This window comes from Enterobacter sp. 5-4 (assembly GCF_000612205.1).
Taxonomy (GTDB): domain Bacteria; phylum Pseudomonadota; class Gammaproteobacteria; order Enterobacterales; family Enterobacteriaceae; genus Enterobacter; species Enterobacter roggenkampii.
Window position 1 is genome coordinate 1 of sequence record NZ_JFHW01000019.1, and the last position, 230686, is coordinate 230686.

The following is a 230686-nucleotide window of genomic DNA, read 5'->3' on the forward strand; positions in this document are numbered from 1 at the left end:
ACCGTTTCCAGTAGTTATCCCCCTCCATCAGGCAGTTTCCCAGACATTACTCACCCGTCCGCCGCTCGTCACCCAGGAGCAAGCCCCCTGTGTTACCGCTCGACTTGCATGTGTTAGGCCTGCCGCCAGCGTTCAATCTGAGCCATGATCAAACTCTTCAATTTAAGTTTGATGCTCGTGAATTAAACTTCGTAATGAATTACGTATGTTCACTCAGAGACTTGGTATTCATTTTTCGTCCGAGGACGTTAAGAATCCATGTCACTTTGAGTGCCCACACAGATTGTCTGATAAATTGTTAAAGAGCAGTGCCGCTTCGTTTTCGCTGCGGCGCGGGGTGTGCATATTACGCTTTCCCGCTTCAGAGTCAAGCGTTTATTTTCGCTATTCTCTGCTGACCCGGCGGCGTGTGTGCCGTTATTCCGTGTCAGTGGAGGCGCATTATAGGGAGTAATTCCGAACCTGCAAGGATAAAGTGAAAATTATTTACTGACTGCTCACTTTCCAGGCAAACCTCACTCCAGACCTCAATTTTCGCCTGGTTTTTAAACAAAAACGAGCCGCAAGCGGCTCGTTTTTGCGTTTTGTGACTTACTGCACTGCCACAATACGATCGTCGTTGGCTTCCAGACGGATAATTTTACCAGGAACCAGTTCCCCGGAGAGGATCTGCTGCGCCAGCGGGTTTTCGATCTGCTGCTGGATAGCACGTTTCAATGGACGCGCACCGTACACCGGATCGTAACCATTCTTACTCAGCAGTTTCAGCGCATCGTCGGAGATGTGAATTTCATATCCACGCTCTTCCAGACGTTTGTACAGACGCTGCAGCTGGATCTGCGCAATCGACGCAATGTGTTTCTCACCCAGAGGATGGAATACCACCACTTCATCAATACGGTTGATGAACTCCGGACGGAAGTTATGGCTTACCACACCCAGCACCAGATCCTTAATGTGGCTGTAGTCCAGTTCACCGAAACGTTCCTGAATCAAATCGGAACCCAGGTTCGACGTCATAATGACAACCGTATTACGGAAGTCGACCGTTCTCCCCTGCCCGTCGGTCAGACGACCATCGTCCAGCACCTGAAGCAGGATGTTGAACACATCCGGATGCGCTTTTTCCACCTCATCCAGCAGGATGACGGAATAAGGACGACGACGCACCGCTTCTGTCAGGTACCCACCTTCTTCATAACCCACATATCCTGGAGGCGCCCCGACCAGACGCGAGACGGAGTGTTTCTCCATAAACTCTGACATGTCGATACGCACCATCGCATCGTCGCTGTCGAACATAAAGTTAGCCAGCGCTTTGCACAGCTCGGTTTTACCGACACCCGTCGGCCCCAGGAACAGGAATGAACCAATCGGACGGTTCGGATCGGACAGCCCTGCACGACTACGACGAATAGCATTCGAAACCGCTTCAACCGCTTCGTTCTGGCCAATCACACGATTGTGGAGATCGTTCTCCATGCGCAGCAGTTTTTCACGCTCGCCTTCCAGCATGCGCGCCACCGGAATACCGGTCCAGCGGGCAAGCACTTCCGCAATCTCGGCATCCGTCACTTTATTACGTAACAGACGCATCGTTTTTCCTTCTGACTGCGTCGCAATCTCAAGCTGTTTTTCCAGCTCAGGAATTTTGCCGTACTGCAGCTCTGACATTCGCGCCAGGTCGCCCACGCGTCGCGCCTGCTCAATGGCAATTTTTGCCTGTTCGAGTTCAGCTTTGATGGTCTGCGTACCAGAAAGGGAGGCTTTCTCGGCTTTCCACTCTTCTTCCAGCTCAGAATACTGGCGCTCTTTATCGTCCAGTTCTTCATTGAGCATATCGAGACGTTTCTTACTGGCTTCATCAGACTCTTTCTTCAGCGCCTGCTGTTCCAGCTTGAGCTGAATGATGCGTCGGTCGAGTCGGTCCAGCTCTTCCGGCTTCGAGTCAATCTGCATACGAATGCTCGACGCCGCTTCATCAATCAGGTCGATGGCTTTATCCGGCAGCTGACGGTCAGCAATATAACGATGCGAAAGCGTCGCCGCCGCAACGATGGCCGGGTCAGTGATCTGCACATGGTGGTGCAGTTCATAACGCTCTTTCAGACCACGCAGGATCGCGATGGTATCTTCAACGCTTGGCTCGGCAACAAATACTTTTTGGAAACGACGTTCCAGCGCAGCATCTTTCTCAATGTACTGACGGTACTCATCCAGCGTGGTGGCACCGACGCAGTGAAGTTCACCGCGCGCCAGTGCAGGTTTCAGCATGTTCCCGGCATCCATTGCGCCGTCTGCCTTACCGGCACCGACCATGGTGTGCAGCTCGTCGATAAACAGGATGACGTTACCTTCCTGTTTCGCCAGATCGTTCAGCACGCCTTTCAGACGCTCTTCAAACTCACCGCGGTATTTCGCACCGGCCACCAGCGCGCCCATGTCCAGCGCCAGTACGCGGCGGCCTTTCAGGCCTTCCGGCACTTCACCGTTCACAATACGCTGCGCCAGCCCTTCAACAATCGCGGTTTTACCGACACCCGGTTCACCTATCAGTACCGGGTTGTTCTTGGTACGACGTTGCAGTACCTGAATGGTACGGCGGATTTCTTCATCACGGCCGATCACCGGGTCAAGTTTGCCCTGTTCAGCACGCTCGGTCAGATCGACCGTAAATTTCTTCAAAGCCTGACGTTGGTCTTCGGCTCCCTGATCGTTCACGCTTTCACCTCCGCGCATGTTCTCAATCGCCTGAGTCACATTGGCGGTGGTCGCACCGGCGGATTTCAGCAGGTCGGTCAAGGTACCGCGTGATTCAAGCGCCGCCAGAACAAACAGCTCTGACGAAATAAAATTGTCCCCACGTTTTTGCGCCAGCTTGTCGCAAAGGTTCAGGACACGCACCAGATCCTGCGACGGCTGAACGTCGCCGCCGGTCCCTTCGACCTGCGGTAAACGGCTCAGCGCCTGATCGATAGCGGTGCGTAACTGGCCAGCATTAATGCCAGCGGACGTTAATAAAGGACGTACCGATCCCCCTTCCTGATTCAGCAAGGCGCTCATTAGATGAAGAGGTTCGATAAATTGGTTGTCGTGCCCCAGTGCGAGGGACTGGGCATCGGCGAGAGCAAGCTGGAATTTATTAGTAAGACGATCCAGACGCATAACTCCTCCCATAACAGGTCAAATTTGCTACTGGAGATTAAATGAGGTCATCCCTCAATTATTCAAGGTTAATGACCTGAATTATGTGAAAAGAAAACGGCACGTGCCGGATCGTCTTGATTCTTTAGGTTATATCAGCCAAATGAAACTTGCCATACGGCCCGTCGTCTTGTCGCGGCGATAAGAGAAAAAATCACCCTTTTCGGTGAAGGTGCAGCGATCGCCGCCGAAGATCTGCGTCACGCCGACGCGGTTCAGGCGCTGGCGGGCGAGCTGGTAAATATCGGCCAGATATTTATCCCCCGAAGGCAGGAAGGCGTCCACCGCTTGCGGATCTTTTTCCATAAAGGCTTCGCGAACTTCCGGCCCCACTTCAAAAGCGCGAGGGCCAATGGCCGGGCCAAGCCAGGCCATAATATTGGCGGGCTCATCCTTAAAGCAGGCGACGGTTTCTTCCAGCACGCCTTCACACAGTCCACGCCAGCCCGCGTGCGCTGCAGCCACCTCGGTGCCTGCACGGTTGCAGAACAGCACTGGCAGACAATCGGCGGTCATTACGGCACAAACGGTTCCCGGCGTATTGCTGTAAGAGGCATCAGCGCGTTTGGAAGCATAGGGCTCTCCCGTCAACTTCAGCACCGCCTTGCCATGAACCTGTTCCAGCCAGACCGGTTTCGACGGCAGGTTCCCCGCTGCAAACAGACGCCTGCGGTTCTCTTCCACGTGTTCCAGGTTATCGCCACAGTGTGCGCCGAGGTTCAACGACGCCCACGCGCCCTGACTCACACCGCCAGTGCGGGTTGAACTGCAGGCAGCCACGCCGGCAGGCAATGGCCACTCCGGGACAATCAGTTTGGTCATAACCAGTCCACTTGATCCTTATGTTCTTCGAAATCAGCACGCATGGCGTCAATAAGGTCCACCATATCCTGCGGGATAGGCGCATGCCACTCCATCTGAATACCGGTGATAGGGTGATAAAGACGCAGCATGGTCGCGTGCAGCGCCTGACGATCGAATTTACGCAATACGCTGATGAACTCATCCGATGCGCCTTTAGGCGGACGCGGACGACCACCGTAGACCTGATCCCCCACCAGCGGATGGGTAATGTGGGCCATATGCACGCGGATCTGGTGAGTACGTCCGGTCTCCAGACGCAGACGCAGGCGCGTATGAATACGGAAGTGCTCCATAATGCGGTAATGCGTCACCGCCGGTTTACCCATCGGATGCACCGACATATGGGTACGCTTGGTCGGGTGACGGCTAATGGGCTCTTCCACCGTCCCGCCAGAAGTCATATGTCCAATGGCTACCGCTTCATATTCACGGGTGATTTCGCGCAGCTGCAGCGACTCCACCAGACGGGTCTGAGCAGGAACGGTCTTCGCCACCACCATCAGACCGGTAGTGTCTTTATCCAGACGGTGCACGATGCCCGCGCGCGGAACATCCGCGATCGGCGGATAGTAATGGAGAAGTGCGTTAAGTACCGTACCGTCAGGGTTTCCCGCGCCCGGATGAACAACCAGGTCGCGCGGCTTGTTGATCACCAGAATGTCATCATCTTCATAGACGATGTCCAGTGGGATATCCTGCGGCTCGAAGCGGATTTCCTCTTCGATTTCAGCATTGATGGCGACAGCTTCCCCACCTAACACTTTCTCTTTTGGTTTGTCCCAGATCTTGCCGTTTACCATCACGCGCTGGTCAAGGATCCATTCTTTTATGCGTGAACGCGAATAATCAGGGAACAATTCGGCCAAAGCCTGATCTAAGCGTTGACCGAGCTGATTTTCGGAGACTGTTGCGGTGAGTTCTACTCGTTGTGCCATAAACTGCTTCTTCGTTTAACGTTGGGTTTTACGGCTTTGCCGTTTAATATAGTGTGCTATTGTAGCTGGTCTTAATCGGGAGCAGGAACAGAGTTTCTCCCGGACAAACATTTGAGGAAAGTCAAAACGTCATGACGCGCATGAAATATCTGGTGGCAGCGGCCACGTTGAGCCTGGCTTTGGTGGGCTGCTCCGGTTCAAATGAACAGGTCCCTGACAATCCGCCGAATGAAATCTATGCGACTGCACAACAAAAGTTGCAGGACGGTAACTGGAAACAGGCGATAACGCAACTGGAAGCGTTGGATAATCGCTATCCATTTGGTCCGTATTCGCAGCAGGTACAGTTAGATCTCATCTACGCATACTATAAAAATGCCGATCTACCGCTGGCTCAGGCAACCATCGATCGTTTCATGCGTCTGAACCCGACTCATCCTAACATCGACTATGTGATGTACATGCGCGGGCTCACCAACATGGCGCTGGATGACAGTGCGCTGCAGGGCTTCTTCGGCGTGGATCGTTCCGACCGTGACCCGCAGCATGCGCGTGACGCCTTCAATGACTTCTCTAAACTGGTGCGCGGCTATCCAAACAGCCAGTACGTGACCGACGCCACCAAGCGTCTGGTGTTCCTGAAAGATCGTCTGGCGAAATATGAATACTCCGTGGCGGACTACTATACCCGCCGTGGCGCATGGGTTGCCGTGGTTAACCGCGTAGAAGGTATGCTGCGTGATTACCCGGATACTCAGGCAACGCGCGACGGCCTGAAGCTGATGGAAAATGCTTACCGTCAGATGCAGATGACCGCTCAGGCTGAAAAAGTGGCGAAAATCATCGCCGCGAACAGCAGCAACACCTGATTTTGCCTCAATGCAAAACGGCAGCCCGAAGGCTGCCGTTTTTTTATTCGTTTCTGAGCGTCGCTGAAGCGCGTTAGCCTCAACACATCCAGTCAACTATGTCCTCAATTTTTGCCTTCTACAAGGTAAATCTCACCTCTTCCTGCCCTGCCTCACAAAAAAGATTCCCTGACAAAAACCGACAAAATAACGTGATCTAAATCACACATTTTGACATTAGGTCGGGTATGCTGGAATCACCAAGACGGAAAGACAAGAGGTAAAATTTATGACAATGAACATTACCAGTAAACAAATGGAAATTACTCCGGCAATTCGCCAGCACGTCGCAGACCGTCTCGCCAAACTGGATAAATGGCAAACACATTTGATTAATCCACATATCATCCTGTCCAAGGAGCCGCAGGGTTTCATCGCTGACGCAACTATCAATACTCCAAACGGCCATCTGGTCGCCAGCGCAAAACATGAGGATATGTACACCGCTATAAACGATTTGATCAACAAGCTGGAACGGCAGCTCAATAAAGTGCAACACAAAGGTGAAGCCCGTCGCGCCACAACGTCGGTGAAAGACGCCAGCTTCGCGGAAGAAGTTGAAGAAGAGTAATCCTTTAAATTGAGTGTACCGCCAACGCGCCTTCGGGCGCGTTTTTTGTTTTTTATTGACAGGGTGAAAACAGTACGGGTACTTTAACGATATCACTCACAGGATGACTTTATGAAACTTACGCCGTTCTTCTTCGCATTCTTTTTTACCTTCCCCTGAACGGGAGGCGTTTCGTCGTGTGATAAAGAATGCGAAGACGAACAACAAGGCCTCCCACACCGGGGGGCCTTTTTTATTGATAACGATAAGATGAGACAGGCAACACTATGACACCGGAAAACCCGTTACTGGATCTGCGCGTAAAAATCAGCGCGCTGGATGAGAAACTGCTGGCGCTGCTGGCCGAACGCCGCTCCCTCGCCGTTGAAGTGGGCAAAGCCAAGCTGGACTCCCATCGTCCGGTCCGTGATATCGACCGCGAGCGGGATCTGCTGGAACGTCTCATTCAGCTCGGCAAAGCGCATCATCTCGATGCCCACTACATTACCCGGCTGTTCCAGCTCATCATCGAAGACTCCGTTCTGACCCAGCAAGCGCTACTCCAGCAGCACCTCAATAAAACCAATCCGCACTCTGCGCGTATCGCTTTCCTCGGGCCAAAGGGCTCTTATTCTCACCTGGCCGCACGTCAGTATGCCGCTCGCCATTTCGAAGAATTTATTGAAAGCGGCTGCGCGAAGTTTGCCGACATTTTTAACCAGGTCGAGACCGGCCAGGCGGATTACGCCGTGGTGCCGATTGAAAACACCAGCTCCGGCGCCATCAACGACGTCTACGATTTGCTGCAGCACACCAGCCTGTCGCTGGTCGGCGAGCTGACGATCCCTATCGATCACTGCGTGCTGGTCTCCGGCTCAACGGACCTGAACACGATCGAAACGGTCTACAGCCACCCGCAGCCGTTCCAGCAGTGCAGCCAGTTCCTGAACCGCTATCCGAACTGGAAAATTGAGTACACCGAAAGCACCTCGGCGGCGATGGAAAAAGTCGCCCAGGCGAACTCCCCCAACGTTGCGGCGCTGGGCAGCGAAGCGGGCGGCGCGCTGTATGGTTTACAGGTGCTGGAACGCAACCTGGCGAACCAGACGCAAAATATTACCCGCTTCGTGGTGCTGGCCCGCAAGGCAATCAATGTGTCTGACCAGGTACCGGCCAAGACTACGCTGCTGATGGCCACCGGCCAACAGGCCGGTGCACTGGTTGAAGCCCTTCTGGTGCTGCGTAATCACAATCTGATCATGACCCGGCTGGAATCGCGCCCAATCCACGGTAACCCGTGGGAAGAGATGTTCTACCTTGATATCCAGGCCAACCTGGAGTCTGCTTCCATGCAGAAAGCCCTGCGCGAGCTGGGCGAAATCACCCGCTCTATGAAAGTGCTGGGCTGCTATCCGAGCGAAAACGTCGTCCCGGTCGATCCAATCTAACGTTCGATAAAACGGCTTTTCTTCATCCCTGCCACGCTCATCGGCAGGGTGAAGATGGCGCCGGAGAGCGGATATTTCGCCACCTCCTCCGCATCCATATTTTCCCGCGTGGTGGTAATAAAAAGCGTTTTCATATCATCGCCGCCAAAGCAGACCATCGTCGGGCAACGCACCGGCATGCGATACTCTTCCAGCTGCTCCCCTTGCGGTGAAAAACGCGCGATGCGCCAGCCGTCAAACATCGCGCTCCAGTAACAGCCTTCCACATCCATCGCCGCGCCGTCCGGTATCCCCTCGCCCTCTTTAAACTGACGAAACACCTCTCGCTTACCCGGTTCGCCCTGCTCATCAAGCGGGGTACGGTAGATCACACCGTTTGGCGTATCTGAGGTAAACATCCACTGCTTATCCGGGCTAAACGCCAGGCCGTTATGCCCGTGGATATCGCACTGGATCACCTTCGGCGTCAGGTCGTTGTCGATGCGCATCAGCAGGGCGCCGTTGTAATCTCCCGGCCCCCAGAACGTGCCCGCATAGAACCGGCCCAGATGGTCGGTGCCTCCATCGTTAAAACGCGCCAGCTGCGGGTTAGAGGGGTTATCACACACCTTGCGGCGCAGCAGGCCGTGTTTATCGGTCAGCCAGATACCCGTTCGCATCGCAACGATAAAACCACCCTGCTCACGCAGCGCGAAACACCCCACCTCCTCGTGGAAAGAGAGTACGGTGTGTTCCGCCGTCGGCAGATGGTAGCGGTGGATCTCGCCTTCCAGAATATCGGCCCAGTAGAGCGCCTGCTCTTCGGCGCTCCATGTCGGGCATTCAGGCAAATGCCCGGTGTAATTCAACAGCAGCTGCGGTTCAGCCATGACAGTTCCCCAAAATGAAAAAAGCCAGCATTGCTGGCTTTCAGTATATACATCATCGCATTACTGGCGACTGTCATTTGCCTGGCGCAACAACGTCCGGCTCTCATTCTGGAAACGCTGCGCATAATCGCCAAACCAGTGCTCGACCTTGCGGAAGCTATCGATAAACGCCTGCTTGTCTCCGTGCTCAAGCAGCGTAATGGCTTCTCCAAAGCGCTGATAGTAGCGCTTGATCAGAGCCAGGTTGTTTTCGGAAGACATAATGATGTCCGCGTACAGCTGCGGATCCTGCGCGAACAGACGTCCAACCATCGCCAGCTCCAGACGATAGATAGGTGAAGAGAGCGCCAGCAGCTGTTCAAGCTGCACGTTCTCTTCCGCCAGATGCAGGCCGTAGGCAAACGTCGCAAAGTGGCGCAGCGCCTGAATGAACGCCATGTTCTGGTCGTGCTCAACCGCGCTGATGCGGTGCAGTCGCGCGCCCCATACCTGAATTTGTTCCAGGAACCACTGATAGGCTTCCGGCTGACGACCGTCGCAGTAAACCACCACCTGCTTAGCCAGGCTGCCGCTGTCCGGACCAAACATCGGGTGCAGACCCAGCACCGGCCCGGTATGCGCAGCCAGCATTGCCTGCAGCGGACCATTTTTGACGGAGGCCAGATCCACCAGGATACAGTCTTTCGGTAAAGGAGGAAGCTTCCCGACGATCTGCTCCGTCACGTGGATCGGCACGCTGACGATAACCATCCCGGCATCTTTCATGAGCTCCGGCGCCTGCGCCCAGTCCTCTTTTTCCAGAATGCGCACCTGATAGCCAGAAAGCGTCAGCATTTTTTCAAACAGACGCCCCATCTGTCCTGCCCCGCCGACAATCACCACCGGCCGCAGGGTCGGGCAAAGGGTTTTGAACCCCTTGTCGTTTTCGCTGGAATAGGATTCCCGCATCACGCGACGCAGGACGTCTTCAATCAAGTCCGGCGAAACGCCCAGCGCCTGCGCCTCTTTGCGACGGGAGGCCAGCATTGAGGCTTCGCGCTCCGGGACGTAAATCGGCAGGCCGTATTTGCTTTTCACCTCACCGACTTCGGCAACCAGCGCCATGCGGCGCGCCAGCAGATCCAGCAGCGCCTTATCCACTTCATCAATTTGATCGCGCAGTGCGGTCAATTCAGCAACCATAACTACCCTCTTAAGCCAGACGCGTCGCCAGCTGGCCGCTTAAATCTTTATGGATCTCACGCAGCAGTGCATCGGTGGTTTCCCAGCTGATGCAGGCATCCGTCACGGAGACGCCGTGCTTCATGGCGCTGCGCGGTTGTTCAGATGATTGATTGCCTTCATGAATATTGCTCTCAATCATCAGACCGATAATCGAACGGTTGCCATCTTTGATCTGGGCGACCACGGATTCCGCAACCGCAGGCTGACGACGGTAATCTTTATTCGAATTACCATGACTGCAATCTACCATCAGTGCCGGGCGCAGTCCCGCCTGCTCCATCTCTTTTTCACACTGCGCCACGTCCGCCGGACTGTAGTTCGGGGCTTTCCCGCCGCGCAGGATCACGTGCCCGTCCGGGTTACCCTGCGTTTGCAGGAGGCAGACCTGGCCCGCCTGGTTGATACCGACGAAACGGTGCGGCATGGCGGCCGCGCGCATGGCGTTGATCGCCGTCGCCAGGCTGCCATCGGTACCGTTTTTAAAACCAACCGGCATCGACAGGCCAGACGCCATCTCGCGGTGGGTTTGCGATTCCGTGGTACGCGCGCCAATCGCGGACCAGCTGAACAGATCGCCAAGGTATTGCGGGCTGTTCGGATCCAGCGCTTCGGTTGCCAGCGGCAGCCCCATGCTGACCAGCTCCACCAGCAGGCGACGCGCAATCTTCAGGCCTGCTTCCACATCAAACGAGCCATCCATGTGCGGATCGTTAATCAACCCTTTCCAGCCAACGGTAGTACGTGGCTTCTCAAAATAGACGCGCATCACCAGGTAGAGGCTATCGCTGACCTCCTCCGCTAATGCTTTAAATCGACGAGCGTACTCAATGGCGGCTTCAGGATCGTGAATAGAGCAAGGACCACACACCACCAGCAGGCGCGGATCGCGGCCGGCGATGATGTCAGAAATGGTCTGGCGCGAGTGCTCAATCTGAGCCTCCTGCGCGACGCTCAGCGGAAATTCTGCTTTCAGCTGATCCGGAGTAATTAAAACCTGTTCGTCAGTGATATGTACGTTGTTCAGCGCGTCTTTTTGCATGATGGCGATCCTGTAAAGCTCGTTTGCGATAGTTGTTTTCCTCAATGAGGTGAAACCACGATACCATAAAAAGTAAACATTTCAATCCAAAATACGTACACATTACTTTACAGTAGCCAATTTATTGCAAAAATCAGCCGTCAAAAACGTAAAGTTTAAATTACAGGTATACTTTCTTAAGCCAGGCTATGCTGAAGTAAAAAGGAGAATGGCTATGCGTTCAATTGCTCTCACGCTGTTGTCGCTGTTTTTAACGGGCTGCCAGATCAATCCTTATACCTTCCAGCCCGACTGGACCAGTCCATCCTGGTTTGATGCCGGTAAAGAAGACGCCATGAATGGCCTGCCGGTTAAAGATAACCAGACCCTGGCCGATAGTTTTAACGACACCCACGTGGATCGTAGTGAATATCTTCGCGGCTATGCCGATGGTCAGAAGAGAGTCTGCGAAGAAGGGTTTATTCACGACTGGGGATTAGCGGGCAAATCTTTCCCTGCCAGTTGCGATACTGCTGAAAACGCGGCAAAACTGCGTGCGTCATGGCAAAAAGGGATGGATGAAAGTATGCGCTCCAGCAGACTCAATTAAGTCTGTTTTTAATCACCGGAAAATAAACAACAGTAGGATTTAGCTTAGGTTGACCTGAGGCTATTTCTGACATAATGACGGCTCTGATAAACAATGGTATTCTGCCCGCAACTCTTAAGGACATCTATTTCCAGAGCGATGTGGCGGATTCTGGTGAGAAATTTATTCTTGATCTCTTTTTTCCGACTCACTCTGGTGTTAATGCTGTTCATTATGGTGGGCCCAGCGACGGCAGGCACGCTCACGGAAACGGATAAATCGGTACGCTCGATAGTCTCAGGCATTGTGAGCTATACGCGATGGCCGTCACTATCCGGGCAGCCTAAACTCTGCATCTATGCCACTTCTCACTATACGCACGCGCTTAGCGGCGACGAAGGGCACAACGAGTTACCCTATACTCCCGCTATTGTACATAACGATCGGGAAGCCCTGGCCGCGACGTGCGATGCGATTTATTTCGGGTCTGAATCACCGGCAAAACAACTTGAATTAATAAGCCAATATCAGGGCAGAGCATTGCTATTAATCTCAGAGCAAAATCCGGAATGTGTAATTGGCAGTGCCTTTTGCCTGATGATCGATCGCGGCCAGGTCCGGTTCTCCGTCAACCTGGATGCATTGACGCGCAGTGGCGTAAGAGTCAATCCGGATGTATTAATGCTGGCACGGAATAAGCAGCATGGATAAAGATTTCACATCAACGCCACGTCCGACGTTTAAAAGAACGTTGAGGCGAAACAGCATGATAAGCGTCATTATCACGATGACGTTAATATGGCTGTTGCTCTGTTTTGCTTCCGTTGTGACGTTAAAACAATACGCGCAAAAGAACCTTGAATTAACCGGGGCCACGATGAGCCACAGCCTGGAAGCCTCGCTGGTTTTCAACGACTCGCTGGCGGCCAACGAAACGCTTGCCGCCCTGGGCAAACAGGGGCAGTTTGCCGCGGCGGAGGTGATTAATGCGCATAAAAAGCGGTTCGCCTACTGGTCCTGGAACCCGGAAGATAACAACGACACGCTGGGCGCGCTGGTCAGCCGCTGGCTTTTCCCCGTACCGGTTGCGCAGCCCATCATGCATAACGGCTTAACGATCGGCGAAATCCGCCTTACCGCGCGTGACAGTCTGATCAGCCATTTCATCTGGACGTCGTTTGCCGTACTGACCGGCTGCATTCTCTTTGCCGCCGTGGTCGCGCTCGTCATTACCCAGTCTTTGCATCGTGGAATGGTCACGGCCCTGCAGAACATTACCGACGTCGTTCATGACGTGCGCACGAACCGAAATTTCTCCCGCCGGGTGAAAGACGGCCGTATCGAAGAATTTCACCAATTTGGCGAAGACTTCAATAGTCTTCTGGATGAAATGGAAGAGTGGCAGCTGAAGCTTCAGGCGAAAAATGCCCAGCTGTTGCGGACCGCCATGCACGACCCGCTTACCGGTCTTGCCAACCGCGCGGCGTTTCGTAACAGCATTGCGGCATTAATGAATGACCCTTCAGCCAGAACAAACTCGGCCCTGCTCTTCCTCGACGGTGATAATTTTAAGTTTATTAACGACACCTGGGGACACGCGGCAGGAGACTGCGTGCTGATCGAAGTCGCCAGCAGGATGATGGAGTTTGGCGACAAACGTCATCAGTCCTACCGTCTTGGCGGTGACGAATTTGCCATGGTGCTGTACGGCGTGCACTCTGAGCTTGAGGTTCAACATATTTGTGCTGCGCTTTCGCAGCAGTTTATCCGTCCGTTTGATCTTCATAACGGACAAAAAGCATCGATGTCACTCAGCATTGGCTTTGCTCTGGCGTGGGAAAATACTTCCGTGGAAGCATTACTGGAGAGGGCTGACCGCAACATGTACCAGGTTAAAAACCAGCGTACGAAAACAATAAGTTAGAAAGGATACACTATGTTAAAACGTTACTTCGCGCCCTTAGTCCTGGCCTCACTGGTTCTGGCAGGCTGCCAGTCGCCGCCGGAAGGCAAATTCACTCCTGAGCAAATTGCGGCGATGAAGTCTTACGGTTTTAACGAACTGAACGGTGACTGGTCGCTTGGGATGTCGGACACCATCCTGTTTGATAAAAATGACGCCAGGCTGCGATCGGAGAGTGAAACGCAGATCCAGTCCATGGCCTCTCGCCTGGCGGAAACCGGCCTGACCCACGCGCGAATGGACGGTCACACGGATAACTACGGGGAAGAGAGCTACAACGAAGCGCTCTCGTTAAAACGCGCCAACGCCGTGGCCGATGCCTGGGCGAAGGGGGCAAATATCCCGCGCAGCAATCTCACCACGCGGGGATTAGGTCAAAAATATCCGGTTGCGAGCAACAGTACCTCACAAGGGCGCGCTGAAAACCGCCGCGTCGCAGTGGTAATCAGCACGCCATAAGGCTATTTAGCGGAGGATTCGGCGAGCGTCACCCTGGTTGCCGCTCGCCAGCGCAGCCAGTCCACCAGAACAAACAGCGCCAGACTCACGCCCATGACCGGCAATGCCAGTCCCAACAGTACGCTGATTAACACCGTAACGCCTCTTCCCCACACTGACAAGGCAAGCCAGCTCTGGCAAAGCGTCTGTACCGGACTCACTGCCGATTGCGCCGGACGACGCATCCACCACATTCGGTATCCCCAGATAATGAGCACGCACAGGGCAAGGCCGAACGCAACCAGCAGCAGCTGGTTCGCCAGGCCGAATAAGATCCCCATATGGAAATCCACGCCCCAGCGGGTCAGTTTTGCCATTAGCGGAAAATCCTCGAATCGGGTCCTGTCCAGTACCTGCATCGTATGAGGATCAACCGCCACGGCGTCCACCTGAGTTGGCCAGCTGCGATCGATTTCCGTCACGGTCCAGGCGCGATCCCTCGTTTTCGCCGGGCGGATCTCCAGCTTGCTGGCATCAATACCCGCGTTACGCGCCGCGCTTAACACGCCGTCAAACTGCGTCAAATTCATCGCCATTTCCGGCATCACCATTCCACCGTGATGACCGCGGTGTTCGGCATGTTCATCCATGACCTCATGTTGGCCGGATAGCGTCGTGTTCACCTGCGGGGTGAGCCAGTTCATCTCTGCACGCAGCTTATCCACGTTTCCGCCAGCCCACTGGGACCAGGTCAGGCCGGTTGCGGAGAACAGCAGCATTCCACCCAGCAGGCTCCAGCCCAGCGTCACGTGTACCCGACGCCGGTTCTGGAAGCGATTGTTGATCCGCCGTTTGGGCCGGGTATAACACCACAGGGCAATACCGCCCAGCGCGGCGACCCACATCCACGAGGCCGCAAGCTCGCTGTAAAGGCGCCCAATGTCGCCCAGCATCAGGGACGTATGCAGGTAATCAATGGTCTGACGCAGGGGTAAAATCCCGCTGGTGCCGTATACCGTCAGATCTCCCAGCACCGTCAGGCTTACCGGATCGATAAAGATAGCCCGGTTCTCCGATGGCCCAAGTTTCGGGTCAGCGAACATCACGCGGGTGGTTTCGCCCTCAACCAGCCCCGGACGAACGGCGTGCAAACGTAAATCTGATCCAACGGTTTTTTCCGCCACGGCGATTTGTTCCGCCAGAGGATGTGGCTCGCCCATAGAATCCGCGTGGAGCGCGTGCCGGTAGAGCGCGTTTTCCAGCTGTGGGGTCGCCACATACAACGTCCCGGTCAGCGCGGCGAAGAAGATAAACGGGCCGACAAACAGCCCAACGTAGAAATGAAGGCGACGCAGCAGGTTTCCCCATGCCGCGCGCGAGGTGCAGGTAGTCATACTTTTCCTTTTTAAGGCAAAAAGTTATCGATATTTTTTTATTGGGAAAAAGCAGACTGCCGCGGCGGCGCGCGGGTATCAGGGTAAAGCCAGGGGAAGAAGTGCCAGTGCTTGACCGCCTGACGCGGCGGCTTAACGCGAAGCCTCTGTAGCACCACGCTGAGCAGGACGATGAGCGCCAGCATCACGCCAGGGACATGCGCTAACAGCACGCAGTAGCCGCACGCTTCCGCATGGTCGACGGGCATCGTGTGCGGCATATCGCCGTGATGCTCGTCCATCAACATCATGCTCATGTCATGATGCATGCCCGGCATGGCGCTCATGGGATCTTTCTGCAATGAGACGGAGATAAGGGGTGCTACCACGATCAGCAGGATCGCGAACAGCGCGGTCAATGCCGCTGCGCGTTTCCGGTCAGGCTGATGCAGTACGTTATCCACTTCCCCTCCATACAAGAGGCAAGCATTGTAAATGATTTATGACAAAAGGGTTAACGCGAGAGGTGCGATGGGATAAAAAAAGGGCCAGCCTTTCGGCCAGCCCTTTCTAACAGGATGTCGCTTAAGCGAATCTTAGTTCAGACGCTCTTTAATACGAGCAGACTTACCAGTACGCTCACGCAGGTAGTACAGTTTAGCTTTACGTACAGCACCACGACGTTTAACAGCAATGCTGTCAACTACCGGAGAGTGAGTCTGGAAGACACGCTCAACGCCTTCGCCGTTGGAAATTTTACGAACAGTGAATGCAGAGTGCAGACCGCGGTTACGAATAGCGATAACCACGCCCTCGAATGCCTGCAGACGTTTTTTGGAACCTTCAACAACCCATACTTTCACTTCCACGGTGTCACCTGGACGGAAGGAAGGTACGTCCTGCTTCATCTGCTCTTGTTCAAGTTGCTTAATAATGTTGCTCATAATTTAATCTCTTATCCTGGGTAAACTGATATTCGGGAGCGTATTACGCATTCCCATCATGTTCATGCTGCTGTTGCGCGTGTTCAGTTTTGAACTCGGCCAGCAACTTTGCTTGCTCTTCAGTCAGAGCCAGGTTTTCCAGAAGTTCAGGTCTTCTAAGCCAGGTTCGGCCCAGCGACTGCTTCAAACGCCAGCGACGTATCTCGGCATGGTTTCCTGACAGTAACACTGCCGGGACTTCCATCCCTTCTAACACTTCAGGACGGGTATAGTGTGGACAGTCCAGCAACCCATCGGCAAAGGAATCTTCCGTTGCCGAAGCTTCATGGCCCAGTACTCCCGGAATGAACCGGGCGACAGAGTCAATCAGCGTCATTGCGGGTAACTCACCACCGCTGAGAACGTAATCGCCGATAGACCATTCTTCGTCAATCTCGGTTTGAATTACGCGCTCATCTATCCCTTCGTAGCGACCACAGACCAGAATCAGCTTTTGATTCGTCGCCAGTTCGCTCACGCCCGCTTGATCAAGCTTGCGTCCCTGAGGTGACAGATAAATCACCTTTGCGCCTTCACCTGCCGCGGCTTTTGCTGTGTGAATGGCGTCCCGTAAGGGTTGCACCATCATTAGCATCCCCGGTCCGCCGCCGTAAGGACGATCGTCCACGGTACGGTGCCGGTCATGAGTAAAGTCACGAGGACTCCAGCTCTGGATGCTCAGCAGGCCATTCTTTACTGCCCGGCCAGTTACCCCGTAATCGGTAATCGCGCGGAACATTTCAGGAAACAGGCTAATTATGCCAATCCACATAGCGCCGTCTTTTACCGTTTATCCGGAGAATTTAAAAACCAGGATCCCAATCTACTTCAATGGTTTGAGTAGTGAGATCGACTTTCTTGATAACCTGTCCATCGAGGAACGGGACCAACCGCTCCTTGATGCCAAATGCATCTTTCAGGTTTGCCTTAATGACGAGAACGTCATTTGACCCGGTTTCCATCATATCGATGACTTTCCCCAGGCTGTAGCCTTCAGTCGTGACTACCTGGCAACCCATAAGGTCTTTCCAGTAGTAGTCGCCCTCTTCCAGCTGTGGCAACTGCGACGAATCCACGACAATTTCACAATTAGTCAGCGCATTCGCGGCATCACGATCGTCAACGCCTTTCAGCTTGATGATGATGTCCTGATTGTGGTGACGCCAGCTTTCCAGCTCGACCTCTTCCCACTTACCGCCTTTCTGGATAAACCAGGGCTGGTAATTAAAAATGCTATCAGCGTCTTCAGTGGAGGAAAACACTCTGAGCCAACCACGGATACCGTAGCAAGAACCCATTTTTCCCAATACGATCGGTTCAACAGGTGCTTTATTGCTCATCATGACCACCGTGACAGATTAAGCTGCTTTGTTTGCTGCTTTGATCAGCGTAGCAACGCGATCGGAAACAGTAGCGCCCTGGCCAACCCAGTGAGCGATACGATCCAGATCCAGACGAGTTTCTTCTTCTGCGCCAGCGGCCAGTGGGTTGAAGAAACCAACGCGCTCGATGAAGCGACCGTTGCGTGCATTACGGCTGTCAGTCACAACAACCTGGTAGAACGGACGCTTTTTAGCGCCGTGACGTGCTAAACGAATAGTTACCATAACATCCTCTTGTGTGAATAAAACAACCGGGCCCCATCGAGGAACGGAGCCCGGGTGTCATATTAAAAGCCCGAAAATTTTACTCATTTTCGGGCAAAAAGCAATCTCAAAAGCGATTAACGCCCAGGAAAACCGGGAGGCATCATCCCTTTCATGCCGCGCATCATCTTCGCCATGCCGCCTTTCTTCATTTTCTTCATCATGCGCTGCATGTCGTCGAACTGTTTCAGAAGGCGGTTAACGTCCTGCACCTGCATGCCGCAACCGGCTGCGATACGGCGTTTACGGGAACCTTTGATGATGTCGGGGTTAGCGCGCTCTTTCAGCGTCATCGAGTTGATGATCGCCTCCATACGCACCAGCACCTTGTCATCCATCTGCGCTTTCACGTTGTCAGGGATCTGGCCCATGCCCGGCAGTTTGCCCATCAGGCTGGCCATGCCGCCCATGTTTTTCATCTGACGCAGCTGCTCAAGGAAGTCGGTGAGATCGAAACCGTCGCCTTTTTTCAGCTTGCTGGCCAGCTTCTCGGCCTGCGCGCGGTCAACCTTGCTCTCGATATCTTCGATCAGCGACAGCACGTCGCCCATGCCGAGAATACGAGAGGCAATACGATCCGGGTGGAACGGCTCCAGCGCTTCGGTTTTTTCGCCCACGCCGAGGAATTTGATCGGCTTACCGGTGATGTGACGAATCGAGAGGGCCGCACCGCCGCGGGCGTCACCGTCCACTTTAGTCAGCACCACGCCGGTTAACGGCAGCGCTTCGTTAAACGCTTTCGCGGTATTCGCCGCATCCTGACCGGTCATGGCGTCGACGACAAACAGGGTCTCTACCGGGTTGATAGAGGCATGCACCTGCTTGATCTCGTCCATCATCGCTTCGTCAACGTGCAGACGACCGGCGGTATCCACCAGCAGCACGTCGTAGAATTTCAGCTTCGCCTCTTTCAGCGCGGCGTTAACGATGTCGACAGGCTTCTGCGCCACGTCGGACGGGAAGAAATCCACGCCGACCTGCTCTGCCAGGGTCTCCAGCTGCTTGATCGCCGCCGGGCGATAGACGTCCGCAGAGACCACCAGCACTTTCTTCTTGTGCTTTTCGCGCAGGAACTTACCCAGCTTACCGACGCTGGTGGTTTTACCCGCACCCTGCAGGCCCGCCATCAGCACCACGGCCGGTGGCTGAGCGGCCAGGTTAAGCACCTGGTTCTCTTCGCCCATCGCCGAAACCAGTTCATTACGAACGATTTTGACGAACTCCTGACCCGGGGTCAGGCTCTTGTTAACTTCATGACCAACCGCCTTCTCTTTCACGCGGTTGATAAAATCACGAACAACCGGCAACGCGACGTCTGCTTCCAGCAGCGCCATGCGCACTTCGCGCAGCGTTTCCTTGATGTTGTCTTCAGTAAGGCGTCCGCGGCCGCTGATGTTGCGCAGCGTGCGCGACAAACGATCGGTTAAATTATCAAACATTGTCTCTCGCCTGAGTAGAAACGTTGGGCCGCCATGAGCGACACATACACAGAATTTTGCCGGAGTATAACATGAAGGCGCCTTTGTTGTTATGCAACGGTTGGAGCAGGCGTCACGTAACGTTATACTGCTTCTCTTTCTTATTAAGACAACTGTCGATGCCTATATGCCTGTTTTCGCACTGATCGCCCTTGTTGCCTACTCTGTCAGCCTCGCGCTGATTATTCCCGGACTGCTGCAAAAAAACAGCGGCTGGCGGCGCATGGCTATTCTTTCGGCGGTGATCGCACTGATTAGCCACGCCTTTGCGCTGGAATCACGCATTATCCCCGGCGACGGCAGCGTGCAAAACCTGAGCGTGCTGAACGTCGGCTCGCTGGTCAGCCTGATGATCTGTACGGTAATGACCATCGTCGCGTCTAAAAATCGCGGCTGGCTGCTGCTGCCGATTGTCTACACCTTCGCGCTGATCAATCTGGCCCTCGCCACCTTTATGCCTAATGAGTTCATTACGCATCTGGAGGCGACACCGGGGATGCTGGTGCATATCGGCCTGTCGCTCTTTGCCTACGCGACGCTGATCATCGCCGCGCTTTATGCCATGCAGCTCGCCTGGATTGACTACCAGCTGAAAAACAAAAAACTGGCGTTTAACCATGAAATGCCGCCGCTGATGGTGATTGAGCGTAAGATGTTCCACATCACCCAGGTGGGCGTGGTGCTGCTGACGCTCACGCTCTGCACCGGGCTGTTTTACATGAAGAACCTGTTCAGCGTGGAGAATATCGATAAAGCGGTGCTCTCCATCATCGCGTGGTTTGTCTATATTGTCCTGTTATGGGGCCATTATCATGAAGGCTGGCGCGGTCGTCGCGTGGTCTGGTTCAACGTCGCGGGTGCGGGCATTCTCACCCTTGCCTATTTTGGCAGCCGCTTCATACAGCAATTTGCTGGCTAAGAAACAAAGGAGTTCCCCCTGGAACACATCTCAACCACCACGCTGATCGTTATCCTGATCGTCATGGTGGTCATCTCCGCCTATTTCTCCGGCTCGGAAACCGGCATGATGACCCTGAACCGCTACCGGTTACGTCATCGTGCTAAACAGGGTAACCGCGCCGCCCGTCGCGTTGAAAAACTGCTCCGCAAGCCGGATCGCCTGATTAGCCTGGTGCTCATCGGCAACAACCTCGTCAACATTCTGGCCTCTGCCCTCGGCACCATCGTCGGGATGCGCCTGTACGGCAACGCCGGGGTGGCGATTGCCACCGGCGTGCTGACGTTCGTGGTGCTGGTGTTTGCCGAAGTGCTGCCGAAAACCATCGCCGCGCTTTACCCGGAGAAGGTCGCCTACCCGAGCAGCTTCCTGCTGGCACCGCTGCAGATCCTGATGATGCCGCTGGTCTGGCTGCTGAACATGGTGACGCGCGTTCTGATGCGGATGGTGGGAATCAAAGCCGACGTCACCATCAGCAGCGCGCTCAGCAAAGAGGAGCTTCGCACCATCGTGAACGAATCCCGCTCGCAGATCTCCCGACGTAATCAGGACATGCTCCTGTCGGTGCTCGATCTGGAAAAGGTGAGCGTGAACGACATCATGGTGCCGCGTAACGAAATCGTCGGTATCGACATCAATGACGACTGGAAAGCCATCGTTCGCCAGCTGACGCACTCCCCGCACGGGCGCATTGTGCTGTACCGCGACTCGCTGGATGACGCCATCAGCATGCTGCGCGTGCGCGAAGCCTACCGTCTGATGACCGAGAAAAAAGAGTTCACCAAAGAGGTGATGCTGCGCGCCGCCGACGAGATTTACTACGTGCCGGAAGGAACGCCGCTCAGCACGCAGCTGGTGAAATTCCAGCGCAACAAGAAGAAAGTCGGCCTGGTGGTCAATGAGTACGGCGATATCCAGGGGCTGGTGACGGTCGAAGATATTCTGGAAGAGATTGTCGGGGACTTTACCACCTCAATGTCGCCTTCCCTCGCGGAAGAGGTCACCCCGCAAAACGACGGCTCGGTGCTGATTGACGGTAGCGCAAACATTCGTGAACTCAACAAAGCCTTTAACTGGCATTTGCCGGAGGATGAGGCTCGCACCATTAACGGAATGATTCTGGAAGCGCTGGAAGAGATCCCGGCCGCGGGCACGCGGGTGCGCATTGAGCAGTACGATATTGATATCCTGGACGTGCAGGACAATATGATCAAGCAGGTGAAAGTCCTGCCCGTTAAACCCCTGCGCGAAAGTATCGCGGAGTAAGGTTGTAGGCCGGGTAAGGCGAACGTCGCTACCCGGCACTACGGATAGCGAATTACGCTTTCGCTTTCGCCACGGTCACCATCGCAGCGCGGATGGTACGGCCGTTCAGGGTGTAACCTTTCTGCATCACGCCCAGCACTTTACCGGCTTCAATCTCTTCAGATTCAACCATCGCAATCGCCTGATGAACGTTTGGATCCAGCGGAACGTCGGTATCGGCAATCACTTCCACGCCAAACTTACGCACCACGTCGAGCATGGATTTCAGCGTCAGTTCGATACCTTCGATCATCGCCGCGTTGTCCGGATTCGCTTTGTCAGCCACTTCCAGCGCACGATCGAGGCTATCGATCACCGGCAGCAGTTCGTTGACGAATTTCTCCAGCGCGAACTTGTGCGCCTTCTCAACGTCCTGCTCGGTACGACGACGCAGGTTTTCCATTTCCGCCTTGATGCGCAGAACACTGTCGCGTTCGCGATTCTGTGCTTCTACCAGCTGGGCTTCCAGATTCGCAATTTTTTCATCGCGCGGGTCCACCTGCTCAGCAGATGCGTCTGGCTCTACAGCCTCAACTTCATCGTGCTGTTCCGTGATAATTTCTTCAGGGGCTTGCCCCTCAGGCGTTTTCTGTTCTTTACTACTCATGAATTTCTCCGCGTTTTTCTGCATTCATCTCGCTAACTTCGCTTATTATGGGGATCAGTTTCCGGGATTCAAGGGAACAAGACAGATTGTCATCATTCATCAGGCACAAGGACCTCCAGAAAATGAATAATCATTTCAGGTGTATTGGGATCGTCGGGCATCCGCGTCACCCTACCGCACTAACGACACATGAAATGTTGTATCGCTGGTTGTGTAGCAAAGGCTATGAAGTGATGGTCGAGCAGCAGATTGCCCAGGAACTGCAGCTGAAGAGCGTCAAAACCGGCACGCTGGCAGAGATTGGCCAGCAGGCCGATCTCGCCGTGGTGGTGGGCGGCGACGGCAACATGCTCGGCGCAGCCCGCACGCTGGCGCGTTATGACATTAAGGTCATCGGTATCAACCGTGGCAATCTCGGTTTTTTAACAGACCTCGACCCGGACAATGCGCAGCAGCAGCTGGCCGACGTGCTGGAAGGCCACTATATCAGTGAAAAACGCTTTTTACTGGAAGCGCAGGTGTGCCAGCAGGACTGCCAGAAACGCATCAGCACCGCCATTAACGAGGTTGTCCTTCACCCTGGCAAAGTGGCGCACATGATCGAGTTCGAAGTCTATATCGACGAGATCTTTGCCTTCTCCCAGCGTTCTGACGGGCTGATTATCTCCACCCCGACCGGCTCAACCGCCTACTCGCTTTCTGCCGGCGGCCCGATCCTGACGCCCTCATTGGATGCCATTACCCTGGTACCGATGTTCCCGCACACGCTCTCCGCCCGCCCGCTGGTGATCAACGGCGACAGCACGATCCGTCTGCGCTTCTCGCACCGCCGTAACGACCTGGAGATCAGCTGCGACAGCCAGATAGCGCTGCCTATCCAGGAAGGTGAAGATGTGCTTATTCGCCGGTGTGATTACCACCTGAATTTAATACATCCAAAAGATTACAGCTATTTCAACACATTAAGCTCGAAGCTTGGCTGGTCAAAAAAATTGTTCTGATTTTGCATCCAGTACTTTACTGTATAAAAAACCAGTTTATACTGTATGAAAACACAGTTATGGTTTTTCATACAGGAAAACAATTATGCTGGCACAACTGACCATCAGCAACTTTGCCATTGTTCGTGAGCTTGAGATCGATTTCCACAGCGGCATGACGGCGATCACCGGGGAAACCGGTGCGGGTAAATCCATTGCCATTGATGCCCTCGGCTTGTGCCTTGGCGGCCGCGCTGAGGGCGACATGGTGCGCATGGGCGCAAACCGTGCCGACCTGTGCGCCCGTTTCTCCCTGAAAGACACCCCTGCCGCCCAGCGCTGGCTGGAACAGAACCAGCTTGAAGATGGACGTGAGTGTTTACTTCGCCGCGTTATTAGCAGCGACGGTCGCTCACGCGGCTTTATCAACGGCACGGCGGTCCCGCTCTCCCAGCTCCGTGAACTCGGCCAGTTGCTTATCCAGATCCACGGTCAGCACGCGCATCAGCAACTCGTTAAACCCGAACAGCAGAAAGCGCTGCTGGATGGTTATGCGGGTGAGTACGCGCTTACTCAGCTTATGGCAGAGCACTATCGCCAGTGGCATCAGAGCTGCCGCGAGCTCGCTCAACACCAGCAGCAAAGCCAGGAGCGCGCCGCCCGTGCGGAGCTGCTGGAATACCAGCTCAAAGAGCTGAACGAATTCAACCCGCAGCCGGGTGAGTTTGAGCAAATCGACGAAGAGTACAAGCGCCTGGCGAACAGCGGTCACTTGCTCTCAACCAGCCAGAATGCGCTCAACCTGCTGGCGGATGGCGAAGACGTTAACCTTCAGAGCCAGCTGTATAACGTCCGTCAGCTGCTTACCGAACTGGTCGGCATGGACAGCAAACTGTCTGGCGTCCTGGATATGCTGGAAGAGGCGGCCATTCAGATCTCTGAAGCCGGTGACGAACTTCGCCACTACTGTGAGCGTCTGGATCTCGACCCGAACCGTCTTTTTGAGCTGGAGCAGCGTATCTCCCGTCAGATCTCGCTGGCACGCAAGCACCACGTTACGCCGGAAGAGCTGCCGGGCTACTATCAGTCTCTGCTGGACGAGCAACAGCAGCTTGACGATCAGGCTGACTCGCAGGAGACCCTCTCTCTGGCGGTGAGCCTGCACCATGAACAGGCGCTGGCGACAGCGCAAAAGCTGCATGAAATTCGTCAGCACTATGCTCAGGAGTTAAGCCAGCACATTACCGACAGCATGCACACGCTGGCGATGCCGCACGGCGTCTTCACCATTGACGTTCGCTTTGAAGAGAACCACCTGACGGCGGAAGGTGCGGATCGCATCGAATTCCGCGTCACCACCAACCCGGGGCAGCCGCTGCAGGCGATCTCCAAAGTGGCCTCAGGCGGTGAACTGTCGCGTATTGCGCTGGCGATTCAGGTGATCACCGCGCGTAAAATGGACACCCCGGCGCTGATTTTCGATGAAGTGGATGTCGGCATCAGCGGCCCGACGGCGGCGGTGGTGGGTAAACTGCTGCGCCAGCTCGGCGAATCCACGCAGGTGATGTGTGTCACCCACCTGCCACAGGTCGCGGGCTGCGGTCATCATCACTTTATTGTCAGCAAAGAAACCGACGGCGAAATGACCGAAACGCACATGAAGCCGCTGGATAAACGTGCGCGTCTGCAGGAGCTGGCACGCCTGCTCGGCGGCAGCGAAGTCACGCGTAACACGCTCGCGAACGCGAAAGAACTGCTGGCGGCATAAACTTTTTCGGGATCTCAGGGTCATACAGAACAACAAAAACGCCGCCAGACCGGTTTCAAAGTGGGGCAAGGTCTATTATCATCGGCATATTACATATGAGCCGCGTTCTGCTCGGGCCCGAAAAGGAATCAAATCACTATGCGTTGTAAAATGCTGACCGCTGCCGCAGCGGTTCTTCTGATGTTGACCGCAGGCTGTTCCACTCTGGAGAAAGTGGTTTACCGTCCTGACATCAACCAGGGGAACTACCTTACCCCTAACGATGTGTCCAAAATCCGCGTGGGGATGACACAACAGCAGGTCGCTTATGCACTGGGAACCCCGATGATGTCCGATCCGTTCGGCACTAACACCTGGTTCTATGTATTCCGTCAGAAGCCGGGCCATGAAGATGCGACCCAGCAGACCCTGACGCTGACCTTCAGCAGCGCCGGTGTGTTGACCAACATCGACAACAAGCCTGCCCTGACTAAATAATCCGGTGTCAGAAATGCAAAAAGGTGCTCATTGAGCACCTTTTTTGTATCTGAGTTCTTACGAAGAATCGTAGCCCCGGTAAGCGCAGCGCCACCGGGGAAGAAAGCGCTACTTACTGGCCTTCTCCGCGCGTTGGCGACGCAGCTCTTTCGGGTCGGCAATCAGCGGACGATAAATCTCCACCCGGTCGCCCTCTTTCAGCACATCGCCCAGCTTCACCGGACGGCTAAAAATCCCGACCTTGTTCTTCGCCAGGTCGATATCGCTGCGAAGCTCGAGGATGCCGGAAGCACGGATGGCCTCCTCAACGGTCGCCCCCTCTTCCAGCGTCACGCGCTGCAGATACTGCTTCTCCGGCAACGCATAAACCACTTCTACAGCAATCTTATGCGACACTGTAAACCTCTTTGGCGCGGGTGGTGAACGCCTGAACCATATTCGATGCCAGCTCTTTAAAGATGCGGCCAAACGCCAGCTCAATCAGCTTATTGGTAAACTCGAAATCCAGATGGAACTCAATGCGGCAGGCGTCAGCGCTCAGCGGCGTAAACTTCCAGCCTCCCATCAGGGTCTTGAACGGACCATCCACCAGATGCATCAAAATGCTCTGATTGCTCGTCAGCGTATTGCGGGTGGTGAACGTCTTGCTGATCCCCGCTTTGGAGACATCCACCGCCGCGGTCATCTGCGTCGGGCCGGATTCCAGAACGCGGCTCCCGGTGCATCCCGGAATAAATTCTGGATAAGACTGAACATCGTTCACTAACTGATACATTTGTTCCGCGCTGTAAGGCACAAGCGCAGTACGGCTAATCTGAGGCATAGCATTTCCCATGGTCACACAACGGACAAATAATAACATTTATCACCTGTTAAAAAAACGCTAAGCCTCATCTCGTGCTAAGATAGCGCGTTAGACCTCACAGGACGCAATGAGGTGACTTTTTGAAATCAGATTACCGACGGCTTTACGACACTTATGACGAAGAAAAAAGCACATAAACCAGGCTCGGCGACCATTGCGCTCAACAAGCGTGCTCGCCACGAGTATTTCATTGAAGAAGAATTCGAAGCTGGCCTTGCGTTGCAGGGCTGGGAAGTAAAATCGCTGCGCGCCGGGAAAGCCAACATCGGCGATAGCTACGTGATCCTGAAAGATGGCGAAGCCTTCCTGTTCGGCGCAAACTTTACGCCGCTGACCGTCGCCTCTTCACACTACGTGTGTGACCCAACGCGCACGCGTAAACTGCTGCTAAACAAGCGTGAACTGGAATCCCTCTACGGACGCATCAACCGTGAAGGTTTCACCGTGGTCGCCCTGTCGCTGTACTGGAAAAACGCCTGGTGCAAAGTGAAAGTTGGCGTCGCGAAGGGTAAAAAACAGCACGACAAACGTACTGACCTGAAAGAGCGCGAGTGGCAGTTGGACAAAGCGCGCATTATGAAAAACGCAGGACGTTGATTCTGCACACTTATTGTACTATTCAATAAGTTAGCGTTCCGGGCTGGTATCCAGGAAGTGAAATCTGGTATACTCAGTTCAACACTATTGGGGCTGATTCTGGATTCGACGGGATTTGCGAAACCCAAGGTGCATGCCGAGGGGCGGTTTGCCTCGTTAAAAGCCGCAAAAAAATAGTCGCAAACGACGAAAACTACGCTTTAGCAGCTTAATAACCTGCTCTGAGCCCTCTCTCCCTAGCTTCCGCTCTTAAGACGGGGATCAAAGAGAGGTCAAACCCAAAAGAGATCGCGTGGAAGCCCTGCCTGGGGTTGAAGCGTTAAAACTAATCAGGCTAGTTCGTTAGTGGCGTGTCTGTCCGCAGCTGGCGTGCGAATGTAAAGACAAACTAAGCATGTAGTACCGAGGATGTAGAAATTTCGGACGCGGGTTCAACTCCCGCCAGCTCCACCAAAATTCTCCATCGGCGATCACCAGAGTCGACTGATGAAGTCCTGAAAGCCCGCACGGCGCAAGCACTGCGGGCTTTTTTGTACCCTCAACATGTCCCGCGAAGTCCGTAAATTTTCCCGGCGACACAGAAACATCACGCCATTAAACATTATTTCTCTCATGCTCAATGAGCCATTCTTTGCGTGAAATCCCCCCTCCGTAACCTGTCATCGCCCCATCTTTTCCAATTATCCTGTGACAGGGGATGACAATCGCAATCCGGTTGGCACCGTTAGCGGCAGCGACGGCGCGCACAGCATTTGGCTTATTAAGCCGTAGTGCAATGGCCTGATAGTGTGAGGTCTGTCCATAGGGAACAGCACGCAACGCATGCCAGACGGATTGTTGAAAATCACTGCCCGGAGCATCTAAAGCCAGATCAAACTGTCGGCGCGTTCCGGCAAAATACTCGCCGATCTCTTTTACTGTCTGCCGGGTATGGCTGTTTTCGCCGGTGACGATTCTGGCGTTAAATAAACGCTGGATATCGCGAAATTCTGTTTCTAACATCCGGCGATCGGTAAACTCCAGCAGACAGACTCCCCGGTCTGTCGCGCAGACAAACATCGGTCCAAGCGTCGTGGTAAACCGGTGAATGACAATAACCTGGGTTGCCTGAGTCGGCGCTGCGCCAGTAAGCCGCTTGTAGGTGTAACCAAAGCCGCTCAGGGATTCATAGCCATTGTCCAGCGCAACGTCAGTCGCCGCTCGTCCACTTTTCAGCTCCTGCAGGGCAACGTTCACCCGCTGCATTCGCTGGAAAGCCTGAAAAGTGATGCCGTGATGTTGCAGGAACCAGCGCCTTACCCGCTCCGGGCTGATGCCATGCTGACGAAGCTCCGCGTCTGCTACACGGGATTTGATATCGCGCCTGACAAGCGCAAGCGCCTGCTCAACGAATAATGGCGCGCTGTGCGCATTTTCCGCAGGTCTGCAGACCTTACAGGGGCGAAAGCCGTCCGCCAGGGCAGATTTGGCATCTTTATAAAATTCGACATTTTCGCGCTTGGGCTTTCGCGCCCGGCATACCGAAATGCAGAATACGCCCGTGGTTTTGACGCCAACAAAAAACACGCCAGTGTAGTCTGAAGCACGTTCAAGTAATGCCTGATACCAGATATCGCATAAATTCTTATCGGTTATTTTCATCACCAAAAAGCCCTTCAAACGTCTGACGAGATCGGATCGCATGCATGACATCAGTCAGCGTTGACTGCATCGCTGAATGAACAAAATTGCCCATTGAAATGCGGCTTACCCCTGCCCGTTTCAGCCTGTCGAATGGCGGAAGATCGGGCATACACATGACATTCAAAGGCAATCCCGTTGCCTCTGCAATGAGGCTGATGTCTTTCTCTGACGTCAGGCAGGGAACAAAAAGGCCGTCAGCACCTGCAGCTTTGTAGCGTTGACCCCGTAATATCGTCCCCTGCAACGCGTCTTCATGCCCGAGCAGGTACGTGTCAGTCCGGATGTTCAGAAACAGGCTGTAATTTTCGCTTCTCAGCGTATCGCATACTGTTCTCAGGTTACGGGAAAAATCAGAGGCATCGTCAAGCTGACGAACCCCGTTTATGACTCGGCTGTCTTCGAGGTTAACGCCTGCGACGCCTGTCTGAGCAAGGCGCCGCAGATTGTCTGCTATCTCTTCGGCTGAATCACCATACCCTGCTTCCATGTCAACGCTCAATGGCAGGCTGCTGGCAGCCTGGATACGGGTGACCATATAAAATAGCTCATCAAATGGCATTCCCTGCCCGTCTTCATATCCCAGTGTGGACGCGATTGCCGCGCTGGACGTTCCCAGTACCTGATAGCCTGCTTTTTGCGCTGCGACAGCACTGGCGGCATCCCAGACGTTGGCGATAAGAAGAGGTTCGTGCTGGTAGTGGCGTTCTGCAAAGTTCATATTCATATCCTCTCGATAGATTGAAAATGAATCTAAGCACTCAGGAAGAACCTCACAACCGAAATTCAGACGACCATTTTTTAGCAAACGTCGTCTGAACATGGGGGGCGGAACAGACCAAAACCTTTCAGGCCCGGGCTCCGGCTTTCAGCATGGCTAAGCAGACGAGGCTCTCCCACATGTTCCCCGGTGAAAGCATGGAGCAGGTGACCCAGTGTTCCGGCGAACACAATACGCTGAGCCATGATCTCGTCATAGTAGAGAGGGTCTACCACAACGACAAAATCAAGATCGGAGTATTGATCGAACCCGCCATGAACAAGCGAGCCGCCAGGGAGAAGGGAGTGAATCTGCGATCATTCCACCACAATCACTACGTCCAGCCCTGACAGAGCTCATTCATCTTCTCGTTTGAGAAGCTACCCTCTCCCTTTGACCAACATCAACGACACCGCCCCTCCCCCTATGGAGAATAAAAAAACACCCCTACCCAGCGCTACGGAATAGCCGCTCAACCCGGAAGGAACCCCATCATGTACAGACCCATAACCGTCATAATATTCATTCTCCTGACGCTCGCCGCCCTCGCGGAAATAGGAGTTTTATCCTTTGGATAATCCTCAGGCTAAATACCTCTCATCAGGGCATGTTGATCTCATTACAGTTTTTTCCTAAAGCCATCCCGTTTCGCCTGTGCCATGCTGAATCACGCTCATAACCGATAACGTTAAATGAGGATATTATGAAAAAAACAATTATCGCATTATCTGCCGTTCTGCTGGCTTCCCCAGTATTTGCTGCGACCACACATGCAACTGACGATACCGTCGCGGCGGCGAACGCAAACGCCAACGAGGCGAAGCAAAAACTGCACGAAGAGCAGAACAAAGGTGAAGAGCTGAAGCTGAAACAGAAGCATGCTGCGGAAGGTAAAAGCGAAAGCTTTGGCAGCAAGGTCAGCGAAGATTCCCAGAAAGTCTGGCATAAAACCAAAGAAGGCACCGAGAAAGGGTGGGATGCCACCAAAGAAGGCGCGGAGAATGGCTGGAACAAAACCAAAGAAGGTGCCAGCGAGCTGGAAAAGAAAGTCACTGAGTAAGTCGTTATACTCACGAAAAGGTCGCGCTTGCGGCCTTTTTTATTTCTTCGAATATAATTAGCACCTCAGGCGTTTACGCAGTGCGCACTTATCGGAGAAACCACTATGTATCGCCTTTTGGCCTTTCTGACCGTTCTGCTGTTATGCCCTTCCCTGCATGCTGCCCCAAAAAGCTACCTTATCGACACCGAAAACACCGCCATTCGGCTCTCGTGGCATGCCTTCGGCGGCATCCTCTCCTGGGCGACGTTCAGCGGCGTGACGGGTGCCGTAACGCTCAATCCGGATAACGACGTTGACGACCACATCCACGTCACCATTCCCGTAGCAACCCTGGTGGCCTCAAACACGCTGCTCACCTGGCAATTAAAAAGCGACATGTTTTTTGATGCGGAGCACTACCCGACCATCGAGTTCATCAGCTCTCGCGTGGTCGACCAGGGCGCCGGACGATTCAGGGTGTTCGGCACGTTGACCGTTCGAAACATTGCCCGGCCGGTGATCCTGGAGGCCGGGGTGAAAGACCCGCATGCGCAGGCCCTCACCCTGGATGCCACTACCGCGATATCACGCGCGTCCTACGGGATGGATAAGTTTGCCCTGGTCGTGGACGATCGTATTGCCATCGCCATTGCGATACAGACTAACAAGGTGCCGTCATCCTGAGATCACGCGCTGCAGCCGCTCAGCGTTTCCCCGCAGGTGAGACGGCGGGTTGCGGCCAATCAGGACAAACTGATAGCCCGCCTCCTGCCACCACGCCAGGTTCATGCTGTGCCGCTTCTCCTGGCGGAGAGAGGCCGTCGCCTTTTCATCAACAGGAGAGATACAAAGCGCCATCGGGCCGTAGTCGGCGTTGATCCAGGCTATCTGCGCGATAGACGTCGTTTCATAGCGCAGCATGCGCACCATTTTAAGCTCTGCCCCCTGCAGGGTAAGCTGCGACAGGTTCAGCCTCATGCCGATGTCCTGCGCGGCCCGTTCCAGCCCGCGCTGAAGAACCGGCGTTGCGCTGTCCATATCCAGCAGCGTCTCGACGCTGTACAGGGACATATATTGCGCTTCGAGGTCGCGGATATGGGCGTTCTCATCCGCAGGCGCAGCTGAGGGACGCAGCAGATACCCCAGCCCGGAACCCACCAGCAAAAAGGTGGCCGAGGCGGCGATCAGCGCCCGTCGGCTGACGCCAGCCGCCGTCGAGACCTGCGGGTCGGGAAGTGCCGCAAGACGCGCCTGCATCGTCTCAAGAGGCGCATCATCCAGCAGGGAGGCAAACGCCCCGGCGTAATCCTGACTGCTTTTCATCAGTTCGTCGGTTCGCCCGGCGAGGCGCTCGTCACATTTTAACTGTTCTTCAAATAACTGCGCGTCGGCGCGGCACATCTCGCCATCTATCCAGGCCACAATGGCGTCGTCGTTATAGGGCGGTGCAAAACGGTGCGCGTTCAAGAGCGTTTCTCCTTTACCGGAGGCAGTGCGTCAGCGGATTTGGCAAGCCGAGCCCGCGCCGTCGCCAGTCGGCTCATCACGGTACCGATCGGCACCGCCAGAGTCTCCGCCGCCTCCTGGTAGGTAAAGCCTTCGACATAAACCAAAAATACCGCGTTGCGCTGGGCTTCGGGCAGCGCATTAACGCGCTGCATCACCTTCAGGTAATGCAGGCGCGTCTCATCCTGTTCGCGGGTGTCGGGCGCCAGCAGCTCGTCGCTGGGGACAAATCCCTGCCCCTGGCGAACGTGTCGTGCCCGAAGTTCAGAGATCCAGATGGAGTGCAGGATCGCGAACAGCCACCTGTCGATGCGCGTGCCCGGCGTATACTGGCTGCTTCTTTCAAGCGCACGCACGCAGGTGGACTGAACCAGCTCTTCGGCGATATCCCTGTTTCGCGACAGCACCAGCCCATAGCGCCAGAGGCGCGGCAGGTGTGCGGCAAGCTGTTGACGAACCTCACGGGTTGCGATGGGTTTTCCCTCCACGAGAAGATCAGGATTCCGGGTGTCCATTGATGGCGGCCTGCAGGTCACGGTACTCCTCGCAGGACTGGCCACAGATACCGGCAATGACCTTCAGCTGTTCTTTCGCGAGGTCGGGACGTCCTTTCACCATCCACGCTTCACCGAGATACTCCCGGGCTTTGGCGTAATCCGGGGCGATAGCCAGCGCACGCTGGTAATAACCAATCCCTTCGTCCGTTCGGCCCAGTTTGCGCGTGGCGAACCCGCGATAGTTCCACGCTTCAGCCGTGTTGCCATTTTTCAGCGAATCCAGCAGGTTCAGCGCCGCCTGGTACTCGCCTTTCTTCGCGAGATGGTACGCATAGTTGGTTTTGTCCTGGTCGCTGAGGCTGCTGCTCTTGTCCGGCACGCATTTCTGCGTGGCGCTGTCATACACCTGTCCGGAAGGGCAATCAGGCGTTTTGCTCTCGGTACTATTATTGCCCATGGCCAGCGCCAGCGGGGACAGCAAAGAAAAAATCAGCACCGGGATCAAACGAAACGAGGTTGTGCGCATATAAAACTCCAGGGTGAGTGGGGAGTGACGTCAGTAAACGTCCGGGTGAGGATTTTTATTCATTCTTCGGTGAATTTTTTTCTGTCCTAAAACCCTGCCTGCACTTCAGTTGTAAAGGTAATAAACCAGGTTATTTTTTGTTTTCTCGTTATTATTCCTTGCGCCCATTAGCAGAGTTTTAACCCTGTACAAGAATATATTTCATTACCTAAGTGACATAATATATCTTACATCAAAAACGTTACCCTAACTTAAACACACATTAAGCGCGCTTAAATAATAACGTTTGACATGATATTTAAAATGCTCCCTACCAATTATCATACCGGGACGTAAACGTTAAATAACAGCACCACACAAGAAAACAAAAAGACAGTAAAAACAACCACATAAAAAACAACAATTATATAAAAGAGCAATCCATTAATACCCCACTCATTGTTTTCATCTTTATTTACCAAAGCTTAATTTGCACATCCTGCATTTTCTGTCTATATCATTTTTATATTCCAGAAACCAATTCCTCTATTAATTACAGGGTTTTATAAAATACAAAACACCCATTAAACGGTTTTTTCATAAGTCATTAGATTCGCTCTGATGTTGCCACTCTGACGCATGGCGGGCATCGTGCGCGCTGAAATCTACGGTGAGCGCTGTTTTATAACAGCAACTGCGCCGGGGGCGCCCTTTACCTTCAGCAGAGATGGCTCGTCTTGCTCGCCGTTCATGACACTTCTGCTGGAGTAATAACAAAATGAGCCAAATCTCTGTTATTTCAAAACTTACTGGCGTAGAAACGACCCTGGAAGGTACACAGGTTACGCTGAACCATTCCTCTGTCGTTGAGCTTCACGTCGAGCGAGCGAGCGTCTCACACTTCGCGCGAAGCGGTAACGACCTGCTGGTGACATTGCACTCCGGCGAGGTGATCACCCTTAAAAACTTCTATGTGACGGACGCGCAGGGCGTGAGCCAGCTGGTTCTGCAGGACAGCAACGGCGCATTATGGTGGATTGAAGATCCGACCGGGGCCGCCACGTACGAATCTATCGCGTCCACGGACGTGCTGCTTGCGGCGTCAGGAAGTGACGCCGGTGGCGCCGCCATCTGGCCATGGGCCCTGGGTGGTATTGCCGCTGCAGGGGGCATCGCGGCCGCGGCAAGTAGCGGCGGCGGTGGCGGCGGTGGTGGCAGCAGTAACAATTCGGCCGATCCGGATACGACTGCACCAAATGCACCTTCCGGCCTTAAGTTCTCCTCAGACGGTAAAACCGTCACCGGTTCCGCCGAACCCGGCAGTACCATCACGCTGAAAGACGCGAACGGCAACGTCATTGGCACAGGAAAAACGGGCAGCGACGGCAACTTTAGCGTCTCCCTCGGAACACCGTTGACCAACGGCGAGCAGGTAACCGCCACCGCAACGGATAGCGCCGGGAATACCAGCCAGGGTTCAAGCATCACCGCACCGGATCTCACCGCACCCGATGCACCCACGATTGGCAGCGTAATCGACGATATCGCCCCTCAGACGGGGACGGTGACCAACGGCGGCAGCACCAACGATCGGCGGCCGCAGCTCTCCGGCACCGCCGAAGCGGGCTCCACCGTGACGATTTATGACGGCGGAATAGCCATTGGCACCGCGGTCGTCGCCAGCAATGGCACATGGACATTCACCCCGTCCATCGACCTGAATGAAAGCACCCACCAGATTACCGTACGGGCAACCGACGCCGCCGGCAACACCGGGCCAGCCTCACCGGTATTCATCCTCACCGTCGATCTCACCCCTCCGACAGCGCCCACCGCGATTGTGCTGCTCGACGATACGGGCCTTATTCGAGGAACAATCACGTCGGGCGTGCCTACCGATGCCTCGCAGCCGATCCTGGCGGGAACGGGCGAACCCGGTGGAACCATCACCATTTACGATAACGGCGTGGCGATTGGCACAACGACGGTGCTGCCTAACGGTACATGGAGCGTTACCCCAGGGGGCCCGCTCCCGGACGGAACGCACTCGATCACCGTCACTGAAACCGATGCCGCCGGAAACCAGAGTACGGCCTCTGAGCCTATCATCTTTACCGTGGACACCACGCCGCCGTCAGCCCCAGGAAACCTCGTGGTGTCGAATGATGGCGGTACCATCAGCGGCATCGGAGAAGCAGGCAGCACGGTGACCATCCGTGAAGGCGATTTCACCCTTGGCACAGTGGTTGTTGATAGCCAGGGGAACTTCAGCCTGACGCTGAGCCCGCCGAGGATCAACGGCGAAATCCTGACCGCTGACGCCACCGACACGGCGGGCAACACCAGTCCGACCACCTCCGCGGCGGCACCGGACATTACCCCGCCGCAGACCCCGGTCATCCTGTCGGTGATTGATGACGTGCAGGCCACCACCGGCCCCGTGGCCCAGAATGGGCTGACCAACGACCGGGCACCGACCGTGAACGGCACGGGCGAGGCAGGTTCGACCATCACGATTTATAACGGCAGCGATGCCCTCGGTACGGTGGTTGTTCCCTCCTCCGGCCAGTGGAGCTTTACGCCGCCCACACCGCTGACCGACGGCACCTGGGTGCTGACCGCGAAGGCGACGGATCCCGCCGGTAACCCGAGCGGGATATCAAACACGTGGACAATTAACGTTGACGGGACGGCACCTGGCGCCCCGGTGATTTTACAGGTTGCAAACGATATCCCTGGGCAGACCGGCGCGATCGACGTGAACGGGACCACCAACGACGCCACCCCGACGCTCAGCGGTACCGCTGAAGCAAACGCGACGATCAGCCTGCGCGTGGACGGTGTTGAAATTGGTACAACCGTTGCCAATGGCCTCGGCGTATGGAGCTTTACCCCTTCCTCCTCAATCGGTGAAGGCCCCCACACCCTGACCGCCGTCGCGACCGATGCGGCAGGCAACCCCGGCCCCGTCTCCAACACCTGGACTCTGACGGTTGACAGCGTCGCGCCTGCGGCGCCGGTCATTACCCAGGTGCTGGATGATGTGCCGGAGCGCCTCGGCGCGCTCAATTCTGGCGACAGCACCAACGACACCACGCCAACGCTCAGCGGCACGGCTGAACCGGGCTCAACCGTTACCATTCGCCTGGATGGTGGCGATCTCACTACGATTCGGATCGACGGCAGCGGCACCTGGACCTATACCCTTCCCACGCCGCTTGACGAAGGTCCTCATACCTTTAGCGTCGTCGCCACCGACGCGGCGGGTAACACCAGCCAGCCGTCAGACGACTTCACCCTGAACGTCGATATCACTGCGCCAGCGGCGGCCACCATCGCCACCGTGATCGACGATGTCGGCGGCGTACTGGGTTCGCTCAACAGCGGCGATACCACGGATGACACTCGCCCCCTGCTGCAGGGCACTGCCCCTGCAGACACGGTGATCACCGTCTATGACGGCACGACTCTGCTTGGCACCGCCATCCTCAACGGCAGCGGCGGCTGGAGCTTCACGCCCGTGACCCCGCTCACCGACGGTCCGCATTCCCTGACGGTGCACGCCACGGATGCCGCGGGCAATACCACCCTCTCAACGCCATTTGAACTGACGGTGGATACCGTTGCGCCTGCCACGCCGGATATCCCGGCCATTACCGTCAATCCTGACGGCACAGCAACGCCGCTGAACCCGGGCGAAATCACCCGCGACACCACGCCGACCCTGAGCGGTACCGGCAATCCGGGTGATACCGTGACGATCTACGACAGCGGCGTCAAAATCGGCGACGCTGTCGTGGACAATACCGGCAACTGGACCTGGACGCCGCCATCCCCCCTGGCTGGCGGCACCTATGACATCACCCTGACCGTCACTAACGTCGACGGCACGGGCAACGAAAGCGCCCCGTCGCAGCCGGTCACCATCACCATTGATACCGAGGCGCCGGCTACGCCTACAGCACCGGTCATTACTGACAGCGTCACCCAGATCACCGGTCCCGTCCCCAATGGCGGCACCACCAACGATCCGCGCCCGGTGCTGAGCGGCACCGGTACGCCAAACGACGTAATCAACATCACTGACACCGTTAACGGTACATCGACCGTTGTGGGCACCGTCACGGTAGACAGCAACGGCAACTGGAGCTGGCGTCCCGGCAGCGACATTGCCGAGGGCAGCCACGCCTATACCGCCACCGCCACGGATGAAGCGGGCAACGTCTCTGACCCGTCGTCAGCGATTACGATCATCGTGGATACCCAGGCGCCGGATACACCGGTGATTAGTGCAGTGGACGGTGCGCCTGATGGTGGCTTTATCACAGATACCACGCCGACAGTGGGCGGAACCGGGGTTAACGGTGAGACGGTGATCGTCTACAACAACGGCGTCGAATTGGGCCGTGTCGTGGTGGTGAACGGAGAATGGAGCCTGACGCTTCCAGCACAAACGGACGGCCCGCTGAACATTACCGTAGCGGGCGTGGACGCAGCGGGCAACGTCAGCGCGCCGAGTTCGGTCTTTACCGTCACGCTCGATACCGTTGCGCCCGGGATACCGCAAATTAATGCCGTCTCAGACAGCCAGCTCACCAACAACGTGCTCTACACCCGCGACGGCACGCCGACCCTAACCGGGACCGGCGAGCCCGGCACCACCGTTATCGTCTCCGTCGACGGTACCGCGTCAGGTGTGCCGATCACGATCCAGCCGGACGGCAGCTGGAGCTGGACCGCAGGCACAACGCTCCTGGATGGTTCGCATACCTTTACTGTCTCGTCAGTCGATCAGGCAGGCAATCCGTCAAACGGTTCAGCGTCACTGAGCGTGACGGTGGATACCCAGGACCCAACAGCCCCGGGCAATCTTAGCCTTGCTCCAGAAGGTACACCGCTGACCGGTACCGCCGAAGCAGGCGCACTCATCACCGTTAAGGATAGTGGCGGTAACGTCATTGGTACCGGGGTGGCGACCGGCGGCAGTTTCTCCATTGCGGTCAGCCCGGCCCCGCAGGATGGCGCGACCCTGACCGTGACCGCGACCGATGCTTCCGGACGTACCAGCGTTGATGCAACTTATAACGTCACCGGTACGCTTCCGAATCTTCCTGACGTGCCCGTGATCGTGGCCATCAACGATGACGTCGACCCAATCATTGGCGACGTGAAAGGCAAAACGACCAACGACACCACCCCAACCCTCACCGGTACGGCTCAGGCGGGAAGCCAGATCGCTATCTACCTGGACGGTGGCGTGACGCCCGTCTCGACGGTCACTGCCGACGGCAGCGGCAACTGGAGCTATACCCCAGCCGCGCTTGGCGAGGGGCTGCACACCTTTGAGGTGACTGCGACCCTTAACGGCCAGACCAGCAGCCGCTCTCCGGCGGCCAGCGTCACCGTTGACCTTACCGCGCCGGGCACGCCGACCATCGGCGCCGTGATTGACGACGTCGGCCCGGGCACCGGCCCGCTGACCAGCGGCCAGACCACCAATGACAACCAGCCGACCCTCACCGGCACCGGCGCGGTGGGCGATACCATCTCGATCTACAACAACGGCGTGCTGCTGGACAGTGTGGTAATCGGCAATACCGGCACCTGGAGCTACACCACGCCTGTCCTGGCAGAGGGCAATCACGTCCTGACCATCCGCGAGACCGATCCGGCGGGGAACCAGAGCGGTCCTTCGGCGGGCTTCACCGTCGTGGTGGATTCCGTTTCCGCCACGCCGGTCATCACCAACGTCACGGATAATGTGGGCAATGCCGCCACCACGGTGGTCAGCGGCGAGCTCACCAACGACGCCACGCCAACCCTTACAGGGACAGCGGACGCAAACAGCGTGGTGACCATTTTCGACGGCGGCACCCAGATTGCCGTGGTCACGGCTGACAACACGGGTACCTGGACGTTTACTCCTGATACCGCCCTCGGCGAAGGCTCGCACAGCTTCACCGTCCGGGCGACCGACCCGCAGGGCAACCTCAGCGCGGTCTCCACCCCCTGGAGCGTGGTGGTTGACCTGACTGCTCCGACGGTTCCGACGCTGGATAATGTGAACGACGACGTCTCTGGCGGCGTCCAGGGTAACCTCACCAGCGGCCAGGTAACCAACGACAGCACCCCAACCATCAGCGGCACCGGTCTGGCGGGCAGCACTATCCACATCATGAATAACGGCACGCAGATTGGTACAACGACCGTTGACGGAAGCGGGAACTGGTCCTTTACGCCGACCGCGCCGCTGGGCGACGGCAGCTACGCCCTGCGCGCGTATGCAACGGATACTGCAGGCAACGCCTCGGCGAACTCATCGGTCTTCGCCTTTACCGTGGATACCGCAGCCCCTGGTGTACCGGTAGTCACCAGCGTGGTTGACGATGTCGGTCCGGTCACCGGGACGCTCACGTCGGGTAACAGCACCAACGACGCGCGTCCGACCTTCAGCGGCACGGGCGAAGTGGGTTCTACCGTGCACGTGCTCGTTGATGGCAACGAAATTGGCACGGCGGTGGTCAATGCCCAGGGCAACTGGAGCTTCACCCCGGGCAGCGATCTGGCCGAAGGTCCACACGCCATCACCTTTAACGCGACCGATGCGGCAGGCAACACCGGCGCCACAACGGCACCGTTTAACCTGACGGTCGATACGGGCGTGCCGTTAGCGCCGGTCATCTCGACCGCGGGTGACAACGTGGGCAGTATTCAAACCCCGCTCTCTTCCGGGCAGAGCACCGACGACACCACGCCGACGCTGAACGGCACCGCGACCGCCAACGCCACGGTCACCGTGTATGAAAACGGACAGCCGGTCGGCACCGTGCAGGCGGACGGCGCCGGCGCATGGAGCTTTACGCCATCAGCGCCGCTGGGCAACGGCAGCCATACCTGGACCGCCACGGTCACCGATGCAGCGGGCAACGTCAGCCCGACCTCGCCGGGCTTTACCCTGATTGTTGATACCGCGGCACCGAACGCGCCGGTTATCAGCCAGGCGATAGACGACGTGGGCAGCATCACCGGCCCACTCACGTCCGGGCAGACAACCGACGACACCGTACCTCGGCTTGTTGGAACCAGCGAACCGTTTGCCACCGTGAAGATCTATGAGGGCACCACCCTGGTCGGCACGGGCACCGCGGACGGCAGCGGCAGCTGGAGTATCTTGCTCACCACCACGCTGGCGAGTGGCCCGCACAGCTTTACCGCGCAGGCCACGGATGCGGCAGGCAATACCAGCGTGTCGTCCACCAGCTTCAGCCTCACCGTCGACACCACGCCGCCTGCGCTGCCGGTGCTGACCAGCATTCTGGATGACGTGGGCAATGCGGCGACGCCGGTTGCCAACGGCGGGGTCACCAACGACGCGCAGCCGACGCTCAGCGGCACGGCAGAAGCGGGGTCCACGGTGAAAATCTTTGATAACGGCGTACAGATCGGCAGCGTGACGGCGACCGGCGGCGCGTGGAGCTTTACGCCATCTCCGGCGCTGAGCAACGGCGCGCACACGTTGACCTTTACCGCCACCGATGCGGTGGGCAACGCCAGCGCCCCCACCGCCGGATATGTCATTAACGTCGATACCCTCCCGCCAGCCGCGCCGGTCATCAGTTCGGTCATTGATGATGTCGGCAGCGTCACCGGCCCCGTGACCGGTACGAACCCGACTAACGACACCCGTCCAACGCTGAGCGGAACCGCCGAAGCGAATGCCACGGTTCGGATCTACGACGGCATCACGCTGGTGGGCACGGTCACCGCCGATGGCAGCGGCAACTGGACCCTGCCACAAACCACCACCACGTTGACGCAGGGCACGCATAACTTTACCGCTACGGCCACCGATGCGGCGGGCAACACCAGCGTGGCGTCAGCCGTGACGACGATTATCGTCGATACGACCGCGCCAACGGCGCCGACCGGCAACTTCAACGCCGACGGTAGCATCCTGACCGGGAGCGCAGAGGCGGGCAGCACCGTCACTATCCGCCTTTCGGACGGTTCAACGGTGACCGCCATTGCGGGCAGCAACGGCACCTACAGCTACACCTTCATTAACAAACAGATCGAAGGTCAGACGCTGCAGATCACCGCGACCGACGTCGCAGGCAACACCTCCCTGCCGGGCTCTGCCCTTGCGCCGGTGGTGCCGCTCTCCGCCAGCAATAACGTTGAGGAGCTGAACCTCAGCACCACGGCGACCGTCACCAACAGCCAGTACAGCGACTACGGCTTCCTGCTGGTCGGCGCCGTGGGCAACGTCCTGACGCTGATCGGTAATGACACCGCGCAGGTGAACTTCACGGTGGGCAACGGCGGCAGCGCGGACATCGTGGTAAGCGCCAATGCCACGGGGGCGGTGCTCTCTCTGCTCAATACCCTTGAGCTGGTGGTGCAGCACTACGTCAACGGTGTCTGGACAACCGTGGTGGATACCGGCCAGCCGCAGTTTGCCGATCTCCTGACCCTCGGCGCCACCGGCGTCTCGCTGAACCTGACCGGGCTGGCCGACGGCAACTACCGCGTGCTGAGCTACAACACCAACCTGCTGGCGACAGGTTCCTACACCAGCCTCGACGTGGCGGTGAAAGAGACCGGTCCGGGTACGGTCACGGGCGATACCAGCCTCAACGGCAACGTGATCCTCGATACGGACCCGACCGCCGGCAGCGACAACGCGCCGGCCGGCACCACTATCTCCACGGTCACTAACGCGCAGGGCGTGACCACCAGCGTGAACGCCGACGGCACGGTGATCCAGGGCAAATACGGTACGCTGACCATCAACCGCGACGGCAGCTATACCTACAACCTGACCGACACCAGCGCCGCGGTCGTTGGCCGGACGGAGAGCTTCACCTACACCATCACCCATAACGGCGTCAGCGCGTCGGCAAACCTGGTGCTGTCTCTGGGTGCCGGTACGGTCATCAACGGCATTGTGGCAGTGGACGACACGGCCTCGCTGACCTTTGACACCACCGTGAGTGAGGTGAATAACGGCGCCTCGTCTCAGAACGGTTTTACCCTGGTGGGCATTAATCTCGGCAGCACGCTGGGGCTTAACCTGCTGGACGACCTGACCAACCCGATTATTTACAACGTGGAGGAAGGGACGACCCGCACCATGACCATCCAGGCCTCCGTGGGCGGCGTGGCGCTGGCATCGGTGTTCGATCTGTACGTCTATAAGTTCAACAATGCGACCCAGACCTTCGAGCAGGTTCGCGTCGAGTCGGGCTGGCTGCGCGCGCCGCTGCTGGGGGGCACGTCACCGCAGCTTACGCTGAACCTGCCTGCCGGGGAGTACCTGTTCCTGCTGAATACCGCGTCCGGGATCACCGCCCTGACGACCTACACGCTGAGCGTCCTGCAGGACCATGTCTACAGCGTGGCGAGTATCAGCGAAACGACCACCGGCGACGTGCTGGCGAATGACCCGGTTCCAGCGGGCACGCTGGTTACCGAAGTGAACGGCGTGACGGTCAACAGCAGCGGCACCACCATCATTCAGGGGGAATACGGCACGCTGACCATCAATGCGTCCGGTCAGTACACCTACACCCTGAGGAGCGGCGTGGGCGCGGACCATATCAGCACGCCGGATACGTTCGTCTACACCGTTACCGCGCCTGACGGCTCGAAGGATACGGCATCGCTCAACATCACCCCAACCGCGCAGGCAATGAATGCGGTCAACGATGTCAGCGCCACGATGGACCTTACCTCGGTGCACCACACGTCGGTCTACTCGGATACGACCGTGGGCGTCGCCAGCTGGACGACGGCCCTGTTCTCATCAACCCAGGGCAGCGGCAGCGGAACCTTCGTGGTCGACCCGAACACCGCGCTGCACAACGCGTCGCTGCACTTTAGCGTGGCCTCGCTGCTGGCGCTGGGCGGGCTGACGGTGAACTGGACGATTAGCGATGCCAACGGCGCGATCCGCAGCGGCTCCTTCAGCGGCGCCTCGCTGCTGGGCGGCAGTATCGACGTCCCGCTGACCGGGCTGGATCTCAACGCCGGGACCTATACGCTGAGCTTTACCGGTAGCGTACCGGGGCTCAGCGTCGGGACCATCACCATCACGCCAAGCGTAAACGGCACCACCTACTCGCTGAGTAATTTCGACGTCACCGGCAGCCACACCGTCAACGGCAATATCTTTGACGGCACCGACTCTGGCGGCGTGCTGGATCAGCTCCACTCGGTGGATACCCGTCTGAGCGTGACCGGCTACAACGGCGTAACCACCACGCTGGATCCGTATACCGGCAGCGCAACGGTGAACATTGTCGGCCACTACGGCACGCTAGCGATCGGCGCTGACGGCCATTACACCTACACCCTGAACAGCGGGGTATCGCTCTCAACCATGACGTCGAAGGAGACCTTCAACTACACCCTGACCGACTCTGCCGGAAGAACGGATACCGCCACGCTGACCATCAATATGGCGCCGCAGTTCATCAGCTCTGAGCATAACGACGCCATCACCGGTACGGCCTACGGCGATACGCTGATTTACCAGGTGCTGAACAGTACGGTGGGGAATGCCACGGCGGGTAACGTCAGCAGCGCCGGAGGCGATCACTGGACCGGGTTCTCGCTGGCGCAGGGAGACAAGATCGACATTGGCGATCTGCTGGTGGGCTGGGACGGTAATACCGCCTCGTTGGGGAATTATATCCATGTCACACAAAGCGGTAGCAACACTGTGATCTCCATCGACCGTGATGGTGCAGGGTCCACCTACACTAATACTGCACTCGTTACGCTTGATAACGTTCAGACCACGTACGACGAGCTTGTTAACCAGCAACACATCATTACCTGATAGCACCTGCAACAGATGACCCGGGCGCACAGCGCCCGGGCATTAATAATAAAGCTGTACTTTTTTATTAGGGACATGACATGGGAATGAAGATGCCTTACTGGTGGCTCTCGTGCTGCCTGATATCTGTGCCCGCTTTCTGCGCAAATCCGGCGGCAACCATCAATACCGGACAGCTTCGCGAAACGCAGGAACTCCCCTCGCTCAACGGTCGCGTGGCCCCGGTGGCTGGCAACGCCGCGCCCGGCTCATTACAGCTTGGCGAGGCCGTCAACCGTGCCGTCACCTGGCATCCGGCCATCAGCGAAGCCGTGGGCAAACTTTACCAGCAGAGCGAAGAGGTGGACGTCGCGAAGTCAAAATACTATCCGCAGATTAATGCCGGCGTGGACAACGGGTATTCCCACGACGGCGACCAGAACGGCTTTACGCCGTCGCTGGTGCTTTCCCTCTCGCAAATGCTCTACGACTTCGGCAAGGTGGCCAGCCAGGTACGCGCCGAAAGCGCCGGCGTGGCCCAGCAGCAGGCTAACGTGCTGGTGAGTATCGACACCATCGCCCACGATACCGCCATCGCCGTGGTACAGGTGCAAACCTGGCAGCAGATGGTCGACACCGCCAAAGAGCAGCTTGAGGCCCTCTCCTCCATTGGCACGCTGACCCGCCAGCGTAACGACGAGGGGGCTACGTCGCTCTCTGACGTGGTACAGACCGATGCCCGTATCGAAGGCGCGCGCGCGCAGCTGATGCAGTACCAGGCCAGCCTGGACAGCGCCCGCGCGACGCTGATGAGCTTTCTCGGCTGGAACAGCCTGAACGCGATCAGCAATGATTTTCCGCAAAAGCTGGCCCGCAGCTGCGATGTCGCCGAGCCGGACGACCGCCTGGTCCCTGCGGTGCTCGCCGCCTGGGCGCAGGCTAACGTCGCCCAGGCTAACCTCGACTACGCCGACGCGCAGATGACGCCCACCGTCTCGCTGGAGCCGGAGGTCCGCCACTACATGAACGATCGCTACGCGGGCAGCGACACGCGGGATCGCACCCAGTATTCCGCCTGGGTGAAAGTGCAGATGCCGCTCTACCAGGGCGGCGGCCTCACCGCCCGGCGTAACGCCGCCGGACACGCGGTGGAGGCGGCACAGTCCACCATTCAGCGCACGCGCCTTGACGTTCGCCAGAAACTGCTGGAAGCCCGCAGCCAGGTGATGAGCCTGCAAAGCACGCTGCAAATTCAGGGTCGCCAGGAGGCGCTCAGCGCACGCACCCGCGAACTGTACCAGCAGCAGTATCTTGACCTCGGCTCGCGCCCGCTGCTCGACGTGCTCAACGCCGAACAGGAGGTTTATCAGGCGCGCTTCACCCAGCAGCAGACCCTCGGTCAGCTGCACCAGCTGCAGCTCAACTGCCTGTATAACACCGGGCAATTGCGTCATGCGTTCGACCTTGATAACCGCACCATCCAGACCGTGGAGATCCAGCCATGAAGCAGCGTGATATCCCGCAAGGTGAAAACATGACGGATGCGGCCCTGGCCCAGTGGGCGCAGGCCTTTGGCTTTATCGCCACCCGCTACCGCGTCGCCTGCTCGCCCGGCGCGCTGATCGCAGGCGCACCGTGGCTGAAAGGCAAACCGATGGTGCCCGCCCTCACCCAGCTGGCGCGTGAGGCGGGGCTGTCGTTTCAGCTGCTCACCGCTGACCAGCAGTCAATCAACAGCTGGCGTCTGCCGGTGGTGGTGGCGCTGAATGACGGCCGGGTCGGGGCGATCGAGCACTTCGACGGCGACGATACGCTGGAAGTCAGCTTCTTCGGCGATGAGACCTACACCAACCGGCTGTCGATGACGGCCATGCTGCCCGCCATCCGCCACGTCATTGCCCTGCGTCCCCTTGCCGCGCTGAAGGACAGCCGCGTGGATGCCTATATTTCAAAGTACCGCCCGGACTGGCTCTACCGGCTGGTGATGCGCGATCTCCGCCCCTACAGCTGGGTGATGCTCGCCGCGCTGTTTATCAACGTGCTGTCGCTTTCCGGGATCGTCTTTTCCATGCAGGTCTATGACCGGGTGATCCCCGCCCAGTCCTACCCGACGCTGTACGTCCTGACCATCGGGGTGCTGATCGCCACCCTGTTTGGCTTCGTGCTGCGCGTGGCGCGCGGCCACATTATGGATCTGCTGGGCAAGCGCTCGGATATGCGCGTCTCGGATCGCGTCTTCGGCCACGCGCTGCGGCTGCGCAACAGCGCGATTCCCCGCTCAACCGGGAGCTTTATCTCACAGCTGCGCGAGCTGGAGCAGATCCGCGAGATGGTCACCTCGTCCACCATCTCGACGATTGTCGACCTGCCCTTCTTTTTACTGTTCGTGGTGGTGCTGGCGATCATCGCCCCACAGCTGGCGTGGATCGCCCCGGTCGCGGCGGTGATCATGGTCCTGCCCGGCCTGCTGCTGCAGAAAAAGCTGGCGGAGCTGGCAAAGCAGTCGGCCCATGAATCAACCCTGCGCAATGCGGTGCTGGTGGAGAGCGTGCAGGGGCTGGAGGACATCAAGCTGATGCAGGCGGAAAACCGCTTTTTGCAACAGTGGAACAGCTATATCCAGATCACCGCGGAATCCGGCCTGCGCACCCGCGAGCTGACGCAGAACCTGATCAGCTGGGGGATGACCATTCAGAGCCTGGTTTACGCCGCCGTGATTGTGGTCGGCGCGCCGATGGTGATCGACGGTACCCTGACCACCGGCTCGGTGGTCGCCGCGTCGATGCTGGCCTCCCGCATGATCGCCCCGATGGCGACGCTGTGCGGCGTGCTGGCCCGCTGGCAGCAGGTCAAAGCGGCAAAAGAGGGGCTGGACAGCATCATGCAGCTTCCCACCGAAAACCAGCGCGAGGAGACGCCGATCCGCCAGGACGTGCTGCGCGGCCACTACCTCTTCGAGCAGGCGCAGTTCCGCTATCAGCCGGACGATCCGCGCATGGCGCTGCGCATTAACCGCCTTGAGATCGGGCCGGGTGAGAAAGTGGCGATCCTCGGGCGCAACGGCGCGGGCAAATCGACCCTGCTGCAGGCGATGGCGGGCGGGATGGACCTGGCGGCGGGCGAGCTGCGGCTCGACGGCTTCAGCCTGCCGCATCTCGACGTGGCGGACGTGCGGCGCAACGTCGGCTTTATGACCCAGAACGCGCGGCTGTTTTACGGCACCCTGCGCGAGAACATCACCCTCGGCATGCCGCGCGCCACCGACGAAGAGATCTTCGAGGCGCTGGAACTGACCGGCGCGGCGGGCTTCGTGCAGAAGCTGCCCAAGGGGCTGGACTACCCGATCATGGAAAACGGCGTGGGGCTCTCCGGCGGGCAGCGCCAGTCGATTCTGCTGGCGCGAATGCTGCTGCGCGATCCGAATATCGTGCTGATGGATGAACCCACCGCGTCGCTCGACGAGCACACCGAGCGGGAATTCATCCAGCGTCTGGGCGACTGGCTCGGGCACCGCACCCTGATCGTCGCCACCCATCGCGTACCGGTGCTGGAGCTGGTGGAGCGCGTCGTGGTGTTGAAAGAGGGCATGCTGGTGATGGACGCGCCAAAAGCCCAGGCGCTGAGCAACAGCCGCATGCAGCAGCAACAGCAGCAACAGGCAGCAACCGGACGGGAGTGGAAAAATGAAAATCAGTCAGCGTGACGTGGCGGCAATGGACGATCTGGATAACGCCCTCGACTCCGAAAGCGGCTACACCGGCGCGCGTCGGATCGTGATCTTCTCGCTGCTGATGTTTGTGGTGCTGGGCGTCTGGGCGTGGTTTGGCGTGCTGGATGAGGTGTCAACCGGATCGGGGAAAGTGATCCCCAGCTCGCGCGAGCAGGTTTTACAGTCGCTGGACGGGGGGATCCTCACCGAGCTGAACGTCCACGAGGGCGATCAGGTGCAGGCCGGGCAGGTGCTGGCGCGGCTTGATCCGACCCGTTCCGAGTCAAACGTCGGCGAAAGCGCGGCGCGCTACCGCGCCTCGCTGGCCTCCAGTGCCCGCCTGTACGCCGAGGTAAACGATCTGCCGCTGAAATTCCCGCCGTCGCTGGCGAAATGGCCGGATCTGATTGCCGACGAAACCCGGCTGTACAACTCGCGCCGCGCGCAGCTGGAGGATACCCAGCGGGAGCTTCGCGCCGCGTTAGATCTGGCGAATAAAGAGCTGGCCATTACCCAGCGGCTGGTAAAGACCGGGGCCGCCAGCCACGTGGAGGTGCTGCGCCTGCAGCGGCAGAAAAGCGATCTGGAGCTGAAGCTCACCGACGTGCGTTCGCAGTATTACGTCCAGGCGCGCGAGGCGCTCTCCAAGGCCAACGCGGAGGTGGATATGGTGTCGGCGATCCTCAAGGGCCGCCAGGATTCCGTCACCCGCCTGACGGTGAAATCGCCGGTGCGCGGGATCGTGAAAAACATCAAGGTCACCACCATCGGCGGGGTAATCCCGCCCAACGGCGAGCTGATGGAGATCGTGCCGGTGGACGATCACCTGCTGATTGAAACCCGCCTCTCGCCGCGTGATATCGCTTTTATTCATCCGAACCAGGAGGCGCTGGTCAAAATCACCGCCTACGACTACGCCATTTACGGCGGGCTGCACGGCGTGGTCGAGACCATTTCCCCGGACACCATTCAGGACGAGGCCAAGCCGGAGGTGTTTTACTACCGGGTGTTTATCCGCACCAGCCAGGATTACCTGGTCAATAAGGCGGGCAGGCATTTCTCGATTGTGCCGGGGATGATTGCCACGGTAGACATTAAGACCGGCGAGAAAACGGTGCTGGATTATCTGATTAAGCCGTTTAACCGGGCGAAAGAGGCGCTGAGGGAGCGGTAGTCAATCGCCGGGTGGCGGCTGCGCCTTACCCGGCCTACATGGTTTTCTCCCTCTCCCTGCGGGAGAGGGTTGGGGTGAGGGCATCAGACCGGAACCCTGGCGACATACACTCCAACATAGCGCGCAAATTTCCCGATAAAGACGCCGGCAAACATGCCGCCGGAGACGATCGCCAGCGCGCTCATGGCGGGCTGCTGCATCGTCTGGGGAGAGACCGCGCTCATCACGCCCAGCACATACTTCACCCCGAACGCCAGCATCATAAACGGCAGCGCGGTGTAGTCGGCCTGGCGGTAAAGGCTGCGCGGCGCCTCTGCGCGGGTAATCACAGCCTGCTTAATCAGGACATACCCCAGCGCGGCACCGGCAAGGATCCCCGCCGTCCACAATGCAACAGTCCCGGGAGTCAGCGTGCGATAGACTATCAGATCGTAAATATCCCAGATAAGAAAGATGCCCGGAATAATGGCAAGCCGCTCCAGCGTCACGGTGGCGGGCCGTCGGGCTTTAAGGCCGCGGGAGATAAGGAAGATAAACAGCACCCACACCCAGACGGGCGTGTGCTTCACAACACCGATCAGAAATTCAAACATGGAGTTCTCCATGGACGATTGCGGCCCGTGCCGCCCTGAACGCGTATTGCGCATAACGGCAAAACCACCGTTATGCGCAGGTCTTTTACAGCGATTTTTTCAGGCGTCGAACCGCTTCTATCAGCTGCTCATCCGTTGGGGTGACGAATGACATGCGCAGCGTTGTCTGGTCCGGCTCGTTGCAGTAGAAAAATTCGCCCGGCACAAAGACCACGCCGTTGCTTAAGGTTTTTTCCAGCCAGCGGGTAGTGTTCATGCCGTTGTTCATTTTCGCCCACAGGAACATGCCGCCCTTCGGCTTGTGGAACGACATCACGTCGCCCAGCTCGGCTTCCAGCTCCGTGGCGAACGTCCGGTATTTCTGGCGATAGGCCTCGCGGATCGTTTTAATCTGATCGGCCAGACGGCCGGTCTTCAGGTACTCGTATGTCATCAGCTGCGACAGCGTGCTGGTGTGCAGATCGGTGGTTTGCTTAAGGTTCACCACCGCGCGCTTCAGCCACTCCGGTACCACCACCCAGCCCACGCGGGTACCCGGCGCGAGGATTTTAGAGAAGGTGGAGGTATACACCACATTCTCTTCGTTGCCGATATCTTTGGCATGGGCAATTAACGGGCGGAAGACGTCATCGGTATAGTTAATTTCGCTGTACGGATCGTCTTCGATAATCACGAAGTCATAGCGCTTCGAGAGTGCCACCAGCTGTTTACGGCGCGCCTCAGACAGCGTAACGCCACCTGGGTTACCAAAGGTTGGAACGATATAGACCGCTTTGATGGTTTTCTTTGCCACCAACGCCTCAAGTTCATCGACCTTCATACCGTCACCGTCGGTGCCGACGGATTCAAAGTTGGCCTGCGCCAGGCCAAAGACCTGCAGCGCAGCAAGATAGGTTGGACGCTCAACGACAACCGTATCGCCCGGATTCATTAACGCGCGCGCCAGCACGTCCAGAGATTGTTGAGAGCCGGAGGTAATGACGACATCATCGGCCTTACAGGTGATGCCGCGCCCCTCGCAGATGCGTTTAATTTCCTCGCGCAGCCCCGGCACGCCTTCCGTCAGGCCATACTGGAATGCTTCCCCAAAATGCTGCGATAAGACGGCATCAGAGGCAATTTTCAGCCCTTCGCGATCGAACAGGTCCGGGTTTGGGATACCCCCACCCAGCGAAATCACGCCCGCCATTTTGCTATGTTTTAATAATTCACGGATGGCAGAGGATTGCAGGCCCTGCGCGCTGCGGGCGAGTTTGTTTGCAGACATTCTTTGATTACCTTCTTTTTTATATTGTGCCCAATCTTAGCAGAATATGGGCAATAAATTCCGTCAGCTTAGGCAGCGGCCGCAAATCCTGACGCCACAATAAATGCACCGGCCTCGGCGCGGGCGTGAACGGTTCCATTACCCGAACCAGCCTGCCGGTTGCCAGCTCTTCCGCCACCAGCACCTCCGGCTGCAGCAACAGCCCCGCCCCCGCGCGCGCCGCCATGCGTAAGCCATAGCCGTCATTGCATCGTAAAACGGCATCGCGCTTCCAGCGCACCTCCCCTTCCACGCCCGGCAGCCGCCACTCGTTGCGCGCGGTCCACACCGTGTGCGAAAGACAGAGGTGATCCACCAGATCGTCTGGCGTTTGCGGCGTGCCGTGTTGCGCTAAATAGTCCGGCGCGGCACAGATCACCATGTTGTAGGGGCACAGGTATTTCGCCACCAGATCGTCGTTGTGAATGTCGCCAATGCGAATGGCCAGATCGACGCCCTCTTCCACCAGATCGACCATCCGGTTAGTCAGATCCAGCTCGATGCGTACCTCCGGGTAGCGCTGCAAAAAGGTTGCCGTCAGCGGGGCGATCGCGCAGCCGCCAAACGACGTAGGCGCCGTGACGCGCAGGGTGCCTGACGGCGTGGCACGCAGCCGTTCAACCGCGCTTTCGGCAATCGACACCTGCTCCAGAACCCGTCGGGCTTCTTCAAAATAGACGCGTCCGGCATCCGTCAGGCTCTGGCGGCGCGTGTTACGCTCCAGCAGTCGGGTGCCCAACTGTGCTTCCAGCAGCGCAACGTATTTGCCCACCATCACCGCCGACATCTCCAGCCGCGCCGCCGCGCCGGTGAAGCTGCCGCTTTCCACCACGGCAATAAACGTCTCCATGCTGCGAAGCTTATCCATATTCCAAACCTCTGGTTAGCAATCTTCTAACTTTAGCCCAGTTTATCCGACTTTTAATTTATTAAAGAATGAAGGCTCACAACATAAGGAGTCGGCTATGAAAATCGTCATTATTGGTGCCAGCGGTACGGTCGGTCGTGCGGTAACGGATGAGCTGAGTCGTCGCCACGAGGTCATCCGCGTGGGCCGCACGCAGGGCGACGAGCAGGTAGATATCACCTCGCAGGCGAGCGTTCAGGCGCTGTTTGAGAAAATCGGCCAGGTGGATGCCATTGTGTCCGCCAGCGGCGGCCTCTACTTCGGCCCGCTCGCGACCATGAAGGACAGTGACTTCAACCAGGGCCTGCAGGATAAGCTGCTCGGGCAGGTGCGTCTGGCGCTGACCGGCCAGCACTACCTGAACGAAGGCGGCTCGATTACGCTGATAAGCGGGATCGTGGCGCACGAGCCGATTGCGCAGGGGGTAAATGCCACCACGGTGAACGCGGCGCTGGAAGGGTTTGTTCGCGCCGCAGCCTGCGAACTGCCGCGCGGGATCCGCATCAACCTGATTAGCCCAACGGTGCTCACCGAATCGGTCGACACGTACGATGGCTTCTTCCCGGGCTTCGAAAGCGTGCCTGCCGCCACGGTGGCGCAAGCCTATCGTCGCAGCGTGGAAGGCGTGCAGACCGGGCGGGTGTACAAGGTCGGCTACTGAGCCTTGCGGGCGGCGATCAGCACCAGCATCGGGCGCTCCGCCTCTTCGGCCAGCGCGGGCCAGGCGTCAATCTGCGCCTGCGTTGGCCCCCATTCGTTGACGTTGCTTATCGTTAATCCGGCCTTAATCAGCGCGTTAAGCGTGGTGCCGAGCGTGCGGTGGTATTTGATCACCCCGTCCGCCAGCCAGTTGCTGACGCGCTGGCCTTCGTCCTGATAATGATTCACGCCCCAGAACCGCTCGCCGTTATCATCGGTCAGCCAGCCCTGACGCGAGGCGCAGGTGTAAATCGGGTGCTCCATGGAAAAGACCAGCCTCCCGCCGGGCTTGAGCGCGCGCTGAACCCTGGCAAATAACGTGTCCAGTTCCGGAAGGTAATGCAGCGCCAGCGAGCTGTAGACGAGGTCGAGGCTGCTTTCGTCGAGCTTGAGAGCGTCCAGATCGCTGCGCTGATAGTGAATCTGTGGGTCCACCGTAAGCTCCGCTGCGCGGGCGAGCATCTTTTCGGAGATATCAACGCCCGTGACCTCAGAGGCGCCCAGTTCGCGCGCGGCGCGGCAGAACCAGCCGTAGCCGCAGCCGAGATCGACAACCGATTTACCGGTTAAATCCGGCAGCATGGCCTTAAGCGCGGGCCACTCCGGCGCACCGTCCAGCCCCTGCACCGAGCGCGGAAGCTGAGCGTAGCCTTCAAAAAACGCCGGGTTGTCGTAGATGTTTTGTGCCATGGCAGATCCCTCTTTAATAATGTGACGCCCAGTATAAAACATTGCCGGGTGGCGCTGCGCTTACCCGGCCTACGATTTGAGGGGTTCAGTAGGCCGGGTAAGGCGAAGCCGCCACCCGGCTCGCTTTTAGCCCACCGTACCCCAGACCAGATTGCCCTTATGGAACGTCGCGGTGCGCGGGGAGATGCGCGCCACCGCCTCGGCGGAACAGGAGGCGTCCACCAGCACAAAGCTGGCGTCGTCCTGCGCTTTCGGCCACACGCGTTCACCTTTGTCGTTCAGCGGCAGCACGTCGCCGGTCGCAATTCCCAGCGCGCGGGAGAGCGTCTGCTCGTTCGGGCGGATGTAGAGCTGGGCGTAGAGATTCGCTTTTTCCAGCATGTCCCCCAGACCGTACGGCGACCAGTGGTCGATTACGCTGTCGGTGCCGGTCATCACAAACACGCCCTTGTCCCGCAGCTGCTTCAGCGGCATATGCAGGGTGCCAATCGGCACGGTGGAGGCGATAGTCACCTGCTGCGCCGCCATGCGGGTAGCAATCTCATCCACCTGCTGCTCGTCGAGCGTGGCCAGCGCGAAGGCGTGGCTGATGGTCAGCTTGCCCTTCAGTTGCGGGGTTTTCTCCACCGTTTCGACCATGTAATTCACCGCCGCCACGCCCGCCGGGCTGGTTTCGTGCAGGTGAATGTCCACCCCTTTGTCGTAGTCCAGCGCAATCTGGAACATCAGATCGAGAGATTTCTCCATCGCGCCGTCGACGTTGGTCGGGTCCAGCCCGCCCACGTAGTGCGCCCCGGCCTGCATCGCCTCGCGCATCAGCTTTTCGGAATTCGACAGCAGCAGGCCGTGCTGCGGAAAGGCAACGATCTCGCAGTCAAATCCGGGCTTGCGGCGCGCCAGCACCGCCTGCAGGTTTTCGAGATTCTTCAGGCCGGAAACCGGCTCTATATTGCAGTGGCTGCGGGCGAGGGTGGAGCCTTTCGACTGGATCAGGTCGATCAGCTTTTCGGCACGTTCTTGCGTGTAGGGCTGTAACTCCGGTAACAGCTTCTGTTCCAGGCGGATCATATCCTGAATGGTGGTGCCCGCCGGGCGGTTGAGCGATCGCCACGGACCGCCGTAGAAGGTTTTATCCAGGTGGATGTGCATGTCGCGCATTGCCGGGAGCATCAGCGTGTTGCCCGCGTCGTAGTGCGGCAGCGTGGCGTCGTCGTGGCGCTTGTTGTCGCGCAGGGCGACGATCTTCCCGTCCTTGATCTCCAGCGTTTTCAGCTCGGTGCGGGTGCTCGTCGCCACGCTGCCGTCAAAATTAAACCCGGCTTCGAGCAGCACGTTGTCCAGATAGTAATGTTTCGCGGTGATGGTCATCGGTTTACCCGTCTCGCAGGTTGGTTTTGCGGAGTCGGCAGCATACGCGACGGAACCGGTCGCGCCAAACAGCGCGCAGGCGGTCACCATTTTGCCGCTCTGGCTGATGAATTCACGGCGGCTTTTATTTTCACTCATCTTATCTTCCTTCATTCACAATATGGGTACCGGTTTCCCCGCGCAGCGCGGCGGGCAGGCAGTCCGGCGAGGTGATGATCACGCGCTTGCCGCCGTGGTGTAAAAACGCCAGCGAGGCGACGATTTTGGGCAGCATGCTGCCCGCCGGGAAATGGCCCTCGTCTTTGTAACGCGTCATCTGCGCCACGCTCACCGCGTCCAGCGCCTGCTGGTTTGGCTTGCCGAAGTTGATGCACACCTTCTCCACGCCGGTGGTGATCACCAGCACGTCGGCGCGGATCTCGCGCGCCAGCAGCGCGGTGGAGAGATCTTTATCGATCACCGCGTCGACGCTCTGGTAATCGCCCTGCTCAGTGCGCACCACCGGAATCCCGCCGCCGCCCGCGCCAATCACCACAAAGCCTTTTTGCGTCAGGGTCTTGATCGCATCGGCCTCGACAATGCGCAGCGGCTGCGGGGAGGCCACCACGCGACGATATCCCCGGCCCGAATCCTCAACAAAGTGCCAGTCCGGGTGCGCGCGCTGCAGCTCGTCGCGCTGCGCCTCGCTGAAGAACGCGCCGATCGGCTTCGTGGGGTGCGTGAAACCCGGATCGTTTTTATCCACCTCCACCTGCGTGACGACCGTGACCGCTTTTTGCTCCCCGCGTGCGGCCAGACGGTTGTTCAGCGCCTGCTGAATGAGGTAGCCGATGCCGCCCTGGGTGTCCGCCACGCAGTTTGCCAGCGGGGTCAGCGGGAGCCCTTCCCGCTCGTGGGCGATTTCGGCGCGGCGCAGATCCAGCCCCACCTGCGGACCGTTGCCGTGGGTGAGCACGATGTCATAGTCGGAGGCCAGCATTTCGAGCACCGACTCTGCCACCGCTTTAACCGCCTGCGCCTGATGTTCAATCGACTGGCTGGCGTTGTCTTTGATAATGCTGTTGCCGCCGATGGCAACGACCATAAGCTCTTTCATACGTGTTCCTTCTCAACAGTACCCGACGCAGCGCTCGTCACTTCCCGGCTGTCGAGAAAATGCTTCACCACAAACATGCCGCCCATCATCAGATACGCGGTGACGAACATCAGCGAACTGCCTTCGGCAAAGCCCACCACCGGCGCGTGGATCACCCCGAACAGCGCCAGCAGTGCCCCGCCCGCGGCAGCCACGGCGCCGCGCAGCGGTTTATTGATGATGGCGAAAATGGCGATACAGCCCCAGAGCATACTGGCGAGCGGTGCCCCGTTCCCCAGATGGACGAGTCCTTCGTAGTAGATCCCTTTGCTGTGCAGCACGTCGGTACCGATTTTGGCGGCATTCGTGCCCGCCGCCCCCATCACGCTGTTCATCATGGTCAGCGCCCAGTTGGCGATCCACAGGAACAGGCAGATGAAGATCACGGGCACTTCCACCTTCGGCGTCTCCCTCACCACCTGGTTGGCGGTGACCACGCCGATAAACACCAGAATCGGTACGATGGCGGTCATCGGGATGATGGCGAGCATAAAGGCTCCCAGCCCGAACAGCGGCACGATGAACATGGTCACGCCAGAGGCCAGCGTGTAGCCAATGCTGGCCCCCATCGCTTTCCAGCCCGGGTGGCCGACGTAAACCGTCACCGGGAACGGGTTGCCCATCAGGCAGCCGAGCATCGACGCCAGACCGTTCGCCAGCATCACCTTGCGCGTCGGGTATTCATCCCCCGCCGCGTGGGCGCTTTCGATGTTCTCCAGGTCAAAGATGTAGTTCGCCAGCCCCAGCGGCACGGCAGAGGCCAGATACGGCAGCGCGTGCGGCAAGCCCTGCAGGAAGCCCTCCACATGCACCTGCGGCGGGTTAAAGCCGAACGATGACATGGACGCTTTGATCGCTTCCGGGCTCTGCAGGCCGGAGAGCCATGCCAGGGCCGTACCGGCAATCAGCAACAGCAGACCGGTCGGGATTTTGGCGAAAATCGGCTTTTTACCGAACCAGTTGATGAAGATCAGCAGCAGGACGATGAACGACACGGTGGGCGCTTCGAACGCCTGCAGCATCGGGTTCATCGCCAGCAGCAGCAGGCCCAGGCCGGAGAGGCACGACAGCAGCACGGTGCGCGGGATCATCTTGCGGATGGTTTCCCCGAGGAACGAACCGCCCGCCAGGATCATCGCCTCCACGAAGCACCACACCAGGCCAATCTGAATCGCGAACTCCGCATCGCCCGTTTGCTGATAGACCGGCATCAGCACCAGGAAGGTCACGGTAAAAATGGACGGCGCGCTGGGGCCGGACGGCAGCGCGGTGACGTCCGTGCGCCCGGTCTGGCGCGCCATCTGCATGCCGAACCACGCATAGCAAATACTCGCGGCCAATACCGCCAGCCCGAACGCTGGCGCAATGCGTCCATAAACAATCTCCTTCGGGATGCCGACGACAAAAATGAGCAACCCCATCATGGTCAGCAGATTGGTCAGGTTGTTGGTCATCAACCCGAAATACGCCGCCCAGTCACCTCTTTTCCACTCCAGTTTCATGTTTTTCATGGATGCATGCCTTATAAAAAGTAGCGATCGCGGAAGGTCAACAGCGCCTTTTCAAAACAGCTAAACGGCGGGTGAACGATGCCCGCCCCTATCATGCCGATGCCCGCGTCTTTGTGGGCAATGGCGGTGTTAATCACCGGCAGAATGCCGCTGCCCGCGACTCTGGTGATGTCGATGGCGGTCGGAATGCCCATAAACGAGAGCAGCGGAATGGTGACGTTCGGGTTTTCGCCGAGGGTGATTTCGCGCATCTGACGGGAGAAGTCGATGGCTTCCTCCACCGTCCCGCCCACCAGGGCGACAATCGCCGGGGCCGTCGCCATCGCAAAGCCGCCGATGCCGTAGGTTTCGGTGATCGCGCTGTCGCCGATGTCCAGCCCGGAGTCTTCCGGCTTATAGCCCGCGAACATCGGGCCAATCACCTGCTGCGCCGGGCCGGTGAACCACTGCCCCGGCAGGCCGGAGACGCGCAGGCCGAACTCGTAGCCGTTGCGCGCCATGGTGGTAACGACGGTGCTGTATTCAATGCCGTGGGCAGCGTCCAGCGCGGCTTTACACATCGCCATCCACGTCGGGCCGGAGAAGTAGTCGCTGCTGGCGACAAACTCGAACACCTCGCGCTGCTGCGCTACCGGATAGCCCGCCTGGATCAGCCCCGGGGTCAGCGCCTGGATCAGCAGCGTGGTGCCCGCATTGTTGCGGTTGTGGCACTCGTCGCCCATGTGCAGCGCCTGGGCCAGCATCAGGCGCAGGTCGATTTCGCCGATAATCTTCATCGCGTCGCGCAGCATCGGGCCAAGCACGTCGCGCATCCAGTTCAGGCGATCGATGACGCTCTGGTCGTTGGCGCCCATGCGCAGGATCTTCGCCATCTGCTCGCTGAGGTTGGTGAACGCGCGGTTGCCGTAGGTTTTGTTCTCCACGATGTGCATAAACATCGACGCGGAGGTGACGCCCGCCATGGAGCCCACGCAGTCATGCTCGTGGCACGGCGAGAAGGCGATCTCCCCGGAGGCGGCAAGCCGTGCCGCGTCGTCCAGATCTTTCGCCAGACCTTCAAACACCAGCGCACCGGTGACCGCGCCTTTCATCGCGCCGCACATGTTTTCCCAGGAGACTGGCGGACCAGCGTGCAGAATGGTGGTGCGGGTCATCCCCGGCACAACGTTAATCGCCTGGTCATAGCCCACCAGCACCGGATGGGACTGAATAATGCGCTCCAGGGCGATTTGGTTAGCGGCGGCAATCTTCTCCGCCAGCGGTTTTTTCGCCAGCTGGTCGAGCGCTTCCACCACCTGCATATTGCCCTGCCCCGGCGGCGTCCAGTCGAGCGGGGTCACGGGTACGTGCTGCTTTTTAAGATCGTCGCTGAACATCGCAATGCCGACGTTAATGACGTTCAGCGGCTGGTTAAATAAGGTGGTCATTATGCGTTCTCCCCTTTGCAGACAAATTCGCGTGCCAGTAATCCGGTATTGGTGCTGCTGCTGGCCCAGATGACGCCTGCGTCGGTCAGCCGCTGGCACTGCTGCGCCAGCGACTGCGGATCCTGGTCGGTGCCGAGCACGTAGCCGAGGATCTCAAGCGGACGGTTATCGGCCTTCGCGATGGCCTGCGCCTCTTTGATCGCCTCGATCATCACCCCTACAGGATCCTCATGCGCGCCGAAGCCCAGCACGAAGTCCATCACGATGACGCCCACTTCCGGATCGCGCGCCTCCTGCAGCAGGCGGCTGATGCGGTTGGTCGGGTCGATCATCGGGTGCGGCTTGCCGTTGGTGAACTCATCGTCGCCAAAGTCGAGGAAGGTATGGGCTTTACTGACGCTTATGTCGCTCAGGCGCTTAGCCGGATCCGGCTGGATGTTGCTGTAGACGTCGTCGAATTTCGCAAGCGCCGCAAACATCGCCTCGTCGCACAGGGTGCCGCCGCAGAACAGGCCGCGAATGTACTTCTGCTGTGGGGTCAGGCGGGCGCGCACTTCTTCAATCAATGGCCAGTTGAGCGGGTGCAGATCGAGGGACTCTTTTTTGATGCCGGTAAGCAGAACGGCCTTGAGCGCCGCCTCTTTGGTGCCGCGCGCAAACTGCAGTCCGTCCTCATCGGCGGGCGGTTCATTGCGCCCGAGGAAGCAAACAACCACCGGCTTGCGGCAGGCTTTGGCGCGGGCCAGCACCTTCTCTGCCACGGCTGGCGCCGGCGGCTTGGAGATCAGCGCAATCACCTCTGTGCCCTCGTCGGCTTCCAGCATGTCGATGGCGTCGAGCATCATCAGGCCGCCGATCTTCTCGCTAAGATCGCGCCCGCCGGTGCCAATCAGCTGCGACACGCCACCGCCGAATTCATGGATGCGCACGCTTAGCTCCTGGCTGCCGGTGCCGGACGCGCCGACGATGCCAATCGGCCCGCGACGCACCGCGTTGGCGAAGCACAATCCCGCGCCGTTGATGATGGCGGTGCCGCAGTCCGGCCCCATCATCAGCAGCCCTTTCTGGTGCGCCAGCTGCTTCAGCGCCAGCTCGTCGTCGAGCGACACGTTATCGGAGAAGAGCATCACGTTGAGATCGTGTTCCAGCGCCTGGCGCGCTTCGCGGGCAGCGAAGGTGCCGTTGACGGAAATCACCGCGAGGTTGCTCTCCGGGCGATGTTTTTTGGCGCTGGCAATCGTCGCGTAGCGCGCTTCATGGGAGCCCGCGCTCTCTTTACGCGTGAACAGCACTTCGATGGCCGCCAGGGTTTCATCATTCGCCGCGTCGCCTTTAATGACGATCATCAGGTCGCCGTTTTTCGCCTCATTTAATTCCGGCGTTAACAGCCCGAGGTTTTTTAATACGCCCTTATTCATTTCCGTCGCCATGGCGACAAAGGCCTGCTCGACGCCCGGCAATTTATTGGCTTTGGTGGAAACGGACATTAATGACACGGAGTCAAAATACGTATTCTTTTTAATCACGATTTTCGTTGGCATTATTTGCACCTGTTTACGGATAAAAGGGGGCCGCCGTCGCGCAAAATGCACGTCGGTAAAAATGCTTTTTTAAATTAGCGGCCAGCCGGAACGGGCTGACCGGTCGTCTTACGCGCCCGCCGCCAGCAGCAGGTCGGCAATCTCAGAGAAGCCTTTCTCCCGCGCCAGTTCGAGCGGGGTTTTGCCGTATTTGTCGGTCATGTGCGGGTTCGCGCCGTGATCCAGCAGCAGCTTCACAATCTCTTGCTGTTTCGCACCGCCGTCGTTTAAAACAATGGCTTCCAGCAGCGGCGTCCAGCCGACAAAGTTGGTGTGGTTAACGTTAATGTCGGTTTTTTCCAGCAGCTCGCGCACGATCTCCACGTGCCCTTTTTCACTGGCAGGGGTAATGCCCACGCCGCCGAAGCGGGTAAGGCGGTCGAGATCCGGATTCGCGGGTAATACCAGCCGCAGGAGGGTTAAATCGTTCGTCAGGCAGCTGATCAGGAAGGGGTTAAAACAGGTCTGGTCCTGTTTATCAATATCTGCCCCGGCGGCAATTAATAACGCCACGCAGGAATAGTGTTTTTTCAGGCTGGCAATCGTAACGGCGGTTCTTTTCTGGCGGTTAGTGGCGTTAATATCCACGCCTTTTTCCAGACAGGCTTTTAGCGCATCGCTATTTCCCTCTTCTGCCGCCAGCAGAAATTCCGTAACCAGTTCAGTTGCAGACATATTCAGACTCCCGATGTTTTATTGCTCTTGACCCGAGAATAGCAACAGCCTGGTCATAAAAGAATCCGCTTAAAAATGATTCATCGACAGTGAATTCATTGTTGAGATAAATTCAACAGTCGGGATAAAACGTGCGTCCGTGCAACCTTTTTCTTATGTTTAACCGCTTTTTAGCGCCTCAGGCTGCATTATCCTTATGGTTGAAAAAGCCTTGCATGACGCGGCTCTGCGTAAAAAGTCAGAACTGTGATCGGCTTCAAATGTGTTGTAAAGGCGTTGTTAAAATATGTTCAAAACTGATGACTGAGGAAGCTGTGATATGAATTCCATCTTTACCGAAGAGAACCTGCTGGCCTTCACCACCGCCGCACGCTTCGGCAGCTTCAGCAAGGCGGCTGCCGAGCTGGGCGTCACCACCTCCGCCATCAGTTACACCATCAAGCGCATGGAAACCGGGCTGGACGTGGTGCTGTTTGTGCGTAACACGCGCAGCATTGAGCTGACCGAGTCCGGATTCTACTTTTACCGCAAAGCCACCGACCTGCTTAACGACTTCCACGCCATCAAGCGCGGGATTGATACCATTTCACAGGGCATCGAGGCGCGGGTGCGCATCTGTATCAACCAGCTGTTATATACGCCGCGCCATACCGCGCGGCTGCTCCAGGTGCTGAAAAAGCAGTTTCCTACCTGCCAGATCACCGTCACCACGGAGGTCTATAACGGCGTGTGGGATTCGATCATCAATAACCAGGCCAATATCGCCATTGGCGCACCGGACACGCTGCTCGACGGCGGCGGAATTGACTACACCGAGATCGGCGCCATCCGCTGGGTGTTTGCCATTGCGCCGGCGCATCCGCTGGCGTTCGTTCCGGAACCGATAGCGGAGAGCCAGCTGCGCCTGTATCCCAACATCATGGTGGAAGATACCGCACACACCATTAACAAGAAGGTGGGCTGGCTGCTGCACGGTCAGGAGGCGATTCTGGTGCCGGACTTTAATACCAAATGCCAGTGTCAGATCCTGGGAGAGGGGATAGGTTTTTTACCGGAGTATATGGCGCGGGACGCGGTGGAAGACGGGCTGCTGGTGACGCGGCGTATCAATAACCCGCGTCAGGACTCGCGCATGCTGCTCGCCACGCAGCATGCCGCGACAGGCCAGGTCACGCGCTGGATCAAACAGCAGTTTGGTCCAGCGGGGGTGCTGACCGATATCTATAGCGATTTACTGTGGCGCGCTTAGCTTTTGCTCTGTACCCAAAACGCGTGAATGAGGCCGGGGAAGTAGCCCAGCAGCGTCAGAAGAATGTTGATGATAAACGCCCAGCCAAGCCCTTTGCCCAACAGCACGCCCAGCGGCGGCAGCAGGATGGTAAAAACAATACGCCAAAAACCCATATTAACACTCCGTGCAAGCTAATCCATTGAAAATAATAGAGAGAACCCTTTCTAAGCATAGCCAGTTTACCTGTCTGCGCCAGATCCCTGCTCCGCGTTTACCCTCTTTTACGCTTTTTACGCTTTTTACGCTGGCGGAATGCGCGCAAGTACTTTAGCATTACCTTAATTAAGCAAACTCTAAAGTACTATGACTGAACTCGAACAGCTTCAGGCCAGCGCAGAGCAGGCCGCAACGCTTTTAAAAGCGATGAGCAACCCGCGTCGGCTGCTGATCCTCTGCACGCTGTGCGGCGCCCCCGGCACCAGCGCGGGGGAGCTGGCCCGCGCGACGGGTCTTAGCCCTTCCGCCACGTCGCAGCATCTGGCGCGCATGCGTGAGGAAGGCCTGATCGCCAGCACCCGCGAGGCGCAGCGCATTCTCTATTTCATTAAAAACGACGCGGTGCATCAGCTTATCAGCACCCTGAAAACCCTTTATTGCCCGTAAGGAGCCGCCATGTCACTTCCCCTTCTTTCGCCGCGCGAGGCCAATGCCCGCATCGCCGATGGCGCAAAACTGATTGATATTCGTGATGCCGACGAGTACGCCCGCGAGCATATTCCCGCCGCGCAGTCCGTGCCGCTGGATACCTTACCCGGCGGACTTAAAACGCAGGCGGGTGAAACGGTGATTTTTCACTGCCAGTCTGGCGCCCGCACCTCAGGCAATGCCGATCGCCTTGCGCAGGCTGCCGCCCCCGCTCAGGCATTTGTGGTCGAAGGAGGCATTCAGGGCTGGAAGCAGGCGGGTCTGCAGACAGTCGAAGACAAAACCCAGCCGCTGCCGCTGATGCGTCAGGTGCAAATCGCTGCCGGGCTGCTCATTCTCTGCGGCGTAGTGCTGGGCTATAGCGTCTCAGATGGCTTTTTCCTGCTCAGCGGCTTCGTGGGGGCCGGGCTGCTGTTCGCCGGTGTGACCGGTTTTTGCGGCATGGCGCGGCTGCTGAAGGTGATGCCCTGGAACCGGCGTACCTCATAAGCAGTAATCGGTGAAATACGCTGTACCCGGTGTCATACGTGGGCTAAGGTGAAGATCGCTAAAACGATGAGGAGGTAATATGTTTTCTGTCGGTGATTATGTACAACCGCGTAAAGGCGGCCCGAAGCTGAAAGTGCTCGAAGTGAACGGTGAAAGCGTGGTGGCGGTACAGGCCAGCAATGAACAAGGCGAGAAATATACCCTGAAAGCCGCCGAGCTGGCGCCGTATACCGAAGACGGTGATTTCGGCGTCTGCTGAAAAGAGTGCCGGGCGGTATGTTCCGCCCGGTTTACGCATTAGATCAGAAAATCATCCAGTGATTTCCCCTCTGCCAGCGCGCTGGCAATAGGCTTCGGCGTACGGCCCTGGCCGGTCCATGTTTTCTCTTCACCGTTCTGGTCAATAAAGCGGTATTTCGCTTCACGCGGCTTACGCTTTTTCGTGGATTTACCCGTCTGCGCCAGTTCAGAGCCCAGCAGATCGGTCGGTGAAATACCATCGGCTTTCATCCGCTCCAGCAGAGCATTAATTTTCTCCTGCTGCTCGGCTCTCTGCTGCTCTAATTCCGCCAGCTCACTACGTTTCTCTTCAGCAACGACCCTGACTTTTTCCAGCATTTCCTCAAGAACGTCCAGGGATAATTCGCGTGCCATGGCGCGCAGAGTTCGGATATTATTAAGATTCTGTAACGTCAAAGACATATTATTTGAAAACCTTTTGTTTAGGGTAAATAGATAAATCACCGACAGAATAATTCATTTGCGCTGAAATATCTACCCGCAGGCTGGCCAGTCAATAGCGTAAATATGTTTAACTGTCGCCGTTAATATTATCTTATAACGTCTGAGCGATACGCAGGGATTCAATCATCACTGCAATATAAAGGGTCAACCTTAATCCAAATTTCAGCATTCTGCGCTACCCACAAAAGCACTGACTCACCTTTCAACATCAAGATAGTTAAGCTCATGATTTAAAACCAAAAACCATCGCACGAGACAGATTATAACGAAGCGAACAAAAAACCATCAATTTTAGAGAATTTTGTGGACAAAACGCGATTAAATAAAAATTAATCACTAGTTGTTAGTTCAAACGCAGAGATATACGCTATACACGTCAAACAAACCAACCTAAAGCACTAACCGCTTCGGGAAAATCGTTTCTTTTGTGTTCTTCTCAAGGAGTTCAGACATGTTCTCACCGCAATCACGCCTTCGCCATGCTGTGGCGGATACTTTCGCGATGGTTGTCTACTGTTCCGTTGTGAACATGTTGATCGAAATATTCCTCTCCGGAATGTCCTTCGAGCAGTCACTTTCTTCTCGTCTGGTGGCGATTCCGGTCAATATTATTATTGCCTGGCCTTACGGTTTATACCGCGATGCCGTCATGCGCTTCGCGCGGCGTATCAGCCCCGCAGGCTGGGTGAAAAACCTGGCAGACGTTCTGGCCTATGTGACGTTCCAGTCGCCGGTTTACGTGGCCATTCTGCTGACGGTGGGCGCGGACTGGCACCAGATCGCGGCGGCGGTCAGTTCGAATATTGTGATTTCAATGCTGATGGGGGCGGTGTATGGCTATTTCCTCGACTACTGTCGCCGCCTGTTTAAGGTCAGCCAGTACAGCCAGGCTAAAGCGTGATGTGAAGCGACTGGCGCAGGCCAGTCGCAAATTTACTGTACGTCGCCAAACAGTCCCTTCAAAAACCGTTCCAGCGCCATACGCGAGCTGAAACCATGCGGAATACCATAATGCTCATGCGTCTCTCCGCCTAAATAGAGCGGAAATTGCTGATAATGATCGCAGGTTTTAATATCCGAGGCAGGCTCAGCAAATGACAGACTTCTGTCTTTCAGCGTCGGGTGAATAATGAGAGCGGTACGTCCCATTCTTGCTTCACGATTAACGTAAACATAATTCTCGCCACGGCGATATCCATACGCTTTTGGCGTCACCTCATCCATGGTGAATCCCTCTTTTTCAAGAACGCGTGCCACCTCGTCAGGTCGTAAATACATATCTTTTCCTCGTTATCTTTTCCTGCCCGGCAACCTTACAGTATTCAGCATTAGCAGGGCTTTCAGAATAGTCCATAAACTGGCGGATATCGCGTGATGCGCTTCAGATATTAAATTTCTGAACTAAACTGAACGGGAACACAAAATTACGGAGGATCGTATGTTTAACAGACCGAACCGAAACGATATTAACGACGACGCTCAGGATATTCGTAATGATGTCAGCCAATTAGCAGACACGCTGGAAGAGGTGCTGAAATCCTGGGGAAGTGACGCGAAGGACGAAGCGGATGCCGCAAAACGTAAGGCTCAGTCTCTGCTCCGTGAAACCCGCGCACGCCTAAATGGCCGCACGCGTACCACACAGGCTGCCTGCGATGCCGTCAGCTGCGCAACGACCTTCGTGCGCGAAAAACCGCTCTGCACGCTCGGCACGGTAGCGGCAGTCGGGATCTTCGTCGGCGCTCTGCTTAGCCTGCGTAAGTAAGCGCGAGCCATTAGCCCCGGTCGCCGCTGGCGCCGGGGCTTTTTAATGCCCGCAAGCCTGAAAAACCCGTACAACACCCCCTGCCCCGCTGTGCTCATCATCAGGGCATCATCAATCTAAATTTCCCATATCTTGTATGGTTGAAACTTAAGACAACTACATCTAGTATTCCTTTTAGCAAGATACACACAACCTGACGCGATGATTCGCGCCGCTCTCTCATTTTAAATGGAAATACGAATCATGAGCATTATTATTTACACTCGTAACGATTGTGTTCAGTGCCACGCGACCAAACGGGCGATGGAAAGCCGCGGCGTGGCGTTTGAGATGGTGAATATTGACCAGCAGCCCGAGGCCGCCGATACCCTTCGCGCGCAGGGTTTCCGTCAGCTTCCGGTGGTGGTGGCCGGGGAGACCAGCTGGTCTGGCTTCCGTCCGGACATGATCAACCGCATCGCCGCGCAGGCGGCACGGGCATGATTCGGCTGGTCTTCTTCTCCAGCAGCTCGGAAAACACGCTCCGTTTTATTGAGCGCGTCGGGCTGCCTGCGGTGCGCATTCCCCTTAACGAGCGGGAGCGCATCCGGGTAGAAGAACCGTACATTCTGGTGGTGCCCAGCTACGGCGGCGGCGGTACGGCGGGCGCTGTGCCTCGCCAGGTGATCCGCTTTCTGAACGATCCCCATAACCGGGAGCTGATCCGCGGCGTCATTGCGGCGGGGAATCGCAATTTCGGCGATGCCTTTGGCCGCGCCGGAGATGTCATCTCTCAAAAATGCGGCGTGCCGTATCTCTATCGCTTTGAGCTGATGGGGACGCAGCAGGACGTCGAAAACGTGCGTAAAGGAGTGAACGAATTTTGGCAACGACAACCGCAGAACGGGTAATACAGGCGACGCCGGATTACCACGCATTAAACGCGATGCTTAACCTCTATGACCGGGAGGGACGCATTCAGTTTGATAAAGACCGTGAGGCGGTGGACGCCTTTTTTGCCGCCCACGTGCGGCCCAACAGCGTGACCTTCGCGAGCCAGGATGAACGTCTCGACCACCTGGTTAACGAAGGTTACTACGACGCCCGCGTCCTCACCCGCTACGCACGCGCCTTCGTCGTGAAGCTGTTTGAACGCGCCCACGCCAGCGGCTTTCGTTTCCAGACGTTCCTTGGCGCGTGGAAGTTCTACACCAGCTACACCCTGAAGACCTTCGACGGGAAGCGCTACTTAGAAAGCTTTGAAGATCGCGTGGTGATGGTCGCGCTGACTCTGGCGCAGGGCGATGAAGCGCTGGCGCAACAGCTCACCGACGAGATCCTCTCCGGCCGCTTCCAGCCTGCCACGCCGACCTTTCTCAACTGCGGCAAAGCCCAGCGCGGCGAGCTGGTCTCCTGCTTCCTGCTGCGCATTGAAGATAATATGGAGTCTATAGGCCGCGCGGTGAACTCGGCGCTGCAGCTCTCCAAACGCGGCGGCGGCGTGGCGTTTCTGCTCTCGAACCTGCGTGAAGCGGGCGCGCCGATTAAGCGTATCGAAAACCAGTCCTCCGGCGTGATCCCGGTAATGAAGATGCTGGAAGATGCCTTCTCCTACGCCAACCAGCTTGGCGCGCGTCAGGGCGCGGGCGCGGTTTATCTGCACGCGCACCACCCCGACATTCTGCGTTTCCTCGATACCAAGCGCGAAAACGCCGACGAAAAAATCCGCATCAAAACCCTGTCGCTGGGCGTGGTGATCCCGGATATCACCTTTAAGCTCGCCAAAGAGAATGCCGAGATGGCGCTTTTCTCGCCGTATGACGTTGAGCGAATTTACGGCAAAGCCTTTGGCGACGTGGCGATAAGCGAGCTGTACGACGAGCTGCTGGCCGACGATCGCATCCGCAAAAAAACCATCAACGCCCGCGATTTCTTCCAGACGCTTGCCGAAATTCAGTTTGAGTCCGGCTATCCGTACATCATGTACGAGGACACGGTGAACCGCGCAAACCCGATTGCCGGACGCATCAACATGAGCAACCTGTGCTCGGAGATTTTGCAGGTCAACAGCGCCTCCCGCTATGACGAGAATCTGGACTACGCGGAGATCGGCAAAGACATCTCCTGCAACCTCGGGTCGCTGAATATCGCCCACACCATGGATTCCCCCGACTTTGGCCGCACGATAGAAACCGCCATTCGCGGGCTGACGGCGGTGTCGGACATGAGCCACATCCGCAGCGTGCCGTCCATCGAGGCGGGCAACGCCGCGTCGCACGCCATTGGCCTCGGGCAGATGAACCTGCACGGCTACCTGGCGCGGGAAGGCATCGCCTACGGCAGCCCGGAAGGACTGGACTTCACCAACCTCTATTTTTACACCGTCACCTGGCACGCGCTGCATACCTCAATGATGCTGGCGCGTGAGCGCAACCAGCGTTTCGCGGGCTTTGAGCAGTCGCGCTACGCCAGCGGAGAGTATTTCAACCAATACCTTGAAGGCGACTGGCAGCCGAAAACGGCGCGAGTAAGGGAGCTGTTTGCCCGCGCCGGGATCGTCCTGCCGACGCGCGAGATGTGGCAGCGGCTGCGTGATGACGTGATGCGCTACGGCATTTACAACCAGAACCTGCAGGCGGTGCCGCCAACCGGCTCTATCTCCTACATCAACCACGCCACGTCGAGCATTCACCCGATCGTGTCGAAGATTGAAATTCGCAAAGAAGGCAAAACCGGACGCGTTTACTACCCTGCCCCGTTTATGACCAATGAGAACCTGGCTTTGTACCAGGACGCATACGAGATTGGCCCGGAAAAAATCATCGATACCTACGCCGAGGCGACGAAACACGTGGATCAGGGACTGTCGCTGACGCTGTTCTTCCCGGATACCGCCACCACGCGAGACATCAACAAAGCGCAAATCTACGCCTGGAAGAAAGGTATCAAGACGCTCTACTACATTCGCCTGCGCCAGCTTGCGCTGGAAGGCACCGAAATCGAAGGCTGCGTGTCCTGCGCGCTGTAAGGAGAAAGGATGAAACTGTCACGCGTGAGCGCCGTTAACTGGAACAAGATCCAGGACGAGAAAGATCTGGAAGTGTGGAACCGCCTGACCAGCAACTTCTGGCTGCCGGAAAAGGTCCCGCTCTCCAACGATATTCCGGCCTGGCAAACCCTGAGCCACACCGAGCAGCAGCTAACGATCCGCGTCTTTACCGGCCTGACGCTGCTGGACACCATTCAGAATACCGTTGGCGCACCGGCTCTGATGGGTGACGCGCTGACGCCGCACGAAGAGGCGGTGATGTCGAACATCAGCTTTATGGAGGCGGTGCACGCCCGCTCCTACAGCTCGATTTTCTCCACGCTGTGCCAGACCAAAGACGTGGACGCGGCCTACGCCTGGAGCGAAGCGAGCGAGTCGTTACAAAGAAAGGCGGAGCTGGTACTGGCGTATTATCGGGCCGACGAGCCGCTGAAGAAGAAGATCGCCAGCGTGTTTCTGGAATCATTCCTCTTCTATTCTGGCTTCTGGCTGCCCATGTACTGGTCGAGCCGCGGCAAGCTCACCAACACCGCCGATTTGATCCGGCTTATCATTCGGGATGAAGCGGTACACGGGTATTACATTGGCTATAAATATCAGAAAGGGCTCGAGAAAATCAGCGAGGCGAAGCGTGAAGAGCTCAAAGGGTTTGCGCTCGATTTGCTGATGGATCTGTACGACAACGAGCTGAGCTATACCGAGGAACTGTACGCCGGCACCGGCTGGGAGGAGGACGTGAAAGCCTTCCTCTGCTACAACGCCAACAAGGCGCTGATGAATCTCGGCTACGACGCGCTGTTCCCGCCAGAGATGGCGGAGGTTAACCCGGCGATTCTCTCCGCGCTGTCGCCCAACGCCGACGAAAACCACGATTTCTTCTCCGGATCGGGTTCGTCGTACGTGATGGGCAAAGCGGTGGAAACCGAGGATGATGACTGGGATTTTTAATGAACGTTAACGTTCGTTAATTTAATATAAACCCAACAATTTCCTCTCCAATATTTACAAAACAACTACACTGTCATTTCCGTGCCCTATTCGCCTGAATCACCCGATTCAGGTGAAATTCCCCGATGCCGCAGCAAAAAATTGAGAAAAATTCAAATCCCGCTCAGCCCTTTACTCATGGGAAATTCAGCCGTTTCGCCTCCCTGAAAATTTACGTCATAAGCAAACCCAGGGTTGTCTCAGATTCTCAGTATGTTAGGGTTATGCCCGTTAACAATTTACCATGGTAATCATATCGACATAAACAAATAACAGGACACTCTCTATTGCATGGCAATTAAATTAGAAGTGAAAAATCTTTATAAAGTATTTGGCGAGCATCCTCAGCGCGCATTCAAATATATTGAGAAAGGCCTTTCGAAAGAGCAAATTCTGGAAAAAACCGGGCTATCGCTTGGCGTTAAAGACGCCAGTCTGGCCATTGAAGAAGGCGAGATTTTTGTCATCATGGGATTATCCGGTTCGGGTAAATCCACTATGGTTCGCCTTCTCAATCGCCTGATTGAACCCACCCGCGGACAGGTGCTGATTGACGGCGTGGATATCGCCAGAATATCAGACGCCGAGCTTCGCGAGGTGCGCAGAAAGAAGATTGCGATGGTATTCCAGTCATTCGCACTGATGCCGCACATGACGGTGCTGGATAATACCGCTTTCGGCATGGAATTAGCCGGCACACCCGCGCAGGAACGTCAGGAAAAAGCCCTTGACGCCCTGCGTCAGGTTGGGCTGGAAAATTATGCGCATGCGTACCCGGATGAACTTTCCGGCGGCATGCGTCAGCGCGTGGGATTAGCCCGCGCATTAGCCATTAATCCAGACATTTTATTAATGGACGAAGCCTTCTCTGCCCTCGATCCGTTAATTCGCACCGAGATGCAGGATGAGCTGGTAAAATTACAGGCGAAACATCAGCGGACCATTGTCTTTATTTCCCACGATTTGGATGAAGCCATGCGTATTGGCGACCGTATTGCCATTATGCAAAATGGTGAAGTGGTGCAGGTCGGCACGCCGGATGAAATTCTCAATAATCCGGCAAATGATTACGTGCGCACCTTCTTCCGCGGCGTGGATATTAGCCAGGTCTTTAGCGCCAAAGATATTGCCCGTCGAACGCCAAACGGCATTATCCGTAAAACGCCTGGCTTCGGCCCGCGCTCCGCGCTGAAGCTGCTGCAGGACGAAGACCGTGAATACGGTTATCTGGTTGAACGCGGCAATAAATTTGTCGGCGTTGTCTCCATCGATTCTCTGAAAACCGCGCTCAGCGAAAACCAGGGCATCGATGCGGCGTTAATTGACGCTCCGCTTGCCGTGGACGCCGAAACGCCGCTCAGCGAGTTGCTCTCTCACGTGGGGCAGGCGCCTTGCGCCGTACCGGTCGTGGGTGAGGAACAACAGTACGTCGGCATCATCTCCAAACGGATGCTGCTGCAGGCTTTAGATCGCGAGGGGGCAAACAATGGCTGATCAAACTAACCCGTGGGGCACCACTGAAGCGGCGGACAACGCTGCGCAATCCGCCGACGCGTGGGGTTCCACGCCAGCACCCGCCGACGGTGGCGGTGCGGCGGACTGGCTGAACAGCGCACCCGCGCCTGCGCCAGAGCACTTCAATATTATGGATCCGTTCCACAAGACGCTGATCCCGCTGGACAGCTGGGTCACGGAGGGGATCGACTGGGTGGTGACGCACTTCCGCCCGGTTTTCCAGGGGATCCGCATCCCGGTGGATTACATCCTGAACGGCTTCCAGCAGCTGATGCTGGGCATGCCGGCCCCGGTGGCGATTATCCTGTTCTCCCTGATCGCCTGGCAGTTTGGCAGCGCCGGGATGGGTGTCGCCACGCTGATTTCGCTGATTGCCATCGGCGCGATTGGAGCCTGGTCGCAGGCGATGATCACCCTGGCGCTGGTGCTGACCGCCCTGCTCTTCTGCATCGTCATCGGCCTGCCGATGGGGATCTGGCTGGCGCGCAGCCCGCGGGCCGCGAAGATTATTCGCCCGCTGCTGGATGCAATGCAGACCACCCCGGCGTTCGTCTATCTGGTGCCGATTGTCATGCTGTTCGGCATCGGCAACGTGCCGGGCGTGGTGGTCACCATTATCTTTGCCCTGCCGCCGATTATTCGTCTGACCATTCTCGGGATCAATCAGGTGCCTGCGGACCTGATCGAAGCGTCACGCTCGTTCGGCGCCAGCCCGCGCCAGATGCTGTTTAAGGTTCAGCTCCCGCTGGCGATGCCGACCATCATGGCGGGCGTGAACCAGACGCTGATGCTGGCCCTGTCGATGGTGGTGATTGCCTCGATGATCGCCGTTGGCGGTCTCGGTCAGATGGTGCTGCGCGGCATTGGCCGTCTCGACATGGGGCTGGCTACCGTCGGCGGCGTCGGGATTGTGATCCTCGCCATTATTCTTGACCGCCTGACCCAGGCCGTCGGTCGCGATTCACGCAGTCGCGGCAACCGTCGCTGGTATTCCACCGGCCCTGTTGGGTTACTCACCCGCCCCTTTAGAAAATAAGGAACAACGATGCGACATAACGTACTTTTTGCCACAGCGTTTGCCACCCTTGTCTCCACCAGCACGTTCGCAGCTGACCTGCCGGGCAAAGGCATTACCGTGCAGCCGGTGCAGAGCACTATTTCGGAAGAGAGCTTCCAGACCCTGCTGGTCAGCCGCGCGCTGGAAAAACTGGGCTATACGGTTAACACGCCGAGCGAAGTGGATTACAACGTGGGCTACACCTCGATTGCCTCCGGTGACGCCACCTTTACCGCCGTAAACTGGCAGCCGCTGCATGACGATATGTATGCCGCCGCCGGTGGCGATAAGAAATTCTACCGTGAAGGCACCTTTGTCACCGGCGCGGCGCAGGGGTACCTGATCGACAAGAAAACCGCCGACCAGTACCACATCACCAACATCGAACAGCTGAAGGATCCGAAGATCGCCAGACTGTTTGACACCAACGGTGACGGCAAGGCCGACATGATGGGCTGCTCGCCGGGCTGGGGCTGCGAAGCGGTGATTAACCACCAGAACAAGGCGTTCGATCTGGCGAAAACGGTCGACGTGAGCCACGGCAACTATTCAGCGATGATGGCCGACACCATTGCCCGCTTCAAAGAGGGTAAACCGGTGATCTACTACACCTGGACGCCGTACTGGGTGAGCGACGTGCTGAAGCCGGGTAAAGACGTGGTGTGGCTGCAGGTGCCGTTCTCCTCCCTGCCGGGCGAGCAGAAAGATATCGACACCAAACTGCCGAACGGCATGAACTACGGCTTCCCGGTGAACACCATGCATATCGTGGCGAACAAAGCCTGGGCGGAGAAAAACCCGGCCGCGGCGAAGCTGTTCTCGGTGATGAAGCTGCCGCTGGCGGACATCAACGCCCAGAACGCGATGATGCACGCGGGCAAATCGTCTGAGGCGGATGTTAAAGGCCACGTCGACGGCTGGATCAAGGCCCACCAGCAGCAGTTTGACGGCTGGGTGAAAGCGGCGCTGGCGGCGCAGAAGTAAAACCTTTTCCCTCACCCTAACCCTCTCCCCGGACCGTACACTGGGAGAGGACCGGGGTGAGGGGATCAGACCGCACCCAACCTAAACCGCACAATCCAGCACGTAACAATCCCCCCACATTCACAATCATTGGCTATTATGGTTTCCGGAAAAATAATCACTTCACTAACGATTCCTGAAACTAATGACAAAAACCACTCAAGGGCTTAGCCCCGCACTCATCCTTTTAATGTCCGTGGCAACGGGTCTGGCCGTCGCCAGCAACTATTACGCGCAGCCTCTTCTCGACACCATCGCCCGCGCGTTCAATCTCTCCGCCAGTTCCGCAGGCTTTATCGTCACCGCCGCCCAGCTCGGCTATGCCGCCGGGCTGCTGTTCCTGGTGCCGCTCGGCGATATGTTTGAACGCCGGATGCTGATCGTCTCCATGACGCTTCTGGCCGCCGGCGGGATGCTGATCACCGCCAGCAGCCAGTCGCTGACGATGATGATTATCGGTACCGCGCTGACGGGGCTGTTCTCCGTGGTGGCGCAAATCCTGGTGCCGCTCGCCGCGACCCTCGCCTCACCGGAAAAACGTGGCAAGGTGGTGGGCACCATCATGAGCGGCCTGCTGCTGGGGATTTTGCTGGCGCGTACCGTCGCCGGGCTGCTGGCAAGCCTCGGCGGCTGGCGCACCGTATACTGGGTGGCGAGCGTATTGATGGTCGTCATGGCGCTGGCGCTGTGGCGCGGGCTGCCAAAAGTAAAGCAGGAAAATCACCTGAATTACCCGCAGCTGCTGGCCTCCGTTTTCAGCCTGTTCACCCAGGATAAACTTCTGCGCACCCGCGCCCTGCTGGGCTGCTTCACCTTCGCCAACTTCAGCATTCTCTGGACGTCGATGGCGTTTCTGCTGGCCGCGCCGCCGTTTAATTATTCCGAAGGGGTGATTGGCCTGTTCGGCCTGGCCGGTGCCGCAGGCGCACTGGGCGCGCGCCCCGCAGGCGGGCTGGCCGACAAGGGCAAATCCCATCTGACCACCTCCGCGGGGCTGGTGTTACTTCTGCTCTCCTGGGCGGCAATCTGGTATGGGCACGTCTCGGTGCTGGCGCTGATCGTCGGTATCCTGGTACTCGATCTCACCGTGCAGGGCGTTCACATTACCAATCAGACCGTCATCTATCGCGTGAAGCCAGAGGCGCGTAACCGCCTGACGGCCGGGTACATGACCAGCTACTTTATTGGCGGCGCGGCGGGCTCGCTCATTTCCGCCTCGGCGTGGCAGCATGCTGGCTGGTCAGGGGTATGTGCAATTGGTGCCATCGTCGCCACGATTAACCTGCTTGTATGGTGGCGCGGCTACCATCGCCAGGAGGCAATTCACTAAGTTTTACATTGCTTTGGGCCTCTTAGGGTGTAAAGGGGCCCCTCACTCTGTTAATGTAAACGTAATCATTTATCCCAGAAATTTTAATGTGGGTGACATATTTACAATCGGCATGAATAGTTCAGACCCCCGTCCTCACATCCTCTCTTCAGCGGGTTCATCCCCTACGCTTTCTGTGCTCACCGGGTCACGGACTTACCCGGCGCTTTCTGATGGTGACATTAATTTGGCGGATATAACCGCACAAATAATTCATTTACATTATTTGTCACTATCGTTACTATATCGGCTGTAATTAATGAGGTTATGCCCAAATGGATAGTTCGTTTACGCCCATTGAACAAATGCTTAAATTCCGCGCCAGTCGCCATGAGGACTTCCCGTATCAGGAAATCCTGCTGACTCGCCTGTGCATGCACATGCAGGGTAAGCTACTGGAAAACCGCAATAAAATGCTGAAAGCTCAAGGGATTAACGAGACATTGTTTATGGCGTTGATCACGCTGGAGTCTCAGGAAAACCACAGCATTCAGCCTTCTGAGCTGAGCTGCGCGCTGGGCTCCTCCCGCACCAACGCCACCCGAATTGCCGATGAGCTGGAAAAGCGCGGCTGGATTGAGCGCCGTGAAAGCGATAACGATCGCCGCTGCCTGCATCTGCAACTGACCGATAAAGGTCACGAATTCCTGCGCGAGGTGCTGCCACCTCAGCACAATTGCCTGCACAAACTCTGGTCCGCTCTCAGCACCGCCGAGCGCGACCAGCTTGAGCACATCACTCGCAAGCTGCTCACCCGTCTTGACCAGATGGATGAAGAAGGCGCCGTTCTTGAGGCGCTGCGCTAACGCGACGACACGCTCAACAATCCAGATTTATAAGAAAACCGACAGGCCAGCACGTCACACTGCTGGCCTTTCTGACAACAGGTCGGCTCAGCCGATGTGAAAATAAGAAGATCGTGGAGAACAACAATGAGCGCAAATGCGGAGAGCACTACCCCGCAGCAACCGGCCAACAAGAAAGGCAAACGTAAGAGCGCCCTTCTTCTGTTGACCTTGCTCTTTATCATTATTGCCGTGGCATATGGGATCTATTGGTTTTTAGTACTGCGTCATGCTGAAGAGACTGACGACGCGTACGTGGCAGGGAACCAGGTACAAATTATGGCGCAGGTGTCGGGCAGCGTGACGAAAGTCTGGGCTGACAATACCGACTTTGTGCAAAAAGGCGATGTGCTGGTGACGCTCGATCCAACCGACGCCCAGCAGGCGTTTGAAAAAGCACAGACCGCGCTGGCCTCCAGCGTCCGTCAGACCCGCCAGCTGATGATCAACAGCAAACAGCTGCAGGCCAACATCGACGTGCAGAAGACCGCACTCGCGCAGGCGCAGAGCGATCTGAACCGTCGCGTGCCGCTCGGCACCGCCAATCTGATTGGCCGTGAAGAGCTGCAGCACGCCCGCGACGCCGTCGCCAGCGCTCAGGCACAGCTGGACGTGGCCATTCAGCAGTACAACGCCAACCAGGCGATGGTGCTGGGCACCAGCCTGGAAAACCAGCCTGCCGTTCAGCAGGCGGCGACCGAAGTCCGCAACGCGTGGCTTGCCCTGCAGCGTACTAAAATCGTCAGCCCAATGACCGGCTATGTCTCCCGTCGTTCCGTCCAGCCAGGGGCGCAGATCAGCCCAACCACGCCGCTGATGGCGGTTGTGCCGGCGGACAACCTGTGGGTCGATGCCAACTTTAAAGAGACGCAGCTTGCGCATATGCGTATCGGCCAGACCGCAACGGTTGTCAGCGACATCTATGGCGATGACGTGAAGTACACCGGCAAAGTGGTGGGTCTGGATATGGGGACCGGCAGCGCCTTCTCCCTGCTGCCTGCGCAGAACGCCACCGGTAACTGGATCAAAGTCGTACAGCGTCTGCCCGTGCGTATCGAACTGGATGCCAAACAGCTGGCGGATCACCCGCTGCGTATCGGCCTCTCCACGCTGGTGACGGTTGACACCGCCAACCGCGACGGTCAGATCCTGGCAAGCCAGGTGCGTAGCAGCCCGGTTTATGAAAGTAACGCCCGTGAAATTAGCCTCGATCCGGTCAACAAGCTGATCGATGACATCGTGAAGGCAAACGCCGGTTAATCCGAAGGTGAGCGTTATGCAACAGCAAAAGCCGCAAAAACCGCTGGAAGGCGCGCAGCTGGTCATTATGACCATCGCGCTGTCGCTGGCGACATTCATGCAGGTGCTGGACTCCACCATCGCAAACGTGGCGATCCCGACCATCGCCGGTAACCTTGGCTCGTCGCTGAGCCAGGGGACCTGGGTCATTACCTCGTTTGGGGTGGCAAACGCCATCTCCATTCCGATCACCGGCTGGCTGGCAAAGCGCGTCGGTGAGGTGAAGCTGTTCCTCTGGTCCACAGTGGCGTTTGTTCTGGCCTCGTGGGCGTGCGGCATGTCCAGCAGCCTGACGATGCTGATTTTCTTCCGCGTCATTCAGGGGATTGTCGCGGGGCCGCTGATCCCGCTCTCCCAGAGTTTGCTGCTGAGTAACTACCCTCCCGCAAAACGTTCCGTCGCGCTGGCACTCTGGTCGATGACCGTTATCGTCGCGCCTATCTGCGGACCGATTCTGGGCGGGTATATCAGCGATAACTACCACTGGGGCTGGATCTTCTTCATCAACGTACCGATTGGCGCCGTCGTGGTATTGATGACGCTGCAGTCGCTGCGGGGACGAGAGACGCGCACCGAACAGCGCCGTATCGACAGCATCGGGCTAGCGCTGCTGATCCTGGGTATCGGCAGTCTGCAGATCATGCTCGACCGCGGTAAAGAGCTCGACTGGTTCAACTCGCAGGAGATCATCATCCTGACCATTGTCGCGGTGGTGTCGATCAGCTTCCTGATCGTCTGGGAGCTGACGGACGACAACCCGATCGTCGATCTCTCGCTCTTTAAGTCGCGAAACTTCACCATCGGCTGCCTGTGTATCAGCCTCGCCTATATGCTCTACTTCGGCGCGATTGTTCTGCTGCCGCAGCTGTTGCAGGAGGTGTATGGCTATACCGCCACCTGGGCGGGTCTGGCGTCGGCACCTGTCGGGGTGATCCCGGTCCTGCTGTCGCCGATTATTGGCCGCTTCGCCCATAAGCTCGACATGCGTCGGCTGGTGACGTTCAGCTTCATCATGTACGCGGTGTGCTTCTACTGGCGTGCGTATACCTTTGAGCCGGGAATGGACTTTGGCGCCTCGGCGTGGCCGCAGTTCATTCAGGGCTTTGCGGTGGCGTGCTTCTTTATGCCGCTGACCACCATCACGCTCTCTGGCCTGCCGCCCGAGCGTCTGGCGGCCGCGTCGAGCCTGTCGAACTTCACCCGTACGCTGGCGGGCTCTATCGGGACGTCGATCACCACCACCCTGTGGACGAACCGCGAATCAATGCACCACGCGCAGCTGACCGAAGCGGTGAACCCGTTCAACCCTAACGCACAGCAGATGTACAGCCAGCTGCAGGGAATGGGGATGACGGAGCAGCAGGCGTCCGGCTGGATTGCCCAGCAGATCACCAACCAGGGGCTGATTATCTCGGCCAACGAGATTTTCTGGATATCGGCAGGGATCTTTATCGTCCTGCTGGGGCTGGTGTGGTTTGCCAGACCGCCGTTTGGTGCCGGTGGCGGCGGTGGCGGCGCGCACTAGTCTTGTGCGCGGGTTGCTCGTTCTGTGCGACGGTTGCCCGGTGGCGCTACGCTTACCGGGCCTACGAACGTAGGCCGGATAAGGCGTAGCCGCCATCCGGCAAAAAACCGCACTGTGTCCAGAACGCGACAGCCATTGTCAGTGCCGATAAAGCAGCGCGCCTGAAATCGATTCACGATAGTGAAAAGACAACAGGAGCGCATCATGCTGAACACACCCGCCGACAAGTACCAACCCTTTCCCACCCTTTCCCTGCCCGACCGTCGCTGGCCGGAACAACGCATCACCCGCGCGCCGCGCTGGCTCTCGACCGACCTGCGCGACGGAAACCAGGCTCTGGCCGAACCGATGGACAGCACGCGCAAGCTGCAGTTCTGGGACCTGCTGTTAAGCTGCGGGTTTAAAGAGATTGAAGTTGCCTTTCCTTCCGCCTCGCAGACGGATTTCAATTTCGTTCGCCAGCTGATTGAAGAGAACCGCATCCCGGATGACGTGACGATTCAGGTGCTCACTCAGGCACGGGAAGATCTCATCCATCGCACTTTTGAATCCCTGCGCGGCGCGAAGCAGGCTACCGTGCATCTGTATAACGCCACCGCTCCGCTGTTCCGCCGCCTGGTATTCGGCATGGAGAAAGCGCAGATCGTTGAGCTGGCCACCCGCGCCACGCGGCTTATCCGCCAGCTTTGTGAAGAGAACCCTGAAACGCGCTGGCAGTACGAATACTCTCCGGAAACCTTCTGCTTTACCGAGCCGGAATTTGCGCTGGAGATTTGTGAAGCCGTGGCGGAGATCTGGCAGCCTTGCGACGAACGCCCGATGGTGATCAACTTACCCGCCACCGTCGAAGTGAGCACGCCGAACGTCTATGCCGACCAGATCGAGTACTTCTGTCGCCACTTCAGCCGCCGCCGCGATGTCTGCATCAGCGTGCATCCGCATAACGACCGCGGTACCGGCGTCGCCTGCGCGGAGCTGGCCGTAATGGCGGGGGCTGACCGCGTGGAGGGCTGTCTGTTCGGTAACGGCGAGCGCACGGGCAACGTCTGCCTGGTGACGCTGGCGATGAACCTCTACAGCCAGGGTATCAGCCCGACTCTGGACTTTAGCGATATGAACCGGGTGGTGGAAGTGGTGGAAACCTGCAATCAGCTGCCGGTGCACCCGCGCCATCCGTGGGCAGGACGGCTGGCCTATACCGCCTTCTCCGGCTCGCACCAGGACGCAATCAAAAAAGGCTTTGATGCCCGCAGGCCTGGCGATCGCTGGGAGATGCCTTACCTGCCCGTCGATCCGCAGGACATCGGCTGCACCTACGAAGCGGTGATCCGCGTGAACAGCCAGTCAGGGAAAAGCGGCAGCGCGTGGCTGATCGAACAGAATCATGGTCTGAAACTGCCCCGCGCCCTGCAGCAGGATTTCAGCCAGCACGTGCAGCAGGAAACCGACCGTCACGGAAAAGAGATGACGCAGAACGCGCTGTGGCAGCTGTTTCGCACCCGCTACGGCCTGGTGGCCACGCCGCAGTATGCGCTGCAATCCTACCGCAGCGACAGCCAGCAGGACGGCCAGCTGCGTTTGACGGCCAGCGTCGCCACACAGGGGGGTACGCGCCAGCTGGAAGGTCACGGCAACGGTCTGCTCTCCGCCGCCGCTCACGGCCTGAGCCGCTGGGTCAACGCCCCGTTCGTGATTAAGGATTATCACGAGCATACGTTAGGCGAACGCAGCGACAGCCGCTCGGTGGCCTACATCCGCTGCCTGTTCCAGGACGGCAGCAGCCGCTGGGGCGTGGGCATTGATAGCGACGTGGCGCGCGCGTCGCTTCAGGCGCTCTTTAACGCCGTCAGTCGTTCTTAAAGTAATCGCTGGGGGAGACGCCCATCACCCGACGGAACATTGCCGTAAAGGCGCTGTGGCTGCCGTACCCCAGATCCAGCGCCACGCGTAATACCGGCTGGCCCTGCGCCAGCCGCACTAAGGCTTCCAGCAGACGCGCCCTTCTCAACCACTCGCCGTAGCTTAAACCCGTCTGCTGATGAAAATGGCGGTTCAGGGTGCGCTCGCTCATGTTCATCAGGCTCGCAGCCTGCGCGCTGCTCCAGCTTTCCCCCGTGTTTTGCCGGATTTGCAGACACAGGCGACGTAGCGCCTCACTTTCCGGCTCCGGCAGGTGAAACGGCAGCACCGGCATAGTGCGGATTTCATCGAGAATGAGCTCATAGACGCGCTCATCCCGGCTTCCGGGTGAGTACGATTCAGGTAAAGCAAGGCAGACGAGGATCAGCTCGCGCAGCAGCGGCGCGATCTGGACGATCTGGCAGGTGGCGGGAAGATCGGCCCGCGCCAGCGGATCGATAAACAGCGTTCGCGCCGCCACGTTGCCGGTAATGCGAAGGGAATGCCGCGTGCCCGCAGGCAGCCAGACGCCGCGACCGGGAGGCACAACCCAACAGCCTGATGCGGTATCCACCCGTACCACGCCGCTCAGGGTGTGCAGCAGCTGCGCGCAGTCGTGCTTGTGCCAGGGTTCGCTGTCACCATGAACGTAATCATGGGCAAACGGAACGAGAGGACGGTGGATAAAGGAGAAGGTTAAGGTTGTGGTCAAAGGAGGCACCAACACAATGTAGGCCCGGTAAGCGAAGCGCCACCGGGCATCCACAGGCACAATACTAGATGTGCAGTTCCTGCAGTTTTTCTTTCGGCAGGGCCAGCTCTTCGTTGCTGTTCACGCGAACGTCGCGTTCGATGATGTGGCGCGCGATCTCCTGCGCTTCTTCCAGAGAGTGCATCTGGTAGGTGCCGCACTGGTAAACGTTCAGCTCAGGGATCTGGTTCTGCTCTTTCACCTTCAGCACGTCTTCCATGGCCGCTTTCCAGGCATCTGCAACACGTTTCTCTTCAGGCTGACCAATCAGGCTCATGTAGAAACCGGTACGGCAGCCCATCGGAGAGATATCGATGATCTCAACGCCGTTGCCGTTCAGGTGGTCACGCATGAAGCCAGCGAACAGGTGTTCCAGCGTATGAATGCCTTTCTCCGGCATCACTTCTTTGTTTGGCACGCAGAAACGCAGATCGAAGACGGTGATCGTGTCGCCGTGCGGGGTGTGCATGGTCTTCGCCACGCGGACTGCAGGTGCTTCCATACGGGTATGGTCGACAGTAAAGCTATCTAATAACGGCATACGTCACCTCCGATAGTGATTTTTTTTAAAATAAACTGAACTCTTCTACAGAATGCGCGTCTGAGTATATGAAAGACGCGCATTTGTTATCATCATCCCTGAATTCAGAGATGTATATTTTGGCCACAGCGATGTGGCCTTTTTCTTTTCTGCTTAAGCCTGCTTCGCCAGAAACGCCTCAAACGACTCGGTATCCGCCGCTTCAACCTCTTTCTGACGCACAACGGACGCTTCGCGTTCCGCGACAAAATCTGATTCGCTCAGGATTTCTAACGGCTCCTGGATCAGCATTTCACGGTACTCCGCCGAGAGTGAGCGCCCCGTACCACCAATGCCCTGATCAATCATAGAACGCAGAATGCGCGCTGAGAACGTCAGTTCCGGGTTATCAAAGCACGCCACCAGCTGGTCGCAAATCTGTTGATACGCGTCGCCGCCGTCGATGCTGTCCATCGTCCGGGCAACACGCTTCAGGTCACGGAACAGATCTTTGCCGACTTTCGTCAGCGGGAACTGTGCCGTTTCGCAGCCGATACCCAGCGTCAGGCCCGGTTTACGCCCTTCCAGAATCACGCGGTTCCAGTTTGTACGGGTGCAGAGCAATTCGTCTGAACTCATTTCCGGCGCATCCGCCAGCACGCACCAGACCATAAACAGATCCAGGAAGCGAATCTGCTGCTCGTCAACGCCAATCGGTGAGAACGGGTTGATATCCAGCGAGCGCACTTCAATGTATTCGATCCCGCCGCGCTGCAGCGCATCCGACGGGGTTTCGCCGCTGCGGGTTACGCGCTTAGGACGAATTGGCGCATACAGCTCGTTTTCAATCTGCAGGACATTGCTGTTGATCTGCAGACGCTTACCGTCTTTTTCGAGGCCGATTTTTTCGTACTCTTCCGACGGGGTTTTGATCGCCCGCTTCAATCCTGCCACATATTCGTGCAATTCGTTAAACGTAATACCGAGATTGCTTTGCGATTTATTGGTATAGCCGAGATCGCTCAGACGCAGAGAGGTGGCGTACGGGAGATAGTACATTCCGCAGTCGGTCTTCTCGAACGGCAGCGTGGTCGGTTTCCCCTGCAGGAACGAAGAACAGATCGCCGGGGAGGCACCAAACAGATACGGGATCACCCAGCCGAAACGGTAATAGTTGCGGATCAGGCGGAAGTAGCCTGCTGAGATGGCGTCTTTATCCGTTTCACCGCATTTCGCCTGCCAGAACGCCATTGGCAGCGAGAAGTTGTAGTGCACGCCAGAGATGGTCTGCATCAACGCGCCGTAGCGGTTCTTCAGCCCCTCACGGTAGAGCGTTTTCAGCCTGCCGATATTTGACGTGCCGTACTGTGCCAGCTCAATCTCCTGGCCCTGCTCGATATAGCACGGCATGCTGAGCGGCCACATACGCTCATCGCCGAGATTGCGAGCGGTATAGCGATGGATATCGCGCATAATCGTCAGCATATGATCAATATCACCCTCTACTGGGGTGATGAACTCCAGCAGCGCTTCAGCGAAATCGGTTGTGATCCATTTATGTGTCAGCGCCGAGCCTAACGCCTTCGGGTGACCCGTTGTCGCTAAACTGCCGTCCGCGTTAACGCGCAGCGTTTCACGCTCGAGACCACGCTGAATACCCTTCAATGCCTGAGGGTGGTTTTCCAGCCAGGCCAGCGCCTGAGATACGTCCGGGATCAAATTGACCTCCCGCCTGTCAAAGTAATGTTACTCAGCATAATTGTAATGGTTGACGATTGAAGGTCGCGTATTCATTCCACCAATTAGTGCCACCACGTCATACCCTGTAGTGTTGCCCACGCCACGAGAACATAGCGCAACGCCTTGCCAAGGCACAAAAAAAAGAGCACCGGTCCCCAGGAGATGCGCATCCATCCCGCCAGCAGACACAGTAAATCGCCTATTACAGGCATCCAGCTTAATAACAGCGTGGCAGCGCCATAGCGTTTTAGCCAGCCGACTGCCTTTTCCTGCCAGCGCGATTTTTCGCGCAGCGGAAAGAAACGCCCAAGAATAACGTTAGTCAGCCCTCCAAGGCTATTACCCATTGTTGCTATTACTACAAGCAGCCAGGGCTGACTCACGCCGGACAACAGCATCGCCACCAGCACCACTTCCGAATTGCCCGGTAACAGCGTGGCGCTGAGAAAACTGCTGGCGAATAATGAGGCAAGTGACAGCGCGTCACTCACAGTAAGCGTACATCCACCGCATCCATTCCGGCATCACGCGCGGCCTGGATCCCGAAATCGGCATCTTCAAACACGACGCACTTTGCCGCCGGGACGCCCATTAATTCTGCGCAAAGCAGGAAGGTGTCCGGTGCGGGCTTGTGACGTTTAACATGATCGGCGGCGACCACGGCAGAAAAATAGTGGCGCAGGCCAAGATGATTGAGCAAGGCTTCTGCAATCGCGCTTTCGCTGCCCGTCCCCACCGACATCGGGCGACGCCCGTGCCACTCTTTTACCACATCAATCAGTGGTAACGGACGTACCGTATCTAAAAGCATGGCTTTTACCGCATCGGTTTTTTCGCGCGCGAGCAGGTGCGGGTCGAGATCGGCCTGATTCAGTTCAATCACGGCCTGTGCAATACGCCAGGTGGGGGAGCCGTTGAGGGCGATCATCGCCTGAAGGTCGAAACGCATACCGTAGCGGCCCAGGACGTCGGTCCAGGCTTGACGATGCGTGGGTTCGGTATCCAGAAGGGTACCATCCATATCGAAGATCAAACCGTCATACTGTGCGTACATCGTGCTCTCGCTAACCGATTAACAAAGCATTACTTTATCGTAAATGGTGGTTTTTGTCGCTGACAGAGAGAGTGATTGCTGACGGAACGTCGAAGGAATAAACAAAGAAGAAGAAGATGGTGCATCCGGGAGGATTCGAACCTCCGACCGCTCGGTTCGTAGCCGAGTACTCTATCCAGCTGAGCTACGGATGCATCAGGGTACTGCTTTCAGAAATAGTAAATGGTGCATCCGGGAGGATTCGAACCTCCGACCGCTCGGTTCGTAGCCGAGTACTCTATCCAGCTGAGCTACGGATGCATCGGGAAATGCTTTTAGAAACAGTAATGGTGCATCCGGGAGGATTCGAACCTCCGACCGCTCGGTTCGTAGCCGAGTACTCTATCCAGCTGAGCTACGGATGCATCGGGATTTACTACTGTACTGCTCGATATTCATATCACTTCTAAAGCAATATGAAGTAATAGATGGTGCATCCGGGAGGATTCGAACCTCCGACCGCTCGGTTCGTAGCCGAGTACTCTATCCAGCTGAGCTACGGATGCAAAATGGCGGTGAGGCGGGGATTCGAACCCCGGATGCAGCTTTTGACCGCATACTCCCTTAGCAGGGGAGCGCCTTCAGCCTCTCGGCCACCTCACCACACAACGCCTCTTTCGAGTGCTTCGAGTAACTCGTTAAGAGCTTCTCGTCGCTGCGTGGCGCATATATTACTTTCTGGGACTTATAAGTCAAACAATTTTCCAAAAGCTTTTATCGTTTGCACAAATCACACGCAATTCGCATGTAAAAGCCGCAAAGAGGGTGTTTTATAAGCGGATTTTGCAGGCATCTTCACAGAAAACTGATGCGGAAAGAACAGTGTTGGGACGAGATAAGGGTAGCGGAGTGGTCAAAAAGAGAGCGATTGAAATTAAACGGTAACTTTGAGCAGGAAAAATAGCGGGAGGGTTGCGTCTCGCCCGACAGCGAGACGCGACAATATCAGTAACTGGACTGCTGGGATTTTTCAGCCTGGATACGCTGGTAGATCTCTTCACGGTGGACAGATACTTCTTTAGGAGCGTTAACACCAATACGTACCTGGTTACCCTTTACCCCTAAAACTGTCACGGTGACCTCATCCCCAATCATGAGGGTCTCACCAACTCGACGAGTCAGAATCAGCATTCTTTGCTCCTTGAAAGATTAAAAGAGTCGGGTCTCTTGTATCCCGGCATTATCCATCATATAACGCCAAAAAGTAAGCGATGACAAACACGTAAAGTGTAAGCAGTCACGGCATCACATTCTGTTAAACGTAAGTTTAGCCGATATACACAAACTCAACCTGACTTTATCGTTATCGATAGCACAGTGAACAAGACGCCATAACGTTACCGCTATGGCGTCTGCTTGTGCTTTGTAGTTATTACAGTTTCGCGCTTACCCAGCTTTCAACGCTGGCTAATGCCGCAGGAAGTGCCGCCGCATCCGTACCACCGGCTTGCGCCATGTCCGGACGACCGCCACCCTTGCCGCCCACCTGCTGAGCGACCATACCAATCAGTTCCCCTGCTTTTACGCGGTCAGTCACATCCTTAGAGACGCCCGCAATCAGAGAAACCTTACCTTCTGCCACTGTCGCCAGCACGATAACGGTAGAACCAAGCTGGTTCTTGAGATCGTCGACCATAGTACGCAGCATCTTAGGCTCAACGCCCGCCAGATCGCTGACCAGCAGTTTGACGCCCTTAATGTCTACAGCCTTGCTGGAGAGGTTTGCACTCTCCTGCGCCGCAGCCTGCTCTTTCAACTGCTGCAGCTCTTTTTCCAGCTGACGCGTGCGTTCCAGCGCAACGCGCACTTTCTCGCCCAGGTTCTGGCTATCGCCTTTCAGCAGCTGCGCGATGTCGTGCAGCTGATCGCTCTGCGCATGCAGGCTGGCAATCGCGCCTTCACCGGTCACCGCTTCAATACGACGCACGCCCGCCGCCGTTCCCGACTCGGAAACGATGCGGAACAGGCCGATGTCACCGGTGCGCGAGGCGTGTGTACCGCCGCACAGTTCGGTAGAGAAGTCGCCCATGCTCAGCACGCGAACACGTTCGTCGTATTTCTCGCCAAACAGCGCCATCGCACCTTTTTTCTTCGCGTCCTCGAGATCCATGATGTGGGTCTCGATTGGCAGGTTACGACGGATCTGCGCGTTCACCAGATCTTCCACCGCGCGGATTTCAGACGGCTTCATCGCTTCAAAATGCGAGAAGTCGAAGCGCAGCACTTTGTCGTTAACCAGAGAACCTTTCTGTGCAACGTGGGTACCGAGCACGTCGCGCAGGGCAGCGTGCATCAGGTGGGTTGCCGAGTGGTTCAGACGAATGCGCGCGCGGCGAGCTTCATCAACGTTAGCCTGGACGCCCTCGCCCACTTTCAGAGAACCGGAAACCAGTTTGCCCTGGTGGCCAATTGCCTGACCGTATTTCTGGGTATCGGTCACGCTGAAGCTGAAACCATTGCCCTTCAGTTCGCCTTTATCGCCAACCTGGCCGCCGGATTCGGCGTAGAACGGCGTTTTGTCCAGAATGACTACGGCTTCCTGACCTGCGCTGATGCTGTCCACGGCTTTGCCGTCAACAAACAGGGCGGTCACTTTGCCGGTCAGTTCCAGCGCCTCATAGCCTTTGAATTCAGACGCGCTATCAACGCGAATCATCGCGTTGTAGTCTGCACCGAAGCCGCTGGACTCGCGCGCACGACGGCGCTGCTCTTCCATCGCGGCTTCGAAGCCCGCTTCGTCAACTTTGATGTTACGCTCGCGGCAAACGTCCGCCGTCAGGTCAACCGGGAAGCCGTAGGTGTCGTACAGGCGGAAAGCGGTTTCGCCGTCCAGGGTGTCGCCCTTGAGTTTCGCCAGCTCTTCGTCCAGCAGCGCCAGACCGCGCTCCAGCGTACGGGCAAACTGCTCTTCTTCGGTTTTCAGAACCTGCTCAACCTGCGCCTGCTGGCGTTTCAGCTCGTCACCCGCTGACCCCATCACGCCAATCAGTGGCCCAACGAGTTTATAGAAGAAGGTGTCCTTCGCGCCCAGCATGTTGCCGTGACGGATAGCACGACGAATGATACGACGCAGCACGTAGCCACGGTTTTCATTCGATGGGATAACGCCGTCGGCAATCAGGAACGCGCAGGAACGAATGTGGTCTGCGATAACGCGCAGCGATTTGTTGTTCAGGTCGGTCGCGCCGGTGACTTCCGCAACGGCTTTGATCAGAGTGCTGAACAGGTCAATCTCATAGTTGGAGTTAACGTGCTGCAATACCGCGGCAATACGCTCCAGACCCATACCGGTATCAACGGACGGCTTCGGCAGCGGCTCCATGGTACCGTCGGCCTGACGGTTGAACTGCATGAAGACGATGTTCCAGATCTCAATGTAGCGATCGCCGTCTTCTTCCGGGCTGCCTGGAGGGCCACCCCAGATGTGGTCGCCGTGATCGTAGAAGATCTCGGTGCACGGACCGCAAGGACCGGTATCACCCATCTGCCAGAAGTTGTCAGACGCGTATGGCGCGCCTTTGTTATCACCGATGCGAATAATACGCTCGCGCGGGATACCGACCTCTTTTTCCCAGATTTCGTAGGCTTCGTCATCGGTTTCATAGACGGTAACCCACAGACGCTCTTTCGGCAGGTTGAACCAGTTTTCACCGGTCAGCAGTTCCCACGCATACTGGATGGCATCGTGTTTGAAGTAGTCGCCGAAGCTGAAGTTACCCAGCATTTCGAAGAAGGTGTGGTGACGCGCGGTGTAACCGACGTTTTCCAGGTCGTTGTGTTTACCGCCCGCACGCACGCAACGCTGTGAGGTTGTGGCGCGGGAATAATTACGCTTGTCGAGACCAAGGAACACATCCTTGAACTGGTTCATCCCGGCGTTGGTAAACAGCAGAGTCGGATCGTTGTTCGGTACCAGGGAGCTGCTGGCAACAACCTGGTGTCCCTTACTATGGAAAAAATCGAGAAACGCCTGACGGATCTCAGCGGTGCTCTTGCTCATAATTATCCTGAAATCAAGCTAACGAAATGTCGTAGCCAGCCTGTTTCGATAAACCGTTGGACAGACCAGCTACTGGAAAAAGTGGGAATAAGATAAGTTTTCTTTAGTGGGAAGTAAAATCCCGCATGCGTTCAATCGGCAAAATTACGCCAGATATCCTGAATATCTTCCATCAGGAAGCCGCGGTAGAGCAAAAAGCGCTGGATTTTGACTTTTTCTGAAAATTCACGCGGCAGCGGTTCGCCGTACTTACGAATGGCCTGCTCTTTTGCCAGCTCGCACCAGGCAATGTCGCACTCGCGCATCGCTTTTTCGATGGACTCCCGGGCCACCCCTTTCTGGTTCAGCTCCTGCCGGATGCGCGCAGGGCCGTACCCCTTGCGGCCGCGGCTGGCGAGAAAGCGGGAAGCAAAGCGGTCATCGTCCAGGTAATGATGCTCATAACACCAGGCCACCACGCGGTCGTAGTCTTCCGCCGTGGCATCAATCTCTTCCGGCCCGTTTTTACTCATCACCGGAGCCGACAGCTTCCGCCGCAGCTCCTGCTCACTGTGGTCACGCACGGCCAGAATGCGCACCGCACGATCCAGCAAGCGCGCGTAGGCGGGTCGGCGTGATGTCGGTTCACTCATAAAAAACCTGTAGAATCAGAAATGCAAAAAGGGCCGCATCAGCAGCCCTTCATCTTTACACGAGAGACTTAAAAGTCTTCGTTGGTTTCTTCAGCATCCGCAGCATCGACTACGAAATCAGGTTTGGAGTCCTGGTTGTTCAGCAGAAGCTCGCGCACCTTCTTCTCAATCTCTTTCGCCGCAGCCGGGTTCTCTTTCAGCCAGGAGATAGCATTCGCTTTACCCTGACCAATCTTGTCACCGTTGTAGCTGTACCAGGCGCCCGCTTTTTCAATCAGCTTCTCTTTCACGCCCAGGTCAACCAGTTCACCGTAGAAGTTGATCCCTTCACCGTAGAGGATCTGGAACTCAGCCTGTTTGAACGGTGCAGCGATTTTGTTCTTCACAACCTTCACGCGGGTTTCGCTACCGACGACGTTTTCACCCTCTTTTACCGCACCGATACGGCGGATATCCAGACGGACAGATGCGTAGAATTTCAGGGCGTTACCACCGGTTGTGGTTTCCGGGTTACCGAACATCACACCAATTTTCATACGGATCTGGTTGATGAAGATCAGCAGCGTGTTGGACTGCTTCAGGTTACCGGCCAGCTTACGCATCGCCTGGCTCATCATACGTGCCGCGAGGCCCATGTGAGAGTCGCCGATTTCACCTTCGATTTCCGCTTTTGGCGTCAGTGCGGCAACGGAGTCAACAACGATAACGTCAACCGCACCGGAGCGCGCCAGCGCGTCACAAATTTCCAGCGCCTGCTCACCGGTGTCCGGCTGAGAACACAGCAGGTTGTCGATGTCCACGCCCAGCTTACGCGCATAAACAGGATCCAGCGCGTGCTCGGCATCGATGAACGCACAGGTTTTACCTTCGCGCTGTGCCGCAGCAATCACCTGCAGCGTCAGGGTAGTTTTACCGGAGGATTCTGGCCCGTAGATCTCTACGATACGGCCCATTGGCAGGCCGCCCGCGCCCAGCGCGATATCCAGAGAAAGCGAACCGGTGGAGATCGTTTCCACATCCATGGTACGGTCTTCACCCAGGCGCATGATGGAGCCTTTACCGAATTGCTTTTCGATCTGGCCCAGTGCTGCCGCCAACGCTTTCTGTTTGTTTTCGTCGATAGCCATTATTACTCCTGTCATGCCGGGAGAAGCGACTGTGCTTCACCGTGGATTTCTGTTCTGTTGGTGCAATTATACTGTATGGTCATACAGTATCAAGTGTTTTGTAGAAATTGTTGCCAGAGCGTTTTTAACGCATATTCCGTTGCCTGACGGCGCACGCTTTCGCGATCGCCGCTGAAGCACTCCCGGCGGGTGATCCCTTCCCCTTTAGACGTGGCAAACCCAAACCAGACGGTGCCAACAGGCTTCACGTCGCTGCCGCCGTCCGGCCCCGCGATGCCGCTAATGGAAATCGCGTAATCTGCCCGCGCCGCCTTGAGCGCGCCAATGGCCATTTCAATGACCACCGGTTCGCTGACCGCGCCATGCTGTTCCAGCGTAGCTTCACGCACGCCAATCATTTGTGCCTTAGCTTCGTTACTGTAGGTCACAAAACCGCGTTCAAACCAGGCGGAACTGCCGGCAATATCGGTAATCACTTTCGCCACCCAGCCGCCGGTGCAGGATTCCGCGGTGGTCATTGTCGCCCCACGCTGCTTAAGCGCCAGGCCAACGATCTCGCTAAGCTGCATCAATTCATGGTCAGTCATTCTCGCTCCAGGCATCAGAAAAACGTGCTGCACAAGATAGCACTTTCTCGTCAGATGTGGGGATGCGCTTCAGGTTTTACGAGGGGGCTTCAGAAAAAAGCCGGTGCAAACGCACCGGCTGTGGAAGAGGTTATTTCATGCTGTCGGCGAGGGTATTCACATTGTGGCGGAACGCCTTGACGTAGGTGTCTGCCACGCCGCCTTTTGCCGACAAGGCCTCCGGGTAAAGTTCTCCCCCTGGCTGCGCGCCCGTCGCCGAGGCAATCTGCTTCACCAGACGCGGATCGAGCTGGTTTTCCATAAACCAGGTTTTTACGCCGTCGGCTTTGATCTGATTGATGATCTCAGCAACCTGCGCCGCGCTGGCCTCGCTCTCTGAAGAGAGTCCTTGAGGTGCCATGAAGGTTACGCCATAAGCGCGGCTGAAATAGCCGAAGGCGTCATGGCTGGTCAGCACCTTGCGCTTCGCCTGCGGGATCTGGCTAAAGCGCGTTTTGGCCCAGCTGTCCAGCAGGTTGAGCTGCGTGATATAGGGTTTACCGGAGGCTTCCAGCGCGGCTTTGTCCTGCGGATCGGCTTTCACCAGCCCGTTAAGAATATTTTGTGCATATAACGCCCCGTTCGCCGCGCTGTTCCACGCGTGCGGATCGGTCACGGTCTTTCCATCTTCCTCAAGCGTGTGCGTTTTCACGCCTGTTGAGGCGATGACCAGTTGCCCTTTGAACCCGGAGGCTTTCACCAGGCGGTCAAGCCAGCCCTCCAGCCCCAGACCGTTCACCACCACCACATCGGCCTTGCTCAGCGCCGCGCTGTCCTTCGGCGACGGTTCGAAGGTATGCGGATCGCCGTCCGGCCCCACCAGCGTCGTCACCTTCACATGATCGCCGCCCACCTCCTGGGTGATGTCCCCCAGTATCGAGAAGCTGGTGACCACATTCAGCGTTTTCGCCATCACGGCCTGCGACATCATCCCCAGCGCGAGCGCCACTGCCACTACTAGTCCTGTACGTTTCATCGTTTCCCCTTGCGTTAAAAATACGCCCGCAGACTGCCAGCGAGCCTGCTTCGCGTACCCAATAAAATGGAAATAAAGAACTGCGCGCTGGCGGTGAGCACAATGGATGGCCCGGCCGGGAGACTCATCGCCCAGGAGAGGCTCAACCCCAGCCATGCGCAGACAATACCGCTGATGCCCGCCATCAGTAGTAACGCCGGTAGCGTGCGTACCCAGCAGCGTGCCGCCACGGCTGGCAGCATCATCAGACCGACGGCCATCAGCGTGCCGAGCACCTGAAAACCGGCCACCAGGTTAAGAACCAGCAGCGCCAGAAACAGTCCGTGCAGCAGGCCGGGCAGCCAGCGGGCGTTCACCTGTAGCCAGGCGGTGTCAAACGCTTCGGTAACCAGGCCGCGATAAAACATCGCCAGCACGATGAGAGTGAACATGCACACGCCTGTGACAAACAGCGCGGCGTCGTTGTCCACGGCGAGGATGGAGCCAAACAGCAGATGCAGCAGATCGACATTCGACCCACGAAGCGATACCAGCGTGACCCCCAGCGCCAGTGAGCCAAGATAAAATCCGGCAAAGCTGGCATCTTCCTTAAGCGGCGTGCGTCGGCTGACCAGACCGGCCAGCAGCGCCACGGTAATGCCCGCGACAAAACCGCCGATACTCATTGCCAGCAGCGACAGGCCGCTGAGCAGGTATCCCACGGCGACGCCCGGCAAAATAGCGTGAGAAAGGGCATCGCCCATCAGGCTCATCCGGCGCAGCTGGAGGAATACGCCGAGCGCGGTGGTGCTGATAGAAAGCGCCAGGCAAACCACCAGCGCGCGGCGCATAAAGCCGTACTCGATGAACGGCTGGAAGAATGTGTGCCAGATCATGCCACCCTCACCCGCTCGGTTTTCCACTGAGGCACGTCAGCATCCAGCCGCAACGTCTGCGGGAAGTGGCGCGACACGCGCTCGCTGTCGTGCAGTACCGCGAGCAGCGTTTGCCCCTGCATATACATCTCCAGCATCACATCCATCAGCACGTTACAGGTGGCTTCATCGATGCCGGTAAAGGGCTCGTCCAGCATCACCAGCGGCGCCTGCTGTACCAGGACGCGGGCAAACAGCATGCGCTGGAACTGACCGCCGGAGAGCTCATCAATGGTGGATAACGCCATGGATGCCAGCCCGACCCGCTCAAGCGCGCTGGCAATGCGCAACCGCGTTTCGCGACGAAACCCGGAAAGCAGCGAAATGCCCGGCCAGCAGCCCATGCTGACGACATCGCGAACGGTCAGCGGAAACTGCGCCTCCAGCGCGTGACGCTGTGCCAGCCAGCCAATCACCGGGCGCTTCCCCTGCCAGCGAAAACCGCCGCTTACGGGTGGGATAAAACCGGCGAGCGTTTTCAGCAGCGTGGATTTGCCGCAGCCGTTGGCCCCAACAATGGCGGTCATGCTGCCGCGTTCAATGACGCCCGAAAGCGCACGCGTGACGGGCTGGTGGTCGTAACCCGCAACCAGTTCATTCATCACGATCATGGCAATGCCACCGCCCAGCGCACGGCCAGGCCGAGAAAGACGATAAGCACCAGCGCCAGCAAAAGCCGAACCGGCGCAGAAAGAGAGAAAAGGGACGTTGACATCTCGGCACCAATTTAAATGTTATAACATAACAATAATGAAAGGTGATTAGGATGTAAATGGCAGGGTTGAAAAGGGAGTGTGGCGAAATGTTTCTGCAAAACGCCCTCTCCTATGGGAGAGGGCAACAGGCCGCACCGTGCGCGCAGCCATGCCGGGTGGCGGCGTTGCCTTACCCGGCCTACCCGTCGGGGTAACTTACTGACTAAACGGTGACGCCGCCGGCACGCGGGCCTGCGATACCGCCAGCCCCAGCTGCCACACGGCCATCGCATAGTGGGTGCTGTGGTTATAGCGGGTGATGGTGTAGAAGTTCGGCAGCCCGTACCAGTACTGATAGCCCGTTCCGACATCGAGACGCAGCAGACTCGCCTGCTGTGCATTGCCCAGCGGCTGCGTTGGCGTTAGGCCTGCCGCGGACAGCTGCGAAATGCTGTAGTTGGTTTTGAAGCCGTTTTCCAGCCCCGGCGCCTGACCGTTCGCCTGCACCGCCACCTGGCCACCCGGCACCCAGCCGTGCGCTTTGAAGTAGTTCGCCACGCTGCCGATGGCATCGACCGGATCCCACAGGTTGATATGGCCATCTCCGTTAAAGTCGACGGCATACTGCTTATAGGAGGACGGCATAAACTGGCCGTAGCCCATCGCGCCGGCAAACGACCCTTTCAGATCGAGCGGATCGTCCTGTTCGTTACGCGCCATCAGCAGGAAGGTTTCCAGCTCGGAAGAGAAATACTCCGCGCGGCGCGGGTAGTTAAAGGAGAGCGTCGCCAGCGCATCCAGAATGCGGGTTTTGCCCATCACGCGGCCCCAGCGGGTTTCCACGCCGATAATCCCGACGATAATTTCAGGCGGCACGCCGTACACCTGCCACGCGCGGTTAAGCGCATCTTCATACTGATTCCAGAACGCCACGCCGTTTTGCACGTTGTCCGGGGTAATGAACTGTTTGCGATAGCGCAGCCACGCCCCGTTTGGCCCGCTCGGCACCTGGGCCGTCGGCGCCTGTCTGTCCATCAGGCGCAGCACGTAGTCCAGACGCTTGGCCTGAGACAAAATTTCGTGCAGCTGCTGTCTGTCAAAGCCGTGCTTGCTCACCATTTTATCGATGAACTGCTCGGCCGCCGGGTTATTCGCGAAGTCGCCGCCCATCTGCATCATATTGTGCTGCGGCTCCAGCAGGAATCCTCCGGAAGGCGCGCCCGCCGTTTGCTGAACGGCTTCGGTCTTAGGTTTGCTACTACAGGCAGACAGCAGAATAAGCGCAGGCAACAGCGCTGCATAACGACGCTTGAACATGAGACATCCATTTAACGGGTTCGATAAGAACCCAGTATGGTAAAGCATCCGCAACACCTCAAGGAAGCGGTACGCACCTCCCCAACGCAAATCCGTGCTTTTTTCCCCCGAAAATCATTCACCACGTCAATTATCTTTCAAAATAATCCATTTTTCTTTCATTGTGAGATCTAACTAACACTTTAAAACCTTTCAAAGTGATTATTATTAGCCACAGATAGACAAAAACAAACGCCCTACAGGAGAGAAGAATGATAGAAACCATCACCCACGGCGCCGAGTGGTTCATCGGGCTGTTTCAGAAAGGCGGAGAAGTGTTCACCGGCATGGTGACCGGGATCCTGCCCCTGCTGATCAGCCTGCTGGTGATCATGAACGCGCTGATTAACTTTATCGGCCAGCAGCGCATTGAGCGCTTCGCCCAGCGCTGCGCCGGAAACCCGCTGTCCCGCTACCTGGTTTTACCCTTCATCGGCACCTTCGTGTTCTGCAACCCGATGACCTTAAGCCTCGGCCGCTTTATGCCAGAGAAGTACAAGCCGAGCTATTACGCCGCCGCCTCCTACAGCTGCCATTCCATGAACGGCCTGTTCCCGCACATCAACCCCGGCGAGCTGTTTGTTTATCTCGGGATCGCCAGCGGCCTTACCACGCTTGGCCTGCCGCTCGGCCCGCTGGCGGTGAGCTACCTGCTGGTCGGTCTGGTGACCAACTTCTTCCGCGGCTGGGTGACCGACCTCACCACCGCTATTTTCGAGAAAAAAATGGGCATCCAGCTTGAACAGAAAGTCCATCTTTCAGGAGCAACAGCATGAACCGGATCCGCATTGAGAAAGGCACGGGCGGCTGGGGCGGCCCGCTGGAGTTCGACGCCACCGAAGGCAAAAAGATTGTGTACATCACCGCGGGCACGCGCCCGGCGATCGTCGACACGTTGCGCGATCTGACCGGCTGGGAAGCGGTCGACGGCTTCAAGGAAGGCGAACCGCCGGAAGCGGAAATTGGCGTGGCGGTGATCGACTGCGGCGGCACGCTGCGCTGCGGCATCTATCCGAAGCGCCGCATTCCGACGGTAAATATTCACTCCACCGGGAAATCCGGCCCGCTGGCGCAGTACATCGTTGAAGATATTTATGTCTCAGGCGTGAAGGAAGACAACATCACCCTGGTGAAGGGGACGTCTGCACCGCAAAAATCGGCCCCGCGCGAGTACGACACCAGCAAGAAAATTACCGAGCAGAGCGACGGCCTGCTGGCGAAGGTCGGGATGGGCATGGGGTCCGCCGTGGCGGTGCTGTTCCAGTCCGGGCGCGACACCATCGACACGGTGCTGAAGACCATCCTGCCGTTTATGGCGTTCGTCTCGGCGCTGATCGGCATCATCATGGCCTCCGGCCTGGGCGACTGGATTGCACATGGCCTCGCCCCGCTCGCCAGCCACCCGCTCGGGCTGGTCACGCTGGCGCTGATCTGCTCCTTCCCGCTGCTGTCGCCGTTCCTCGGCCCGGGCGCGGTGATTGCTCAGGTCATCGGCGTGCTGATTGGCGTGCAGATTGGTCTGGGGAACATTCCCCCGCACCTCGCCCTGCCCGCCCTGTTTGCCATTAACGCCCAGGCGGCGTGCGACTTTATCCCTGTGGGGCTGTCGCTGGCCGAAGCGCGCCAGGACACCGTGCGCGTGGGCGTGCCGTCCGTGCTGGTCAGCCGCTTCCTGACGGGCGCGCCGACGGTGCTGATTGCCTGGTTTGTCTCCGGCTTTATTTATCAATAAGAGGTTCCTGCCATGACCGTGATTTACCAGACCACCATTACCCGCATCGGCCAGAGCGCGGCGGATGCGCTGAGCGACCAGATGCTGATCACCTTTCGCGAAGGGGCGCCTGCGGATATCGAAGAGTTTTGCTTCATCCACTGCCACGGCGAGCTGAACGGTGAGCTAAAGGCCGGGAGCCAGCTGGAGCTGGGCGAGGCGCGCTATGCCGTGACCGCCGTCGGCGACGTCGCTGAACAAAACCTGCGCGAGCTGGGCCACATCACCCTGCGTTTCGACGGCCAGCCGCAGGCGGAATATCCCGGCACGGTTCACGTAGCGGGCCCGGTTCCGCAGGCCGTTACCCCAGGCTGCACGTTAAAATTTGTTGCATAATTAAGGAGATAGACATGAGTCAGGTTGCCGTTGTCATTGGTGGGGGACAAACCTTAGGCGAGTTCCTCTGCCGTGGGCTTGCCGCTGAGGGTTACCGCGTGGCGGTAGTGGACATTCAGAGTGAAAAAGCCGCCCGCGTGGCGGACACCATCAACACCGAGTTTGGTGAAGGAATGGCGTACGGGTTTGGCGCCGACGCCACCAGCGAGCAGAGCGTGATGGCGCTGGCCCGCGGCGTGGACGAGATTTTTGGCCGTACCGACCTGCTGGTCTACAGCGCCGGCATTGCGAAAGCGGCCTTTATCAGCGATTTCGAGCTGGGGGATTTTGACCGCTCGCTGCAGGTCAATCTGGTGGGCTATTTCCTCTGCGCCCGCGAGTTTTCCCGTCTGATGATCCGCGACGGCATTCAGGGGCGCATCATTCAGATCAACTCAAAATCGGGGAAAGTGGGCAGCAAGCACAATTCCGGCTACAGCGCGGCGAAGTTTGGCGGCGTGGGGCTGACGCAGTCTCTGGCGCTGGATCTGGCCGAATACGGCATTACCGTCCACTCGCTGATGCTGGGCAATCTGCTGAAATCGCCGATGTTTCAGTCCCTGCTGCCGCAGTACGCCACCAAGCTCGGTATTAAAGCGGAAGAAGTGGAGCAGTACTACATCGATAAAGTGCCGCTCAAGCGCGGGTGCGACTATCAGGACGTGCTGAACATGCTGCTGTTTTACGCCAGCCCGAAAGCCTCGTACTGCACCGGACAGTCAATTAACGTCACCGGTGGGCAGGTGATGTTCTGAGTTCATTCCCCGGTGGCGCTGCGCTTACCGGGGCAACAATCCCCGTAGGCCGGGTAAGGCGCAGCCGCCACCCGGCAATTAAAGGAGCCGATATGGTCACCGCACTCATTACCGTCGCCGCCCTCGCCTGGCTCTGCCAGATGGCGTTTGGCGGCTGGCAAATCCATCGGTTTAACCGCGCGTTTGACGCCCTGTGCCAGAAAGGCCGCGTGGGCGTCGGGCGTTCCGGTGGACGTTTCAAGCCGCGGGTCGTCGTGGCTGTTGCGCTGGATGAAAACAACAAGGTCTGCGATTCCCTCATCATGCGCGGCATGACCGTCTTTGCCCGTCCGGTGAAAATCCAGGCAATCAACGGCATTTCGCTGCAGGAATTGCAGCCCGATGTGATCTTTCCCCATGATCCACTTTGTCAGAATGCACTATCATTAGCGCTTAATCTGAAACATGGATAATTTCGTTGTGAAAGATATAGACTTGCGAAATTATCATTTCGCAACCTAAGGAACGAAGCGCCTATGAAACCTCGTCAGCGGCAGGCGGCCATTCTTGAGTATCTGCAAAAACAGGGAAAATGCTCGGTGGAGGATCTGGCCCACTACTTTGACACCACCGGCACGACGATACGCAAGGACCTCGTATTGCTCGAAAACTCTGGCGCCGTCATTCGAACCTACGGCGGCGTGGTGCTCAATAAAGACGAAGCGGACCCGCCTATCGACCACAAAACGCTGATCAACACCCACCAGAAAGCGCTGATTGCCGAAGCCGCCGTTAAATTTATCCACGATGGCGACTCGATCATTCTGGATGCAGGCAGTACCGTCCTGCAGATGATCCCCCTGCTCAGCCGCTTTAACAACATCACGGTGATGACCAACAGCCTGCACATCGTCAATGCCCTGTCAGAGTTCGACAGCGAGCAGACCATCCTGATGCCCGGCGGCACCTTCCGTAAAAAATCGGCGTCGTTTCACGGGCAGCTGGCGGAGAATGCCTTCGACCACTTCAGCTTCGATAAGCTGTTTATGGGCACCGACGGCATCGATCTGAACGCGGGCGTCACGACGTTCAACGAAGTGTTCAGCGTCAGTAAAGCCATGTGCAACGCCGCGCGGGAAGTGATTCTGATGGCAGACTCGTCGAAGTTTGGCCGCAAAAGCCCCAACATTGTCTGTAGCCTGGAAAGCGTCGACAAGCTGATTACCGACGCGGGTATCGATCCGGCGTTCAGGAAAGCGCTGGAAGAGAAAGGCATCGACGTGATCGTAACCGGAGAGAGAGATGAGTGATTTTCTGTTAGAAACGGGCCGCCAGACGCTGATGCTGGAACTGCAGGAAGCCAGCCGCCTGCCGGAACGTCTGGGCGAGGATTTTGTCCGTGCCGCCAACACTATTATCCACTGCGAAGGCAAAGTGATCGTGGCGGGCATCGGTAAATCCGGCCATATCGGCAAAAAGATTGCCGCGACGCTGGCCAGCACCGGCACCCCGGCGTTCTTCGTGCACCCTGCCGAAGCGCTGCACGGCGATCTGGGAATGATTGAAAGCCGCGACGTGATGCTGTTTATCTCCTACTCCGGTTCGGCGAAAGAGCTGGACCTGATTATTCCACGTCTGCAGGAAAAATCGGTCGCCCTGCTGGCGATGACCGGGAAATCCCGCTCGCCCCTGGCGCTGGCCGCCAAGGCAACGCTGGATATTTCCGTTGAGCGTGAAGCCTGTCCGATGCACCTCGCCCCCACCTCCAGCACCGTGAATACCCTGATGATGGGCGACGCGCTGGCGATGGCGGTGATGCAGGCGCGTGGGTTTAACGAAGAAGATTTCGCCCGCTCGCATCCGGCGGGGGCGCTCGGGGCACGCCTGCTCAACAAGGTTCACCACCTGATGCGCACCGACGATGCTATTCCGCAGGTCAAACTCGATACCAGCGTCATGGACGCGATGCTGGAGCTCAGCCGCACCGGTCTGGGGCTGGTTGCGGTGTGCGATGACGACGGGTACGTCAAAGGCGTGTTCACTGACGGCGACCTGCGCCGCTGGCTGGTGGGCGGCGGTAAGCTGGAAACAGACGTGTCGGACGCCATGACCCAGGGCGGGCTGACGCTGAACGCCGAGAGCCGCGCCATTGAAGCCAAAGAGGTGCTGATGAAGCGCAAAATCACCGCCGCACCGGTGGTGGATGACACCGGCAGGCTGTGCGGTGCCATCAACCTGCAGGATTTCTATCAGGCCGGGATTATCTAACCCTTCAGCCCGAGACGCTTCGCCAGCCGGTGCAGGTTGGCGACGTCCATCTCCAGCGCCCGGGCGCACGCCGCCCAGTTGTGGTTGTTCTGCTCCAGCGCGCGGGTAATCATCTGACGCTGAAACGCCTCTGTCGCGTCACGCAGATTTTCATTCGCTCTCTCTGGTACAGCCTGCGCAATAGACGCAATTTCATCATGCTGCGCAAAATGCCGGGCATGTATAACCACTTCATCACCCGAACGCGTCGCTCGCGCCAGCACCACCGCGCGGTGAATCGCGTGCTCCAGCTCGCGCACGTTGCCCGGCCAGCCGTAGCTCAGCAGATGCGCCCTCGCCCCCGGGCTTAACACCACGCGGGAAAGCCCCATCCTGAGACGGCACTGCTCGCAGAAATAACCCGCCAGCAGCACCACGTCGTCCCCGCGCTCGCGCAGCGGCGGCACGGTAAGCGGAAACACGCTCAGGCGGTGGTACAGGTCGGCGCGAAACTGCCCGGCCAGCACCGCCTCACGCAGGTCGCGGTTGGTCGCCGCCAGCACGCGCACATCCACTCTGTGACTGCGGTCATCCCCCACGCGCTGGATATCGCCGTACTGTAATACGCGCAGAAGTTTGGCCTGGAGCGACAGAGAGAGCTCGCCAATTTCATCCAGAAACAGCGTGCCGTTATCGGCCATTTCGAACTTGCCGCTGCGGTTGCTGATGGCGCCGGTAAACGCCCCTTTGACGTGACCAAACAATTCGCTTTCCGCCACGCTTTCCGGCAGCGCGGCGCAGTTGAGGTACACCAGCGGATTGACCGCGCGCGGCGACGCTTCGTGAATCGACTTCGCTACCAGCTCCTTACCGGTGCCGGTCTCCCCGAAGATCAGCACGTTCAAATCGGACGCGGCAACAATCTCAATCTCTTTTTTGAGCTGCGCCATGCCCGGCGAGAGGCCAATCATCTCCGTGTGCGTCACCTGCTCAAACGCCGCCGGGCTGCCGGGAGAAATATTCTGACTCTCCAGCTGTTCAATCAGCAGCGCATTGTTCAGCGCCCCGGCGGCCAGGGCGGCAATCAGGCGAAGCTCCTCATCGCTGAAGGTATCGAACTGGTCCGGCGACAGGCCGTCGAGGGTCAGCGCCCCAATCAGATTCTGCCCGGCAAACAGCGGCAGGCCAATACAGGCGTGCACCTTCAGGCTCTCCTGGCCTGGAATCAGCCCGTCGTACGGGTCGGGCAGATCGCTGTCCGCCGGGAAACGCACCACGTCACCCGCGCGGGCGATGGTCTCCAGACGCGGATGGCCTTCAAGGGTAAAGCGCCGCCCGAGCACGTCCTTCGCCAGGCCGTCGATGGCCAGGGGAATAAACTGCCGCCCCTCGTAGCGCAGCAGCGCCGAGGCGTCGCACGCCAGCACGTGGCGCAGCGTGGAGATCAGCCGCTGGAAGCGGTCCTGATGACCAATACCGGTTTGCAGTTCAATGGCGATTTTCGCCAGCACGTCTACGGAAAAGCTCATCTCTGCCTCGCTGTCATTTTGACAATGCATGTTGTCATAGTGACACTGTTTTTAATAGTCATAATGACTACCCATTTCGGATCATCAAATTGTTAACCTATAAAAATCAATATTTTAAAAGTTGGCACGCGGATTGATATAAGCAAACCATCCTATTTGAAAAACGCGATATTACGCTGAGGTTTGCTATGTCTATTCTGGTTAAAAATAACATTCATTGGGTGGGTCAACGTGACTGGGAAGTGCGCGATTTCCACGGGACGGAATATAAAACGCTGCGCGGCAGCAGCTACAACAGCTATCTCATTCGTGAAGGTAAAAATGTGCTGATCGATACCGTCGATCACAAGTTCAGCCGCGAGTTCGTGCAGAACCTGCGCGGCGAAATCGATCTGAACGCCATCGACTACATCATCATCAACCACGCGGAGGAGGATCACGCCGGGGCCCTGACCGAGCTGATGTCGTATATTCCGGACACCCCGATCTACTGCACCACCAACGCCATCGACTCGATCAACGGCCACCACCACCATCCGGAGTGGAACTTCCACACCGTGAAAACCGGCGATGCGCTGGATATCGGCAACGGCAAGCAGCTGATCTTCGTGGAAACGCCCATGCTGCACTGGCCGGACAGCATGATGACCTACATGACCGGCGACGCGGTGCTGTTCAGCAACGACGCCTTCGGCCAGCACTACTGCGACGAACGTCTGTTCAACGACGAGGTGGATCAGACCGAGCTGTTCGAACAGTGCCAGCGCTACTACGCCAACATCCTCACCCCGTTCAGCCGTCTGGTGACGCCTAAAATCACCGAGATCCTCGGCTTTAACCTGCCGGTGGAGATGATTGCCACCTCCCACGGCGTGGTGTGGCGTGAAAACCCCACCCAGATCGTGGAGCTGTACCTGAAGTGGGCGGCGGATTATCAGGAAGATCGCATCACGATCTTCTACGACACCATGTCCAACAACACCCGCATGATGGCGGACGCCATTGCCCAGGGCATCAACGAAGTGGACCCGAACGTGGCGGTGAAAATCTTCAACGTGGCGCGCAGCGATAAAAACGAGATCCTCACCAACGTCTTCCGCTCCAAGGGCGTGCTGGTGGGCACCTCCACCATGAACAACGTGATGATGCCGAAGATTGCCGGCCTGGTCGAAGAGATGACCGGCCTGCGTTTTCGCAACAAGCGCGCCAGCGCCTTTGGCTCCCACGGCTGGAGCGGCGGTGCGGTCGACCGCCTTTCCACCCGTTTACAGGATGCAGGGTTTGAGATGTCGATGAGCCTGAAAGCGAAATGGCGGCCGGATATCGACGCCCTGGAAATCTGCCGCCAGCACGGCCGCGACATTGCCCGTCAGTGGGCGCTCGCACCGCTGCCGGAAACCGCCCCCGCCGCGGCGGTTGCGCCGGAAGCCGTAGCTGAAGCCGCCGCTGCCGACCTCGGTCCTTGCATGCAGTGCAGCGTGTGCCAGTGGATTTACGACCCGGAACGGGGCGAGCCGCTGCAGGATGTCGCCCCGGGCACGCCGTGGAGTGAGGTGCCGGACAATTTCCTCTGCCCGGAATGTTCCCTCGGGAAAGACGTCTTTGATGAACTGGCAACGGAGGCAAAATGAGCCACGGTATCGTCATTATCGGCTCGGGCTTTGCCGCCCGCCAGCTGGTGAAAAATATCCGCAAGCAGGACGCTAACGTGCCGCTGACGCTGATCGCCGCCGACAGCATGGACGAGTACAACAAGCCTGATTTAAGCCACGTCATTAGCCAGAACCAGCGCGCAGACGATCTCACCCGCCAGACGGCGGGGGCGTTCGCAGAACAGTTTAACCTGCGTCTGTTTCCGTACACCTGGGTTACCGATATCGACGCCAACGCCCGTCTGGTGAAAGCGAAAGATAAAACCTGGCACTACGACAAGCTGGTGCTGGCGACGGGTGCCTCTGCGTTTGTGCCGCCGGTTGAGGGCCGCGAGCTGATGGTCACGCTCAACAGCCAGCAGGCGTATCAGGCCAGCGAAACAGAGCTTCGCGACGCCACGCGGGTGATGATTGTCGGCGGCGGTCTGATCGGTACCGAGCTGGCGATGGACTTCTGCCGGGCGGGAAAATCCGTGACCCTGGTCGACCACGCGGCGAGCATTCTGTCAGCGCTGATGCCCGCTGAAGTGAGCAGCCGCTTACAGCATCGTCTGACCGACATGGGCGTCCATCTGCTGCTGAAATCGCAGCTGCAGAGCCTGAGCAAAACCGGCAGCGGCATACGTGCAACGCTCGACCGCAGCCGCAGCGTGGAGGTGGATGTGGTGATTGCGGCGACGGGGTTGCGCCCGGAAACGGCGCTGGCGCACCGCGCAGGCGCCGAAATTAACCGCGGCGTGAAGGTTAACAGCTACCTGCAAACCACCCAGCCGGACATGTATGCCCTGGGCGACTGCGCGGAAATTAACGGCCAGGTGCTGCCGTTCCTGCAACCGATTCAGTTAAGCGCCATGTGCCTGGCGAAAAACCTGCTCGGGGGCAACGCTCCGGTGAAATTACCCGCCATGCTGGTGAAGGTAAAAACGCCGGAATTACCGCTGCATCTCGCAGGCGAAACGCAGCGTCAGGATCTGGACTGGCAGATTGCCCTTTCGCCGCAGGGCATGGTGGCGCGCGGCACCGATACCGACGGTCAGATGCGCGCCTTTGTCGTCAGTGAGGACAGGATGAAAGAGGCCTTCGCCCTGCTGAAATCGCTCCCTGCTTAACCCTCCTGTTGCCGGGTGGCGCTCCGCTTACCCGGCCTACATGCAGACCCGTGCAAGCGTAGCGCCACCGGACTGGGTCGTTCAGGAACGTACCACCAGCGCGTCGTAGCCGCGCCAGCGGTAATTCGCCATCGAGATCAGCCAGCAGGCGACAAACAGACCCACGACGACAAACCCGGCGTTGCCCAGATTGTCGTTTACCGCGCCAATCAGATCCCAGAGGCCGCCGCTGAGGGCAAATTTATCCATCAGCAGACCCAGCGCTTCCAGCCCGCCGATAAACAGCGCCACCACCACGGAGGTGCCGGTGATGGTCATGTTGTAGTAAAGCTTGCGCTGCGGTTTGTTAAACGCCCAGCCGTAGGCACCCACCATCAGCAGGTTGTCGAGGGTATCCACCAGCGCCATGCCGCTGGCGAAGAGTGCCGGGAAGATCATGATTGACCACACCGACATTCCGCTGGACGCGCTGGCGGCAGAGATCCCCAGCACGCCGATCTCGGTGGCCGTATCAAAGCCGAGACCGAACAGGAAACCGACCAGGTACATCTGCCAGCTTTTATTGACGAGGCGGAAGGTCTTGCCGAACAGCCAGTTCATCACCCCGCCCTGAGCCGGTAGCGTGATGTCGTCCTGCACCGGCCTGCCGCGTTTTAGCGCCTGAAAACTGCGCCAAACGCCGCGCAGGATCACCATATTCACCAGCGCCATCGCCAGCAGGAAGGTCGCGGAAACGGCGGTGCCAATCAGGCTGCCGGTTTCGTGGAACCACGCCATGTTCTTCTGAAACGCCGTGGCGGTAGCGGCGATGGCAATGGAGGCCAGCACCACGATGGTGGAGTGGCCCAGCGAGAACCACGCCCCCACGCCGGACGGGCGTTTGCCCTGCTGCATCATCTTACGCGTCACGGTATCAATGGCGGCAATGTGGTCAGCGTCCACCGCGTGACGCAGTCCGTAGCACCACGCCAGCAGGCTTGCCGCCATCAGCGCCGTGCTGCCGCTAAAGGTGTGCCATGCCCATCCCCAGGCCAGCAGGTTTGCCATTACCAGAGCCAGCAGCAGAAGCGCGGCGCGAGGTTCATTGCGTAACAGTCGTAACATTTTAAGTCCTTTGTAAACATGACCGGGCTGCGGCGACCACCGCCTGCCCGAAGGAGATCGCTCCGTCACCTGCGGGCAGGCGCGAAGGAAAAAGAAGCGTAAAGTCAGAAAGATAATGACGCAGACGCGCGCGCAGCAGACGGTTGTGTAATACCCCGCCGCTGAGGCAGATTGTCGACAGCGACAGGCGCCGGGCGTGAAACGCGGCGAGCTGCGCCAGCCCTTTTGCCAGCGCGTCGTGAAACGCCCAGGCGCGCGCGCAGGGCTCCGCCTGCCAGCTCAGCCACTGCTGCCAGAAAAGCGCGAGGTTATCCACTATCAGCGTCACCGGATGGTCGACACCCGCGCACTGCGATGCCAGGGCTTCCAGCCGGCAGGCGGCCTCACCTTCCCAGGATTGGGTTTCGATACCCAGCGCGCAGGCGACTGCATCAAACAGGCGACCGCAGGACGAGGCCCGCGGCGCGTTGAGGCCACGCTGGATCGCCGTCGCCAGCAGCGGCCAGTTCTGGCGCTGTACCGCGTGGGTTTCCGGGTACTGCTGCCAGTCAGGCACAAACGCCAGACAGTGGGCGAGCAGATTGCGCCACGGCTGCCGCGCCGCCAGATCGCCACCCGGCAGCGCAACGGCAGGCAGGCCACCCAGATGCGCGTATTCGAGATAGCTGACCCGCAGGCACTCTCCGCCCCACAGCGCGCCGTTTTCCCCCATGCCGATCCCGTCCAGCGTCAGGGCGATAACGTCTCCGCCCTCGCGCGGCCAGCCGTTTTCGGCCATGCACGCCGCCGCGTGAGCGTGATGGTGGTGTACCTCTTCAAGGGGCAACGCCTGCGCCTGCGCCCACTGGCGAGCGCGATACCCCGGATGGGCATCGCACACCACGCGCGTCGGCTGAAAGGCGTAAATGTCCTGCATCACCGACAGCGCGGAACGCCACTGCGCTTCCACACCCTCGTCACCGAGATCGCCAAAATGCTGGCTCAGCACCGCCTGGTTCCCACGCACCAGGCAGAAGGTGTTTTTCATCTCCGCCCCGGTGCACAGCATGGCGGGGATATTGTCGAACCCGGCAGGCAGCGTGATGGCATCCGGCACAAAGCCGCGCGCGCGGCGCAGCATCGCACCGTCCCGATCCATCACCGAATCGTCCATCCGCTGCAGGATATCGCGGTTATGCAGCAGGAAACCGTCCGCGATGCCGCTGAGCTCATCCAGTGCCTGGCGGATGGTGACGGCAGGTGGTCTGCCGCTGAGGTTGCCGGAGGTCATCACCAGCGGGCGCTGACAGTCCATCATCAGAAGATGCTGCAGCGGGTTCGCAGGAAGCATGATGCCCACGGAATCCAGACCGGGTGCGATACCTTCCGGGAGCGCGGGCAGCCAGGCTTTTGGCGTGAGTACAATAGGTGCGGCGGGTGAGCGTAGCAGCGCCTGAACCGTCTCCGGCAGGTCATCCGCATGCGGGATCATTACCGCCAGCGGCTTCGACGGGCGCTGCTTGCGTGACCGAAGCGTTGCGACCGCCTGCGGGTTACGCGCATCGCAGACGAGGTGAAAGCCGCCCAGACTTTTAACCGCAACAATACCGCCGCTTTTCAGCATCGCTACCGCCGCGCGCAGCGCAGCCTCGCGCTCAGCGGTCATGTCGCCCGCACGCCACGCCAGCGCGGGTCCGCAGTCCGGGCAGGCGACCGGCTGGGCGTGAAAACGGCGGTCGGCAGGATTACGGTACTCTGCTTCACACGGCCCGCAGAGCGGGAACGGCGCCATTGCCGTGGCCGGACGGTCATAGGGCATCGCGCGGATAATGGTAAACCGCGGCCCGCAGTGGGTGCAGTTGATAAACGGATAGCGATAGCGGCGTTCGCGTGGGTCGCACATCTCAGCCAGACACGCCGGGCAGGTCGCGGCATCGGGGACAATCTGGGTGTCCATCGTCCCGGCCCCGCTGTGGCGGATGGTAAAGTCCTCCGGCACGTGCGCCCAGGTAAACGGCTGCGTTTCCACGCGATCAATGCGTGCCAGCGGCGGGCAGTCCTGATGCAGCCTCGCGGTAAAGGCCCCCCCATTACCCGCGAGGCGCACCAGCACGCCCTCTCCGTCATTGCAGACGTCACCGGTCAGCTGAAGCGCCTGCGCCAGCTGCCAGACGAAGGGACGAAACCCCACGCCCTGCACCTTGCCGCGCACCCGCAGCTGAACGCCGTTGCTGCTCATACGGTTCAGAATAGCAGTGATGACGAGGTGTCGAACGCCGCGCGACGGCGCTTTTCGGCGCTCATCTGCTCAAGCTTGTCGCGATCCACGCAGACCAGCGCGTGCGTCGGGCAGGCTTCCATACAGGCCGGGCCGGCCTCACGGTGGTAGCACAGGTCGCACTTGTTGGCTTCGGCTTTCTCCGCCCGCACGCTCAGCCCCATGCCGCTGTTGCGCACCACCGGACGGACCACCACCTCCATCGCGCCATACGGGCAGGCAACCACGCAGGTTTTGCAGCCAATGCAGCGCTCCTGCATCACGTGCACAAAGCCTTTCTCGCGTTTAATCGCCCCGTTCGGGCAGACGTTCGCGCACGGAGCGTCTTCGCACTGGCGACAGATGGCGGCGGTGGAGATATTCACGCCTTTGATGACGTGGATGCGCGGCAGGAAGGTGTCAGGGGTGAGCGACGCACAGTCCTGCTCCGCCTGATGGGAAACCACGCACGCCACTTCACAGGTACGGCAACCAATACACTTACTGGCATCGGCCATAATAAAACGGTTCATCTGCTTCTCCAGCATTACAGTTATGCGCGGAGATATTCATAAACCGTGCCAATAATTAACGCATTGATTTTATAGAACTTTAAAAATCGCAGCGGCGCTGTCATCGTCACTTATGACGATGACAGCTGTCGACATCAGCGGTGTGGGCCGTCAATAACCGAGTCGCGCAGGACAAGCTCGCCGGAGAAGGTTTGCTGATATTTAAACTCGCCGCCGTCGAGCATGAAGATCAGGCGGCTGATGGTCTCCTGAATCATCTCCGTTACCGGAATGCGTACGCTGGAGAGCGACGGCACGATGTAGGGCGCGATGGCCACATCGTCGAAACCGATCACCGACACCGCGTCCGGCGTGGCCACGCCGCTGTCGTGCAGCTGCTTCAGGGCACCGATGGCCATATCGTCATTGCTCGCCACCAGCGCCGTAAAGCGTTCGCCGCGCGCAAGCAGGTCGGACACCGCCGCCGCGCCGCTGGCGGGGTTCCACTTCCCCTGCGCGATCAGCCCCTCGCGCAGCGGAATACCGTGCTGCGCCAGCGCGTCCTTGTAGCCGGAGAGACGCTCGACCCCGGTGGGGGAATCCATCGAGCCGGTGATAAAGGCGATCTCCCGATGCCCTTTCGCAATCAGCTGTGACACCGCGTCCTGGCTGGAGGCTTTATGATCGGACCAGACGCTGTGGCTGCTGTTTTTTCGCAGGCGGCGGTTGAGCACCATAATGGGCTGCTCGCACTTCTCGACGATCGCATCCATCTCATCCACGCTCAGAAAACGCGGATAGATGATCACCGCGTCGCAGCGCATATCCAGCAGATACTGGATCGCCTCGCGCTCCTCATCGGCGCTGTGCTTGCCGTCCGCGAGGATCAGCTGTCGCCCTTTCTCTTCGGTCATGCGCGCGGCGTGAAACAGCAGTTCGCTAAAGTAGACGCCGTGATAAAGGGTGTTCGTCACCACCAGGCCCAGCGTCTGGGTGCGTTTGGTCGCCAGGTTGCGCGCCAGCAAATTTGGGCGATAGCCGCTCTCTTCAATGGCCTGAAACACCCGGTCTTTGGTCTCCTGGCTGACGTAGCCATTACCCGACAGCACCCGGGACACCGTCGCTTTCGAAACGCCTGCCCGCTTCGCCACTTCCAGCATCGTGGTCATGTTTTTTTCCATCCGAAACTCATGCGGGCAGTGTACTGCACTGCAGAAAAATTGTCGCAGCGGCGACATCACGCTTTCGGCACCTCATTGCGACATTCATCACGAAACGAAAAAATGGTCAAAAAGCGATCTTGTTTCATTCATAAAAACTCATGATGATTATGTGGAACCGGTTTCCTACATTTCACACAACGATAACAGGATCACATCCGATGGCCAAAAATTACGCTGCGCTGGCGAACGACGTTATCAGCGCGCTGGGCGGCAAAGAGAACATCGTCGCCGTCACCCACTGCATGACGCGACTGCGTTTCGCTCTGAAAGACGAAACCCTCACCGACGCCGCGCGCCTGAAAAGCATCAGCGGCGTGCTCGGCGTGGTGCGTAACGACAACCAGTGCCAGGTGATTATTGGCAATACCGTCTCTCAGGCGTACCGCGAGGTGGTAAGCCTGCTGCCCGCTGACCTGCAGCCCGCGGTGCCGGAAGGCCCGCAAAAGCTGACGTTACGCCGCATTGGCGCCGGGATCCTCGACGCGCTGATCGGCACCATGTCCCCGCTGATCCCGGCGATCATCGGCGGCTCGATGGTCAAGCTGCTGGCGATGATCCTCGAGATGACCGGCGTGCTGCCCAAAGGCGCACCGACGCTCACCATTTTGACCGTCATCGGCGACGGCGCGTTCTTCTTCCTGCCGCTGATGGTGGCGGCCTCGGCGGCGGTAAAATTCAAAACCAACATGTCGCTGGCGATAGCCATTGCGGGCGTGCTGGTGCACCCGAGCTTTATCGAGCTGATGGCGAAAGCCGCGCAGGGCGAGCACGTTGAGTTCGCCTTTATCCCGGTGACGGCGGTGAAATACACCTACACCGTCATCCCCGCGCTGGTGATGACCTGGTGCCTGTCGTACATCGAACGCTGGGTGGATCGCATCACCCCGGCGGTGACGAAAAACTTCCTCAAGCCGATGCTGATCGTGCTGATTGCCGCCCCGCTCGCCATCGTGCTGATTGGCCCGCTGGGGATCTGGATCGGTAGCGCCATCTCCGCGCTGGTCTACACCATTCACGGCTACCTGGGCTGGCTCTCCGTGGCGATCATGGGCGCATTGTGGCCGCTGCTGGTGATGACCGGGATGCACCGCGTCTTTACGCCGACCATCATTCAGACCATTGCCGAAACGGGCAAGGAAGGGATGGTCATGCCGTCGGAAATTGGCGCCAACCTGTCGCTCGGCGGTTCGTCGCTGGCGGTGGCGTGGAAAACGAAAAACCCGGAGCTGCGCCAGACGGCGCTGGCGGCGGCGGCCTCCGCCATCATGGCGGGGATCTCTGAACCGGCCCTGTACGGCGTCGCGATCCGTCTGAAACGCCCGCTGATTGCCAGCCTGATCAGCGGCTTTATCTGCGGCGCGGTGGCGGGCATAGCCGGTCTTGCCAGCCATTCGATGGCGGCACCGGGGCTGTTCACCAGCGTGCAGTTCTTCGACCCGGCCAACCCGATGACCATCGTCTGGGTGTTTGGCGTGATGGGTCTGGCAGTGGTGCTGTCGTTTATTCTGACCCTGATACTGGGCTTTGAGGATATTCCGGTCGAAGACGAGGCTGAAAAAGCGCGCGCCCTGCAGACCGCACCGGTACAGAACAACGCAGCAAAAGCATAAATTGAAAGCGAGGTAAGAATGTCTGTTTTTCCACAAGGATTTTTATGGGGCGGCGCGCTTGCCGCCAACCAGAGCGAAGGGGCTTACCGTGAAGGCGGCAAAGGGCTGACGACGGTCGATATGATCCCCCACGGCGCGAATCGCCTGGCAGTGAAGCTCGGTAAGGAAAAGCGTTTCTCGCTGCGTGACGACGAGTTCTACCCGAGCCACGAGGCGATTGATTTTTACCATCGCTATAAAGAGGACATCGCCCTGATGGCGGAGATGGGCTTTACGGTGTTCCGCACCTCGATCGCCTGGAGCCGCCTCTATCCGAACGGCGACGAGCCGCTGCCGAACAAAGAAGGCATTGCCTTTTACCGCGCGGTGTTCGAGGAGTGCAAAAAGTACAACATCGAGCCGCTGGTGACCCTCTGCCACTTTGACGTGCCGATGCACCTGGTGACGGAGTACGGCTCCTGGCGCAACCGCAAGATGGTCGATTTCTTCGCCCGCTACGCCCGCACCTGCTTCGAAGAATTTAACGGGCTGGTGAAATACTGGCTGACCTTCAACGAAATCAACATTATGCTGCACAGCCCGTTCTCCGGGGCGGGACTGGTGTTTGAGGAAGGCGAAAACGAAGACCAGGTGAAATACCAGGCCGCGCACTACGAGCTGGTGGCGAGCGCGCTGGCGACCAAAATTGCCCACGAGGTAAACCCGGAAAACCAGGTCGGCTGCATGCTGGCGGGCGGTAACTTCTACCCCTACTCCTGCAAGCCGGAAGACGTATGGATGGCGCTGGAGAAAGACCGCGAGAACCTGTTCTTTATCGACGTGCAGGCGCGCGGAAGCTACCCGGCCTACTCTGCCCGCGTGTTCCGCGAGAAAGGCGTGGTGATTGTTAAAGATCCGGGCGATGACGAACTGCTGAAAAATACCGTCGACTTTGTGTCGTTTAGCTACTACGCCTCGCGCTGCGCCTCGGCGGACATGAACGCGGGCAACACCAGCGCGGCGAACATCGTGAAGTCCCTGCGCAACCCTCACATTCAGGTGAGCGAATGGGGCTGGGGCATCGACCCGCTCGGGCTGCGCATCACCATGAACATGATGTACGACCGCTACCAGAAGCCGCTGTTCCTGGTGGAAAACGGCCTCGGCGCGAAGGACGTCATCGATGAAAATGGCGAGATCAACGACGACTACCGCATCAGCTACCTGCGCGAGCATATCCGCGCGATGGGCGACGCGATTGAGGACGGCGTACCGCTGATGGGCTACACCACCTGGGGCTGCATTGACCTTGTCTCGGCCTCGACGGGGGAGATGAGCAAGCGTTACGGGTTTGTGTACGTCGACCGCGACGACGCCGGGAACGGCACGCTGGAGCGCAAACGCAAGAAATCGTTCGGATGGTATAAGAAGGTGATTGCGAGTAACGGGGCGGATCTGGCGTAGCCTGTTTTGCCGGGTGGCGGCTTCGCCTTACCCGGCCTACAAAACCGTAGGCCCGGTAAGCGTAGCGCCACCGGGCGCTGCTCAGAGCTGAGAAAACCCTCCGTTCCCAACCCATCCCGCTAGCCGTGAATACACCACGTCCACCGCCTCTTTCACCGGCGGCGTCATCGGGTAATAAAACCCGACAATGTCCGGCTGAATGCCCAAAAACAGCACCTCGCCCACGTCACCTTTGATCTGATCCACGAGGTAGTTCAGCGGCATATTGTGGGTGGTCATCATAAACATCTCGGTGATGTCGTCCGGGTCAATCAGGCGGATCTCGCCGGGGTTGAGCCCCATATCGGTGGCATCGACGATTAACAGCCTGTCCGGGCGCAGCTCGCGGATGGCCACCACGTCGTTTTCCGGCGCGCTGCCGCCGTCAATCACCACCCAGTCGCCCTGCGGGTTCGCGGCACACATCTCTGCGAGCAGCGGACCCGCGCCGTCGTCGCCCATCATGCTGTTGCCGACACACAGTAAAACGTCAGTCACGTAATCTCCTCACCATCAGGTAGATGGCGCTCTCCTGATGAATATCATGCAGCATGCCGAGCAGCGTTTTGCTCCAAGTCTGCTGCTCCGGGGTTTGCCTGCCCAGCGCCGCGTCAAAGGCGTTGGCGAGCATGGCAATGTGGTTCACATCGATCACGATCTCACCGTACTTCGGCACGCCTTCCATTTTGCGCCGCGCCGTGCTGCCCTCCTCCAGCGTGGCAATCCACGCCAGGTATTCCGGCCAGGGGCAGCTCAGCGCGGCCTCCAGGCAGTCAATCACCCCGAGGTGATGCCCAATCGCCAGGCTGTAATAGACCACCTGCTGCGCCGCATCCGGCGTGGCATCGTTCTCATCAATAAACTTACGGCTCAGCTGGCTGAACACCACCGTTTCACTCATCGGATACGCGCCTCATCGACGATGCTGTTCAGGTTCGCCACAATCTCATTGAGGCGCGGATCGTTTTCCGCCTCCAGCCAGCGCGCCACCTGATGGTCGCCCTGGCTCAGCAGGCGCAGATAGTCATCGGCAATCTGGCGCCCGTAGCGGTACCCCGCCAGCCTGCGCGCCGTGCGGTCAACCTTCACCCGCAGCGGCTGCACCATGTCCGGGTGCAGAATGGCGGCCGGCTGGTTGTCGAGTTCGCCCGGCTCGCGGGCGTGGATTTTCTGCTCCAGCAGGCCGAGCGCCATCGCGAAGCCGTACAGCGTGGCGGCGGGCGTCGGCGGGCAGCCCGGGATGTAGACGTCCACCGGCACGATTTTGTCGGTGCCGCCCCAGACGCAGTAGAGGTCATGGAAGATGCCGCCGCTGTTGCCGCAGGCGCCGTACGAGATGCAAATTTTCGGGTCCGGCGCGGACTGCCAGGCGCGCAGCGCGGGCGAGCGCATGGCGCGGGTGACGGCCCCGGTGAACAGCAGGATGTCCGCATGACGCGGGGACGGCACCACCTTGATGCCGAAGCGCTCGGCGTCAAACAGCGGCGACAGCGTAGCGAAGATCTCAATCTCGCAGCCGTTGCAGCCGCCGCAGTCCACGCGGTAGACGTAGGCCGAGCGTTTGATTTTTTTCAGCAGCGACGCCTTCATGCTGGCGATGGATTCGTCCACCGTCATCGGCACCGGAATGCCGTTTGCGTCGCGCGGGCCCAGTAGGTTTTCCATCAGCTGGCCTCTCTCATGTGGCGGGTGATATCAATGCGGTCGGACGGCAGCAGGCATTTCTGACGCTTGCACGCCGGGCAGGTTTCGAAGCTTTCGCGGTGGTGTTCCGCGCGCGCGTCGCCGTTGTGCTGCAGCAGCGCGATGGCGTAGTCGATCTCTTTTTGCACGGCGAACGGGCGCTGGCAGACCCGGCAGTGGCACAGGTCAAAGCGCGACTGCTGCAGGAAATCCTCTTTCTTCCACACCGCCAGCTCGTACTCCTGAGACAGGCGAATGGCGACCGTCGGGCAGACCTCCTCACAGCGGCCGCAGAAGATGCAGCGCCCGAGGTTAAACTGCCAGGCCAGCTCGCCGGTTTTGAGATCCGTTTCCACCGTCAGGGCATTCGACGGACAGGCGTTGAGGCAGGCCGCGCAGCCGATGCACTGCTGCGGGTTGTGCTCCGGCTTGCCGCGAAAGTTTTTGTCGACCGGCATCGGCTCCAGCGGATAGCGGCTGGTCTGCGTGCCGGTTTTGATCACTTTTTTGATAAAGGTAAACATGACGAATCCTTATTTCAGCGGCGAGTTCTTACGCTCGATGCTGTAGCGCTCAAGCTCTTTGTACGGCACCACCTGGCTTTTCTTCTTGCGCACGTCCACGACGGTCATGCGGTCGGTGCAGGAGTAGCACGGGTCGAGGCTGCCGATGATCAGCGGCGCGTCGGAGACCGTGTTGCCGCGCAGCATGTAGCGCAGGGTTGGCCAGTTGGCATAGGTCGCCGCACGGCAGCGCCAGCGGTAGAGCTTCTGGTTGTCGCCGGTCATGCTCCAGTGGATGTCATCCCCGCGCGGCGCTTCGGCAAAGCCGAGGGCAAAGCGGTTTGGAATGTAGGTGAAGCCCTCCACCATCAGCGGGCCGCCCGGCAGGTTGTCCAGACCGAAGTCGATCATGTTCAGCGCGGTGAACACCTCGTTGATGCGCACCTTCAGGCGGGAAATGACGTCGCAGCCCTGCTCGCTGTGCACGGTCATCGGCAGCAGGCCATAGCCGACGAACGGGTGATCGGCGCGGGTGTCGCGGGCGTGGCCGCTGGCGCGCACCATCGGGCCGACGTTGCTGAAGTCGCGGGCGATTTCCGGGTCAAGACGGCCGATGCCCACGGTGCGCTGCTCGATGTTGGGCGTGCTGAGCAGCATGTCCACCAGCTCCTGCACGTCGCGGCGCATCTGCTGCGCCAGCTGGCGGGTCTGGATCATGTCGTTTTTCAGCAGGTCGCGGCGGATCCCGCCGATCAGGTTCAGACCGTAAGTTTTGCGCGCCCCGGTGAGGATCTCCGCCATCTTCATCGACGCCTCACGCACGCGGAAGAACTGCATAAACCCGGAGTCAAAGCCGACGAAGTGGCAGGCCAGGCCGAGGTTCAGCAGGTGCGAGTGCAGGCGCTCCACCTCAAGCAGGATGGCGCGGATCATCTGCGCGCGTTCCGGCACCACGATCCCCATGCCGTTCTCTACCGAGGTGGTGTAGGCGGTGCTGTGGGCGAAGCCGCAGATGCCGCACACGCGGTCAGAAAGAAACGTCACTTCGTTGTAGCCCATGCGGGTCTCCGCCAGCTTCTCCATGCCGCGGTGGACGTAGAACAGGCGGTAGTCGGCGTCGATAATGTTTTCACCGTCAACGAACAGGCGGAAGTGGCCCGGCTCGTCAGAGGTGACGTGCAGCGGGCCGATCGGCACCACGTTATTCTTCTTGCTGCCCAGCTCGTTGATGAACTCGTAGGTTTCGCTGTCGGTAGTCGGCGCCGGACGCTGGCGGTAGTCCATGCTGTCTTTGCGCAGCGGATAGAGTTCGTCCGGCCAGTCGTCCGGCAGCACCAGACGGCGCTCGTCCGGCAGGCCAACCGGCACCAGGCCATACATATCGCGCACTTCACGCTCGCCCCAGACGGCGGCAGGCACGCGCGGCGTGACGGACGGGTATTCCGGTTTATTCGGGTCGACCTCGACGCGCACGGTGATCCAGCACTTCTCGCCCTGCTCCATCGACATCACGTAGTACACCGCGTAACTGCCGCACAGCTGGCGCTCGTCGTTACCGAACAGCACCGACAGCCAGCCGCCCTGCTGGTAGTAGAGAAACTCCACCACTTCCGGCAGATAGTTCACCTTAATGGTGACGGTGATCTGGTCTTTGGTTTGCCAGGACTCCTCCAGCACCACGCCCGGGAAAGCCTGATGCAACGCGGCGAGATACTGCTGACCTTTCTTTTCTTCAGACATAAATACTCTCTTTAATCACGCCACCAGCAAGGAGACGAACGCTAAAAATGCAAAACCAAACCCGGCCCAGGTGATGCGGGACGTTTCCACAAAACGCAGGCGCGCCATGCTGTTTTCGAACAGGGTAATGACCAGCACGCCGACCAGCAGCTTGAGGGCGGCAACCACGACGGCCAGCAGCAGACCGCCCGCGGAGAAGTGCGTCATCTGCCCCCACGGGAAGAAGACGCCGACAAACATCTGCAGCACCACCAGCTGTTTGAGGCTGATGCCCCACTTCAGCACCGCAAAGCCGTAGCCGCTGTATTCGGTGAGCGGCCCTTCCTGCAGCTCCTGCTCGGCTTCGGCCAGATCGAACGGCAGCTTGCCCATCTCGATAAACGTGGCGAACGCGCAGGCGCACAGCGCCAGCACCAGCGGAAGGGAGCGAGCAACTGGCCAGTGGTAAACGGTGTCGGTGATAAAGCTGATGTGCGTGGAACCCGCAACCTGCGCGGCGACCCACAGCCCCAGCAGCAGGATCGGCTCAACCAGCACGCCGAGCATCGCCTCGCGGCTGGCACCGATGCCGGTAAACGGGCTACCGGTGTCCAGGCCCGCAATCGCAAAGAAGAAGCGGGCGATGGCGAAGAGGTAGATAAGGGTAATCAGATCGCCAAGCACGGGCAGGGGCGAAGCCACCGTCACCACCGGCAGCGCGGTGGCGACGGTGAGCATCACGCCGACCATCACGAACGGCGTCAGGCGGAAGACCCAGCCTGCGGCATCCGGGGCCACGCTCTGGCGAGAAAGCAGCTTGAAGAGATCGCGGTACTCCTGCAGTACGCCAGGCCCACGACGGTTGTGCATCCGGGCGCGCGCCACGCGCGTGATGCCCGACAGCAGCGGCGCGGCGGCGAACAGCACCAGCGCCTGAAGAATTGCCAGTAACAGACTCATGTCAGGCTCCTCGTGAAATCACAATCACTACCAGCACCGCCAGCTCGATCAACGCCAGACGGCGGAACAGCGCGGGCGCGGCAGCGTTCTGCCAGCCGGGTACCCAGCCCACCGGGTTCAGCCAGTGGCGCAGCTTCAGCACGGCGGCGAAGTTCTCTTTCACCGGCATAGCAAAACCGTGGGCGGTGATGACCATCGACTGTTCGTGTTCATAGCCGCAGGCCCACGCGGCACCGCGCGAGCGGGAGGTGAGCCGGTCGCGTTTGAAGAACAGCATCAGCACGAACGGCAGCAGCGGCGCGGCAATCAGCAGCAGCGCGATCATCGGCTGGGAAACGACGGTGTGCGCCGTCTCAAGCTGCAGCGGAATGGCCTTGCCCAGCAGCGGCAGCAGCCACGGCGCGGCAACCCCGCCCGCAATGCAGCACAGCGCCAGCGCGACCACGCTTACGCCCATCAGTACCGGTGCGCAGCAGGCGTTCTCAGCCTCACGCGTACGCGGTGCGCCAAGGAAGGTCACGCCATAGACTTTCGCCATGCACATCACGGCCAGCGCCCCGGTAATCGCCAGCCCGACCGCCAGCAGCGGCCCCAGCAGGCGTGCGATAAACGCCTCGCTCTGACCGAGGGCGAAGAAGGACTGATAGATCACCCACTCCCCGGCAAAGCCGTTCAGCGGCGGCAGCGCGGCCATCGCCATCAGCCCGACCAGCATCGCTAGCGAAATCACCGGCATTTTTTTGCCAATCCCACCGAGCTTTTCGATATCCCGATGGCCGGTGCGGAACCAGACGCTGCCCGCCCCGAGGAACAGGGTGCTTTTAAACAAGCTGTGGTTGATCAGGTGATACAGACCGCCGATAAAGCCAGCGGCAATCAGCGCCGGTTGATTAAGCGCCAGCCCGGTCACGCCCGCGCCCATGCCGAGCAGGATGATGCCGATATTCTCCAGCGTGTGGTACGCCAGAAGACGCTGGATATTGTGCTCCATCAGCGCGTAGAGGCCGCCGATGAAGGCGGTGATCATGCCCGCAATCAGCAGCACCACGCCCCACCACAGCGGCGGCTGGCCGCCGGTCAGCGTCATCGCCAGAATCCCGAACAGACCGACCTTCATCACCACCACAGAAAACAGCGCGGCAGCGGGCGCGGAGGCATTCGCATGCGCCTGCGGCACCCAGCCGTGCAGCGGGATAATCCCGGCCAGCAGGCCAAAGCCGATCACACCCAGCAGCCAGACGTCATTGCCCAGCGGATGCCCGTTAAGCGCAGCGAACTCCAGCGTGCCGAAACGCTGCCACACCCGCCAGCAGGCCAGCGACAGCAGCAGCGTCCCGAGGCGTCCCAGCGCAAACCACACTTTCCCGGAGGCGCTGCAGCCGGTCAGGAACACGCCGCAGAGCGCCATGATCTCCGCCATCACCACCAGCGCGCCGAGGTTGCTGGCGATCACGGTGCAGACCGCCGTCGCCATCAGCAGGTTCACCAGCAGGCCGTTGGCTTTGGCGTGCGGATGGCGGTGCCAGTCGATATTGAACAGGCTGATAAACAGCCCGCACAGGCCAAAGGTCACCAGCCAGATGGCGTTCAGCGGCGTAATCGCAACGGTGTGGCGAATCAGCGGCATCACGGCCTCTGCGGACTGCCCGCCGAGCAGGACAACTCCACCCGCCGCCAGCGTCATCAGGCTGCCGACCGCCCCGCCGATCCCGGCGATCCAGCCGCTCAGGGTTTTATGGAATGACAGAAGCCACGCCAGCACGGCGGCGGCGGCAAAGTACGCCACGGCGCTGGTAATCATCGTAATCGCGTTCATTTCACCCCCTCGTTGAGCGCCTGCAGAAGCGAAAGATCGCCGACGTCGGTATTAATGGTCAGCTCGCGCTTGCGCTTGCTGGTGCGGGCGATGTCGCGAATGTTCACCAGAATCAGCGCTTTGGTTGGACAGGTGCGCACGCAGGCCGGGCCCTGTTCATCGAAGCTGCACAGGTCGCACTTCACCGCCACGGCGCGGATGCCGGGCACCCAGTCCAGCAGCGTGCTGACGCGTGCAGGCGCCGGAGGCGCGGGCGGGGCTTTAGGCGAGTTGGCATTGGCCGGAATATGCAGCGGGCGGCTGCCGGAGAATTCAATCGCACCGAACGGGCAGGCAATGCCGCACAGCTTGCAGCTTACGCACAGGCTTTCGTTCAGCTGGACTGCGCCATCCACGCGGGTGATGGCGTTCACGGGACAGACACCCGCGCAGGGGGCATCTTCACAGTGATGGCAGAGCTGCGGGGCAGACTCTTTTTCATTACGCATGACGTGCAGGCGCGGCATGGACTGTAGCCCATGCAGGCGATGCGTTTCCGAACACGCCGCCTCACAGGTTCGACAGCCAATACAGACCGTCGAGTCAGCAATTACAAAACGGTTCACCGGGTTATCCTCTGGTGATAGTCATTTTTGACGAAAAACTGTCTTGTCGACACTTCTCGACACACTGGGGGTCAGGCCACGTTCGCTGAGGTATTTCCGTCCATCAGCTGCTTCAGGTTGACCGGGAGATCGTGTTCAACGGCGGTGTACAGGCCGTTATAAACCGGGGCGATTTTTTCCAGATAGTGCTCCAGTACCTGCTGGCGATCGCGGTTGCTGACGTGGCCGTCCACCATGCCGTCAGCCATCAGCTGCGCCTTTGCAATACACTGTTTTTCACCGTCTTTTGTCTCGAGGTGGTACTCGATGGTGTGGCTATTGAAGTTATCCGCCAGGGTGACGTTGATGATGAAATGGCCGAAGAGGACAAAGCGCATATCGCCCTGCGCCGCACAGCTCATCGCGTGGTGAAGACGCGCTTTCGACAAGGTAATGCCCTGAACCAGAGAGTTGCAGTAAAGGTGCCACTGGTCCTGTAACTGCTGATGACGCTGCGCGATGTATTCCGCTTTTTCGCTGATTTCCCAAATAGTCATAAAAGGTATCCGTTTAATGGAGATAGCGGCTGTTAAGCAGATTCCATGCCAGTTTTTATGCTTATGATTTTAAATGAATTTAATTAAAAATTCGCTGTCAACATCGCGGTGTCGACGTGTCATTTCGACAGCGGTGACATCGACACGCCTTAACAAAAATCAAGCTGGCACTGTTATTGCATTACCGGGGCAATTCATTGAGGAGGCGTCATGCACGAAATCACCCTCTGCCAGCGGGCTCTGGAACTTATCGAACAGCAGGCTGTGCAAAACCACGCGAAACGCGTCACCGGCGTCTGGCTGAAGGTCGGGGCGTTTTCCTGCGTCGAGACCAGCGCCCTGACCTTCTGTTTTGAGCTGGTGTGCCGCGGCACGCTGGCGGAAGGCTGCGAACTGCATATTGAGGAGCAGCAGGCGGAGTGCTGGTGCGAACAGTGTCAGCAGTACGTCACCCTGCTCTCATCAAAGGTACAGCGCTGTCCGCAGTGTCAGAGCACCGGGCTGCGCATCGTGGCGGATGACGGCATGCAGATCCAACGCCTCGAAATCGAGAAGGAGTAAAGTATGTGTAGTACCTGCGGTTGCGCCGAAGGCAACCTGTATATAGAAGGGGATGAGCACCGTCCCCACTCCGCGTTTCGCTCCGCGCCCTTTTCCCCTGCCCCGCGCCCTGCGGCAGCCCTGACCGGCATTACCTTTGCGCCGCAGCGTTCCGACGCGGGCGACCTGCATTACGGCCACGGCGAAGCGGGTACCCACGCGCCGGGCATGAGCCAGCGCCAGATGCTGGACGTGGAAATCAACGTGCTGGACAAAAATAACCAGATCGCCGCCCGCAACCGCGCCCGCTTTGCCACCCGCAAACAGCTGGCGCTGAACCTGGTCTCCAGCCCCGGTTCCGGCAAAACCACGCTGCTGACCGAAACGCTCAAACGCCTCAACGGGCGCGTCTCCTGCGCGGTGATCGAGGGCGACCAGCAAACGGTAAACGACGCGGCGCGCATCCGCGAAACCGGCACCCCGGCAATTCAGGTTAACACCGGCAAAGGCTGCCATCTGGATGCGCAGATGATTGCCGACGCCGCCCCGCGCCTGCCGCTGGCGGATAACGGCATCCTGTTTATTGAAAACGTCGGCAACCTGGTCTGCCCGGCGAGCTTCGATCTGGGTGAACGACACAAGGTGGCGGTGCTTTCGGTGACCGAGGGCGAAGACAAGCCGCTGAAATACCCCCACATGTTCGCCGCGGCATCCCTGATGCTGCTGAACAAAGTCGACCTGCTGCCGTACCTGAATTTCGACGTGGATAAGTGCCTGGCGTATGCCCGCGAAGTGAACCCGGAGATTGAGATCCTGCTGGTCTCCGCCACGCGCGGCGATGGCATGGACGGCTGGTTACGCTGGCTGGAGAACGAACGATGTGCATAGGCGTACCGGGACAAATCCATTCCCTCAACGGTAATCAGGCCAAAGTCGAGGTTTGCGGCATCCTGCGCGACGTCGACCTGACGCTGGTGGGCAGCACCGATGAAACGGGCGCGTCGCGTCTCGGCCAGTGGGTGCTGGTCCACGTGGGGTTTGCCATGTGCGTGATTAACGAAGCGGAAGCCCGCGACACGCTGGATGCGTTGCAAAACATGTTCGACGTGGAGCCGGACGTCGGCGCGCTGCTGTACGGCGAGGAGCGGTAATCATGCGTTACGTTGATGAATACCGCGCGCCGGAGCAGGTGCTGCAGCTTATCGGACACCTCAAAACGCGCGCGGCGCGGCTGGACTACACCAAAGAAAGGCCGCTGCGGATCATGGAGGTGTGCGGCGGGCACACGCACGCGATCTTCAAATTTGGCCTCGACCAGCTGCTGCCGGAGAACATTGAGTTTATCCACGGCCCCGGCTGCCCGGTCTGCGTGCTGCCAATGGGACGCATCGACAGCTGTATTGAGATTGCCAGCCGGCCCGACGTCATATTCTGCACCTTTGGCGACGCGATGCGCGTGCCGGGGAAAAACGGCTCGCTGCTGCAGGCGAAAGCGCGCGGGGCGGACATCCGGATCGTCTATTCGCCGATGGATGCCCTGACGCTGGCAGCGGATAACCCCGCGCGCAAGGTGGTGTTTTTTGGCCTAGGGTTTGAAACCACCATGCCCGCCACCGCCATCACGCTGCAGCAGGCGAAAGCGCGCGGCGTCGATAACTTTTTCTTCTTCTGCCAGCACATTACGCTTATCCCCACCCTGCGCAGCCTGCTGGAAGCGCCAGGCAACGGCATTGACGCCTTTCTGGCACCGGGCCACGTCAGCATGGTGATTGGCACAGACGCCTACGGTTTTATCGCTGAACAGTACAATCGTCCGTTAGTGGTCGCTGGTTTCGAACCACTTGATCTACTGCAAGGTGTCACCATGCTGGTTGAGCAGAAAATAGCGGCCCTGAGCGCGGTCGAAAACCAGTACCGCCGCGTGGTGCCGGATGCCGGCAATGAACGGGCCCAGCGTGCCATTGCGGAGGTGTTCAGCGTCGAAGGCGACAGCGAGTGGCGAGGACTGGGGCTGATTGCCGAATCCGGCGTGCGCCTGACGCCAGCCTATCGCGCGTTCGATGCCGAAGCGCATTTCCGCCCGCAGCCGCAGCAGGTTTGCGACGATCCCCGGGCCCGCTGTGGCGAGGTGCTCACCGGCAAATGCAAACCGCATCAGTGCCCGTTATTTGGCAATACCTGTAACCCGCAAACGGCGTTTGGCGCGCTGATGGTCTCCTCCGAAGGGGCATGCGCCGCGTGGTATCAATATCGCAACCAGGAGTGTGAAGCATGAACACGGTGGAAATGGCGCACGGAAGCGGTGGACAGGCGATGCAGCAGCTGATTAACCGGCTGTTCATGGAGGCCTTTAACAACCCCTGGCTCGACGAGCAGGAAGACCAGGCGCGCATTGACCTCGCCACCCTCACCGCCCAGGGCGACCGGCTGGCCTTCTCCACCGACAGCTACGTCATCGATCCGCTGTTCTTTCCCGGCGGCGATATCGGCAAGCTCGCCGTCTGCGGCACGGCCAACGACGTGGCCGTCAGCGGCGCCATTCCCCGCTACCTCTCCTGCGGATTCATCCTCGAAGAGGGTCTGCCGATGGAGACGCTCACGGCGGTGGTGAACAGCATGGCACACACCGCGCGCGAGGCGGGTATCGCTATCGTCACCGGGGACACCAAAGTGGTCCAGCGCGGTGCAGCCGATAAGCTGTTTATCAACACCGCCGGAATGGGGGCTATCCCCGCCAACATTCACTGGGGCGCACAGCGGCTTAGCGCGGGCGACGTGCTGCTGGTAACCGGCACGCTGGGCTGCCACGGAGCGACTATCCTTAACCTACGCGAAGGCTTAGGGCTGGACGGTGAACTGCGCAGCGACTGCGCGGTGCTCACCCCGCTGATTCAGACGCTGTGTGCTATTCCCGGCGTGAAGGCCTTGCGCGATGCCACCCGCGGCGGGGTGAATGCGGTGGTTCACGAATTCGCCGCAAGCAGCGGGTGCGGAATTGAACTGACCGAGCGTGGCCTGCCTGTAAAAGCTGCCGTGCGCGGGCTGTGCGAACTATTGGGACTTGACCCACTGAACTTTGCTAACGAAGGCAAGCTGGTGATCGGCGTGGAACGCGTGGCGGCGGAAGCCGTTCTTGCAGAGCTGCGCGCGCATCCATTAGGGAAAGAGGCCGCCATCATCGGCGAAGTGGTTGAGCGCAAGGGGGTGCGCCTGACCGGACTTTACGGCGTGAAGCGCACGCTGGACCTGCCGCACGCGGAACCCTTACCCCGAATTTGCTAGAGCCGCGCCAAAAGCGGTCAGCGCTGAATTTCTCTTTTTGCCAGTTTCTATTGGAAAGCAACAATGCCGTATACACCGATGAGCGATCTTGGACAGCAGGGCCTGTTTGATATCACGCGCACACTTTTACAGCAGCCCGATCTCGGCGCGCTAAGCGATGCCCTGACGCGGCTGGTCAGGCAATCAGCGCTGGCCGACAGCGCGGCGATTGTACTGTGGCATAGCGGAACGCACCGCGCGAGCTACTACTCAACGCGCGATAATGGCAAAACGTTTGAGTATGAAGACGAGACGTATCTGGCGCATGGCCCGGTGCGCCGCATTCTCTCCCGTCCGGAAGCGCTGCACTGCAACTTTGAGGAGTTCCGCACGGCGTGGCCGCGGCTCGCGGAGAGCAACCTCTACCAGCCGTTCGGCCACTACAGCATGCTGCCGCTCGCGGCGGAGGGACATATTTTTGGTGGCTGCGAGTTTATTCGCACGACCGACCAGCCCTGGAGCGAGGCGGAATACGAGCGTCTGCACACCTTTACCCAGATTGTGGCCGTCGTCGCGGAGCAGATCCAAAGCCGCGTGACCAATAACGTGGATTACGACCTGCTGAGCCGCGAGCGCGACAACTTCCGTATTCTGGTCGCCATCACCAACGCCGTGCTGTCGCGCCTTGATATGGACGAGCTGGTCAGCGAAGTCTCGAAGGAGATCCACCACTATTTCAAAATCGATGCCATCAGCATCGCGCTGCGCGGCCATCGCAAGGGCAAGCTGAACATCTACTCCACGCATTATCTGGATGAAGCCAACCCGGCGCACGAGCAGAGCGAAGTGGACGAAGCGGGCACCCTTTCTGAGCGGGTGTTTAAGAGCAAAGAGATCCTGCTGCTCAACCTGAGCGAGCAGGACCCGGTGGCACCGTATGAGCGGATGCTGTTTAACACCTGGGGCAACAAGATTCAGACCCTGTGCCTGCTTCCCCTGATGTCCGGCAACACCATGCTGGGGGTGCTGAAGCTGGCGCAGTGTGATGAAGCCGTGTTTACCACCGCCAACCTGAAGCTGCTGCGCCAGATCGCCGAGCGTATCTCCATCGCGCTGGATAACGCCCTCGCCTATCAGGAGATCCACCGCCTGAAAGAGCGGCTGGTGGATGAGAACCTGGCCCTGACCGAACAGCTCAACAACGTGGACAGCGAGTTTGGTGAAATCATCGGGCGCAGCGACGCCATGTACAGCGTGCTCAAGCAGGTTGAGATGGTGGCGCAAAGCGACAGCACGGTGCTGATCCTGGGCGAAACCGGTACGGGTAAAGAGCTGATTGCCCGCGCCATCCACAACCTGAGCAACCGCAACAGCCGTCGGATGGTGAAGATGAACTGCGCGGCGATGCCCGCAGGCCTGCTGGAAAGCGACCTGTTCGGCCACGAGCGCGGTGCATTCACCGGGGCCAGCAGCCAGCGGCTGGGCCGTTTTGAGCTGGCGGACAAGAGCTCGCTGTTTCTCGACGAAGTGGGCGATATGCCGCTGGAGCTACAGCCGAAACTGCTGCGCGTCCTGCAGGAGCAGGAGTTTGAACGTCTTGGCAGCAACAAGCTTATCCAGACTGACGTGCGGCTGATTGCCGCCACCAACCGCGACCTGAAAAAAATGGTCGCCGACCGCGAGTTTCGCAGCGATCTCTACTATCGCCTGAACGTCTTCCCGATCTTCCTGCCGCCGCTGCGCGAGCGCCCGGAAGATATTCCCCTGCTGGTCAAAGCGTTTACCGCCAAGATCGCGCGTCGGATGGGGCGAAACATCGACAGCATTCCTGCCGAGACGTTACGTACCCTTTCATCGATGGAGTGGCCCGGCAACGTGCGCGAGCTGGAAAACGTCATCGAGCGTGCGGTGCTGCTGACGCGCGGCAATGTGCTGCAGCTCTCCCTGCCTGAAGTGACGCTGCCTGACGTGACCGTGCCCGCCGCCGAGACGGCGAAAGAGGGAGAAGATGAATATCAGCTCATTATGCGCGTACTCAAAGAGACCAACGGCGTGGTTGCCGGGCCAAAAGGTGCCGCCCAGCGTTTAGGGTTAAAACGCACTACCCTGCTGTCGCGCATGAAGCGTCTCGGGATCGATAAAGAGAGCCTGGTTTAAGCCCCCAATCCGGCGGTGTTTTTCTGGCACCGCCTTTCGTTACCCTGCGCAATTGTCCCTCATTGACACAAAATCGTTTCCTCTGTATAAAATTCCGCCTTAATAATGAGTTTCATTTGCATCAATAATAATATTAATCAAGGGTAGCGTTTCATGAAGAAGGTCATCTGCGCGTTAGGCCTGGCGGTTGCGTCGGTCAGTTCTGCTCTGGCAACCACATATCCTCTGACGATTGAAAACTGTGGCTATAAAGAGACATTCACCAAAGCGCCGGAACGCGTCGTGGCTCTGGGTCAGAATACCGTCGAAATTCTGCTCCTGCTGGGGCTGGAAGATAAGGTGAAGGCCAGCGCCTTCTGGCCGACGAAAGTGCTGCCGCAGCTGGCGGAACAGAACGCAAAAATCAAAACCCTGACGGTCGAAATCCCTACCCTTGAATCCGTGCTTGCGCAAAATCCCGACTTTGTCCCCGCGCAGTCACCGCTGCTGCTGGGGCCAGAAAGCAAGGTCGCAAAACGCGACGATCTGATGACCCTGGGCGTGAACAGCTACGTGTCCCCGGGCATGTGTGCGACCAAAAAAGCCACCGGCGATATGTACGGCAGCCGCCAGAAACTGTGGGATATGACGTATCTCTATCAGGAGATTGAGGATTTCGCCAAAATCTTTAACGTTGAAGACCGCGGTCAGGCCGTGATTGCCGATTTCAAAAAACGTGAGGCCGACTTGCGTAAGGAATTCGGCAAGAACAAAAAAGATCTCTCCTTTGTTTTCTGGTTCTCCAGCTCATCCCCCTCTGCGGACGCCTACGTAGGCGGTAAAAATAGCCCCTCCGGGTTTATCGCCAGCCTGATGGGCGGGCATAACGCCATCACCTCCGAGACCGAATGGCCAACCGTGGGCTGGGAAAGCATTATTGCCGCCAATCCGGATGTGATTGTGGTCTCGAGCCTGGATCGCAACCGCTGGGCGCTGGATAACGCGGAAGAGAAAATCAAATTCCTGAAAAGCGATCCGGCCGTCAGCCAGCTGGACGCGGTGAAAAAAGGCCATATCGTGGTGATGGACGGTCAGGCCATGAACCCGACGATTCGCACGATTTATGGGGCTGAGCAGGTTGGCGAACAGCTCAGAAAACTGGGGCTGAACTGATGACCACCGCTGTCCTTCAGGCCAGGCAGAGCCTGGTTCTGACGACCTCGTGTTTGCTCGCCTTTGTCCTGCTATTTCTGGTTATCGCGCTGAGCGTCAGCGTCGGCGAGCTGTCCATCCCGCTGGATAACGTGTTTTACGCCATCAGCAATAAAATGGGGCTCACCAATGTTCCGCTCACTCGCATCTATGAGAGCGTGATCTGGGACTTCCGCCTGAGCCGCGCGCTGGTGGCGGCCTGCTGCGGCGCAGGTCTGGCCATCTGCGGGGCCGTATTGCAGAGCCTGCTGAAGAACGCGCTGGCGGAACCCTACGTGCTCGGCGTGTCCGCGGGCGCATCGACCGGGGCGGTTTCTGTCGTCGTATTGGGGATCGGCACCGGTGCAGTGTCGCTCTCTGCCGGAGCCTTTGCCGGGGCGTTCGCCGCGTTTGCGTTTGTCGCGTTTCTGACGAACGGGGCGCGCGGCGGGAATGAACGTACGATTCTGGCAGGCGTCGCCGCCTCACAGCTTTTTAACGCCATTACCGCCTACACCATTAGCACCTCCGCCAGTGCCCAGCAGGCGCGCGACGTGATGTTCTGGCTGCTGGGCAGCTTCAGCGGCGTACGCTGGCCTGAATTCCAGCTGGCACTGGTCGTGGTGCTGATTGGGTTAGCCGTGTGCCTCTACTATTCCCGGGCGCTGGATGCCTTTACGTTCGGTGATGACGCCGCGGCGTCGCTGGGCATTGCTGTCCCCTGGGTGCGCCTGGCGCTCTTTACCACCACCGCGCTGATTACCGCAACCATCGTCAGCATGGCGGGCTCAATCGGCTTTGTCGGGCTGGTGGTGCCGCACGTCATGCGTTTCCTGTTCGGGCCGCTGCACCGCACACTGCTGATTGCCAGCGCGCTGGCAGGCGCGATCCTGATGGTGCTGGCAGACATTGCCTCGCGCATGCTGATTGCTCCGCAAAGCCTGCCCGTCGGCGTGGTCACCGCGCTGGTTGGCGTTCCGTTCTTTGCCGTGATTATCTACCGCTCAAGGAATAAGTGATGAGCATCTGCGCTGAAAATATTACCTGGAAGGTCGGCAAAAAAGTCATCGTTAATGACGTCTCGCTGAAGGTTTCCCGGGGCGAAACGGTAGGACTGCTTGGCCCTAACGGCTGCGGTAAATCGTCTCTTTTACGTATCCTCGCGGGGCTGCGGCGCCCGGATGCGGGCTGTGTGACGCTGGACGGCCAGGACATCTCTCGTATTGCCAAAAAGCAGCTGGCCCGCCGGGTCGCCTTCGTGGAGCAGCACGGCATGACTGACGCCAACATGCGCGTGCGCGACGTGGTCAAACTCGGGCGGATTCCGCACCACTCCGCCTTTTCCAACTGGAGCACGCACGATGACGAAACCGTCACCGCCGCTCTGCAGCGCGTGGATATGCTGGATAAAAGCGACCAGGGGTGGCTGAGCCTCTCCGGCGGCGAGCGCCAGCGCGTCCACATTGCCCGCGCGCTGGCCCAGACCCCGACGGAAATCCTGCTGGATGAACCAACAAACCACCTGGACATTCATCATCAGATGCAGCTGATGCAGTTGATCAGCGAATTACCGGTCACCAGCATTGTCGCTATCCACGATCTCAACCACGCCTCGATGTTCTGCGACTCGCTGATTGTGATGCAGAAAGGCCAAATTGTGGCGACGGGGACACCGCAGGACATCCTGTCCGAGTCGTTGCTCTGGGACGTCTTCCGGGTCAAAACCAAAATCGAGATCTCGCCGTTCCATGGCAAAAAACACATTCACTTTATCGTTTAGGGGCGAGTGACCAACGATGCCCCTACGCCCTGCCACCACGCTCTGGCCGCCCGTTTTACTGGGTAGCCAGTTTGTTTTTAACATCGGCTTTTACGCCGTTGTCCCCTTCCTGGCGATATTCCTGCGCGACGATATGCTGCTCTCCGGCGGGCTGATCGGGCTGATCCTCGGCCTGCGCACGTTCTCTCAGCAGGGGATGTTTATCGTCGGCGGCGCGCTCTCGGACCGGTTTGGCGCGAAAATCGTTATCCTGAGCGGGTGCATTATTCGCGTCGCGGGGTATCTGCTGCTGGCGCTTGGTGAATCGCTGTGGCCGATTATTCTGGGCGCGTGCCTGACGGGGGTGGGCGGCGCGCTGTTTTCTCCTTCTATTGAAGCATTGCTGGCGAAAGCGGGCACGCACAGCGAGGCGAAAGGTAAACGAAGCCGGGCGGAGTGGTTCGCGCTGTTTGCGGTCTGCGGGGAACTCGGTGCGGTACTGGGCCCGGTTGCTGGCGCCCTACTCACCGGCCTGGGCTTTCGCCAGGTGGCGCTGGCGGGCGCTGGCGTCTTTCTCGTTGCGCTGGTGGTTCTCTACTTTTGCCTGCCCGCGTCACGCCACGCCGCGCGGACGCTAAAGCTCGTTCCCTGGTGGACGACGTTCCGCCAGCCCCGCTTTGTCGCCTTTATCATTGCCTATAGCTCGTGGCTTTTAAGCTATAACCAGCTCTATCTGGCGCTGCCGGTAGAGATCCAGCGCGCCGGCGGTAACGAGAAAGATCTCGGCCCGCTTTTTATGCTGGCCTCTGTACTGATTATTGCTTTACAGCTGCCGCTGGCGCGTTTCGCCCGGCGCGTGGGCGCGGTGAGGATCCTGCCGGTGGGCTTTTTATTCCTCTCCGCCGCCTTTGCAAGCGTGGCAATGTTTGCGCCGACGGCACCGCCTGAGGGCTGGCTGCGCCTGCTGCCGTCGGTCTGTTTCGTGACGCTGTTGACGCTGGGACAGATGCTGCTGGTACCCTCAGCTAAGGACCTGGTCCCCCGGTTTGCCGAGGAGTCCACGCTGGGGGCGCACTACGGCGCACTCGCCACCGCCGGAGGCATTGCGGTACTGGCCGGAAATTTGCTGTTTGGCAGCCTGCTGGATCGCGCGCTGGTGCCCTCAACGCAGGCGATGCTCCCCTGGCTGCTGCTGGCCCTCTTCCCGCTCTGCAGCGCGCTGGCCCTTAACGTGATTTGCCGCCCGCTCAGAAGCTGAACCGGTCACTTTTTCGGACGATACTTTTCCGGCAGTTCCGGTACGGGACGACGGTCATCCATCAGATGGCGGACGGTCAGAATGGGGTGACGCCAGAGCATTCGCGGGCCTGCCCAGCGCATAATCTGCTTCATCTCTTCGCGTTTTGCAGGCTGGTAGCAGTGGACCGGACACTGTTTACAGGCGGGCTTTTCCTCCCCGAAAACGCATTTATCCAGACGCTTATCGGCATAGGCATTTAGCGCCTGATAGTGCCCCTCTTCCACAGAGGCTTGAGGACACTGCTTCTGATACAGCGCGATCATTTTCGCGATGGTCTCTTTTTCGCGTGAAATTCGTTTACCGGACATAGCGACTTACCGAACAATAAAGTGCAAAAATAATACACCTTTCAATGCGGGATTTCAGTTATTGCATGTCGTTTTCTGAAGCCTGATTCCAGTTTTAGCCCTGCAAGGCCCAACCATCACTGGTATTTTATACAGGCATCAGTAATGACTTTTATCCGTGTTGTCAGGAGACCCTATGCAAGAACTCGCTATCAACAAACCCTATCGCCATTTAACAGTGGGATATTTCAGAAAGCGCCATGAAGACCGCAATACCAAGATACCGAAGCGCTACAGCGTGCATGCGGCGCTGAGCTTAAAAGGTGACTGGCTTGAAAAGGCAGGGTTTACCACCCACTCCCGGGTGCGAGTGGGTGTGGAGCATGGAAAAATCGTCATTGAGCTCATGTCGGAAGATGCCTCGTAAAGCGGCGACATTTTTCTGCGCCGTACCTTTTTTTCATGCGACAATAGAAGGAACAAACGGCCACTGAGCCGCTCAAAACGGTTTATATTCAAAGAAATGGACATCATAACTCCATGAGCACACTCGACAATTTCGACGCACATACGCCGATGATGCAGCAGTATCTGAAGCTGAAGGCACAGCATCCGGAAATCCTGCTGTTCTATCGTATGGGCGATTTTTACGAGCTGTTTTATGACGATGCCAAACGCGCATCGCAGCTGCTCGACATCTCGCTGACCAAACGGGGCGCATCGGCTGGTGAACCCATTCCAATGGCCGGTATTCCGCACCACGCGGTAGAAAACTACCTGGCGAAACTGGTGAATCAGGGTGAGTCTGTCGCCATCTGCGAACAGATCGGCGACCCCGCGACCTCAAAAGGTCCTGTGGAACGCAAAGTCGTGCGCATCGTCACGCCGGGCACCATCAGTGATGAAGCCCTGCTTCAGGAGCGCCAGGATAACCTGCTGGCCGCGCTCTGGCAGGACGGCAAAGGCTTTGGCTACGCGACGCTGGACATCAGCTCCGGGCGTTTTCGTCTGAGTGAACCGGCCGATCGTGAAACGATGGCTGCCGAACTGCAGCGCACCAACCCGGCAGAACTGCTCTATGCCGAAGATTTCGCCGAAATGGCGCTGATTGAAGGTCGTCGCGGGCTGCGCCGCCGTCCGCTCTGGGAATTCGAAATTGATACCGCGCGCCAGCAGCTGAATCTGCAGTTTGGCACCCGCGATCTGATTGGCTTTGGCGTTGAAAATGCCCCGCGCGGGCTGTGTGCGGCAGGTTGCCTCCTGCAGTACGTAAAAGATACCCAGCGCACCGCCCTGCCGCATATCCGCTCTATCACCATGGAGCGCCAGCAGGACAGCATCATCATGGATGCCGCCACGCGCCGTAACCTGGAGATCACCCAGAACCTGGCGGGCGGCGTAGAAAATACGCTCGCGTCGGTCCTCGACAATACGGTAACACCAATGGGCAGCCGTATGCTGAAACGCTGGCTGCATATGCCGATTCGCGATACCGCTACGCTGGTTTGCCGTCAGCAGACGATTACCGCCCTGCAGGATCGCTATACCGAGCTGCAGCCGGTCCTGCGTCAGGTGGGCGATCTGGAACGTATCCTGGCCCGTCTGGCGCTGCGCACGGCGCGACCGCGCGATCTTGCGCGGATGCGCCATGCTTTCCAGCAGCTGCCGGAACTGCGTGCGCAGCTGAGCGACGTTGACAGCGCGCCGGTACAGAAACTCCGCGAAACCATGGGCGAATTTACCGAACTCCGCGAGCTGCTTGAACGCGCCATTATTGATGCGCCTCCGGTTCTCGTGCGTGATGGCGGCGTGATTGCCCCGGGCTACAACGAGGAGCTGGACGAATGGCGCGCGCTGGCCGACGGCGCGACGGACTACCTTGATAAGCTGGAAATCCGCGAGCGCGAGCGTCTTGGGCTCGACACCCTGAAGGTAGGGTATAACGCGGTTCACGGTTACTACATTCAAATCAGCCGCGGGCAGAGCCATCTGGCGCCGATTCACTACGTGCGCCGCCAGACGTTGAAAAACGCTGAACGCTACATCATTCCCGAGCTGAAAGAGTACGAGGACAAAGTTCTCACCTCGAAAGGGAAAGCGTTGGCGCTGGAAAAACAGCTCTATGAAGAGCTGTTTGACATGCTGATGCCGCACCTGGCCGACCTGCAGCTGAGCGCCAGCGCGCTGGCGGAACTGGACGTGCTGGTGAATCTGGCAGAGCGCGCGGAAACGCTGAACTACACCTGCCCGACCTTTACCGACAAGCCCGGCATTCGCATCACTGAAGGCCGTCACCCGGTGGTCGAGCGGGTGCTGAACGAACCGTTCATCGCCAACCCGCTGAGCCTGTCGCCGCAGCGAAGAATGCTGATCATTACCGGTCCGAACATGGGTGGTAAGAGTACCTATATGCGTCAGACGGCGCTGATTGCCCTGCTTGCCTATATCGGCAGCTACGTTCCGGCGCAAAACGTGGAGATTGGCCCCATCGACCGTATCTTTACCCGCGTCGGGGCTGCGGACGATCTGGCGAGCGGTCGCTCAACCTTCATGGTCGAAATGACTGAAACGGCTAACATTCTGCATAACGCGACGGAGCACAGCCTGGTGCTGATGGACGAAGTCGGACGCGGAACGTCAACCTACGATGGTCTGTCGCTGGCCTGGGCCTGTGCGGAAAGCCTCGCGAATAAAATCAAGGCCATGACGCTGTTCGCCACCCACTACTTCGAGCTGACGCAGTTGCCGGAGAAAATGGAAGGCGTGGCTAACGTCCACCTTGATGCGCTGGAGCACGGCGACACCATCGCCTTTATGCACACGGTGCAGGATGGCGCGGCAAGCAAGAGCTATGGTCTGGCCGTTGCGGCGCTGGCCGGTGTACCGAAAGAGGTGATCAAGCGCGCGCGTCAGAAACTGCGTGAACTGGAAAGCCTGTCACCGAATGCGGCGGCGACGCAGATCGATGGTACGCAGATGTCGCTGCTGGTGCCAGCGGAAGAGACATCGCCTGCCGTGGAAGCGCTGGAGAATCTCGATCCTGATTCCCTGACGCCGCGTCAGGCGCTGGAGTGGATTTATCGGTTGAAGAGTCTGGTTTAGTTTTCTGCGGTCTTTGCCCGGTGGCGCTGCGCTTACCGGGCCTACGAATTTTGTAGGCCGGGTAAGGCGAAGCCGCCACCCGGCAAAACAGACCGCACAATATTATCGCCCGGTAAGCGCAGCGCCACCGGGCTTTTTTTTAGAGCAGCGGCGGGATTGTCGGCACCTGTGGCGCCTCGTCAATATCCTTCTGCGTCATGCGGAACGCTTCCGGGTAGTGCTCGCGGCTGGTACGACGCAGCGGTTCGGTATCGCGCCAGGTATACAGACAATGCTGGCACTGGTAAACGGTCCAGACCCCTTTCACCGGTGACGTCGCCATCACTTCAATATGCTCATCGGCACAACGTGGACAAATCATCTTTTCCTCCTTATTGGCGTGCAGCCAGCATCGCGGTCAGTTTTTCAGCCCAGGCTTTGGTTTCAGGCAGATCCTGAACCGGCTGGCTATAGTGGCCCCGGGTGTCCGGTGCGACAGGCGTGGTCGCATCAATAATCAGTTTGTCGGTAATGCCCGCCGGGCTGGATCCCGGATCGAGTTCAAGCACCGACATGTTCGGCAGCTGCACCAGATCGCCTGCCGGGTTGACCTTCGATGACAGCGCCCACATCACCTGCGGAAGGTTGAACGGGTCGACATCCTCATCCACCATGATCACCATCTTCACGTATCCCAGGCCATGCGGCGTGGTCATGGCGCGCAAGCCAACCGCGCGGGCGAAGCCGCCGTAACGCTTTTTGGTGGAGATGATCGCCAGCAGGCCGTGGGTGTACATCGCGTTTACCGCCTGCACTTCCGGGAACTCCGCTTTCAGCTGCTGGTAGAGCGGCACGCAGGTGGCTGGCCCCATCAGATAATCAATCTCGGTCCACGGCATGCCGAGGTAAAGGGATTCGAAAATCGGTTTGGTGCGGTAAGAAACTTTGTCGATACGCACAACCGTCATGTTACGGCCACCGGAGTAGTGGCCGGTAAACTCGCCGAACGGCCCTTCAATTTCGCGCTTACGGCCTTCAATCACCCCTTCCAGGATCACTTCAGAACCCCAAGGCACGTCAAAGCCGGTCAGCGGCGCGGTGGCAATCGGGTACGGGCTTTCACGGAGCGCGCCGGCCATTTCATACTCTGACTGATCGTATTTCAGCGGCGTCGCGCCCATCAGGGTGATGATCGGGTCGTTGCCCAGCGTAATCGCAATCGGCAGGTCTTCGCCGCGCTCTTCCGCTTTGTGCAGATGCAGGGCGATATCGTGCATCGGCACCGGCTGCAGGCCGAGCTTGCGCTTGCCCTTCACTTCCATGCGGTAGATGCCAACGTTCTGCTTGCCGAAGTTATCCGGGTCGAGCGGATCGCGCGAGACAACGCACGCTTTGTCGAGATAAAAACCACCGTCCCCGTCGTTCAGGCGGAACAGCGGCAGGATGTCGAACAGGTTAATGTCTTCACCGTCCACCGTATTCTGCGCCCAGGCCGGGTTGGCGCGGCGCTCTGGCGCAATCGGGAATTTATCCCAGCGGCGAATAAACTCGTCGATCTGCTTTTTCACCGGCGTGTTCGCAGGCAGCCCCATCGAAATAGCGTGATTTTGCCAGGAGCCGATGGTGTTCATCACCACGCGAGCATCGGTAAAGCCGCGAATATTGTCAAACCACAGCGCGGGCGCGCCGTCACCGATGCGGCCGGTCGCGTTGGCTGCCGCCGCCAGATCCGGCTCGGCGTTTACCTCTTCCTCAATTTTCAGCAGTTGCCCTTGCTCATCGAGCGCCTGCAGGAAGCTTCTCAGATCATCAAATGCCATCTTTATTCTCCTGTGAAAAATGTTTCGCCTCTCGCAACCCGTTCCAGCGACGCGCCTTTTTATGCTCTAGGCCAAACTGGTCGAGCACGCGGGTCACAATATGCTGGGTAATGTCATCGGCGGTTTGCGGGTGGTTGTAGTACGCAGGCATGGGCGGCACCATCGCCACGCCCATGCGGGAGAGCGCCAGCATGTTCTCCAGATGAATGGTGCTGAGCGGCGTTTCACGGGGCACCAGCACCAGCTTACGCCCCTCTTTCAGCACCACATCCGCCGCACGGCCCACCAGCCCTTCGGCATAGCCCGCGCGGATCCCGGCCAGCGTTTTCATGCTGCAGGGAATGACGATCATGCCGTCGGTACGAAACGAGCCGGAGGAGATGGTGGCGGCCTGGTCAGCCGGGCTGTGGACGACGTCAGCCAGGGCAGCAACGTCCTGGGCGGTGTAAGGCGTTTCCAGCTCAATGGTGGTTTTTGCCCACTTAGACATCACCAGATGCGTCTCTACTTCCGGCATTTCCCGCAGCGCCTGCAGCAGCGCCACGCCCAGCGGAGCACCCGTCGCCCCCGTCATTCCCACGATCAATCTCATTCATCACCTCAATCAATTTGTTCGTGTACGAACATTGTAGGTAAACTACTCCCGGATTGTTTCTCTGACAAGATTGTTCGTACACGATCACACAAAATGCTAAAAAATGCCGCATTATCATCCTGGACTTTAGCGGCTATCATAGGGGGTGATTTTTTCTGTCGGAGTGTTCATGGAACTAAGACAAGAGGCGTTCCACCTGTTACGTCAGCTTTTTCAACAGCATACCGCGAAGTGGCAACATGCCCTGCCGGAACTGACCAAGCCGCAGTATGCGGTGATGCGCTCGATTGCCGAGCATCCGGGCATTGAACAGGTGGCATTGACTGAAGTCGCGGTCAGCACGAAAGCGACCCTGGCGGAAATGCTGAGCCGCATGGAGGCGCGCGGGCTGGTCAAACGCGAGCACGACCCTGCGGATAAGCGCCGTCGCTTTGTCTTCCTCACGCCAGAAGGTGAGGCCCTGCTTGCAGACTGTAAGCCGGTAGGCAATGAGGTTGATGAGGCCTTTTTAGGACGCCTTAACAAGGCCGAGCGGGAGCAGTTCTCTGCGCTCATCAAAAAGATGATGCACGATTAACTCACGCTGGTGCGCATAAAATCGATAAAGGTGCGCACTTTTGCGGGCACATGCCGGGCATCAGGATAGACCGCATAAATCCCCTGCCGCGCAAAGGTATACTCCGGTAAAATCGTCACCAGCGTTCCCGCATCAAGCGCATCGCGCACCAGCCATTCCGGCAGTAACGCCACCCCACCGCCTGCGAGCGCAAAAGCCATAAGGGCCTGAGCGCTGTCGGCAAACAAACGCGGCGCCTTTTTTATCTCCAGCATGTCAGGCGCACCGCGGGCATCTTTCACCTGCCAGCGCAGCGGCGAGGCTAAGCGCTCGTGGATAATCCAGTCGGCCTGCGCCAGCTGCGCAAGCGATTCGATCGGGTTTCTCGCAAGCCACTCGGGCGTCGCGACGGGGAGAATAGAAAAGTGAGAAATCAGTGCGGCGTGGTTGCGCGAATCAACAAGCGTCCCCAGCCGGATGGCCACGTCAAAGCGCTCCGAGATAAGGTCTGCGTGCAGTGACGACGAAACATGTCGGACGCGAAGATCCGTGTGCTGCTGGCTAAACCTGGCCAGCAGCGGCACCACGACCCGGGCGCCATATTCAGGCGTGGTCGTGATCCGCAGTTCGCCGGTGAGCCCCGCATGGTTCGCGCGGACATCATCCTGCAGCCGTTCGGCCTCCTTCAGAAGCGCCACGCTGCGCTGATGAAAAATCACGCCCGCCTCGGTTAGCGTCAGGCGGCGGGTGGAGCGCAGCAGCAGCGTAACGCCCAGCTCATCTTCAAGCTGGCGGATATTGAAGCTAACCACCGCTTTTGTCAGCCCCATCGCCTCGGCGGCGGCCGTAAAACTGCCGGTGTCGGCCACCGCGACAAACATCTGCGTCCGCTGTAGGTTAATCATCATCACGCCCTTTACTGTCAAAATATTTTTGACAGTATATCGCGCTTTGTCAGGTTTATCCGTGCTTCCCGAGCCGATACGATACGCCACCTCACCGGAGGATCCACCATGACGTATCGCAGCCAAGTTGCCGTTGTCTATCTGCTGGGCTTTTTTCTTGATTTGATCAACATGTTTATTGCCAGCGTCGCCTTTCCGGCGATGGCTCACGCCTTTAACACCACGCCTTCTGCCCTTGCCTGGGTCAGTAACGGCTACATTGCCGGCCTGACGCTGGCGATCCCGTTCAGCAGCCTGCTCTCGCGCCGCATCGGACCAAAGCGCGTCATCCTGCTTTCGCTTTTTCTGTTCAGCGCAGCCTCCGCAGCGGCGGGCCTGTCTGCAACGCTTGAAAGTCTGATCGCCTGGCGAGTGCTTCAGGGCGTGGGAGGAGGCTTACTGATCCCCGTTGGACAGGCGCTGACCTGGCAACAGTATAAGCCTCACGAGCGTGCCAGACTCTCCTCGGCGGTGATGCTGGTCGCGCTGCTTGCCCCGGCCTGCTCCCCGGCTATCGGGGGACTGCTGGTACAGACGCTAAGCTGGCGATGGATCTTTTTCGCCACGCTACCGGTCGCTATCGTGACCTTTGTTCTGGCCTGCCTGTGGCTTAAACACGAAATGCCTGCGATGAACGCGGCCAGACTGCTAAACCTGTCATTGCTCGCGGACCCGCTTTTGCGTTTTTCCATGCTTGTCTATATCTGCGTTCCTGGCGTATTTATTGGGGTGAACGTCACGGGCATGTTTTATCTTCAGAACGTGGCGAACATGAGCCCAGCCGCTACGGGCATGCTCATGCTGCCGTGGTCTGTGGCATCGTTTATCGCCATCACGGCAACGGGACGTTATTTTAACCGTATCGGCCCCCGCCCCCTGATCGTCATCGGCTGCCTGTTGCAGGCGACGGGCATTCTGCTTTTGATTGACGTCAGTTCGGCTACGCTGTTGCCTGCCGTCGCGTTTGCCCTGATGGGCGCCGGGGGAAGCCTGTGCAGCAGCACGGCTCAGAGCAGCGCGTTTCTGACAACGCGCCGGGACGAGATGCCGGATGCCAGCGCGCTGTGGAATCTCAATCGTCAATTGAGCTTTTTTGCCGGTGCCCTGCTGCTGGCGCAGGTGCTGAACCTGGCGCAGGCGTGGCTGACGCCACACGCCGCCTGGCACGGGATGTTTATTTTTGCCGCAGGCATGACCTTGCTGCCTGTACCGTACGTTTTTCGTCTTAACAATACGCAGGTGCTAAACCCGCTGCGACAGGAGAATTCATGACGCCTTTCGAACACGACATTATCGACCTCCACATTGCGCTTGAAGCATGGTTAGGCAAAGGTGAAGGCGAGGCCGACGCGCTGCTCGCCCGTTTCCAGCGCGATTTTCTGATGATCCCGCCGGGCGGTGTGCAGGTCGACTATAACGGCCTGGCCAGTTTTCTGGAAAAACAGCGCGGAAGCCGTCCCGGGCTGAAAATCGTCATTGACGAATTAACCACGATCCAGAGCGGCGAACGGGGTGCAGTGCTTCACTACCGGGAGACGCAAACCCGGCCAGACCTGCCCGTTAACGTGCGCTGGTCAACCGCGGTGCTTAATCAGGAAGGTGACAAAATAACCTGGCGTCTGCTGCACGAGACGGCGACGCAGCCGTAACACAAAAGAAAAAGGCCCGTCTCACGACGGGCCTTTTTTGACGAAAGGTTGCTTATTCGCGGAACAGCGCTTCGATATTCAGACCTTGCCCCTGCAGGATTTCACGCAGGCGACGCAGACCTTCAACCTGAATCTGACGAACACGTTCACGGGTCAGGCCAATTTCGCGGCCGACGTCTTCCAGTGTCGCAGCTTCATACCCCAGTAAACCGAAGCGACGCGCCAGCACTTCACGCTGTTTGGCGTTCAGTTCGAACAGCCATTTGACGATGCTCTGTTTCATGTCATCGTCCTGCGTGGTGTCTTCCGGACCGTTATCTTTTTCATCGGCCAGGATGTCCAGCAGCGCTTTTTCGGAGTCGCCACCCAGCGGGGTGTCAACGGAGGTAATGCGCTCGTTGAGACGCAGCATACGGCTTACGTCATCAACCGGTTTATCGAGTTGTTCGGCAATTTCTTCTGCACTTGGCTCGTGGTCCAGCTTATGGGACAACTCGCGCGCGGTACGCAGATACACGTTCAACTCTTTGACGATGTGAATCGGCAGGCGAATCGTACGGGTCTGGTTCATAATAGCCCGTTCGATGGTCTGACGAATCCACCAGGTCGCGTAGGTTGAGAAACGGAACCCGCGTTCCGGGTCAAACTTCTCAACTGCGCGGATGAGACCTAAGTTGCCCTCTTCAATCAGATCCAGCAGAGCCAGACCACGATTGCCGTAACGGCGGGCAATTTTCACGACCAGTCGCAGGTTACTTTCAATCATGCGACGACGCGAGGCAACATCACCACGCAAAGCACGACGTGCGAAATAGACTTCTTCTTCGGCCGTTAGCAGTGGGGAGTAACCAATCTCCCCAAGGTAAAGCTGAGTCGCGTCCAGTACACGCTGTGTGGCGCCCTGCGATAACAGCTCTTCTTCAGCCAAATCGTTATCACTGGGTTCCTCTTCTACTAAGGCTTTTTCGTCAAAAGCCTCTACTCCGTTCTCATCAAATTCCGCGTCTTCATTTAAATCATGAACTTTCAGCGTATTCTGACTCATAAGGTGGCTCCTACCCGTGATCCCTGAACGAGACACCCTGGCTGGCATGCCCCGTCAAATTATCGCTGCGGCAAGTACTGCAGCGGGTTTACGGATTTCCCCTTGTAACGAATTTCAAAATGCAAGCGTGTAGAACTGGTTCCGGTGCTACCCATGGTAGCGATTTTTTGCCCCGCCTTAACTTCTTGTTGTTCCCGGACCAGCATTGTGTCGTTATGGGCGTAGGCACTCAGGTAATCATCGTTGTGTTTGATGATGATAAGATTACCGTAACCGCGCAGAGCGTTACCGGCATACACAACGCGTCCATCTGCGGTCGCGATGATAGCCTGTCCTTTACTCCCTGCGATATCGATCCCTTTATTTCCCCCTTCGGAGGAAGAGAAGTTCTCGATAACCTTGCCGTCAGTCGGCCAGCGCCATGCAGAAATCGGCGAACTGGAGGTCATACTGCTGGCAGTCGGTTCAGTAGAGCTAACCACAGGTGCCGTAACCGGTGCTGTGACAGCAGTCGCAGTCCCTTTATTATTCGGCAACATTTTGTTAGCAGTCTGATCACCTGAATCCTCAGAATACGTAATTACAGGTTGTGAAGCAACCACCGTGGTGGATTTTTGTGCAGGCTTAACGCTGTTATTTTGAGCCGTCACATCGGCCGCTGAAACCGTGTTGCCAGGCGTAAGCGGCGTACCCGTCGCGTTGCCCACCTGGAGCGTTTGCCCGACTTCCAGAGCATATGGGGCCTGGACGTTGTTGCGCTGCGCGAGGTCACGGAAATCGTTCCCGGTGATCCACGCAATGTAGAACAGCGTATCGCCGCGTTTCACGGTATAGGTGCTGCCACCGGTGTAGCTACCTTTCGGAATGTTCCCATACTGGCGGTTATAGACTATGCGGCCATTTTGGGTCTGAACAGGCTGTTCAACTGGCTGAACCTGCATTGGCTGTGTAACAGGATGTTGCACAGGCTGAATTTGTGGTGTTTGCTGCGGCGCAGCCGTTCCCATTTTAGGTGGCGGCGTGATTAACATTCCGCTGGACGTGTTACCGGAGCCGCTGTTTCCGCCGACGGAACTGACGGGCGCAGGCGCGTTGTTAGAACTTGTACAGCCTGCCAGCCAGAGCGAAACCAGTGATAATGCCGCAACACGGCTGATGGTGAATTTAGGGCTTCCCGCGCTCATTTATCCCCCAGGAATGTGTTAACTACCAGTGACTTAAAATTTACCGTGATGGCACGAATCTTTCGCGCCACACCATACGCTGAATTTGCCTTAATAACCCTGGATAATTCCGAGTCTCAGGCCAACTCCCCCTTCACCAGAGGCACAAAGCGCACGGCTTCCACGGTGTCGATAATAAACTCGCCGCCGCGCCGACGAACGCGCTTCAACAGCTGCTGCTCGTCCCCGACAGGCAGAACCAGAATGCCCCCCTCATCCAGCTGCGACAACAGGGCAGCTGGAATTTCTGGCGGGGCCGCCGTCACGATGATCGCGTCAAACGGGGCGCGAGCCTTCCAACCCTGCCATCCATCACCGTGTCGTGTCGAAACATTATGTAAATCAAGTTGTTTCAGGCGACGACGCGCCTGCCACTGTAAACCTTTGATCCGCTCAACGGAGCATACGTGATGAACGAGATGCGCCAGGATCGCGGTCTGATACCCCGACCCGGTGCCAATCTCCAGCACGCGGGAGTCGGGCGTCAGCTCCAGCAGCTCCGTCATGCGAGCCACCATGTAAGGCTGCGAAATCGTCTGGCCCTGCCCGATGGGCAGCGCCACGTTTTCCCACGCTTTGTGTTCAAACGCCTCGTCTACAAATTTCTCACGCGGAACCAGGGCGAGCGCTTCAAGCACGTGCTCGTCGCGGATCCCCTGCGCGCGTAGTTGTTCCAGAAGAGTTTGTACACGTTTGTTTACCATTGCGCGTTCACTCCTGCGCGATCCAGCCAGCCCGACACCACATCATGCGCGCTATACGCGGTTAAATCTACGTGCAGCGGGGTAACCGAAACATAGCCTTCCTCCACGGCGGCAAAGTCGGTATCCGGACCCGCATCGCACTTATCGCCAGGAGGGCCGATCCAGTAAAGCGTGTTGCCGCGCGGATCCTGCTGCGGGATCACCTGATCGGCAGGATGTCGACTCCCGCAACGGGTGACGCGGATGCCTTTAATTTCATCGAGAGGAAGATCCGGCACGTTGATGTTGAGGATGCGTCCGGTACGCAACGGCTCGCGGCCGAGCGCCCGCAGGATCGAACAGGTCACCGCGGCGGCGGTGTCGTAGTGCGTGTAGCCGTTCAACGAGACCGCCAGCGCCGGGAATCCCAGATGGCGGCCTTCCATTGCGGCCGCCACGGTGCCGGAGTAAATCACGTCATCGCCGAGGTTAGGCCCGGCGTTAATGCCGGAGACGACGATATCCGGACGCGGCCGCATCAGCGCGTTCACGCCCAGAAAAACACAGTCGGTTGGCGTGCCCATCTGTACGGCAATATCGCCATTTTCAAAGGTAAAGGTGCGAAGCGACGACTCCAGCGTCAGTGAGTTAGACGCTCCACTGCGGTTACGATCGGGCGCCACGACCTGCACATCCGCAAACTCACGGAGGTGTTTCGCCAGGGTCTGAATGCCTGGCGCGTGGATCCCGTCATCGTTACTCAGCAATATTCGCATAATCACCCGAGGTGTTGATAAGTTCCCTGACAACACTGGTGGCAAAGCTGCCTGCCGGCAGCCAGAAGCGTAACTCGACGGTCACGTCATCCCACCAGTTCCAGCTTAACTGCTGCGGATAGAGCAGCATCGCGCGGCGTGCCGCGTCGACTTTTTCCCGCACCAGCAAGGACTGCAATTCTGGCGCATCCGCCACGGCTGACAGCTCGGCGGCCAGGGCCTCCCCCTGGGTTCCCCAGTCGCCCGTACCGGGCAACGCGGCGGTGATCAGCAGCCCTTTTGCGTCCACGCGCGACTGGACATCGGCCATCTCTTCGGCCGTTGCCACAAACCAGCTTCCGCGTCCCGCTAATTGTAGCGCATCGCCAACAACAACTTGATTCGCGTCCGGTTTTTTCAGCCTTTCGCTCACAATCTGATTAAACAACGCACTGCGGGCCGCCGACAACCAAAAACTGCGTTTATTCCTGTCACGCACCGGCGCGTCGCTTTGCGCCCAGCGCAGTGCGCCCTGCAGGTTGCTGCCGCCGATGCCAAAGCGCTGGGCGCCAAAGTAGTTCGGTACGCCGCGGTCGCTGATGGCATTCAGGCGTTTTTCAACGTCTTCACGGTCAGTCACTTCGCGCAGCACCAGCGTAAACGCGTTGCCTTTTAACGCGCCCAGACGCAGTTTGCGCTTGTGGCGGGCATATTCCAGTACCTTACAGCCCTCAAGCTCAAATTTGCTTAAATCAGGCATCGCATTGCCGGGAACGCGCGCGCAGAGCCACTGTTCCGTGACGGCGTGTTTATCTTTCTGCCCGGCAAAGCTCACCTCGCGGGCATGAATTTTGAGGAATTTTGCCAGCGCGTCGGCCACAAAGCGGGTATTGCAGCCATTTTTCAGAATACGCACCAGGATATGTTCGCCTTCGCCATCCGGCTCAAAGCCCAGATCCTCGACCACGAGGAAATCTTCAGGGCTGGCTTTCAGCACCCCGCTCCCCTGCGGCTTACCGTGCAGGTATGTCAGGTTGTCAAAGTCTGTCATTTGCTCGCCTTCACCAGCAGCGCCACGGCTTCACAGGCAATCCCTTCGCCGCGACCGGTAAAGCCCAGCTTCTCGGTCGTCGTCGCTTTGACGTTCACGTCGTCCATATGGCAGCCCAGATCTTCTGCAATAAATACGCGCATCTGCGGAATGTGCGGCAGCATTTTTGGGGCCTGAGCGATAATCGTCACGTCGACGTTGCCAAGGGTGTAGCCTTTCGCCTGGATGCGGCGCCACGCTTCGCGCAGCAGTTCACGGCTGTCCGCCCCTTTAAACGCCGGATCGGTGTCCGGGAACAGCTTGCCGATATCACCCAGTGCGGCCGCGCCCAGCAGCGCGTCGGTCAGCGCATGCAGCGCCACGTCGCCATCAGAATGCGCCAGTAGCCCTTTTTCATAAGGAATGCGCACGCCGCCAATGATAATTGGGCCTTCGCCGCCAAAGGCGTGTACATCAAAACCGTGTCCAATTCGCATTATGCCTTCTCCTGATGGGTCGAACGGGTAAGATAAAATTCCGCGAGCTGTAAATCTTCCGGACGCGTCACTTTAATATTATCAGCACGTCCTTCAACAAGCTCAGGGTGGAAACCGCAGTACTCCAGCGCAGAAGCTTCGTCCGTGATGGTCGCACCTTCGTTAAGCGCGCGCGTTAAGCAGTCGTGGAGCAGTTCGCGGGGGAAAAATTGCGGCGTCAGCGCGTGCCATAGATCGACGCGATCGACGGTGTGGGCGATAGCCCGTTTGCCCGGCTCGGCACGCTTCATGGTGTCGCGCACGGGAGCGGCCAGAATGCCGCCCACTTTGCTGGTTTCGCTCAATGCCAGCAGGCGAGCGAGATCGTCCTGATGCAGGCACGGACGCGCCGCGTCATGCACCAGCACCCACGGCGCGTTACCGGCCGCCTGAATGCCTGCCAGCACGGAATCGGCGCGCTCGGCACCGCCATCGACAACGGTAATCTGTGGGTGGTTTGCCAGCGGCAGCTGCGCAAAGCGGGCATCGCCGGAACTGATGGCGATGACCACGTGCGTCACCCGCGGGTGCGCCAGCAGCGCCGCCACGGCGTGCTCGAGGATCGTTTTATCGCCAATAGAGAGGTATTGCTTGGGACATTCTGTCTGCATGCGCCGGCCAAAACCTGCGGCCGGCACCACGGCGCATACGTCCGAAAAAGTTACTGCCATGTCGTAATCCTGGGCCTGATTATCGATTGTTTTGTGCTGAGCCCTGATTGCGTTTAGACGCATCCGGAACCAGACGATAAAAGGTTTCGCCCGGCTTAGTCATACTGAGTTCATTGCGTGCGCGTTCCTCAATCGCCTCTTGCCCGCCATTGAGGTCATCAATTTCAGCGAAGAGTTGATCGTTTCGCGCCTTAAGTTTGGCGTTTGTTGCCTGCTGAGCTGCGACGTCATCGCTCACCCGGCTATAGTCGTGCAGTCCGTTCTTACCGAACCACAGCGAATATTGCAGCCAGATTAGCAAAGCCAGCAACAGCAGCGTTAGTTTACCCATCCTGCCCCCTGAAAAACGGCATCATCATCCCAAGACTTCCCCAGAGCACTACGCCGGGGTAACAGAGATGCCGCAACATCGCGGGCAAATGTACCACATTTTTTCCGCAGAATCGTCCTGCTCAATATCGTTACACAGTTGGTTACGGTTTGAATTATGGCTGAAGTTAGCCCATGAGCCACAAAAATAACAGACCAAACATCAGCACCACCGTCACAATCGTGACCACGGTACTGTACAGGAGCTTGCCGTTGAGCAGCGAGTGAAGCGCAATGCCGACGACAACCGCCACGGGCATCAGCGCCAGAAAGAAAGGCCAGGTGTAGAGAAAGAAGAACAGCGTGTTGCCGCCGTAGATAAGAAACGGGATACCCAGCGCCAGCAACCATGAGACGAAGCCAATGATGGCCCCAGGAAATGACCAGGTCGTTTCGTCGTCGGTCGCAAGCGGCTCCGACCCGGTGGTGGTGATGTAATGTTCACTGTTGCGCATAGCTAGTCCTGTGACCGTGACTCATCGTTCGGGAAGACAGCTCCCGAACGATACCGTCTCAGGATCTGATAATATCGTCCCGTCTGAGCAGGTCTAATAATTGGCTTACTAAATTTGTTACCAATTGTTGACCCTCCAGGTGAATTTCTGGCGATTCAGGCGCTTCGTATACCGCGTCAATGCCGGTGAAGTTGCGCAATTCTCCGGCACGCGCTTTTTTGTACAGCCCTTTCGGGTCGCGCGCTTCGCAAACCTCCAGCGGCGTATCCACAAACACTTCGATAAAGCGATCCTGACCGACCCGTTCGCGCACCATCTGGCGCTCGGCGCGGTGTGGAGAGATAAATGCGGTCAGCACCACCAGCCCGGCGTCGGCCATCAGGCTGGCGACCTCCCCGACCCGGCGGATGTTCTCTTTGCGGTCGTCGTCGCTGAACCCTAAATCGCTGCACAGGCCATGGCGCACGTTGTCGCCATCCAGCAGGTACGTGCTTACGCCCTGCTGATACAGCGCCTCTTCCAGCGCGCCCGCCACCGTCGATTTACCCGAGCCGGACAGCCCGGTAAACCACAGCACAACTCCACGGTGACCGTGGAGCTGTTCGCGCTGGGCGACGGTGACCGGATGAGGATGCCAGACGACGTTCTCATCATGGGCAGCCATTACTTGCCTCCCAGCAGATCGCGCGCGCCCCAGTGCGGGAAGTGCTTACGCACCAGCGCGTTCAGTTCCAGCTCAAAGGCGCTGAATTCTGAAGCTGCGGACGCCTGTTCGTTTGGCTCACGGACCATCCCCGCGCCGACGGTGACGTTCGTCAGGCGGTCAATAAAGATAAGCCCGCCCGTCACCGGATTTTGCTGATACGGATCCAGCACCAGCGGTTCGTCAAAGGTCAGATCGACCAGACCAATACCGTTCAGCGGCAGCTCGGTGACCTCGCGCTGGGTCAGGTTGTTGATGTCCACCTGGAACTGAATACCGTCCACGCGAGCGCGGGTCTTCTTGCCGGCGATTTTGATGTCGTAGCTCTGGCCCGGCGTCAGCGGCTGTTCCGCCATCCACACCACATCCACGGAAGCCCCCTGCACGGCGGCCAGCGTTTCCTGGGCATCCACCAGTAGATCGCCCCGGCTGATATCAATCTCGTCTTTCAGCACCAGCGTAACCGCTTCACCGGCGCCTGCGTCCTGCAGGTCACCGTCGAAGGTGACGATGCGTGCGATGGTCGATTCCACGCCGGATGGCAGCACCTTGACGCGCTGCCCTACCTTCACGGTCCCGGAGGCAATCGTGCCGGAGAAGCCGCGGAAATCAAGGTTTGGACGGTTGACGTACTGCACCGGGAAGCGCATCGGCTGAGTGTCGACCACGCGCTGAATTTCAACCGTCTCCAGCACCTCCAGCAGCGTCGGGCCGCTGTACCACGGCATGTTCGCGCTCTGGGAGGCGACGTTATCCCCTTCCAGCGCCGAGAGCGGCACAAAGCGGATATCCAGGTTGCCCGGCAGCTGTTCGGCAAAGGTCAGGTAGCTCTGGCGGATCTCCTCGAACTTCTCTTCGCTGAAGTTCACCAGATCCATCTTGTTGACCGCCACCACCAGGTGTTTGATCCCCAGCAGCGTGGAGATAAAGCTGTGGCGACGGGTCTGATCCAGCACGCCTTTACGGGCGTCGATCAGCAGGATCGCCAGGTCACAGGTCGACGCGCCGGTCGCCATATTGCGGGTGTACTGTTCGTGCCCCGGGGTGTCGGCAATAATAAATTTGCGCTTCTCGGTAGAGAAATAGCGGTAGGCCACGTCAATCGTGATGCCCTGCTCGCGCTCCGCCTGCAGGCCGTCAACCAGCAGCGCCAGATCCAGCTTTTCGCCCTGGGTACCGTGACGCTTACTGTCGTTATGCAGGGAAGAGAGCTGATCTTCGTAAATCTGGCGCGTATCGTGCAGCAGGCGGCCAATCAGGGTACTTTTCCCGTCATCCACGCTGCCGCAGGTCAGAAAACGCAGCAGGCTTTTGTGTTGTTGCGCATGCAGATACGCTTCCACGCCGCCTTCGTTGGCAATTTGTTGAGCAATAGTGGTATTCATGGCGGCTCCTTAGAAATAACCCTGACGTTTCTTCAGCTCCATGGAGCCTGCCTGGTCGCGGTCAATCACGCGCCCCTGTCGCTCGCTGGTGGTCGACACCAGCATCTCTTCGATGATCTCCGGCAGCGTCTGGGCGTTGGATTCCACCGCGCCGGTCAGCGGCCAGCAGCCGAGGGTGCGGAAACGCACCATCTGTTTTTTGATCACTTCGCCCGGCTGCAGGTCGATGCGATCGTCATCGATCATCATCAGCATGCCGTCGCGCTCCAGCACCGGGCGCTCGGCGGCCAGGTACAGCGGAACGATCTCGATGTTTTCCAGATAGATGTACTGCCAGATATCCAGCTCGGTCCAGTTGGAGAGCGGGAAGACGCGGATGCTTTCGCCTTTGTTGATCTGACCGTTGTAGTTGTGCCACAGCTCCGGACGCTGGTTTTTGGGGTCCCAGCGGTGGAAGCGGTCGCGGAAGGAGTAGATACGCTCTTTGGCGCGGGATTTCTCTTCGTCACGACGCGCGCCGCCGAAGGCCGCATCAAAACCGTATTTGTTCAGCGCCTGCTTCAGCCCTTCGGTTTTCATGATATCGGTGTGTTTGGCGCTGCCGTGCACGAACGGGTTAATACCCATCGCCACCCCTTCCGGATTTTTATGCACCAGCAGCTCGCAGCCGTAGGCTTTCGCGGTACGATCGCGGAACTCGTACATCTCGCGGAATTTCCAGCCGGTGTCCACGTGCAGCAGCGGGAACGGCAGCGTGCCCGGATAAAACGCTTTACGCGCCAGATGCAGCATGACGCTGGAATCTTTACCGATGGAGTACATCATCACCGGGTTAGAAAACTCGGCGGCCACTTCGCGGATAATATGGATACTTTCCGCTTCGAGCTGCCGCAGGTGTGTAAGACGTTTTTGGTCCATAACCGTTCCTTAAGCCAAATTTACAACAGAAGAACCAAAGCCTTCTGTATCGGTTGTGTGCTGAAACCAGGCGAGCGTGCTGTGCAGCTGCACCACTTCCCCCACCACGATCAGGGCGGGCATCGGGGCGTCTTTCGCCAGGGTTGCAAGGTCTTGAAGTGTGCCGACAGCAACATGCTGATCGACGCGCGTGCCGCGAGAAATGACGGCAACGGGGGTCGTCGCCTCGCGACCGTGCTGAATAAGCTGTTCGCTGATGTCCGCGGCCTTCATCGTGCCCATGTATATCGCCAGCGTCTGGCGGCTCTGGGCGAGATGCGACCAGTCGAACGGCGTGCTGTCCGCCTTGTAGTGGCCGGTCACAAAGGTGACGCTCTGGGCGTAATCGCGGTGGGTCAACGGGATACCGGCGTAGGCCGTTACCGCAGAAGCCGCCGTGATGCCGGGCACCACCTGGAACGGAACGCCCGCTTCAGCTGCCGCCTGCAGCTCTTCGCCGCCGCGACCGAAAATGAACGGATCGCCCCCCTTCAGGCGCACCACGGTTTTGCCCGCTTTCGCGGCGTCAATTAGCATCTGGTTGGTGTCGTGCTGCGGCACCGAGTGCTCACCCGCCCGTTTGCCGACGCAGATTTGCTCCGCGTCGCGACGGATCAGCTCGCGCACGCCGTCGGTGACCAGATGGTCGTAGAACACCACGTCCGCATCCTGCAGCACCTGCAGGCCGCGCAGCGTCAGGAGCCCGGCATCGCCCGGCCCCGCGCCCACCAGAATGATCTCCCCGCCCGTACTGCCGGGGTTATCCAGTTCGTCCTCGAGGATTTTCTGCGCCGCTGTCTCATTACCGGCATGCATCAGGCTGGCAAAGCGGCCGCGAAACACGCGTTCCCAGAAGCGACGGCGTTCCGTCACGCTGGTCAGGCGGGTTTTCAGATGGTTGCGCCAGTAGCTGGCTTTCTCCGCCATGCGCCCGAGGCTGGTCGGCAGCAGCGCTTCGATTTTTTCCCGCAGCACGCGCGCCAGCACCGGTGCGGTACCGCCGGAGGAGATCGCCACCAGCAGCGGCGAGCGGTCAACGATCGACGGGAAAATAAACGAGCATAAAGGCTGGTCATCCACCACGTTCACCAGGCGGTAACGGGCCTGAGCGGCGTCGGAGATCCGCTGGTTCAGTTCACGATCGTCGGTCGCCGCAATTACCAGCACGACGCTGTCGATTTGTGACTCGTCGAAATCCGCCTCTTCAACGACTTTCACCTGGGCCCCTGCGCGCTGCAGAAACGCGATTTTGCGATCGGCGATTTCACCCGTGCCAACCACCAGCACCGGTTTCTCTTTAATCGCAGCAAATAAGGGCAGATAGTCCACAGGCAACAACTCACTAACAACGAGGAATAGAGGGACTATAGGGGGCGGCTTAGACCGAATGAAATTACGAATTGGAATGAGTAGTTACTCAATGGAATAACGCTGTGAAAAAGCTAATACCAAAAAGTGCTTAACGCGCGAAATTTCGGGCATTTAAGAACGATTCAAATTGTGTATGGTCGATCACAGTTTCATACTAGGCGGGTTATTATTTTGCTCTGTTTTTAAGGACTCACTATGTTTTCCGCAACGCGCCACCGTATTGCTGCCCTGGCGCTCGGCGTTTGCTTTATTCTTCCTGCCCAGGCAAAAAACCAACCTTATGGTGAAATCGCCACTATGCAGGCGCGGCATATTGCCACCGTTTTCCCTGGCCGAATGACCGGATCGCCTGCGGAAATGCTCTCCGCGGACTATCTTCGCCAGCAGTTTGCCGACATGGGTTACCAGAGCGATATCCGATCGTTTCACAGCCGCTACGTCTATACCTCACGCAATAAAACGAAAAACTGGCATAACGTGACCGGCAGTACGGTGATTGCGGCCCACGAAGGCAGCGCAAAAGAGCAAATTATCATTATGGCGCACCTTGATACCTACGCCCCGATGAGTGACGCCGATACGGATAACAATCTTGGCGGGCTGACGCTGCAGGGCATGGACGATAATGCCGCAGGCCTGGGCGTGATGCTCGAACTGGCCGAGCGGATGAAAGATATTCCCACCCAATATGGCATTCGTTTTGTTGCCACCAGCGGTGAGGAAGAGGGCAAACTCGGCGCTGAGAATCTCCTTAAGCGTATGAGCGCTGAGGAGAAGAAAAATACGCTGCTGGTGATTAACCTCGACAACCTGATCGTCGGCGACAAGCTCTATTTCAACAGCGGGCAGAGTACGCCGGGTACCGTGCGGAAACTGACGCGCGACCGGGCGCTGGCGATAGCCCGCAGCCATGGTGTTTATGCCACCAGCAATCCCGGCGGTAACCCGGATTATCCGCGAGGCACAGGCTGCTGCAACGACGGGGAAGTGTTCGATAAGGCGGGCATTCCGGTGCTGTACGTGGAAGCGACAAACTGGGCGCTGGGCAAAAAAGATGGCTACCAGCAGCGGGCTAAATCGAAGGCCTTCCCGGACGGGACGAGCTGGCACAACGTGATGCTGGACAATCAGCAGCACATCGATCGCGCGCTGCCGCAGCGGATTGAACACCGCAGTCGTGATGTGGTGAAGGTGATGCTGCCGCTGGTGAAGGAGCTGGCGAAAGCGGGGAAAGCCTGAGGCCGTTAAGCCCGGTGGCGGCTACGCCTTACCGGGCCTACATATGGAACGAGACTTTGTAGGCCCGGTAAGCGCAGCGCCACCGGGCAAAAAGGTTATCACCCTTCGTGCAACCCGCACTCGCGCTTCAGCCCGAAGAATCGCGTCTCTTCTTCCGCCATGCCCGGTTCCCACTTACGCGTGGTGTGGGTATCGCCCACCGACAGATAGCCCTGGTCCCACAGCGGATGGTATTTCAGCCCGTGCTTTTGCAGGTACTGGTACACCGTCCGGTTATCCCAGTCGATAATCGGCAGCACTTTAAAGACCCCGCGCTGCACCGCCAGCACCGGTAAGGTTGCCCGGCTACCGGACTGCTCGCGGCGCAGACCCGCAAACCACGTCTGGGCATTAAGCTCTTTCAGCGCCCGGTTCATCGGCTCGACCTTGTTGATCTCATTGTATTTCTCAATGCCCTCAACGCCCTGCTCCCACAGCTTGCCGTAGCGCGCCTCCTGCCAGGCCGCGCTTTCCGTCGCGCGGTAGACCTTGAGGTTCAGCCTGAGCTTGTCCGTCAGCTCGTCAATAAACTGATAGGTTTCCGGGAACAGATAGCCGGTATCGGTGAGGATCACCGGAATGTCCGGACGGATCTGATTCACCAGATGCAGGCTGACCGCCGCCTGAATACCAAAGCTCGACGAGAGCACATACTCTCCCGGCAGGTTTTCCAGGGCCCACGCCACGCGCCCTTCGGCGTCCAGCTTTTCAAGGTGGGCATTGGTTTCTGCCAGCGCCAGAATACGTTCGACTTTTGGCAGGTCATTAAGGGCGTTTAGATCGAGTACGGACATAATTACCTCTCGTGTTTACTCCCAGAAATCCCTGGCGGGATCGAGCACCGGGCGAATGATGCCCGCACGCACCGTAAAGTCGCCGAAGCCTTCACCCGCTTCGCGCTCTTTCGCCCAGCGCCCGACAAGCTCGTCGATGGAATCAAGAATTTCCGGCTCGGTGATGTTCTCGCGGAACATACGCGGAATGCGCGTGCCGATACGGTTACCGCCTAGGTGCAGGTTGTAGCGCCCCGGCGCTTTCCCCACCAGCCCCAGTTCGGCCAGCATCGCGCGACCGCAACCGTTCGGGCAGCCCGTCACGCGCATAACAATATGCTCGTCCGGAATGCCGTGTTTTTCCAGAATCGCTTCTACCTTGTCAGTGAATGACGGCAGGAAACGTTCCGCTTCGGCCATCGCCAGCGGGCAGGTCGGGAACGACACGCAGGCCATTGAGTTTTCACGCTGCGGCTTCACCGCATCCATCAACCCATGTTCGCGCGCCAGCTTCTCGATCTTCGCCTTCTGGCTTTCCGGCACGCCGGCAATGATCAGGTTCTGGTTAGCGGTGATGCGGAACTCGCCCTTATGGATCTTCGCAATTTCCAGCAGACCGGTTTTCAGCGGACGCCCCGGATAATCCAGAATACGGCCGTTTTCGATAAACAGCGTCAGGTGCCATTTATTGTCGATACCCTTCACCCAGCCAATGCGATCGCCGCGACCGGTGAATTCGTAAGGGCGGATCGGCTCAAACTTGATGCCCGCGCGACGCTCCACTTCCGCTTTGAACGTCTCCACGCCCACGCGCTCCAGGGTGTATTTGGTTTTCGCGTTTTTACGGTCGGTACGGTTACCCCAGTCGCGCTGGGTCGTCACCACCGCTTCCGCCACGGCCAGCGTATGCTCCAGCGGCAGGAAGCCGAACTCGCTCGCGGTGCGGGCATAGGTTTTCTTGTTACCGTGCTCAATGGACAGGCCGCCGCCCACCAGCAGGTTAAAGCCCACCAGCTTGCCGTTTTCGGCAATCGCCACGAAGTTCATGTCGTTGGCGTGCAGGTCGATATCGTTCTGCGGCGGGATCACTACCGTGGTTTTAAACTTACGCGGCAGGTAGGTCTGACCGAGGATCGGTTCTTCGTCCGTAGTCGCGACTTTTTCCTGATCGAGCCAGATCTCCGCATAGGCGCGCGTGCGCGGCAGCAGGTGCTCGGAGATCTTCTTCGCCCACTCGTACGCTTCAGCGTGCAACTCGGACTCATACGGGTTCGAGGTGCAGAGCACGTTACGGTTCATGTCGTTGGCGGTCGCCAGCGCGTCCAGCCCAACGGAGTGCAGCATCTGGTGCACCGGCTTGACGTTCTTCTTCAGAATGCCGTGGAACTGGAAGGTCTGACGGTTGGTCAGACGGATGCTGCCGTAGATCGTGTTTTCACCGGCAAACTTGTCGATCGCCTGCCACTGTTTGGTGGTAATCACCCCACCCGGCAGACGGCAGCGCAGCAGCATCGCGTGACGCGGCTCCAGCTTCTGCTCTGCACGCTCGGCGCGGATGTCGCGGTCGTCCTGCTGGTACATGCCGTGGAAACGGATCAGCAGGAAGTTGTCGCCTTTGAAACCGCCGGTGAGACCGTCATTCAGATCTTCAGCAATGGTGCCACGCAGATAGTTGCTTTCCAGCTTCATGCGCTCGGCGTCTGTCAGTTTACCTTCGACCACCAGTGGCCCTGGATGTTTTTCGCTCATTAGTAGACATCTCGCTGATAACGGCGCTCAACGCGCAGCTCACTTAAAAATTCATCCGCCGCTTCGGCATCCATACCGCCGAATTCGGCAATCACTTCCAGCAAAGTCTGCTCAACGTCTTTCGCCATGCGATTAGCGTCGCCGCAGACATAAATGTGGGCACCGTCATTGATCCAGCGCCACAGCTCTGCGCCCTGTTCGCGCAGTTTGTCTTGTACGTATACTTTTTCTTTCTGGTCGCGGGACCAGGCCAGATCGATGCGGGTCAGTACGCCTTCTTTCACATAGCGCTGCCACTCCACCTGGTAGAGGAAATCTTCCGTAAAGTGTGGGTTGCCGAAGAACAGCCAGTTTTTACCCGGTGCGCCATCCGCCGCACGCTGCTGCATGAAGGCGCGGAACGGCGCAATGCCGGTGCCCGGGCCAATCATGATGACCGGCGTTTCCGGATTTGCCGGCAGGCGGAAGTTGTCGTTGTGCTCGATAAAGACGCGCACTTCGCCCTCTTCTTCCACGCGGTCAGCCAGGAAGCCCGATGCTCCACCCGTACGGGCGCGGCCTTCGATGTCGTAGCGCACCACGCCGACGGTGATATGCACTTCGCTCTCCACCTCGGCCTGAGACGAGGCAATGGAATACAGGCGTGGGGTCAGCGGACGCAGCAGGCCGATCAGCGCATCGGCATCCAGCTGAGCCGGAGAGAAGCGCACCATATCGACAATCGGCGTCGTCGCGGCGTAATGCTGCAGCTTCGCCTTGTCGCCCACCAGCGGCAGCAGGGATTCGCTGCGCGTTAAGGTGGCATAATTTTCGACGATATTCGGGGTATTCACCGTCAGCTCAAAATGCCACTGCAGCGCTTCAGAAAGCGGCTGCGTTTTGCCGTCAACGGTGACGGGCTCGTCGCCTTTCAGCCACAGCAGCTCAACCAGCTCTTTCACCAGCGCCGGATCGTTCTGATACCAGACGCCCAACGCATCGCCAGGCTGATAGCGCAGGCCCGAGTCGCCGAGATCGATTTCGATATGGCGAACGTCTTTTTCGGAATCGCGGCCGGTAATTTTCTGGTTCACCGACAGGCTCGCCGCCAGCGGCGCCTCTTTGGTGTACGGGCTGGTGTGGATGTCGTTAACAGCACCCGTCGCGGTGAACGCGGCCTGGGCTGACGTCTCTTTCGGCACGCGCGCTTTTAGCACGTCGACGATGCGGGCACGCCATTCAGCGGCGGCGGTCTGGTATTCGACATCTGCGTCAACGCGGTCCAGCAGGCGCTCTGCGCCCAGCTCCGCCAGCCTGCTGTCGAAGTCTTTGCCGGACTGGCAGAAGAATTCATAGGAGGTATCGCCCAGGCCAAAGACGGCAAACGCCGTGCCATCCAGCTTCGGCGCTTTTTTCGAGAACAGGAACTTATGCAGCGCCACCGCTTCTTCTGCGGGTTCACCTTCACCCTGCGTAGAAGCCACCACTACCAGCAGTTTTTCTGACGCGATTTGCTTAAATTTATAATCCCCGGCGTTGACCAGGTTCACGTTCAGCCTGGCGGCCAGCAGGTCGTCACGCAGCGCTTCGGCCACGCGGCGGGCGTTACCCGTCTGCGAGGCGGAAATCAGAGTAATGGCCGGAATTTCTACGGCCGTGGCCGGTGCACCCGCCACAGCGCCAGGCTGCTGATTGAGCATTCCCCAGAAATAACCGGAGACCCAGGCAAGCTGAGTGGGAGAAAAATCAGAGGTGGCAGCCTGAAGGCGCGCCAGTTGCTCCGGGTTCAGGGGAAGCAAATTTGAAGGTGGGGCCTGTGTTGTCATGCGTCGTTATGTTCCAGTAGCCAAGCGGACTTTAAGCGAATAAATCCAAACTGAAGATAAGGTTAACGGCGAGGATAATAACAATTAAAGAAGGGATGGAAATAATAAATAACCAAATGGACTAACCTGTTTTGGTTGTCATGCTTAGCGATAAAACCGATTAAATAATTATTTGAAATATAAGAACAAATAGCGATAAACCCCCCGTATACGAGGCGGTTGCCGCTCAGAGCCGTTTTAGTTAATGCTAAAAATTGTGCTTTCCGGTACTATGCGGCGGTTTTTTCCGCATTACTGAGAGCGATCATGTCCACCACACTGTTTAAAGATTTCACCTTCGAAGCCGCCCACCACCTTCCGCATGTCCCTGAAGGGCATAAATGTGGCCGTCTGCACGGGCATTCGTTCATGGTGCGTCTTGAGATCACCGGTGAAGTTGATCCGCATACCGGTTGGATCATGGATTTTGCCGAGCTGAAGGCGGCGTTTAAGCCGACCTACGATCGTCTGGATCACTACTACCTGAATGAGATCCCGGGCCTTGAAAACCCGACCAGCGAGGTGCTGGCAAAATGGATTTGGGATCAGATGAAACCGCGGGTACCGCTGCTGAGCGCGGTGATGATCAAAGAGACCTGCACCGCGGGCTGCATCTATCGCGGCGAGTGATGCTTGCCGGGTGGCGGCTTCGCCTTACCCGGCCTACAATCGCCTGGAACCGTAGGCCCGGTAAGCGCTCGCGCCACCGGGCTTTTTTTCAGGCGATATTCAGATACTTGTGCGTCTGCATCGACAGGCGCCAGTTGCGCGCAATACAGGTTTCAATGCACAGGCGCGTTGCATCGTCTTTCTGGCTGATAGGCTGCAGGGCAATGACCCGCTGCTTTTCGTCCGTCAGCGTGGCCAGCAGTTCATCCAGCGCTTCGATATCACGCACGCGTCCTACCGGGTGCTTAATCTCATCCGCGCGCTCCAGCGCCTGAGACAGCACGTCATACCCGCCGCGCATATTCACTTTTGGCGATACCGTCACCCAGGTGGTGTGCGAGCAGCGCACTTCATGGGTGCCGCTGGTTTCGATCTGGCAGCTGTAGCCGTTCTTTTCGAGCAGCTCGGTCAGCGGCGTCAGATCGTGGATGCAGGGTTCACCGCCGGTGATCACCACGTGACGCGCCGTCCAGCCCTGACGACCAATGATGGCGAGCAGATCTTCGGCACTGCCCGCGCCCCACTTATCGCTCTCTTTGGTTTTCGCCAGAATGCTAAACAGCGACACTTCCCGATCTGCGAGCTTATCCCACGTATGTTTGGTATCACACCAGGCACAGCCAACCGGGCATCCCTGTAAACGAATGAAAATAGCGGGAACGCCGGTAAAGTAACCCTCGCCTTGCAGGGTCTGGAACATCTCGTTAATCGGGTACTGCATAGTCATCTCAGTAAAGGGGATAAACGATAAGTATCGCAGATCCCCGCCGGATGGTCATGCTCCATCGGTGCTTTACGCGCCAATCGCCGCCATAAACCGTTCCGTGATTTGCTGCGGACGGGTGATCGCGCCGCCGACCACCACCGTATGCGCGCCCAGCGCCAGACACCTGGCCGCACGCTCGGGGGTATCCACGTTGCCTTCGGCAACCACGGGCACCGTCACGGCGGCCAGCACCGCCTTCAGGAACGCGCAGTCGTTTTCCGGAAGTGAATGGCCCGCCGTTTCCGCCGTGTAGCCGTAAAGCGTGGTGCCGACGCAGTCAAAGCCCAGCGCCTGCGCCGTCACGGCTTCCTCCACGGAGGAGATATCCGCCATCAGCAGCACCGCGGGATAACGTGCGCGGATGCGTGAGACCAGCGTTTCCAGAGATTCTCCGCCGGGACGTGGCCGCGCCGTCGCATCAAGCGCAATGATGTCCGGCGAGACGCTCATGAGCTCATCCACTTCTTTCATTGTCGCGGTGATAAACACCTCGCTTTCGGGATAATCCCGTTTGATGATGCCGATGACGGGCAAAGACACCTGCTGCCTGATGGCCTCGATATCCACCACGCTGTTCGCGCGAATGGCGGCAGCCCCGCCCTGTGCCGCAGCCAGCGCCATGCGCGACATAATAAACGGGCTGTGCAGCGGTTCATTTTCCAGCGCCTGACAGGAGACGACCAGTTTTCCCTTCAGGGTATCCAGTACAGTTTTCATTACGATAAGATCTCTTCCACTTCGTTTTTGATAATCGTGACGTGCGGGCCATAAATGACCTGAACGCCGTTGCCGCGCACGATAACGCCGCGCGCCCCGGTGGCTTTCAGTGCCGACTCATTCACTTTGCTGCCGTCTTTAACCGTGACGCGAAGACGCGTGGCGCAGCAGTCCACCTCGTCCAGATTCTCTTTTCCGCCTAATCCGGCGATCACCGCGGCTGCGCGTTCGTTTTGCGGCAAACTGACCTCATCAGCCATCGCCTCCTTTTCCCGACCTGGCGTCGCGAAATCAAAGCGGTTAATCAGATAGCGGAAGGTAAAGTAGTAAAGGAAGAACCACGGTACGCCGACCAGCGGAACGAACATCCAGTTGGTTTTGGCTTCTCCCTGCAAAATGCCGAACAGCACGAAGTCGATGAAACCGCCGGAGAAGGTTTGCCCGATGGTGATATGCAGCATGTGCGCGAGCATGAATGCCAGCCCGTCAAACAGCGCATGGATGACGTAGAGCACCGGCGCAATAAACAGGAACGAGAATTCGATAGGCTCGGTAATCCCGGTCAGGAACGAGGTTAACGCCGCAGAAAGCAGCAGCCCGGCAACGCGTTTTTTGTTCTCGGGTTTTGCCGTGTGGTACATCGCCAGGCACGCCCCGAGCAGGCCAAACATCATCGTAATAAAGCGCCCGGACATGAAGCGTGACGTGCCCTCATAGAAATGTTGCGTGTTCGGGTCAGCCAGCTGAGCGAAGAAGATCCGCTGCGTGCCTTCCACGAGGTGTCCGTTGACGATTTCACTCCCGCCAAGCGCGGTGGTCCAGAAAGGCAGATAGAAGATGTGGTGCAGACCGAACGGACCCAGCATGCGTAAAATGAAGCCGTACAGCAAAGTGCCCAGATAGCCGGTCGCATCCACCAGCCCGCCGAGACCAAAAATCAGCTTCTGGAAATGCGGCCAGACCACGGTCATGAGCGCACCGACGAGTATCGCCGCCAGCGAGCTGATGATAGGAACAAAGCGCGAGCCGCCAAAAAAGCCCAGGAACTGCGGAAGTGCAATCTTGTTAAACCGATGATGGAGCGCGCAGGTTACCAGCCCAATCACCACGCCGCCAAAGACGCCGGTTTCCAGCGTCTGAATACCCAGCGTCATGCCCTGCCCCACCGCACCCGGGTTCTCATGCGCCAGTTTGCCGGTGAGGATCAGCAGCGCGTTGATGGTGGCATTCATCACCAGAAACGCGAGAAGCGCCGCCAGCCCCGCCGTGCCCTTATCGCTTTTTGCCAGCCCGACGGCGACCCCAACCGCAAACAGCACCGAGAGGTTCGCAAACACGATGGATCCTGCGCTGCTCATGATGGTGAAAATGGCCTGCAGCCAGCTCACGTCTAAAAACGGATAGGCCGCCAGCGTGTTGGGATTGGATAGCGCGCCGCCTATCCCCAGCAGCAGACCCGCCGCAGGCAGCACGGCAATCGGCAACATAAAGGATTTGCCAAAGCGCTGCGCTTTTTCAAACCATCCCCCTGAAGAAGCCCCACTGAATATTTGCATCATTTTTTCATCCCCCCATTAATAGATGAAAATTTTTACCATATTAATTTTAGATAGTGAAAATTATCATCAAAAACCAGGACAACGATCATACTTTTTCGAAATGACTGGCATCCTTCCCCCGCTTTCCGCCACACTAGTCGCAGAGAAACGCATTAAGGATCGAGCATGTCAGACCATGAAAACCTGCTGCTGAAGCTACGCCAGGAGGCTTCCGGGTACAGCCCAACACAACAAAAACTCGGTGAGTTTGTTCTCAGCGATCCTGCCCGGGTGCTCTACCTGACGATCACCGAACTGGCGCGCGAGAGCCACACCAGCGAGGCCAGCGTGACGCGTCTTTGCCGCACGCTGGGCTGCAAGGGCTATAACGAATTTAAAATGGCGCTTGCGCTGGATATTCAGCAGGGCCAGCCCGCGCGCCAGGCGGGGGATGAGATTGATAACGTCGTGGATGAGTCGGTGCAGGCTTTGCAGGACACCGCCAGGCTCCTTGACCGCACGCTGCTTGAAAAGGCCGCGCTGGCGCTGCATCAGGCGCAGTCGGTGCAGATTTATGGCGTTGCGGCCAGCGCGATCCTCGGGGAGTATCTGCACTATAAGCTGTTGCGGCTGGGCAAACCCGCACAGCTGTTTAGCGATATGCACCGCGCGGCCATGAATGCGACAACGCTTTCGTCAGAAACTCTGGTGGTGGCAATCTCCAGTTCCGGCTCAACGCGGGATCTACTCCATGTGGTGAAGCTTGCCCGCAAGCGCGGCGTTAAGGTTCTGGCACTCAGCAATACGCCTCGCAGCCCGCTGGCGTCCCTGAGCGACATGCAGCTGGTGGCCGCCAAGCCAGAGGGGCCGCTTAGCGCGGGCGCGCTCAATGCCAAAGTTGGGGTCATGCTGCTGGTCGAACTGCTGACCACGTCCATGATTGCGCTGGATGGCCGTTACGGCGACGTTAGCCAGCAAACGGCCAGCGCCACGCTTCCTCTGTTACTCTAAAAACCCTTCGCAGGCTAAATAAAAATAGCCTGCGCTTAATGTCGCCTGATTTAAGTTAAGTGGTGTTTAAATCATTTATCCGGTAAATGTTTGGTGTAACAAAGTATTATATTTATTACATTTCGAATTAAGTTCACCATCCGATAAGCACCACAAAATGACTTTAAAATCATAATGTTGAAATATTCATTTTAATAAATTGAATTTTCACCCTGCCTGTAATGTCCAATATCTCCACCTGAATTCCTTTCCTTAAAATAAGCTTAAGATGCTGTCTATTTCGGCGTTTTATTATTTAAATGCCGTTTACTTTTGCACGCCTACAATCCGCCTCATCAATCATAATGAGACGGTATTAATGAAGATGTTAATGATTACAGGCGTGACGGGGTTTCTGGGCGGTGCAGTACTGGAAAAAATTCTGACCAGCGATCAATCCGTAAAACTGCTTTTGCTCGCGCGTGCCAGCGATCCGCAGAGCGGGCTGGAGCGCGTGCTGGAGAACATGCGCAAGTTCAACGTTCCTGAGAACAAACTGGCCACTCTGAGCGAGGACAATATCCTCATTGGCGATCTCAGCCAGCCTGAAGCCTTCCTGAACGATCCGCGTCTGGACCAGGTCACGCATGTCGTGAACTGTGCAGCTGTTGCCTCATTTGGTAACAACCCGCTCATCTGGAAGGTCAACGTGGAAGGAACGCTGGCACTGGCGCGCCGCATGGAGCAGGTTTCAACGCTACAACGCTTCCTCCACGTGGGCACGGCAATGTCATGTACGCCGGAGCAGGATTCCCTGGTCGCCGAAAGCGCCGAATTCAGAGAGAATGCTGAACACCTGGTGGAATACACGTTTTCGAAGTCAACCATCGAACAGCTGATGCGCCAGGAATGTCCGAACCTGCCGCTGCTCATCGCGCGTCCATCCATCGTTGTCGGCCATACCCGCCACGGCTGCACGCCCTCGAGCAGTATTTTCTGGGTCTTCAGCATGGGCCTGATGCTGCAGAAGTTTATGTGCTCGATGGAGGACCGGATCGACGTTGTCCCGGTGGATTATTGTGCCGACGCGCTGTTAATGCTGCTCAACAGCAACGCGCGTCCGGGGGAAGTGGTACACATTTCGGCCGGAGAAGAGAACAGCGTTCGCTTTGCGGATATTGATAATGCGATGGCGCAGGCGCAGGAGAAAGCCCCCGTCGGGGATAAGTACGCACAGGTCAGCTACGAAACGCTGGTCAGAATGCGCCGTGAACTGAAAACGATTTTTGGCCCGTGCAACGAACGTCTGATGCTGAGAGCCATGCGGTTATACGGTGCGTTTGCCACGCTTAACGTGCGATTCAGCAACGATAAGCTGCTGAGCATGGGGATGCCGAAGCCACCCCGGTTTACGGATTACATTGCCCGCTGCGTGCAAACCACCCGGGGGCTGACCATTCCGGAGCAAATGGCGGTCGATTTTAAATAGCCAAAAAAAATGCCAGTCATTCGACTGGCATTTTCATGTTAAGGCTTAAGCGATTATGCCTGGCCTTTGATCTCTTTACGACCGTTGTATGGTGCTTTTTCGCCCAGCGCTTCTTCGATACGAATCAGCTGGTTGTATTTAGCAACACGGTCAGAACGGCTCATAGAACCCGTTTTGATCTGGCCAGCAGCGGTACCCACAGCCAGGTCAGCAATGGTCGCGTCTTCAGTTTCGCCAGAACGGTGAGAGATAACCGCGGTGTAGCCAGCGTCTTTCGCCATTTTGATCGCAGCCAGCGTTTCGGTCAGGGAACCGATCTGGTTGAATTTGATCAGGATGGAGTTAACGATGCCTTTCTCGATACCTTCTTTCAGGATCTTGGTGTTGGTTACGAACAGGTCGTCACCCACCAGCTGGATTTTGTCGCCCAGTACTTTAGTCTGGTATGCGAAGCCAGCCCAGTCAGACTCGTCCAGACCGTCTTCGATAGACACGATTGGGTACTGTTTGGTCAGGTCTTCCAGGAAGTGAGTGAACTCTTCGGAGGTGAACGCTTTGTTGCCTTCGCCAGCCAGAACGTATTTACCGTCTTTGTAGAATTCTGATGCTGCACAGTCCATCGCCAGGGTGATGTCTTTGCCCAGCTCGTAGCCCGCTGCTTTTACCGCTTCTGCGATAACAGCCAGTGCTTCTGCGTTAGAACCCAGGTTTGGCGCATAGCCACCTTCGTCACCCACAGCCGTGTTCATACCTTTAGCTTTCAGAACTTTAGCCAGGTTGTGGAACACTTCAGAACCCATACGTACTGCTTCTTTCAGGGATTTCGCGCCAACTGGCTGAATCATGAATTCCTGAATATCAACGTTGTTGTCTGCGTGCTCACCACCGTTGATGATGTTCATCATTGGTACAGGCATGGAGTATTTGCCTGGGGTGCCGTTCAGTTCAGCGATGTGCTCGAACAGTGGCATACCTTTAGCCGCCGCAGCCGCTTTGGCGTTCGCCAGGGAAACGGCCAGGATTGCGTTCGCACCGAAGTTAGATTTGTTTTCAGTACCGTCCAGATCGATCATGATCTTGTCGATGCCAGCCTGATCTTTGGCATCTTTGCCAACGATAGCCTGAGCAATAGGACCGTTAACAGCGCCAACCGCTTTCAGTACGCCTTTGCCCATGAAACGGGATTTGTCGCCATCACGCAGTTCCAGCGCTTCGCGGGAACCAGTAGAAGCACCTGATGGAGCAGCTGCCATACCGACGAAACCACCTTCCAGATGAACTTCGGCTTCAACGGTCGGGTTACCACGGGAGTCGATGATTTCACGACCGATGACTTTAACGATTTTGGACATTAGATTTTCCTCAGTACAAGTTAAACTAAAACTCCAGACAAACAACGCGTACCAAAGGTACGCGTTGCCGTTCTAACTTTTTTTACTTCGCCTGACGCTTCTGGTAGTCGCTGGCGGCCTTCACAAAGCCTGCAAACAGCGGATGCCCGTCACGTGGCGTTGAAGTAAATTCCGGGTGGAACTGGCAGGCGACAAACCACGGATGGTTTGGCACTTCGATGATCTCGACTAACTGATCATCCCCGGAGCGGCCCGCAACACGCAGACCCGCAGCTTCAATTTGTTTCAACAGCATGTTGTTGACTTCATAGCGGTGACGATGGCGCTCGGTGATGACCGGCTCGCCGTACAGCTTGCGAACCACGCTATCGTCAGTCAGCTGGCAGGCCTGTGCGCCGAGACGCATAGTGCCACCCAGATCGCTCTTCTCGGTACGGACTTCGACGTTACCGTCTTCATCACGCCATTCAGTGATAAGCGCCACAACAGGGTACTTACAGTCTGGCACAAATTCCGTAGAGTTCGCGTTTTCCATTCCCGCTACGTTGCGCGCAAATTCGATCAGCGCAACCTGCATACCCAGACAGATGCCGAGGTATGGAATATTGTTTTCACGCGCATAACGCGCGGTGGCGATCTTGCCTTCTACACCACGGTAGCCGAAGCCACCAGGGATAAGGATAGCATCCAGATCTTTCAGGATTTCAACGCCACGCGTTTCAACATCCTGCGAATCAATCAGCTTGATGTTCACGGAGACACGGTTCTTCAGACCACCGTGTTTCAGCGCTTCGATCACGGACTTATAGGCATCCGGCAGCTCGATGTACTTGCCGACCATACCGATAGTCACTTCGCCTGCCGGGTTGGCTTCTTCGTAAATAACCTGTTCCCATTCAGACAGGTTAGCTTCCGGACAGTTCAAGCTGAATCGTTTACAAATATAATCGTCCAGACCCTGTGATTTCAACAGGCCCGGGATTTTATAAATGGAATCGACATCTTTCATTGAAATAACGGCTTTTTCAGGCACGTTACAGAACAATGCAATTTTCGCACGTTCGTTCGCCGGAATGGCGCGATCGGAACGGCAAACCAGGATGTCAGGCTGAATACCGATAGAGAGCAGCTCTTTAACAGAGTGCTGGGTCGGTTTGGTTTTCACTTCACCTGCCGCCGCCATGTAAGGCACCAGCGTCAGGTGCATGAACAGCGCGTGTTCACGACCAATGTCTACCGCCAGCTGACGAATCGCTTCGAGGAACGGCAGGGATTCGATATCACCCACGGTACCGCCGATTTCAACCAGCACAACGTCATGCCCTTCGCCACCGGCAAGGACACGCTCTTTGATGGCGTTAGTGATGTGTGGGATAACCTGCACGGTCGCGCCCAGATAGTCACCACGGCGCTCTTTACGCAGAACGTCAGAGTAGATGCGGCCAGTCGTAAAGTTATTACGACGGGTCATTTTGGTACGAATGAAACGCTCGTAGTGGCCAAGATCCAGATCGGTTTCAGCGCCGTCTTCAGTAACGAACACTTCCCCGTGTTGGGTTGGGCTCATGGTGCCAGGATCGACGTTGATATACGGATCCAGTTTCATCATGGTCACATTGAGGCCACGGGCTTCAAGAATGGCTGCGAGGGAGGCTGCGGCAATGCCTTTACCCAGAGAGGATACGACCCCGCCGGTCACAAAAATATAGTTCGTTGTCATGCTGAACCTGAGAAGTTAGGGTGAAACGATGGAATAACCAGGACGGGAAAGTAGTATACCCGAACACGGCGAGCGCCACAAACTTTCATTCTCCGTCTCCATTCCAGGCCATGACAAACATAAGGAGTGAGAAAATAGCCCCTTTTGGGTAAATGTTTTTGACGCAAATCAAGCGCTTGTCATTTAAAAAATCACACAAATTGCGCTTGATCGCAAAATTTCGTTAGAGATCAGATTCCTGGCGCTTTACTTCCTGCCAGACTTCTTCCATCGCGTCGAGGTCAATACCGCTCATTTCCAGGCCTCGCGAGGCGACAATCCGCTCCACTTCGCGAAAGCGGCGTTCGAACTTAAGGTTGGCTTTTTGCAGCGCCGTTTCCGCTTTTACACCCAGGTGGCGAGAAAGGTTGACGGTCGCAAACAGCAGATCGCCCATCTCTTCCTCAAGCTTTGCTTCATCCACCACCGCCTGCTGCGCTTCGTGCATCACCTCGTCAATCTCTTCGTGCACTTTATCCAGCACCGGGCCGAGGGAGGTCCAGTCAAACCCCACGGCGGAGCAGCGTTTCTGGATTTTGTGCGCGCGCATCAGCGCGGGCAGGCTCAGCGGAATGTCGTCCAGCGCGGAGTGCTGGGATTTTTCTGCCCGCTCGGCGCTTTTGATCTGCTCCCAGCGGGCCAGGACTTCGGTGCTGGTTCCTGCGGTAGCGTCACCGAAAATATGGGGATGGCGGCGCTCAAGCTTGTCGCTGATGGCAGCGCAGATATCGTCAAAGTTAAAGCGCCCTTCTTCCTGCGCCATCTGCGCGTAGAACACAACCTGGAAAAGCAGATCGCCCAGCTCGCCGCGCAGGTCGTCAAAATCTTCACGGGAAATCGCGTCCAGCACCTCGTAGGTCTCTTCAAGGGTGTACGGGGCGATGGTGGCGAAAGTCTGCTCTTTGTCCCACGGGCAGCCGTTTTCCGGGTCGCGCAGGCGTTTCATGATGCCGAGCAGGCGGTCGATTTGAGTCATAATACTGTCCTGATGAAAAAATGCCGGGTGGCGGCGTTGCCTTACCCGGCCTACGGAAGAGGATGTTTAGCCGCCGTGCAGACGACGCGCGTCAATCACATCCGGCACCTGGTTCAGCTTGCCGAGCACGCGGCCCAGCACCTGCAGGTTATAGATTTCGATGGTCATATCGATGGTGGCAAGCTGCTCGCGGGTATCGCTGCGGCTGGCGACGCCCAGCACGTTGACCTTCTCGTTGGCGAGAATGGTCGTGATGTCGCGCAGCAGGCCGCTGCGGTCGTTGGCAGTGACGCGCACCACCAGCGAGTAGCCGGCGGAGTAGCTCTCGCCCCAGACCGCTTCCACGATGCGCTCCGGCGCATGGGACTGCAGCTCGGCAAGCTGGTCGCAGTCGGAGCGGTGGATCGAGATCCCGCGCCCCTGGGTGATAAAGCCGACGATATCGTCGCCTGGAATTGGCTGACAGCAGCGGGCAATGTGGTGCATCAGGTTACCGACACCTTCGACCACCACGCGGCCGTTGTCTTTGCTGCGCTGCTGCGGCGCGTAAGTTTTCTGCTGCAGTTGCTTCAGCGCCGCCGCGTCCTGCTCTTCCGCGCTTGGCTTATTGAACTGCGCCTGCAGGAAGTTCACCATCTGATTCAGACGAATATCACCGCCGCCAATCGCCGCTAACAGCTCATCAAGCTCGTTGAAGTTGTAGCGCGGCAGCAGGAATTTCTCCGCCTCTTTCAGGCTGATACCGATATGCTCCAGCTCGTCGTCAAGGATCTGGCGGCCGGCAAGGATATTCTTGTCTCGATCCTGTTTGCGGAACCAGGCGTGAATCTTCGAGCGCCCGCGGCTGGTGGTGACATACCCCAGGTTCGGGTTAAGCCAGTCCCGGCTCGGGTTCGGCTGCTTCTGGGTAATGATTTCAATCTGGTCGCCCATCTGCAGCTGATAGGTGAACGGTACGATACGCCCGCCAATTTTCGCCCCGATGCAGCGGTGCCCCACATCGCTATGGATGTGGTAGGCAAAATCGAGCGGCGTAGAGCCGGCCGGCAGGTCGACAACGTCCCCTTTCGGGGTAAAGACGTAGACGCGATCGTCAAAGACCTGGCTGCGCACTTCGTCGAGCATCTCGCCGGAATCGGCCATCTCTTCCTGCCACGCAATCAGCTTACGCAGCCAGGCAATGCGGTCTTCGTGGCCTGAACGCGCCCCGCCGGACGTGCCTTCTTTGTATTTCCAGTGCGCGGCAACGCCCAGCTCGGCGTCCTCGTGCATCTGTTTGGTGCGGATCTGAATCTCGACCGTTTTACCGCCAGGGCCAAGCACCACGGTATGGATTGACTGATAGCCGTTCGGTTTGGGGTTGGCGACATAGTCGTCAAACTCATCGGGCAGATGACGGAAGTGCGTGTGCACTATCCCCAGCGCGGCGTAGCAGTCCTGCAGACGCTCCGCCACGATACGCACGGCGCGCACGTCAAACAGCTCGTCAAAGGCGAGGTGTTTCTTCTGCATTTTGCGCCAGATGCTGTAGATGTGCTTTGGTCGACCGTAGACTTCGGCGCGCACGTTCTCTTCTTTCATCGCCTGGCGCAGGCCGCCGACAAACTCCTCGATATAGTGCTCGCGGTCGATGCGGCGCTCGTGCAGGAGTTTGGCAATCCGTTTGTATTCCGCCGGGTGCAGATAGCGGAAGCAGTAATCTTCCAGCTCCCACTTCAGCTGACCAATCCCCAGCCGGTTCGCCAGCGGCGCATAGATGTTCGTACACTCTTTGGCAGCCAGCACGCGCTCGTCTTCCGGCGCATCCTTCACCTCTCGCAGGTGGGCAATACGCTCGGCCAGCTTGATGACCACGCAGCGGAAATCATCCACCATGGCCAGCAGCATCCGGCGAACGTTATCGACCTGCTCTGAGGAGACGGAATCCGTATGCGCGGCTTTGAGCTGACGAATGGCTGCCATATCGCGCACGCCGTGGATCAGCGCAACGACGGATTTTCCGACGCTGTCGCGCAGCACGTCTTCGCTGACCACGTCCGCATCCGCGAGGGGGAAGAGCAGCGCAGCCTGCAGCGTTTCGATGTCCATGTTCAGCATGGACAGGATTTCAACCATCTCCACGCCGCGCCACAGGAGAAGATCGGCGTCGGGATGCCCCTGCGTGGTGCGCAGACAATAGGCCCAGGTTTCGGTTAAGCGTTCACACGACTGCTGGCTGGAAATTCCCAGACTTGCGATCCATTTTTGTGGGTCAAACTCCCCAGCTTTATTGAGATGTGCACTTCTTACCGCAACCATTGTCCTCTCCTTTAGGGACCAGGGCCTGTCGAAGTCGACAAGCCAAACAAATTAGATGTGCTCGAACAACACCATCGATTCCAGATGCCCAGTGTGCGGGAACATGTCCAGCATTGCCAGACGCTGAATCTGGTAACCCGCGCTGAGCAGTGCCTCGCTGTCCCGGGCAAGCGTTGCCGGGTTACAGGAAACATAGACCACACGCTTTGGCGCGAGTTTAATAATATGTGCCATCACGCCCGGGGCACCGGCACGTGCCGGGTCGAGCAAAATTTTATCGAAGCCCTGCTTTGCCCACGGTTGTTGGGTGACATCGTCCTCAAGATTTTGATGAAAGAATGTCACATTTTGCAAGCCGTTCTGCCGCGCGTTCTCCTGCCCTTTCGCCACCAGCGCCTCAACGCCTTCCACACCGACGACGCTGGCCGCTTCTCGCGCCAGCGGCAGCGTGAAGTTGCCCATTCCGCAGAACAGATCGAGCACCCGGTCGCTTTTCTGAACGTCCAGCCACGCCAGCGCTTTCGCTACCATCTGCTGGTTAACGCCATCATTCACCTGAATGAAATCCCGCGGGCTGAACGTTAAGCGTAGCCCGTTTGACGCATACCAGGGCGCCTCACCGGTAACCTGTTCAAGTATCTCGCTTTGTGGTGCAAGGAAAAGCGCCAGGTCGTGGGAATGCGAAAAGCGTTCCAGTTTTTCGCGATCTTTCTTCGACAACGGCGCGGTATGGCGCAGCACCATCAGCGGGCCATTGTTTGCCATGACCAGTTCGACGTGCCCAAGATGGCGTACGCCGTCCAGCCCGGAGAGGCAGATGCGCACTTCCGGAAGCAATGCCTCAAGATGGGGCACCAAAATGGGGCACTGCTTCACGTCAACGATGTCGCTGGAGCCGGCCTTGCGAAACCCCATCTCCAGCCGCTCCGTTTTTGGCTGATAGCTGAGGCTCAGGCGCGCGCGACGACGATAGCCCCAGGGCTCATCGGCAACAATTTCGTTAACGTCATGTTTGAGCAGACGCGCCAGCGCGCGGCTTTTGCTTTTTTGCTGTAATTCTGTGCTCGCATGCTGTTGCTGGCAGCCGCCGCACACGCCAAAATGGGGGCAGCGGGGTGCCACACGCTCCGGGCTATCGCTGAGGCGACGCTTAACCTGCCCGCGCGCAAACTGGCGTTTATCTTCCGTCAGCGTAATTTCTGCTCGTTCTGCTGGCAGTAAACCTGTTATAAACAGAGCCTTACCATTGTGGCGTGCCACTCCCTGGCCAAACGGATCGAGGTCCGTGGCCTCAACAGTGATGATTTGACGCGTCGTCACGCGTCGCTTTGCAGAGTAGAATTGCGCCATCGCCGAGATTTTTCTCACATAACCATAATTATCTTAATTGTCCCATAACGGAACGCCATGACCAACTACAGCCTGCGCGCGCGCATGATGATTTTGATCCTCGCCCCCACCGTTCTCATCGGTTTGCTGCTGAGTATCTTCTTTGTGGTGCACCGCTATAACGATTTGCAGCGACAGCTGGAAGATGCAGGCGCTAGTATTATCGAACCGCTTGCCGTCTCCAGCGAGTACGGCATGAACCTGCAAAACCGCGAATCCATTGGGCAGTTAATCAGCGTACTCCACCGCCGCCACTCGGACATCGTACGCGCCATTTCCGTTTACGACGAACATAACCGCCTGTTTGTGACCTCAAACTTTCATCTCGATCCGGCAGCACTGAAAATCCCGGACGGTACGCCGTTCCCGCGCCACCTCACCGTATTGCGGCGCGGCGATATCATGATCCTGCGCACGCCGATCGTGTCGGAAAGCTATTCCCCCGATGAGTCTGCACAGTCCGACGCCAAATCCAGCAATAATATGCTGGGATATGTGGCGCTGGAGCTGGATCTCAAGTCGGTCCGGCTACAGCAGTACAAAGAGATCTTCATTTCCGGCGTGATGATGCTGTTCTGCATCGGCATTGCGCTGATCTTCGGCTGGCGCCTGATGCGCGACGTGACGGGTCCCATCCGCAACATGGTTAACACGGTTGACCGCATCCGCCGGGGACAGCTCGACAGCCGTGTGGAAGGGTTTATGCTGGGCGAGCTGGACATGCTGAAAAACGGCATCAACTCGATGGCGATGTCGCTGGCGGCCTATCACGAAGAGATGCAGCACAACGTTGACCAGGCGACGTCCGACCTGCGCGAAACGCTGGAGCAGATGGAGATCCAGAACGTTGAGCTGGATCTGGCGAAAAAGCGCGCTCAGGAAGCGGCGCGTATTAAATCGGAATTCCTTGCCAATATGTCGCACGAGCTGCGCACGCCGCTCAATGGCGTGATCGGCTTTACCCGTCTGACCCTGAAAAGCGAGCTCAACCCCACTCAGCGGGATCACCTGCATACCATTGAACGCTCGGCCAACAACCTGCTGGCGATCATTAACGACGTGCTGGACTTCTCCAAGCTGGAAGCGGGCAAGCTGATCCTCGAGAGTATCCCCTTCCCGCTGCTCAGCACGCTGGATGAAGTGGTGACGCTGCTCGCGCACTCGTCGCACGACAAAGGCCTGGAGCTGACGCTTAACATTAAAAACGACGTGCCGGATAACGTTATTGGCGATCCGCTGCGCCTGCAGCAGGTCATAACCAACCTTGTCGGGAATGCCATTAAGTTCACCGAAAGCGGTAATATCGACATCCTGGTAGAGAAACGCTCGATCAGCAGCAATAAGGTCCAGATTGAAGTCCAGATCCGCGATACCGGCATCGGTATTCCGGAGCGCGACCAGTCGCGTCTGTTCCAGGCGTTCCGTCAGGCGGACGCCAGCATCTCCCGCCGTCATGGCGGTACCGGTCTGGGGCTGGTGATCACCCAGCGTCTGGTGAACGAGATGGGCGGCGATATCTCATTCCACAGCCAGCCAAACCGCGGTTCAACCTTCTGGTTCCACATTAATCTGGACCTTAATCCGAACGTGCTGACCGATGGCCCGGTGACGGACTGCCTGAAAGGCAAGCGTCTGGCCTACGTTGAACCTAACGCTGCGGCGGCGCAGTGTACGCTCGACATCTTAAGCACCACGCCGCTGGAGGTGGTCTACAGCCCCACCTTCTCGGCGCTTGCCGTAGAGCATTACGATATTCTGCTGATGGGCATTCCGGTCACCTTCACCGGCGAGTTGACCATGCAGCAGGAGCGCCTGGCGAAAGCCGCGTCGATGACCGACTACCTGCTGCTGGCGCTGCCGTGCCATGGGCAGCTCAACGCGGAAGAACTGAAAAACGACGGCGCGGCCGCGTGCCTTTTGAAACCACTGACCGCAACCCGTTTGCTGCCAGCCCTCACGGAATATTGCCGTCTTAGCCAGCATGCCCTTCCGCTGATTAACGATGAGCAGAAGCTACCGATGAGCGTGATGGCGGTGGATGATAATCCGGCCAACCTGAAGCTCATTGGCGCATTGCTTGAGGACCAGGTTCAGCATGTGGAGCTGTGCACCAGCGGCGCGCAGGCGGTTGAACAGGCTAAGCAGATGCAGTTCGATTTAATCCTGATGGATATTCAGATGCCGGGCATGGACGGCATCCGGGCCTGCGAGCTGATCCACCAGTTGCCGCATCAGCAGCAAACGCCGGTTATTGCTGTCACCGCGCACGCGATGGCGGGCCAGAAGGAGAAGCTGCTGAGCGCCGGGATGAATGACTATCTGGCAAAGCCCATCGATGAAGAGAAACTTCATAGCCTGCTGTTGCGCTACAAGCCGGGTCATATTGGCGGAACGTACACGGTTTCCAGCGAACCGGTTGAAATCAGCATCAATCAAAACGCGACCTTTGACTGGCAGCTCGCGCTGCGCCAGGCGGCAGGTAAACCCGATTTGGCCCGCGACATGCTGCAAATGCTGGTCGCGTTTCTGCCAGAAATTCGCAACAAGGTGGAAGAGCAGCTGGTGGGTGAAAACCCGGAAGATCTGCTGGACGCAATCCACAAGCTGCACGGCAGCTGCGGGTACAGCGGCGTACCGCGGCTGAAAAACCTCTGTCAGTTGCTGGAGCAGCAGCTGCGTGCGGGCACGCCGGAATCGGAGCTTGAACCGGAGTTCCTGGAGCTGCTGGATGAAATGGATAACGTGACGCGCGAAGCGATGAAGGTGTTGGGGAGCTGAGGTAAAAGCCCGGTGGCGCTACGCTTGCCGGGCCTACAGGTGCACTAACGTAGGCCGGGTAAGGCGAAGCCGCCACCCGGCAATCACAGTTAAAATGCCTGCCCCACTTTCAGCACCGCCGCGATATTCCTTGCGGCCATCCTGACGTTCTCGCCAGCATTTTCCAGCGCGTCTTCCAGCGTGCAGATGGTGTAGATCACGCTAAACACGGCATCAATGCCGTGATCGTGTACCACGCCAACGTCCGCCGTCAGGCTGCCTGCAATGCCAATAACGGGTTTGTTAAAGCGTTTTGCCACCTTTGCCACCCCCACCGGGACTTTGCCGTGGATCGTCTGGCTGTCAATGCGGCCTTCCCCCGTGATCACCAGATCCGCATCGGCCACCTGGTCGGCCAGGTGTAGCGCATCGGTCACGATCTCAATGCCCTGGCGCAGCTGCGCGCCGCAAAAGGCGTAGAGCGCCGCGCCCATGCCCCCCGCCGCGCCGCCGCCAGCAAGGTTCAGCACGTCGATATCCAGGTCCCGGGCAATCACGCTTGCATAGTGCGCAAGCGCGTTGTCCAGGGTGACGATCATCTCGGGTGTGGCGCCCTTCTGCGGGCCGAATACGGCTGACGCGCCATCGTTCCCGGTAAGCGGATTGGTTACATCGCAGGCCACCTCAATCCGGCATTCCGCCAGACGCTTGTCCAGCCCGCTCAGGTCGATACGCGCGAGTTTTCCCAGCTCGCCCCCGCCCTGCCCAAGAGGCTGTTCATTGTCGTCCAGCAGCTTCGCCCCCAGCGCCTGCACCATCCCTGCGCCGCCGTCGTTGGTAGCGCTGCCGCCAATGCCAATAATAATATGCTTAACGCCCACATCCAGCGCGTGACGAATCAGTTCGCCCGTGCCCCAGGAGGTGGTTTTCAGCGGATTACGCTGCGAAGGCGCCACCCGCTCCAGGCCGCTTGCCGCCGCCATTTCAATAAAGGCGCTCTGCTTATCTCCGGACAAGCCATAGAACCCCTCCACGCGCTCGCCCAGCGGGCCGGTCACCGGAACATGCACAATGCTTCCCTGCGTTGCCGCGATCATCGCCTCAACCGTCCCTTCGCCACCGTCCGCGACCGGCAGCTTCACGTAAACCGCCTCGGGAAAGATCTCGCGAAAACCACGTTCTATCGCTGTCGCAACCTCAAGCGCACTCAAACTTTCCTTATACGAGTCCGGTGCGATAACAATTTTCATAAGCCATCCTTACGCATAGTCGTTACGTTAAGCATACACCACGTAAAAGACCGCTCATGGGAGCGGTCCCAATGCGTTTATCGTACCATGCACGGGCGTTTATTGTCGAATGTCCAGTCAGGGATGAGATACTGCATCGCCATCGCATCGTCGCGCGCGCCCAGACCGTGTTTCTGATACAGCTCATGGGCCTTCATGACCTGATCCATATCCAGCTCAACCCCCAGCCCCGGCGTGGAAGGCACCTGCACCATGCCACCTTTGATCTCAAACGGCTGCTTAGTGAGACGCTGATTACCTTCCTGCCAGATCCAGTGGGTGTCGATAGCAGTGATCGTGCCCGGCGCAGCGGCGGCGACGTGCGTGAACATCGCCAGCGAGATATCGAAGTGGTTGTTGGAGTGCGAACCCCAGGTCAGGCCAAACTCATGGCACATCTGCGCCACGCGCACCGAGCCCTGCATCGTCCAGAAGTGCGGGTCAGCCAGCGGAATGTCGACTGACTGGAGGGATAAGGTATGCCCCATCTGACGCCAGTCGGTAGCAATCATATTGGTCGCGGTTGGCAGCCCCGTAGCGCGACGGAATTCCGCCATCACTTCACGGCCAGAGAAGCCTTGCTCAGCCCCGCACGGGTCCTCCGCGTAGGCCAGCACGCCTTTCAGCTGCTTACCGATCGCAATCGCTTCATCAAGGGACCAGGCCCCGTTCGGATCGAGCGTCACGCGCGCCTGCGGGAAACGTTTTGCCAGCGCGGTGATGGCTTCCGCCTCTTCTTCCCCGGCCAGCACGCCGCCCTTCAGTTTAAAATCGTTGAAGCCATATTTCTCGTAAGCGGCTTCCGCCAGGCGCACCACCGCATCAGGGGTCATTGCCTCGTCGTGGCGAAGCCGGTACCAGTCGCATTGTTCATCCGGCTGGCTCTGATACGGCAGTGGCGTCAGCTTGCGGTCGCCGACAAAGAACAGATAGCCCAGCATTTCCACTTCGCTACGCTGCTGCCCCTCGCCCAGCAGCGACGCAACGTTAACGCCCAGATGCTGGCCCAGCAGATCCAGCATCGCGGCTTCAATGCCGGTCACCACGTGGATAGTGGTGCGCAGATCGAAGGTCTGCAGACCCCGGCCCCCGGCATCGCGATCGGCAAAGGTGTTACGCACGGTGTTGAGGACGTTTTTGTACTCACCCAGCGTTTTGCCCACCACCAGCGGAATGGCGTCCTCCAGCGTGTTGCGGATCTTCTCCCCGCCCGGAATTTCACCCACGCCGGTATGGCCGGCATTGTCTTTGATGATGACAATGTTGCGCGTGAAGAACGGCGCGTGCGCGCCGCTCAGGTTCATCAGCATGCTGTCATGGCCCGCAACCGGAATGATTTGCATGGCGGTGACGACAGGGGTCGTAAAAGTACTCATCGTGTAATCCTTTTATCAGTGACGTCCGAAAACAGGGCGCTTACGGTCAAATGTCCAGCCGGGAATAAGGTACTGCATCGGGCCCGCATCGTTACGCGTGCCGCCCGGCAATTTTTTATACGCCTCATGGGCTTTATGGATCCGATCCCAGTCCAGCTCCACGCCCAGGCCCGGCGCATCCGGTACGGCAATCTTGCCATTGATGATTTCCAGCGGATTTTTCGTCAGGCGGGCTTCGCCTTCCTGCCAAATCCAGTGCGTGTCGATGGCGGTCGGGTTACCCGGCGCAGCGGCGCCAACGTGGGTAAACATCGCCAGCGAAATATCAAAGTGATTGTTCGAATGACAGCCCCAGGTGAGTCCCCAGTCATCGCACAGCTGCGCCACGCGGACCGCGCCTGAGAGTGTCCAGAAGTGCGGGTCCGCCAGCGGAATGTCGACGGCGTTGAGCATCACCGCATGGCCCATTTCGCGCCAGTTGGTGGCGATCATATTGGTCGCCACCGGCAGTCCGGTGGCCCGACGGAACTCGGCCATCACTTCGCGGCCCGAAAAGCCCTGTTCCGCGCCGCAGGGGTCTTCCGCATAGGACAGGATATCCCCCAGCCCTTTGCACAGGCTAATCGCTTCATCCAGCAGCCATGCGCCGTTGGGATCGACGGTGATCCGCGCATCCGGGAAGCGCTTTTTCAGCGCCCGGGCCGTTTCAATCTCCTGCTCGCCGGGCAGCACGCCGCCCTTCAGCTTGAAATCCTTAAAGCCGTAGCGATCCTGCGCCGCCTCGGCCAGCCGCACCACCGCGTCGCTGGAGAGCGCTTCCTGGTGGCGCAGGCGATACCAGTCGTGATCGCCCGCGGTTCGGGCCAGATAGGGGAGATCGGTTTTATTGCGATCGCCAATGTAGAACAGATAGCCCAGCACGGTGACCGCATCGCGCTGTTTGCCGGGCCCCAGCAGTTCGCAGACCGGGACATTGAGCGCCTTACCCAGTAAATCAAGCAGAGCCGCTTCCAGCGCGGCGACCGCATTGACGCGCAGTTCAAACGTCCAGGCACCGTTACCGAACGTCTCAAAGTCTGCCGACTGGTTGCCCTTATGCACCCGCTGAACCACCTTGTTCAGACGGGCAATCTCCTGCCCCACGACCTGCGGAATGGCATCGACCAGCGTCTGGTAAATCACCTCTCCGCCAGGGGCCTCGCCCAAGCCGGTATTCCCTGCGCTGTCTTTTAGCACGACGATATTACGGGTAAACCAGGCGTTATGCGCGCCGCCAATATTGAGCAGCATGCTGTCCTGCCCGGCCACCGGGATGACCTTCATCTCGGTGACGATAGGGCTCGATTGCGTTGTCATCAGCCACGCTCCGCAACAGGTTTAAGTTCGACGCGTTTGATATCCCCCACCAGCACCAGGTAACTCAGGACCGCCACCAGCGCATGCACACCCACGTAGATTAGCGCACCGTTGAAAGAGCCGGTGGTACCGACGATGTAGCCGATAGCGATGGGCGTCACAATCCCGGAGATGTTGCCGAACATGTTGAACAGACCGCCGCTCAGGCCGCTGATCTCTTTCGGGGCCGTATCCGCCATTACCGCCCAGCCCAGCGCGCCAATGCCTTTGCCGAAGAAGGCCATCGCCATAAAGCCGATAATCATCCACTCGGCATTGACGTAGTTACAGAACACCATGGTCATGGAGAGCAGCATGCCGAGCACGATGGGCGTTTTACGCGCGATGTTCAGTGAACCGGTGCGGCGCATCAGCCAGTCGGAAATCACCCCGCCGAGCACGCCCCCCACGAAGCCACAGATGGCCGGGACCGAGGCAACAAACCCCGCTTTCAGAATCGACATGCCGCGTGCCTGCACCAGGTACACGGGGAACCAGGTGATGAAAAAGTAGGTCAAGGCGTTGATACAGTACTGGCCCAGATAGATCCCGATCATCATGCGCGAGCCGACAAGCTGCCTGATCTGCGCCCATTTCTGGCTGAACGGCACTTTCGCCGTCGAGGATTTCTGATCCATGTTGATCAGCGCGCCGCCTTCAGCGATGTACTCCAGCTCTTTTTTGTTTACGCCAGGGTGCAGGTTGGGTTCGTGGATCACTTTCAGCCAGATAAAGCTGATGACGATCCCGAGTCCGCCCATAAAGAAGAACACGTGCGACCAGCCCACCTCATGGGTTAGCCAGCCCATAATGGGCGCAAAGATCACCGTCGCGAAGTACTGTGCGGAGTTGAAAATCGCCACCGCCGTTCCCCTCTCCTGCGCCGGGAACCAGGCCGCCACAATGCGGCTGTTGCCCGGGAAGGAAGGCGCTTCCGCTAAGCCCACCAGGAAGCGCAGCGTGAAGAGCGCGACGATAATGCCGAAGCCGCTGAAGATATCGACGAAGCCCTGCAGCAGGGTAAAGGCAGACCAGATGAAGATGGACCAGAAGTAGACCCGTTTCGAGCCAAAGCGGTCGAGCAGCCAGCCGCCAGGAATTTGCCCGATGACGTAGGCCCACGAGAAGGCGGAGAAAACGTAACCCATGCCCACGGGATCAAGGCCGATATCTTTTGCCATTTCCGAGCCGGCAATCGACAGCGTGGCGCGGTCACCATAGTTAAAGGACGTGACGATAAACAGCATCACCACTATCCAGTAGCGGGCATTGGTGCGCTTTTCAGCGCTGCTCGCTGCGTGGCTTAATGAACTCATTGTTGCACTCCTGAAACATAGCTTTCGCCTGGTTCATTCTGTACAGCACCGGTAGGGTAAGCAGAATGAGATTGGTTTTTGTCGTTTTGGTACGGCCTGAAGCCGTTTTATCGTGACCGGAAAAGTATATGAAGGAGTGCCTCTTCACCTCACCGTGCAAAAACACAGTATTAAAGGGCGTGAGGGAGGTTGTTTAGGGCATAAGCCCAGAGGAGTGGAAGGTGGTTCACGGAAATGGCGTTTGGTGCGAAGTGTAATGCCGGGTGGCGGCTACGCCTGACCCGGCCTGGAAAACCCGTAGGCCCGCGCAAGCGAAGCGCCGCCGGGCAGAGTGTTATTTAAGAAGTGAGGCCCAGTTCTCCACCCACGGGTTTGATTCGCTTTCTGGCTCCGGGTGCTCACCCGCATCAATCAGCAGCATCTCGCCGACGCGCTGGGCGCTCTGCTCCTGCAACAGCGCATCGAACTGCTTGCCGCCGCCGCAGAAGTTGGCGTAAGCGCTGTCGCCGAGGGCGATGATGCCGTAGCGAACGTCTGGCTGATAGCCAAGCTGGTCTTTAATGCCCTGGAACAGCGGCACGATGCTGTCCGGCAGATCGCCCTGCCCGGTGGTGGAGGTCACCACCAGAATGTATTTATCTTTATACTTTTCCCAGTCCGCCAGCTCCGGGTCTTCATAGACCGTGGCTTTATGGCCCTGGCTTGCCAGAATCGCCTCCGCCTCTTCCGCAACCAGCAGCGAGTTGCCGTACATTGTGCCGACAAAAATGCCTACTTCAGCCATGCTATTTTCCCATAGTGAATGCGCTTACTCTTCATCCTGAACGTTGCCCGATACAAACTCAACCCTTTCATTTTCGGGGAGTTGTCCCAGCCAGCCAAACTGTGACAGCGCCTGCATCCAGACGTCGTCCAGCCCCGCGCGGAGAGTCAGCGGCTCGCCGGTAAACGGGTGCGTCAGGCTCAGCTCGCTTGCGTGTAACATCAGACGATGGCAGCCAAAGTGTTCGGCCGCGCTGCGGTTCTGGCGTAAATCACCGTGTTTGCTGTCGCCAATAATCGGGTGGCGCAGATGCGCAAGGTGGCGTCGCAGCTGGTGCTTGCGCCCGGTTTTGGGCAGAAGCTCAACCAGGCTGTAGCGTGTGGTCGGAAATTTGCTGGTGGCCACCGGCATTTCCGTCGTCGTCATGCCGCGATAATCGGTCACGGCCGGCTGCGGGCCTTTGTCATCCCGGGCAAATTTATCGCCGATTTTGTCCAGCTCCTCCACCAGCGGGTAGTCCAGGGTGGCGGACTCGGTCAGCCAGCCACGCACGATCGCGTGGTAGCGCTTCTGGATCTGGTGCTGTTCGAACTGCTGGGCCAGCAGACGGCCAGCTTCGCTGGAAAGCCCCATCAGCAGCACGCCGGAGGTCGGCCTGTCGAGGCGGTGGGCGGTAAAAACATGCTGACCAATCTGGTCACGAACGGTCTGCATCACCACCACTTTCTCGTCGCGATCCAGCCAGCTGCGGTGCACCAGCCAGCCTGACGGTTTATTCACCGCCACCAGCCACTCGTCCTGATAGAGGATCTCAAGCGTCATGCATCTTCACCGGCAAACAGGGCATCCAGCTTTTCCAGTTCGACCAGCATGACGTCGCGCGCAGGGTGCGTCGCGTCGAGCGCCATTTCATAATAGGGAGAGACAGCAAACGCCTGCGGTAAGGGGTGCCCCCCCTCAAGCAGGGCGTGCATGCGCGGAATTAACACCCACTGCAGCCACTCGAAAGGCGCCAGCGTATCCAGGCAGAAAGGCTGGGTGCTGGCGAACGCTTCTGGCTGCGGCGCGGTCTCCTGCCACAGCTGATGTTGGCGCAAAAGGGCTTCGATGGCGTGCAACTGAGCACGAACGCTATCGTGTTGCGTCATAGTAACCTCAACTGAAAATGTGAACGGCGCGCAGCATAGCATTGCGAAAGGCAGAAATAAAAAAAGGGAGCACTGTAAAAACAGTGCTCCCGGTTCGTTCCGCAGCATTCCAGCTACAATTCGTGCTCCCTGCTCATCCGTGACAACTTTTCCTGAAGCCCGAAGGCTTGGTCATCCGTCTACCTTTCGCATCCTGCACACATCTTCCTGACGTGTTTGTTTCATCCTGAAACGTCCTGGCCTTCCTGACCCACCGACCATCCTGACCGGCTCTCGTTCTCCTTCCTGGAGGTGTCCCTTACGCATCCTGCGTTATCCACTTCGCTTCATCCAGAAGCCTTCCTGCTGCGCCATCCTGACGAGTCCTGTGTGAGAAACGCCATCATCCTGATGTTCGTTTCTCGTGTCGGCTTCCTGTCGACGGAGATAGAATCCGCTATTCCGCTTCGTCTTACAACCCACTCAGCCAGAGTTGTAAGACGCGGGGACTCCCTAAAAATAATAGGAGGAACAACTAATTCGTTGAAAAATAGAGTGATATTAATCTGAATTTAATGAGGTAATACTGAATGTTCCAGCGATCTCTCACAAACCTTGTAAGAGATCTCTCACACGCGCTGTAGCAGCATGGATTACAGAAGGGGCTCAAGTCGGGTGAGGAAATCCGCAAGAGAAGGGGCGAGAGTCTCGCGATTGCGGGTACCGATAGTCTCTTTAATCACTTCGCCTGACAGGTTACAGACGGAGATAACGTCCAGTTCGCTGTCCAGCGTGGCGATAAAGAGCGTCGGAGAAAGCTTAAGGCGTTTTTGCGTGACCAGATGACCAATCAGGTTTTCCTGAACACGCTGCAGATCGTCTTCGCTCCAGGTCTGCAACAGCGTCAGCGTCATGTCCGCAAAGCGCGCGGGCATATCCCCTGCAAACTGCGTGGCATAAAACGCATGAACCGCTGGTTGTACCACAATGTCCATTGCCCGTTCAACCGCATTTACATTCTGCTCGCCGTTATTCGGCTTCGGCTGCCAGATCACGTAATCCTCAAGCGAAGAGATAATGCACGGCGAAGGGACGCCATATAAATCAGCACTTTGCGGCCACGTGCCCTGCTTTTCATGCCATGCGTCGCAGTAGCGGGTCGTGAAGGTAGTGAGGGCATTTGCAGTTTCGATGTCCACCGATTTCTCTCTTCTTGTCAGACAGGATAAACTCAGGCCATAAGTGTACCTGTAAAGTGGCTATGAAACATGTCTTACGAAAATCATCAGGCGTTAACCGGCTTAACGCTGGGTAAATCGACCGATTACCGCGATACCTACGATGCAAGCCTGCTGCAGGGCGTGCCGCGTAGCCTGAACCGCGATCCTCTGGGACTGCACGCGGACGCGCTGCCGTTCGTGGGTGGCGATATCTGGACGCTGTACGAACTCTCGTGGCTCAACGCGCGCGGCCTGCCGCAGGTGGCGGTGGGACACGTTGAGCTGGACTATGCCAGCGTGAATCTCGTCGAGTCCAAAAGCTTTAAGCTCTATCTCAACAGTTTTAACCAGACCAAATTCAACAGCTGGGACGACGTTCAGCACACCCTGGAACGTGATTTAAGCGCCTGCGCGCAGGGAAAGGTGAGCGTATCACTGTATCGCCTGCACGAACTGGAAGGCCAGCCAGTCGCCCACTTCAACGGGACCTGCATCGACGATCAGGATATCGAGGTGGAGAATTATGAATTCAGCGCCGATTACCTCGAAAACGCGGCGAGCGGCAAGGTGGTTGAAGAGACGCTGGTGAGCCATCTGCTGAAATCCAACTGCCTGATTACCCACCAGCCGGACTGGGGCTCGGTGCAGATCCAGTATCGCGGCCCGAAAATTGATCGGGAAAAGCTGCTGCGCTATCTGGTGTCGTTCCGACATCACAATGAATTCCACGAGCAGTGCGTGGAGCGCATCTTTAGCGATATCCAACGCTTCTGCCAGCCAGAAAAATTGAGCGTTTACGCGCGCTACACCCGCCGCGGCGGCCTGGACATTAACCCGTGGCGCACCAATACCGATTTTGTCCCGGCGACGGACCGGCTGGTGCGTCAGTAATATAAATATTTTCACAATATGCGCGGTATCTTCCGCGCTTTAGGTTGTGAAACGTCACGCGGCAGGGCTATTGTAATCAACAGGGAAAGACGATAATCGTCCCGTAAGGAGCTCACTTGATTACACATATTAGCCCGCTTGGCTCAATGGATATGTTGTCGCAGCTGGAAGTGGACATGCTTAAACGCACGGCCAGCAGCGATCTTTATCAACTGTTTCGTAACTGTTCACTTGCCGTTCTGAACTCCGGAAGCCTGACAGATAACAGTAAAGAACTGCTGTCCCGCTTCGAAAGCTTTGATATCAACGTGCTGCGCCGCGAGCGCGGCGTGAAGCTTGAAGTCATCAACCCGCCGGAAGAGGCGTTTGTCGACGGACGCATCATCCGTTCACTTCAGGCTAACCTGTTTGCCGTGCTGCGTGACATCCTGTTTGTTAACGGGCAGATCCACAACGCAGGCCGTTTCCAGCATCTCGACCTGGAAAGCTCGGTCCATATCACCAACCTGGTGTTCTCTATTTTGCGCAACGCCCGTGCCCTGCACGTGGGTGAAGCACCGAACATGGTCGTCTGCTGGGGCGGTCACTCCATTAACGAAACCGAATACCTTTATGCGCGTCGGGTGGGCACCCAGCTTGGCCTGCGCGAGCTGAATATCTGTACCGGATGTGGTCCGGGTGCGATGGAAGCGCCAATGAAAGGTGCCGCAGTGGGTCACGCGCAGCAACGCTACAAAGAGGGACGGTTTATCGGCATGACCGAGCCGTCCATCATCGCCGCTGAACCACCTAACCCGCTGGTTAACGAGCTGATTATCATGCCGGATATCGAAAAACGTCTTGAAGCGTTTGTTCGTATCGCCCACGGCATCATCATCTTCCCGGGCGGCGTGGGGACAGCGGAAGAGCTGCTCTATCTGCTGGGTATTCTGATGAACCCGGCCAACAAAGATCAGGTCCTGCCGCTGATCCTGACCGGGCCAAAAGAGAGCGCCGACTACTTCCGCGTGCTGGACGAGTTTATCGTACACACGCTGGGTGAAGCCGCGCGTCGTCACTATCGCATCATCATCGACGATGCTGCGGAAGTGGCGCGCCAGATGAAAAAAGCGATGCCGCTGGTGAAGGAGAACCGTCGCGATACCGGGGATGCCTACAGCTTTAACTGGTCAATCCGCATCGCGCCGGACCTGCAGATCCCGTTCGAGCCTTCACACGAGAACATGGCGAACCTGAAACTCTACCCGGACCAGCCGGTGGAAGTCCTGGCCGCCGATCTGCGTCGCGCCTTCTCCGGGATTGTGGCGGGCAACGTCAAAGAGGTCGGTATCCGCGCCATTGAGCAGTACGGTCCGTACAAGATCCACGGCGATCCGGAGATGATGCGCCGCATGGATGACATGCTGCAGGGCTTTGTCGCCCAGCACCGCATGAAGCTGCCGGGCTCCGCCTATATTCCTTGCTACGAAATCTGCACATAACGCTTAGCGGCATCTCATCAAAGCCGGGTCGCCCTGTCGCGCGTTCCGGCTTTTTTTATTCCTGATGTAATTCATAGGCATTACTTATATCTTTTACAAAATCGCCACAAACGCAAACGATTACCTATATTTTTCAACCGTAAATTATCAGCCTTAATCCAAATTACCTGCCAGAAAATACTAAAAACCCATTTCTTTACAGCGAAAGACACCTATATCAAGGGCCAGTCTTTCAGCGCACATGTCGTTGGTGGTAGCCTTCGCGCGCGTAAATTCTCTTTGATGTTTTTTTAACAGATAAATGGTCTAAAGATGCCCACATCATAAGTGGATTATTGCATTTGGGATCGCGATCACTGATAGATTCATAACGAGAATGTATCTTTCCGCCCGCCAATAGTTACGGGCGAAAATTATTAAAAAACCGTCACTGAACGAATTTCATATTACCGTCAGGCACTTTTTCATCGGATTTGACTAAAAACCTGACAATTTGCTTCCTCCAGGAGATACAGATGGAAACCACTCAAACCAGCACCGTTGCTTCGATTGAATCCCGAAGTGGTTGGCGCAAAACGGATACCATGTGGATGCTTGGCCTTTACGGCACGGCAATCGGCGCTGGTGTACTGTTCCTTCCTATCAACGCAGGCGTCGGCGGTCTGATTCCGCTGATCATTATGGCTATCATTGCTTTCCCGATGACCTTCTTTGCACACCGCGGTCTGACCCGCTTCGTGCTGTCCGGTAAAAACCCGGGCGAAGACATTACTGAAGTGGTTGAAGAGCATTTCGGCGTGGGCGCAGGTAAACTGATTACCCTGCTCTACTTCTTCGCGATTTACCCTATCCTGCTGGTCTACAGCGTGGCGATCACCAACACCGTTGAAAGCTTCATGCTTCACCAGTTGCACATGACGCCGCCACCGCGTGCCATCCTGTCTCTGATCCTGATTGTCGGCATGATGACCATCGTGCGCTTCGGTGAGCAGATGATTGTGAAAGCGATGAGCGTACTGGTGTTCCCGTTTGTAGCCGCACTGATGCTGCTGGCCTGCTACCTGATCCCACAGTGGAACGGCGCAGCGCTGGAAACCCTGTCCCTGAGCAGCGCGTCTGCAACCGGTAACGGCCTGCTGATGACCCTGTGGCTGGCGATCCCGGTAATGGTCTTCTCCTTCAACCACTCCCCAATCATCTCCTCTTTCGCCGTGGCGAAACGTGAAGAGTACGGTAATGGCGCAGAGAAGAAGTGCTCCAGTATCCTGGCACGCGCTCACATCATGATGGTGCTGACCGTTATGTTCTTCGTCTTCAGCTGCGTACTGAGCCTCTCCCCGGCGGACCTGGCGGCAGCGAAAGAGCAGAACATCTCAATTCTGTCTTACCTGGCGAACCACTTTAACGCACCGCTGATTGCGTGGATGGCACCGATCATCGCGATGATCGCCATCACCAAATCCTTCCTGGGCCACTACCTCGGCGCACGTGAAGGCTTCAACGGTATGGTGATCAAATCTCTGCGCGGTAAAGGCAAGAGCATTGAAATCAACAAGCTGAACAAAATCACTGCACTGTTCATGCTGCTCACCACCTGGGCGGTAGCGACGCTGAACCCAAGCATCCTGGGCATGATTGAAACCCTGGGCGGCCCGGTCATCGCGATGATTCTGTTCCTGATGCCGATGTACGCGATTCAGAAAGTCCCGGCTATGCGTAAGTACAGCGGTCATGTCAGCAACATCTTTGTGGTTATCATGGGGCTTATCGCTATCTCTGCGATCTTCTACTCCCTGTACACCATGTTCTGATTCTCACCCGCGCCGTCCCCGGACGGCGCACACCCTCCTCTCTGACTGAAAGCAATGGACGCATCATGATTAGCGTATTCGATATCTTCAAAATCGGTATTGGTCCTTCCAGCTCTCACACCGTCGGACCGATGAAAGCCGGTAAGCAGTTCACGGATGACTTGATTGCACGCGGCATCCTGCACGACATCACCCGCGTGGTTGTCGATGTATACGGCTCACTTTCCCTGACCGGGAAAGGCCACCACACCGATATCGCCATTATCATGGGCCTGGCGGGAAACCTGCCGGATACCGTTGATATTGATGCGATCCCTGGCTTTATCCAGGACGTGAACACCCACGGGCGCCTGCTGCTGGCGAACGGCGAGCATGAGGTTGAATTCCCGGTTGACCACTGCATGAATTTCCATGCGGACAACCTGTCGCTACACGAAAACGGCATGCGCATTACCGCGCTGGCCGGCGACAAAGCGGTATACAGCCAGACTTACTACTCTATCGGCGGCGGTTTTATCGTCGACGAAGACCACTTTGGTCAAACCAGTACCTCTTCTGTCGAGGTGCCGTATCCGTACAAAACGGCGGCAGACCTCCAGCGCCACTGCCAGGAGACGGGCCTTTCCCTCTCCGGTCTGATGATGAAAAACGAGCTGGCGCTGCACAGCAAAGAGGAGCTGGAACAGCACTTCGCTAACGTCTGGGACGTGATGCGCGGCGGTATTGAGCGCGGGATCACCACCGAAGGCGTTCTGCCGGGCAAGCTTCGCGTACCGCGTCGTGCGGCAGCGCTGCGCCGTATGCTGGTGAGCACCGACAAAACGACTACGGACCCAATGGCCGTGGTGGACTGGATCAACATGTTCGCCCTGGCGGTAAACGAAGAAAACGCCGCAGGGGGCCGAGTGGTCACCGCGCCGACCAACGGTGCCTGCGGCATCGTTCCGGCCGTACTGGCGTACTACGACAAGTTTATCCGTGAAGTGAACGCGAACTCGCTGGCGCGCTACCTGCTGGTGGCCAGTGCGATTGGTTCGCTGTATAAGATGAACGCCTCCATTTCCGGTGCGGAAGTGGGCTGTCAGGGTGAAGTCGGCGTGGCGTGCTCCATGGCGGCGGCAGGTCTGGCGGAGCTGTTGGGCGCAAGCCCGGCGCAGGTGTGCATCGCTGCGGAAATCGGCATGGAACACAACCTGGGGCTGACCTGCGATCCGGTTGCCGGCCAGGTACAGGTTCCGTGCATCGAGCGTAACGCGATTGCCTCCGTGAAGGCGGTAAACGCGGCACGTATGGCGCTGCGCCGCACCAGCGAACCGCGCGTCTGTCTCGATAAGGTTATCGAGACCATGTACGAAACCGGTAAAGATATGAACGCCAAATACCGCGAAACCTCTCGCGGCGGCCTGGCGATGAAGATCGTAACCTGCGATTAAGCCTCTCAGGAAGCCTCGTTTTGCGAGGCTTCTTCCTGTTTTCCCCACCATTCATAGTTTCATGCTGCTGACAGTGTTACCCTTCACGCATTAGATAGAAGGGAGATTATCTGTGGCCGTTCATTTACTTATCGTCGATGCACTTAACCTGATTCGCCGTATCCATGCGGTACAGGGGACGCCTTGTAAAGACACCTGCCTGCACGCGCTGGAACAGCTTATCCGCCACAGTGAACCCACCCATGCGGTCGCGGTTTTTGATGACGAAGCCCGCAACACGGGCTGGCGGCACCAGCGTCTGCCCGACTACAAAGCCGGACGCGCACCGATGCCGGACGATCTTCACGCCGAATTACCCATGCTGCGCGCCGCATTTGAACAGCGGGGCGTCCCCTGCTGGGGCGCACAGGGAAATGAAGCCGACGATCTCGCGGCCACCCTGGCCGTAAAGGTGGCGAGTGCCGGGCATCAGGCCACGATCGTTTCAACGGACAAAGGCTACTGCCAGCTGCTCTCCCCCACTATCCGTATTCGCGACTATTTTCAAAAACGCTGGCTGGACGCGCCGTTCATTGCCAGCGAGTTTGGCGTATCGCCTGAGCAACTGCCGGATTACTGGGGTCTGGCAGGCATCAGCAGCTCTAAAGTTCCGGGCGTGGCCGGTATTGGGCCGAAGAGCGCCGCGCAATTGCTGACCGATTTTCAGAGTCTGGAGGGCATTTACGCCCGTCTGGACGAGGTGCCAGAAAAATGGCGCAAGAAGCTGGAGGCGCATAAAGAGATGGCGTTTATCTGCCGGGAAATCGCAACGCTCCAGACGGATTTACAGCTGGACGGGAATTTACAGCAGTTAAGGTTAGAACGTTAAAGCGACGACACGGTTTTGTAGGCCCGGTAAGCGCAGCGCCACCGGGCAAAACAAAGTACATGCTATCGCTCGTCGCGACGCCCGCCTACGGCCGCCCACCAGCGACGAATATGCACCGTCACCTCTTCGCGATCGTGATACAGCTGACGCGCCTGGATCTCCACGTTAATCCCGTGTTCGTCCAGTTGCTCCTGAATGTAGGCCAGGTTCTGCGACACCTCCTCATAGCGCTTTTTCATCGGCAGCTTGAGGTTGAAAATGGTCTCGCGACACCAGCCGTTCACCAGCCAGGAGGCCATCAGCGCGGCCACTTTCGCCGGTTTCTCAACCATGTCGCACACCATCCATGAGATGTTGTTGCGGTTCGGGCGATAGCGGAAACCGTCTTCACGCAGCCAGGTGACCTGTCCGGTGTCCATCAGGCTTTGCGCCATTGGGCCGTTATCAACGGACGATACCCACATGTTGCGTTTCACCAGCTGATAGGTCCAGCCGCCCGGGCACGCGCCGAGATCGACAGCGTACATGCCGTTTGCCAGACGCTCATCCCACTCATCCGCCGGGATAAAGACGTGGAACGCCTCTTCCAGCTTCAGCGTGGAACGGCTTGGCGCATCGGCCGGGAAGCGCAAACGCGGGATGCCCATAAAGAAAGGAGAGTTGTTGGTGGTGTACGAGTAGCCCGTATAGCAGCAGCCCGGTGCAATAAAGAAGATATGCACCACCGGACGCTTCGGCGTTTCGTAGTTCGTCAGCACGCCCGCATCACGCAGCGCCGCGCGCAGCGGAACGGTGAACTTACGGCAGAACTTCATCAGCTCTTTACTTTCGTTGGTATCCGCCACTTCAACGCGCAGATCGCCGCCCTTCTCCACCACGCCCTGCAGCATGCCCACGATTGGCGTGATGCGGTCTTCCGGGGGAAGGTCTTTGAGCAGCTCACCCGCGACAAACATCTGGCGCGCAAAAATCAGCGAGCTGAACGGCAGCTCGCGCGCCAGCTTATCCGCATCTTCAGGCTGATAGCATTCGAATACCACATAGCCCGCGTTTTCTTTTACGCGGGCAAAGCCGAAGATTTCGCGCTTCGCCGCTTTATCGGTAATTTCCGCGGCGCACTCTTTCTCAAACCCCGGGCGACAATATAAAACAACCTTATTCATGAACAACGCCCTTGCGTTTCAGACGGATAGCTCCGATAAACATTAATACCCAACCCGCCAGGAAGCTGACGCCACCGACAGGTGTAACAAACGCCCACAGGCGTAAATGCGAAAGTGCCAGACAGTAAAGGCTGCCGCTGAAAAGCACCGTACCCAGCGCCAGAAAGACGCTGCTCCAGTAAAACCAGATACTGATACGGCGCTGCATCGCCACCGCCAGCCCAAAGATTGCCAGCGTATGGAACGCCTGATATTCAAGGCCGGTCTGGATCCAGCCCATCTCTACAGCGCCCAACGACTTGCTTAAGACATGTGCGCCAAAGGCGCCCAGTGCAACAAAAATAAAGCCACTCACCGCGGCAAAAATCAGCATGAATCGGCTGGTCATGTTTAAGTCCTGAATTGATGCGTGCCCGGCACACAAACGTTATTGTTCATACCTGAAGCGGAATTTTTCTTGCTCGCTTGCCGCTTTCGCCAGTATCCACTGCCGGAAGGCGGCTATTTTACCCAGTTCTGCCTGACTGTCATGACAAACCAGATAAAACGCATTCTTGCTGACCAGTACATCATTAAAAGGGCAGACCAGGCGACCTGCCTCTATTTCGGACTGCGCCATGACGTTGTTCGCCAACGCCACGCCCTGCCCGTGAATGGCAGCCTGTAACACCATCGCACTGTGGCTAAAGATGGGTCCCTGCTGCACGTTTATATGTGTAAGACCTAATTGACGGGTATAAGTTTGCCAGTCGCGTCGAGAGGCATCATGCAAAAGCGTATGCTGCGCCAGGTCAGCGGGAGACTTCAGCGCTTTGTCGCCCGTTAACAGCAGAGGGGAACAGACCGGCAGGAGATATTCTGCGTATAATTTCTCAACACGCAAGCCCGGCCAGTTACCGCGCCCATAAAAAATCGCGACGTCCACGTCATCGGCCAGCTTGTCTTCCTGACGATCCACGGCCTGGATTCGAACGTCTATCCCCGGATAAGCTGAGTTAAAGCTTGAGAGTCTTGGCACCAGCCACTGAATGGCAAAACTGGGCAATAAACTAACGGTCAGAGCACCTTTTGCACTGCGGGCCTGTAGCTTACGCGTGGCTTCAGTAAGCTGCGAAAAAATCTCTTTAATATCCTGAAAATAGCTCTGCCCCTCTTCGGTCAACAGCAACGAGCGGTTGCGTCGACGAAACAGCTTAAGGCCCAGAAAATCCTCCAGAGACTTGATTTGGTGACTTACTGCGGCCTGTGTCACAAAAAGCTCATCGGCTGCGCGGGTGAAGCTCAGGTGACGTGCTGCTGCATCAAAAACACGTAATGCGTTGAGGGGGGGCAATCGCTTTGACATGGTTATATGGCTTAGATGTTAAAGGAATTTAACAAATAGGAAACAACGTTTAACCTATTAGTTTTTTTTATCTGAGCCATTATAATTTGTCCGTTGAGGAACTACCAGCAAATACCTATAGTGGCGGCACTTCCTGAGCCGGAACGAAGAGCTTTTTTCGGAATGCGTGTTCTGAAGGGCTTTTGGCTTACGGTTGTGATGTTGTGTTGTTGTGTTTGCAATTGGTCTGCGATTCAGACCACGGTAGCAACGCTACCAATTTTTCACTTCCTGTACATTTACCCTGTCTGTCCATAGTGATTAATGTAGCACCGCCAACTTGCGGTGCTTTTTTTTCGCCTGCGATCGGTTAATGCTCGATCTCTTTCATCTCTTTCACGTCCGTGCGGTTGATCTGCTGCTTGTTCCCGTTAGCATCTTTGTACGAAATCATCCCGGTATCGTTATCGGTTGTCGGTTTCCCTTCCGAAACGATGGAACGACCATCGTTGGTGTGCATCACGTAGTTGTTACCGGAACAGGCGCTCAGGGCAAAAGTAAACGCACAGGCAGAGATGATTGCAGCTGTCTTATTCATGATTATTCTCCTTTAGCAATTAATGCTATTCAAACCTCGATTTATAACAGGCTAAAACATCCGCCTAACACTATTTAGCATAACCTGCTTTTTTGGGGTCATGAGGATAAGCAGACAATTCTGATAGATATCAACCTCCTTGCCCTGCCGCGGAAATTGCGCGACGATCGAGATATTGAAATGAGGAATCCCATGAACGCTTTCAGTCCTGCGCAGTTCCGCGCACAGTTTCCGGCGCTGGCCGATGCCGGTATTTATCTGGACAGTGCCGCCACCGCCCTTAAGCCACAGGCGGTCATTGACGCCACGCAGCAGTTTTACAGCCTGAGCGCCGGGAACGTGCATCGCAGCCAGTTTGCCGAGGCGCAGCGATTAACCGCGCGCTACGAAGCCGCACGCGATCGCGTGGCGCACCTGATCAATGCCGAAAGCGGGAAAAATATCGTCTGGACGCGCGGCACCACCGAGGCCATCAATATGGTGGCCCAGTGCTACGCGCGCCCGCTGCTTCAGCCGGGCGATGAGATCGTCGTCAGCGAGGCGGAACATCACGCCAACCTGGTGCCGTGGCTGATGGTGGCCGAACAAACGGGTGCACGCGTGGTGAAGCTTCCGCTGGGCGCAGACCTTCTGCCCGATGTGGCCCGTCTCCCCGAGTTGATTACCCCTCGCAGCCGCATTCTGGCGCTTGGACAGATGTCTAACGTCACCGGTGGTTGCCCGGACCTGGCTCAGGCGATTCGCATCGCGCATGCCAACGGGATGGTGGTGATGGTTGACGGCGCCCAGGGCGTGGTGCATTTCCCCGCCGACGTGAAGGCGCTGGATATCGACTTCTATGCCTTCTCAGGACATAAGCTCTACGGGCCAACCGGTATTGGGGTGTTGTACGGCAAGCCGGAATTGCTGGCAAAAATGACCCCGTGGCTCGGGGGCGGCAAGATGATCGCTGAAGTGACTTTTGACGGTTTCAAAACGCAGGATTTGCCTTACCGCCTGGAAGCCGGTACGCCGAACGTAGCCGGCGTGATTGGCCTAAGCGCGGCGCTGGAGTGGCTGGCAGAAACAGACAGTGTTCAGGCTGAAAGCTGGAGCCGGGGGCTGGCGACGCTGGCAGAGGAAGAACTGAAAAAGCGCCCGGGTTTCCGCTCGTTCCGCGTTCAGGATTCAAGCCTGCTCGCCTTTGATTTTGTGGGCGTGCATCACAGCGACATGGTAACGCTGCTGGCCGGGTATGGCATCGCCCTGCGCGCCGGGCAGCACTGCGCGCAGCCGCTGCTGGCGGCGCTCGGCGTGAGCGGCACGCTGCGCGCCTCGTTCGCGCCCTATAACACACAAAGCGATGTTGACGCGCTGGTTGCCGCCGTCGACCGCGCGCTTGAAATACTGGTGGATTAATGACTCACGCTGCTTTAGCCGGACATCCGTTTGGCACCGTCATCACTGAAGAGACGTTAAAACAGACCTTTGCCCCGCTTTCACAGTGGGAAGATAAATATCGCCAGCTGATTCTTCTCGGTAAGCAGTTACCGACCCTCTCTGACGATCTCAAGGCGCAGGCGAAAGAGATTGCAGGCTGTGAAAATCGCGTCTGGCTGGGCGTGAGCGTTTCCGGTGAGAAGCTGCACTTCTTCGGCGACAGCGAAGGCCGCATCGTCCGGGGCCTGTTGGCCGTATTGTTGACCGCAGTGGAAGGGAAAAGTGCGGCGGAACTGCTGGCGCATTCGCCGCTGGCGTTATTTGATGAGCTGGGGCTGCGCGCGCAGCTCAGCGCCTCGCGCGGTCAGGGGTTGATCGCGCTCAACGACGCGGTACTGGACGCCGCACGTCAGGCTCAGGCCTGACGTTCCGCCTTCGCCATCATCTTCTTCAGGGCGTGAGACACCGCCACAAAGCCGAAGGAAGCGGTCACCATGGTGGCCGCGCCAAAGCCTGAGGCGCAATCCATTCTCTTTGGCCCTTCCGCCGTGCTTTTCATCGCACACACGGAGCCATCCGCCTGCGGGTAGACCAGCGCTTCGGTCGAGAACACGCAGTCTACGCCCAGCTTGCCCTTGCTGTTCTTCACGACGTTAAAGTCGCTTTTCAGGCGTTCACGCAGCTTGGCGGCCAGTGGATCCTGAATGGTCTTCGCCAGATCGGCCACTTGGATCTGCGTAGGGTCGATTTGCCCGCCCGCGCCGCCGGTCGTCACCAGGGGAACCTTGTAACGACGACAGTAGGCGATCAGCGCCGCTTTTGGACGCACGCTGTCGATGGCGTCAATCACATAGCTGTAGCCTTTGCTCATGTATTCGGCGACGTTATCTGCCGTCACAAAATCATCAATCACCGTGACCCGACATTCCGGGTTGATCAGACGGATACGTTCCGCCATGACCTCAGATTTTGCCAGGCCGACGCTATCACGCAGGGCGTGAATTTGACGGTTAGTGTTGGTGACGCACACGTCATCCATATCAATCAGCGTGATTGCGCCAATACCGGTTCTCGCCAGCGCTTCTGCGGCCCACGACCCCACACCACCAATGCCCACGACGCAGACGTGCGCATCCGCAAACAGCTGCAGGGCTTTTTCACCATAGAGACGTGCCGTGCCGCCAAAACGCTGGCGCCAGGCATCGCTGATTACCACAGACATAACACCTCAGATGTAAAAAGGGTGAGGTTCTCCTCACCCTGAACAGTAATCCGTATTGCGTTCAGAATACCACAATCAGCCGCTGAATACGTTTCCGGCACCCGGTGCCGCCTTAAGCACCCACACGCGTCCGTAGTGGTTATACCAGCCTGCGCGGTGGCCTGCATCCGGGCCAATGCCCTGATAGATATCGAAGTGCTGCCCTTTGATCGCGCCGCCAACGTCCAGCGCCACCATCAGACGCAGCTCATACTGGCCGTTGAACTTGCCGTTGTTATCCAGCAGCGGGACCTCTGCCAGCAGCGTGGTGCCCGCAGGAATAATCGAACGATCCGATGCCACCGACGCACGGCCAATTAGCGGTACCGCGCTCGCCCCTTTCACCGGCGCGAAGTTTTGCGGTTTAAAGAAGACGAACGACGGGTTCTGCTCCAGCAGCTCACGCACCTCGGCTTCGCTGTGCTTTTCGCCCCACTCGCGGATCGCCTGCATCGACATGTCTTCTTTCTTCACTTCGCCGCGGTCGATCAGCACCTTGCCAATACTGCGATAGGCGTGGCCGTTTTTACCGGAATAGCTGAAGAAGTTAAGCGGCGAGCCGTCGCCAAAATCAATATAGCCGCTGCCCTGAACGTCCATGATGAAGTTGTCCATCAGGGAGTTGCTGTAAGCAAGAACGTAGTTTTCGCTCAGCGCACCGGCGTAGATCTCAGCGCGCGACGGCAGACGACCGCGTTTTGGCGGCATACGGTAGATAGGGTACTGGAACTCGCCCTGACGCGTGTGTCGTGCCTGAATAACCGGGGTGTAATAGCCGGTGAACTGGACGTTGCCGTAGTTATCGGCCCCTTCCATCTGCCAGGCGTCGATACCAAACTGGCGCATGTTGCGCGTATCGCCGCCCGCGCGCAGCCAGTCCTGTACCGCGCTATAAACGTTGTTCTGTGCGCTGTACAGACGCGGTGACGCGTTGCGGATCTGGTAAACCTGCTCGGAGAAATCTCCGGCATTGATCGGTGCGCCGACCGCATCAGGCTGATTAACTAAAGAGAAAGGCTGGGATAACTTCCCGTCTTTATACTGTTGACCGCGATCGGTCGGTTTGGAAGAACAGGCCGCAAGAATCGCTACCATTGCGCCCGCCATCAGATACTTCGCCCAACGTCCTTTCATTCTGTCTCGTCTTTTAGTTGCCCATTTCCGCGTGATGAAGATAACAAACCGCCAGGGCTAATGAAATGCGATCGCATGCCCTTTGGCAAATTTTGCGCAAAAAATAGTCCAAACAGCGCCATGTCGTTCAATTTGCATACAAAATCATGATAAATGTGAAAAAGGGGTTGCATCACAAGTCTATCCGAGTATAGTGCGCATCCACGGACGCGGGGTGGAGCAGCCTGGTAGCTCGTCGGGCTCATAACCCGAAGGTCGTCGGTTCAAATCCGGCCCCCGCAACCAACACTTCTAAAACAATAAACACCCTTAAGGGTGTTTTTTTGTATCTGTCGTTTGTGAATTTGCCGGGCGTTTACCCGGCCAAAAGATCTACCCGCGCCGCGCCAGCGTCGCCCCGTCAGAGAAATACGCACGAATCCCTGCCAGAATCGACTCCGCCACTTCCTGCTGGAATTTTGCCGTCTTGAGCTTACGCTCCTCTTCCACGTTACTGATAAACGCGGTTTCAACCAGGATGGACGGGATATCCGGCGCCTTGAGCACCGCAAATCCGGCCTGTTCAACGCTGTTCTTGTGCAGCTTATTGATGTTGCCCAGCTTGCCCAGCACCGCTTTACCAAACTTCAGGCTGTCGTTAATGGTCAGCGACTGCACCATGTCGAACATGGTGTGGTCGACGTAGCGGTCGCCGCTTTTGCTCACGCCACCGATCAGGTCCGAGGCGTTCTGGGTATCCGCCAGGTATCTTGCTGCGGTACTGGTCGCGCCTTTGGTTGAGAGCGCAAACACCGACGAGCCGCTTGGCTGACGGCTGGTAAACGCATCCGCATGGATCGAGACGAACAAATCTGCGCGCTGCTTCTGTGCTTTCGCCACCCTGACCTTCAGCGGAATAAAGACGTCTTCATTACGCGTCATATAGGCGCGCATATTGCCTTCTTTATCAATCAGCGCCTTCAGACGACGGGCAATTTGCAGAACCACGTCTTTTTCACGCGTGCGGTATTTCCCCACCGCACCGGAGTCTTCGCCGCCGTGGCCTGGATCGAGCATGATTACAATCGGACGATCGCGCCCTGCTTTCCCCGGCTGCGGACCGCTTTGCGCCGGCGGAACCTGACGCTGCAGATCGCCTTTGTTGTAATCTTCCAGCAGGGCAAGAAGCGGATCCTGAATATCCGTCGCATTGGCCGGGTAGAGATCCATCACCAGGCGCTCTTTGAACGTCGCGACAGGCGCCAGGGCAAACAGCTGCGGCTTCACGTTCTGCTTCAGTTCAAACACCATGCGCACGGTTTGCGGATCGAACTGCCCGACGCGCGCCGATTTAATAAACGGATCGTCGCCGCGGATCTGCGCCGCCATCCCTTTCAGCACGGAGTTAAGGTTAACGCCTTCGAGATCCACCACCACACGTTCCGGGTTGCTGAGGGCAAATTGCTTATATTTCAGCACGCGATTGGATTCGACCGTCACGCGCGTATAGGTCGACGATGGCCAGACGCGCACCGCCACGACCTGACTGGTGGCGGCAAGACCGACCTGACTGACGCTAAGCAACCACATTGCCCCGGCCCCTTTTAACAAACGGCGGCGGCTTATTGCTGAATTGGATCCCGACATGCTTCTCCCGAGCAAGAACACTGACTGATATACAAAATGTCCAGATTGACCGAAAACTTTAACGAATGACGCATAAACTGTCATCTATAAAAGGGTAAACAATCATACGCTAACGCACGGATTACTTATCATTTTCTGTGGGTCGCGGAAAATTTGCGCTTGCACACGCGGCCACAATCGAATAAAAATACAGAAATTACGAATAAACATTCATTAAGGGTTGTGCCATGGTGAAGGAACGTAGAACCGAACTGGTCCAGGGATTCCGCCATTCTGTTCCCTATATCAACGCCCATCGGGGAAAAACGTTTGTCATCATGCTTGGCGGCGAAGCCATTGAGCATGAAAATTTTTCCAGCATCGTCAATGACATTGGCCTGCTGCACAGCCTGGGGATCCGCCTGGTGGTGGTCTATGGCGCGCGCCCGCAGATCGACGCCAACCTGGCCGCTCACCACCACGAGCCGATTTACCACAAGCATACCCGCGTCACGGATGCCAAAACCCTTGAGCTGGTGAAGCAGGCGGCAGGTCTGCTGCAGCTGGATATCACCGCTCGCCTGTCCATGAGCCTGAACAACACGCCGCTGCAGGGCGCGCATATCAACGTCGTGAGCGGCAACTTCATCATTGCCCAGCCGCTCGGCGTGGACGATGGCGTGGATTACTGCCACAGCGGCCGCATTCGTCGTATTGATGAAGAAGCCATTCACCGCCAGCTGGACAGCGGTGCCATCGTGCTGATGGGCCCGGTCGCCGTTTCGGTGACCGGCGAAAGCTTCAACCTCACTTCAGAAGAGATCGCCACGCAGCTGGCGATCAAGCTGAAGGCGGAAAAAATGATTGGGTTCTGCTCCTCCCAGGGCGTCGTGAATGATGAAGGAACGATCGTGCCGGAACTCTTCCCGAATGAAGCCCAGGCCCGCGTGGAAGCGCTGGAAGCCGAAGGCGATTATCACTCCGGCACGGTCCGCTTCCTGCGTGGCGCCGTGAAGGCCTGCCGCAGCGGCGTGCGTCGTAGCCACCTGATCAGCTATCAGGAAGACGGCGCCCTGCTGCAGGAGCTGTTCTCCCGCGACGGTATTGGTACGCAGATTGTCATGGAGAGCGCGGAGCAGATCCGCCGCGCCACCATTAACGACATCGGCGGTATTCTGGAGCTGATCCGCCCGCTGGAACAGCAGGGCATTCTGGTGCGTCGTTCACGCGAGCAGCTGGAGATGGAGATCGACAAATTCACCATTATTCAGCGCGATAACCTGACCATCGCCTGCGCCGCGCTCTATCCGTTCCCGGAAGAGAAGATCGGTGAAATGGCCTGCGTGGCGGTGCATCCTGATTACCGCAGCTCTTCACGCGGTGAAATGCTGCTTGAGCGCGTGGCGGCACAGGCGCGCCAGATGGGGCTGAGCAAGCTGTTCGTCCTGACGACGCGCAGCATTCACTGGTTCCAGGAGCGCGGGTTCACGCCGGTGGATATCGATTCTCTGCCGGAAACGAAGAAAGAGATGTACAACTATCAGCGCCGTTCAAAAGTGCTGATGGCGGACCTGGGATGATACGACGCCCTCACCGTGCGGCGAGGGCGTTCGTTCAGAGGGACTCAAATATCGCGCCCAGCCCGCTTCGGCGTTCCGTGCGGGTGGCAATCGCCTGCACCAGCACGCGTTCATCGGTATACAGCGACAGGCGCTGACGCGCGCGCGTAATGGCGGTATAGATCAGCTCGCGGGTAATGACGGGGGAAAGCTGCGTGGGCAGGATCAGCGCCGCGTGGTTAAACTCGGAGCCCTGGGACTTATGCACCGTCATCGCCCAGGCGGTTTCATGCTCGGGCAAACGGCTGGGCTGGAAAGACTTCACGCTCCCATCCGGCATCTGGAACCAGACGCGCAGCCCCTGGCCGCAGTCGAGCGCAATCCCGATATCCCCGTTAAACAACCCCAGCGCGCTGTCGTTGCGGGAAATCATCACCGGTCGCCCTTCATACCAGCGCGAGTGCGGGGTGCGGTTTATTTTACGCTTTTGCACCAGCAGCTGTTCCAGCCTGTCGTTCAGGCCCCGGACACCAAAGGGACCTTCCCTCAGCGCACAGAGCAGCTGATATTCACCAAATCCGGCAATGACCTGCTCCGGCGAACGCTGCTGTTGTACGCCCGTCAGAAAGTGCTGATACCCCTGCAGGGCCTCATCCAGCATCGCCTGATACTCTTCCCCGGTCTGCAGCGATTTTTTCTCAATATCCGTAAAGGTGCCGTCAAACACCGCAGTGGTTGTGCGCCGGTCGCCCCGGTTCACGGCCGCCGCAAGCTGGCCGATACCGGAATCGCTGCCGAAGCGGTAGCTTTTCTGCAGCAGACACAGGCTGTCGCGCAGCGCCCCTGCAAGCGAATGGTTTTCAGAGGTGAGCGAGCATCCGGTGAGACGGGCTAACTCCTGAGCGCGTTCTGCGGTATATCCCAGGCTGGCATAGGTGCAGATATCGCCCAGCACAGCCCCCGCCTCCACGGAGGCAAGCTGGTCGCGATCGCCCAGGAAAATAACGCGCGCGTGCGGCGGTAGCGCATCAATCAAACGCGACATCATCGTCAGGTCAATCATCGACGCCTCATCCACCACCAGCACATCCAGGTGCAGGGGATTACCGGCATGGTAGCGCAAACGCTGGCTGCCAGGCTGAGCGCCAAGCAAACGGTGCAGCGTGCTGGCTTCGTTGGGGAAAAGCGCCAGCTGCTCCCCGGTAAGCGGCAGCTTTTGCAGCGCGCCGCCTAACGATTCCGTCAGACGCGCCGCGGCTTTACCGGTGGGGGCCGCCAGGCGAATACGGCACTTTTGCTCACCCGAGAGCTGAATCAGCGCGGCAAGCAGTTTTGCCACGGTGGTCGTTTTCCCGGTGCCCGGTCCGCCTGAAATCACCGAGATCCGACGCGTTAAGGCCACGGCTGCCGCCACTTTCTGCCAGTCTGTCGCCTCGTCAGAGGAAAACAGCGCATCCAGCGTTTGCCGGAGCTGCGTTTCATCGCAGGGAAGCGGGGCGTTGGTCTCGCTGAAGAAGCGCGCCACCGTCAGTTCGTTACGCCACAGCCGGTTAAGATACAAACGCTCGCCGACCAGAATCATTGGCGTCCCGGTATCGGCTCCGCTCACGGCAGGCGAACCGCGTAGTATCGCCTGCCAGTCCACGGCGTCACCCAGCAGCGCGAAACACGCCTGTAAAGCCGGAGGCATTTTCTCATCCACCGCCAGACGCGACAGCGGCAGGCATACGTGCCCCTCCCCCGCGTCTTTGCTCAGAATCGCGGCGGCAAGCATGACGGCAGGCTCCTCGCCTGCCACCATCATGGCAAACTGCACGTCCAGGTGGCGCAGTAATCGTTGTTCAACCGCGTCCAGCAGTAGCGCCTGCATCGTCATGCCATCTCCTCCGTGCCTGCGGCAAACAGGTTATCCATTTTTTCAATCAGTTCCGCAGCCGGACGCGTGCTAAAGACGCCGGAACGCGGGTCGTTAGCATCCACGCCGCGCAGGAACAGGTAAATCACGCCGCCAAAATGCGCGTCGTAACGGTAATCGGCAATACGATGGCGCAGGTAACGGTGCAGCGCCAGGGTATAAAGCTGGTACTGCAGATCGTAGCGATGCAGTTGCATAGCCGACGCCATCGCCTGTTGGGTATAGGCTGTGCTGTCTTCGCCCAGCCAGTTCGACTTGTAATCCAGCAGGTAGTAGCGCCCGTCGTGGCGGAAAACGAGGTCGATAAAGCCTTTTAGCATCCCCTGCACCTGGCGGAAGTTCAGCGGCGGGCACCCAGCGGACAGCGGATCGTACTCGCGGATCAGCGCATCAAGCGCCTCGGCCCTGAGCGGGCTGGCGATGGGAAGATAAAACTCCATCTCCACCTGCTTATCTTTGGCAGTCAACTGGCTAAGCGAGATCCCCTGTGCGGTGAGCGGGGCGTGCAGAACCGCGCGGATCCATTCAGTAAGAACCGGCTGCCATTGCGCGTCGTAACCACCGCTCTGTAGCATCTTCAGCACCCACTCTTCGGAAACCGGCTGGGTAAAATCCAGCTCTTCAAACAGGCTGTGTAAAAACGTGCCCGGCGAGGCGCCGCGCGGGAACTGGTGCGGCGTCAGCACCGGCTCAGCGGGTACGCTACCGGCGCCTGCGGCATCCACGTCCAGTTTTGGCATCAGATCCTGCGCAATACTCTGCCCGTGCTGCTGTAAGCCAGAGTAGCTGGTAACGCGCCAGTCGTCGGCAATCGTACGTACCACCTGACGGGCATGGAGATCTGACTCGTGCGGCTCCGGCATGTGCCAGCGGCTGTTGTCGGGCAGCGATGGAATATGCAGGGCAACATGCTCAGTACAAAGCGATTCGATGCACTGGCGCAGGCCCGCCGCGTCTTTGGGTTCACCCTGTTGAATAAGCCGCCCCAGCGCGCTCAGATGAAAATCGCTCTCTCCGCTCTTTTCGCCCCGACGCCGGAACAGCGGCGCAACGCCCAGGCTGCAGTGCCAGACCGAGCGGGTTAGCGCCACGTAGAGCAGGCGCAAATCTTCCGCCAGACGTTCGGCCTCTGCCAGCTCAACGCTGGACTCCGCGTTGCTGAGATCGAGCACCGCCTCGAACGACTCGCGATCGTGGTAAAAAGCCTGATCCTGCACGCGGTAATTGGCGATAAACGGCAGCCAGACCAGCGGATATTCCAGGCCTTTCGACTTGTGGATGGTGACGATCTGCACCAGATGTTTATCACTCTCGAGGCGCATCTGCTGGCTCGAGGAATTGCTGTTCGGATCGGCAATCTGCTGCGCCAGCCAGCGCACCAGGGCATGCTCGCTCTCCAGCTGCGTACCCGCTTCCTGCAAGAGTTCGCTGATGTGCAAAATATCGGTCAAACGTCGCTCGCCGCCTGCGGTAGCCAGCATATTCTCGGCAATGTGCCGCCGAGCCATGAGCTCGCGCACCATCGCCATCACCCCGCGCTTCTGCCATCTTTCCCGGTAGTGGACAAACTCTTCCACCACCGCATCCCACGCGGCTTCGTCATTGTTGAGCGCATCAATATCGCGCGCGTTCAGTCCGAGCATCGCGCTGGCTAATGCGCTGCGCAATGTACTTTCCCGCTCCGGGGCCAGCACGGCCTGCAGCAGCCATAACATCTCCTGCGCCTCCAGCGTTTCAAAGACGCTGTCACGGTTCGAGAGGTAGACGGAGGGGATATTCAGTAACGTCAGGGCGTCGCGGATGAATGCGGCCTCCTGACGGCTGCGCACCAGCACCGTAATATCCGATGCCTTTACCGGGGTGGGGTTATCCCCCTTCCACAGCAGCGCCTCGCCTCGCGCTCCCGCACTGAGCCAGTCACGGATTTGCGCAGCACAGTGCTGGGCCATGGCATTTTGATAGTCGGCAACGCCGCAGCCTTCCCCATCCAGCAGCCAGAAGTTCATGGCAGGCTGCGTCACGCCGTTAAACTCGAAGCGCAACGAGGCATTTTTCGGGGCAAATTTTACCGGCTGAAACGGGATCTCACGGAACATAAACGCCGTATCCATGCGGCTAAACAGCGCGTTGACGCTTTCCACCATGCCGGGGGAGGAGCGCCAGTTGGTATCGAGCGTGTAGTGCGCGGCAACCTCGCTGCGGGCCTTCATATAGGTGAAAATATCCGCACCGCGGAAGGCGTAGATGGCCTGTTTCGGATCGCCGATTAACAGCAGCGCGGTGTCGGGCTGCTGGCGCCAGATACGGCGGAAAATGCGGTACTGCTGAGGGTCGGTGTCCTGGAATTCGTCTATCATCGCCACCGGGAAGCGGGTGCGAATCGCGGCGGCAAGCGCTTCGCCATTTTCACTGCACAGCGCCGCATCCAGGCGGCTCAGCATATCGTCGAACCCCAGCTCGCCACGGCGGCGCTTTTCGCGCACCACGGCTTCACGAATTTCCGTCATGGCGCGAGCGATCATCAGATCGTTGAGCGTAAGGGGCTCCGCCAGCAGGGTTTCAATCGCCACAAACAGGGGATGCTCAGGCACAATGCCGTCGGCTTTTGTCCGCTCAGCCAGGAAACGTTGGGAGAATTTCTCCAGCGCGTCCGGGAGCTGGTAGCCCCGCGTCTCTTCCTGCGCCCAGGCGCTGACCTTGTCGATCCATTTTCCCTGATTGCCACGGTTGAACTTGCGACGATCGATGCCGGAATTTTCGATAATGGCGTCAATCTCGCCGACTGACTCCATCCACTTTTGCTTGATGTCTGCAATTTTCGCGATGATTTTTTCATGCCGCGTGGCCAGGGTTTCATCTGCCGGCGGCGGGGATTTGATGACCGGCGCTTCCCCCTGCAGATAACGATCGATCGCGCGCAGCAGCGCTTCCGGGCCTTTCCAGAGCGCGTGTACCGCTTCGGCAATATCGCGCTGTAAGGGGTAGCAGTGGCGACGCCAGAAATCCGCGCAGGCCTGATAGCGAAGCACGGACTCATCTTCAATAAGCTGCTGTTCGAACAGCATACCGGACTCGAACGCGTTCAGGCTCAGCATGCGCTGGCAAAAACCGTGAATGGTAAAGACGGACGCTTCGTCCATCTGCCGTTCAGCGAGCAGCAGCCACTGGGCAGCCTGCTGCTTATCGGCAATCTCTTCCAGAAGGCTGGCGTAGAGGGGGTTATCCGTGCTCTGACGCAGACAGGCAATGCGCAGCTCGTGGATATTGGTACGAATACGGCCCCGCAGCTCCGCGGTAGCGGCCTCGGTGAAGGTGACCACCAGCAGCTCTTCCACGCTCAAAGGGCGCGGAAAAGCGGCGTTGCCGCCAAGCCCTAACAGCAGGCGCAGATAGAGGGCGGCGATGGTGAAGGTTTTTCCCGTTCCCGCTGAGGCTTCAATCAATCGTTCACCCTGCAGAGGTAAACGTAAGGGATCAAGGGACTCAGCGGTATCGGTCATTCTTTCTTACTCCAGGGCATAGATTGCTGCAGCGCGCTGACGCTCTTCCAGACTTTCCAGCCTTTCGGGTTTACGTACTCCGTTTTCCCGTTCTGGCTACCGGAAACCTGAGACAGGATGGTGATTCCCTGCGGCTTAATGACCGCCTGATGGAAGAAGTCGGCAACCTTCTGCGGCGTCAGCTGTTTTATCTCGGCCACTACTTTATCACGCGAATCAAATTTCAGATTACCGCGATCGAAATCTTTGCTCAGCTGCGACGCTTCTTCACCCAGCGTCTGCGGCGGCTGCATCACCTGCGCGATGACGGCCTGCTGGATCTGGGCAAACTCTTCCGGCTTCATGGCACGCAGTTTTGCTTCCACCTGCGGGAAGAAGGCCTGGTAACGCTGCCAGAGATACGCCGGTTGTTTATCGCTGCTTTGCAGCAGGAAGCCCAGCCCCCACTGACGACCGACGTTCATGGAGAAGGCAAACACCGCGTAGCCAAGCTGCTCCTCTGTGCGTAACTGGTTATAGAACCACGGCTGAATAATCTGTCCCAGCACGGCGCTCTGCGCTGAACTGGCGAATTCATCGTAGCCCGTTGGCACAAAGACCGCGGCCAGCGCGGAATCCGTGCTGTTACCCGCTTTTTCAAAGATCACATTCTGCTTTTTCTCAACCAGCACGTCCTGGTTGCGGCACCACTCGTCGCCTTTAGAGCCGAGCTGAGTGCGAACATTCTGCGCCAGGGTTTTGGCCTGCTCCTCACTCATGTTGCCAACGATCAGGAACTCCGGACGCGTGTTGGTTTTAAGCGCGTCGCGGTACGCGAGCACGTCTTTTAAGGAGATGGAAGGCAGCAGCGCGCGGCGATCCTCACGCTGGAAATAAGGAACCTGAGACAGCATTTGCGCTGGCATAAGCGCCAGATCGTAAGCCTTGCCCTTCTCGGCAGAATCCATCATCTGGGCATACCAGGATTTAGCCTGCTCAAGCTGCTCTTCCGTCGGCGTGTAGCTGAAGTAGCCCTCCAGCAGGGCCTGGAACAGCTGAGGCAAGCGCTGGGTATAGCCGTTTGCATTAAGCATCAAACCGTTATTGGCGTTGGTGGAGAAGCTGATCCCGCCCACGGCGGCCTGGTTGCTGAGCTGATCGAGCGCGATACCGGCGAGATAGTCATTGAGCGCGAACATCACCTGATTTTTGGCGCTGTTCATGGCTTTCGGGTTACGCAGCACCACGCTGACATCGGCCTTTGGCTCGCTGGCGAAATAGCGGCTTGGGGTGTACACGACGCGCAGCGTGGGCTCATCAATGATGAGTTCCGGATGCGGGTAATCTTTCGTCGTTTTGATCAGCGAGAAGTCATCCGGAATATAGGGGTTCAGCTCCGGCAGCTTCAACGCAATCTCCCCGGCCTTCTTCTGCCAGTCGGCGAAGGTCTGGGCGCTGATTTTATCCACCTGATAAGGGGCATCGACAAAGTACGCCGTCTTGTTATGCGGTTCGTTCGGGCTGATGTACCAGATGCGGGCATTCTCCGGCGTCATCATCGCCAGGCGGGCTTTTACCGCCCCGGCATCATACCGGTCGGCAATATTTACCGCGTCGAGGGTATGTTCCACCGGCACGCGGATCATGGTGTCAGCAAGCCACTCCACATAATCCATGTCGCGGGTGATGGACGGGTAGCGGAAATCGAGATCCAGCACGTGCGCGAGTTCATCAAAATAGCGCTTATCGACGCCTTTCTCACGCAGTAAGGAGAGGTAGCTAAAGATAGCCGCTACGACTTCATCACGGTTGGCCTGTCCTTTGTCAGTCAGGGTCGCGGAGATCGCCAGCACGCCGCTATTGCCGTTCACAACCGGATCGGAGTCGGCGCGAATGCCTTCCGCCAGCCCCTGCTTTTGCAGCCAGTCAGACAGCGTACCCGGGCTACGGTTACCAATCAGATAGGTGACCAGCTCATCGGTTTTACTGCGGAACTGTGCCGTGTTGTTATCAATGCGGAATTCCACGCGCAGCACTTTGCGCGGCATGGCAGGAACGTAGTGGATCACGATGCCTTTTTGCGCGTCAGTGACCACCGGAACGGTTATTTGCGGCAGGTCGATATTTTTATTCGGCACCCGGCCAAAGGTTTTGGCCGCCATGGCTGCCAGCTCCGGCAACGGTTTATTGCTGTAGATGACCGCTTTCATCAGGTTGGCGGAGTAGTATTTATCGCGAAACGCGTGCAGGGCATCCAGCACCGGGCTGTTCGGTTTGTCGCTCAAGGTTTCCAGGTTACCACCGGAGAAGCGCGAACCCGGGTGCGCAGGGTTGATGGTTTCGGCGCTGACCTGCGCCATGCGCATACCGTCTCGCGTGCGGGCCATGGTCAGCTCGGCATTCACCGCATTACGTTCACGATCGGCGTATTTTTTATCCAGCAACGGCGCGGCGATGGAATCGGCAAGGCGATCGACAGCCCCTTCCAGCGCATCATTTTCGACTTCGAGATAAAAGGCCGTGCGGTACGGTGCCGTACTGGCATTGTGGCTGCCGCCATGCATCTTCAGAAATTCGGACAGGCTATCTGGCTGCGGGTATTTTTTTGACCCCATCAGCGTCATATGTTCCAGATAGTGTGCAAGCCCAGGATGAGCGTCAGGATCTTCCAGCGACCCAACCGGCACCACTAATGCCGACAGGGATTTCACCGCCTGCGGGTCGGAAACCAGCAGCACGGTCATCCCGTTATCAAGGCGAATAGCCTGATATTGACGGGTATCTTTTTCGCTCTTACGGATAGTTTCCTGAACGGGTTGCCAACCGGAGTCTGCGTGAGTGACGGGCGCCCAAAGGGCAATAAACAAAACAAACGCTTTAAACAAGGTGCTGCCTGGCATTACGACCTCTTTATCACGGCTACATCATTAACAAACTGCGTGCTGGACACGCCAACATCTCTTTCTTTGGGTACATCAGTCCGTGATAAGAAGTGCATCATAAATGAACACCTTTATCTGCGCAATTTTTATACAGCGCTCAGGACTGATTAAATCTAAACAACGGCAACAGGTAGCGCTGCGCCTCTTCCGTGATCGCCTCAAAGTATTCTGGCTCGAGCGCTCGCCACAAACGCTGATACCAGACATCCTCACCTTCACCCCGCACCATCATGTTTCCTTCATAGGCCTGCATAAACTTACTGCGCGCTTTCTGGAGCGAAGCCTCATCCGTTAACATCGCATCATTCTGCGCGTCATAACAGGCTTTTATCCAGGCGCCGCCACTTTCCGGTAGTAACAGGAGCGGTTTGTTCATTCCCTGACGGTAGCCTTCAATATACAAAGACAGATAACCTAACGCCTGCTCGGCTTCCATCGGCGGGAAGCGCCATTCGCCCTCTTTGCGCACGAAAATTCGGCTTTCGCCTTTATGCCCACCCGCACTGTAGACAAGATGTTCCAGCCAGAGTTGCAATCCTTGCGAAACGCTTAGCATTGAGGGCCGCCAGCGCAGCAGCCCATCCGGCTGTACCTGGGTTAACCAGCCCGTGAGCTGTACCCCGTTGCAGTTGAGATCAATTTCAATACTTTTCCCCGGCTGTCGGCACGCTCTTACGCGCTCTGCCAGAGCGGTCATCTCCTGGCACTGCGCCTCCCAGACGATCTCCCCGAACGCTCCGTAGGGCAGCTGACCCGCAGCACGGTAGCGACGGTAAAGTTTGTCCGCATCTTCCTCTTCAACCAGCGCATTCAGCAACTGCAGGTTTAACTGGTAGCGCTCCAGACCTTCCAGCGTAAACGGTTCTGCATCAGGAATTTCACTCTCTTCAGAGCGGAAGTTGACCTGCAGTCGCTGCTGGAAGAAGGCGCGCACCGGATGTGCCCAAAACCGCTGAAGCTGCTCGAAGGTCAGGGTGTCGATGGGGCGCGGGTCAAGTTCCTGAATGAAATCAGTATGCGCATTCCCCTCTTTTTTCGCCGCCGGTAACCACTCATGGGCATAGCTCTGGCGCTCGCCGGCAATATAGTTCACCGGGTCAAACGGCATGCGGCTGTGGAAACAGGTGATATGGGCTTTCACCCTCTGCTCGCTTTCATCACAGTTGCGCTCTTCATCTCCCGGCAGGTAGTGGCTCTGGCCGATATAGTCCACCAGTTCCTGCACCAGTACGGAGGGGAAACGCTCGCTGTTGTCCTGAATAGAACGGCCGATATAGCTGATATAGAGCTTGCTCTGAGCAGAAATGAGCGCTTCAAGGAAGAGGTAGCGGTCATCATCGCGGCGGCTACGATCGCCCCGTTTTGGGTTTGCGCTCATCAAGTCGAACCCCAGCGGCGGCAGCGCGCGCGGATACACACCGTCGTTCATGCCAAGCAGGCAGACCACCCTGAACGGGATAGAACGCATGGGCATCAGGGTGCAGATATTGACAGGACCCGCCAGGAAACGCTGGCTGATTCGCTCCTGGTCAAGCCGCTGCGTCAGCTCATCACGCAACAGCGACAGCGGGATGGCCTCGTGGTAGTGGGAATTCACGCCTTCGTCGATGATAGCCTGCCACTGGGTTTCAATGAGCGCCATCGCCGCTTCGGTGTCATTGTCCGGCAGGATGAAATCATTGAGTAACGCCCTGCAGACCGGGAGCCATTCTTCAAGTGGACGCGGCTGCAACAACGCATATCGCCAGCGATTAAGCTGCATTAATAGCGATGCTAAATGCCCCACCAGTTCAGCAATTAACCCGCTGGACTCATCGTAAGGCAGCACCTCATTCCACTCGCCCTGGCTGCTTTCCATGGCGTAGCCCAACAGCATACGCGTCAGGCCAAATCGCCAGGTGTGCTGTCCGGTTGCGGGAAGCTCGAACTCCTGAACGTTATCGTCATCGATCCCCCAGCGCACGCCAGACTCATTCACCCACTGACGAAGGTAGCGCAGACCCTCTTCATTAATGTTGAAGCGTGCGGCCAGCACGGGAACATCCAGCAACGCCAGGACATCTTCGGAGATAAACCGGCTATCCGGCAGTGACAGCAGAGTGATAAACGCCTGCAATACCGGATGCGACTGGCGGGCACGACGGTCAGATATCGCATAAGGCAGGTACCGTTCCCCCGTCGCGCTGCCAAAGACGGCCTGAATAAAGGGACTGTAGGTGTCGATATCCGCCACCATCACCACGATATCGCGTGGCGTCAGATCGGGATCCTCCTGCAGCATCGCCAGCAGGTGGTCGTGAAGCACTTCGACCTCACGCTGCGGGCTGTGGCAAACGTGGATCGTGACGCTGCGATCGTCAGGATCCAGTTTTCGCTTATTGTCGCTGCGTTCGAACTCGTTCGCCGTCACGCCCATGACGGCGCGGTTTTCCAGATCCAGAATATCTAACTGAATATTATGCAGCAGGCAGTCCGGGGCGATCTCAACAAAGGCATCCACATCACCTTCACCTGAGGAAGTGATGTCTGAAAGCATGTGAATGTAGTCACGCCCCAGCTTCCCCCACGAGGCAAGCAGCGGATTGGGCAGGTTCTGGATACCATCTTCATCGAAAAGCTGCCCGGCCGTCGAGCCGTCTTTAAACAGCGGGATGGATCGTTCTTCAAAAAGGCGTTTTCGTTGGCGAGTTACCAGCCGTGCAAGCCAGCGTTCGTCGAGAATATCCCCCCAATACTGTCGGCAAGGGTTGGTAAACAAAATATGAATATCAATATGTTTACCCAGCGCATTCAGCGCCTTCAGATAGACAGGGGGTAATGCGGATATCCCGCAGATAAAAACGCGTGACGGCAGTCGGGCCGGGCGTTCCGACGCATTTTCAAGTATCGAGATAAACCGATCGTAGAGATTGGCACGGTGCCACTTAGGCTGGCCCAGTCTCTCGGTATGCTCCACCAGCGCTTTCCACAGCGGGGCCTGCCATATTTGCGCCTCCGGCAGGCCTTCAACCAACTCGCCCGCTTCCCAACGAATTAACCAGTCGGAGCGGTAAACAAGGTATTGGTCGTAGAGATCGGCAGTGCGCGACGCCAGCTGGAACAGCTTGCGCTTGTCGGTATCGTCATTGAGGTAGTGGCGCAGCATGGCAAATTCATCGTGCTGCAGCATTTCCGGCAGCAGCGCCATCAGCTTCCAGCTCATGGCCTGCTTGTTGAAGGCGCTCTGCTCCGGGATATCCGGCAACACGCGGACAAACATCTCCCAGATGAAGCTCGCAGGCAGCGGGAAATCAATATTCGCGGCAATACCAAACTTGCGGGAAAGCGACATTTGCAGCCACTGCGCCATACCGGTGCTCTGCACCAGCACCATTTCAGGCTCAAAAGGATCGTCAAGCCGCTCGCGCTCAACGATAAACTCCATCAGTGCTTCCAGCACATCCAGACGATTTGAGTGGTAGACCCTTAACATAGACGCTCCCGACTACTGGCTAACCGGGCAATGCAGACGCGTTAACTCACCGCGCCGACCCAGAGGAGAAATAAGTGTAACCGTGATGCTGACACATCCTGCGAGCGTTGTCTGCCCCCGACTGGCCTGCCAGCCTGCCGGGAGAACATTTGTTGAGAGCTGAGACTGGTTCCAGGCATGGTGCCAGAGCTGGCGATACTGATTAAACACGGTGAACCGCGCCGCCAGCGCCCGGTGATACCCCGACAGTGCCGTCACGACCACCACCAGCAGCATCATCGCCAGCAGGACCTCAACCATGCTAAACCCTTTTTCTCTGCTCACGGCAGCTGACATAACGCACTCTCCTTAAGGGGGCAAAAATCGCTCCAGCCGTGAGGCGAAAAGCGCACTATCCCGTCGACGATCTCTCCCCTGCGCCAGAGCAGCAGGTCGTTGCCGCCGGCTATCAGCAGTACCCGCGCCTCGCTCAGTTGACGCAAACACACCCGCCATGCCGATGTCGTTTTGCACTGGACTGGTGGCGCTGACGCCCAGCGCTGAACGCGCCCCCACTCAAGCGCGGACTGCACCGTCGCCTGCTGCTGAAGCGAGCGGCTCTCACCGCCGACGAGCGCACTGAACGTTGTGAGCTGCTGATTGAGGCCCGTCAGGATCAAAGTACCAAGCACCAGTAAAAGCAGAACCAGCGCCAGCGAAGATATGCCGCGTTGACGATTCACAGGTTGTACCCCGTGACCGTATACAACGCCTGCCAGGGTTCCCCTTTTTCATCTTTACGCCTCGCGGCCAGTTCGATATTCAGCTCTGGCGCAAAACCGGCATGTTCGACTCTCCTCACCACAAAGTGTGCTATCGCAAGCCTGTCCGGGTCCGTGAGCTTTTCCCACCCTTTTCCTTCACACGACGTCGCGCCACGCAGGGTTTCCAGCGCCCCCGATTCCAGACGAAAACCGGTGCTGTCATTTTCTGACGCGCTGCTATCCCAGTAGCCGTTACTGTTGGCATCCCACCGCGCAATGATGCAGCGCCCCTGCCTGCCGATCGTCAGCGCCTGTCCCTGGCAATTTCCCGCGCAGTACCCTGCACGCTGAAGCTGTTTGCCGAGGGCGAACAGGCGTTGCCAGACCTCTTCTTCCAGCTCTCGCTGGGCAGATTGCAGTAATACCGCCCGCTGCAATCCGGGTAAAAAGCGCGATGCGCTTATCAATAACAGGCTGCTGATGGCCGTAGCAATCAGCACTTCGGTAAGCGAAAAGCCGCCCTGTCTCATCGACATTGTCCTCCCTCGGAGACCTTACACATCCTGATGCGCCCTCCGTCTGAAACGATAATCAGCCAGTCTCCGGCACGACTTTGAACGCGTATCCGCCCTGCCCATGCCGTATCCCGTAATCCATAGAACCCCAGCGACGGCGTGACCTCGCCGATCGCGACTTCAGGCCAGAGGGGGAGCAGCACAAAGGGGCTGTCCTTCTCACAGCCCTGCACGGCAGAGCTCACCAGACAGTCCCTGTCGCCAACCCGCTGACGGGTGATTTGATGGTCGCGGTTGTGGCGGTTGGCATGGTTGCGCAGAAACAGCAGGTAATCTCGCACCTGACTGGCGGTTTGCCACAGCCGCTGATGCCGTTGCCAGCTGTCCCAGCCGTACAGACCTGAAGCGCTGAGGATGACGACAAGCGAAACAGCGACCAGCGTTTCGATAAGCGTAAAACCGTTCTCTTTTTTCATACCGGGAGTGTGGCGAAGCGCCGTGAACATGACGAGCATCGGATTATCGTTTTACGAGGCGTCATCCGCAGAATTGGGAGGGTTGCAGCGCGTTGCACGCTTTCTGGATAGCGCTTCGGGAAACGGGAGAAAGGCGAAAAAAAACCGGCGCTAAACAGCACCGGTTGTGTCAGGCTTTACGGCATCAGATAGCGACAGGCGCTTTGATGCCCGGATGGGGGTCGTAGCCCTCAATCTCGAAATCTTCAAAGCGGTAGTCGAAGATGGATGCCGGTTTGCGTTTGATAATCAGCTTCGGCAGCGCACGCGGTTCGCGGGTAAGCTGGAGATGCGTCTGTTCCATATGGTTGCTGTAGAGATGGGTATCCCCACCGGTCCAGACGAAATCACCCACTTCCAGGTCGCACTGCTGCGCCATCATGTGAACTAACAGCGCATAGCTGGCAATGTTAAACGGCAGGCCGAGGAACACGTCACAGGAGCGCTGGTAGAGCTGGCAGGAGAGCTTGCCGTCAGCGACATAGAACTGGAAGAACGCGTGGCACGGCGCCAGCGCCATTTTATCCAGCTCGCCAACGTTCCAGGCGGAAACGATGATGCGGCGCGAGTCTGGATCGTTTTTCAGCTGGTTCATCACGGTGGTGATCTGGTCAATATGGCGGCCATCAGGCGTGGGCCATGCGCGCCACTGCTTGCCGTAAACGGGGCCCAGGTTGCCGTTCTCGTCTGCCCATTCGTCCCAGATGGAGACGTTATTTTCGTGCAGATACGCAACGTTAGTATCGCCTTGCAGGAACCAGAGCAGTTCATGAATGATCGAGCGCAGGTGGCAGCGCTTTGTCGTCACCAGCGGGAAGCCTTCTTGCAGGTTGAAGCGCATCTGGTGGCCAAAAATGGAGAGCGTACCGGTACCGGTGCGGTCATTTTTCGGCGTGCCCTCATCGAGCACTTTTTTCATCAATTCAAGATACTGTTTCATGGTTCCTCAGGAAAGTTGTTGCTGTGGACGACGACGATACGCCCAAATCATCATAATGGCACCCGCGACGATCATCGGAATGGAGAGGATCTGCCCCATGCTGATGTACTGTACCCACTCGCCGGTAAACTGGGCGTCAGGCTGGCGGAAGAATTCGACGATGATGCGGAACGCGCCATAGCCAATCAGGAACAGCCCGGAAACAGCCCCCATCGGACGAGGCTTGCGGATAAACAGGTTGAGGATGATAAACAGCACCACGCCTTCCAGCGCCAGCTCGTACAGCTGGGACATATGGCGCGGCAGCACGCCGTAGGTATCGAAAATGGACTGCCACTCAGGATGCGACGGCAACAGCGCCATGTCTTCCGCGCGCGAGCCCGGGAACAGCATGGTAAAGGAAACGCTCGGGTCGACACGCCCCCACAGCTCACCGTTGATGAAGTTGCCCAGACGGCCTGCCCCGAGACCAAACGGGATCAGCGGCGCGATGAAATCTGACACTTGGAAGAAGTTGCGTTTGGTGCGTTTGGCAAAAATCACCATCACCAGGATCACCCCAATCAGGCCGCCGTGGAAGGACATGCCGCCGTCCCAGACGCGGAACAGATAGAGAGGGTCATTCAGGAATACCGGGAAGTTATAGAACAGCACATACCCAATACGGCCACCCAGGAACACGCCGAGGAAGCCCGCATACAGCAGGTTTTCAACTTCGTTTTTAGTCCAGCCGCTGCCAGGACGGCTGGCGCGACGGCCAGCGAGCCACATGGCAAAAATGAAGCCCACCAGGTACATCAGACCGTACCAGTGAAGCGAAACAGGTCCTACTGAGAAAATGACCGGATCAAATTCCGGAAAATGCAGATAACCACTGTTCATCTGTCACCACAAGATGTTGTTATTCCGCTGAAAGTGGACAGCGGTAGAAATGCGATTCTGCCGTAAGCAGAGGCTCCAAAGTTGCGAATCATAGCACAAGGCGGGCGCGGAGGATGCGCCCGAGATGTAAAAGATGTGTATAGGGTTTTATGCGCGCTGGTGCCCTCTCCCACAGGGAGGGGGAGAAAGGCTTTAGCGGCCGCCGCGGATCAGACCGCCCATACCGCGTCGTTCCATAAACGCCGCGACCTGGTGGCGAACCTCAGCAGCCAGCTGCGCCTCAAGGCTACGTTCAGCCAGCTCGCGGGCATCATTGATTTCAATATGCCGCAACAGATACTTCACGCGGGCAACAGCGCGACCGTTCATCGACAGATGGCGATATCCCAGACCAATCAGGATCGCAACGCACATGGAGTCCCCGGCCATTTCACCGCACAGGCGTAAATCAATGCCGTACTGCTCCGCTTCACGGGCAATCATCGCTAAGGCGCGAATGATCGCCGGATGCAGGCTGTCATAGATACTGGCGACGCGGGTGTTGTTACGGTCGACGGCCAGAATATATTGCGTCAGGTCGTTCGTGCCGACAGAGATAAAATCAACCCGGTTCGCCAGCTGCGGCAGCATAAAGACCATAGACGGCACTTCAAGCATGACGCCGATCCGCGGTTTCGGAATCGCATAACCGATCATCTCTTCCACTTCACGGCCTGCACGTTCGATCAACCGACGCGCTTCGTCGATCTCATCGATGCTGGTGACCATCGGCAGTAAAATGCTGAGATTGCCCGTCGCCGCGTTGGCGCGGAGCATGGCACGCACCTGGATCAGGAAGATCTCAGGCTGGTCGAGCGTAATGCGGATCCCACGCCAGCCCAGGCACGGGTTTTCTTCGCTGATCGGCATATAGGGCAGTTGTTTATCCGCCCCGACGTCCAGGGTTCGCAGGGTGACCGGTTTGTCGTTAAACATTTGCAGCATGCCCTGATACTGCGCCACCTGCTCCTCTTCAGAGGGAAAGCCGCTCTGCAGCATGAACGGGATTTCGGTGCGGTACAGGCCAATGCCGTCGATGCGGCTGCCCAGCTTCTCTTCATGCTCAGGGCTTAAACCGGCGTTGAGCATGACTTTGATCCGCTCACCGCTCTTAAGCTGGGCGGGCAGGTTAACGTCATCTTCTGCCAGCTTGCTTAATTCATTCTCTTCGCTGATAAGACGCTGGTATTCCTGGAGCAGAACCGGCTCAGGATCGACCAGCAGCTCACCGCGATAGCCGTCGACCACCAGCGTACGGCGATGAAGTACCGACGGCTGAATGTCCGCCCCCATAACGGTAGGGATACCCAGCGCGCGCACCATAATGGCGGCGTGCGAGTTGGCGGCACCATCGCGCACCACCACACCGGCCAGCCTGTCCTGCGGCAGTTCAGCCAGCGTCGTTGCTGAGAGTTCATCGGCGACCAGAACAAACCGTTTTGGCCAGGCGTTCGGCCCCTGAATGGTGTCATCAAGATGGAACAGCAGGCGCTGCCCCAGGGCGCGCAGATCGCCTGCGCGCTCTTTCAGGTAACCGTCGGTCAGTGCCGCAAATTGATCGGCAAATTTTTCGATGACCTTCTTAACCGCCCACTCCGCGACCGAGCCTTTATCCACTTCCGCAAAAAGCTCACGGCGCAGGCGCGCATCGGAAAGCAGGTGCGAATAGAGGTCAAAGATGGCCGCCGTCTCTTTTTGCGCGCCTGCGGCAAAGCGCTTGCTGTAGCGACGAAATTCATTCGCGGCCTCTTCCAGCGCGGCGGTAAGACGCTCGCGCTCCAGCGCTTCATCAAGCGTTGAGGCTTCATAAACCTGCTCCATGAGCGGCAGCGTGGCATCCATCCAGCCTTCAGCAATCGCCACGCCTGGCGAGGCCGGAAGGGCACGAATGCGCGTATGGCGATACTGGCCAAAGAGCGCGGCAAGCTGAGACTGGGAGAGGATCGCCGCCATCTGCGTGGCCAGCGTGACGAGGAATGACTCCTCGCTTTCGTCGTACTGACGTAGCTCACGCTGCTGGACAACCAGCACGCCGAGAAGCTGGCGACGCTGGATAATCGGCACGCCAAGGAAAGCGCGGAAGCGCTCTTCTTTTACGGAAGGAATGTATTTAAAGCTGGGGTGTTTTTGCGCGTCAGCAAGGTTAATGGGTTCAGCCAGTCGCCCAACCAGACCCACGATACCCTCATCAAATGCGAGCGTTACGGTGCGTCCACGCGGTTTTTTCAAACCACGGGTCGCCATCAGGTAATAGCAGCGCCGATCGTGGTCGGCCAGATACACCGAACAGACCTCGGTCTCCATCGCAAGACAGATGTCGGTGACCAGAATATTCAGCGCCTCGTTCAGACGCGGCGCGCTGGCCACCTTCTCGACTATTTCTCGCAAGCGGGTGAGCATGATTTGCGTAGCTTAACCTCTTTTACGTCGCCAGGCAGGTGCGCTCTGCGGCTTAGGCGGGATCTCCTGAAGCTGCATCACCACACTTGCAAACTCTTTCATCACCCTACGGTAAACATCGCGCTTAAATGACACGACCTGACGAACAGGATACCAATAGCTCACCCAGCGCCAGCCATCGAACTCCGGCGTACTGCTGGTTTGCATATTGATGTCTGAATCGTTGCCCACCAACTGCAACAGAAACCACTTCTGTTTCTGGCCGATACAAACCGGCTTTGTGTCCCAACGCACCAAACGTTTCGGTAACTTGTAACGCAACCAGTTGCGGGTCGAAGCCAGGATGCGAACATCTTTTCGGCTCAAACCGACCTCTTCAAAAAGCTCCCGGTACATCGCTTGTTCTGGGGACTCTCCAGGATTGATCCCGCCTTGCGGGAACTGCCAGGAGTGCTGACCATATCGACGGGCCCACATCACCTGGCCCTGACGATTACAAATTACTATTCCTACGTTTGGGCGGTAGCCATCGTCATCAATCACCGGACTACCCCAAACTAAACCTTATATATGAATGATTGTTTCACACTACAGGGAGGCGGTAAACCACTCTCTTACAGGCCTGCAACCTAATAACAATTGAATAACTCACAAATATGTGCGGAGTTATAAACAGATATGAGACAGCAAAGGGAATTTTATTCACCTTTTCTGTGGATATAGTTGTGAAGAAGTGTCTGATTACCGATGAACAACCTCAAGTACCACAAAACGTCCTTTTATACCCCACTCCATTAATATGATTATTTTCATATGGTTATATGCATTGAGATAAACAAAAAACTGATTAGCGTGACGATCGTCACATCAGGGATCGTCGCACTGATGAAAGATCGAACAGCGTCGGTTTTATCCACAGATTGTGCCAATAAGTTAGTCACAATTTGTTTGAAAATTCGATTTTCATCGCACGTCAAGGCTGTAAATGGAAACAGTAGTCAGGGTTATGCCCAGTTATCCCATTTTTCTGTGGATAACATGGTGTAAGATCCTGTTCATTGTCAGTGACCAGATTTGAACAACCGGTTTTCTCACCCAGGCGGAACGATTTCAGACCAATAAAAAATCCTATAAATCATAGAGATGTCATATTGGTACAGAAAAAGTTAAACTCTATCCACAGGGGACAATTTCTTCGTTTATTTTTTAATCAAAAGGTTACCGTCATGCACCCGCTTACACCCTTGCTCTCACCACCGTCCAGCGAGAGCCAGTTGCTACTGCAGGCACAGCGTCTGGCTGGCTTTTCGCTTGGCGAGCTGGCGGCAATGGCCGGGCTTCCGATCCCAAAGGATCTGAAGCGGGATAAAGGCTGGATCGGTATGCTGCTGGAGCTGTGGCTGGGTGCCAGCGCAGGGAGCAAACCCGAGCAGGATTTTGCAGCCCTTGGCGTGGAGTTAAAAACCATCCCTGTAGACCGCCAGGGCAAGCCGCTTGAGACCACCTTCGTCTGCGTTGCGCCACTAACCGGCAATACCGGTGTAACCTGGGAAACCAGCCACGTTCGCCACAAGCTGAAGCGCGTATTGTGGGTACCGGTTGAGGGTGAGCGTCAGATCCCCCTGGCCGACCGACGCGTCGGCGCGCCGCTTCTCTGGAGCCCTGACGAGGATGAGGAGCATCAGCTGCGTCTGGACTGGGAGGAGCTGATGGACATGATTGTGCTTGGGCAGGTAGAGCGTATCACCGCCCGACACGGAGAAGTATTACAGCTGCGTCCGAAAGCGGCCAACAGTAAAGCACTTACCGAGGCAATCGGCGCGCAGGGCGAGCCTATCCTGACGTTGCCGCGCGGTTTTTATCTCAAAAAGAATTTCACCGGTGCACTACTCGCACGTCATTTCCTGTTGAAAACATAGTTTTTTACTTATTTTGAGAGCTCTCGAACATAATCGACTGCTTTTTAAGATTTTACCGCTTCCTCAAGTCGCCATATCGGGTTAATACTAGATTATGATTTGATACAAGCCAGATGAGGACGATAACGATGAAAAAATGGGCAGTGTTAGTGTCAGCAGTCGGTTTAGCGTTTGCTGTATCGGGCTGTAGCAGCGATTACGTCATGGCGACAAAAGATGGTCGAATGATCCTGACCGACGGTAAACCCGAAGTCGACGATGATACCGGTCTGGTCAGCTACCGCGACCAGGAAGGCAATAAAATGCAGATCAATCGCGACGAAGTCTCGCAAATTATCGAGCGATAAACAGAGAGAGGTCAGTCGCTTGCTGGCCTTTTTGATTTTTTTCTTCCCCTTTTGCTTCCCCTCTGCCATGTTTATATTCCTTTGTCGGGCACGGCCTGACGCGGTCTATAAGTCTATTGAGGAAGCCGGCTATGCATTATCACCGTATCCCCCACAGCGCTCTGGAAATTAGCCAACTGGGGTTGGGCACGATGACATTTGGTGAACAAAACAGCGAAGCCGATGCCCATGCACAACTCGATTACGCTGTCAGCCAGGGCATTAACCTGATTGATGTCGCAGAGATGTACCCTGTACCGCCACGTCCTGAGACGCAGGGACTTACCGAAACCTACGTCGGTAACTGGCTGGCAAAACGCGGCAACCGTGAAAAGCTGGTGATTGCCTCCAAAGTCAGTGGCCCCGCGCGCAACAACGATACCGGGATCCGCCCGAACCAGATCCTCGATCGCAAAAATATCCGCGCCGCACTGGATGCCAGCCTCAAGCGTCTGCAAACCGACTATCTCGACCTCTACCAGGTGCACTGGCCGCAGCGGTCAACCAACTGCTTTGGTAAGCTCGGCTACAGCTGGAATGAGAGCGCCCCCACCGTGACGCTACTGGAAACGCTGGAAGCGCTGACCGAATGCCAGCGTGCGGGAAAAATCCGCTACATTGGTGTCTCTAACGAAACGGCCTTTGGGGTCATGCGCTATCTGCACCTGGCGGATAAGCACGATCTGCCGCGTATCGTGACAATCCAGAACCCGTACAGCCTGCTTAATCGCAGCTATGAAGTGGGTCTGGCCGAAGTGACGCAGTATGAAGAGGTGGAGCTGCTCGCCTACTCCTGTCTCGGCTTCGGCACGCTGACGGGGAAATACCTGAACGGTGCGAAACCGGCCGGTGCGCGTAATACCCTCTTTAGCCGCTTTACCCGCTACAGCGGCGAGCAGACGCAGAAAGCCGTTGCCGCCTATGTGGATATCGCGAAGCGTCACGGTCTTGACCCTGCGCAGATGGCGCTGGCATTCGTGCGTCGTCAGCCGTTTGTTGCCAGTACCCTGCTGGGCGCAACCACGATGGAACAGCTGAAAACCAATATTGAGAGTTTCCATCTGAACCTGAGTGAAGAGGTGTTAGCGGAGATTGAAGCGGTGCATCAGGTTTATACTTATCCTGCACCGTAGCCTGATACTTTTGCCCGGTGGCGCTACGCTTACCGGGCCTGCAGGTGCTCAAACCCAGGCCGGGTAAGGCGAAGCCGCCACCCGGCTATATATCAACGGCGACGTTGCCACATCCACAAGCCTGCAATCGCAATCGCAAACAGCCCGCCAAACCCGACGCCAATCCCCACCACCGGCACACCCACTTTTACCGCCAGCGAGTAGAGTCCCAGCATTAACAGCATCGCCAGGTTTTCACCCAGATTTTGTACCGCGATGGCATTCCCCGCCCCGACGGTTTGCTTGCCCCGTTCCTGCAGTAACGCGTTCAGCGGCACCACGAAGAAGCCCCCCAGAATACCAATCAGGATCAGGAGGGCATAAGCAGGCAATAACGCATGCTGCAGCGAGAAGATAAGCACCACCACGCCAATCAGGATCCCTGCTGGCATGCAGCGTGCAACCGTCTCAAGCGTCACCAGCTTCGCTGCCGCACCTGCCCCCACAACAATGCCGATGGCCACCATCGCATTAAGATAGGTCGGCGTCGCGTTGTCCGTAATGCCCAGCGCCACCGGCACCCACAGGACCAGCAGGAAGCGCAGCGTAACGCCCGCGCCCCAGAACATACTGGTCCCCATCAGGGAGAAACGCGTTTCACCGTTACGCCACAGCACGCGGCAGGCAGTAAAGAAGCTGCCGGTCATTGGTTTAACGCGCCAGGACTGGCCCGGGCGAGCCACCGGCAGCTTCGGAATAAACAGGTTCGCCACGACCGCCCCGCCATACACCACCGCACACACGCCCAGTGCCGCCAGCACATGCCAGTCGGCCAGCACGCCGCCCGCGACGGATCCGAGCAGAATAGCGGCAATGGTTGACGATTCCATCAGGCCGTTGGCTTTGACCAGCTTATCCCCGGTGGTCAGCTCTCCGAGGATGCCGTACTTCGCCGGCGAGTAAGCGGCGGCCCCAATGCCCACCAGCGTATAGCCAATAAACGGATTGAAGCCAAAGCAAATGCTGGCCGCCCCCAGCAGCTTGAGGCCGTTGGCAAACATCATCACCCGGCCTTTCGGGAAGCTGTCCGCCACCTGCCCCACAAACGGAGCAAAGATAATGTAAGCGCCCACAAACACCATCTGCAGGATCGGCTGACTCCAGTCGGGGTAAAACTCGGCTTTCAGCAGCGCCAGCGTGGCAAACAGCAGCGCGTTATCACCGAACGCAGAGAGAAACTGCGCGGCGATGACGGCCATCATGCCTTTCGACCTGAGGGATGTGTTAGTGTGTACTGACTCACGCATTTTGCTGTTCCGCCTCTTCAACCATGCCTTTCAGGGTCACGAAATCGGGCTTCCCGCTGCCCAGCACCGGGAGCTGTTTTAGGTAGCGAATATCGCGCGGCACGGCCAGTTCAGGAATACCGTGTTCGCGTGCATAGCTCAGTAATCTGTCGCGCTTAAGCTCACTGTCGGTCGTAAACAGTACCAGCGCCTCACCTTTGCTGGCATCGCTCTTCACGACGGTAGCGTGCATCTTCTCGGCAGACACGGCCGTCGCCAGTTGCTCAACCATTTCCAGAGAGACCATTTCACCGGCAATTTTGGCGAAGCGTTTTGCGCGTCCCTGGATCTGTACAAAGCCTTGTTCATCAAAGCGGACGATATCGCCGGTGTCGTACCAGCCGGTTTCAACCTCGCCGTTGACGTTCTCCGCCGTCGGCGCTTCCAGCACGCCCGGATTTTCCACGCGCAGATACCCGTTCATCACGTTTGGCCCTTTCAGCTGCAGACGGCCACCGTCCTCAATGCCCGGCACCGCCAGCAGACGCGCGTCCATCCCCGGCAGAATTCGGCCAACCGTGCCCGGTTTCGCCGCCATCGGCACGTTAATCGAGACCACGGGCGCACACTCGGTCACGCCATAGCCTTCGAGAATGCGCAGACCAAACTTGTCCTGCCAGATCTGACGCGTGCTCTCCTGCAGTTTTTCTGCGCCAGCCACCACGTACCGCACGCGATAGAAGTCATACGGATTGGCGAAACGCGCATAGTTCCCCAGGAAGGTAGAGGTCCCGAACAGAACGGTACAGTTACGGTCATACACCAGCTCCGGCACGATGCGGTAATGCAGCGGGCTTGGGTAAAGGAACACTTCTGCACCGGTCAGCAGCGGCGTGAACAGCCCCACCGTCAGGCCAAAGGAGTGGAACAGCGGCAGCGCCGACATAAAGCGGTCGTTCGCGGTAAAGTCGGCGATGCTTTTAATTTGCTCGACGTTCGCCAGAATGCTCTTGTGGCTGTGGACGACGCCTTTCGGGTTGCCCTCCGATCCCGACGTGAAGAGGATAATCGCGTCATCTTCCGGCTGCTGTTTGACCTGGGCCAGACGCGGCATCAGCAGATGCGCAAAAATCCACAGCTTGTCGCCGGTGGTCACGTCCGCTTTCAGATCCTCCAGGAAGACCCAGCGCACCTGAGTGAGCTGCTCGGGAAGATGCCAGAGCTTGCCTTTGTCCAGGAACTGGCGGGAGGTGAATACGGTATTGATTTGCGCAGCGGTTATCGCGCTGGTCAGCCCCTTCACGCCCGCCGTGTAGTTCATCATCGCCGGAATACGGCCCCGGGAAACCGCACCGAAAATCACCGCCGCGCTGATGCCCGCGTTAGGCAGCATCAGTCCAATCTTTTCGCCCTTTTTGCTGTACTTCTCCAGAATACGGCCCACAAACAGGGTTTTGGTCAGCAGCTTGCGATAGGTATCCGGAGTAAAGTTGATGTCTTCGATGCAGTTTTTCTTCGCGCCATAGCGGTACTGCGCGGAAAGCAGGGATTCGTAGAGCGTTTCGCGCGGGCGCACGGCCATACGCGCTTCCATCATGATCTGATGCAGCATTTCCCCGGCGATTTTACGGCGATCGCGGGCACGCGGCGCGTCGGGCATCGGTAATGACGTTGGCGGCAGGATATGCAGCGTGATTTTGGGGAACAGACGCTGCTTCACCAGCCCCTTCAGACGGCTGAAATGGGTCAGCTCCGCGCCTTCAATACGCAGCGGCACCACGGTCGCTTTTGACTTCGCCGCAACAAACCCCGCGCCGTCGTAGATTTTCATCAGCGAACCGGTCACGGAGATCCGTCCTTCAGGGAAAATGACCACCGGGCGCCCCTGCTCGACCAGACGTACCAGATGCTTAATCATCATCGGCTTTGTCGGGTCGAGCGGCACAAAATCAATCAGCGGCGAGAGCCAGCGCATATACCACTGCTGGCTGATGGAGGTATACACCGCAAACACCGGACGCACGGGCAAAAACAGCGCCAGCAGGATGCCGTCTATAAAGGAAACATGGTTTGGTGTGATCAAAACGCGTTCGCCGCTAAGCGCCCGGGTGTCGCCAGTGATGCGGATGCGAAAAAGAATACGGAAAAGCGTACGGAAGAACCCAAATAGCATCTCAACTCCCTTTGCCAGCCAGTGTGGAGGGTTATTAGTAAATGGTGGCAGATTACACGAGAAGTGATAAGGGAGCGACAGCAAAAGTGGAGGCGAAAAAAAACCTGCGCATCCGCGCAGGTTGGTGCAAGAGATGAGTACGAAACCGTACTAAGAATTCTCACCAATCAATACCTCTGGGATCTCAACTGTATCAACCTCTTTAACGCCCTTGCTATCGGACAATCGCAACAGCCTGAGGCAAAGTGTAACTAAAGGTTCAGATTCACATTTTTCAGACATGACTGGGCGTGTAACGATTACACCGCCAGGGGTGTGCTGCGTCACGTTTGTGGAGAGCGGAAATCCGCTCCCCTTGAATGCACGCCGCTTTTCCGCAACACTATTTGGTGTGTAAACGCTTACCCCCAATAAGAAGGTAATGAATGGCGACAATAAAGGATGTGGCCCGTCTGGCGGGCGTGTCGGTGGCAACCGTCTCGCGCGTGATTAATGATTCACCAAAGGCCAGTGACGCATCACGTCAGGCGGTACAAAGCGCCATGGAATCCCTGAATTATCATCCCAATGCCAACGCTCGCGCGCTCGCCCAACAGTCCACAGAAACGATTGGTCTGGTGGTGGGCGATGTTTCTGATCCCTTTTTCGGCGCCATGGTGAAAGCGGTTGAACAGGTTTCCTATCAGACAGGCAATTTTTTGCTGATCGGCAATGGCTATCATAACGAACAAAAGGAACGCCAGGCCATTGAACAGCTGATCCGCCACCGCTGCGCGGCGCTGGTGGTTCACGCTAAAATGATCCCGGATGCCGAACTGATTCACCTGATGAAGCAGATGCCCGGAATGGTGATTATCAACCGCATCATTCCCGGCTTTGAGAAACGCTGTGTGGCCCTCGACGACCGCTACGGCGCCTGGCTTGCCACGCGGCACCTGATTCAGCAGGGCCATACCCGGATTGGCTATCTCTGTTCCAATCACCCCATTTCTGATGCGGAAGACCGTCTGCAGGGCTACTACGATGCCCTGCGTGAAAACGGGCTGCCGTGTAATGACCGTCTGGTGGCCTACGGCGAACCGGACGAGAGCGGCGGTGAACAGGCCATGACCGAACTGCTGGGCCGCGGACGGAATTTCACGGCGGTTGCCAGCTATAACGACTCTATGGCCGCAGGGGCAATGGGGGTGTTGAATGACAACGGAATTGAGGTACCGGCAGAAATTTCGCTGATTGGCTTCGACGACGTGCTGGTCTCCCGCTACGTTCGCCCGCGTCTGACCACCGTGCGCTACCCGATCATCACCATGGCAACGCAGGCCGCCGAGCTGGCGCTAGCGCTGGCTGAACAGCGCCAGCCGCCGGAAATTACCCATCTGTTTAGCCCGACGCTGGTCCGTCGTCACTCCGTTGCGTCGCCTGCAGAAGCGCAGAGCGAATAACGGTAGAGGTGCACCCGCGTGTTGGGGTATTCCAGCCCATCACCGATATACTGCCAGCCGTAACGTTCGTAAAAGTCGCGGCAGGCAGACCAGAGATGGAGCTCCTCATACCCGGACTGCGCGGCGTAAGCGATAACATGCCGCTGAAGTTCTCCCGCAAGCCCCTTGCCTCGCGCCGCGTCGTCAACGTAGAGCGCCGCCAGCCACGGACAGAGATCCTGACGAGTGATCAAATCGCAGCGCCAGAGTCCCACCGTGCCAAGAAGCTGTTCGCCGTCAACGGCAATAAACGTCAACGGTAATGCCCCAGGCGTCTGGCTGTGCTCAACAATGCTGTGGAAAAATGCCCGAGGAAGCCCTTCGCCAAAGGCCTGCCAGATCCAGTCGGTAACCTGCTCTGCGAAGTGTGGCGCCTTGTAAAGCGGGAGGATGACAGCCTTATTCATGTTTCACCTGCATTTTCTCATGTATTTACTGGCCTGATGCTCCAGCCCGGTTCGGTGATTATCTTACCAGAGTCAGGCTATTGAGTTTGACTTCAGGCTGGCCGGACGAATCGTTACCAAAAAGCGTGATCGTGGCAGAGTTTTTGCGCTTCCCGCATCGCTTATACGGCATAAGCTCTGTGGTAAACTGCAGATCGTTACGTGGAAGCAGGAATATAGAATGGCAACAATGCTGGATGTATCACTGCGCGCGGGCGTGTCGAAGGCCACGGTATCGCGCGTGCTGAACGGCACAGGTCAGGTAAAAGAGAGTACGCGTCAGCAGGTGTTTGCTGCGATGGAAGAGCTGGGCTATCGCCCGAACTTTCTCGCGCGCTCGCTGGCTAACCAGACCAGCAACAGCATTGGTCTGGTCGTCTCGACCTTTGACGGCTTTTATTTTGGCCGCCTTCTCCAGCAGGCGTCGCGGCAGACCGAAACTCACGGGAAACAGCTGATCGTCACCGACGGTCACGACGCGCCGGAACAGGAAGAGCAGGCGGTGCAGATGCTGGCCGATCGCCAGTGCGATGCCATCGTGCTTTACACGCGCTACATGAGCGAAAAAGCGATCGTCAAACTGATGAACACCGTAAAAACGCCGCTGGTGGTCATTAACCGTGAAGTGAGCCAGGCGCCGGATCGCTGCGTGTTCTTCGAACAGCAGGATGCCGCATTCAAGGCCGTGGATTACCTGATCGGCCAGGGCCATCGGGAGATCGCCTGTATCACCGTCCCGATCCACACTCCCACGGGTAAAGCGCGGCTGATGGGCTATCGCAAAGCGCTGGAAAAGCACGGTATCCGTCTGGACGAGCGTCGGATAAAGTACGGCGATGCAGGAATGACGCGGGGATACGAGCTTTGCAAGGAATTGATTGCCGACCGAGTACCGTTTAGCGCCCTGTTTGCCTGTAACGACGATATGGCGCTGGGGGCGTCCAAAGCGTTGCACCAGGCGGGGCTGAAAATCCCGCAGGATATCTCCCTGTTCGGCTTTGATGATGCCCCAAGCGCGAAATGGCTGGAGCCTGCGCTCTCGTCGGTTTATCTGCCCATCGACAATATGATTGTCACCGCCATCGATCAGGCGATCCGGCTGGCAAGAAACCAGCCGGTCGATGCCATCCCGCCGTTTACCGGCACGCTGGTGTTACGCGATTCGGTCACAACGGGGCCGTACTTTCATCAGATGAGTTCTAAAGCCAGCAGTTCCTGAATGGTCTGGCGACGGCGGATCAGCCGCGCCTTGCCATTATCAAACAGCACTTCCGGCAGCAGCGGGCGGCTATTGTAGTTAGAGGACATAGACGCCCCGTAGGCACCGGTGTCGTGCAGCACAAGATAATCACCCGGCTTAACCTCTGGCAGCGCGCGGGTTTCCACTTTGCCGCCCTCCTGCTGGGTAAACACGTCACCCGATTCGCACAGCGGCCCCGCAACGACCGTCTCAACGCGCGGCGCCTGCGTTAAATCGCGGCCGTCGGCAGCCAGGGTGGTAATGTGGTGATAGCTGCCGTACATGGACGGACGCATCAGGTCGTTAAAGCCTGCATCAATCAAGACGAAGTGGCGAGACCCCATCTCTTTCACGCTGCGGACCTGCGAAACCAGCACGCCGGCTTCCGCCACCAGGAAACGACCCGGCTCAATTTCCAGCTTCACCGCGTGGCCCAGATGCGCGGCAATTTGATCGCGCGCGGCGCTCCACAGACCGTAATAGTGATCGGTATCGATCGCCTCTTCCCCTTCGCGATAAGGAATGGAGAGACCACCGCCCGCAGAGATCGCCTTCAGATCCTGACCGAAGTCAACAACCTGACGCACCATCGCGCCGCACACCTGTTCCAGGTGGCCGTAATCCACCCCAGAGCCAATGTGCATATGAATGCCCACCAGCTTCAGGTTGTAGCGCTGTAACACCTCCAGCGCGGCAGGCATGTCGGCATACCAGATCCCGTGCTTGCTGTTTTCGCCGCCGGTATTGGTTTTTTGGCTGTGGCCATGGCCAAAGCCCGGGTTCACGCGCAGCCAGACGCGGTGGCCGGGAGAAACCTGACCGAGCTGCTCGAGCATATCCACAGAACCGGCATTTACCGGGATCTGCAGTTCGTGAACGCGCGCCAGCGTCGCATCGTCGATCACATCGGCAGTAAAGACGATCGCGTCGCTGTCGGCTTTCGGATCGTATCCGGCTACCAGCGCGCGCTCGATTTCGCCGAGTGAAACGGAGTCAACCTTCACGCCCTGCTCGCGCATCAGGCGCAGAATATGAATATTGGAGCAGGCCTTCTGGGCAAAACGCACCACGTCGAACTGATGCAGGGCGGCGATCTTCTCGCGGACAATCTGCGCGTCGTAGACCCACACCGGACAGCCAAACTCGGCAGGCAGGCGCAGCAGGTTGTCGGCGTTCAAATCGGTATCAGTCTGGTTCAGCGGGCGTGGCATGGTCTTCTCCGGATAAATGCGTTTTGATGATTACGCCACAGCGCAAAGAGAATAAAAAATATCGTTTTATCGCGAGTCTATGCAAAAATGATATGGACAGTTCTCTGCTTTCAGGTGCCCTATGCCCGCCGTTAATTTACGCCATATCGAGATTTTTCACGCCGTGATGACCACCGGCAATCTCACCGAAGCCGCACAGATGCTGCACACCTCGCAGCCGACGGTGAGCCGCGAGCTGGCGCGCTTCGAGAAAGTGCTGGGGCTGAAGCTGTTCGAACGCACCCGGGGCCGGCTTCACCCGACGGTACAAGGGTTACGCCTGTTCGAGGAAGTTCAGCGCTCCTGGTACGGGCTGGACAGAATAGTAAGTGCCGCGGAAAGCCTGCGCGAGTTTCGCCAGGGCGAGCTGTCGATCGTCTGCCTGCCCGTCTTTTCGCAATCCTTTTTGCCGATGCTGCTCCAGCCCTTTCTGGCCCGCTATCCTGAGGTCAGCCTCACCATCGTGCCGCAGGAATCACCTCTGCTTGAAGAGTGGCTTTCGGCACAGCGCCATGATTTAGGGCTAACCGAAACCCTCACCACCCCAGCGGGCACGGCGCGCACGGAGCTGCTCTCGTTAGATGAAGTGTGCGTTCTGCCCGCCGGGCATCGGCTTGCCGGTAAGGCGGTGCTCACGCCGGAGGATTTCCACGGGGAAAACTACATCAGCCTGTCGCAGACCGACAGTTACAGACAGCTGCTGGATACCCTGTTTGCCGAGCATCAGGTCAAACGGCGAATGGCGGTGGAAACGCACAGCGCGGCCTCGATTTGCGCGATGGTGCGTGCCGGCGTCGGCGTCGCGGTGGTCAATCCACTCACGGCACTGGATTATGCGGGAAGCGGGATCGTCATCCGCCGCTTTAGCGTGTCCGTCCCGTTCACCGTGAGCCTGATCCGTCCGCTACACCGTCCGGCTTCCGCGCTGGTGGATGCTTTCACCGAACACGTCATGGAGCACGCGCGTCAGGTGGCGCTTCGCTTACCTGACCTGCAGGACCCACTATGACAGCATAAACGCCACGGCATCCGCAGCATGGATAGCGGTGGTATCAAATACCGGAAGAGGGCTTCGCTCAACGGTTACCAGCAAACCGATCTCCGTGCAGCCGAAGATCACCCCTTCTGCCCCCTGCTGCGCGAGTTTTTCGATGACGCTGACGTAGAAGGCGCGGGAGGTTTCGCTGAAGGTGCCGAGACAGAGCTCGTCAAAGATAATCTGATTGATGCGCACCCGGTCTTCTTCTTCAGGGATCAGGCTTTCGATCCCAAACTCGCTGCGCAAACGCCCGCGATAGAAATCCTGCTCCATGGTGTAGCGCGTGCCCAGCAGCGCTACGCGGCGCATCCCGGATGCCGCAATTGCGCGCCCGGTCGCGTCAGCGATATGCAGGAACGGCAGCGAGCAGCGGTTCTCAATATGCGATGCCACCTTGTGCATGGTATTGGTACAAAGCAATATCCCCTCGGCCCCAGCCCGCTCCAGCCCCAGCGCCGCCTGGGCCAGGATCGCCCCGGCTTTATCCCACTCGCCGCTCGACTGGCAGGCTTCGATTTCATGAAAATCAACGCTGTGGAGCAGCAGGCTTGCGGAGTGCAGCCCCCCCAGACGCTGCTTAACCCCTTCGTTAATCAGGCGATAATAAGGGATTGTCGATTCCCAGCTCATTCCACCTAACAGGCCGATCGTTTTCATCATCCCTCCTTTTCGTTGATTTCTTCTTTTAACACAACCGGTGCCAATAAAAAAAGGCGCTCTCTTGAGCGCCTTGTTAATCTGCAGGGTTTATTCCGTCACCGGCTCGGGGAGTGGATTACGGGTGAGCATCGCCTCGCGCAGTAAAACGCTACTGCAGGCAAACAGTGCCCCCAGGAGCGCCGCCAGAACGACAATCAGGGCCTTGCCTGGACCATCCTTTTTCACCGGCATGGAGGGAGAGAGCTGGTACCGGAATGGCTCAAGTTTAACATCCGCAAAGGAGAGCTTTTTCAACTGCGCCAGATAATATTCCCGGTTCTGGAAATCCGCATTCAGCTCGGTCACGTCCTTGAGATTTTTTTCAATCTGCAGCTTTTGCGCGATACCGTCAGCACCGAGCGCAACAGAGTAATCCGGATCGTCTTTTACCGCCTGCCCGTTGCTGTAGACCGGCTTCTTGATGCCGGCGGCATTCGCGACTTCCAGGGAATAATTCAGCCGCTGCAGGTTGGTATTGTGAATATTGGTCAAACGGACGCGATCCAGCTCTAGCTGCTGCTCAACGACTTTCGTTTTCAGCGCGATCTGGTTGCGGATATTCTGCACTGTCTCTTTCTCAACAATAGCCGCGATATAATTGATGTATCCCTCCAGAACGGATTGCGCATCGCCTGCTGTCGGCGCAGTGAAGTTTAATGTCCAGGAGATATAGGGGGTTTTATCCGCGTCTTTTCCCTGATCGTTATTCACCGCTTTCATTCTGTCTGAGATATTGACTATCGCCCGATGCAGCTCAAGCGGATCCACCTCAGCGTCTTTAAGCTGCGACATCACGTAAGAAGAGGATTTCAGATACTCTTCAAGCAATGACTGCGACTGAAACTTTTTAATAAAAAGATCAAAGACTTCCGGACGGGTAATCTTCACGTCCACATCCAGCACCTGTAACGCCACCATCATCTGGCGCAGCGGGTTCCACTGCGACTGTTCTGCCGGGGTGATCACCGCTTTACTGGTCCATTTTTGCGGCAGCAAAAATGAAATGGCCAGCCCCACGAGAGCAAAAGCAAGGGTAACGGCCACGATGCGCTTTTTAGCCGCCGCTAAAACCGCTAATAAACCTAAAAGATCTATTTCTTTAGCGTGTTCGTTACGGGTGGAATAATGGGGGAAATCAATATCTGTGCTTTTTTTGAAATCCATTTCTGACATAGGAATTCTTCTTTCTCTTGATGCTACGCATCTTTGTTCATTGATCGCTGTGGCTCAATAATACAATAGATTAAGAAAAATCCTAATTCCAAACGCCATTATCTGACTACCCCTGCCAGAGTTAGTAGTGAGTTTCATCACGTTATGATTGTGATTAATCTCCCTTTTCCACCTCCGGCACAGGTTAAACATGTAAACAGGCAATCCGATCACACGCCAATATTCCGCAGCTTCTCCCCGGCCATCAGCTTGCGCTCGATGTGTTCCAGCGTCACGCCTTTGGTTTCTGGAATCAGCCAGAACGTGACGCCAATAAATGCCACGTTCAGCACCGTATAGAGCCAGAACGTTCCCGCTGCACCAATCGCGTCCAGCAGCGTCAGGAAAGTCGCGCCGATGATCATGTTCGATACCCAGTTGGTGGTCGTGGAACAGGTGATGCCAAAGTCGCGGCATTTGAGCGGCTGAATTTCGGAGCACAGGATCCACACCACCGGCGCGGCGCTCATCGCGTAACCTGCGATACACATCATGGTCATCCCGACAGAAAGCCAGGAGAGTCCGCTGGAAGCCGTGCCGTTATCAAACTGCATCAGGCAGTAGCCGAGGATCAGCGTGCCGAGCGCCATCACGCTGAAGCCAATTTTCAGCGCCGGTTTGCGGCCCGCCTTGTCCACGGTGAATACGGCAATAAAGGTGGCAAACATGAAGGTCAGCCCGACCACCAGGGTGGCGATCATCTGCTGTTCGGTGGTGGTGAACCCCGCCATTTTGAAAATGCGCGGCGCGTAGTACATGATGATGTTCATGCCGGTGAACTGCTGCATCGCCTGCAGCAGCATGCCGAGGAAGACCGCCCGGCGCACGTTGCGGTTGATTTTAAACAGCGCCCAGCCCCCCTGCTTGAGCTTCAGGCTTTCGCGGATCTCGTTCAGCTCCTCGCGGGCTTTTTCAGAGGTATCGCGCAGCATGCGCAGCACCTCTTCCGCCTCCACGTGGCGCCCTTTTTGC

Annotated in this window: 209 protein-coding genes, 6 tRNA genes, 1 rRNA gene, 1 other RNA gene, 1 pseudogene and 1 other annotated feature (1 of these 219 cut by a window edge); of the genes and pseudogenes, 86 read left to right on the forward strand and 132 right to left on the reverse strand. The window is 57.7% G+C overall.

What is annotated here, in order from left to right; genetic code table 11:
- The 4 genes from AA74_RS0110415 to rluD form a co-directional block, all read right to left on the reverse strand.
- Positions 1–164, reverse strand: a 16S ribosomal RNA gene (locus AA74_RS0110415); the annotation flags it as partial.
- Positions 165–591: 427 nt separating this feature from the next.
- Entirely contained in the window at positions 592–3165 is a 2574-nt protein-coding gene (gene clpB, locus AA74_RS0110420; RefSeq protein ID WP_025912341.1) for an ATP-dependent chaperone ClpB, read from the reverse strand.
- A 129-nt stretch (positions 3166–3294) separates the two neighbouring features.
- Positions 3295–4026 (reverse strand): purine nucleoside phosphorylase YfiH, encoded by a 732-nt coding sequence (gene yfiH / locus AA74_RS0110425; protein WP_023344708.1) that lies wholly within the window; start codon positions 4024–4026, stop codon positions 3295–3297.
- Positions 4023–5003 carry a 23S rRNA pseudouridine(1911/1915/1917) synthase RluD gene (rluD, locus tag AA74_RS0110430; protein WP_008502468.1) on the reverse strand — a complete coding sequence of 327 codons (981 nt, stop codon included), beginning with the start codon at positions 5001–5003 and terminating at the stop codon, positions 4023–4025. Before rluD ends, yfiH begins: the two co-directional genes overlap by 4 nt.
- A gap of 131 nt (positions 5004–5134) precedes the next feature.
- Here rluD and bamD point away from each other — a divergent pair, with 131 nt between their 5' ends.
- The 4 genes from bamD to pheA all read left to right on the forward strand — a co-directional run bounded on the left by bamD (position 5135) and on the right by pheA (position 7909).
- A complete protein-coding gene (gene bamD / locus AA74_RS0110435; protein ID WP_008502469.1) occupies positions 5135–5872 on the forward strand; it encodes an outer membrane protein assembly factor BamD in 738 nt (245 codons plus the stop codon).
- 268 nt (positions 5873–6140) lie between these two features.
- Positions 6141–6482, forward strand: coding sequence for a ribosome-associated translation inhibitor RaiA (gene raiA / locus AA74_RS0110440; RefSeq protein ID WP_008502470.1), 342 nt, complete (start codon positions 6141–6143; stop codon positions 6480–6482).
- Positions 6483–6592: 110 nt separating this feature from the next.
- Positions 6593–6718, forward strand: a sequence feature (Phe leader region).
- Complete coding sequence (gene pheL / locus AA74_RS1000000123415) at positions 6594–6641, forward strand: pheA operon leader peptide PheL (RefSeq protein ID WP_100249759.1); 48 nt, start codon at positions 6594–6596, stop codon at positions 6639–6641. (Overlaps the previous feature by 48 nt.)
- Before the next feature lie 30 nt (positions 6719–6748).
- Positions 6749–7909, forward strand: coding sequence for a bifunctional chorismate mutase/prephenate dehydratase (gene pheA, locus AA74_RS0110445; protein WP_008502471.1), 1161 nt, complete (start codon positions 6749–6751; stop codon positions 7907–7909).
- Here pheA and AA74_RS0110450 read toward each other — a convergent pair.
- The 3 genes from AA74_RS0110450 to aroF are packed head-to-tail and all read right to left on the reverse strand — an operon-like array spanning position 7906 to position 11041.
- Entirely contained in the window at positions 7906–8778 is an 873-nt protein-coding gene (locus AA74_RS0110450; protein ID WP_025912342.1) for an SMP-30/gluconolactonase/LRE family protein, read from the reverse strand. The genes pheA and AA74_RS0110450 overlap by 4 nt on opposite strands.
- Positions 8779–8838: 60 nt before the next feature.
- Positions 8839–9960 (reverse strand): bifunctional chorismate mutase/prephenate dehydrogenase, encoded by a 1122-nt coding sequence (gene tyrA, locus AA74_RS0110455; protein WP_008502473.1) that lies wholly within the window; start codon positions 9958–9960, stop codon positions 8839–8841.
- A 10-nt stretch (positions 9961–9970) separates the two neighbouring features.
- Positions 9971–11041 carry a 3-deoxy-7-phosphoheptulonate synthase AroF gene (gene aroF / locus AA74_RS0110460; RefSeq protein WP_023294341.1) on the reverse strand — a complete coding sequence of 357 codons (1071 nt, stop codon included), beginning with the start codon at positions 11039–11041 and terminating at the stop codon, positions 9971–9973.
- A 214-nt stretch (positions 11042–11255) separates the two neighbouring features.
- Between aroF and AA74_RS0110465 the strand changes: the two genes are divergently transcribed.
- The 4 genes from AA74_RS0110465 (at position 11256) to AA74_RS0110480 (ending at position 14031) form a co-directional block, all read left to right on the forward strand.
- On the forward strand, positions 11256–11630 hold the full coding sequence (locus AA74_RS0110465) for a DUF2799 domain-containing protein (RefSeq protein ID WP_025912343.1): 375 nt from the start codon (positions 11256–11258) through the stop codon (positions 11628–11630).
- A 138-nt stretch (positions 11631–11768) separates the two neighbouring features.
- Positions 11769–12320, forward strand: a complete 552-nt coding sequence (locus tag AA74_RS0110470; RefSeq protein ID WP_021241999.1) for a YfiR family protein — start codon at positions 11769–11771, stop codon at positions 12318–12320.
- A complete protein-coding gene (dgcN, locus tag AA74_RS0110475; protein WP_021241998.1) occupies positions 12313–13533 on the forward strand; it encodes a diguanylate cyclase DgcN in 1221 nt (406 codons plus the stop codon). The genes AA74_RS0110470 and dgcN overlap by 8 nt, the downstream gene beginning before the upstream one ends.
- A gap of 12 nt (positions 13534–13545) precedes the next feature.
- Positions 13546–14031 (forward strand): OmpA family protein, encoded by a 486-nt coding sequence (locus AA74_RS0110480; RefSeq protein WP_008502478.1) that lies wholly within the window; start codon positions 13546–13548, stop codon positions 14029–14031.
- A 2-nt stretch (positions 14032–14033) separates the two neighbouring features.
- Here AA74_RS0110480 and AA74_RS0110485 read toward each other — a convergent pair whose 3' ends face one another.
- From AA74_RS0110485 to ffh, 7 genes are all read right to left on the reverse strand, one after another.
- A complete protein-coding gene (locus tag AA74_RS0110485; protein ID WP_025912345.1) occupies positions 14034–15404 on the reverse strand; it encodes a PepSY domain-containing protein in 1371 nt (456 codons plus the stop codon).
- Between the two features lie 38 nt (positions 15405–15442).
- The gene (locus AA74_RS0110490) at positions 15443–15847 is read right to left on the reverse strand and encodes a DUF2946 domain-containing protein (protein ID WP_025912346.1); all 405 of its coding nucleotides are present in this window, start codon (positions 15845–15847) and stop codon (positions 15443–15445) included.
- Positions 15848–15979: 132 nt separating this feature from the next.
- Positions 15980–16327: a 50S ribosomal protein L19 gene (rplS, locus tag AA74_RS0110495; RefSeq protein ID WP_002914145.1), complete on the reverse strand. Its 348-nt coding sequence runs from the start codon at positions 16325–16327 to the stop codon at positions 15980–15982.
- A gap of 43 nt (positions 16328–16370) precedes the next feature.
- Positions 16371–17138, reverse strand: coding sequence for a tRNA (guanosine(37)-N1)-methyltransferase TrmD (gene trmD / locus AA74_RS0110500; protein ID WP_008502493.1), 768 nt, complete (start codon positions 17136–17138; stop codon positions 16371–16373).
- Positions 17139–17169: 31 nt separating this feature from the next.
- Positions 17170–17709, reverse strand: a complete 540-nt coding sequence (gene rimM / locus AA74_RS0110505; RefSeq protein WP_021241995.1) for a ribosome maturation factor RimM — start codon at positions 17707–17709, stop codon at positions 17170–17172.
- 15 nt (positions 17710–17724) lie between these two features.
- Complete coding sequence (gene rpsP / locus AA74_RS0110510; protein ID WP_003863133.1) at positions 17725–17973, reverse strand: 30S ribosomal protein S16; 249 nt, start codon at positions 17971–17973, stop codon at positions 17725–17727.
- Positions 17974–18089: 116 nt separating this feature from the next.
- On the reverse strand, positions 18090–19451 hold the full coding sequence (ffh, locus tag AA74_RS0110515) for a signal recognition particle protein (protein ID WP_008502496.1): 1362 nt from the start codon (positions 19449–19451) through the stop codon (positions 18090–18092).
- Between the two features lie 166 nt (positions 19452–19617).
- Here ffh and AA74_RS0110520 point away from each other — a divergent pair, with 166 nt between their 5' ends.
- Both AA74_RS0110520 and AA74_RS0110525 read left to right on the forward strand, forming a co-directional pair.
- Positions 19618–20409 (forward strand): inner membrane protein YpjD, encoded by a 792-nt coding sequence (locus AA74_RS0110520; protein WP_032623031.1) that lies wholly within the window; start codon positions 19618–19620, stop codon positions 20407–20409.
- Positions 20410–20427: 18 nt separating this feature from the next.
- Complete coding sequence (locus tag AA74_RS0110525) at positions 20428–21714, forward strand: HlyC/CorC family transporter (RefSeq protein WP_025759264.1); 1287 nt, start codon at positions 20428–20430, stop codon at positions 21712–21714.
- A 52-nt stretch (positions 21715–21766) separates the two neighbouring features.
- Here the strand turns inward: AA74_RS0110525 and grpE are convergent, their stop codons facing one another.
- Positions 21767–22360: a nucleotide exchange factor GrpE gene (gene grpE, locus AA74_RS0110530; protein ID WP_008502499.1), complete on the reverse strand. Its 594-nt coding sequence runs from the start codon at positions 22358–22360 to the stop codon at positions 21767–21769.
- A gap of 122 nt (positions 22361–22482) precedes the next feature.
- Here grpE and nadK point away from each other — a divergent pair, with 122 nt between their 5' ends.
- From nadK to bamE, 3 genes are all read left to right on the forward strand, one after another.
- Complete coding sequence (nadK, locus tag AA74_RS0110535) at positions 22483–23361, forward strand: NAD(+) kinase (protein WP_008502500.1); 879 nt, start codon at positions 22483–22485, stop codon at positions 23359–23361.
- 85 nt (positions 23362–23446) lie between these two features.
- Positions 23447–25108: a DNA repair protein RecN gene (recN, locus tag AA74_RS0110540; RefSeq protein WP_023325902.1), complete on the forward strand. Its 1662-nt coding sequence runs from the start codon at positions 23447–23449 to the stop codon at positions 25106–25108.
- A 138-nt stretch (positions 25109–25246) separates the two neighbouring features.
- Positions 25247–25585: an outer membrane protein assembly factor BamE gene (bamE, locus tag AA74_RS0110545; protein WP_008502502.1), complete on the forward strand. Its 339-nt coding sequence runs from the start codon at positions 25247–25249 to the stop codon at positions 25583–25585.
- A gap of 108 nt (positions 25586–25693) precedes the next feature.
- Here the strand turns inward: bamE and AA74_RS0110550 are convergent, their stop codons facing one another.
- On the reverse strand, positions 25694–25981 hold the full coding sequence (locus AA74_RS0110550; RefSeq protein ID WP_025912348.1) for an RnfH family protein: 288 nt from the start codon (positions 25979–25981) through the stop codon (positions 25694–25696).
- Complete coding sequence (locus tag AA74_RS0110555; protein ID WP_014832955.1) at positions 25971–26408, reverse strand: type II toxin-antitoxin system RatA family toxin; 438 nt, start codon at positions 26406–26408, stop codon at positions 25971–25973. Before AA74_RS0110555 ends, AA74_RS0110550 begins: the two co-directional genes overlap by 11 nt.
- 156 nt (positions 26409–26564) lie before the next feature.
- Between AA74_RS0110555 and smpB the strand changes: the two genes are divergently transcribed.
- Positions 26565–27047, forward strand: a complete 483-nt coding sequence (smpB, locus tag AA74_RS0110560) for an SsrA-binding protein SmpB (protein WP_008502505.1) — start codon at positions 26565–26567, stop codon at positions 27045–27047.
- An 89-nt stretch (positions 27048–27136) separates the two neighbouring features.
- Positions 27137–27500, forward strand: a transfer-messenger RNA (tmRNA) gene (gene ssrA / locus AA74_RS1000000122830).
- 141 nt (positions 27501–27641) lie between these two features.
- Here ssrA and AA74_RS0110565 read toward each other — a convergent pair.
- From AA74_RS0110565 to AA74_RS1000000122835, 3 genes and pseudogenes are all read right to left on the reverse strand, one after another.
- The gene (locus tag AA74_RS0110565) at positions 27642–28688 is read right to left on the reverse strand and encodes a bifunctional transcriptional activator/DNA repair enzyme AdaA (RefSeq protein WP_025912349.1); all 1047 of its coding nucleotides are present in this window, start codon (positions 28686–28688) and stop codon (positions 27642–27644) included.
- Positions 28672–29448 (reverse strand): isocitrate lyase/phosphoenolpyruvate mutase family protein, encoded by a 777-nt coding sequence (locus AA74_RS0110570; protein WP_025912350.1) that lies wholly within the window; start codon positions 29446–29448, stop codon positions 28672–28674. Before AA74_RS0110570 ends, AA74_RS0110565 begins: the two co-directional genes overlap by 17 nt.
- Before the next feature lie 158 nt (positions 29449–29606).
- Positions 29607–29804 (reverse strand): annotated as a pseudogene (locus AA74_RS1000000122835) (nucleotidyltransferase domain-containing protein); the annotation flags it as partial.
- A 386-nt stretch (positions 29805–30190) separates the two neighbouring features.
- Between AA74_RS1000000122835 and AA74_RS0110585 the strand changes: the two are divergent.
- On the forward strand, positions 30191–30547 hold the full coding sequence (locus AA74_RS0110585; protein ID WP_025912352.1) for a hypothetical protein: 357 nt from the start codon (positions 30191–30193) through the stop codon (positions 30545–30547).
- Positions 30548–30652: 105 nt separating this feature from the next.
- Entirely contained in the window at positions 30653–31213 is a 561-nt protein-coding gene (locus tag AA74_RS0110590) for a YceI family protein (RefSeq protein WP_025912353.1), read from the forward strand.
- Here AA74_RS0110590 and AA74_RS0110595 read toward each other — a convergent pair.
- From AA74_RS0110595 to AA74_RS0110605, 3 genes are read right to left on the reverse strand one after another with little or no spacing between them, the layout of a single operon-like run.
- Complete coding sequence (locus AA74_RS0110595; protein ID WP_025912354.1) at positions 31205–31996, reverse strand: anti-sigma factor; 792 nt, start codon at positions 31994–31996, stop codon at positions 31205–31207. The two genes, AA74_RS0110590 and AA74_RS0110595, sit on opposite strands and share 9 nt — an antisense overlap.
- Positions 31993–32550 carry an RNA polymerase sigma factor gene (locus AA74_RS0110600; RefSeq protein ID WP_023344763.1) on the reverse strand — a complete coding sequence of 186 codons (558 nt, stop codon included), beginning with the start codon at positions 32548–32550 and terminating at the stop codon, positions 31993–31995. The genes AA74_RS0110595 and AA74_RS0110600 overlap by 4 nt, the downstream gene beginning before the upstream one ends.
- Positions 32531–33058, reverse strand: a complete 528-nt coding sequence (locus AA74_RS0110605) for a tetratricopeptide repeat protein (protein WP_008502544.1) — start codon at positions 33056–33058, stop codon at positions 32531–32533. Before AA74_RS0110605 ends, AA74_RS0110600 begins: the two co-directional genes overlap by 20 nt.
- A gap of 757 nt (positions 33059–33815) precedes the next feature.
- On the opposite strand from AA74_RS0110605, the gene AA74_RS0110610 reads away from it, so the two are divergent.
- The 4 genes from AA74_RS0110610 to AA74_RS0110625 all read left to right on the forward strand — a co-directional run bounded on the left by AA74_RS0110610 (position 33816) and on the right by AA74_RS0110625 (position 48742).
- The gene (locus tag AA74_RS0110610; RefSeq protein WP_025912355.1) at positions 33816–43880 is read left to right on the forward strand and encodes a BapA/Bap/LapF family large adhesin; all 10065 of its coding nucleotides are present in this window, start codon (positions 33816–33818) and stop codon (positions 43878–43880) included.
- Positions 43881–43960: 80 nt separating this feature from the next.
- Entirely contained in the window at positions 43961–45364 is a 1404-nt protein-coding gene (locus AA74_RS0110615; RefSeq protein WP_025912356.1) for a TolC family outer membrane protein, read from the forward strand.
- Positions 45361–47562, forward strand: coding sequence for a type I secretion system permease/ATPase (locus AA74_RS0110620; protein ID WP_025912357.1), 2202 nt, complete (start codon positions 45361–45363; stop codon positions 47560–47562). Before AA74_RS0110615 ends, AA74_RS0110620 begins: the two co-directional genes overlap by 4 nt.
- Before the next feature lie 10 nt (positions 47563–47572).
- Entirely contained in the window at positions 47573–48742 is a 1170-nt protein-coding gene (locus AA74_RS0110625) for an HlyD family efflux transporter periplasmic adaptor subunit (protein WP_086374946.1), read from the forward strand.
- 83 nt (positions 48743–48825) lie between these two features.
- Here AA74_RS0110625 and AA74_RS0110630 read toward each other — a convergent pair whose 3' ends face one another.
- From AA74_RS0110630 to AA74_RS0110640, 3 genes are all read right to left on the reverse strand, one after another.
- A complete protein-coding gene (locus AA74_RS0110630) occupies positions 48826–49335 on the reverse strand; it encodes a DUF6622 family protein (protein ID WP_025912358.1) in 510 nt (169 codons plus the stop codon).
- Positions 49336–49420: 85 nt separating this feature from the next.
- The gene (locus tag AA74_RS0110635; protein ID WP_008502551.1) at positions 49421–50602 is read right to left on the reverse strand and encodes a PLP-dependent aminotransferase family protein; all 1182 of its coding nucleotides are present in this window, start codon (positions 50600–50602) and stop codon (positions 49421–49423) included.
- Positions 50603–50621: 19 nt separating this feature from the next.
- Positions 50622–51509 (reverse strand): LysR family transcriptional regulator, encoded by an 888-nt coding sequence (locus AA74_RS0110640; protein ID WP_025912359.1) that lies wholly within the window; start codon positions 51507–51509, stop codon positions 50622–50624.
- A 97-nt stretch (positions 51510–51606) separates the two neighbouring features.
- Between AA74_RS0110640 and AA74_RS0110645 the strand changes: the two genes are divergently transcribed.
- On the forward strand, positions 51607–52209 hold the full coding sequence (locus tag AA74_RS0110645) for a short chain dehydrogenase (RefSeq protein WP_025912360.1): 603 nt from the start codon (positions 51607–51609) through the stop codon (positions 52207–52209).
- On the opposite strand, the gene AA74_RS0110650 is transcribed toward AA74_RS0110645, so the two are convergent.
- The 7 genes from AA74_RS0110650 to AA74_RS0110680 form a co-directional block, all read right to left on the reverse strand.
- Entirely contained in the window at positions 52203–52937 is a 735-nt protein-coding gene (locus tag AA74_RS0110650) for a bifunctional 2-polyprenyl-6-hydroxyphenol methylase/3-demethylubiquinol 3-O-methyltransferase UbiG (RefSeq protein ID WP_025912361.1), read from the reverse strand. The genes AA74_RS0110645 and AA74_RS0110650 overlap by 7 nt on opposite strands.
- 126 nt (positions 52938–53063) lie before the next feature.
- Entirely contained in the window at positions 53064–54443 is a 1380-nt protein-coding gene (locus AA74_RS0110655; RefSeq protein ID WP_025912362.1) for an amidohydrolase family protein, read from the reverse strand.
- A gap of 1 nt (position 54444) precedes the next feature.
- On the reverse strand, positions 54445–55401 hold the full coding sequence (locus AA74_RS0110660; RefSeq protein ID WP_025912363.1) for a carbamate kinase family protein: 957 nt from the start codon (positions 55399–55401) through the stop codon (positions 54445–54447).
- Positions 55398–56951 carry a hypothetical protein gene (locus AA74_RS0110665; protein WP_025912364.1) on the reverse strand — a complete coding sequence of 518 codons (1554 nt, stop codon included), beginning with the start codon at positions 56949–56951 and terminating at the stop codon, positions 55398–55400. Before AA74_RS0110665 ends, AA74_RS0110660 begins: the two co-directional genes overlap by 4 nt.
- An 11-nt stretch (positions 56952–56962) precedes the next feature.
- On the reverse strand, positions 56963–58378 hold the full coding sequence (locus AA74_RS0110670; RefSeq protein WP_025912365.1) for a DUF1116 domain-containing protein: 1416 nt from the start codon (positions 58376–58378) through the stop codon (positions 56963–56965).
- Positions 58378–59919 carry an acyl-CoA synthetase FdrA gene (gene fdrA, locus AA74_RS0110675; protein ID WP_025912366.1) on the reverse strand — a complete coding sequence of 514 codons (1542 nt, stop codon included), beginning with the start codon at positions 59917–59919 and terminating at the stop codon, positions 58378–58380. The genes AA74_RS0110670 and fdrA overlap by 1 nt, the downstream gene beginning before the upstream one ends.
- A 108-nt stretch (positions 59920–60027) precedes the next feature.
- Entirely contained in the window at positions 60028–60633 is a 606-nt protein-coding gene (locus AA74_RS0110680) for an ankyrin repeat domain-containing protein (RefSeq protein WP_021241968.1), read from the reverse strand.
- Positions 60634–60952: 319 nt separating this feature from the next.
- Here AA74_RS0110680 and AA74_RS0110685 point away from each other — a divergent pair, with 319 nt between their 5' ends.
- Positions 60953–61882, forward strand: coding sequence for a LysR substrate-binding domain-containing protein (locus AA74_RS0110685; RefSeq protein ID WP_008502561.1), 930 nt, complete (start codon positions 60953–60955; stop codon positions 61880–61882).
- On the opposite strand, the gene AA74_RS01000000122150 is transcribed toward AA74_RS0110685, so the two are convergent.
- Positions 61879–62037: a YqaE/Pmp3 family membrane protein gene (locus AA74_RS01000000122150; RefSeq protein WP_008502562.1), complete on the reverse strand. Its 159-nt coding sequence runs from the start codon at positions 62035–62037 to the stop codon at positions 61879–61881. The genes AA74_RS0110685 and AA74_RS01000000122150 overlap by 4 nt on opposite strands.
- 190 nt (positions 62038–62227) lie before the next feature.
- Here AA74_RS01000000122150 and AA74_RS0110695 point away from each other — a divergent pair, with 190 nt between their 5' ends.
- The 3 genes from AA74_RS0110695 to AA74_RS0110705 all read left to right on the forward strand — a co-directional run bounded on the left by AA74_RS0110695 (position 62228) and on the right by AA74_RS0110705 (position 63317).
- Positions 62228–62527 (forward strand): helix-turn-helix transcriptional regulator, encoded by a 300-nt coding sequence (locus AA74_RS0110695; RefSeq protein ID WP_008502563.1) that lies wholly within the window; start codon positions 62228–62230, stop codon positions 62525–62527.
- 9 nt (positions 62528–62536) lie between these two features.
- Positions 62537–63058, forward strand: coding sequence for a rhodanese family protein (locus AA74_RS0110700; protein ID WP_021241967.1), 522 nt, complete (start codon positions 62537–62539; stop codon positions 63056–63058).
- Positions 63059–63137: 79 nt separating this feature from the next.
- Complete coding sequence (locus AA74_RS0110705; protein ID WP_008502565.1) at positions 63138–63317, forward strand: hypothetical protein; 180 nt, start codon at positions 63138–63140, stop codon at positions 63315–63317.
- Between the two features lie 38 nt (positions 63318–63355).
- Here the strand turns inward: AA74_RS0110705 and stpA are convergent, their stop codons facing one another.
- The gene (gene stpA / locus AA74_RS0110710; RefSeq protein ID WP_008502566.1) at positions 63356–63760 is read right to left on the reverse strand and encodes a DNA-binding protein StpA; all 405 of its coding nucleotides are present in this window, start codon (positions 63758–63760) and stop codon (positions 63356–63358) included.
- A 493-nt stretch (positions 63761–64253) separates the two neighbouring features.
- On the opposite strand from stpA, the gene alaE reads away from it, so the two are divergent.
- Positions 64254–64703 (forward strand): L-alanine exporter AlaE, encoded by a 450-nt coding sequence (gene alaE, locus AA74_RS0110715; protein WP_008502567.1) that lies wholly within the window; start codon positions 64254–64256, stop codon positions 64701–64703.
- A 32-nt stretch (positions 64704–64735) separates the two neighbouring features.
- Here alaE and AA74_RS0110720 read toward each other — a convergent pair whose 3' ends face one another.
- Entirely contained in the window at positions 64736–65080 is a 345-nt protein-coding gene (locus tag AA74_RS0110720) for a DUF2002 family protein (RefSeq protein WP_008502568.1), read from the reverse strand.
- 160 nt (positions 65081–65240) lie between these two features.
- On the opposite strand from AA74_RS0110720, the gene AA74_RS0110725 reads away from it, so the two are divergent.
- From AA74_RS0110725 to leuA, 13 genes are all read left to right on the forward strand, one after another.
- Entirely contained in the window at positions 65241–65567 is a 327-nt protein-coding gene (locus tag AA74_RS0110725) for a DUF883 domain-containing protein (RefSeq protein WP_008502569.1), read from the forward strand.
- A 243-nt stretch (positions 65568–65810) separates the two neighbouring features.
- The gene (nrdH, locus tag AA74_RS0110730) at positions 65811–66050 is read left to right on the forward strand and encodes a glutaredoxin-like protein NrdH (RefSeq protein WP_008502570.1); all 240 of its coding nucleotides are present in this window, start codon (positions 65811–65813) and stop codon (positions 66048–66050) included.
- On the forward strand, positions 66047–66457 hold the full coding sequence (nrdI, locus tag AA74_RS0110735) for a class Ib ribonucleoside-diphosphate reductase assembly flavoprotein NrdI (RefSeq protein WP_025912367.1): 411 nt from the start codon (positions 66047–66049) through the stop codon (positions 66455–66457). The genes nrdH and nrdI overlap by 4 nt, the downstream gene beginning before the upstream one ends.
- Positions 66430–68574, forward strand: a complete 2145-nt coding sequence (nrdE, locus tag AA74_RS0110740; protein ID WP_025912368.1) for a class 1b ribonucleoside-diphosphate reductase subunit alpha — start codon at positions 66430–66432, stop codon at positions 68572–68574. The genes nrdI and nrdE overlap by 28 nt, the downstream gene beginning before the upstream one ends.
- 9 nt (positions 68575–68583) lie before the next feature.
- Complete coding sequence (gene nrdF / locus AA74_RS0110745; protein ID WP_025912369.1) at positions 68584–69543, forward strand: class 1b ribonucleoside-diphosphate reductase subunit beta; 960 nt, start codon at positions 68584–68586, stop codon at positions 69541–69543.
- A gap of 330 nt (positions 69544–69873) precedes the next feature.
- Positions 69874–71076: a glycine betaine/L-proline ABC transporter ATP-binding protein ProV gene (gene proV / locus AA74_RS0110750; protein ID WP_008502574.1), complete on the forward strand. Its 1203-nt coding sequence runs from the start codon at positions 69874–69876 to the stop codon at positions 71074–71076.
- Complete coding sequence (gene proW, locus AA74_RS0110755) at positions 71069–72133, forward strand: glycine betaine/L-proline ABC transporter permease ProW (protein WP_008502575.1); 1065 nt, start codon at positions 71069–71071, stop codon at positions 72131–72133. Before proV ends, proW begins: the two co-directional genes overlap by 8 nt.
- Positions 72134–72142: 9 nt before the next feature.
- Positions 72143–73138 (forward strand): glycine betaine/L-proline ABC transporter substrate-binding protein ProX, encoded by a 996-nt coding sequence (proX, locus tag AA74_RS0110760; RefSeq protein ID WP_021241961.1) that lies wholly within the window; start codon positions 72143–72145, stop codon positions 73136–73138.
- Between the two features lie 184 nt (positions 73139–73322).
- Positions 73323–74507, forward strand: coding sequence for an MFS transporter (locus tag AA74_RS0110765; RefSeq protein ID WP_008502577.1), 1185 nt, complete (start codon positions 73323–73325; stop codon positions 74505–74507).
- A 314-nt stretch (positions 74508–74821) separates the two neighbouring features.
- The gene (mprA, locus tag AA74_RS0110770; protein ID WP_008502578.1) at positions 74822–75352 is read left to right on the forward strand and encodes a transcriptional repressor MprA; all 531 of its coding nucleotides are present in this window, start codon (positions 74822–74824) and stop codon (positions 75350–75352) included.
- Positions 75353–75478: 126 nt separating this feature from the next.
- The gene (emrA, locus tag AA74_RS0110775; protein ID WP_021241959.1) at positions 75479–76651 is read left to right on the forward strand and encodes a multidrug efflux MFS transporter periplasmic adaptor subunit EmrA; all 1173 of its coding nucleotides are present in this window, start codon (positions 75479–75481) and stop codon (positions 76649–76651) included.
- Between the two features lie 16 nt (positions 76652–76667).
- The gene (gene emrB / locus AA74_RS0110780; protein WP_008502580.1) at positions 76668–78215 is read left to right on the forward strand and encodes a multidrug efflux MFS transporter permease subunit EmrB; all 1548 of its coding nucleotides are present in this window, start codon (positions 76668–76670) and stop codon (positions 78213–78215) included.
- Positions 78216–78419: 204 nt separating this feature from the next.
- Positions 78420–80075, forward strand: a complete 1656-nt coding sequence (gene leuA, locus AA74_RS0110785) for a 2-isopropylmalate synthase (RefSeq protein ID WP_025912370.1) — start codon at positions 78420–78422, stop codon at positions 80073–80075.
- On the opposite strand, the gene AA74_RS0110790 is transcribed toward leuA, so the two are convergent.
- The 19 genes from AA74_RS0110790 to mltB form a co-directional block, all read right to left on the reverse strand.
- Positions 80062–80826: a helix-turn-helix domain-containing protein gene (locus tag AA74_RS0110790; protein ID WP_025912371.1), complete on the reverse strand. Its 765-nt coding sequence runs from the start codon at positions 80824–80826 to the stop codon at positions 80062–80064. The two genes, leuA and AA74_RS0110790, sit on opposite strands and share 14 nt — an antisense overlap.
- A 64-nt stretch (positions 80827–80890) precedes the next feature.
- Entirely contained in the window at positions 80891–81406 is a 516-nt protein-coding gene (luxS, locus tag AA74_RS0110795) for an S-ribosylhomocysteine lyase (protein WP_008499539.1), read from the reverse strand.
- A 153-nt stretch (positions 81407–81559) separates the two neighbouring features.
- Positions 81560–83104 (reverse strand): glutamate--cysteine ligase, encoded by a 1545-nt coding sequence (gshA, locus tag AA74_RS0110800; protein ID WP_008499540.1) that lies wholly within the window; start codon positions 83102–83104, stop codon positions 81560–81562.
- Between the two features lie 83 nt (positions 83105–83187).
- Positions 83188–83616 (reverse strand): YqaA family protein, encoded by a 429-nt coding sequence (locus tag AA74_RS0110805; RefSeq protein ID WP_021241956.1) that lies wholly within the window; start codon positions 83614–83616, stop codon positions 83188–83190.
- Positions 83613–84179 carry a fructose-1-phosphate/6-phosphogluconate phosphatase gene (yqaB, locus tag AA74_RS0110810; protein WP_008499542.1) on the reverse strand — a complete coding sequence of 189 codons (567 nt, stop codon included), beginning with the start codon at positions 84177–84179 and terminating at the stop codon, positions 83613–83615. Before yqaB ends, AA74_RS0110805 begins: the two co-directional genes overlap by 4 nt.
- Before the next feature lie 117 nt (positions 84180–84296).
- Positions 84297–84373: transfer RNA gene (locus AA74_RS0110815), tRNA-Arg, on the reverse strand.
- 29 nt (positions 84374–84402) lie between these two features.
- A tRNA-Arg gene (locus AA74_RS0110820) sits at positions 84403–84479 on the reverse strand.
- 27 nt (positions 84480–84506) lie between these two features.
- A tRNA-Arg gene (locus tag AA74_RS0110825) sits at positions 84507–84583 on the reverse strand.
- A gap of 64 nt (positions 84584–84647) precedes the next feature.
- Positions 84648–84724, reverse strand: a tRNA-Arg gene (locus AA74_RS0110830).
- A 4-nt stretch (positions 84725–84728) separates the two neighbouring features.
- A tRNA-Ser gene (locus tag AA74_RS0110835) sits at positions 84729–84821 on the reverse strand.
- 342 nt (positions 84822–85163) lie between these two features.
- The gene (gene csrA, locus AA74_RS0110840) at positions 85164–85349 is read right to left on the reverse strand and encodes a carbon storage regulator CsrA (RefSeq protein ID WP_000906486.1); all 186 of its coding nucleotides are present in this window, start codon (positions 85347–85349) and stop codon (positions 85164–85166) included.
- 241 nt (positions 85350–85590) lie between these two features.
- Entirely contained in the window at positions 85591–88218 is a 2628-nt protein-coding gene (alaS, locus tag AA74_RS0110845) for an alanine--tRNA ligase (RefSeq protein ID WP_025912372.1), read from the reverse strand.
- 131 nt (positions 88219–88349) lie between these two features.
- Positions 88350–88850, reverse strand: coding sequence for a recombination regulator RecX (gene recX / locus AA74_RS0110850; RefSeq protein WP_025912373.1), 501 nt, complete (start codon positions 88848–88850; stop codon positions 88350–88352).
- Positions 88851–88918: 68 nt separating this feature from the next.
- Positions 88919–89977 (reverse strand): recombinase RecA, encoded by a 1059-nt coding sequence (gene recA, locus AA74_RS0110855; RefSeq protein ID WP_008499546.1) that lies wholly within the window; start codon positions 89975–89977, stop codon positions 88919–88921.
- Positions 89978–90066: 89 nt separating this feature from the next.
- Positions 90067–90564, reverse strand: a complete 498-nt coding sequence (gene pncC, locus AA74_RS0110860) for a nicotinamide-nucleotide amidase (protein ID WP_008499547.1) — start codon at positions 90562–90564, stop codon at positions 90067–90069.
- 130 nt (positions 90565–90694) lie between these two features.
- Entirely contained in the window at positions 90695–91579 is an 885-nt protein-coding gene (locus AA74_RS0110865) for a metal ABC transporter substrate-binding protein (protein ID WP_025912374.1), read from the reverse strand.
- Between the two features lie 14 nt (positions 91580–91593).
- Positions 91594–92454 (reverse strand): metal ABC transporter permease, encoded by an 861-nt coding sequence (locus AA74_RS0110870; protein ID WP_008499549.1) that lies wholly within the window; start codon positions 92452–92454, stop codon positions 91594–91596.
- A complete protein-coding gene (locus AA74_RS0110875) occupies positions 92451–93104 on the reverse strand; it encodes a metal ABC transporter ATP-binding protein (RefSeq protein ID WP_023344785.1) in 654 nt (217 codons plus the stop codon). The genes AA74_RS0110870 and AA74_RS0110875 overlap by 4 nt, the downstream gene beginning before the upstream one ends.
- A 300-nt stretch (positions 93105–93404) precedes the next feature.
- Entirely contained in the window at positions 93405–94505 is a 1101-nt protein-coding gene (mltB, locus tag AA74_RS0110880; RefSeq protein WP_008499552.1) for a lytic murein transglycosylase B, read from the reverse strand.
- 251 nt (positions 94506–94756) lie between these two features.
- Here mltB and srlA point away from each other — a divergent pair, with 251 nt between their 5' ends.
- The 7 genes from srlA to gutQ all read left to right on the forward strand — a co-directional run bounded on the left by srlA (position 94757) and on the right by gutQ (position 99692).
- Positions 94757–95320, forward strand: a complete 564-nt coding sequence (gene srlA / locus AA74_RS0110885; RefSeq protein WP_023333189.1) for a PTS glucitol/sorbitol transporter subunit IIC — start codon at positions 94757–94759, stop codon at positions 95318–95320.
- Positions 95317–96276, forward strand: coding sequence for a PTS glucitol/sorbitol transporter subunit IIB (locus AA74_RS0110890; protein ID WP_023325954.1), 960 nt, complete (start codon positions 95317–95319; stop codon positions 96274–96276). The genes srlA and AA74_RS0110890 overlap by 4 nt, the downstream gene beginning before the upstream one ends.
- A gap of 12 nt (positions 96277–96288) precedes the next feature.
- The gene (srlB, locus tag AA74_RS0110895) at positions 96289–96651 is read left to right on the forward strand and encodes a PTS glucitol/sorbitol transporter subunit IIA (protein ID WP_008499554.1); all 363 of its coding nucleotides are present in this window, start codon (positions 96289–96291) and stop codon (positions 96649–96651) included.
- 14 nt (positions 96652–96665) lie between these two features.
- Entirely contained in the window at positions 96666–97445 is a 780-nt protein-coding gene (gene srlD / locus AA74_RS0110900; RefSeq protein ID WP_023294411.1) for a sorbitol-6-phosphate dehydrogenase, read from the forward strand.
- A 92-nt stretch (positions 97446–97537) separates the two neighbouring features.
- Positions 97538–97897: a transcriptional regulator GutM gene (gene gutM, locus AA74_RS0110905; protein ID WP_008499556.1), complete on the forward strand. Its 360-nt coding sequence runs from the start codon at positions 97538–97540 to the stop codon at positions 97895–97897.
- A 63-nt stretch (positions 97898–97960) separates the two neighbouring features.
- The gene (locus tag AA74_RS0110910) at positions 97961–98734 is read left to right on the forward strand and encodes a DNA-binding transcriptional repressor (RefSeq protein ID WP_025912375.1); all 774 of its coding nucleotides are present in this window, start codon (positions 97961–97963) and stop codon (positions 98732–98734) included.
- Positions 98727–99692, forward strand: coding sequence for an arabinose-5-phosphate isomerase GutQ (gene gutQ, locus AA74_RS0110915; RefSeq protein WP_025912376.1), 966 nt, complete (start codon positions 98727–98729; stop codon positions 99690–99692). The genes AA74_RS0110910 and gutQ overlap by 8 nt, the downstream gene beginning before the upstream one ends.
- On the opposite strand, the gene norR is transcribed toward gutQ, so the two are convergent.
- Positions 99689–101200 (reverse strand): nitric oxide reductase transcriptional regulator NorR, encoded by a 1512-nt coding sequence (norR, locus tag AA74_RS0110920; RefSeq protein WP_025912377.1) that lies wholly within the window; start codon positions 101198–101200, stop codon positions 99689–99691. The two genes, gutQ and norR, sit on opposite strands and share 4 nt — an antisense overlap.
- A gap of 188 nt (positions 101201–101388) precedes the next feature.
- Between norR and norV the strand changes: the two genes are divergently transcribed.
- Both norV and norW read left to right on the forward strand, forming a co-directional pair.
- Positions 101389–102831, forward strand: a complete 1443-nt coding sequence (gene norV, locus AA74_RS0110925; RefSeq protein ID WP_008499561.1) for an anaerobic nitric oxide reductase flavorubredoxin — start codon at positions 101389–101391, stop codon at positions 102829–102831.
- Entirely contained in the window at positions 102828–103961 is a 1134-nt protein-coding gene (norW, locus tag AA74_RS0110930) for an NADH:flavorubredoxin reductase NorW (RefSeq protein ID WP_025912378.1), read from the forward strand. Before norV ends, norW begins: the two co-directional genes overlap by 4 nt.
- An 81-nt stretch (positions 103962–104042) precedes the next feature.
- Here norW and AA74_RS0110935 read toward each other — a convergent pair whose 3' ends face one another.
- The 4 genes from AA74_RS0110935 to AA74_RS0110950 all read right to left on the reverse strand — a co-directional run bounded on the left by AA74_RS0110935 (position 104043) and on the right by AA74_RS0110950 (position 108982).
- Positions 104043–105065: a HoxN/HupN/NixA family nickel/cobalt transporter gene (locus AA74_RS0110935; RefSeq protein WP_021241944.1), complete on the reverse strand. Its 1023-nt coding sequence runs from the start codon at positions 105063–105065 to the stop codon at positions 104043–104045.
- 1 nt (position 105066) lies between these two features.
- A complete protein-coding gene (hypF, locus tag AA74_RS0110940; protein WP_025912379.1) occupies positions 105067–107283 on the reverse strand; it encodes a carbamoyltransferase HypF in 2217 nt (738 codons plus the stop codon).
- A gap of 5 nt (positions 107284–107288) precedes the next feature.
- A complete protein-coding gene (gene hydN, locus AA74_RS0110945) occupies positions 107289–107834 on the reverse strand; it encodes an electron transport protein HydN (protein WP_008499565.1) in 546 nt (181 codons plus the stop codon).
- 134 nt (positions 107835–107968) lie between these two features.
- Positions 107969–108982, reverse strand: a complete 1014-nt coding sequence (locus AA74_RS0110950) for a LacI family DNA-binding transcriptional regulator (RefSeq protein WP_023325960.1) — start codon at positions 108980–108982, stop codon at positions 107969–107971.
- Between the two features lie 212 nt (positions 108983–109194).
- Between AA74_RS0110950 and ascF the strand changes: the two genes are divergently transcribed.
- Both ascF and AA74_RS0110960 read left to right on the forward strand, forming a co-directional pair.
- Positions 109195–110646, forward strand: coding sequence for a PTS cellobiose/arbutin/salicin transporter subunit IIBC (ascF, locus tag AA74_RS0110955; protein WP_025912380.1), 1452 nt, complete (start codon positions 109195–109197; stop codon positions 110644–110646).
- An 18-nt stretch (positions 110647–110664) separates the two neighbouring features.
- Positions 110665–112089, forward strand: coding sequence for a 6-phospho-beta-glucosidase (locus AA74_RS0110960; RefSeq protein ID WP_025912381.1), 1425 nt, complete (start codon positions 110665–110667; stop codon positions 112087–112089).
- A gap of 81 nt (positions 112090–112170) precedes the next feature.
- Here AA74_RS0110960 and hycI read toward each other — a convergent pair whose 3' ends face one another.
- The 9 genes from hycI to hycA form a co-directional block, all read right to left on the reverse strand.
- Positions 112171–112626, reverse strand: coding sequence for a hydrogenase maturation peptidase HycI (hycI, locus tag AA74_RS0110965; RefSeq protein WP_025912382.1), 456 nt, complete (start codon positions 112624–112626; stop codon positions 112171–112173).
- The gene (locus tag AA74_RS0110970; protein WP_021241939.1) at positions 112619–113029 is read right to left on the reverse strand and encodes a formate hydrogenlyase maturation HycH family protein; all 411 of its coding nucleotides are present in this window, start codon (positions 113027–113029) and stop codon (positions 112619–112621) included. The genes hycI and AA74_RS0110970 overlap by 8 nt, the downstream gene beginning before the upstream one ends.
- Positions 113026–113793, reverse strand: coding sequence for an NADH-quinone oxidoreductase subunit B family protein (locus tag AA74_RS0110975; RefSeq protein ID WP_021241938.1), 768 nt, complete (start codon positions 113791–113793; stop codon positions 113026–113028). Before AA74_RS0110975 ends, AA74_RS0110970 begins: the two co-directional genes overlap by 4 nt.
- The gene (locus tag AA74_RS0110980; RefSeq protein WP_025912383.1) at positions 113793–114335 is read right to left on the reverse strand and encodes a formate hydrogenlyase complex iron-sulfur subunit; all 543 of its coding nucleotides are present in this window, start codon (positions 114333–114335) and stop codon (positions 113793–113795) included. The genes AA74_RS0110975 and AA74_RS0110980 overlap by 1 nt, the downstream gene beginning before the upstream one ends.
- Positions 114336–114344: 9 nt before the next feature.
- Entirely contained in the window at positions 114345–116054 is a 1710-nt protein-coding gene (gene hycE, locus AA74_RS0110985) for a formate hydrogenlyase subunit HycE (protein WP_025912384.1), read from the reverse strand.
- A gap of 15 nt (positions 116055–116069) precedes the next feature.
- Entirely contained in the window at positions 116070–116993 is a 924-nt protein-coding gene (locus AA74_RS0110990) for a respiratory chain complex I subunit 1 family protein (RefSeq protein ID WP_025912385.1), read from the reverse strand.
- 1 nt (position 116994) lies between these two features.
- Complete coding sequence (gene hycC / locus AA74_RS0110995) at positions 116995–118809, reverse strand: formate hydrogenlyase subunit 3 (RefSeq protein ID WP_025912386.1); 1815 nt, start codon at positions 118807–118809, stop codon at positions 116995–116997.
- The gene (locus AA74_RS0111000) at positions 118806–119414 is read right to left on the reverse strand and encodes a 4Fe-4S dicluster domain-containing protein (RefSeq protein WP_023294427.1); all 609 of its coding nucleotides are present in this window, start codon (positions 119412–119414) and stop codon (positions 118806–118808) included. The genes hycC and AA74_RS0111000 overlap by 4 nt, the downstream gene beginning before the upstream one ends.
- A 71-nt stretch (positions 119415–119485) precedes the next feature.
- Positions 119486–119950 (reverse strand): formate hydrogenlyase regulator HycA, encoded by a 465-nt coding sequence (gene hycA, locus AA74_RS0111005; protein ID WP_023294428.1) that lies wholly within the window; start codon positions 119948–119950, stop codon positions 119486–119488.
- Between the two features lie 210 nt (positions 119951–120160).
- On the opposite strand from hycA, the gene hypA reads away from it, so the two are divergent.
- The 10 genes from hypA (at position 120161) to AA74_RS0111055 (ending at position 130095) form a co-directional block, all read left to right on the forward strand.
- Positions 120161–120511 (forward strand): hydrogenase maturation nickel metallochaperone HypA, encoded by a 351-nt coding sequence (gene hypA, locus AA74_RS0111010; RefSeq protein ID WP_008499580.1) that lies wholly within the window; start codon positions 120161–120163, stop codon positions 120509–120511.
- Between the two features lie 3 nt (positions 120512–120514).
- Positions 120515–121378 carry a hydrogenase nickel incorporation protein HypB gene (hypB, locus tag AA74_RS0111015; protein ID WP_025912387.1) on the forward strand — a complete coding sequence of 288 codons (864 nt, stop codon included), beginning with the start codon at positions 120515–120517 and terminating at the stop codon, positions 121376–121378.
- Positions 121369–121641 carry a HypC/HybG/HupF family hydrogenase formation chaperone gene (locus AA74_RS0111020; protein ID WP_025912388.1) on the forward strand — a complete coding sequence of 91 codons (273 nt, stop codon included), beginning with the start codon at positions 121369–121371 and terminating at the stop codon, positions 121639–121641. Before hypB ends, AA74_RS0111020 begins: the two co-directional genes overlap by 10 nt.
- A 2-nt stretch (positions 121642–121643) precedes the next feature.
- Positions 121644–122765 (forward strand): hydrogenase formation protein HypD, encoded by a 1122-nt coding sequence (gene hypD / locus AA74_RS0111025; protein ID WP_025912389.1) that lies wholly within the window; start codon positions 121644–121646, stop codon positions 122763–122765.
- On the forward strand, positions 122762–123772 hold the full coding sequence (gene hypE / locus AA74_RS0111030) for a hydrogenase expression/formation protein HypE (protein ID WP_025912390.1): 1011 nt from the start codon (positions 122762–122764) through the stop codon (positions 123770–123772). Before hypD ends, hypE begins: the two co-directional genes overlap by 4 nt.
- Positions 123773–123835: 63 nt before the next feature.
- The gene (gene flhA, locus AA74_RS0111035; RefSeq protein ID WP_021241929.1) at positions 123836–125908 is read left to right on the forward strand and encodes a formate hydrogenlyase transcriptional activator FlhA; all 2073 of its coding nucleotides are present in this window, start codon (positions 123836–123838) and stop codon (positions 125906–125908) included.
- 153 nt (positions 125909–126061) lie between these two features.
- Positions 126062–127060: an ABC transporter substrate-binding protein gene (locus tag AA74_RS0111040; RefSeq protein WP_023325969.1), complete on the forward strand. Its 999-nt coding sequence runs from the start codon at positions 126062–126064 to the stop codon at positions 127058–127060.
- Entirely contained in the window at positions 127060–128097 is a 1038-nt protein-coding gene (locus tag AA74_RS0111045) for an iron ABC transporter permease (RefSeq protein WP_025912391.1), read from the forward strand. The genes AA74_RS0111040 and AA74_RS0111045 overlap by 1 nt, the downstream gene beginning before the upstream one ends.
- Positions 128097–128858 carry an ABC transporter ATP-binding protein gene (locus AA74_RS0111050; protein ID WP_008499588.1) on the forward strand — a complete coding sequence of 254 codons (762 nt, stop codon included), beginning with the start codon at positions 128097–128099 and terminating at the stop codon, positions 128856–128858. Before AA74_RS0111045 ends, AA74_RS0111050 begins: the two co-directional genes overlap by 1 nt.
- Positions 128859–128874: 16 nt before the next feature.
- A complete protein-coding gene (locus AA74_RS0111055; protein WP_025912392.1) occupies positions 128875–130095 on the forward strand; it encodes an MFS transporter in 1221 nt (406 codons plus the stop codon).
- Between the two features lie 5 nt (positions 130096–130100).
- On the opposite strand, the gene AA74_RS0111060 is transcribed toward AA74_RS0111055, so the two are convergent.
- Positions 130101–130445 carry a nitrous oxide-stimulated promoter family protein gene (locus AA74_RS0111060; protein WP_008499590.1) on the reverse strand — a complete coding sequence of 115 codons (345 nt, stop codon included), beginning with the start codon at positions 130443–130445 and terminating at the stop codon, positions 130101–130103.
- A 175-nt stretch (positions 130446–130620) separates the two neighbouring features.
- Between AA74_RS0111060 and AA74_RS0111065 the strand changes: the two genes are divergently transcribed.
- Both AA74_RS0111065 and mutS read left to right on the forward strand, forming a co-directional pair.
- Positions 130621–130851 (forward strand): SymE family type I addiction module toxin, encoded by a 231-nt coding sequence (locus AA74_RS0111065; protein ID WP_008499591.1) that lies wholly within the window; start codon positions 130621–130623, stop codon positions 130849–130851.
- Between the two features lie 113 nt (positions 130852–130964).
- Positions 130965–133526, forward strand: coding sequence for a DNA mismatch repair protein MutS (mutS, locus tag AA74_RS0111070; protein WP_025912393.1), 2562 nt, complete (start codon positions 130965–130967; stop codon positions 133524–133526).
- 139 nt (positions 133527–133665) lie between these two features.
- Here mutS and AA74_RS0111075 read toward each other — a convergent pair whose 3' ends face one another.
- From AA74_RS0111075 to AA74_RS0111085, 3 genes are read right to left on the reverse strand one after another with little or no spacing between them, the layout of a single operon-like run.
- Positions 133666–133887: a non-oxidative hydroxyarylic acid decarboxylases subunit D gene (locus AA74_RS0111075; protein WP_003862116.1), complete on the reverse strand. Its 222-nt coding sequence runs from the start codon at positions 133885–133887 to the stop codon at positions 133666–133668.
- A 10-nt stretch (positions 133888–133897) separates the two neighbouring features.
- Positions 133898–135325, reverse strand: a complete 1428-nt coding sequence (locus AA74_RS0111080; protein ID WP_008499594.1) for a non-oxidative hydroxyarylic acid decarboxylases subunit C — start codon at positions 135323–135325, stop codon at positions 133898–133900.
- The gene (locus tag AA74_RS0111085; protein WP_008499595.1) at positions 135315–135917 is read right to left on the reverse strand and encodes a non-oxidative hydroxyarylic acid decarboxylases subunit B; all 603 of its coding nucleotides are present in this window, start codon (positions 135915–135917) and stop codon (positions 135315–135317) included. The genes AA74_RS0111080 and AA74_RS0111085 overlap by 11 nt, the downstream gene beginning before the upstream one ends.
- 172 nt (positions 135918–136089) lie before the next feature.
- Between AA74_RS0111085 and AA74_RS0111090 the strand changes: the two genes are divergently transcribed.
- Complete coding sequence (locus AA74_RS0111090; protein ID WP_008499596.1) at positions 136090–136497, forward strand: MarR family winged helix-turn-helix transcriptional regulator; 408 nt, start codon at positions 136090–136092, stop codon at positions 136495–136497.
- On the opposite strand, the gene AA74_RS0111095 is transcribed toward AA74_RS0111090, so the two are convergent.
- A complete protein-coding gene (locus AA74_RS0111095) occupies positions 136494–137381 on the reverse strand; it encodes a LysR family transcriptional regulator (RefSeq protein WP_025912394.1) in 888 nt (295 codons plus the stop codon). The genes AA74_RS0111090 and AA74_RS0111095 overlap by 4 nt on opposite strands.
- A gap of 108 nt (positions 137382–137489) precedes the next feature.
- Here AA74_RS0111095 and AA74_RS0111100 point away from each other — a divergent pair, with 108 nt between their 5' ends.
- Both AA74_RS0111100 and AA74_RS0111105 read left to right on the forward strand, forming a co-directional pair.
- Entirely contained in the window at positions 137490–138692 is a 1203-nt protein-coding gene (locus tag AA74_RS0111100) for an MFS transporter (RefSeq protein ID WP_025912395.1), read from the forward strand.
- On the forward strand, positions 138689–139069 hold the full coding sequence (locus tag AA74_RS0111105) for a DUF4440 domain-containing protein (RefSeq protein ID WP_021241912.1): 381 nt from the start codon (positions 138689–138691) through the stop codon (positions 139067–139069). Before AA74_RS0111100 ends, AA74_RS0111105 begins: the two co-directional genes overlap by 4 nt.
- 52 nt (positions 139070–139121) lie before the next feature.
- On the opposite strand, the gene rpoS is transcribed toward AA74_RS0111105, so the two are convergent.
- From rpoS to cysG, 13 genes are all read right to left on the reverse strand, one after another.
- Positions 139122–140114 (reverse strand): RNA polymerase sigma factor RpoS, encoded by a 993-nt coding sequence (rpoS, locus tag AA74_RS0111110; protein WP_008499600.1) that lies wholly within the window; start codon positions 140112–140114, stop codon positions 139122–139124.
- Between the two features lie 59 nt (positions 140115–140173).
- Positions 140174–141298, reverse strand: coding sequence for a murein hydrolase activator NlpD (gene nlpD, locus AA74_RS0111115; protein WP_023325976.1), 1125 nt, complete (start codon positions 141296–141298; stop codon positions 140174–140176).
- A 116-nt stretch (positions 141299–141414) separates the two neighbouring features.
- The gene (locus tag AA74_RS0111120; protein ID WP_008499604.1) at positions 141415–142041 is read right to left on the reverse strand and encodes a protein-L-isoaspartate(D-aspartate) O-methyltransferase; all 627 of its coding nucleotides are present in this window, start codon (positions 142039–142041) and stop codon (positions 141415–141417) included.
- Complete coding sequence (gene surE, locus AA74_RS0111125; RefSeq protein ID WP_021241911.1) at positions 142035–142796, reverse strand: 5'/3'-nucleotidase SurE; 762 nt, start codon at positions 142794–142796, stop codon at positions 142035–142037. Before surE ends, AA74_RS0111120 begins: the two co-directional genes overlap by 7 nt.
- Positions 142777–143826, reverse strand: a complete 1050-nt coding sequence (gene truD, locus AA74_RS0111130; protein ID WP_025912396.1) for a tRNA pseudouridine(13) synthase TruD — start codon at positions 143824–143826, stop codon at positions 142777–142779. Before truD ends, surE begins: the two co-directional genes overlap by 20 nt.
- Positions 143823–144302: a 2-C-methyl-D-erythritol 2,4-cyclodiphosphate synthase gene (gene ispF / locus AA74_RS0111135; protein WP_008499607.1), complete on the reverse strand. Its 480-nt coding sequence runs from the start codon at positions 144300–144302 to the stop codon at positions 143823–143825. Before ispF ends, truD begins: the two co-directional genes overlap by 4 nt.
- Positions 144302–145012, reverse strand: coding sequence for a 2-C-methyl-D-erythritol 4-phosphate cytidylyltransferase (gene ispD, locus AA74_RS0111140; protein ID WP_025912397.1), 711 nt, complete (start codon positions 145010–145012; stop codon positions 144302–144304). The genes ispF and ispD overlap by 1 nt, the downstream gene beginning before the upstream one ends.
- A gap of 19 nt (positions 145013–145031) precedes the next feature.
- Positions 145032–145343 (reverse strand): cell division protein FtsB, encoded by a 312-nt coding sequence (ftsB, locus tag AA74_RS0111145; RefSeq protein ID WP_008499609.1) that lies wholly within the window; start codon positions 145341–145343, stop codon positions 145032–145034.
- Between the two features lie 166 nt (positions 145344–145509).
- Positions 145510–145836: a DUF3561 family protein gene (locus AA74_RS0111150; RefSeq protein ID WP_008499610.1), complete on the reverse strand. Its 327-nt coding sequence runs from the start codon at positions 145834–145836 to the stop codon at positions 145510–145512.
- A 58-nt stretch (positions 145837–145894) separates the two neighbouring features.
- Positions 145895–146500, reverse strand: a complete 606-nt coding sequence (cysC, locus tag AA74_RS0111155; RefSeq protein WP_025912398.1) for an adenylyl-sulfate kinase — start codon at positions 146498–146500, stop codon at positions 145895–145897.
- Positions 146500–147924 carry a sulfate adenylyltransferase subunit CysN gene (cysN, locus tag AA74_RS0111160; RefSeq protein ID WP_008499612.1) on the reverse strand — a complete coding sequence of 475 codons (1425 nt, stop codon included), beginning with the start codon at positions 147922–147924 and terminating at the stop codon, positions 146500–146502. Before cysN ends, cysC begins: the two co-directional genes overlap by 1 nt.
- A gap of 9 nt (positions 147925–147933) precedes the next feature.
- Positions 147934–148842, reverse strand: coding sequence for a sulfate adenylyltransferase subunit CysD (cysD, locus tag AA74_RS0111165; protein ID WP_008499613.1), 909 nt, complete (start codon positions 148840–148842; stop codon positions 147934–147936).
- Positions 148843–148851: 9 nt separating this feature from the next.
- Positions 148852–150210, reverse strand: coding sequence for a siroheme synthase CysG (gene cysG / locus AA74_RS0111170; protein ID WP_025912399.1), 1359 nt, complete (start codon positions 150208–150210; stop codon positions 148852–148854).
- Positions 150211–150447: 237 nt separating this feature from the next.
- Here cysG and AA74_RS0111175 point away from each other — a divergent pair, with 237 nt between their 5' ends.
- Positions 150448–151491: an aminopeptidase gene (locus AA74_RS0111175; protein WP_008499615.1), complete on the forward strand. Its 1044-nt coding sequence runs from the start codon at positions 150448–150450 to the stop codon at positions 151489–151491.
- Positions 151492–151589: 98 nt separating this feature from the next.
- Here AA74_RS0111175 and cysH read toward each other — a convergent pair whose 3' ends face one another.
- Genes cysH through cysJ form a run of 3 tightly spaced genes read right to left on the reverse strand, consistent with a single transcriptional unit; the run spans position 151590 to position 155857 of the window.
- On the reverse strand, positions 151590–152324 hold the full coding sequence (cysH, locus tag AA74_RS0111180; RefSeq protein WP_008499616.1) for a phosphoadenosine phosphosulfate reductase: 735 nt from the start codon (positions 152322–152324) through the stop codon (positions 151590–151592).
- 15 nt (positions 152325–152339) lie between these two features.
- Positions 152340–154052 carry an assimilatory sulfite reductase (NADPH) hemoprotein subunit gene (gene cysI, locus AA74_RS0111185; protein ID WP_008499617.1) on the reverse strand — a complete coding sequence of 571 codons (1713 nt, stop codon included), beginning with the start codon at positions 154050–154052 and terminating at the stop codon, positions 152340–152342.
- The gene (cysJ, locus tag AA74_RS0111190) at positions 154052–155857 is read right to left on the reverse strand and encodes an NADPH-dependent assimilatory sulfite reductase flavoprotein subunit (protein ID WP_023344814.1); all 1806 of its coding nucleotides are present in this window, start codon (positions 155855–155857) and stop codon (positions 154052–154054) included. The genes cysI and cysJ overlap by 1 nt, the downstream gene beginning before the upstream one ends.
- Positions 155858–156163: 306 nt before the next feature.
- On the opposite strand from cysJ, the gene queD reads away from it, so the two are divergent.
- The gene (gene queD / locus AA74_RS0111195) at positions 156164–156526 is read left to right on the forward strand and encodes a 6-carboxytetrahydropterin synthase QueD (protein WP_023294450.1); all 363 of its coding nucleotides are present in this window, start codon (positions 156164–156166) and stop codon (positions 156524–156526) included.
- A gap of 88 nt (positions 156527–156614) precedes the next feature.
- Here the strand turns inward: queD and queE are convergent, their stop codons facing one another.
- The 3 genes from queE to AA74_RS0111210 form a co-directional block, all read right to left on the reverse strand.
- A complete protein-coding gene (queE, locus tag AA74_RS0111200; RefSeq protein ID WP_021241905.1) occupies positions 156615–157286 on the reverse strand; it encodes a 7-carboxy-7-deazaguanine synthase QueE in 672 nt (223 codons plus the stop codon).
- A gap of 72 nt (positions 157287–157358) precedes the next feature.
- The gene (locus AA74_RS0111205) at positions 157359–158048 is read right to left on the reverse strand and encodes an N-acetylmannosamine-6-phosphate 2-epimerase (protein ID WP_023325983.1); all 690 of its coding nucleotides are present in this window, start codon (positions 158046–158048) and stop codon (positions 157359–157361) included.
- Positions 158048–159607 (reverse strand): PTS transporter subunit EIIC, encoded by a 1560-nt coding sequence (locus AA74_RS0111210; RefSeq protein ID WP_023294452.1) that lies wholly within the window; start codon positions 159605–159607, stop codon positions 158048–158050. Before AA74_RS0111210 ends, AA74_RS0111205 begins: the two co-directional genes overlap by 1 nt.
- A gap of 165 nt (positions 159608–159772) precedes the next feature.
- Here AA74_RS0111210 and AA74_RS0111215 point away from each other — a divergent pair, with 165 nt between their 5' ends.
- Positions 159773–160597, forward strand: a complete 825-nt coding sequence (locus AA74_RS0111215) for a MurR/RpiR family transcriptional regulator (protein ID WP_008499624.1) — start codon at positions 159773–159775, stop codon at positions 160595–160597.
- A 358-nt stretch (positions 160598–160955) separates the two neighbouring features.
- Positions 160956–162065 (forward strand): SDR family oxidoreductase, encoded by a 1110-nt coding sequence (locus AA74_RS0111220; RefSeq protein ID WP_025912400.1) that lies wholly within the window; start codon positions 160956–160958, stop codon positions 162063–162065.
- Positions 162066–162118: 53 nt separating this feature from the next.
- On the opposite strand, the gene eno is transcribed toward AA74_RS0111220, so the two are convergent.
- The 5 genes from eno to rlmD form a co-directional block, all read right to left on the reverse strand.
- Positions 162119–163417, reverse strand: coding sequence for a phosphopyruvate hydratase (gene eno, locus AA74_RS0111225; RefSeq protein ID WP_003862715.1), 1299 nt, complete (start codon positions 163415–163417; stop codon positions 162119–162121).
- An 82-nt stretch (positions 163418–163499) separates the two neighbouring features.
- The gene (pyrG, locus tag AA74_RS0111230) at positions 163500–165137 is read right to left on the reverse strand and encodes a glutamine hydrolyzing CTP synthase (protein ID WP_008499626.1); all 1638 of its coding nucleotides are present in this window, start codon (positions 165135–165137) and stop codon (positions 163500–163502) included.
- 223 nt (positions 165138–165360) lie between these two features.
- Positions 165361–166152, reverse strand: a complete 792-nt coding sequence (mazG, locus tag AA74_RS0111235; RefSeq protein ID WP_008499627.1) for a nucleoside triphosphate pyrophosphohydrolase — start codon at positions 166150–166152, stop codon at positions 165361–165363.
- Between the two features lie 66 nt (positions 166153–166218).
- A complete protein-coding gene (relA, locus tag AA74_RS0111240; RefSeq protein ID WP_008499628.1) occupies positions 166219–168450 on the reverse strand; it encodes a GTP diphosphokinase in 2232 nt (743 codons plus the stop codon).
- A gap of 51 nt (positions 168451–168501) precedes the next feature.
- On the reverse strand, positions 168502–169800 hold the full coding sequence (gene rlmD / locus AA74_RS0111245) for a 23S rRNA (uracil(1939)-C(5))-methyltransferase RlmD (RefSeq protein WP_023294454.1): 1299 nt from the start codon (positions 169798–169800) through the stop codon (positions 168502–168504).
- 57 nt (positions 169801–169857) lie between these two features.
- Here rlmD and barA point away from each other — a divergent pair, with 57 nt between their 5' ends.
- Positions 169858–172617, forward strand: coding sequence for a two-component sensor histidine kinase BarA (barA, locus tag AA74_RS0111250; RefSeq protein WP_025912401.1), 2760 nt, complete (start codon positions 169858–169860; stop codon positions 172615–172617).
- A gap of 89 nt (positions 172618–172706) precedes the next feature.
- On the opposite strand, the gene AA74_RS0111255 is transcribed toward barA, so the two are convergent.
- The 8 genes from AA74_RS0111255 to syd all read right to left on the reverse strand — a co-directional run bounded on the left by AA74_RS0111255 (position 172707) and on the right by syd (position 181061).
- The gene (locus AA74_RS0111255; protein WP_025912402.1) at positions 172707–173846 is read right to left on the reverse strand and encodes a glycerate kinase; all 1140 of its coding nucleotides are present in this window, start codon (positions 173844–173846) and stop codon (positions 172707–172709) included.
- 77 nt (positions 173847–173923) lie between these two features.
- A complete protein-coding gene (gene gudD, locus AA74_RS0111260) occupies positions 173924–175261 on the reverse strand; it encodes a glucarate dehydratase (RefSeq protein ID WP_025912403.1) in 1338 nt (445 codons plus the stop codon).
- A gap of 15 nt (positions 175262–175276) precedes the next feature.
- Complete coding sequence (locus tag AA74_RS0111265; RefSeq protein ID WP_025912404.1) at positions 175277–176617, reverse strand: enolase C-terminal domain-like protein; 1341 nt, start codon at positions 176615–176617, stop codon at positions 175277–175279.
- Complete coding sequence (gudP, locus tag AA74_RS0111270; protein ID WP_008499635.1) at positions 176617–177972, reverse strand: galactarate/glucarate/glycerate transporter GudP; 1356 nt, start codon at positions 177970–177972, stop codon at positions 176617–176619. Before gudP ends, AA74_RS0111265 begins: the two co-directional genes overlap by 1 nt.
- 334 nt (positions 177973–178306) lie before the next feature.
- Positions 178307–178756 carry a flavodoxin gene (locus AA74_RS0111275; RefSeq protein WP_008499636.1) on the reverse strand — a complete coding sequence of 150 codons (450 nt, stop codon included), beginning with the start codon at positions 178754–178756 and terminating at the stop codon, positions 178307–178309.
- Between the two features lie 24 nt (positions 178757–178780).
- Entirely contained in the window at positions 178781–179557 is a 777-nt protein-coding gene (gene truC, locus AA74_RS0111280; RefSeq protein ID WP_025912405.1) for a tRNA pseudouridine(65) synthase TruC, read from the reverse strand.
- Positions 179554–179883 carry a YqcC family protein gene (locus tag AA74_RS0111285; RefSeq protein ID WP_023294461.1) on the reverse strand — a complete coding sequence of 110 codons (330 nt, stop codon included), beginning with the start codon at positions 179881–179883 and terminating at the stop codon, positions 179554–179556. The genes truC and AA74_RS0111285 overlap by 4 nt, the downstream gene beginning before the upstream one ends.
- 632 nt (positions 179884–180515) lie before the next feature.
- Positions 180516–181061: a SecY-interacting protein gene (syd, locus tag AA74_RS0111290; RefSeq protein WP_008499639.1), complete on the reverse strand. Its 546-nt coding sequence runs from the start codon at positions 181059–181061 to the stop codon at positions 180516–180518.
- Between the two features lie 69 nt (positions 181062–181130).
- Here syd and queF point away from each other — a divergent pair, with 69 nt between their 5' ends.
- The 5 genes from queF to xni all read left to right on the forward strand — a co-directional run bounded on the left by queF (position 181131) and on the right by xni (position 187566).
- Positions 181131–181973, forward strand: coding sequence for an NADPH-dependent 7-cyano-7-deazaguanine reductase QueF (gene queF, locus AA74_RS0111295; RefSeq protein WP_025912406.1), 843 nt, complete (start codon positions 181131–181133; stop codon positions 181971–181973).
- Between the two features lie 116 nt (positions 181974–182089).
- Positions 182090–183454: a nucleotide 5'-monophosphate nucleosidase PpnN gene (gene ppnN / locus AA74_RS0111300; RefSeq protein WP_008499641.1), complete on the forward strand. Its 1365-nt coding sequence runs from the start codon at positions 182090–182092 to the stop codon at positions 183452–183454.
- A gap of 515 nt (positions 183455–183969) precedes the next feature.
- A complete protein-coding gene (locus AA74_RS0111305) occupies positions 183970–185265 on the forward strand; it encodes an HAAAP family serine/threonine permease (protein ID WP_025912407.1) in 1296 nt (431 codons plus the stop codon).
- 65 nt (positions 185266–185330) lie between these two features.
- Complete coding sequence (sdaB, locus tag AA74_RS0111310; protein WP_008499643.1) at positions 185331–186698, forward strand: L-serine ammonia-lyase II; 1368 nt, start codon at positions 185331–185333, stop codon at positions 186696–186698.
- Between the two features lie 112 nt (positions 186699–186810).
- Positions 186811–187566, forward strand: coding sequence for a flap endonuclease Xni (xni, locus tag AA74_RS0111315; RefSeq protein WP_021241892.1), 756 nt, complete (start codon positions 186811–186813; stop codon positions 187564–187566).
- A gap of 62 nt (positions 187567–187628) precedes the next feature.
- Here the strand turns inward: xni and rlmM are convergent, their stop codons facing one another.
- The 4 genes from rlmM to AA74_RS0111335 all read right to left on the reverse strand — a co-directional run bounded on the left by rlmM (position 187629) and on the right by AA74_RS0111335 (position 190651).
- Positions 187629–188729: a 23S rRNA (cytidine(2498)-2'-O)-methyltransferase RlmM gene (gene rlmM / locus AA74_RS0111320; protein ID WP_021241891.1), complete on the reverse strand. Its 1101-nt coding sequence runs from the start codon at positions 188727–188729 to the stop codon at positions 187629–187631.
- The gene (locus tag AA74_RS0111325; RefSeq protein WP_008499646.1) at positions 188722–189117 is read right to left on the reverse strand and encodes a DUF423 domain-containing protein; all 396 of its coding nucleotides are present in this window, start codon (positions 189115–189117) and stop codon (positions 188722–188724) included. Before AA74_RS0111325 ends, rlmM begins: the two co-directional genes overlap by 8 nt.
- Positions 189118–189156: 39 nt before the next feature.
- On the reverse strand, positions 189157–190074 hold the full coding sequence (gcvA, locus tag AA74_RS0111330) for a glycine cleavage system transcriptional regulator GcvA (RefSeq protein WP_008499647.1): 918 nt from the start codon (positions 190072–190074) through the stop codon (positions 189157–189159).
- A 349-nt stretch (positions 190075–190423) separates the two neighbouring features.
- A complete protein-coding gene (locus AA74_RS0111335; protein WP_008499648.1) occupies positions 190424–190651 on the reverse strand; it encodes a YgdI/YgdR family lipoprotein in 228 nt (75 codons plus the stop codon).
- 192 nt (positions 190652–190843) lie between these two features.
- Between AA74_RS0111335 and csdA the strand changes: the two genes are divergently transcribed.
- Together csdA and csdE are read left to right on the forward strand one after the other, a co-directional pair.
- Positions 190844–192049 carry a cysteine desulfurase CsdA gene (csdA, locus tag AA74_RS0111340; RefSeq protein WP_025912408.1) on the forward strand — a complete coding sequence of 402 codons (1206 nt, stop codon included), beginning with the start codon at positions 190844–190846 and terminating at the stop codon, positions 192047–192049.
- Positions 192049–192495: a cysteine desulfurase sulfur acceptor subunit CsdE gene (csdE, locus tag AA74_RS0111345; RefSeq protein ID WP_023344826.1), complete on the forward strand. Its 447-nt coding sequence runs from the start codon at positions 192049–192051 to the stop codon at positions 192493–192495. The genes csdA and csdE overlap by 1 nt, the downstream gene beginning before the upstream one ends.
- Here csdE and tcdA read toward each other — a convergent pair.
- Together tcdA and mltA are read right to left on the reverse strand one after the other, a co-directional pair.
- On the reverse strand, positions 192486–193292 hold the full coding sequence (gene tcdA, locus AA74_RS0111350) for a tRNA cyclic N6-threonylcarbamoyladenosine(37) synthase TcdA (RefSeq protein ID WP_008499651.1): 807 nt from the start codon (positions 193290–193292) through the stop codon (positions 192486–192488). The two genes, csdE and tcdA, sit on opposite strands and share 10 nt — an antisense overlap.
- Positions 193293–193367: 75 nt before the next feature.
- A complete protein-coding gene (gene mltA, locus AA74_RS0111355; RefSeq protein WP_021241890.1) occupies positions 193368–194465 on the reverse strand; it encodes a murein transglycosylase A in 1098 nt (365 codons plus the stop codon).
- Between the two features lie 208 nt (positions 194466–194673).
- On the opposite strand from mltA, the gene AA74_RS0111360 reads away from it, so the two are divergent.
- A tRNA-Met gene (locus tag AA74_RS0111360) sits at positions 194674–194750 on the forward strand.
- Positions 194751–194837: 87 nt separating this feature from the next.
- On the opposite strand, the gene amiC is transcribed toward AA74_RS0111360, so the two are convergent.
- A complete protein-coding gene (gene amiC / locus AA74_RS0111365; RefSeq protein WP_021242006.1) occupies positions 194838–196091 on the reverse strand; it encodes an N-acetylmuramoyl-L-alanine amidase AmiC in 1254 nt (417 codons plus the stop codon).
- A gap of 227 nt (positions 196092–196318) precedes the next feature.
- Here amiC and argA point away from each other — a divergent pair, with 227 nt between their 5' ends.
- Positions 196319–197650: an amino-acid N-acetyltransferase gene (gene argA / locus AA74_RS0111370; protein WP_008499655.1), complete on the forward strand. Its 1332-nt coding sequence runs from the start codon at positions 196319–196321 to the stop codon at positions 197648–197650.
- Between the two features lie 34 nt (positions 197651–197684).
- Here the strand turns inward: argA and recD are convergent, their stop codons facing one another.
- The 12 genes from recD to rppH form a co-directional block, all read right to left on the reverse strand.
- On the reverse strand, positions 197685–199505 hold the full coding sequence (recD, locus tag AA74_RS0111375) for an exodeoxyribonuclease V subunit alpha (protein ID WP_025912409.1): 1821 nt from the start codon (positions 199503–199505) through the stop codon (positions 197685–197687).
- The gene (recB, locus tag AA74_RS0111380) at positions 199502–203044 is read right to left on the reverse strand and encodes an exodeoxyribonuclease V subunit beta (RefSeq protein ID WP_025912410.1); all 3543 of its coding nucleotides are present in this window, start codon (positions 203042–203044) and stop codon (positions 199502–199504) included. The genes recD and recB overlap by 4 nt, the downstream gene beginning before the upstream one ends.
- The gene (ptrA, locus tag AA74_RS0111385; RefSeq protein ID WP_025912411.1) at positions 203041–205923 is read right to left on the reverse strand and encodes a pitrilysin; all 2883 of its coding nucleotides are present in this window, start codon (positions 205921–205923) and stop codon (positions 203041–203043) included. Before ptrA ends, recB begins: the two co-directional genes overlap by 4 nt.
- Before the next feature lie 139 nt (positions 205924–206062).
- Positions 206063–209437 carry an exodeoxyribonuclease V subunit gamma gene (recC, locus tag AA74_RS0111390; RefSeq protein ID WP_025912412.1) on the reverse strand — a complete coding sequence of 1125 codons (3375 nt, stop codon included), beginning with the start codon at positions 209435–209437 and terminating at the stop codon, positions 206063–206065.
- Positions 209438–209449: 12 nt separating this feature from the next.
- Positions 209450–209773, reverse strand: a complete 324-nt coding sequence (locus AA74_RS0111395) for a prepilin-type N-terminal cleavage/methylation domain-containing protein (protein WP_008499660.1) — start codon at positions 209771–209773, stop codon at positions 209450–209452.
- Positions 209758–210159: a DUF2509 family protein gene (locus tag AA74_RS0111400; RefSeq protein WP_021242011.1), complete on the reverse strand. Its 402-nt coding sequence runs from the start codon at positions 210157–210159 to the stop codon at positions 209758–209760. Before AA74_RS0111400 ends, AA74_RS0111395 begins: the two co-directional genes overlap by 16 nt.
- Positions 210156–210716, reverse strand: coding sequence for a prepilin peptidase-dependent protein (locus AA74_RS0111405; protein ID WP_021242012.1), 561 nt, complete (start codon positions 210714–210716; stop codon positions 210156–210158). The genes AA74_RS0111400 and AA74_RS0111405 overlap by 4 nt, the downstream gene beginning before the upstream one ends.
- Positions 210707–211171 (reverse strand): prepilin peptidase-dependent protein, encoded by a 465-nt coding sequence (locus AA74_RS0111410; protein WP_025912413.1) that lies wholly within the window; start codon positions 211169–211171, stop codon positions 210707–210709. The genes AA74_RS0111405 and AA74_RS0111410 overlap by 10 nt, the downstream gene beginning before the upstream one ends.
- A gap of 184 nt (positions 211172–211355) precedes the next feature.
- On the reverse strand, positions 211356–212150 hold the full coding sequence (thyA, locus tag AA74_RS0111415; RefSeq protein ID WP_008499663.1) for a thymidylate synthase: 795 nt from the start codon (positions 212148–212150) through the stop codon (positions 211356–211358).
- 6 nt (positions 212151–212156) lie between these two features.
- Entirely contained in the window at positions 212157–213032 is an 876-nt protein-coding gene (gene lgt / locus AA74_RS0111420) for a prolipoprotein diacylglyceryl transferase (RefSeq protein ID WP_008499664.1), read from the reverse strand.
- A 192-nt stretch (positions 213033–213224) separates the two neighbouring features.
- Entirely contained in the window at positions 213225–215471 is a 2247-nt protein-coding gene (ptsP, locus tag AA74_RS0111425; protein ID WP_025912414.1) for a phosphoenolpyruvate--protein phosphotransferase, read from the reverse strand.
- Between the two features lie 12 nt (positions 215472–215483).
- Entirely contained in the window at positions 215484–216014 is a 531-nt protein-coding gene (rppH, locus tag AA74_RS0111430; protein ID WP_013098553.1) for an RNA pyrophosphohydrolase, read from the reverse strand.
- A 683-nt stretch (positions 216015–216697) separates the two neighbouring features.
- On the opposite strand from rppH, the gene mutH reads away from it, so the two are divergent.
- The 3 genes from mutH (at position 216698) to AA74_RS0111445 (ending at position 218909) form a co-directional block, all read left to right on the forward strand.
- The gene (gene mutH, locus AA74_RS0111435) at positions 216698–217390 is read left to right on the forward strand and encodes a DNA mismatch repair endonuclease MutH (RefSeq protein WP_021242015.1); all 693 of its coding nucleotides are present in this window, start codon (positions 216698–216700) and stop codon (positions 217388–217390) included.
- Positions 217391–217518: 128 nt separating this feature from the next.
- On the forward strand, positions 217519–217737 hold the full coding sequence (locus tag AA74_RS01000000122155) for a YgdI/YgdR family lipoprotein (RefSeq protein WP_008499668.1): 219 nt from the start codon (positions 217519–217521) through the stop codon (positions 217735–217737).
- 131 nt (positions 217738–217868) lie between these two features.
- Entirely contained in the window at positions 217869–218909 is a 1041-nt protein-coding gene (locus tag AA74_RS0111445) for an NADP(H)-dependent aldo-keto reductase (protein WP_023294476.1), read from the forward strand.
- 92 nt (positions 218910–219001) lie between these two features.
- On the opposite strand, the gene lplT is transcribed toward AA74_RS0111445, so the two are convergent.
- Positions 219002–220195, reverse strand: coding sequence for a lysophospholipid transporter LplT (gene lplT, locus AA74_RS0111450; protein WP_023294477.1), 1194 nt, complete (start codon positions 220193–220195; stop codon positions 219002–219004).
- Entirely contained in the window at positions 220188–222347 is a 2160-nt protein-coding gene (gene aas, locus AA74_RS0111455) for a bifunctional acyl-ACP--phospholipid O-acyltransferase/long-chain-fatty-acid--ACP ligase (RefSeq protein ID WP_008499671.1), read from the reverse strand. Before aas ends, lplT begins: the two co-directional genes overlap by 8 nt.
- Positions 222348–222772: 425 nt before the next feature.
- Between aas and galR the strand changes: the two genes are divergently transcribed.
- On the forward strand, positions 222773–223789 hold the full coding sequence (galR, locus tag AA74_RS0111460; RefSeq protein WP_021242019.1) for an HTH-type transcriptional regulator GalR: 1017 nt from the start codon (positions 222773–222775) through the stop codon (positions 223787–223789).
- On the opposite strand, the gene AA74_RS0111465 is transcribed toward galR, so the two are convergent.
- Positions 223750–224235 (reverse strand): GNAT family N-acetyltransferase, encoded by a 486-nt coding sequence (locus AA74_RS0111465; RefSeq protein ID WP_025912415.1) that lies wholly within the window; start codon positions 224233–224235, stop codon positions 223750–223752. The genes galR and AA74_RS0111465 overlap by 40 nt on opposite strands.
- Before the next feature lie 220 nt (positions 224236–224455).
- On the opposite strand from AA74_RS0111465, the gene AA74_RS0111470 reads away from it, so the two are divergent.
- On the forward strand, positions 224456–225493 hold the full coding sequence (locus tag AA74_RS0111470; RefSeq protein WP_025912416.1) for a LacI family DNA-binding transcriptional regulator: 1038 nt from the start codon (positions 224456–224458) through the stop codon (positions 225491–225493).
- On the opposite strand, the gene lysA is transcribed toward AA74_RS0111470, so the two are convergent.
- Positions 225463–226725, reverse strand: coding sequence for a diaminopimelate decarboxylase (lysA, locus tag AA74_RS0111475; protein ID WP_025912417.1), 1263 nt, complete (start codon positions 226723–226725; stop codon positions 225463–225465). The genes AA74_RS0111470 and lysA overlap by 31 nt on opposite strands.
- Before the next feature lie 121 nt (positions 226726–226846).
- Between lysA and AA74_RS0111480 the strand changes: the two genes are divergently transcribed.
- Positions 226847–227773: a LysR family transcriptional regulator gene (locus AA74_RS0111480; RefSeq protein ID WP_008499676.1), complete on the forward strand. Its 927-nt coding sequence runs from the start codon at positions 226847–226849 to the stop codon at positions 227771–227773.
- Here AA74_RS0111480 and AA74_RS0111485 read toward each other — a convergent pair.
- The 3 genes from AA74_RS0111485 to AA74_RS0111495 form a co-directional block, all read right to left on the reverse strand.
- On the reverse strand, positions 227768–228460 hold the full coding sequence (locus AA74_RS0111485; protein WP_025912418.1) for an aspartate/glutamate racemase: 693 nt from the start codon (positions 228458–228460) through the stop codon (positions 227768–227770). The genes AA74_RS0111480 and AA74_RS0111485 overlap by 6 nt on opposite strands.
- A 90-nt stretch (positions 228461–228550) precedes the next feature.
- Positions 228551–229675 carry an LPS O-antigen length regulator Wzz(fepE) gene (gene wzz(fepE), locus AA74_RS0111490; RefSeq protein ID WP_025912419.1) on the reverse strand — a complete coding sequence of 375 codons (1125 nt, stop codon included), beginning with the start codon at positions 229673–229675 and terminating at the stop codon, positions 228551–228553.
- A gap of 209 nt (positions 229676–229884) precedes the next feature.
- Positions 229885–230686: the 3' portion of a sugar porter family MFS transporter gene (locus AA74_RS0111495; RefSeq protein WP_256378578.1), read on the reverse strand. 632 nt of this gene lie beyond the right edge of the window; the window shows 802 of its 1434 coding nt (coding positions 633–1434); its start codon lies off the right edge, out of view; it ends in the stop codon at positions 229885–229887.

What these genes read in the sequence shown, in the direction of transcription:
- clpB (WP_025912341.1), bottom strand. Translation starts at nt 3,165, where the DNA reads ATGCGTCTGGATCGTCTTACTAATAAATTCCAGCTTGCTCTCGCCGAT.
- yfiH (WP_023344708.1), bottom strand. Translation starts at nt 4,026, where the DNA reads ATGACCAAACTGATTGTCCCGGAGTGGCCATTGCCTGCCGGCGTGGCT.
- rluD (WP_008502468.1), bottom strand. Translation starts at nt 5,003, where the DNA reads ATGGCACAACGAGTAGAACTCACCGCAACAGTCTCCGAAAATCAGCTC.
- bamD (WP_008502469.1), top strand. Translation starts at nt 5,135, where the DNA reads ATGACGCGCATGAAATATCTGGTGGCAGCGGCCACGTTGAGCCTGGCT.
- raiA (WP_008502470.1), top strand. Translation starts at nt 6,141, where the DNA reads ATGACAATGAACATTACCAGTAAACAAATGGAAATTACTCCGGCAATT.
- pheA (WP_008502471.1), top strand. Translation starts at nt 6,749, where the DNA reads ATGACACCGGAAAACCCGTTACTGGATCTGCGCGTAAAAATCAGCGCG.
- AA74_RS0110450 (WP_025912342.1), bottom strand. Translation starts at nt 8,778, where the DNA reads ATGGCTGAACCGCAGCTGCTGTTGAATTACACCGGGCATTTGCCTGAA.
- tyrA (WP_008502473.1), bottom strand. Translation starts at nt 9,960, where the DNA reads ATGGTTGCTGAATTGACCGCACTGCGCGATCAAATTGATGAAGTGGAT.
- aroF (WP_023294341.1), bottom strand. Translation starts at nt 11,041, where the DNA reads ATGCAAAAAGACGCGCTGAACAACGTACATATCACTGACGAACAGGTT.
- AA74_RS0110465 (WP_025912343.1), top strand. Translation starts at nt 11,256, where the DNA reads ATGCGTTCAATTGCTCTCACGCTGTTGTCGCTGTTTTTAACGGGCTGC.
- AA74_RS0110470 (WP_021241999.1), top strand. Translation starts at nt 11,769, where the DNA reads ATGTGGCGGATTCTGGTGAGAAATTTATTCTTGATCTCTTTTTTCCGA.
- dgcN (WP_021241998.1), top strand. Translation starts at nt 12,313, where the DNA reads ATGGATAAAGATTTCACATCAACGCCACGTCCGACGTTTAAAAGAACG.
- AA74_RS0110480 (WP_008502478.1), top strand. Translation starts at nt 13,546, where the DNA reads ATGTTAAAACGTTACTTCGCGCCCTTAGTCCTGGCCTCACTGGTTCTG.
- AA74_RS0110485 (WP_025912345.1), bottom strand. Translation starts at nt 15,404, where the DNA reads ATGACTACCTGCACCTCGCGCGCGGCATGGGGAAACCTGCTGCGTCGC.
- rplS (WP_002914145.1), bottom strand. Translation starts at nt 16,327, where the DNA reads ATGAGCAACATTATTAAGCAACTTGAACAAGAGCAGATGAAGCAGGAC.
- trmD (WP_008502493.1), bottom strand. Translation starts at nt 17,138, where the DNA reads ATGTGGATTGGCATAATTAGCCTGTTTCCTGAAATGTTCCGCGCGATT.
- rimM (WP_021241995.1), bottom strand. Translation starts at nt 17,709, where the DNA reads ATGATGAGCAATAAAGCACCTGTTGAACCGATCGTATTGGGAAAAATG.
- rpsP (WP_003863133.1), bottom strand. Translation starts at nt 17,973, where the DNA reads ATGGTAACTATTCGTTTAGCACGTCACGGCGCTAAAAAGCGTCCGTTC.
- ffh (WP_008502496.1), bottom strand. Translation starts at nt 19,451, where the DNA reads ATGTTTGATAATTTAACCGATCGTTTGTCGCGCACGCTGCGCAACATC.
- AA74_RS0110520 (WP_032623031.1), top strand. Translation starts at nt 19,618, where the DNA reads ATGCCTGTTTTCGCACTGATCGCCCTTGTTGCCTACTCTGTCAGCCTC.
- grpE (WP_008502499.1), bottom strand. Translation starts at nt 22,360, where the DNA reads ATGAGTAGTAAAGAACAGAAAACGCCTGAGGGGCAAGCCCCTGAAGAA.
- nadK (WP_008502500.1), top strand. Translation starts at nt 22,483, where the DNA reads ATGAATAATCATTTCAGGTGTATTGGGATCGTCGGGCATCCGCGTCAC.
- recN (WP_023325902.1), top strand. Translation starts at nt 23,447, where the DNA reads ATGCTGGCACAACTGACCATCAGCAACTTTGCCATTGTTCGTGAGCTT.
- bamE (WP_008502502.1), top strand. Translation starts at nt 25,247, where the DNA reads ATGCGTTGTAAAATGCTGACCGCTGCCGCAGCGGTTCTTCTGATGTTG.
- AA74_RS0110555 (WP_014832955.1), bottom strand. Translation starts at nt 26,408, where the DNA reads ATGCCTCAGATTAGCCGTACTGCGCTTGTGCCTTACAGCGCGGAACAA.
- smpB (WP_008502505.1), top strand. Translation starts at nt 26,565, where the DNA reads ATGACGAAGAAAAAAGCACATAAACCAGGCTCGGCGACCATTGCGCTC.
- AA74_RS0110565 (WP_025912349.1), bottom strand. Translation starts at nt 28,688, where the DNA reads ATGAAAATAACCGATAAGAATTTATGCGATATCTGGTATCAGGCATTA.
- AA74_RS0110570 (WP_025912350.1), bottom strand. Translation starts at nt 29,448, where the DNA reads ATGAACTTTGCAGAACGCCACTACCAGCACGAACCTCTTCTTATCGCC.
- AA74_RS0110585 (WP_025912352.1), top strand. Translation starts at nt 30,191, where the DNA reads ATGAAAAAAACAATTATCGCATTATCTGCCGTTCTGCTGGCTTCCCCA.
- AA74_RS0110590 (WP_025912353.1), top strand. Translation starts at nt 30,653, where the DNA reads ATGTATCGCCTTTTGGCCTTTCTGACCGTTCTGCTGTTATGCCCTTCC.
- AA74_RS0110600 (WP_023344763.1), bottom strand. Translation starts at nt 32,550, where the DNA reads ATGGACACCCGGAATCCTGATCTTCTCGTGGAGGGAAAACCCATCGCA.
- AA74_RS0110605 (WP_008502544.1), bottom strand. Translation starts at nt 33,058, where the DNA reads ATGCGCACAACCTCGTTTCGTTTGATCCCGGTGCTGATTTTTTCTTTG.
- AA74_RS0110610 (WP_025912355.1), top strand. Translation starts at nt 33,816, where the DNA reads ATGAGCCAAATCTCTGTTATTTCAAAACTTACTGGCGTAGAAACGACC.
- AA74_RS0110615 (WP_025912356.1), top strand. Translation starts at nt 43,961, where the DNA reads ATGGGAATGAAGATGCCTTACTGGTGGCTCTCGTGCTGCCTGATATCT.
- AA74_RS0110620 (WP_025912357.1), top strand. Translation starts at nt 45,361, where the DNA reads ATGAAGCAGCGTGATATCCCGCAAGGTGAAAACATGACGGATGCGGCC.
- AA74_RS0110625 (WP_086374946.1), top strand. Translation starts at nt 47,573, where the DNA reads ATGGACGATCTGGATAACGCCCTCGACTCCGAAAGCGGCTACACCGGC.
- AA74_RS0110630 (WP_025912358.1), bottom strand. Translation starts at nt 49,335, where the DNA reads ATGTTTGAATTTCTGATCGGTGTTGTGAAGCACACGCCCGTCTGGGTG.
- AA74_RS0110635 (WP_008502551.1), bottom strand. Translation starts at nt 50,602, where the DNA reads ATGTCTGCAAACAAACTCGCCCGCAGCGCGCAGGGCCTGCAATCCTCT.
- AA74_RS0110640 (WP_025912359.1), bottom strand. Translation starts at nt 51,509, where the DNA reads ATGGATAAGCTTCGCAGCATGGAGACGTTTATTGCCGTGGTGGAAAGC.
- AA74_RS0110645 (WP_025912360.1), top strand. Translation starts at nt 51,607, where the DNA reads ATGAAAATCGTCATTATTGGTGCCAGCGGTACGGTCGGTCGTGCGGTA.
- AA74_RS0110650 (WP_025912361.1), bottom strand. Translation starts at nt 52,937, where the DNA reads ATGGCACAAAACATCTACGACAACCCGGCGTTTTTTGAAGGCTACGCT.
- AA74_RS0110655 (WP_025912362.1), bottom strand. Translation starts at nt 54,443, where the DNA reads ATGAGTGAAAATAAAAGCCGCCGTGAATTCATCAGCCAGAGCGGCAAA.
- AA74_RS0110660 (WP_025912363.1), bottom strand. Translation starts at nt 55,401, where the DNA reads ATGAAAGAGCTTATGGTCGTTGCCATCGGCGGCAACAGCATTATCAAA.
- AA74_RS0110665 (WP_025912364.1), bottom strand. Translation starts at nt 56,951, where the DNA reads ATGAAAAACATGAAACTGGAGTGGAAAAGAGGTGACTGGGCGGCGTAT.
- AA74_RS0110670 (WP_025912365.1), bottom strand. Translation starts at nt 58,378, where the DNA reads ATGACCACCTTATTTAACCAGCCGCTGAACGTCATTAACGTCGGCATT.
- fdrA (WP_025912366.1), bottom strand. Translation starts at nt 59,919, where the DNA reads ATGCCAACGAAAATCGTGATTAAAAAGAATACGTATTTTGACTCCGTG.
- AA74_RS0110680 (WP_021241968.1), bottom strand. Translation starts at nt 60,633, where the DNA reads ATGTCTGCAACTGAACTGGTTACGGAATTTCTGCTGGCGGCAGAAGAG.
- AA74_RS0110685 (WP_008502561.1), top strand. Translation starts at nt 60,953, where the DNA reads ATGAATTCCATCTTTACCGAAGAGAACCTGCTGGCCTTCACCACCGCC.
- AA74_RS01000000122150 (WP_008502562.1), bottom strand. Translation starts at nt 62,037, where the DNA reads ATGGGTTTTTGGCGTATTGTTTTTACCATCCTGCTGCCGCCGCTGGGC.
- AA74_RS0110695 (WP_008502563.1), top strand. Translation starts at nt 62,228, where the DNA reads ATGACTGAACTCGAACAGCTTCAGGCCAGCGCAGAGCAGGCCGCAACG.
- AA74_RS0110700 (WP_021241967.1), top strand. Translation starts at nt 62,537, where the DNA reads ATGTCACTTCCCCTTCTTTCGCCGCGCGAGGCCAATGCCCGCATCGCC.
- AA74_RS0110705 (WP_008502565.1), top strand. Translation starts at nt 63,138, where the DNA reads ATGTTTTCTGTCGGTGATTATGTACAACCGCGTAAAGGCGGCCCGAAG.
- stpA (WP_008502566.1), bottom strand. Translation starts at nt 63,760, where the DNA reads ATGTCTTTGACGTTACAGAATCTTAATAATATCCGAACTCTGCGCGCC.
- alaE (WP_008502567.1), top strand. Translation starts at nt 64,254, where the DNA reads ATGTTCTCACCGCAATCACGCCTTCGCCATGCTGTGGCGGATACTTTC.
- AA74_RS0110720 (WP_008502568.1), bottom strand. Translation starts at nt 65,080, where the DNA reads ATGTATTTACGACCTGACGAGGTGGCACGCGTTCTTGAAAAAGAGGGA.
- AA74_RS0110725 (WP_008502569.1), top strand. Translation starts at nt 65,241, where the DNA reads ATGTTTAACAGACCGAACCGAAACGATATTAACGACGACGCTCAGGAT.
- nrdH (WP_008502570.1), top strand. Translation starts at nt 65,811, where the DNA reads ATGAGCATTATTATTTACACTCGTAACGATTGTGTTCAGTGCCACGCG.
- nrdI (WP_025912367.1), top strand. Translation starts at nt 66,047, where the DNA reads ATGATTCGGCTGGTCTTCTTCTCCAGCAGCTCGGAAAACACGCTCCGT.
- nrdF (WP_025912369.1), top strand. Translation starts at nt 68,584, where the DNA reads ATGAAACTGTCACGCGTGAGCGCCGTTAACTGGAACAAGATCCAGGAC.
- proV (WP_008502574.1), top strand. Translation starts at nt 69,874, where the DNA reads ATGGCAATTAAATTAGAAGTGAAAAATCTTTATAAAGTATTTGGCGAG.
- proW (WP_008502575.1), top strand. Translation starts at nt 71,069, where the DNA reads ATGGCTGATCAAACTAACCCGTGGGGCACCACTGAAGCGGCGGACAAC.
- proX (WP_021241961.1), top strand. Translation starts at nt 72,143, where the DNA reads ATGCGACATAACGTACTTTTTGCCACAGCGTTTGCCACCCTTGTCTCC.
- AA74_RS0110765 (WP_008502577.1), top strand. Translation starts at nt 73,323, where the DNA reads ATGACAAAAACCACTCAAGGGCTTAGCCCCGCACTCATCCTTTTAATG.
- mprA (WP_008502578.1), top strand. Translation starts at nt 74,822, where the DNA reads ATGGATAGTTCGTTTACGCCCATTGAACAAATGCTTAAATTCCGCGCC.
- emrA (WP_021241959.1), top strand. Translation starts at nt 75,479, where the DNA reads ATGAGCGCAAATGCGGAGAGCACTACCCCGCAGCAACCGGCCAACAAG.
- emrB (WP_008502580.1), top strand. Translation starts at nt 76,668, where the DNA reads ATGCAACAGCAAAAGCCGCAAAAACCGCTGGAAGGCGCGCAGCTGGTC.
- leuA (WP_025912370.1), top strand. Translation starts at nt 78,420, where the DNA reads ATGCTGAACACACCCGCCGACAAGTACCAACCCTTTCCCACCCTTTCC.
- luxS (WP_008499539.1), bottom strand. Translation starts at nt 81,406, where the DNA reads ATGCCGTTATTAGATAGCTTTACTGTCGACCATACCCGTATGGAAGCA.
- yqaB (WP_008499542.1), bottom strand. Translation starts at nt 84,179, where the DNA reads ATGTACGCACAGTATGACGGTTTGATCTTCGATATGGATGGTACCCTT.
- csrA (WP_000906486.1), bottom strand. Translation starts at nt 85,349, where the DNA reads ATGCTGATTCTGACTCGTCGAGTTGGTGAGACCCTCATGATTGGGGAT.
- alaS (WP_025912372.1), bottom strand. Translation starts at nt 88,218, where the DNA reads ATGAGCAAGAGCACCGCTGAGATCCGTCAGGCGTTTCTCGATTTTTTC.
- recX (WP_025912373.1), bottom strand. Translation starts at nt 88,850, where the DNA reads ATGAGTGAACCGACATCACGCCGACCCGCCTACGCGCGCTTGCTGGAT.
- recA (WP_008499546.1), bottom strand. Translation starts at nt 89,977, where the DNA reads ATGGCTATCGACGAAAACAAACAGAAAGCGTTGGCGGCAGCACTGGGC.
- pncC (WP_008499547.1), bottom strand. Translation starts at nt 90,564, where the DNA reads ATGACTGACCATGAATTGATGCAGCTTAGCGAGATCGTTGGCCTGGCG.
- AA74_RS0110865 (WP_025912374.1), bottom strand. Translation starts at nt 91,579, where the DNA reads ATGAAACGTACAGGACTAGTAGTGGCAGTGGCGCTCGCGCTGGGGATG.
- AA74_RS0110870 (WP_008499549.1), bottom strand. Translation starts at nt 92,454, where the DNA reads ATGATCTGGCACACATTCTTCCAGCCGTTCATCGAGTACGGCTTTATG.
- AA74_RS0110875 (WP_023344785.1), bottom strand. Translation starts at nt 93,104, where the DNA reads ATGATCGTGATGAATGAACTGGTTGCGGGTTACGACCACCAGCCCGTC.
- mltB (WP_008499552.1), bottom strand. Translation starts at nt 94,505, where the DNA reads ATGTTCAAGCGTCGTTATGCAGCGCTGTTGCCTGCGCTTATTCTGCTG.
- srlA (WP_023333189.1), top strand. Translation starts at nt 94,757, where the DNA reads ATGATAGAAACCATCACCCACGGCGCCGAGTGGTTCATCGGGCTGTTT.
- AA74_RS0110890 (WP_023325954.1), top strand. Translation starts at nt 95,317, where the DNA reads ATGAACCGGATCCGCATTGAGAAAGGCACGGGCGGCTGGGGCGGCCCG.
- srlB (WP_008499554.1), top strand. Translation starts at nt 96,289, where the DNA reads ATGACCGTGATTTACCAGACCACCATTACCCGCATCGGCCAGAGCGCG.
- srlD (WP_023294411.1), top strand. Translation starts at nt 96,666, where the DNA reads ATGAGTCAGGTTGCCGTTGTCATTGGTGGGGGACAAACCTTAGGCGAG.
- gutM (WP_008499556.1), top strand. Translation starts at nt 97,538, where the DNA reads ATGGTCACCGCACTCATTACCGTCGCCGCCCTCGCCTGGCTCTGCCAG.
- AA74_RS0110910 (WP_025912375.1), top strand. Translation starts at nt 97,961, where the DNA reads ATGAAACCTCGTCAGCGGCAGGCGGCCATTCTTGAGTATCTGCAAAAA.
- gutQ (WP_025912376.1), top strand. Translation starts at nt 98,727, where the DNA reads ATGAGTGATTTTCTGTTAGAAACGGGCCGCCAGACGCTGATGCTGGAA.
- norR (WP_025912377.1), bottom strand. Translation starts at nt 101,200, where the DNA reads ATGAGCTTTTCCGTAGACGTGCTGGCGAAAATCGCCATTGAACTGCAA.
- norV (WP_008499561.1), top strand. Translation starts at nt 101,389, where the DNA reads ATGTCTATTCTGGTTAAAAATAACATTCATTGGGTGGGTCAACGTGAC.
- norW (WP_025912378.1), top strand. Translation starts at nt 102,828, where the DNA reads ATGAGCCACGGTATCGTCATTATCGGCTCGGGCTTTGCCGCCCGCCAG.
- AA74_RS0110935 (WP_021241944.1), bottom strand. Translation starts at nt 105,065, where the DNA reads ATGTTACGACTGTTACGCAATGAACCTCGCGCCGCGCTTCTGCTGCTG.
- hypF (WP_025912379.1), bottom strand. Translation starts at nt 107,283, where the DNA reads ATGAGCAGCAACGGCGTTCAGCTGCGGGTGCGCGGCAAGGTGCAGGGC.
- hydN (WP_008499565.1), bottom strand. Translation starts at nt 107,834, where the DNA reads ATGAACCGTTTTATTATGGCCGATGCCAGTAAGTGTATTGGTTGCCGT.
- AA74_RS0110950 (WP_023325960.1), bottom strand. Translation starts at nt 108,982, where the DNA reads ATGACCACGATGCTGGAAGTGGCGAAGCGGGCAGGCGTTTCGAAAGCG.
- ascF (WP_025912380.1), top strand. Translation starts at nt 109,195, where the DNA reads ATGGCCAAAAATTACGCTGCGCTGGCGAACGACGTTATCAGCGCGCTG.
- AA74_RS0110960 (WP_025912381.1), top strand. Translation starts at nt 110,665, where the DNA reads ATGTCTGTTTTTCCACAAGGATTTTTATGGGGCGGCGCGCTTGCCGCC.
- AA74_RS0110970 (WP_021241939.1), bottom strand. Translation starts at nt 113,029, where the DNA reads ATGAGTGAAACGGTGGTGTTCAGCCAGCTGAGCCGTAAGTTTATTGAT.
- AA74_RS0110975 (WP_021241938.1), bottom strand. Translation starts at nt 113,793, where the DNA reads ATGGAAAACCTACTGGGCCCGCGCGACGCAAACGGCATTCCGGTGCCG.
- AA74_RS0110980 (WP_025912383.1), bottom strand. Translation starts at nt 114,335, where the DNA reads ATGTTTACCTTTATCAAAAAAGTGATCAAAACCGGCACGCAGACCAGC.
- hycE (WP_025912384.1), bottom strand. Translation starts at nt 116,054, where the DNA reads ATGTCTGAAGAAAAGAAAGGTCAGCAGTATCTCGCCGCGTTGCATCAG.
- AA74_RS0110990 (WP_025912385.1), bottom strand. Translation starts at nt 116,993, where the DNA reads ATGAGTCTGTTACTGGCAATTCTTCAGGCGCTGGTGCTGTTCGCCGCC.
- hycC (WP_025912386.1), bottom strand. Translation starts at nt 118,809, where the DNA reads ATGAACGCGATTACGATGATTACCAGCGCCGTGGCGTACTTTGCCGCC.
- hycA (WP_023294428.1), bottom strand. Translation starts at nt 119,950, where the DNA reads ATGACTATTTGGGAAATCAGCGAAAAAGCGGAATACATCGCGCAGCGT.
- hypA (WP_008499580.1), top strand. Translation starts at nt 120,161, where the DNA reads ATGCACGAAATCACCCTCTGCCAGCGGGCTCTGGAACTTATCGAACAG.
- hypB (WP_025912387.1), top strand. Translation starts at nt 120,515, where the DNA reads ATGTGTAGTACCTGCGGTTGCGCCGAAGGCAACCTGTATATAGAAGGG.
- AA74_RS0111020 (WP_025912388.1), top strand. Translation starts at nt 121,369, where the DNA reads ATGTGCATAGGCGTACCGGGACAAATCCATTCCCTCAACGGTAATCAG.
- hypD (WP_025912389.1), top strand. Translation starts at nt 121,644, where the DNA reads ATGCGTTACGTTGATGAATACCGCGCGCCGGAGCAGGTGCTGCAGCTT.
- hypE (WP_025912390.1), top strand. Translation starts at nt 122,762, where the DNA reads ATGAACACGGTGGAAATGGCGCACGGAAGCGGTGGACAGGCGATGCAG.
- flhA (WP_021241929.1), top strand. Translation starts at nt 123,836, where the DNA reads ATGCCGTATACACCGATGAGCGATCTTGGACAGCAGGGCCTGTTTGAT.
- AA74_RS0111040 (WP_023325969.1), top strand. Translation starts at nt 126,062, where the DNA reads ATGAAGAAGGTCATCTGCGCGTTAGGCCTGGCGGTTGCGTCGGTCAGT.
- AA74_RS0111045 (WP_025912391.1), top strand. Translation starts at nt 127,060, where the DNA reads ATGACCACCGCTGTCCTTCAGGCCAGGCAGAGCCTGGTTCTGACGACC.
- AA74_RS0111050 (WP_008499588.1), top strand. Translation starts at nt 128,097, where the DNA reads ATGAGCATCTGCGCTGAAAATATTACCTGGAAGGTCGGCAAAAAAGTC.
- AA74_RS0111055 (WP_025912392.1), top strand. Translation starts at nt 128,875, where the DNA reads ATGCCCCTACGCCCTGCCACCACGCTCTGGCCGCCCGTTTTACTGGGT.
- AA74_RS0111060 (WP_008499590.1), bottom strand. Translation starts at nt 130,445, where the DNA reads ATGTCCGGTAAACGAATTTCACGCGAAAAAGAGACCATCGCGAAAATG.
- AA74_RS0111065 (WP_008499591.1), top strand. Translation starts at nt 130,621, where the DNA reads ATGCAAGAACTCGCTATCAACAAACCCTATCGCCATTTAACAGTGGGA.
- mutS (WP_025912393.1), top strand. Translation starts at nt 130,965, where the DNA reads ATGAGCACACTCGACAATTTCGACGCACATACGCCGATGATGCAGCAG.
- AA74_RS0111075 (WP_003862116.1), bottom strand. Translation starts at nt 133,887, where the DNA reads ATGATTTGTCCACGTTGTGCCGATGAGCATATTGAAGTGATGGCGACG.
- AA74_RS0111080 (WP_008499594.1), bottom strand. Translation starts at nt 135,325, where the DNA reads ATGGCATTTGATGATCTGAGAAGCTTCCTGCAGGCGCTCGATGAGCAA.
- AA74_RS0111085 (WP_008499595.1), bottom strand. Translation starts at nt 135,917, where the DNA reads ATGAGATTGATCGTGGGAATGACGGGGGCGACGGGTGCTCCGCTGGGC.
- AA74_RS0111090 (WP_008499596.1), top strand. Translation starts at nt 136,090, where the DNA reads ATGGAACTAAGACAAGAGGCGTTCCACCTGTTACGTCAGCTTTTTCAA.
- AA74_RS0111095 (WP_025912394.1), bottom strand. Translation starts at nt 137,381, where the DNA reads ATGATTAACCTACAGCGGACGCAGATGTTTGTCGCGGTGGCCGACACC.
- AA74_RS0111100 (WP_025912395.1), top strand. Translation starts at nt 137,490, where the DNA reads ATGACGTATCGCAGCCAAGTTGCCGTTGTCTATCTGCTGGGCTTTTTT.
- AA74_RS0111105 (WP_021241912.1), top strand. Translation starts at nt 138,689, where the DNA reads ATGACGCCTTTCGAACACGACATTATCGACCTCCACATTGCGCTTGAA.
- rpoS (WP_008499600.1), bottom strand. Translation starts at nt 140,114, where the DNA reads ATGAGTCAGAATACGCTGAAAGTTCATGATTTAAATGAAGACGCGGAA.
- nlpD (WP_023325976.1), bottom strand. Translation starts at nt 141,298, where the DNA reads ATGAGCGCGGGAAGCCCTAAATTCACCATCAGCCGTGTTGCGGCATTA.
- AA74_RS0111120 (WP_008499604.1), bottom strand. Translation starts at nt 142,041, where the DNA reads ATGGTAAACAAACGTGTACAAACTCTTCTGGAACAACTACGCGCGCAG.
- surE (WP_021241911.1), bottom strand. Translation starts at nt 142,796, where the DNA reads ATGCGAATATTGCTGAGTAACGATGACGGGATCCACGCGCCAGGCATT.
- truD (WP_025912396.1), bottom strand. Translation starts at nt 143,826, where the DNA reads ATGACAGACTTTGACAACCTGACATACCTGCACGGTAAGCCGCAGGGG.
- ispF (WP_008499607.1), bottom strand. Translation starts at nt 144,302, where the DNA reads ATGCGAATTGGACACGGTTTTGATGTACACGCCTTTGGCGGCGAAGGC.
- ispD (WP_025912397.1), bottom strand. Translation starts at nt 145,012, where the DNA reads ATGGCAGTAACTTTTTCGGACGTATGCGCCGTGGTGCCGGCCGCAGGT.
- ftsB (WP_008499609.1), bottom strand. Translation starts at nt 145,343, where the DNA reads ATGGGTAAACTAACGCTGCTGTTGCTGGCTTTGCTAATCTGGCTGCAA.
- AA74_RS0111150 (WP_008499610.1), bottom strand. Translation starts at nt 145,836, where the DNA reads ATGCGCAACAGTGAACATTACATCACCACCACCGGGTCGGAGCCGCTT.
- cysC (WP_025912398.1), bottom strand. Translation starts at nt 146,500, where the DNA reads ATGGCTGCCCATGATGAGAACGTCGTCTGGCATCCTCATCCGGTCACC.
- cysN (WP_008499612.1), bottom strand. Translation starts at nt 147,924, where the DNA reads ATGAATACCACTATTGCTCAACAAATTGCCAACGAAGGCGGCGTGGAA.
- cysD (WP_008499613.1), bottom strand. Translation starts at nt 148,842, where the DNA reads ATGGACCAAAAACGTCTTACACACCTGCGGCAGCTCGAAGCGGAAAGT.
- AA74_RS0111175 (WP_008499615.1), top strand. Translation starts at nt 150,448, where the DNA reads ATGTTTTCCGCAACGCGCCACCGTATTGCTGCCCTGGCGCTCGGCGTT.
- cysH (WP_008499616.1), bottom strand. Translation starts at nt 152,324, where the DNA reads ATGTCCGTACTCGATCTAAACGCCCTTAATGACCTGCCAAAAGTCGAA.
- cysI (WP_008499617.1), bottom strand. Translation starts at nt 154,052, where the DNA reads ATGAGCGAAAAACATCCAGGGCCACTGGTGGTCGAAGGTAAACTGACA.
- cysJ (WP_023344814.1), bottom strand. Translation starts at nt 155,857, where the DNA reads ATGACAACACAGGCCCCACCTTCAAATTTGCTTCCCCTGAACCCGGAG.
- queD (WP_023294450.1), top strand. Translation starts at nt 156,164, where the DNA reads ATGTCCACCACACTGTTTAAAGATTTCACCTTCGAAGCCGCCCACCAC.
- queE (WP_021241905.1), bottom strand. Translation starts at nt 157,286, where the DNA reads ATGCAGTACCCGATTAACGAGATGTTCCAGACCCTGCAAGGCGAGGGT.
- AA74_RS0111205 (WP_023325983.1), bottom strand. Translation starts at nt 158,048, where the DNA reads ATGAAAACTGTACTGGATACCCTGAAGGGAAAACTGGTCGTCTCCTGT.
- AA74_RS0111210 (WP_023294452.1), bottom strand. Translation starts at nt 159,607, where the DNA reads ATGATGCAAATATTCAGTGGGGCTTCTTCAGGGGGATGGTTTGAAAAA.
- AA74_RS0111215 (WP_008499624.1), top strand. Translation starts at nt 159,773, where the DNA reads ATGTCAGACCATGAAAACCTGCTGCTGAAGCTACGCCAGGAGGCTTCC.
- AA74_RS0111220 (WP_025912400.1), top strand. Translation starts at nt 160,956, where the DNA reads ATGAAGATGTTAATGATTACAGGCGTGACGGGGTTTCTGGGCGGTGCA.
- eno (WP_003862715.1), bottom strand. Translation starts at nt 163,417, where the DNA reads ATGTCCAAAATCGTTAAAGTCATCGGTCGTGAAATCATCGACTCCCGT.
- pyrG (WP_008499626.1), bottom strand. Translation starts at nt 165,137, where the DNA reads ATGACAACGAACTATATTTTTGTGACCGGCGGGGTCGTATCCTCTCTG.
- mazG (WP_008499627.1), bottom strand. Translation starts at nt 166,152, where the DNA reads ATGACTCAAATCGACCGCCTGCTCGGCATCATGAAACGCCTGCGCGAC.
- relA (WP_008499628.1), bottom strand. Translation starts at nt 168,450, where the DNA reads ATGGTTGCGGTAAGAAGTGCACATCTCAATAAAGCTGGGGAGTTTGAC.
- rlmD (WP_023294454.1), bottom strand. Translation starts at nt 169,800, where the DNA reads ATGGCGCAATTCTACTCTGCAAAGCGACGCGTGACGACGCGTCAAATC.
- barA (WP_025912401.1), top strand. Translation starts at nt 169,858, where the DNA reads ATGACCAACTACAGCCTGCGCGCGCGCATGATGATTTTGATCCTCGCC.
- AA74_RS0111255 (WP_025912402.1), bottom strand. Translation starts at nt 173,846, where the DNA reads ATGAAAATTGTTATCGCACCGGACTCGTATAAGGAAAGTTTGAGTGCG.
- gudD (WP_025912403.1), bottom strand. Translation starts at nt 175,261, where the DNA reads ATGAGTACTTTTACGACCCCTGTCGTCACCGCCATGCAAATCATTCCG.
- AA74_RS0111265 (WP_025912404.1), bottom strand. Translation starts at nt 176,617, where the DNA reads ATGACAACGCAATCGAGCCCTATCGTCACCGAGATGAAGGTCATCCCG.
- gudP (WP_008499635.1), bottom strand. Translation starts at nt 177,972, where the DNA reads ATGAGTTCATTAAGCCACGCAGCGAGCAGCGCTGAAAAGCGCACCAAT.
- AA74_RS0111275 (WP_008499636.1), bottom strand. Translation starts at nt 178,756, where the DNA reads ATGGCTGAAGTAGGCATTTTTGTCGGCACAATGTACGGCAACTCGCTG.
- truC (WP_025912405.1), bottom strand. Translation starts at nt 179,557, where the DNA reads ATGACGCTTGAGATCCTCTATCAGGACGAGTGGCTGGTGGCGGTGAAT.
- AA74_RS0111285 (WP_023294461.1), bottom strand. Translation starts at nt 179,883, where the DNA reads ATGACGCAACACGATAGCGTTCGTGCTCAGTTGCACGCCATCGAAGCC.
- queF (WP_025912406.1), top strand. Translation starts at nt 181,131, where the DNA reads ATGTCTTACGAAAATCATCAGGCGTTAACCGGCTTAACGCTGGGTAAA.
- AA74_RS0111305 (WP_025912407.1), top strand. Translation starts at nt 183,970, where the DNA reads ATGGAAACCACTCAAACCAGCACCGTTGCTTCGATTGAATCCCGAAGT.
- sdaB (WP_008499643.1), top strand. Translation starts at nt 185,331, where the DNA reads ATGATTAGCGTATTCGATATCTTCAAAATCGGTATTGGTCCTTCCAGC.
- rlmM (WP_021241891.1), bottom strand. Translation starts at nt 188,729, where the DNA reads ATGAATAAGGTTGTTTTATATTGTCGCCCGGGGTTTGAGAAAGAGTGC.
- AA74_RS0111325 (WP_008499646.1), bottom strand. Translation starts at nt 189,117, where the DNA reads ATGACCAGCCGATTCATGCTGATTTTTGCCGCGGTGAGTGGCTTTATT.
- gcvA (WP_008499647.1), bottom strand. Translation starts at nt 190,074, where the DNA reads ATGTCAAAGCGATTGCCCCCCCTCAACGCATTACGTGTTTTTGATGCA.
- AA74_RS0111335 (WP_008499648.1), bottom strand. Translation starts at nt 190,651, where the DNA reads ATGAATAAGACAGCTGCAATCATCTCTGCCTGTGCGTTTACTTTTGCC.
- csdA (WP_025912408.1), top strand. Translation starts at nt 190,844, where the DNA reads ATGAACGCTTTCAGTCCTGCGCAGTTCCGCGCACAGTTTCCGGCGCTG.
- csdE (WP_023344826.1), top strand. Translation starts at nt 192,049, where the DNA reads ATGACTCACGCTGCTTTAGCCGGACATCCGTTTGGCACCGTCATCACT.
- tcdA (WP_008499651.1), bottom strand. Translation starts at nt 193,292, where the DNA reads ATGTCTGTGGTAATCAGCGATGCCTGGCGCCAGCGTTTTGGCGGCACG.
- mltA (WP_021241890.1), bottom strand. Translation starts at nt 194,465, where the DNA reads ATGAAAGGACGTTGGGCGAAGTATCTGATGGCGGGCGCAATGGTAGCG.
- amiC (WP_021242006.1), bottom strand. Translation starts at nt 196,091, where the DNA reads ATGTCGGGATCCAATTCAGCAATAAGCCGCCGCCGTTTGTTAAAAGGG.
- argA (WP_008499655.1), top strand. Translation starts at nt 196,319, where the DNA reads ATGGTGAAGGAACGTAGAACCGAACTGGTCCAGGGATTCCGCCATTCT.
- recD (WP_025912409.1), bottom strand. Translation starts at nt 199,505, where the DNA reads ATGACGATGCAGGCGCTACTGCTGGACGCGGTTGAACAACGATTACTG.
- recB (WP_025912410.1), bottom strand. Translation starts at nt 203,044, where the DNA reads ATGACCGATACCGCTGAGTCCCTTGATCCCTTACGTTTACCTCTGCAG.
- ptrA (WP_025912411.1), bottom strand. Translation starts at nt 205,923, where the DNA reads ATGCCAGGCAGCACCTTGTTTAAAGCGTTTGTTTTGTTTATTGCCCTT.
- recC (WP_025912412.1), bottom strand. Translation starts at nt 209,437, where the DNA reads ATGTTAAGGGTCTACCACTCAAATCGTCTGGATGTGCTGGAAGCACTG.
- AA74_RS0111395 (WP_008499660.1), bottom strand. Translation starts at nt 209,773, where the DNA reads ATGTCAGCTGCCGTGAGCAGAGAAAAAGGGTTTAGCATGGTTGAGGTC.
- AA74_RS0111405 (WP_021242012.1), bottom strand. Translation starts at nt 210,716, where the DNA reads ATGTCGATGAGACAGGGCGGCTTTTCGCTTACCGAAGTGCTGATTGCT.
- AA74_RS0111410 (WP_025912413.1), bottom strand. Translation starts at nt 211,171, where the DNA reads ATGAAAAAAGAGAACGGTTTTACGCTTATCGAAACGCTGGTCGCTGTT.
- thyA (WP_008499663.1), bottom strand. Translation starts at nt 212,150, where the DNA reads ATGAAACAGTATCTTGAATTGATGAAAAAAGTGCTCGATGAGGGCACG.
- lgt (WP_008499664.1), bottom strand. Translation starts at nt 213,032, where the DNA reads ATGAACAGTGGTTATCTGCATTTTCCGGAATTTGATCCGGTCATTTTC.
- ptsP (WP_025912414.1), bottom strand. Translation starts at nt 215,471, where the DNA reads ATGCTCACCCGCTTGCGAGAAATAGTCGAGAAGGTGGCCAGCGCGCCG.
- mutH (WP_021242015.1), top strand. Translation starts at nt 216,698, where the DNA reads ATGCACCCGCTTACACCCTTGCTCTCACCACCGTCCAGCGAGAGCCAG.
- AA74_RS01000000122155 (WP_008499668.1), top strand. Translation starts at nt 217,519, where the DNA reads ATGAAAAAATGGGCAGTGTTAGTGTCAGCAGTCGGTTTAGCGTTTGCT.
- AA74_RS0111445 (WP_023294476.1), top strand. Translation starts at nt 217,869, where the DNA reads ATGCATTATCACCGTATCCCCCACAGCGCTCTGGAAATTAGCCAACTG.
- lplT (WP_023294477.1), bottom strand. Translation starts at nt 220,195, where the DNA reads ATGCGTGAGTCAGTACACACTAACACATCCCTCAGGTCGAAAGGCATG.
- aas (WP_008499671.1), bottom strand. Translation starts at nt 222,347, where the DNA reads ATGCTATTTGGGTTCTTCCGTACGCTTTTCCGTATTCTTTTTCGCATC.
- galR (WP_021242019.1), top strand. Translation starts at nt 222,773, where the DNA reads ATGGCGACAATAAAGGATGTGGCCCGTCTGGCGGGCGTGTCGGTGGCA.
- AA74_RS0111465 (WP_025912415.1), bottom strand. Translation starts at nt 224,235, where the DNA reads ATGAATAAGGCTGTCATCCTCCCGCTTTACAAGGCGCCACACTTCGCA.
- AA74_RS0111470 (WP_025912416.1), top strand. Translation starts at nt 224,456, where the DNA reads ATGGCAACAATGCTGGATGTATCACTGCGCGCGGGCGTGTCGAAGGCC.
- lysA (WP_025912417.1), bottom strand. Translation starts at nt 226,725, where the DNA reads ATGCCACGCCCGCTGAACCAGACTGATACCGATTTGAACGCCGACAAC.
- AA74_RS0111480 (WP_008499676.1), top strand. Translation starts at nt 226,847, where the DNA reads ATGCCCGCCGTTAATTTACGCCATATCGAGATTTTTCACGCCGTGATG.
- AA74_RS0111485 (WP_025912418.1), bottom strand. Translation starts at nt 228,460, where the DNA reads ATGAAAACGATCGGCCTGTTAGGTGGAATGAGCTGGGAATCGACAATC.